Here is a 230,686-nt window from a genome sequence, read left to right on the forward strand (position 1 = left end):
TGCTGTCACTGGTCCATTTATTTCGCACCATCTTTTTAAAAAATTCCAAGAGGTCCATTTCTTCCAGGCCACTGTTGAGGAATTCAAAACGCTGTGCATGCACATCCAATTGACGGGATGCCTGAATGGCTTCTGCCTGCATCATTGTTTCCTTGTTATGTTGCCTTTCCAAAACATTCTTTGGCCTTTCGATCAAATACATTTTCAGGGATTCCCTCCTTGTCTTTTTAAGCGTTTTTGGGTTTTTTATAGGCGGGTAAAAGTCCAGGTATAGACTTACCTTGCCCTTACTGATCTTCCTTTTTCTGAGATGTACTTTCATTGCAATTATTATTGAAAATTAAGTCCAGATTTTTCCTGTAAATAATGGTTCTTCTACCCAGCTTTTTGGCTGGGACCACACCTGACTTTATCAATCTATAAAGCGACATTCTACTGATTCCAAGAAGTTTACAAGTATCATTTATACTAAGAAAACTCTTCTCTTCAAGCTTCTTTATTGGCAGCTGAGATTGTTTTATAGCTTCAATATTGGATTGTTGGATCTTTTCATCCTTTTTCCGTTTTTTATAGGCCTTTTTTGCACATATATCTCCACAATACTTGGTAACTGTAGTCTTGGCAGTAAACTCTCTTCCACACTGGTAGCATATTCGTTGAATTCTAATTTTCGAGCTCATATCCAAATTTTACTTTCGTAGTATTTTCCTGTATCTCATAATACAATTATGTATAATAATGTATTGGCATGTATCAGTATGTATCATAATCTCCCCCATTTTGTATAATGGGTCAATCACCTGATTATGCGGTACAAATACGCAATGAATACGATACAAAAGTATCAAAAAACCGGAAACAAAAACAAATAAAAAAAGATGTAATATTTAATTTTACACCCTTTTAATTTCGTATTTTAGTATTTATTTAGATTTATTTTCTGCATTTATTTACCGATACAGTATATATTAAATAGTTGAATACCTGGTATTTAATGCAATTAAAGTTGTACTATAGTTGTACAATGCCGCTTAATTTATTGTGAATAATCTCGTCTATAATTTCTCCTGTAATTTCGCCCTTTTAAAAGTGACCTATTTTAGTAAGCCGAATTGTTGTTTACTACTACTTGGCTTTTTTTTATGCACTGCTTCTTTTATTTCTTGTCCTTGCTTCGATTTTCAAATAATTTGTCCGTATAAGAGTAGTGTATATTTTGTCCTGAAATCCCTTCATTCAGTTCCCTTATCTTCTGTTTTATATGTTCTTCTGTTTTTGTTTCGAAATCAAAGTCACTAAGAATTAGTAATTTGTTGTATTGTTCTTTAAGCCACTTGAATTTTTCAAAAACTTCTGGCTTTTCAAAACTTGAATCAAGTCCGTTAATGATAACTTTACGAACTTTACTTATTGGTTCGGTTAATAACTCAGGTGTCATTTCTGTCCAACTTTCGATTACTTGGTAGTAAATTAATTGATGAAAACCTACACAACCATCATCAAATCTATCTAAATACTGGTGGTATGGGTACCTGTTTCTCTTTCGTTCAAGCGGGTAGTTCAACTCTTTCAATAATTTGTCTGACAGTACGATCCTTGGATATTTAGCACTTCTTGTTTCGAGCATAAATGCGTCAATTAATCCTTGTCCGAATACTGTTCCATTGTCAATATGAATTATATTTCCAAGTGTCAGACCACCGCGAAATAAAATACCTTTTTCTAAAAGTACAGTTCCAATATAGGCTAGATTAACAATTAAAGTTGAAGCCATTTCATTTATGTTTTGGTCAACTTGAATTGAAACTACGATACTGTCAGAAAATGATGTGGTATTTGTTTTCCCACGCAGGTCAAAATTGCTTAAATCCTTATACTGCGCACTCTCTTCAATTTCTACAAATTTCAAGTCCCACTTCTCTGACTTTTCCCAATCTTTTAAATACTCAAGAACAGAATAAATTAACTCGATTTTCGAAGAGTCTATTTCAGATTGTTTTACTATTTCCTTAAATCCAAGAATATCGATAAATGCAATTAATCTGAGTTCATAGTTTAGTGGTGTATTTTTCAATTTGTTTCAGTTTTTCAGGGTGTTGTTTTAGCCTCATTATTGCTGATATGCACTGGGCTTTTCTCATATTCTAATACAGAGCTAAGTTCTTATTTTTATATGTGATTACTTCTTCAAAATCAACTACTTTTTTAAACAAGATTAATTCAAGTTTTAACATAAGATCTTTGATTAGTTTCAATAGTTCTGGCCGAAGTTTAATATTATGAATGGTTAGGTGAATTTCACTTTCTTTATTGTGTACCACTGTATTTCGTAGCTTATAAATTAGGGTTAGTAGTGCATTATAGGAAGCATTTATGTTGTTTGTATCAATGGTTTTAGATTCATTTGGATATAGCATGTCCTCAACCGTAGATTTCAAGGTAGCATTACTAGATAATTTACCCTTAAACCAATTACCTAAATCAGTTTCATTGGTTTTAAAAACAGTTTTGAAGTTTGATTTATCAAAGTCATCATATTTAGCCAAGCTGGTCATTTCTCTTAGAAAGAGATTTTGATTTGAACTATTGACTTGAATTTTCACTAAAAGAGTTCTGGTAATCAAGTACTCTATTACCTGATATAATTTCAAATACTTGACAAGTATATCATTTGCGTGATGATATTCATCTATTACATCATAAACTTCAAAAAATTGAGTAAAATCATTTGTTGATGAGTTGACTGATGATATTAAAGATAAGTCCATTCTATAATCATGAATTACATCTGAAGGAAAAAGTGTTTTATATCCTTTCAATAAATAAAGAAAATAGCTTTTTGAATAAAGTTTGACAAAATCTTTATTAGTTGAATTGAATACTGCAATAACAGTGTTTTTAGCTCCAGAGAGAACTTTACGAAAGAAAACGGAAAATTCTTCTTGAGTAATAGTACTGCTGCCATAATACAGAATGACCTCTCGTAATTTTCTCTCTATGGAATCCTTTTCAATTTGTGGTATTTTATATATGGAGTCGTTTTCAATATACTTGATTGGTATAATTGCACCGATTGGAGAAGATAGTACAAAGTTCCGAATCCGAAATTTTGTTTCTTTTTTTTTAGACAAGTACGATATCTCAACACTATTTAAAGATATATAAGTGGAAATGTTATCATTCAAATTGATTGAAACGTCTAGCGTTAAACCTTCAACACTGTTAATAATAGAAGTGACGACATTGTTTGCAGGTGCTTTAGTTCTAACATTATTAATTAATACGCTTAAAATGTCTGTTTCATAAGACAGTTCCAAGTCCGCATCAAAAACTTCCAATTTTACAGCTAGCCTTTTTAAAAAGTCTTTTGCACATTGTTCAATACTCATTATTTTTTCATTTCGTGATTAAACAATGACATCCAATTCGGGCTTCCCTTTTTAAGTTTATGAATCGTATAATTCATAATGACTGTACGTATAAGATTTCCAATATTTACAGATCTCCCACTGAGGCTGTCGTATTCAGCATTAAACTTTGCAAGATTTAATTCAGTGGGTAAGGTTGATTTTAACTCCTCAAAGGATTCAAGTATTTTATTTTCTATATCACCATCTTCATTAGATGAATTTAAATTTAGATGAACCCCAACACCCGCAAATATCCCATTCAACGTGGTATCTTTACCAAACCATGAGACTCCCTCTTTACCATACGTGCGGTTTATCTCAGTGTCTATAGCATACAACTTTTCAAGTAATTTTTTAATAAATTCACTATTGAAAATTATTTCAGTATACTGAAGTGAAATTCCTTCATCATTCTCATTAATTAGATCATAACGATATATTATGTCACTGCTTATTCTTTGGGGCTTAGCAAGAACTAATGACATTAGAGAAGTAATTATCGAAGAAAACAAATACTCACCCGGTTTTCTTTCCCCTCTTTTAATTGAGTTAAAATCTTGTTCTTTCTCTCGAACTACTCTTATGTCAGTGAGCTTACCATTTAAGGATTTCCATAAATTCAAAAATAAAATCTCAAACTGATGTTGTGTTGATACAGCCTTATGACCAGCATTTAGAACTAACATCTTCTTTACTAATTCAGGTTCAGAAAGATTAGACCAGATAGTAAAGTATAAAGTATAGGACGAATATTTTTCTTCAAAATCAATAACAGTTTTCCCTTCTGGAAAGTTAGATTTAAAGAATTTGGAATCAACAATTCCGTTTTCAAAGAACTGAGGATAGAATGATTTGATTCCTAAAATAGTATCCTTTAAGTTTTCGTATCTCTCTGTTTTAATTTTGGTATATATTTTCCAAAATGCCCAAAGTCTATAAGTTCGTTGGAGACCATCAAGAATATCTAATTTGTTGTCAGTCAGATTTACATGACTAGACTTCTCTATTTTTGAAAGAGGCTCATGGTAAGCAAGAGTGATATTTGGTAATGGTTCTCCAAGTTCGATTGTAAAAAGCAAGCCATCTAAATATCTGTTTTTTACAATTTTTCTTTGGACCTCAAAATTGAAATTGTCATCGACAAGAGATTCTACATATTCTAGCAGGTTAAGCTCAGCAAGTAGCCAATACTTTCCCTTGCCAAAATCTTTCTCTCTAAGTATTTTAAATTTCATTTATTCTTATTTCCTTCTTTTCTAATGCTTTACAACGTTCCGTGTATGGTGTCGTAGCATCCCGAAGGGTGCCATGGAACAGATTGTTAGGGCTTGTTCTTATTCAAGATATGATTTTGGAATCAATGCATTACCGTCATGGAATACTTCAACGATATTTATGTTTTTTAAACCAGACACCGTGTCAATAGGAATATGCTCTAAAACAATCATCTGAAAATTTCCATTATTACTCATTCTTGTACTTATAAATCTATCCAGTAACTCAAAAGCTTTTTTGATTTTGTAGTCATCGCTATCAGGGTCATCCGTCTTTCTCTTACCGTTCGTACCGTAATATGGCCTACTGGGCTGGTCTATGATTAGGAATGGAGCAACAAATGGTGACTGGTTTTGAAATATAACTTCATGCATTGCAAGTGAGAAAAACAAGTGAAGAAACATATGATTAGAACTGCTACCAACATTTTCTATGTAGGAGGTCTTTGGCTTCCGTAACAGCAATGTTTTGTTTTTATAGTCAAATACAGGTTGGTAGGTTGAGTAATTTGCTAGTGATTTATCGGACTCCAGTATGTACTCACTTATAATTTCTTCAGCCAACTTAATTGTTAACTCCCTTTTTTCTTCAGTATTTACAATTATCAACCGCTCTATTTCCTCTTCTAAAGCTTTAATTTCTTCATCATATGATGTTTTGACAGATGAAGAGTCTGTTGAAAATATTTCAAGTTTTGATTTCATTTGACCTAAGAAGAAATACTTTTCTTTTTCACTATTAAAGCTTCTATTGTCTTTAGGAAGTAGATCTAATTTAGATTTTATTATTTCGAGTTCTGATTCTAAATCCTTAACGTTATCGTTAACCTGTCTGTCAATAGGAGTATTTGTTCGATATGCCTGGCGAATAGTTGTTAAGTCCTTAGTGTAAGAAGTTACAAGCTGTTCAAAAATGGAGGTTTTTAAAATTTCAGAATCTTTTTCTCGTAGAAACTCAATCGGCTTAAGACTGTCACTGAGATTCTTAATAGAACTTTTGTACCTATTGTACTCAGAGGAAAATCTTTTTAGGTTTCGGATTTTTCTTTGCAGTGAATAAAAAGATGATTCCAATTTTTCTCTTTCTGAACCTGGTGTTGATTCGGCTTCAAATCCCTCAATTGCTTTATTGATCTCAACTATTACCTCATCAGTTTTAGCATTATCCCTTATAACGTTATATTCTTTGGCTTTTCGTAAAACTTCGACACGCTCTTGATTAAAGTCTGTAGCTTTTGATGTTGTCGCTTTGTTCTTTCTAATAAACTTGGCTAATTGTTTTTCTAGGTCGGCTTTTTTCTCGCTTTTAAGAATATTTTCAACGGTTTCTATACCTAGGGCAAGATCGAAGATGCGAGGAAGTGCCTCTTTATATCTAAGCTCATTTTGTTTGTCAAAAAACACACCTTCATCATTTTCAATAATATTACCAGATATCGTATTAAACATTAAAAAGTACCGAAGTGAAACCTTAGTGCCTGCCTTTATATAATTACTGCCAAAACTAATTGGGAATTTCGCGTCTCTATCTATGTTGAATTCAGTTTCTAAAATAGCTTTTATGGCGCTTGATGTGTTATTTGAATCTAATTTAGGTGGTATCTCACCGAAAGAAGAAAAATAATAATTGTCAGAAACTTTGCCTTCAATAAGTGCTTTGCGTGCTATAGTATAAGTTTTATCATTCACAGAAATGTTTATGCCGTACCACAAAACATTTTCGTTTATCATACTTTCTGAAATCCGAGACTTGCTTGAAAAGAAACAGTAATCTATAATTTCAAGAATCGCACTTTTTCCAGTATGGCTCCCACCTGTTATTATATTGACTTTGTTTGGTTCGAAATTAACCTCTCTGATTTTACCATTCTTGAGCCACAAGACGATTTTATTTATATGAAAATTCATAGTTGAACTCTTAAGTTTAAAAATAGGTTTTTATCGCTTCCTGAAAGTAATGCTGAAACATTATTGGAAGCTTGGAATATCTTTTTCGCTCTAGTCCCCATTTTTGTATCATATTCTAATGACTTTGTCTTTAATAGAACGCCTTCATCATGCCGCGCATAACCCATTTCAGTTAAGTATTGGATTGATGAAAATGAAAGAGTTAATGCATCATAATATCTAGCATTGAAGTTAGAAAAAAAGCTCGTTTTCTCAGATATTAATTTTTCAATACTTTGTACTTTAGTAGTCGTTCTAGCTAAGTAATACAAACTCTCAGTATGAGTGATTAAAGGCATTATTAAAGTTGCCTTAGCTATGGATAAATCATCGCTATTACTAAGTACTGCACCTATGGCTGTGACGCCCACGCCAATATTGTTATAGTCTACTTTCATTTTTTATGCTTTTCCCAGTCATTTCTCCAACCAATTACTGGTTCGTCTGAGAGTGAATAAAACTTCCCGTTACATAAATCAACTTCAAGATCTTGCCCCGCCAGTTTAAGTTTTTCTTTTAAGACAGTTCGAAGAACTTCAATACCCTTCTTATTGTACTCTTCTTCTGCAATGTTTCCGACATGCTGCATGCGAAATTCAGTATCCCATAAATTGATAGCATTGCTTTTAAAACGCTCCAATTCTAAATCTGTCACATTGCCTTCGAGCTTCCAATCATTAAGATTGGTCAAGAGTTTAAGTTTATATGTAGTTAACTTGATTATGTGTTCAAAGTCACCACTTTGTACAAAACCAACTTCCAATAATTGTTTTATGAAAACCTGTTTTTCCAAATTGTCAGGAAGTACTCCTTTGTATTCTTGAATATCCAAAAATCCATTTCGATACATGTCGAATAGTCGTCTATATCTCTTATACAATTCATTAAACGTAATTTCAATTTTAACACCCTCTTTAACTTTTAGGAAGTTGTCTGATCTGAGGCTTGAATCTATAGTTTTAAATGCTTTGTCAATTTTTTCTTGAGGAATCATTTTCCCCTTTATAGCATCTTTACATTTGATAATGATATCATCATCATCTAAATGGAAAAAAGTGTTCAGTAAAAATTGTTTTAAAACGCGTTGGTCCAGATCTAATACATCTTTGATGTAACCTTTTAAACCTGGGTTGTTAGTGCTTTTTTCCAAAGATTGGAAATAGGTACGGACATTATTTTCATTCTTTGTTCCACTTTGAAGTTGATTAATTATGGTAACAACATTATTTGATTTATTAGAAGATTTATTACTTGCTAAAACAAAGCTTGTCTTTTCAATTAAGTTAAGCTGAGCTTGTGTTGTACCTCTGCCATCTTTTGTATCACTTATAACTTTCGACCAGTTAGAGAATGTTTTCCACATGTCTAAATCTGAAGTAGTCAGATTTGTCGAAGACCCTTTAGTATTTTTCTTAATGGTGTGCTTTAACTGATATAGGATTTGATGATTATTACCCAATTCAGTGTGCACATCATCTTTAACTTCCAATCCAACAGATTCATTCGGCTGTAGCAATAAAACCCTCCACAGGAAGAAATAATATTGGTAATCAAAACCAATTGATTTTGATTCTGCAGCAGTTTTTTCGGTATGTGATTTATTGTTACTCATAGTACTTCATTGGTGCAGATCGGTGTTTTTTGAATGAGCCCTAACTAGTTTATAGATACACCCAAAGTATACATGTTTTTCACCACTTGATATATATGTGCACGTCTAGTCGTGTTTATTTACGTTCAATGATCATCAAGGAAACATTTGATTTTTTGTATGTTCTTTGACGCTTATACATATTGACCTCGGTAGTCCGATTTCTTTTTGTGGCTTAACGACTTCCTATTAAAACAAGGATTGGTCCTTCCCTCAATTGATTGAGTCATAAGGAAAGGCCTGAGCGTATAAGTGACAACTGCCTTATTTTTTTCGGAAGACCGCTTGGTTGTGATAGTATATCGGAATTTAGCTTTTTCCAGGAAAGGGGATTTGACAGGTTTTCTAATTGAAAAATACCTTTGATCTACTGGTGTTTTCTTACTCCACCGAGCAGCTGTCGAATGATACTGGATATAGATATAGGGAGGAGCAGAATGAAAATACCTTTCCCAAAAAGCATCATGGCGATGCCAAAACGGTTTTTTAGCAATAGAGAGTAGTAGCATATTCAAAAACTTAAAAGTTAATGATGCATTAAATTAGAATTTTTTTTCGATTTAAAAAATTAGTTGGATGGCAGTCTTTGAGCGGTTGTAGGTTATTTTATACCAAAAACAGGGTTACATTGGCTTGTTATTGCGTATAAAGTACTTGGTTTAATAGTCCCCCCAGTAGGGTAAGAATTAAGTTGTGACTACTGAATATTGATTATTAGATTAACCTCTTGTGCTAGTTAAAGATTCAGGAAGAACTAATTCATTACGTGTCTTTTGTGCTGCCTCTATTTTCTTGTCCAGCTGGACCAATTTGGCGTGGACTGCTTTTAAGTCAATCTACTCTTCTTCTTCAGCCGTACTTACATATCTGGAAATATTAAGATTGTAGCCCTTTTGCTCAATCTCCTCTTTTCAAATTCAGGAAAGCGTATCTCCGGCATCAGTTTTGTTTTCCACAGAATTAATCAAGCTATCACTCATCTTCTTTATTCAGTTTGTTCTGGGCGATTTCCATGGCCCTGTGCAGCTTTTGCTCCAGGACTTTCATCGGTGGCAGGTGCACCAGGTATTCGGCCACTTTGATATTTCCTTTGTCCAGTTGCAGCAGCTCGATATGTTCCTGATTTTTGGAGGCACAGAGGATCAGGCCTATCGGTGGGTTTTCCCCTTCTACCGTTTCATGTTTTTCCAGCCAGCGAAGGTACAGCTCCATTTGTCCTTTGTACTCTGCCTTGAAGTGGCCTAGTTTTAGATCAATGGCCACAAGGCTTTTTAGCCTGCGATGGTAAAAGAGCAGGTCGATATAATAATCCACTTGATCTATTCCGATTCTCTTTTGCCGAGCCAAAAACGCAAAATCAGAGCCCAGTTCTCCGATGAATTTTTGGAGTTCATTCAGAATTGAATCTTCCAGGTCTTTTTCGGAGTAAGTGTCACTCAATCCCAAAAAATCCAGAAAATACGGATCTCTGAATATCAAATCCGGATTGACGGAATCCTGATTTTTTAATTCCCCTAAGGTGGTTTTGATGGTTTCTTCCGGTTTCTTGCTGATTGCCGTGCGTTCATACAGCATGGAGTCGATCTTCTCCTGAAGGCTGCGCACGCTCCATTTTTCCAGTTTGCAGATTTCTACATAAAACATGCGCTTTACCTCGCTGTCCATAGGAATGATCAGCCGGATGTGTGACCAGGTCAATTGTGAACACAGTGTGTGCACAATTTCTGCGTCTGGAAAAGCCTCGGCAAAACGCAGGCAATAATGAATCTGACGCTTGCTCCATCCCTTTCCGTACTCTTGTTCTAGCTGTACGGACAATGAGTTGATGATTTCTTTCCCGTATTCCGCCCGTTGATGATGCAGGACTTCTTCATGAAGTCGCTTGCCTACCTTCCAGTAAAGCAGACTTATTGCTGCATTTACGGTGTGAGCTACTTGCCTACGGCTTTGATCGATCAGCTGCTTGATCTCCCCAAATAGCGGATCGGTACTGCCTTGGCTATTCGATACTTCGTTACTTTTTCTCATAAGCTGCTAGTCCTGATATTTCACGGCTTTCGGCCAGTTTTTTTATTGGGGTACCAAGTCATTCATCAATATTGCCTTCCTGCATCTTTGTCCTTGTCCATCCGTATGCATACTGAAGAATACAGTCTGAAATCTTTATCATAACGGCCAATACCTTAATTCGCAATAAATCTGTGATATTATCCCATTCCCAGCGTCAATTCGTTCAATATGGTATTCATGTTCAACCTTTCCGCCCACCAAAAGAGCTATTGATATTAGTACTTTTTATAACTCTATCGTCTATATCAAACTAAGATTTGGGCACCAGATCTATAGTGAACGAATCATATTCTTTGCCATCATTAATGCTGATCAAAATTTTTTCAGGTGATTTTGTGCCTAATGTTATTCCATAATTGACCCCTTCAAGGTTATGTTGGTACCATTTCCCTGGATTGGCAATCATATTATAATCAACCGAACCATTATCGGTTATCACAGTAATTTTGCTCTTATCTTTGTAAAACCAGATCTCTTGGGCGAAATCCCTTCCACCAACTTGAATATACTTTTCGCATCCTTCTATACCTGAGAATCCAGACAAATATTCACTTTTCTTCTGTGATTCAATTTGATTTGCCATCTCTTCGCTCTCCTGCTTTATTCTATGAAGAGCTATTATTTTTCTTTTATCGTTATCTAGTTTTTTGATAATTACTTCACACGTGATTGCTCTAACTCTCCAGTCCGAAGCACTTTGAGGTATTCCCGATTGTTTATCCAGTTTTTTAATAAAATCATCATAGTACTGCCTATTGATGATTCTGTTGATAAATCTAAACATAGTTGAGGTATATAATATCTATTTACCTATTAATGCGTAGGGCAGAGTCTAATGACTCAACAGTTTTCCAAATACTGCCTCCAATTTTTCTTTCGCTTCTATTAATTTTTAACACTTTCGTTTCATTGGGAGACTATTTATTTCTTTTTTGATAGCATTTAGCTATTTCATATTGTATACCTCTTCACCCAATACCATCATATCTTTGTAGGCTGGTCTTAAAAATGGTATTTTATAACTATACTTGCCTTTTATCCTGATTCTTAAATCTTTATAAGAATTCGCTTTTTCTAATATTTCTTTTTCAATAATAAAGTTTCCAGCTTCAGCTATAGTCCCCCCTGAAAAGACATCCCTATTTGCATTTAAATCATACTCATAAACTTCTCCATCTGGTGTCATGAACTGAATCACCTCCATAAATCTCCAGTTATCACTTGAACAATTTATTATACCCACTAGAAATCTTTTTTCTTGTGTTATAATCGCTTTAAAATTTAAGTGAAACCAAGTATCATCAATCTCAATTCCAGGTAAATAAGATTCCACTCTTAATACTGAATACTTATCAAATTCATTGTACTCTTCTTGTATTTCATAGGAGGTATTCCTAATTAATATTTCTGGTGGTGAAGGTAAATACTTTAATGATTCATTTTTTAATCTTATAACGTCAACAAAGGTATTGCCATCCCAAAAATAGTAATTCTCATTATCTATTTTCTTTCTCGAATAATAGGGTTCACCTAGTACACTTTTTAAATCCTCCTCAAATTCTAAATATTGCGAAAAAGCCTTTTTCTCATTTGCAAATTCCAAGGCTATATACTGCATTTCTTCTTTATCATGGTCAAAACTTATTCTAATTTTATTAAATACTTTTCCTTTAACTTTACTTTCATATTCGGTAATTGTGTCACCAAGAATGTTTATATATGTTTTAATTTCATCCTTTTCAACCTTGTATATAGATGGGTCGAGATTGAGTGAATTAAATATTTTATCAAAATCCTGGGCAAAGGATAGCTTTGTAAATAAAAAGAAAGCAATAGTTATAGATAGTAATTTCATAAAATTATATTTTTTTTAATACTCAAAAATAGAAAATAATGTGCTATTAACAGAATTTAGTTAATGCTGACTAATTCAAAAACCATAGCATCTTATAATGCCGAGATTATCAACTCACGATATATTTTGTTCTTTTGATAGCAATTTTGGGATTGTAGTTATGATTGGAGCTTTTCCCACGCTTGTACTGGGGCGTTCCTTTGCCCAGTGTACCCCTATTCGAAGCAAATGAATTATAACGGAACTAATAATTAGATAAGATTTTTTCTTTTTTAAATATAAATCGATACTGATCTTTGGTGAAACGGGAAATATATACTGTGCTCTTGATTAATTTTAACGTACAGAGGGTATTCGGTTTTCCTATACTGGTAAGTGTTATAAGGGAAACGAACATATTGGCCATGACACCCTCAATAAGGTAGCATTTCTGATTTGAAAAAATTAATTTGTGCAGAAATATAGGGATAAGTGTGCGGCCCTCCTGAGTGGTTCAGGTACATACAAAAAAAGAATGACCCGCCGGCAAGCTATGACCATTCTTTTTTTGCATCGTATGCAACATTTTAAAGAAGAATATGATAATTAAAATTATCTTGGTTCTTACAGTCGCTCGATTGACATTGAGCATTTGGAAGAACCTACTCGAGCTGGATAAACTCCGGTGTCCTATGTTTTGGCCTAACTCTCTGTAAGAGTAGTCCATTTTGACTTCTCACTCGAGAAGGTAGTAATTAGTACCCCTTGCTATTCACAGTAGTAAGGGTTTTTTTCTAAGTTATTAGTCCAATAACTTAGACGATCAAATGTAGCGGTTAAACCAATAATATGCAACTCATTCGTATATAAATCAATCCAACAGGAATGTTTGCCTTAGCTATTATTCTGGTGGGACTTTCCCTACGGGCTCAGGCTGCCACTACTCCCAGCGCTTTTCCTTTATCCATTATTACCTTGGTTAAATAAAAACCCCTCATTCAAAGCCTGCATAATATTTTTATGAAAAAATTCATTCTCCCTAGCAGTGGATATTATAAAATTATCCGTCCTATTATCTTCATGATCAAATATAAATTGGTAATCCCCATACCCGTTTGTACAGCTATCAAGAACCGATTTTATTTTATCCCGGATAATTTTTGCCTCTTCAATTTCCTCTGGTGTATAAAGCCTGATACCATATGGATTTCCATTCCTTCTATCTGTGTGGGCTAATTTCCTGTCTCTTTTTTCCTTTGCCATTTCATAAAATTTCCCCGCTCGTATTTCCGCCAGTATTTTTTTATTTTCCTCATATCGACCATTAAAATCCCTCCCAACGCTTTTACTGGCTGTTCTGTTTAGCTTCGATAAACTAGCAAAGTTCGTGTCTTCATGGTTTTCCCATTTTTTTCCTTTGGTTTCCTTTGTATCCGGCTCTAATAATTTCATTAGTTCCATCGTCATCATATAGGTAAGGGAGATCATATAAAATTGAAATGGTCGCATGGAAATTATATCTCTTTCCTTTTCAGGCCTTGATTTATATAGGTATCCTATTTCAGTTAGGGAGGTTGAATATAGATAACAGCTCATTTGAACGTATTCAAAGTTTTCTATTTGCTCACTCATCTTGGTTTATTTTGTTCCTCTATGAAGATAATATTTTTTATTCTCCACGCCTTATCATTCAACCCATATATCTTTTAACTTTCTTGAACAATTTCCGTAGATTAGATAAATCCTTTTCTAAAAACCCAATTTCAATTAAAAAATGAAACATCTAGTGCGTCAAGAAATTCAAATTCTCCATTCCAGAAGTGATAAAATAGATGATAATAGAGAAATACTTCAAGCCTTTGACGATGATGCAGATCTTTTGGAGTGTGCTTTGAAATTTGAGGATGAAAATGTACATTTTCATTACAGCGAGTGTGGTAATTTTTTATCAGTTGAAAATTCCCCTCGATTTTATTTTTTTATGCAACAAACATAAAGATAGCTTTAGTATTTTTTGATAGTATTTCTGACAGCTGCTAGAATTACCAATTAAATGAAGAAAATAACCGATTTTTAATTCAATTTGAAATTTGCCTTGCTGTATAAATTAGGCCTAAATTATCTCTTACCTCAAGTTTGCCATCTTTTAGAATAATCCATTTGTCAAAAGAGCTAGATTCTTTTGTACTGAATACACTATTACCATTCTTTTCTTGATAATTCATCTCAGATTTGAATGAAGAGTTGTCCATAAATATCTCTTCTTTATAGTACTTCCCATTTTCTTTGGAGAGAATCAGCTTTCCTCCTCCATATTCCGTTGGTGTTTTCCAAATACCAATTTTATTACTTTCTTTTGGTTTGGATTTAGCCTTTTCAATCGGATTATTTTGTCTTGATTATTTTTCGTAATTCTTGCCGTTGATTTTTGGCATTCAACCAAGTTGCGCATGAATTCAGATTTCTCTTTATCAAGTTTTCTGTTTTGCTCTCTTAACGATTTAATTTCTTCCTCCAAACTCCTGATTTTTGACAGCAAAGGCGCCTCTTTGTCGGTGCAGGAAAAGCAGAAAATTAAAATAGTAGAAAGAAGTAGTAAGTGTTTCATTTTTCAACAAATAAATTTACAATATTTAAAAATAACATATTTAGCGGCATTATCAGATTATAAGCGAATTTGAGCAACTATTTATCTGATATTCTATTTCTAAACAAACTGGATAACTGGGATTTTTTCAATTTTCATAGTAATTTAGTCATCTAGTGAGCAGCCGACTGCTCTTTTACCCAATATTTTGGCGATATGTGCAGCTTTCACGGCTCTTTCCTCACATATATCCTTCCGATCCTATTCTCTCTGATTTAGCTCCTTGTTAATGCTAGGTGGTGTACTTAAATCCTGGACTGGTGCACTTAAATTCTGAGGTAGTGTACTTAAATCTCGAGCTGGTGCACTTAATTTTGAGCCTGCAACATAATAAGTTCCTTTACCTTTTGCTTCAGCTCCAATAGTTCATAATTTTTTAATGACTTCAGCTCCATACTTGCTTTCAATGTATGGCAATCCACCATATGCCCCGTAATTGTCTAATAGATCCTACCTCTCTCACAAAGATTAAAGCTTGATTTGACTGTCGTTCAATAGTGGTTTTTCAAATTAAGTCAATCAATCCACATCGTGTTGATCGAGAAAATGATGAAGCAGTAAACTATTCAAAAATTGGTTACTCCGCCCGTTTAGATAGGCAATTCTAGCAGCTCTTTGAATTCTATCGATATTTTTAAATCTGAAGGAAGGGACCTTCGGATGGAGGGTCTATGACTTGAAAAACAAAAATATCACTCTTCTTTCTATTTCTCCGACAACTCCTTTAATTCCAGATAACAAGATCTAGCCAATGGACGAAGTTCTTGGCCTAAAAATGTGATGGAAAAATCTGTGCTTTGATGCATAAACTTCATATAGATTTCGCAGAATTTGGTGGATAGTTGGTCATCTCTTATGCCCATCAATTTTTCAATAAGTTCTAGAATTCCCAAATAATGGGCATCTCCATCTCCAAGTTCCAACGTTCTTAGACCATATAGGAGCTGGCAGTGTTTGAGATCTTGGAGGATGAGTTCTTCTATTAGTTCTTCGGTGGATATCATTGGAATAGTTTAATATGGTTATTAGACTTACGATAATAGACAACTGTAGATAATGATCTAAAACTGCTCAAAAATAGGCTGTAGGCTTTTCTCGTGATGTGCTTTACACAGTTTGTGAATGCATTCGGCTCGATGGAAAAGTTTGGTGGCAATCTCTTCCTTTACGACAAACGTAATCTGATAACGGGCTTTGCAATAGGCATCTTCGAGGGTTTTGAGTAGTTTTACTTCATCAGGGCTGTCTTGGGGAAATACTGTGGCAAGCTCAGGAATGTATTTCCAACATTGTCGGATCAGCACCCTGATTTCATGGGTCTTCTTTACATAGTTCTCCCAACAGTGTACCAATGACCTAAGCCAAAGTTCCAGCGCTTGATGGATAAAATAGACCGATAGGGTCCAATCTTTCTTTTTTCGTTCGATCTGTACATGTTCCCAAAAGGCATTCCCTATCTCCCATCCCGCCAAAATTCGCTCTCGGGCTTCACCAAGGGCTCTAGCTTTGACTTCCTTTTCCATTATTGGCAGTTCCATACTTCCGTCTTTTTGATAGATCAACCTATCCTCGTTTAGGTAATAATGGAAAAATAGGTTTCCATCCATCAATTCCTGCTTAAGATATGAACGGTTGATGGGATGAATACACAACTCATCTTTTCCCAATGCCAAGAAGCCCAACAGTCCTTTGTAGGTCTCCATGGTCTGGGAATTAACACTGGGCAACAGGACATAAACCTCTTTCCGATTAATTTCTTCGCTCTCATCTAGTGCCGGCAAATCGAATAGGTATATACGATCAGGGCCCAAAATGATTTTTATAGCAATCACCAAGTGCACAAAGTATTCATCCAAATCTTGGGAATATACTGTATTTGCGTGTCCGGCCCCTTTTTCATCCGTGATTACCCTTTCTTCTAAAAATGTACACAAGCTTTCATAAAAATCCACCATATCCTTATCCTCCTGTTTATCAGCTGATCTGTACGGTGAAGTGGTCCAGTGCTTGAAAAGCTCCCAGAGTTTTGCTTTACTGGCTTCCAAGTTGGTAGGGCTTGAAAATAATTCTTTTGTAGCTGTCATAAAAGTAGGTTTTGTTTAATACAAGCGTGTAGCAGATCTATTGATTCCGTCACTATGTTAGTGGTCCAACAACTAGGGAAATGTGTTTTTTCCATATCCTTAAGATCTAGTCTTTCGTACTTCTACCCTATTCTATTCAGAATAATTTATTCTATGATTTATAATCAGTTGCAATCACCAACTTAATTATCAGTCAATTGCAATCACAAAAAATGAGCTCACGATGTGCCACTACCGAACTACCTCATTTTAATATTGCTCCTATCATACTTTGGAAAGCAAGATTTCTCATAAGCCATTTTCGTGTTTTTAGGCTATTATCTTCATACCATGTGATTCTTACTTTTCCCCTTTCCAATATCCCCCATTTTCCTTAACTTGTGTTTTAGTTTTTTAGCAACCAAGCCATATGACAAATACATCTTCACGAAATATCCATCAGGGACGAAATATCAAACGCTTTAGAGAAATGCTGGGCATCAAACAAGATGCTTTGGCCCACGAACTGGGAGAAGACTGGTCCCAAAAGAAAATCAGTCTACTAGAACAAAAAGAGGACATTGAAGAAAGTATTCTAAAGCAGGTAGCAGAAATCCTTCATATTCCGGTAGAGGCCATTCAGAATTTTGATGAAGAACAGGCGGTGAATATTATTTCTAATACTTTTACCTGTACTGATTTTAAAGGAAATGCCTCTGTAATGAATTTTCACCCAGTTTTTGATCCTGTTGAAAAAATCATGCAAATTCATGAAGAGAAAATAGCCCTTTATGAAAGGATGCTGAAAGAAAAGAATGAGATGATGGCAAGATTGGAGAGATTGATTCAAATTGGAAAAGGAGGAAGTACTGCTTAAAAAAAATTCGGAGGAAAATAGGTAAAACCCTTTGGACGCGATTCTATTTCAAAATGTGTTGGTTATCTAACCTATTGATTGGAGTTAATCATCAAAAGAAACAAATACACCTCTTGCGTTCAAATAGAGAAAAATTGAAATAATTAACTATACCTAACCGTCTTATTTTTTGTTTTTCTTTCTTTAATAAAATCCTCCCTATCAATAATAAAGGATAATGTAAATGAATAAAGAATTACTATAATAATTAATAGGTATAAAGTCTTTTTATGGTTTTCCTTTCTTTTATTTAACATTAGTTTGACAATAAAAAGAATGGCTAAGATAGAAATAAGTCCTTCCACATTGTAATAGTAAAATTTTGCCGTTTCTAAAATGAAAAACTGCCAGAAATATATAACCATTACAAGACCAGCCAGATAATAAAAGTATTCGGAAAATAAATCAAATAGCTTTTTCATGTTTATTTCGTTGTATGTATTTAAAAATAAACCAATTAATTCAAAATTTCGGGGAAATTTGACGGGTTTTCTTGAGTTGCAATCAATACGATAATTAAATTTTATGACCAAAAACCGCTCTAATATTTTTTAAATTCTCAGACATTTCAATTTCTTCCACTCCTTTACACAAAATACTTTTCATTTTAGCATAATCAATCTCCGAAGCCACCGGATCTGTCCAACCAAATATTCTCTTAAGATTTTTACAGAAGCCGTCCTCATCCGGATCCATTACGGGAAAAGCATAATTCAGAACAGGTTTGGTAATCGCATCATAGGTGAGTTTTGTGGAAGGAAACCTTACTCCATCATATTTCATAGTTTCCTTTCCACCATATTTCTTGATTTTCTTTATATAACTCATTAACATCTGAGGGACGATATACTCCGGATTATAAGGGTGGTTATGGGGAGGCGCAGTTTTAAAAAGACAGGATCTTGTAAAAGGAAGAAAAGCTAGAAATCTTAAAGCGGAAAAATAATCGCCATCATGATTTAATCTCCAAATTACGAACTCTGGAAAATCAATTGTAATTACTTTGAACGAATCACGACTTCTGAACTTAGAAATATAATATTCTGAAATAGTATCCCCATTGAAAGTCTCTTCTTCGCAAAGCTCAATAGATTCTCCCAAATACAAAGCAGGAGTTCCAGAAATGCTAAACCTATAGTTTCTGCACTTGCGCCTTTCAAAATACTTGATATGGAATAAATCTTCCTTTGTGAAGGGGAGACGCTTACCATCTTTGCAATTAGAACGTCTAATGCGGAAAAAGTCTTTTTGATCAAGAGGTAAAAACGAATCAAAAGACAAATTCCTATTATTTGATGATTTCATTAGCTCATTGAAATTACCAATAGCCGTTTCATCATCGTCATCTAATTTGCTCTGGATTACTTTGTAGGTCAAATCATGAGTTTTTTTAAAGGTGGTTTTCACTTCGTTTTTATCCGACTTGAACCAATCAAATTCGGTTTCGCAAAAACTTTGAATCTCCTCAATAGTTCTTTGGTACACAGATAAAAAATCATCGTTTTCCGACTTAAACGGAAATGGGAATTTCTTTCTGAATTTTTCTAAATCATTGATAAAGCATTGTGTTTTAGTATGCATTGTTTGGATATTAGTTTATTCAAGGGTAAAAGTAGCAAATTAATATATCCCATTTAATTCTAAAACATCCCCCTACAGAATACTTTATCTCATAATCAGACACGATCTTAAATGGCATAACATAAATTGTACTGCCATGAAAAAGAAAAAATCTAAAGTGATCGTAGTGGACATATACGAAAAATACACTGAGATCGGAAACATGTATTCTTCACGCTGGAGAAAATTAGACCTTTTTATCCCCAGTAACTTTCGGTTATTATGTGCCATTCTAAAAGTAAAGCCGGAAGATATCTTAATGGATTTTATGTGGATGCTTTGCTATGGAAATAAGGATGCTACTGACAATCAAATCAAATCTGCTCAGAAGTTTTTTATAGCAGGCCGCTTTGGCCAGCCCTCCTACTCCAAGAAGGAGATCAAGCAAATGTTTAGAGAGCTAAAAGCTGTCAGGACAATCTATGACACCACAGAGAAAATGAATATTGAAAACAAAGAGTTGTTTTGGAAAAGTAACCATATGTACACCGAATTCTGGTATAAACGATGGTTTGAGAAAAACACCAGGAAAGAGGATCATTCCGTTTTGGAGAAATTCTAAGCTGCAGTTCAGGGTCTGAACTTTCGTGGATATCAGGCGGATTGTTAGGTTTTATGCCTAAGTTATATGGCCTTATCAGGGAGCTTAAACGAAGGTAGAGTTTACACTGGTTATTAAAACAAGGGTAAAAAATCATCAAATTCACCCCCGTTCATTATGTCACCTAATTGTTCTAAAATCACTGCTTTAAATACTCCTACCCTTTTTCCGCTTCTTCTTTTTCTTTCGAGGAATTGGATCTACCTCCCCAGAATTAGGAACAGGCCTAAGCAACAGGTCAAGAATATCAATGGCACCGCCAACAACTTGATGACCAAGGTCAATTTCTTTTCGATTTTTTGTTGTAATTCCCCCTGATGTTGAAGTTCCTTTTTTACCAATTCCAGTTTGGAATTCATTTTGACCCCACATTGATAATTGGTCTCGATCTGATCGTTCTGTCTGTCCAGCTTTCTGCTGATGTGCAGGAGACTGTCCTGGATCTTGGGAATGTACCCCATGAACTCGAGTTGTTTTTTGACCATTTCCTGATAGTCCTCCTGGGTATTTTGATGTTGTTCTTGCGTTTGCCTGGCCAATTGCTTGGCGATCTCTAGTTTGCTCATAGTGTAAAGTATTTGCGATGTTCTTCCATTTGAATTGGTTGCCCAAAGATTGCCCCTTGGCCTTAAAGCCTTCATAGCAGTAGGCCACGCCTGACACCCTGCCGGTACTGGCCTGGTTGAACAGTAGATTAGCCCCTGCTGCCTCAACTTGTTGGATAAAGTCTGTCATGGTATTGGTCTGCTTTAAGGCCTCTCCCACTATTTGCTGGAGCACCATTTTCTTGGATGGTTTTCCGGTTCTCATCACCATTTCGATTTCATCCTTATTGGGCGCCTTGACCTTAGCTTCCTTGCTGCTCTTAACTTGTTGCAGACCATATTTCTTTTCCAGTTTTCTCACCAAGCTTTCGCTCTTTCGGTAGTTGTTGCTATCGGAGACCACTGTTCCATCAAACCGGTTTCTCAATGCCAGCAAGTGGCAATGGGGGTGTTCGGCATCATGATGCCTGAAAATGAAATAGGCATTGTCATCGAAGCCCATGCCTTTCAGGTATGCATTGGCTATGGACAGCATTTTTTTATTTGATATTTTTTCCTCCTTGCCAAAGCTTAGGCTGACGTGGTAGGTATTCCGCTTAAGCCGTGGATTCATGCTTTTCATCAACTCTACTTCTTTCTGTACCATTTCCCTGTCCAAGCTGCTAAAGTTTGTTTCCAGAACTTCTGCACGCTTTACTTCATCACTGGTCACCATCTTTTTGAGATTATAATCCAATGCTCCCATAAAGTTTTTTCCGATGGACTGTTTAGCGATCATGGAGCAGCAGTTTGATGATTTGATCCAATTTTGCGGAAAGGGCATCAATCGCCCTCGCCCTGTCTGCGGACACTTCAAATTTTGAATTGAGGTGTTTTGCAATCTGGTTTATATTATTGCCGATCCTTTTGAGCTCCATATAGGTCTGCCTGTCCAGTTTGGCAACCTTTGCCTTGGGCAACCTGTTTTTGAACACGCAGGACCTGACCACGTCAGCGGCCGGCATCGCTGCCACTTCGCATAGACTTCCCAGCAGTCTGAGCTCTTCTTCGGTCATGCGGAAAGTAAACTTTATATTCCTCTTCTGATCTTCGGGTTTCTTTGGTCTTCCCATGAGTGAAATGAACGGAGTGAATTTCAACCTGAGCGTAGCGAAGCAAGCCGTTTTGGTAAGACCAAAACATGGCTTGCTTCGCTACGATTTATAAAACGTTGCTACCTTCGCACCCCAACGCTTTTTGACTTTCGGTGGTAATCGTTTAGATCCTTATGTCCCAAATATTTACCTGATTGATCAGTGCATTGGCTGAAGTCTTTCAGCAATCTTTTTGTCCACGCCTTGCCCTGTATATCATTGTCCAGGTAAAGATTTACCTGCGGAAATTCTCCCAAAATCTTTCTTGCCGCATCCATGTTGGACAGGGAATTCAGCACCAGAAAGTCATCGGGTTCGACATCTTTTTGCTTTCGTTCATAGAAACTGAGCAGGTCAAAAATCCCTTCGAACATATGGAGGGTTTTGCCTTCCCCTGGATAGTAACTAATGCCCTGCGCACTGCTGCCTTTCCAATAGGCATTCCGTATGGCCCAGCCGTTCTCGTTCTTGTTTCCGATCCCGAAATATTTTTTGTCCCCTATGGAATAATACACTTCCATGCAAAACCTGGATGCCGTCTCGGCGCTGACCTTCCGGTGGAGAAGGTAATCCATTAAGGCCGGGTTGCTTCCAATGGCTTTGACCGATCGGATTACTATTTTATGCTCACGCTCCTTTTCCATGGATACCTGTGGGTGAAAAGAAAAAGAATTACCAGTAATATCTTCGATGTAATGAAGGGCATCGGAAACGGACAAGCCTGGTTTCAATTTCATGACCAGGTCAAGGACCTTTCCCCCATAATTGTTGTCCCCAAAATCAATCCATAGGTTCTTGGAGGCACTGACCTTAAAGGAAGGTGTATTTTCTTTCCTGTATGGGGAATGATAGAAATAACTATCCCCGGAAACCTTGGAGGGCCTGATGCCAAGCTTTTCAAGAAAGGCAATAATGGACAGCTCGCTTGCTTGTTTGATGTTCATGGTAAGGTTGTTAAATGGTGAAAATGTAAAATATGCCTACTACAACTACTACATACTACAAATCGCTCCCTAATGATAATATGAAGGTGTTTTCAGGGAAGTTTGTGGTGTAGTACCCTTTTTTCTGGTGCTACTACAGGCTACTACAAGTAGCTGTGTAGTAAGCTGTAGTAGTTTTCTCTTTCAACCACCTACTACACTTAAACCACTGTATATCTAACGGTTATAACCTTTGTAGTAGGTAGTACCCTGATTTTCTATTTTGACATAATATCCCTTTCTGGGGTAGGCAGAGGAATGGTGGCCACGCTTGGAGCACTGCTCAAAGCCCAATCTTTTAAGCGCCTTTCCGACCTCCTGTATGCTGATCCTGACCTTTCCATCTTCAAGACCGGTCAACATGGTCACAATATCCGATGCGGTCATAAAGGGATCTTCCTTGGTTCCCGGCAAAAGGTATTTCTGGACCAGCTCAAACTCCACGGTGAGGGAACTGAAAAAGACATTGGCCCTTTCATTCTCCTCGATCTCCTCCCTGGTCATTTCAAACCGGTAATCGGAATAGAGGAGCTGATAGGCCTGGGACCAGACAATGTTGATATCAATGTCCTTTTTGTAGTCCCAGTCAATTCCTTTGAGGGGGAAGCAGAGCCAGCGGACACTCCCTGTCTCATCGGTCAGGAATTCGGCCTTGTTGGTACTGCCCCATATGGATGCCCTTCTCGGTTCCATCTTGGCTTTACGGTCATAGGGGTGGCGAACTTTCACGGTTGACTTGCTCATCAGGGTTTTCTGGGCATTGATCTCTGCCCGGGAAAGGGTGGAGAGTTCATCCTGGATAATCCCGAAGTTCTGGCAAAGGGCAATTAAACTGTCCTTGTCCACTGAGATATTCTCAGCATAATACTCCCTTAGTTCAGGAGGAACCAAAAAGCGTGTTAGCGTGGTCTTCCCCGTATTCTGTTTGTCCTGGATAAAGATGAACGCCTGCTTGTTGTAATAGTCGTCCCGTATACTGCAGGCCACACAACGCACCAACCATTTCTTGAACTGTACATTAAACCTACCCTGGTCCTCGGCATGGATATAGGAAGCAAAGCGGGCGATATAATCGCCATGCTCTGCCTGGTTCCATAGTTCCTTGTGCTTCTCGAAATAGGCCACAAAGGGATCTGTTGAAGGGATATAGTCCGAACTGAGAAAGGAGGATATTTCACCCACCGAAGTCCGGTAACCTCCTGCCCTGGCTTCTATGTACAGTGTATTAGGATTGACCGGATGGTAACGGTTGGTTTCTTTCTCACTGGCAAACACCTCGTTCAGTACAACGTTATTGATGAAATCATACTTGGACATCAGATACCTAATCATTCGTACCGTGGAAGAATTCGAGCCACCATCAAGGTCTTTGACTTTTTTATGGGTTCTCATAATCCCGTTCAAATAATTTGACCAAAGTTTAATTTATCTGGTCTTCTTGTATCGAAAGGCATCCATTTTGATCTCACTTTCTGGTTTATGGCTGTTTTGCAATAGCCATTCATCAATTTTCTTTTTCTCAAAAAATAGCATCTTCCCATTGGGTTTGGAATACGGGATTTTAGCCTCATGGACTAACTTGTAGATAAATGATTTTTTGAAGCCAGTATATTCACATAGCTCCTCTACATTTAGTATATTTTTTAGGCCACAAATATACTTTTCAATTCGGTTGAGTTTTTGTAAGATAATTTCGTTTTCCATTGCTTTTTATTTTGTTTGATAGATAAAGCAAAGGAAATAATTGAAAAAATTAATTTGGATGACAGCTTAAGCATCCTTAATATTTTTATGGTGATTCTTAAGGTAGTTGCTCCATTTCATTAAAGATTTGGTCGATATCATCCTTATATTTTGGTGCGATGCTATATTTTCTATTATTGGATTTCGAAGCATAAAGTGATCCAGGCTTAAGATGGCCATTTTTATTGGTAAAAATTTTTCCAAGATTAGAACTGTTAAGGTTAACAGTGTATTGTTGTAATTTGGTTAATAAATAGGATGTTGAAGGATTTCTAAATTCCAACTTAAACATAGGGTTTAGGGGAAATTTTCCACCTAAGAATAACCTGACAAAACTTTCACGATCTTCGATTCTGACTTGATCATCATCGTACATAAAAATTCCATGTTTTACAAAATTGTCAAACATATTCTCTAATTGACTTTTGTTCAATTCAATCTCGAAATCCTTAATTTTATTCTCATTTATTATTTTCTTGGCTTTTGGCAAAAACCGTTCTTCAAACTTCATACTCCAAGTAAAATCCATGAAAATAAGGGAGATGATAAATAGACCAAAGATCAATGAAAAGAATGCTACATCTTTCAAAAGCAGGCCATAGGAAGAGGAATTAAGGAAAACAAAAATCGACAGGAGCATAATGGGTACAGAGAATGAGTAGAAAAATAGTCTTGGCTTTTCCACTTTTTTCTTCATACCGACCGGTTTCCTATTAAACATATATTCTGAATACCAAATAGGATATCGTCTTACCAGTTTAAAAATATAGTATGCTCCCACAACAATCATGATAGTAACGGTCACATATCTAAATGTATTAAAATCCGAATAGTAAATAAATAGGGTATTGTAAGCCCCAGCCAATAATAGGAGCAAAAATACCATTATGACAATTCGATAAGGAAAATTGTCCATAACCTAAAGTTTTAAGTTTAGTTCAAGATTTGGTATTATATGGGCAGACTCCCTCATTTTCTCATCCACTATTTTAGCATAAATGGCCGTTGTTTTAATCTCCTTATGTCCTAATCTCTTCTGGACGGTGTATAGGTCAGCGCCATTTTCCAATAATAGTACCGCATTGGTGTGCCTGGCACTGTGAAAGGTAATGTGCTTGAATACCCCAGCTCGGTTGCACCACCTCACAATTTCATTATTATAAACAGCACTGTACTTAAGACCGTAGAATACCCTGTCATGTGGGGTTTGCCGTTCACCAAGTAAATCCCTTGCCTGCTTGGAAATATATAGGTACTCTACCCCATCTGTTTTCTTTTGTCGAAAGTTTACCCTGAAAGTGTTATCATCCTCATCCCGGACCTCAGACCAGGTAAGGCCATTGATATCAGACCACCTAAGTCCAGTTAAACATGAAAACAAAAAAGCTCTTTTTAGAACCTTGTACTTACACTGGGTATTGGTGAGAGCCTGCAGTTCAGAAAAGGTCAAATACTCCCGTTGGCTTTCTGCTTGTTCAAAGGATTTCACCCTAGCAGCGTAGTTGATGTTTAAATAGCCATCATCAAAGGCACTTCTTAGACAGGCTTTGAATTTATTAAAATAGGAGTACTTGGAATTCATGGAAAGGGGAAGATCACTCTTCGTGCGGGCTTTTTCATCAAAATACCGTCTTACCCTTTTGGTAAAACTATCGTCAACCTCATCAAATAGAAAATTAGGACTAACACAGTTTTTCAAGTGAACAAATGCGGACGTCCATACGCCATAATTCTTTTCTGAATTGGCTTTTTCCTCCATCTTCTCCTTAAAAAAATCAAGAAAAGGTCGCTTGGATTTGCTTAGGTTTTTTACATCAAACTTTCCCTGAATGTAATCACTTTGCCGGATCGCAAGGATATTTTCTGCCAGATGGAGTTTTTCCTTGTTCTCCTTCTTTTCTCTAGCAGAATTTGGATTTTGGTGCAGATAAATCTTCAAGAACTCAAAATCCCTTAAATGGATTCGCTTGCCTTTCTCATCTATAGTAGAGCCTTTATAGTATTCTATAAAAAGACTTAGCTTTCCATTCTGTAGTTTCTTCTTCTTTAAAGATATCTTCATAATACAGGTATGGTTTAAAAGTTGAACAATTGTACAACCATTTTTCATAAAGATGTACAAATGATGTAACCAATGTACCAAAAAAGAATATTATGAACAAGTAAAAATCGTTTAAATAACTGATTTACAGGGTAAAGAAAAACATTTAGAACTAAAGAAATCTGGATTTATTTGCCGATACAAAACTTACTAAATATATTAGCCAGTAAATCATCAGTAGTAATCTCACCGGTAATTTCTCCAAGAAAATGGAGGGAACGGCGGATGTCCATCGCCAAAAAATCGTTGGTGATTTCATTGTCAATGCCCTCTAAAACATCCAATAATGATTCTCGAGTCTTCACCAACGAATCATAATGGCGGATATTGGTTACTACGGTGTTGCCTGTTCTGAATTTGTCCAAATTTACCAACTCCAATACCTTGTCCCTTAGATCATCCAAGTGCTCCTTCTGACCAGCAGAAATAAAGATCGTGTCGGGATGCTTTTTGTTTAACTCTTCTACAAACTCATTGCTGGCCTTGTCTATTTTATTGGCCACCTTTACGAATGGTACACCGAGATTCTCTAACTTATTGATGTCACGGTTGATTTCTACCATGTCCGTGTCACTAAGATCAAAAATATACAAAATTAGCGAGGCGGTTTTCATCTTTTCCTGGGTCCTGGAAACCCCCATTGCTTCAATGGTATCCGTCGTTTCCCGTAGGCCGGCCGTATCGATAAAACGGAAAATCACCCCGCCAATATTGATTTCATCTTCGATAAAATCCCGCGTGGTGCCAGCAATGTCCGAAACAATGGCCTTTTCTTCATTGAGGAGCGCATTTAGTAACGTGGATTTTCCGGCATTGGGCTTACCGGCAATGACCGTCGGTACCCCATTTTTGATCACATTTCCCAAGTCAAAACTCCCAATTAACTGCTCCACTACGCGTAAAAGTTTTTCAACCAACTGCTGCAGATCATCCCTACTGGCAAATTCCACATCCTCTTCCACAAAATCCAATTCCAATTCTATCATCGAGGCAAAATGGATCAATTGGTTACGCAGCTCCTTGATCTCTCCACTAAACCCACCCCTCATTTGATGGAGTGCTGCCTGATGGGATGTTTCACTGTCCGAATGAATCAGGTCTGCCACTGCCTCGGCCTGAGCCAGATCAAATTGCCCGTTCAGAAATGCCCGCTGGGTAAACTCTCCAGGTTTGGCAGGCCTCGCCCCTTTCCTTATCAACAGTTTGATCACTTGGTTTATGATATAAGAAGATCCATGTGTGGAAATCTCCACTACATTTTCCTTGGTAAAGGATTTTGGCGCAATAAACAGTGATACCAATACTTCATCAATCACCCGTTCACCGTCCCTAATTGTCCCAAAATGAATGGTATGGCTGGCTTGGTCTTCTAGGTTTTTGCCCGTAAACACCTCATTGGTAAGCCGAATGGCATCCTTACCGGAAAGACGGATAACGGCTATGGCGCCTATCCCTTGGGGAGTGGCAAGGGCAATGATGGTATCTTCTTTTTCACTGATCGAAAAGCTCATGCAAATGGATTAGGTCATGTATAAGGACACAAAGATACGAGACATTGGGAGAAATGACGAATCTTTCATTAGTCTAACAGGGAAATCGTCTTTCGTCCCAATGATGTTACTTCATTCAGGCTGACGTCCCCGCAATGATGGCTCAAAACCGATTTTCTTGATTCTCCACCTCTCGGTAAAATGACCAAAACTCGATGGTGACATGTATTTGGACTGGCATGATGTAAAATCATTTTTGTGATCATTACATAAGTGGCCCAATGCCGTTTAGTTAAGGGGATTTCCTTCTTTTCATATACCTAAAAGTCCTTTTTTTTTTTGATTGACTTTGGCTGGGGAAACCTGATCATCCTGGTGGATTTTATCCTTTTCCTTTTTTCCATTGATGAAAAAAGAAAGAAAAAAATCTAGGCCGGTGGTATGCCTTTTAAAATGGGACATAAATTTCCCCTGCGACGTGGATCCGTCGCCCATTATAATTTCCACCCGATGGCTACGGCCTAAAAGTGAGTGGGTCTCGCTGTTCCACGACGCGAGCCAACTCCCTTTCTTAACGGCCTCCACCATCGGCTGGAAAACAGGCATACCAAGGGCCGTAATAAGGAAGCGATACCTTTTTGGGACTTATTAATTTTAAAATCGTCACTGCGAGGCTTAGAGGGAGATATGAGGGGTGGAAGCCGTGGCAGCTCGCCGCGGCGAGTTGCCACACCCTTTTCCAACCCACATCCTCCTTAAAAGGGTTCGCAACGATTTTAATACAAAAATTAAGTCGAGCTCAGGTTATTAACTGAATCCGCCTTGCAGGTATTGGGCGTTAAGAAATTAAAAAGCGGGGCAAGAAGGCAGGCTTGTTTGACGAAGTGCTGCCCAAAAATAATGTTGGCAGCTAAAGAAGGTTTACCTGGCTTTAGATAGGCCTGCTTGGCTTTAGACAGGAGGAGTTTGCCTGCATGAGGGGAGCCTTTAATTTTAGGCCAATAGCTGCACACCTGTGCGCCGTGGCGTAGCGGCGGGGTTTTTTGGTTACTTTGTGTGTCCTGAAGTTCGGGAAACCGGACATGCTATCCAACTGATGTCGAATAGGGCGTGACAACCCTTGGCACGACGGCTGGGACTGGATCAGGCAGACCAGTCAAATTCCCCTGATGGTGCTGCGCTTTCAAGGCTGTGGTACTGAGCGATCAGAAGGAATGCGTTTCGAAAAGCTGAACGAAAGTGAACCGTTCGATGAAGTGTCGTGAAAAATACTTCCTGTCAAAACCGGGGGCTAGAGTAACTTCCGGGACAAAATAGGCAGCGCAGACTGAGAGTTGGCCTATTGGCAGGCGGCATTAAGGCGGCAGGAGTTCGAAACAGGCGGTTGGATGGAACAGGAGAACCATCCCCTTTATTAGGGATGGGGCGGATCAGTCCGTAGTAGTGTTGAAAGCTCTGGAAACGGAGAAAGAGCGAAGGGACTGAGGCAATCGGTTTTGAATGGTTCCACAACCTAAAAACTAGGGAAGATGGAGTTGTTTGAAACAAAATCTGGAACATCAGATTTGATTGTCAAGAGCCGTATGACGGGAGACTGTCACGTACGGTTCTGAGAGAGGCTTGGGCATAGGGCCCAGGCCTACTCGACTTTGACCTGAAGCAAAAAAGTGACAAAGGTAAAGGGATGAAAACCACCTAGGGATTTAGCTAGAAAAATAACTGCCCAAGGAAAAAATATAGAACCCATATTTTCCAGATACACACTAACTAAACGGCATTGATAAGTGGCCTCATTAATCTTTACCAAACCGCTGAATAGTAGTTTTGAGGTCTTTGATAAAAGCCTCAGGTTTGCGGTATCCAGGAAGTTGGGTTATATTTTCCATGGTGGAATCAATAATTACAAAATTGGGATAAGAACTTACCCGCATGGCCCTCGCCATACTCGCCTCGGTGTATTCTTCCCCTTTAAATTCAAATTTCTTACCGTTGTTTTCTGCATCCAGCTTCACGGCATAGAAATGATCGTTCAAGTAACTGATCACTTCTGCATCGGTAAAGGTTTCCTTATCCATCTTTTTGCACCAGCCACACCAATCCGTATAAACATCCACGATGACCATTTTGGGATTTTCCTTGTTTAGTGCGGTGGCTTCTTCAAAAGTGTACCATTTGATCGCTTGTTCTTCTTGGGCCATACCCAAAAAAGCGAACAGCATAAAAGCCAGGAGGAATGTAAGTCTTTTCATTTGTTTTATCATAATACTTTTAGCCAAGCTACAATTAATGTTAAATGAATACGGGATATCTGTGCCAAAGTTTTGATTCCCTATTTTAATCACACAAAACCGAAATGATCACTTGGTGGAAAATGAAAGGTAATACATAAACAACCTATGCAAAATACCTAAATTATTCATTTAAGAAATATTCATCAGAGAGCGCAATAAAATAAATTTCATCTTTAATTACCTATTTCATTTAATTTCTGTCGCTATTGGTACCGCAATTTCTCCAACCAATTTCTCCAAGTACTCCCTAAAATACGCTTCCTTCGCAAATCCCGGATCGGCCAGCTCCCAGGCCGCTACTGCAAAATACTCCAATGGCTCACCTGATTTAACCTTCACCTTGGCCAGAAAACTATCCGTTAGTTGGCCCGTTTGTGGCGCTTTTGTCCAGCCTTGGTACACCGCATCTGGAATGATCAATGCCATTCCCAAATACCATTCCTTGTCATAGGTCTGCTTATCATGTGTGAAAAGCACGGTAAACCCATCCTTTTTGAAGGTTTGGAGCACCTTTTCCGTATGGATGTTGACGAGTCCGATTACACCGCTTTCGTCTCCTTGTAAATTTTCGAATACCACTGAATTATGGTACCCATACATTCCAGGCCAGATTTCCGTCGTTTCTTTCACTTGGTAAGTCCTCCCGGTTCCTTCTGGCATCCAATCCTCGTAGTCATAGGTCATTACTGATAGCAACGGCCCGCTTTCGACTACTTCAAAAGTCGTCGCAGCCACATTATTGGCACTGTCTCGCTGGGTAACGCCCAACCGTACCAACTCCTCGCCGATCATCAGTGAATACCCCCCAAGTCCTACTGAGGTACCCACGGACAGGATATCCCTGCCCCAGTCTTCCATGACATGGTAATTATCCTCGGTTACGCCTGCATTATTGATTCCGACATTCCTAGGAGACATACCATGGATTTTTTTGCCAAAAACATCCTTGGAATTTCTTCCATCCAAATAGTGACGAAAACCTACCTTGTCATTTTCCCATGAGGGACCATCTGTTTGATAAGGCTGATAGCCCATCACGCCCGGCAACTCATTGGGGTAGAAGGTGTCCTTTTTGGCCGGACGAACGGTATCCGATTCCGAAGACCTTACTCCAAAGCGCACATAGGTTTGTTCCTTCCATTCTGGTACACTCTGTCGCCAGTTTAGGCCAATTTGCATGGAAGTGCCTTGATCTAAATCAACCAAAAAGAACAACTCATCCCACTGGCCATCTCCATCGGTATCTACCAACTGGCTTGGAATCGTGTCTTCTGCCCCAGAAATAAGCAGCGGTGCCATTCCTATCCGATAAGTAGTATCCAGTGCTGACCTTGAAATGCGGATAGGCTTTTGGACCAAATCAATCTGGCTGGGGTTACTGACCGTTATCGATGCATCATCGTCCACTTTGGGTTCACATCCTCCCACTGAAAGACAAGCTACCAATGGCAAAAAAAACAGGTGTTTAAATCGCTGATAAATCATTGAAATGTGAGTTTGTGGGTAAATGGAGTGATGCCGGTGAGATAGACATGATTGCCTTCAGTTCGCAAAGATCCAAAATGCACACTATATTTCTCCCCGTCCAAGCGACGGATGCGTCCATGTTCTTTGATGCCCGGACCAAAGGTGATCCTATCCCCATCTTTTTCAAAGACGCCTTGACCATCAGTCAAGAAATAATTATCTTCCCCATCATATGCAGGTTCTACCCCTTTCAATTGGCCTGCTTGATCAAAACACATTTCCACAGTTACACTCACTCCCTCCAATCCACTCACCTCAAAGAGTACATCCACTTTACCATTGTATTCCTCGACAGTTACCTTACTTTCCAGTGTCTTTACATTGCTCAAGGGACGCTTGTCAAACGCCATTTTGCTCCAGAATCTTCCGTCCACGCTTGGGGTAAGTTCATAATCTCCATCTTTGTTTCTAAGGGATTTTGGCAACGGCTGGTAATAGGGTGCCTCCAACTTTTGGTAAAGGTGATATTTGCCATTTTCATGACGAAGTCCTTGGCTCCTAAAATGTCCCATACTGAAAAAACTGGCAGACATCCGCATGTACCAGAGAATGGCATTGCCCTTTCGGTAACTAAAAAAGTTAGGGCTGACAGATCGGCCTGAGGCAATGATCAAAGGCCAGTCCACACCACCAAAAATTGTGGCCGTGGTATTTTCCCTCCTGATTCGCGCCAGACTGCTGGTGGTAAACAGTTTTTCGAAATCCACCGGAACAGGTTCTCCTTCGGGAAGGTCCTTTCGAAGCATTCCATCTTCCATAAAGTGAAATAGTGCTTCTTCTACAATAATCCGATCAAAACCAGGAAAGCCTTCAATCAGCTGACATATTTTGGCAAAGCGACCATTTTGGTCATAGTTGGCTAAATAGCGATAGTGTAAATACTGCACCACAATACTTCTATGGGAGTATTGGTCTTGCCGTCTACTGTCTGTCGTTACCAAGTCGCCATTTGGCTCCATATAATAATAGGTCATCTCCAAACTCTTCCGAGGAGCATCATATAATTCTGGGCGGCCCAACAGCCTACCCAAGGCGATAAAAGCATTGTTTTCGACATCGGAATAGTTCATGCTACGTTCGGGATAATGCCCGTCCTTGTCCAAATAAATCCCTTCGCTGAGCCACTCATCAATACGGTCAACATACTGCGGATCAGGATAAAGCTGGTTGATCCTGGCCAGCGCATGACAAACCACCCAACGGTGATTCGGGGTATGTATCCCTCCTACTACCAGCGCCTCACCTGTCTTTAGTACAAATCCTTTGATCTTTTTCTTAACTGGAGCTAACGCACGGTCAGATTTTTGGCTCAAAATATAAACCCCTGCACACAGGGGCTCCATGATAAATGCCGTATCAGGTGGAGACTCCAGGTTTCCAGCGTTAATGGTGCCATCTGGCCGTTGGTTTTCGATCAGCTTGTCCGCAGTATAGTCCAATAAGCCTATCACCTCAGCAGCCTCATAAAACCGGGAATCACTGCAGCAATAGGCAGATGCAAGCATCGCAAAATTATAACCGTAGCTTCGTCCACCATGCTTATTTGCATTGTCTCCCTTGTCCAGTAAATTTTGAACATGTTGATCATTGGCCTTCACCATTTCTTGCCATAGAGACGATATACCATTATGTCGCTGATTTCCCGCTGATGCAAAACCAAGCGTAGGCATCAGATACATGGCAGAACCAATACCAAAAGTTTGTTTTAGAAAAGTACTCCTATTAATTTTTTTCATTTTATGGTCGTTTTGTATAAAGGGTAAAATGGGAAGTGCTCCCAACAGGAGCACCTCCCTTGCACATAAACCCCCAACAATTAATATCCGTCGTTCTGGGTGATACTATTTCCCGTTACATCCATTTCACTCTGTGGAATAGGCCTAAGGCTGTGAAAAGGCTTAATGGCATTGTTCAGCGCTGCATGGGGATTATGGGCCAGTACTCTTTCCTGCAGCTTGCCAGTACGCTTGAGGTCCATCCATCTGCTGATTTCTCCTGCCATTTCAATCGCACTTTCGTCCAGGATCACGTCGATATCGATATCTCCTGCTTCCAGCATCACCTCCAATCCGGCACGATCACGAAGTGCATTGATGTGCTCTGCAGCCTTACTGGCATCTCCTGCTAGAAGGTAAGCCTCTGCAGCAATCAGTCTTGTCTCTCCTGATCGGATCAGAATGGCATCCCTTTCCCCGTCCGGATTAATACCTGGATTGGTATATGGTACACCAGGATCGTCAAATTTCCTGAAATTGGGAAAATGAACTTGGGTCAATCCATCAGGTGTAAAATATTCGTCAGGATTAAAAACCACGTAATCTTTACTACTGATAATGGCTTCCGACCAGTCTGTTTTGGGAAAGTAAATACTGGTGTCCCCTGCTTGAATAACCCCATCTGGCCCATTCACTTCCGCAATCATCAACCTTCTGATCGTAGCGTTCTCCCTCTCGTCGCCCGCTTCAAACAAGCTGAAGAAGTAAGGTGTCGGTGCCCTTCCCAGCCCTCTGTGATATAGGGTGGACCGGGTCTGGCCGGGATACACGTCGTAAACAAATTTAAACAGCAAATGTCGGTTGTTACCGAGTCCCCTGGAAACGGGATTATCTCCGTAGAGCAAGGAAAAGATGACCTCATCGTTTCGTTGGTTCTCTATGGAAACCAATGAGGCATAATCATCTACCAATGGATGCTTATCAATTACGGTTTCTGCCAAAGCAGCCGCTTCAGTAAAGTCAGCGGCACTGCCAAAATCTTTATAACCTCTTGTCAAAAGCACTTTTGCCTTTAGATGTCTTACGGCATCCTTGGATACCTTACCATATTGGGCAGGAGACTCGTTAACCCCAGCCAGTGCCTCGTCCAAATCACTGATCATTTGGGCATATACCTCTTCTTCACTTGCCCGTATAAAGTCCGTTTGAGCAGTCTTTATTTCCTCCAATACCAACGGGACACCACCAAAATTCTCCACCAAGTGAAAATAAGAAAAGGCGCGTAGAAATTTAGCTTCTCCTAACCCTACAGCTCTATCTTCATTACTAAGACCCTGGACCTGGTCTGCCCTGCTGATCGCAATATTGGCGGCTGAAACTACATTAAAATAATTGGTCCAATACGTCTGAAGGCTACCATTCACCGGGCGAAGGTTGACATAATCGTTTAGCTCACTGATCCCTGCAATGATATCCCTTCTGGTAAAGATGTCAGTTCCTTGGTGGTCAAGGTCATAAAAGGTAGTAGCCAGTCGCAATTTGTCATAGGCATTGGCCACCATTTGATCCAGTGCGGTAGGATCACTGAGCAGGATTTCATCGGACAGGTAGTTTCTGTTTTCTTCTTCCAGAAAGTCCGAGCAAGAAGACAAGCCCATGATTCCGATGACACTTACGAATAATATAATATAGTTCTTCATGATGCTTTCTGATTAAAATTTAACATTGATACCGCCCATAAATATCCTGGACATATAGGCTGACCCCCAGCTGTTTCGAGCGGCATTTTCAGGATCCCAGCCTTCATAATTGGTAAAGGTGAAGGGATTCTGTGCGGTAAAGTACAATCTCAAGCTTTGGATTTTCAGGGCATCCAAAATATTTTGCTTAAAATTATAACCCAAGGTAATGTACCCTACTTTCACGAACGACACATCATGATAAGTAAGTGGCTCGGAAAATGGCCCGTTATTGCTAGGCTGGTACCATTCATTGGATGGATTGTCCGGGGTCCAGTAGTTGGTCTGTAGGCTGTTGAAGCGAGCAGGTGTGGAATCAAATCCACCCGAGTGGGAAATATGAAAATAACTGGCCGATACAGCTCCTTGGTTGGTCCTTACAAAGAAGGTAAAATCCCAATTCTTATAATTGAAGGTATTGGCAATTCCCCCACTCCATTTGGGCATATTGGAGCCGATCACCGTACGGTCGTCTGCATCAATGGTACCATCATCGTTCAGGTCCCTTACCCGAACCTGCCCAGGCTGCTGACCGTAACTTTGGGCCTCGTCCACTTCGTCCATCTGCCAGATCCCGTCAAAGACGTAAGAATAAATTGAACCAACAGGTTCTCCCACCTTATGTACATAGGATCCCGCTTGGACACCGAATAGAATTTGGTCCAAATCTCCATAAAGTTTGGTGATCTTGTTATTGTTTTTGGCAAAATTCAGGGATGTGGTCCATTTGAAATCACCCGTATGGATGTTTACGGAATTTAAGCCCAATTCTATCCCTTTGTTCTCGGCTTCCCCCACATTTTGGAATACTCCCGAAAAACCTGTAACCGTGGAGATTGGTCTAAAGAAAATGATTCCGGTATTTTTCCTGTGATAAATGTCCAATGATCCGTAAAGTCGGTTATTGAAGAAGCCAAAATCCAGTCCAAAGTTAAATTCTTTGGTTTTCTCCCACGTCAAATCCTGGTTGGCCAGGTTGGTGACATACGCCGTTTGGGAAATTTGGTCTCCTAAATTGGTGAAGTTATTACCAATAAGGGAGAGGGACCCCAGGGGCACCAAGCCACCTCCTGTGCCGTTATTGCCGGTTTCTCCATAACTAAGCCGTAGTTTTAGATCTGCAATGAATTGCTGTTCTTTCATAAACCCTTCATCAATGATCCTCCAAGCAAAGGCCGCAGAAGGAAAGAAAGCCCATTTGTTTTGATCGGACAAGATGGATGATCCATCATAACGCCCCGTCAGGGTCAACAGGTACTTGTCTTTAAAGGCATAGTTTATCCGGGCAGTGTAGGACTCCAAGGTCTGTTTCGAAAACCCACCCTCCGCTGTCCGAAGATCCGAACCGGCGTCGATGTTATAAAACAGAAACTCATCGGTACTGTAGTTTCTCCGTTGCATCAGGTAATTTTCATACCGATCCATAAACAGCGAATACACAAAAGTATTATTCAACCGGTGATCACTGCCAAATTCAAGGTTATAATTGACAATGTTATCCCAGGTGTAGGAAATGCGGTTACGGTTATTTACTTCTGCGCGCGTATTCACTTGTTGTCCACTGGTGGATTTGGCATATCGTCCACGATATTCCCCATACCTGCTAAACTCAATATTTGGTGAAAAATTAGAACTTATTTTGAGGTTTTTGGTAGGGGTAAACGAAAGGGACAGGTTACTCAAATAATTCAGGGTCCTGGTTTCCCTCGTTATATTATCAGCCTCAAAAAGGGGATTCGTAATAAACGTCTCTCCTTGCAATGGGAAAAACTGCGGGTCTCCATTTTGCTCAAAGGGAGTACCGGTAGGACGCAAACGATACGCACTTCTTAATCCTTCACGGCTACCTTCGTTCCTTAATGCAAAGGAAGCGTAGTTGTTAAAGGAAACTGAAATAAGCTCTGACAACTGGCTGCTTAGATTGCCACGAATCGTGTATCGTTCGTAATCCTCCCCTTCGAAGGTTCCTTCATCCTGTGTATAAGCGACACCGATTCCATAAACGGTCTTGTCATTTCCTCCATTTAGGCTTAAGGTATGGTTTTGCTGCATACCATTATGCTGGATCAGGTCGATCCAATTGACATAATCCCCATTGGCCACATTTTCCAGTTCATTTGGCCGCATATAATCGGCTAGATTGACATCTTCCGGTAAAACACTGAAGTCTCCTGAGGCGTAAAAGTTTCCTACTACGGCATCCCTGAAATATTGGACAAATTCTTCTCCTTGGAGCATATCAGGAAGATTATAGGCTTCTTTCACACCGATATAGTTATCATACTGCACGGTCATTTTTCCTTGCGTGCCTTTTTTGGTTTCGATGATCACCACCCCGTTACTACCGCGAGAACCGTAGATGGCCGTTGCGGAGGCATCCTTTAAAACGTCCATCCGTTCAATATCTGCTGGATTAAGGAATGAAATGTCATTCACAAATATCCCATCCACCACAAAAAGCGGATTTTGCCCGGGGTTAAAGCCGCCTTGTTCGACGGTTTCATTGGCATTAATGGTATTGGAGCCTCGGATTCTTACATTAAATCCACCGCCCGGTTTGTTATCCGCAGCCTGGATATTCACTCCTGCCACCTGCCCTTGAAGGGCCTGGAAGGCATTTACTTTATTCGCCTCCTGGATATTTTTGGAATCCATGGACACTACTGATCCGGTGAGGTCCTTCCGCTTGGTCTCTCCATAACCGACCACCACTACTTCATCAAGCTGTGCCACATCTGGCGCAAGGGTAATCTGCAGCTTACTTTGATTGTTTACGGGTACTTCTTGGGTAACATAGCCTACAAAAGAAATCGTCAAGATAGCTTCTGCGGGGTTACTCACATTCAGTGTAAAATTTCCGTCCAAGTCGGTCACTGTGCCCGTCCCTGTACGCTTGATCAACACCGTGGCACCGGGAATAGGCTGTTGGTCTTCACCCGAAATTACCGTGCCTGAAATGGATGAGGACTGCCCTTGGGCGAAATTCGAAATGACTACCATCAAGAGCAGCAAAAACACTCTTGAACAGTATTTAATGAGATGCCTATCGGGGAAATCAAGCATGGAACCTGAAATCGAAGCGATAAGACGCCATGGTTTTTTTGGGAAAACGTGTTTCATAGATGGTCACTTTGGGTTATAGGATAACATAAGGTTTTAAGCATCGGTAAAATACTCTTGTTTAGTATGGTGAAAATAGATTTTTACCATACTAAATTTCATTCTTCACCTACACCAAAGTAAAAGTGTTATGGCTACACTTCCAAAACATAATATGCAAAGGTTTGCGTACCGATTGACCATAATTTAATCAATGGGATCGTTGATGAATCAATAATTTCACCAATGGATTCCTCTATACATGACAACCCTTTAAATATTTGATTTTAAACACTTTATAAATACATTATTAAAGTATTTATTAATAAATAGCCTTTCCTATTTTGTTCAGGTCAAATAAAATTGAAAACAAAAAAAACACCTCAACAACACGGAGAATCACCCATCTGTTTCACATCGCTAAATTGTTCCCAGCAAAATATAAATGGCTACGGTAATGATGACCAAAATGGCCGAAAGTAATCGGGCATGCTTCCACCTTGTCGTGGGAATAATAGATTCTAGGGAAGGAACGCTGGCCGGTACATGCAGGGGACGAAAATACGACACCAAAAACATGATCACCACATTAAGCAAAAATTCAATTCCCCAAATATGGACAAAATGGATATCAATATCCAACAGGAAAGTGGTGAAGACATAGAACGCCAATCCGGTTACCAAAGCCACTTTAGCCGCCAAAGGGGTAACCCATTTCGTAAAAAAGCCCGCAAGCATAATAGATGCAATAGGAATAAAAAATATACCGTTTAATTGTTGTAATAATTGAAAGAGGCCTTCAGGGGCATTTGCAACCATCGGGGCAGCCAAAATGGACGTAATAGCCAGGGCGGTAGCCGATAATTTACCGGCCCTTACCAGTTGCCTAGAGCTCGCTCCTGGCTTGATCAGCCTTTTATAAATATCAATACTAAAGATGGTAGAAGCACTGTTCAGCACACTATTAAAGGTACTGAGTACCGCTCCCATGATCACGGCAGCAAATACACCAGTCAAGCCTGCTGGGAGCACTTTCTTTACCAGTTCAGGATAGACCATGTCCTGCTGATCATATAGGCTGTCGCCAAAATAATAATACCCGATCACTCCTGGCAAAACTATGATAAATGGAACCAAAAGCTTCAAAACACCGGTATATAGCAAACCTTTTTGGGCCTCTTTCAGGTTCTTGGCTCCCAGGGCACGTTGGACAATGGTCTGGTTCATGCACCAGAAATATAGCTGATTGATGACCAGCCCTGTAAAAAGTGTACTGAAGGGCAAAACGGAATCCTTGGCGCCAACTACATTGAATTTTTCGGGACTGTGTTCAAAAACCTTTTCCATTCCCAAGAGAGGATTGCCATCACCGATCATAAAAAGCGCAATCAATGGCACCATCAGCCCCGCCAACAGTAAGCCGTATCCATTAATGGTATCCGAAACGGCGACTGCTTTCAAACCTCCAAAGATGGCATAAATTGAGCCAATACCGCCGACCGCCAAGACAGTGTACCATAGCCCCTGTTCCTGACTCACGTTCAATACCGCTGATACATTAAAAAGGCTCTCGATATTAATGGCTCCGGTATAAAGCACGATGGGCAACAGTGTGATGGCAAAAGATACCAACAGGAAAAAGGCCACCATTGACCTTATGCCAGCGTCAAACCGATTTTCTAGGTATTGCGGGATGGTGGTCAAGCCCATCTTAAGGTAACGCGGCACAAAATACAATGCAGCCACAATCAGCGCCAGGGCCGAGGTCACTTCCCAAGCCACGATAACAAAACCATTTTTATAAGAAGAACCGTTCATGCCTACCAAGTGCTCGGTAGAAATATTGGTCATGATCATGGAGCCCGCGATAACGATCCCTGTAAGGCTCCTTCCTCCTAAAAAATATCCGTCTTCTGAATCAAGGTTCTCTTTCCGGGTTTTCAGCCAAGCATAACCGGCAACAAACAGTGTAAAACCAATAAATGATAAAACGGTCAAATTCATGGGTATTTTGGGTTTTTTGATTACTAAATGATTGAGCTACTAGGTTAATGGTTATTTGGTTGTAACAAGGGCTATTTCCATTGTCCGTTATGTCCGTTGTGACGAGGGCTATGCCCCGGCACCGCGAAAGTTGAGTTTATTAACTCAATTCATCATACCAACACAACGCCCACCAAACCCTTCACTACTTATTCATTTCCGATACGGTGAAGATAACCTAAATCTGCAGCAGTTCGTGTTATTGAGCTGCAAGCTCAAGCCTACTTCGTACCGGGGCACAGCCCTCGGTACAACCGGCGGGTGGGTACAACGAGCTTGGTCGTTACTCCTAATGCGGTTGTGACGAGGGCTATGCCCCGGCACCGCGAAAATTGAGTTTATTAACTCAATACATCAAACCAATACAACTTCCACCAAACCTTTCACTACTTATTCATTTCCGATACGGTGAAGACAACCTAAATCTGCAGTTCGTGCAATTGAGCTGCAAGCTCAAGCCTACTTCGTACCGGGGCACAGCCCTCGGTACAACCGGCGGGTGGGTACAACGAGCTTGGTCGTTACTCCTAATGCGGTTGTGACGAGGGCTATGCCCCGGCACCGCAAAAATTGAGTTTATTAACTCAATACATCATACCAACACTACGTCCACCAAACCCTTCATTCCAGCATAATCCTTTGCACTGCTGAAAAGATATTCCTCAGGATGCTCTACTATCATCGCCTTGACAGGATTATTATGAATATACTGAAGTTTTTGGTCCATGAACTTGTGTGACTCAATCCAAATTGCACGATTATCATCTTCCCAAAACTTATAATTTTCTACACGCTTGACTTGGCTAGCCTTAAACTTCATCCTCTCCAATATCCACGTTCTTCTAGACTCAAAACTTTCTATTTTTAAGCTATCCGTTATTTTTCTGCCTATATGCCTCTTAAAATCCCTTAAAAAGTCGCTCATTCTCAGCGGCTCTTTAACTCTTCCCAAAAGATGGAGGTGATTACTCATAAGACACCAAGCATACAGCTCTAATCCTTTTTGCTTTATACAATAGTTCAAACTGTCGACAACTTCTATTTTAAACTCCTTTCTTGTAAAGACATCTAGCCAATCCAATACTGTCAATGTAAGGAAATAAATTCCATTTTGGTCAGTGATAGAATATGGTTTGTTTATAGATTTCATTTATCATCGATATTTTATGGGTACTGAGCAATAATAGCTCCGTAGCTTGTCACACTGTTTATCCTAATGCGGTTGTGACGAGGGCTATGCCCCGGCACCACGAAAATTGAGTTTATTAACTCAATACATCAAACCAATACAACTTCCACCAAACCCTTCACTACTTATTCATTTCCGATACGGTGAAGATAACCTAAATCTGCAGCAGTTCGTGTTATTGAGCTGCAAGCATAAGCCTACTTCGTACCGGGGCACAGCCCTCGGTACAACCGGCGGGTGGGTACAACGAGCTTGGTCGTTACTCCTAATGCGGTTGTGACGAGGGCTATGCCCCGGCACCGCGAAAATTGAGTTTATTAACTCAATACATCAAACCAATACAACTTCCACCAAACCTTTCACTACTTATTCATTTCCGATACGGTGAAGACAACCTAAATCTGCAGTTCGTGTTATTGAGCTGCAAGCTCAAGGCTACTTCGTACCGGGGCACAGCCCTCTGTACAACCGGCGGGTGGGTACAACGAGCTTGGTCGTTACTCCTAATGCGGTTGTGACGAGGGCTATGCCCCGGCACCGCGAAAATTGAGTTTATTAACTCAATACATCATACCAATACAACTTCCATCAAACCCTTCACTACTTATTCATTTCCGATACGGTGAAGACAACCTAATCTGCAGTTCGTGTTATTGAGCTGCAAGCTCAAGACTACTTCGTACCGGGGCACAGCCCTCGGTACAACCGGCGTGTGGGTACAACGGGGGCTCAGCCCTCGGTACAACAATGACAGCAGAGGTAACGGGCGAGTACCAAGGATGTTGGTCACTACAGTCTCTCAATAATCCCATTATTTGAACTATTTAAAAAACTTTAGCCATTATATCGTCATGCAAAGGTTTGCATTAATGCATATCAGTATTTTGTGCACTAAACCCGTGTAATTCACTATAATATTCACTAATTTTAAATAATTGTTTAAGACTAATACTCAACTAGTAAGGGAGATTAAACCATCAACCATTTTGCCCTACCAACTTAATAAGTTACACACCATGTTTTCTTTAAAAGCAAACGGAAAAGCTGCTTTTCATTCCATTCTATTTTTTTCATGTTCATTGATGCTCCTATTGGTGGATAATCATGCTTTCGGCCAGAAAAACGACAATGTGCAAATCGCTTTTCTGGCCGATGTGCATTTACAGGATGTGTACGCTGATTTAGGGGAAGGTGAATTTAAGGGAGTCTATCATCCCCAAACAGGGAAATATGCCACCATCCGAACAATGAATGCCCAAATCCACTCTACCAGACTATTTAATGAAAACTATTTCGCCTTCCATGAAGCACTGAAGGAAGTGGTCGCTCAAGGTATAAAAATAGTCGTATTGCCGGGGGATTTCAGCGATGATGGCCAACCGATGAACCTAAAAGCACTAAACAGCATTCTTTCCGAGTTTAGTGAAGCATACGGCCTACGTTTTTACCTTACCACGGGAAACCACGATCCGGTTACCGCTACAAGGAGCCCTGGCGGTAAATATGATTTTATGGGACCTGGAGGCAAACCACAAGCATTGGTCAGTGATACTAGCTACCTAAGACACCATCTTCCAGCAGACTTGCCCGTGGCTTTTTCGGATCAAATTGCCTATGGTGGTTATCTGGACATTTTGGAAGAGCTGGGAGTCTTTGGTTTTTATCCTTCTGAGGAAGACGTTTTTTGGACGCATCCATTCGAAGCATTGGACTATGAAGGCTATAGCTTCCAAAAAGCCGAAAAAAATGCAGTATTGGCCAATCGGTACTTTGATATCTCTGCTGCTGACTCCCTTCTGGACCTCAGTTACCTGGTAGAGCCTGTGGAAGGAATTTGGCTACTGGGCATCGATGCCAACGTTTACTTTCCTGTGGGAGGAACGGGGATTTTTAAAGGATCCAGTGTAGGCTTTAACCTTGCCAAAGACCAAAAAAGCCACCAACTGGAATGGATCAAAAAAATCGCCAAAGAAGCCGAAAAAAGAGGAAAAATCTTGGTTTCATTTAGTCATTATCCTCTGGTCGAGTTCAACGATGGCACCGATAAACTGCTCAAAAAGACTTTTGGTCCTGAAAAATTCCAATTGACACGTAGTCCGCTGCCTGCCATCTCTGCCGCCTACGCAGATGCAGGCATCAAAGTACACGTGGCCGGACATATGCACATCAATGACACCGGCATCTTTACGTCAGAAATCGACAACACCTTGGTCAATGTACAAGTGCCTTCCTTAGCGGCCTATCCACCGGCATTTAAAGTATTGACTTTTGATCAACCCGGTAAAATAGAAGTGGAAACCCACCGTCTCCGAAAAGTCCAAAGAATGGATGAATTCTTCACGCTGTATAAAATGGAACACGACCATTTGACGGCGCAACATGAACCTGCTATCTGGAAAGAAAACATCCTAAACGCTACCACTTACCTGGATTACACCAGCCACCATCTTAAGGAACTGGTCAGGCTTCGGTTTATTCCAAATGACTGGCCCGAAAACCACACAGGTAAATTGTTATCGCTTACCGGGATGGAATTGGCATACTGGGCTACACTAGAAAACAGCGATCTTCGAAATAAATTCTTGACCGATAAAACACCCAACCCCAAGCTTTTTAAGCAGTTCTCAAACAGCCTTAAGCGCCAGGGGATCAAAAAATCATGGTTGGCCGATCTGGGTGGGCAGGAGCTAATCACAGCATTTTATTTTGTCAAAAATGGAGATCAGTTGGCTGAGGAAGACATGGGGAAGACAACGTGGAAGGCCACAACATACCTGATGGAATCCATCTCCAACTTAACTCCCGATAAAAAGGAAGCCTTTGGACAATTTATGGTCAATTTTTCCAGTATATTCCATTCCATGTTAGCGGATATTCCTTCAGATCATTTTATGATCGATCTCGTGCAAGGCACTATAGAATCAAAGTTAAGAGATTGATTCGCCCAGAATTACGCAAAACAAGCCACGAATTGATTGGTGGGAATAATCACTATTTGAACCCGCTTTATGCACTAGCCTATCTATTTCGATTCCTAATGCATAAAACGGGGTGAAGGCCTTTTTACAAATCTTTGGATGATTTTCGGATGATGAGTTCAGGTTTTAGCAGTTCATACCGATAATGCGGGTTATCGATTTCAGACGAAAGGTGGTTCATCAGAATCTTCGAAGAAAGCATCCCAAGCTCATATACAGGCTGCCAAACAGAAGTCAGGGAGGGGTGAAAATATTTACTATAAGGCTCATCATCAAACCCAACGATAGAAATATCCTCTGGAATCCTTAGTCCTCGCTCACGGATAATCGCCATCGCCCCAATCGCCACGGCGTCGTTTATTGCAAAAATCGCATCAGGTGGTGAATGGAGGTTCAGCAGCAGTTTGGTCGCTTCTTCCCCATCTTCGGAGGTAAACCCTTCTACCCTTTCGATCAAGTCCTCTTCGACTGACAAGTGGTGCTTTTGCAAGGCTTTGGCATAGCCGTCCATTCGGTGTTGACAGGTAGTCAGGTTTTTGGGGCCTGCAATATGAGCAATCCGCCTACACCCCGTTTTGATCAAGTACTCTACAGCTTGAAAAGCTCCATCAAAATCATCTACCAATACCCTATCCGCTTCAAAACCGGGACAATCCCTATCAAATACCACCACTGGAATCCCTGAAGTCCTTAGCCGCTCAAGGTGTGAAAATTTCATGGTTTTGGAGGCCGGGGAAATCAGAAAACCATCTACCCTGTTCAGGGCGAGTGTTTCGATCAGCTTTTGTTCCTCTTCGAAGGATTCATTGGATTGGCAGATCACCAGCTTGTAGCCTGCTTCATTTACCATATCCTGGACACCGCTGATGACCGTAGAAAAAAAATAACTGGTGATCTCCGGAACGATCACTCCAATGGTCTTGGTCCTTTTGCTCAAAAGGCTTACGGCAAGCATATTGGGTTGATAATCCATTTGCTTGGCCATTTTGATTACCGCTTGCTTGGTTTCGTTGCTGATGGACGGACTATCGTGCAAGGCCCGGGAAACGGTGGAAGCGGCGATATTCAACGCCCTGGCAATGTCGGTTATGGTGCTGGGTCTTTTTTTCATACAGCTATCAAGATATCAAAAATGAAGATGAATTATAGTCTTTTTGGTTTCAAAACAATTATTCTTACAACAAAATAGCTCTTTCCTGCCTCTGGAATTCTGTAACCCGCTGGATTCAAAGTGGGATCTATATGGATTATAGTGGGTAAAGACAAGAGACCGGTTATTTTACCGTTAATTCATGATCCTTTTCAATGGGGATTTTCTGTTCTGCCTTGAGGTATTTGACGTTAATGAATCAAAGAAGTGGGCTGGAAAAGGCGCAGGATTGTCTGACGTGAATCAGCACAAAAATCTGGTTTACAGCTCAAATAGAGGAGTTTTCCTGCGCGAGTGCTGGCTTTGATTTTAGTCAAATACCTCACAGCAGCGGGGTTTTTTGGTTACTTTTTTCACCTGAAGGAAAAAAGTAACAAAGTATCGAGCTGAAAGCCAAGCTAGAATTTGGCAAACAAAGTAAACGTTACCCACAGTAAATCATAAAGAACCTCAAAGTGCTTATTGCTATTGTTTACGGTGAAATTATTTACAAATACACTTATTAGCTTATCATATACAAATAAAAATATTACACAATAAAAAGTTCATAAATTTGTAAATTTAAACTAGTAATTTTTCAAAAAACTCAAAAACCAATTTTGTAATGAATAAATCTCCTTACTACTTTCTACTGCTTATATTTCTTTTTGTATCAGGCTGCGTGCAGGAAAGCATCGAAGAACCCAAAATGGGGACAGTTACCTTCTCCAAAGTCACTTTTGAGCATTTTGGGAATATGTCGCCAAACGGACGGATAGCGGCCGAATCGGAATGGAAGCATATCTTCGCAGAATCTGCCACGCTGCTCATCACCAACAAGGCCACTGGACAGGAATACACGTTGGAGTACGATCCCAATGACTTCACGGAAGCCTATCAGATCCAGCTGCCCTTTGGGGAATACTCGGTGTTCTCGGAAGTGGAAGGCGGGGATTTTGAGACCTTCCTGCCCTTTACCATTTCTGGGGAATTTACCTTGGACGAAACCAGCTTGGACATCAGCCTACAGGGCAGCACCGAATACGGGCTGGTGACGGTAAAAAAGGAATTTGTCCAATCCGCCAACCTCGACGGTGCGCATGAACTCGTGATCTGTGACCAAGGAAAGATCCTTTACCTATACGTCAAAGCAGGCCTATCTCCCACCCTCACCATCTATGAAAACTTCAATGGCCAAGCCCTGCAAAAGGAACTGGCCATTTCGGCTTACAATCATTATCACTTTTTCCTCAAACTGACCGAAAGTCAAGGAACGGTAAACTTTATTGAATTGGCCATTGGGCCATTTGAGTATCATGAGGAATATTTTGAGATCGGTGGAAAAAATAATGACGGCACCGTTACCGATGCAGATGGTAATGTGTATGGAGTGGTAAAAATAGGTGAGCAATATTGGTTAGCAGAAAATCTTCGTGCAACCACCTATTGCGATGGTACACCATTGGAAACCCATATACTGCCATTATATACCTATGTTATAACATTAGGCTTTAATGAACAGCCTGATTACGCCTTAGTAAAGGATGATTACTTTACCTCCGAAAATATTTATTACTACAGTCGTGAAGTAGTAATGAATGAAAAGAATATTTGCCCATGCAACTGGCATGTATCAACCGAGGAGGATTGGATAAAACTCCTCCGCTACATTAATGTCCCAGATGAAGACCTAAATATGAACGTAAGTGGGAATGACCAAAAAGTGGCCGACAAACTCATGGCAATGGACTGGCCAAACAGCAACGGTCATTTGCATCCTGAAGTGAATATCACCAATTCTACGGGATTTACAGCCTATCCTCATGGTTACTTCCGTTATGAAAGTGATGAGTCTGGAGAAGGGCTTTTTAGAGGCCACCCACAGCAAGCTTGGTGGTGGTCTTCCAAAAATGATTCCTTATTCACACGAATGATCCAGCCACTTAATAGCAGGACTTATCCTTCAGCAATTCACAAAAGCTTCAATTCGGAGCGGTACTGGCATGAGATAGTGGTGAACATCCGATGTGTCAAAGACTAATAGCCACCATAACCTGAATTTACCATGAAACACTACCTATCCCTTTTTATCCTCTGCGTATTCCTCGTCACCAGCTGTGTACAGGAAAGCATCGAAGAACCCAAGATGGGTACGGTGAGTTTTTCCAAGGTCACTTTTGAGCACTTTGGTAATGTCTCGCCAAACGGCCGAATAGCAGCCGAATCAGAATGGAAGCATATCTTCACCGAATCGGCCACGCTGCTCATTACCAACAAGGCCACTGGACAGGAATACACGCTGGAGTACGATCCCAATGACTTCACAGAAGCCTATCAGCTCCAGCTGCCCTTTGGGGAATACACAATATTCTCGGAAGTGGAAGGCGGGGATTTTGAGACCTTCCTGCCCTTTACCATTTCTGGGGAATTTACCTTGGACGAAACCAGCCTGGACATCAGCCTGCAAGGCAGTACGGAATACGGGCTGGTGACGGTGAAGAAGGAATTTGTCCAATCCGCCAACCTTGACGGTGAGTATGAACTGGTGATCTGTGACCAAGGAAAGATCCTTTACCTATACGCCAAAGCAGGCCTATCTCCCACCCTCACCATCTATGAAAACTTCAATGGCCAAGCCCTGCAAAAGGAACTGGCCATTTCGGCTTACAACCATTACCACCACTATCTCAAATTGACCGAAAGTCAAGGGAAGGTGAACTTTATCGAGCTGGCCATTGGGCCATTTGAGTACCATGAGGAATACTTTGAGATCGGTGGAGAAGGAGAAATCACCAGCGTGACCGATGCGGATGGCAATGTCTATGAAGTGGTAAAAATCGGCAATCAGTACTGGATGGCGGAAAATCTTCGAGCAGTTACCTATTGTGACGGCACGCCTTTGGAGACATTTATGCCACCTGGCATTACCATGTCCTATGGCTTTAACGAACAGCCCGATTATGCTTTCATAAAAGCAGATAGATACACCTCCGAAAACAATTATTACTACAATCGAGAAGTGGCTAGGAATGAAAAGAATATTTGCCCATGCAATTGGCATGTATCGACCGATGAAGACTGGATGGAGCTTGAGCGCTACCTAGGTATACCTGAGTCCGACCTCTATAGCCGTAAAAGAGGCTACGACCAAGAAGCAGCCGACCAACAGATGGCACTGGACTGGCCTGATATCTATGGTGCAGTACCTCCGGAATTGGACATCACCAACTCCACGGGATTTACCGCTTACCCAAATGGCCGCTGGATTTATGACATTGACGAAACAGGCGAAGGACTTCGCTGGAATGCTTTTTCGTCCCATGCCTGGTGGTGGTCTCCCAAAGAAGATTCGCTAAAAATGAGAAGTGTTCAATCTGGAAACTTCTCAGTGTCACCTGAAGAAGTTTCCGCCATTTACCGAATGGGCAGCTCTGATGGAGCACGAGATGGCCATATTTTGAGTATCCGGTGTGTCAAGGATTAATCAAACCAAAAATACCAAGGTCAACACATAAGCCACCAGAAACGCAAAGATCGGAGCTACCGCCCAAACCAGAAAAAACTTCCTGACGGTGGGTTTTCGGAAAGTGGCCTTGGTGCCATCCTTGCTGATGCTCAGCGCAATAAAAGCCGCGCCATTCAGCTGAACAAGCGAAGTGGGAATTCCCTGCATGATGGAGGCATAAAGCAGCAAACTGGCCACGATCATCGCAATCACCGTCGCATGGAAAGGCGTGGGCTCCACAATGCCCTTGCCAGTAGCTTTGGTGACCTTATGCCCCATCAGCGAACTCCCGATCGCAAAGCATGGCGCCACGATCAACACCGATAAAATGATAATGGGCAAGAAATTTTCGATGGCCTCACCCCCAATTTCATTGGCAGTAAGTGAGGCAATCGGTGCGGCGGCATTGGCCACGTTATTGGCGCCAATGGAAAAGGCTACGTAAAGTGAGGAAAAAATCAAGAGACCCTTTAGCACTGGATGCGTGGACAATTGTTTGTAATCGGAAGTAAGCATCTTTTTCTGGACTAATGGAAACACCCATCTGCTCAGCACCAGCATCAATCCAAAAGCGACCACCGGTAATATCAACCAAGTAGGCAAAATCACATAGAAAAATTGTCGACTGTCAAAAACACCCAACGCTGTCGCCGCGCCTGCAATAGACAAAACCGTTGACTGGCTGGTGGACTGGGGCACGCCAAGTAAATTGGCAATCAAAAGTGAAAGGCTAATGGACAGGAGAATCAAAGAAGTGGCTTCTGGTGTAAAAAAAGAAGGATCCAACAAGCCCTTTCCCAAGGTCAATGACACTTCCTTACCAGCCAATAAAGCTCCTACCAGCACCATAATCCCAAATAATCCCGGGATCAAACTCCTGCGGATGACACTCGCCCCATAGGCTGCTGAAAAAGCCGGTGCCGTACCACTTCCTCCCATATTTACCGCTAAAAACATGGCTAATAAAAATGGAATGGTAAGGGAATTAAACAGCTCTGACATAATACCGTTGTGAAAACAGGTGAGAATATTAATTTAACAAGTGGCAAAAATAGCAAATAAACACATAAACCCTATATGTTTAATAGGGATTATAACTTTTAACCAGTTCCCGTTCAAAAAATCTACACAGCTCAGTCATGGACAATCGCCTCCTACTCTGTAGGGAAAGCATTTTTCGTAAAGACCAACTATCAACTGAGTTAAAAACTTAATGCCAGTTAGTTCCGCAGCACAGCTGTCGGAACAACTTTTTTTTTTACAAACACCTTCGTGCCTTGGCGAATTAGTGGCTTCCTTTTTTTGCCATAAAGACACGAAGGCTCCAAGGGAATTTTAGGGACAACTCTGCTCCTGCTTGCCCCAGTTTTTACAACACCTTCGTGCCTTGGCGACTTAGTGGCTTCCTTTTTTTGCCACAAAGACACGAAGACTCCAAGGGAATTTTAGGGACAACTCTGCTCCTGCTTGCCCAAGTTTTTACAAACACCTTCGTGCCTTGGCGGCTTAGTGGCTTCCTTTTTTTGCCATAAAGACACGAAGACTCCAAGGGAATTTTAGGACAACTCTGCTCCTGCTTGCCCCAGTTTTTACAACACCTTCGTGCCTTGGCGACTTAGTGCCTTCTTTTTTTGCCACAAAGACACGAAGACTCTAAGGGAATTTTAGGGACGACTTTGCTCCTGCTTGCCCAAGTTTTTACAAACACCTTCGTGCCTTGGCGACTTAGTGGCTTCCTTTTTTGCCACAAAGACACGAAGACTCCAAGGGAATTTTAGGGACGACTTTGCTCCTGCTTGCCCAAGTTTTTACAAACACCTTCGTGCCTTGGCGGCTTAGTGGCTTCCTTTTTTTGCCACAAAGACACGAAGACTCCAAGGGAATTTTAGGGACGACTATGCTCCTGCTTGCCCAAGTTTTTACAAACACCTTCGTGCCTTGGCGGCTTAGTGGCTTCCTTTTTTTGCCACAAAGACACGAAGACTCCAAGGGAATTTTAGGGACAACTCTGCTCCTGCTTGCCCCAGTTTTTACAACACCTTTGTGCCTTGGCGACTTAGTGGCTTCCTTTTTTTGCCACAAAAACCCGAAAACACCATGAAAACCCTCGTCTTGGAATCATGGTTTGATCAGGAATTAATCCGGCTTGTCAGATAAAAGTTATGGAAGACGGGTTTATTTGCCTTCACAATAGTCCTTCAGCCGTTTTAAAAACATGGCCCAATGGTAATTGCAAAACCTGTAAAAATCCGTCAATTCCCTCCAGTCATAGTGCTTTAACACCACATCGGTAATCCCATCCTTCTCAATAAGCTCAAAACTGATCTTGGTACCGATCCACTCTTCATCCGAATCCACGCACTCCCAATGCACCTTTTCATCCTCATTGAGCTCCAAAACCTTCATTTTGGTGATATAGCCTTCATCAAAATCAAATTCATTAATAGCACCCACCTCTGGGCGCACGGACAGTTTTGGAGTCCAAACTTTGCCAAGTCCCTCTTGGGAGATCAGCGCCTGATAGACTATTTCTTTGGGAGCTTTGATGGGGTTCAGGTGTTCTATACTGGTCATTTCAAATTTACGTTAAGTTGACATCGTTTATTTCTATACGAAAAACCGCATAATTATGTCTCATTTTATACAAAAACTGATCAATTTTACCGGTTACCGCTTTAATTCCTAAATTTTCAGTTATTTTACCATAGCACACTCAATAAGTCAATGTCCTTTATACTTCCACGTCACGAGTTAACATCATTTTTTGGTTTAATCCTGTTTCTTTGCGCAGTATCCCCTATTCGTGCCCAGCGGCCGAAGCTTGCTTCGGATGCAGCAATAGCAGAAAAAATCTATCTACAGACTGACAGCGAGATTTATATTAATGAACAGGTCATTTGGCTAAAGTTATTTGTGGTCGAGGCAGCGACCAATAGGCCCACCAAACTAAGTGGTGTCCTCTATGCTGAGCTGATCGATGCCAATGGCAATATCATGGATGAAAAGTTGGTGAAAATTGAAAATGGGACGGGCAACAGTTTTTTTGAGCTTACCAATCAATACCTTCCGGGCAGGTACATGCTCAGGGCTTATACGGCTTGGAACAGGAATTTTGGTGATACATTTATCTCCAGAAAGTATATTGATATTTATTCTTCGGAAGAAGAAAAGCGTTTGACCCCAATTCAAAACACGGTTGTTACTGAGGAATCAAAAGCCAACTATTTGCTTTCCGCTGAATTTCTTCCCCAACGGATCGATAGCCTCCATTCCAAAAAACTGGATGTTTTTATTAACCTTGGTGAGGACACAGATTCCCTCAGTATAAAAAGCCAAGATGGCCATGTTTATTCTTTTCAATATCCCATTACTGCAGTTCACCACCTCGCTACTTTGGGGATGCGTACAATAAATGGTCGGTACTATTCCAAAACCATCGCCCTTCACCCTTCCCTGCCGGAAGTAACCTTCTATCCGGAAAGTGGCCACTTGGTGCACGGAATTTTGAACAGGGTGGTTTTTAAGGCAACTGATGTAAAAGGTAATGGCCTAAATATCACGGGAGCAATTACCGACAATGATGGGAATTTCATCTGTGATATCACCGGTACCCACTTGGGATTGGGTACATTTATGCTCAGACCAGACAGCAGCAAAACCTATCATGCTGCTATCAACGCTGTTACAGATAGCACTGAAACGCACACATTCAACCTTCCTAAGGTAAAAAGCAATGGTAATACCCTCAACGTAAACACCTTCAAAAACCAAATCAGGCTCTCGGCGTATTCTTTTCCAGCCACACAGGACAGTGCATATATCAAAGTATCCTGCCGGGGAGTCAATTACTTTTTGCTTAAAGGACCGATGGCCAATGGCCAGATGGCTGCTGCTATAGCCGCTGACCAATTGCCTAACGGGGTAATTGCATTTACGCTACTCGATTCCGATAGGCGCCCCGTTGCCCAACGGTTATTCTTCAATAAAACCGGAAGAGATGAGGTTAATATTGAAATAAAGGCTGACTCTATCACTTATCATCCCCGCTCCAAGATGGCTATTTCTGTAAAAGTCTCGGACAGCACAGGAAATCCAGCACCTGCGCAAATAGCTGTTAAAGTGGTCAATAAACAACTTTATGGCCCTCTGCAAGAAAAAAATACCAATATTGAGTCTTTCTTTTTGCTAGAGAGTGACTTCGATGGCGGAATAAAGCAACCGGGATATTACCTAAGCCCACAACATCCCACACGCCTTCAGGAACTGGACATGCTCATGATGACCAAAAACAGGACCTACCGGTACGGCATCAAGGAGCACCAGCTAACCATTCCCCCCGAGCCTTCCCTAAAAGTGGCAGGAACTGTCAGCAGTGCTTTTTCCAAAAAGAAGAAAAAGGAAGGCATTGACCTGACATTAATGGCTTTTGGGGAAGAAGCTTCATTGCTAAAACAGCAAACGGATAGCCTTGGGAGATTTCATTTTAACTTGCCTGACCATTTTGGCCAGCACATCAACGTCTTGCTCCAGACCGCCAATGCAAATGGAAAAAAACGCAACTATACCGTCCAACTTGACCGGAAGGAAGTCCCTACTGTTCACTTTGATCAAAGAGAAGCCATCTCCATAGTGGATAGTGTAAAGCATCTCCTGGTCAAAAAACAGCAAGAAAAACACACCGTGGATGAGGCATTCAGGCTTACAGGCGATTATATGGAGCTGGAAGAAGTGACAGTAGAGGATTACCTACTCACTCCCCAAAGGCAAAAAGTCATGGACCGGTTTGGCAAGCCGGACGATGTCATCGACGGCGAAGAAATCGAAGCTAGAGAACAGAAATGGTCCTATGGACTGTATAGCGTGCTTCTGTTCAATTATCCCGAAAAAGTCAGGATCGAGCGTGTAGGTGGAGCAGGTGGCTACTTGTGGGCCGAGGTAAACAACAGCGAAATGACCTTGGTAGTGGTGGATGGCATTCCTGTGATGAATTACAATTATGACCTCATTCCCAATATCCCACCATCCGAAGTCAAAAGTGTGGAACTTATCGAGTATGCCAATAATTTTTCTCGGCTCTTCATGGAAGTATATCCCCAAGCTAGCCCCTTAGAAGCTCCGATGACAGGAAATGTAATCGCCATATATACCTATGCGGGCAAAGGTGTTTTTTCGGTGGACAAACCCGACGGAATTCTTAAAGCTTCCGTGCCCATATTTTCCCCTAAAAGAAATTTTGAAGCTCCTGATTATTCCAAGCTTACCCCACAAGAACGCATTAAACCAGACCTAAGAACACTCATCCATTGGGATCCTGCCCTAACGACAGACGGCAAGGGCAAGACGCTAATTAACTACTACAACGCAGACATCCCAGGAGAAATGCTAATCATCATAGAAGCCATTACAGAAGATGGCAAAACAGGTTACCAAAAATTCACCTATCAGGTGAAGGAATAGAACATAACAAATAGAAGAAAATTTAACTTGTGGTCAGAATTTAACCGAGGTGATGTGTCGCTAGAAGCTGGCTGTCAACGAAGACTTCTCCCTAAAGGTCCCATGATCCAAATCAACCGTAAACCGATTCCCATCTGTGGAGTGAATAACCAAAAAAGGTTTCCCGGCTGTATCCTGCTTATAAGTATAAGGATTCCCTGTTTCAGTCAACCAATAATAATGTAATTCTCCTTTCTTTAGCTTTCTACGGGGAATATCCAGAGATCTACCATTAATGGGCGAAGGTACTTTTTGACCATTCTTATAGATTTGGATCAGCAGTTCATCTTTACTGTACCAATTCTCAACATAAGTAAAGTACTGTCCATCATTGGACAAGGCTCCCATTGGTTTACCAGCATAGCGGTAAGGTGCTTCCCAAAGCAACGTTTCTTGGCCATTGGCATGTTCAAAAACCTTGATCTTCCAGTCTGACCGATAATCGGTCTCTCCTTTATCAGCGTCTATTGCCTGAATTTTAGCAATGTACTGGCCATTTTCGGATAAAACCGTAAAGTCGCACCAACAAACCTCCTGAGCAGACAACTGGTAAAAACAGCAAAACAATAATACAATAGCAAGGAAGTACTTCATAAAAATATAGATTAGATTAGCACATAATTTTCATGATATAATATACCTATATTCCACCTAACGCTTGATCAATTTAGGTTATCAAACCATTAAATCTATCAATAATCAGCCCCCACTTATGAAATACTTAACCTACCTAAACTGAAATTTCAAATACTTTATCTTCTCTCCTTTCGCGCTGAACATCGCTTCATACCGGGTCTTGATGCCATGGTGGTCATCACGGAAATCAGAACTGTAAAAATCATGAGTGTACACAAGATCGGTGACATCTTCCCGTCCTTGCAGTACGTCTAACGTATAGTCAAACAGGCCAGTATTATCTGTTTTAAAGTGAATCCAGCCTTCTTCTTGGATCAAAGGTTTATACATTTCCAAAAATCTCGGAGAAGTCAATCTTTTCTTTTCGTCGCCATCCCTCGGACGGGGATCAGGAAAAGTAATCCACAGTTCATTGATTTCTTTTCCGGCAAAAAAACGGTCAAGTAACTCTATCTGCGTCCGCAAAAACGCCACATTCTCCAATCCTTCCTGGATGGCTATGGTGCTTCCTTTCCAGATTCTGGCACCTTTTATATCGACACCGATAAAATTCTGCTCCGGATACTCCCTGGCCAATCCCACGGTAAACTCCCCCCTTCCACAGGCCAGCTCCACCACAATCGGCTGCTCGTTTTTGAATTGCTCCTTTCTCCAGTTGCCCTTAATGTGTTCGAAGATACCCTTGCCTTCTTGGACGACGTTTCGATTCTCCTCATTGGCCTTGAACCTTGCCAGCTTATTTCTGCCCATTTTATAAGTTTTCGATTTCAGCGACCACAAAGGTACTGCCTCCGATAAAAATAAGGTCGTTTTTTGATGCTTTTTTTCTAATTTCGGCCAATGCTTCATTCACATCCCGGATGACTTCGCCGATGATGCCTTGGGCTGCGGCTTTTTCCTGAAGCTGATCAGCGGGAAGTGCCCTGGGAAGGTTCGCTTCACAAAAAACGTATTTTGCCTCCTTTGGTAACAGACTGAGCACCTTGCTCAGGTCCTTGTCGTTAACCATCCCTAGGATAATATAAAGCTGATCATAGGGCATGGCTTGAAGCTGTTCCACCAGCTGGCCAATGCCATCTTCGTTATGACCGGTATCACAATACACCAACGGGGATTCTCCTAATTGCTGGAACCTGCCTTTCAATCCGGAAATCCCCGCAGCATGGGCTAACCCAGCGTGTATGGTTTCTGGTCCAATGGCAATCCCTTTTTCCTTTAAAACCTCCAACACCATTAGGACTCCGGGCAAGTTTTTTTCCTGATACTTCCCAAAAAGATCTAATGAATAGATCATTTTACGATCATTTTTAACAACTTGATAATCACATACTTTTGAATTATTATTTAAACCAATTTGTTGCACTTTGAAAAATTGGTCGGCAAAGAAAATAGGTGCTGATTGCTGCATTGCCCTGGACTTGAAGACTTCGATGGTTTCCGATTGGGTTTGGCTGATGACCACAGGTACTCTTACCTTGATAACACCCGCCTTTTCCCCAGCTATTTCTGCCAAGGTCGTCCCTAAAAACTGGGTATGGTCGAGTCCGATATTGGTGATCAAACTTACCTCCGGAGTAATCACATTGGTGCTATCCAGTCTCCCGCCCATGCCCACTTCGATCACGGCAAAATCTACCTTCTCCGCAGCAAAATGTGCAAAGGCCAGTCCCACCGTCATCTCAAAAAAACTGGGTTTAAGGGCATCAAGAAATCCCCGGTGCTGGGCTACAAAATCGACCACTTTGTCTTGCGGTATTTCTTGGCCATTTATCTTTATCCTTTCCGTAAAGGACTTTAAGTGAGGAGAAGTGTACAGCCCCACTTTATACCCCGCCTCCTGGAGAACAGCGGCTAGCATATGGGAAGAACTCCCCTTGCCATTTGTGCCTGCTACATGGATGGATTTAAATTGCTTATGTGGTTGCCCGAGATGCTCGCAAAGCTTAAGGGTATTGCTAAGGTCTTTCTTAAATGCCGCAGCGCCAATGCGCTGAAACATCGGCAGTGCATTGAACAAGTAGTCCAACGTCTCCTGATACGTCATCTGCTGATTAATCTACTTTGATGATAAAGGTGATTTTTCCTTCGGAAAAGTCAGCAGCAGGATTTCCACCTTTTCGCTTAAAGGTAAGTCCATTCACTACTCCCCGATAATAGGAAAGCACTTCATTGGTCACATTATAGGTATCTGGCATGGCCCTGACCACCTTGCCGTTATCATCCACGGTAATTTTGAAAACAATTTTCCCGTTTCGATTAGACACCCGGTCTTGGATATTGGGCTTGCTGGCAAAATCCCAACCGGCAAGATCCAGGTTATAGCCTGCGCCATTTCCGGCATTTCCCTGCCCAGACTGCATCAATGACCTGCCATCAATGGTGCCTTCAGGATTCCCTTGGTCACCTTTCTGCGTGGATGTTCCTTCATTACTGCCTGCAGAGGCATTATTGCTCGTTCCCTTATTGCCCCCGGCACCAAAAATAGCGCGTTGGTCAATTTTGGGCTTTTCTTCTACCTGCTCTTCTACTTTCTCTTCCGTTTCTTCTGCAGGCTTGGTCACGGGATTTGCTTCTTCTTTTGGTTGCTCAGGTTCTTTTACTGCTTCTTTACTCTTCTCACTGCCCTTTATTGGACTGGCGGTATTAGAGCGGGTTTCATAGCTGCTCTTCGATTCGGTTGGTTGGGGTTGAGCCTCCGGTTGGGCTATGGGCTGGGCTTCCGGTTGGGCAGGCTCAGGAGTCTCCACAGGTGCTCCCGGCGCAGGACTTTCATCGCTGATCTGCTCACTCTCTGAAGGCGGTGTCTCGGTTTGTTCATTACCGCTTCCCACTTCCGTAAAACCGAGGTTGAGCTCCAGGCCAAACTGTGCCATTGGCGGCACCGGCGGCCTCCAGACCACAATAAAATAGATACCCACCAACACCAACACATTTATAATGATGGTAATGATGGTTGCTTTCTTTTTACTGTCAAGCTCCGTATGTTGTGCCATTCCTTCCGCCTGCATCGTTGTATTGTTGAACTGTCGAATTGTGTGATTATTAATCGGTAACCATGGCTCAAAGCCCTCGCCTACAAAACTGCCTTCCTCTTCTACAAGACTAATGTCTATTGTCTCGCTATTCTAATCCATGTACCAAATACCAAATACTACATATTCAATACTAGTTATTGAACATCGCCTACTTATAAGGTCTAGTGGCTATCGACACATTCGCCTCCAGTTTGGCAGCTATGCCTCCTATTTCCACCAAATATTCCACCGGTACTTCTTTATCGATGTGAAGCACGACTTGTCCATCCTTTCCTTTAAGTAACGAAGTCAGTTCACTTTTGATTCCCTCCCGCTCCACGATCTTGTCGTTCACGGAATACTTGAGGTCTTTGGTCACCGTCACGGTCACCTCCTGCATCACAATATCTGCTGTTTCACTGCTCGGCAAGTTGACGGGTAATCCAGAAGGGGTTATGAAGGAAGAAGTCAGCATAAAAAAGATCAACAACAAGAATATAATATCTGTCATGGATGACATGCTAAATGCCGCTTCTACTTTATGTTTTGATTGTAATGCCATATAATTGTTTCTTATCAAAAAGAACTACTGATCAGTAATAAATGGTCACATTAGTCCTTATTTCTTATCCTGTAGCAGGTCCATAAACTCCACCGTGGTATATTCCATGTTGTGGATAAGTTTGGATACACGGGCCACAAGGTAATTATATCCCAAATAAGCAATAATCCCTACCACGAGTCCTGAAGCGGTAGTGATCATGGCTTCATAAATTCCTGTGGACAGTAATTTTGGAGAGACCATCCCTTCTTCTTGGGCAACTCCGATAAAAGCCCGGATCATCCCGGCGACGGTTCCCAAAAAACCGATCATTGGCGCAGCACCGGAAACGGTCGCCAATAGGCTCAGGTTTTTTTCCAATTTGTAGATTTCTATTTTTCCAACATTTTCAATTGCCACTTCAATGTTCTTTAGCGGACTACCGATTCTTTCCAAGCCTTTCGAAATCATATTGGCCACAGGCGTATCTTCCTCCTGACATATCATTTTGGCACCCCCAATATCCCCTGTCTGCACCATCATTTTTACCTGGTCCATCATACCTTTTGGAGTTTGGGCTGCTTTTTTGAGGGTGATGATGCGTTCCACAAAAATGTATATCGCCAAAATGAACAGCGCATAAAGTGGGATCATCATGTAACCTCCTTTGATCAATAGATCAAAAAGCCCAATACTCTGGGCGGTATTTTCCATGGTAGTAAGGGAATCCGCAACCGCTTGACTATCGGTTGATAAAGTCTGTAGTAAGATCATATTAGTATTTAAAAACCCATAAAGTTTCTTCGAAATTCTTTTGCTCTCGCTCAATCATGGCCAACGCTTCATCCACATTGTCAAAATCCTCAATGGCCAATTTATAGAACGAAGAACCATAGCCCGGAAGTACAATGTAAGTGTTGTATCCTTTTTTGTTTAACCGATCGGAAAAATCTTTGGCAAGGTCTCCATCAATAAATGCGCCAACAGTCACAAAATAATGTGGGGCATCACTTTTTTCACTGATTTCCGTAAGCGTCGGTGCCTTGGGAGCTTCTTCTACCGGAGCGGGTGTTTCTGGTTCTTCTATGGCAGGAACTGGCTCTTTGACCTCTGGCTGAACCGCCACCTGCTCTGTAACTACCGGCATTTCCGGTGATTTGAACACAAAATGATAGACACCAAAACCTAACAAGCCCAAGAGCAACAATACCAAAATGATCCAACCCGCCTTATTGTTCTTCTCTTCTTTTTCCTCCTCGTCCACTGGCACATATCCTGCCGGAGCAGCTTCAGGAACCGCTTGTGCTGCTGCAGTAGTCTTGGACTCGGCTTTGGGAGGTACGGCCTTTTCAGGATTTTTCTTTGGAACAGTTTTTTTGGGGGAATCTTTCTCAGATCCACTTCCCGTAGGCACGGGAATCACAGAAGGACGGGAATCAGACTTGTCTTCCTCACTGGATATAGGAGTGATTTCGATTTCAGGCAAGCCAAAATCCTTATCCTCGTCTTTTCTTTTCGATTTTTTTCCCTGGTTCTTGTCTGTCATTCTTCTGCTTTCTTGGTGGTTTAAATTGCTAAACTAAGATAAAACCCTCAATTACTCAATATGGCTCTAATGAATAATTACACAAGATCAATCCATCTCACCAAAACTAAAATTTAAAGGTCACCCCACCAATCCCCTGGATTCCACGGGATTGATAATTCCAATATCGCTCATTTTTTTGATTCAATAAATTATTGCCTTTGGCAAATACCGAAAACCGATCGGTAATTTTATAATCTATCTTGACGTTAAGGTCCAGAATGGGATTTAGCGTGTCCTCGTTTCCTGTTTCAAGGTTTTTGGCATAAATCCCCCCCATCATATCCAATCCGGCTTGGATAAGCCATTTTTCATCCGGTGTGAAGGTATTGTGAACATTGACCTCCCACTCAGGACGCTGCCAGGGACTGGCGGCTCCATTGGGATTACTACTGTCCACATCATCTAGCGTATAATGGTAATAGTTGGCCGCAGCGGTAAGATGGTAGTGATCACTAAAGCTATAGCCCAAAGATCCCGTATAATTCAGCACCGAGCCGTCATTGTACAGCACTTCAAAACGTGTGCTGTCAGCCTCTCCATTGGCATAAAAATGCATATTGTCATAGTCTCCATAAGCAATGCCCAGCTTATAGGTGAAGGCATCGTTCACGCTGCCTTTGATCCCTCCTTCAGCCCTAAATTTCTGTACCGTGTTCAGCAGTCTGTCACTGGGCCCGAGGTAGGGATTTTCCATTGCAAAACTATAATAGGTATTTCGCTGTACATCTCCTGCATACTCGCCATACACTGCAAAAGCTTCATGGATGTAGTAAGCTGCGTCGATCTTAGGGAAAACATGAAAATCTCCGCTTTTACCCTCATATGTGTCGTTTTCATTGATGAAATTCACCCCAGCGTTAACTTCAAACATTGTCGTTTTATACCTCACAAAAGGGGTAAGCTTCGCGTAGTTTCTGTTGATGTCATTATAATTGATATCAGAGGGTGAGGTCAAAAAGGCAGCAACATCCAAACCAGCACTCAAACCTTCATTAAAATTATAATAACCCAAGCCCGAAAAACTTGCTTCATGCTCCCTGGCGGAATAGTCGTCATTAAAGAGCCTTAACCCTATCTTAGCTTCATAATTAAAGGGGTCGTCTTTCCCTATATTCCGGATGCCCCCCTGACCATAAATGGTACTGAACAATTGCTGAATGCTATCCGCCATCACTTCAGTACCGGGCGCATACCCATAAAAATGATACCGATCACGATCATACCCTACTTCACCAAAAATCTCCACAAACTCCGTGAAATAACTGGCATTCAGCCGGATGTTTGTGTGATCCTCAGCAGAATTCTTCTGATCCACTGGCCCTTCATAGTATCCCTGGTGCCTAAGCATCACACCGTAATTCAGGTAGTCGCTTTCCAAGTTATTGACATATAGATCAGCCAGAGGAGACTGGTAATTGCCATACCCTAGCCTGACAAGACTATGGTAAAGCGTTTCATTGTTAGACGTAAACTGCTTTTGGTACGGCTTGACCTCAGATTGACTGGGAGGAAGCGTAAAAAAGAAATCCCTGGCATCATAGCTAAAACTGCTCTTGCTTTCAGGCTGCGGCAATGCCGGAACCGTTTCAAAGTTACGCGTTCGCTTTGGCAGGCTCAACACCCTATCCTTTCTGATGATAAACTCTGCGTCTGTTACTTCACCACGCTCATTTCCTTTTTGGTCTTGGGCATACACAGAAACCATAGGTAAAAATAGCGATAAATATATGATCTTAAGTGCTTTATTCATCTTTTCTTTAATCAATGCATCAATAAAGTTTATGGCAAGGTGGCTAACTCAGCTTTCGCTTCTTTAATGACTTGTTCGTTTTCTGAATTCTCAATTACCGATTCCAGCGTGGCTTTTGCTTGGAAATTCTCATTAAGGGATTTATAGTTTCTGGCTAGCAGCACAAAGCATTTTCCGTACCAATAATCATACACCGCATATTTCTCTGAGAAGCCAAATATTGTTTCATTGGACTGGGTATAGTTCTCGGCTTTGCGGAACGTATCCGCTAACAAGAAAAGTGCCTCCGCTCCTTGCAAACTGCCACTCTCATTGACCAAGGCCATCAGTTCGTCTTGGGCTTCCGAAGTTTTATTGGTTTTCAGAAGCGATTTGGCTTTGATGAGCTGGGCATTGGCCTTGGCATCCGCCGTCACATCACCGAGTTCGATCACCTTATTGGCATAGAAATCTGCCGAATCGTATTTGCCCGTTTCATAATAGGCCATCATCAACCCTTTGTTGGCTTCGTATTGCTCTATCCTGTCACGGGCCACTTTGGTGCTGGTGATGAAGTAAGGGATGGCTTTCTGATAGTTTTTATGCTCAAATTCGATCTCCGCTATCCGCTGTATGGCCTTGGCCTTTTGGCTCGAAGCACCCATTTTTTCCAAACGGTAAAAGGTCTTCAATGCCTCATCCTCTTGCCTCATTCGCAAATAGGCATCACCGATAAAGTACGTTGCTTCGTGTTTCTGCGCCGAATTTGGATAGTTGCTCAAGTAAGTTTGAAATGCCTGAATGGACTGCTGGTAAGACTGTCCGAAAAACAGGTTTTTGGCCGCTTCATATTCTACACCCTGCACGCTTTCGTTACCGGGATTGGAGTTTTTATATTCTGAAAGGTAATTGGAAAATTCCCCGGACCTGCCTTGCAGCGTCAGTGCCTCCTGAAGACCTACCAAAGCAGCATTTGCATTTTCTGCATTCGGATATTGCCCCAATATCTTCTTGTAGTCATTGATGGTCTGGTCATACTTCTTGAGTGAATAACTCGCTATGGCCCTTCCCTCCAATGCAAATGGCACAAAAGGACTGTTGGGGCTTTTGGTGATCAGCTCACTATAGCCTTTGCTGGCCTCCGTATAGTTGGATTCTTCCATATTTATCTGGGCTTTTTGGAAGATAATATCGTCCCTAAAACGGCTATTTGGATAGCGGTTGATGGCCCTGTCGAGTTCTGCCACGGCTTCCCTATTTCTATTTTGGAAGTTAAGCACCACACCAGCCATGTAATGGGCATAATCGGAAGATGGATTGCGCTCATTAATGGCCAAACGGAACGTGCTTAGCGCCGGATCAAGTTTCTTCTGAATATAATAGCAGTCGCCCAAGCGGATCAGTGCATCATCATAATAACTTTGTACGTTGGAAACCTTCTTTATTTTGTCCGTATAGGATTTGAATTGGTTTTCTGCCTTGGCATACTCCTTGGTATTAAAATATGCATACCCCAGGCCATAGTGGCTTTTGATCAATGCTGGATCCAGGGATGTCAATCGCATGTTCATCACCTGCTCATAGGCCGCAATAGCACCTTTCAAGTCTTCTTTTGCAGCGTAAGCCTCCCCTTTTCGATAAAACGCTTCGTGCACGATCCCCTTATCCACCGGATAGGTGATCGATTTGTCAAAATAAGTAATGGCTTCATTGTACTGCTTGTTGCGATAGTAGGTAAGCCCTTGATAATAAGTTACCTTTTGGTAAGCAGCCCTGATGGCCGGTGATTTATTGCTCATGCCTTCGATATGCTGGATGGCACGAAGGTAATTGTTCGTATTGATCAGTGCATCGCTCAGCAAGGTCTCTACCTCTCCGACATGCTGTCCATTGGGGTAGTTGGCCAGGTAACTGTCCATCGCATTGATGGCTTCTTGGAATCCTCCCCGCTCTAGGCTGAGCTTGGAGTAGTTAAACAAAGCCTCTTCTTTGATGGCGGGGTCATCATCACTTTTGTAGGCAGCACTGAAGCTGGTCACAGCGTATTGGGGATTTTTTAGCTGCAGATAGGAATGGCCTAGGTAGTAACTGGAAACTTGGCCGAGCTTATCCTTTTCCAAGGCTACTTGCTTAAAGTAATCCGTAGCTTTTTCATATTGCCGTACCTTAAATTGGGCCACACCAGCCTTATACATTTGTTCGCGCGTCATGTCACCTTTTCCAGCCTTGGTGGCCGCATCGTAATAGGTCGCGGCATTGGTAAAATCGCGCTTCTCAAAATATGCCTCGGCCAGTAGCAGGTAAATTCCCTCTTTTTGATCCAAATTGCCCCTGGATTGGGTTATGGGCGTGACATAGGTGATCAGCTCATCATACTGCTCTTGGCGGTAATAAAGCTCCGATAGCATGTAAGGAACTTTGGACTGGTACGTCGGATAGCGGTCCGCCTGCTTGAAATCGGCTATGGCTTGATCATACTTGCTTTGCTGCAACGCCACATAGCCGCTGTAATAGAATCCGTCTCCTGTATAATTGGTCTGCATCTTCTTCACGGGATCGAAGTAGCGGGCGGCATTGGCATAATCCTTTAACTGGAAATAAGCATAGCCCATTTTAAAATACACCTTTGACCGTTGTTCAAGAGATACCACATCTACATTGACCAAGTCATATGATGCTATGGATTTTTTATAGAGGCGCTTATCAAAATAAAAATCACCCATTAGAAAAGCTGCCTCATTTGCCTTGGGATCATTGGGATAATCGTCTATGATCTTGCCTACCAAACTCGGCCCATCGGGATTATCCAATCGCAAAGCGGATACAGCATGGTAAAAATCCACATCTATTCGCTGTGACGGGCTCAACTCGGCCGCCTGTAACTTTTCGAATTCCAATTTGGAAGCACTGTATTGATGCTTGTCAAAAAGCTCATAGGCATCATCGATCTGCTTCTCCAGTCCTGTCTGATAAATGCCGGACTGTGCCTGTGCCTGATAAAAAAAACCTGTGGCCACAAACAATAATAATAATTTTCTCATGGTAAAATGGTGTACCTTAATGCATCAATTTAAATACAAGTTCCTTGAGGATTTCTGGCTCGTTCATACCATTGGCGTCGATACCCTTTGAACGAAGATCAGCTTCCTTTAAGTATCCGATGTTATCAATAACCTTGCCTAAAGGATAGTTTTTGGCCGCAATCATATATTCTTTCATAAAATACGGGTTGACCTTTAGTTTTCCTGCCAGCTCACGCTCCCCTTGGCTTTTGTTGGCATGCACCAATAGTAATCTCGAAAAGTGCAGGTAAAGCAAGGCAATGATCGGGATGAGTGGATTGGACTTTGGGTTTTGACTAAAATAATGAATGATCTTGTTGGCTTTCAGGACATCCCTAAAGCTCAATGCCTTGGTCAGTTCAAAATTGTTATAGTCTTTATTGATCCCGATAAACTGTTGAATGTGATTGCTGTCGATCTGCACCGGCTCACTGAAGTTGATCAGCATCTTATCGATCTCATTGGTCAATACCTCCAAGTTGTTCCCGATGGATTCTGCCACGATCTGACAGGCCTTGGGCTCAATGGTAAAGCCCTTGCTTTTCATGTAGCCGTCTATCCAAGGGCTGAGCTTATATTCCGGCACCTTAGCGGATTTCACCAACACGGCTTTCTTGTCAAGCTCTTTGGCCAATGCCTTCCTTCCATCCAGCAACTTATACTTGTGTGCAAACACCAAAATGGTACTCGGCAATGGATTGGAGAGGTAATTGATCAGCAAATTATCACCTGCCTCTTTGCCCAGGTCGGGAAGGTTTTGGGCTTCCTTGACGATGACTACTTGCCGCTCGGCCATCATCGGAAATCGGCGGGCATTGGTCAGGACGGTGTTCATGGAGGCGTCCTTCCCATACATCATGATCTGGTTAAAGCCCTTTTCGTGTTCCGGAATGGCATGTTCTTCAATATAATCCGTGATCTCATCTATGAAATACGGCTCCTCTCCCTGTAAAAAATAAACGGGAGCATATTTCCCGCTTTTCAACTCCTTTATTACTGCTTCAGGTTGGTTTGGCATATCTTACTATTTCTACTCAAATATAGAAATTATTGGCATCTTGGGAATAATGAAATGGGATATTCCTTCGATAAAAATGCAAGGCTTCATCTTGATTGATTTCGCGGTCTCCCCAACCATGATCTAGGCAATATTATCGGAAAATACGTCCCGTACGGAAGAGGACACAACCGATATGTTGGCAGCAGATTCCGCTGAGGTAACCATTGCAACGGGATATGCCCAGCTGTACAGGAGGAAAATCATGCTCAGCTAACCTTCCACCTTTTCAACATTAACTCCTCTCCTGTTAAACTTATTCAAACAATGGGCTGTTATAAATATTGTTGCTAATTTTGGCAGAAATTAAAAGCATAGAGCGCGTGAGTGATATCAACCAAGGCATTTCGCTGTACAAAGAAGGGAAATTTGAGGAGGCACTGGGGGTTTTTGACCAACTACTGACCAAGAGTCCACAGCAACCACTGCTTTTGCTGCATCGGGGACGTATTCTTTCCCGAATGGGCAAATTGGATGCGGCATTGGAAGATTTTGACCTGCTGATCAAAGCGGACAATTATAATGCAGACTTTATCAGTGACCGAGCTGTGGTACTGCACCTCCTAAAACGCAATGGGGAAGCATTGTCAGAACTTGACCGCGCCCTAAGCTTAGACCCCAATAACCCCTACCGCTACTCGAGTAGGGCTTTCCTAAAAGACCGCATCGGTGACCTGGAAGGAGCCATTGCAGACTACGACAAAGCCATAGAAATGGACCCGGAAGATGCCATCTCCTATAACAACAAAGGCCTTGTCGAAGAAAAACTAGGCTATAAAGAAAGGTCAAAAAAGAGCTTTGATAAAGCCGACAACCTGGTAGGATATCAGCCCATAAAGAAGAAAGACACCCATCCCCAAAAAGATTCCTCCTCTCCTAAACCGGCTTCCGAAACACCCGAACAGCTCAAAAATCAACCTAAAAAGCAGGATGGTGGCCTGTCATTTGCCAATTATTGGAAAACTGTAGGGAAAGTCCTTGGCAATAAAAGTACACGGGCAGAGTTCTTCGATTTCGTCCAATCCAAATTGGGGAAGAAAAAATAAAGGGGCATTGGCTTCAGCGTAAAGATTTTGCTTCCGAAAGACATTCGCTAACATCCCCCCTTAATCTCCTAAAGGGGACTTTCTGGCCATTACCTCCGAGGACGGGGTAGTTTTAAAAAAACGAAAAGACCTTTTTTCTTTTTGTTTAACCCGGATTTAATGCCGTTTAGTTAAGGCCATTTCCCTGTTTTCACCTGCTAGGAGTTTCTTTTCTATTTGACTTTAACTGTATGGCTTTGGCCATTTTGGTGGATTTTATCCTTTTCCTTTTTTCCCCCGAAAGCCTTCGGGGCAGGCTATTGATCGAAAAAAGAAAGAAAAAAATCCAGGCCGGTGGTATGCCTTTTAAAGTGGGACATGGATTTACCCTGCGACCGAGATCCGTCACCCATTTTAATTTCCACCCGATGGCTACGGCCTAAAAGCGAGTGGGTCTCGCTGTTCCACGACGCGAGCCAACTCCCTTTCTTAACAGCCTCCACCATCGGGTGGAAAACAGGCATACCAAGGGCCGTAATAAGGAAGCGATACCTTTTTGGGACTTATTATTATAAAACCGTCACTGCGAGGCTTAGAGGGAGGCCTGAGCGGGTGGAAGCCGTGGCAGCTCGCCGCGGCGAGTTGCCACACCCTTTTCCAACCCACATCCTCCTAAAAAGGGTTCGCAATGACGATTTTAATACAAAAATTAAGTCGAGCTCAGGTTATTAACTGAATCCGCCTTGCAGGTATTGGGCGTTAAGAAATTAAAAAGCGGGTGGGCAAAAAGGCAGGCTTGTTTGACAAAATGCTGCCCAAAAAGAATGTTGGCAGCTAAAGAAGGTTTACCTGGCTTTAGATAGGCCTGCTTGGCTTTAGACAGGAGGAGTTTGCCTGCATGAGGGGAGGTTTTAATTTTAGGCCAATAGCTGCACACCTGTGCGCCGTGGCGTAGCGGCGGGGTTTTGGGTTACTTTTTTGACCTGCAGCAAAAAAGTGACAAAGGTATAGAGGTGAAAACCACCTAGGAATTTAGCAGAAAAACAATAGAACCAATATTTCCAAGTACATACTAACTAAACGGCATTGAACCCGGATTATAGGTTCAACCCGATTGCGCTGGCTTCGTACCTCGTACCTATTACTTCGTACTTCATCCCCTACACCTTCTTGATTACCCAAAGAGGTTTATTAATGAAATAAGACATTTTCTTGGAGATGTTTTTAGTAAAAAGCTGATCAAACCAACTCTTTTTCTTACTGAGCGTAACAAGGATATCTCCTTTGGCAGTCAAAAGGTAATTTTCAAGCCCCAGCCCCACTTCATCCCTGAAAGTCTTCAATACATAACTGGTCTTTTCATAGCGGATAAAGGGCTTGATCTCTTCTACCATGGTCTGATGGAGGGCCTTGTCTATTGCTTTTACGCGTGTGCCCACATGGACGATGTCTATTTCACTGTCATAAAAATGAGCCATTTCCACTACTTTTTGAACCGCCAATTTATCTTCTTCCAAATAGTCCGAGGCATAAACAAATTTACGCGGAGGTTTAAAGAACACTTTTCGAGGTACGATAAGTACATCATTTTCTGCCCTTCCGATGACATTGCTGGATTTTGTTCCAATAAAATTCGTCTTGATATCATTGATCCCTTCCGTGCCCATGACGATAAGGTCTATTTTGTTGGTCTTGGCATATGTTATGATGGTTTCTACCGTTTCGCCTTCTTTCAACACCGGTACACAAGAGCGAAGTCCTTTATCTTTACTCTCCAACAACACTTCTGCCACCAAATTTTCCATTTTTTGCCGGACAAAATCCAATTCATCACTTTTGGGTTGCTTAAACAGCTTCTTGTAATCCTCCATGTTTGGAACATGAAAAACAATCAGCTCTGCCTTATATTTTTCACCCAGCTTAGCGGCATATTCAAGTGCGTTCAGCGAACATTCCGAAAAATCAGTTGGGCATAAAATCTTAAAAGTACTCATGTCGGTTCATATTTTATTTAATATCCTTTCTTTCTATCTATCTGATTTACTAAAGATTGTCCCTTTATTAGATTCCAGTAATTTTCAATGATCTGGGGAGCAGCTGCCTCCGGATTGGTAATGCTGGCTATATGAGGGGTAATGGTAATCCCTTCTTGCGCCCAAAACGGATGTTCTTCTGGCAGAGGTTCTTTCCGAAACACATCCAGCAGGGCACCGCTCAAAAGCCCTTCATCCAAAGCGGTAATTAAATCCTCTTCCACTAAGTGTTTCCCCCTGGCCACATTGATCAGATAGGTTCCTTCTGTGCACTTCCTGAACAATTCCATGTTCAAAAAGCCATCTGTATTTTTGGTCAATGGCAATAAGCAGACCAACACATTCGATGTTGACAAAAACTCTTCCAACTGGCTCCCATGGTAATAAGGATGCCTAAAGTCCGGTTTCGGGCTGTTTCCGTATCCGTAAACTTCTATGCCCATGTAGGATAACTTGTCCAGCACGTCACCTCCCAGCTCTCCCACTCCCAGCACACCAACCTTCACGGGGATTTCTGGATTACTCATATCCCATTTGCGCAGTTTTTTGTCCGCTTCATATCGCCTGATCTGCCGGTGATAGTTTAGTACCCCCATGACTACATAATTGGTCATGGAAAAGGTCAATCGCGGATCCACAATCCGTGTAATGGATACATCCTCTGGAATAGTATCATCACCAAGGATATGGTCCACGCCCGCCCCCATCGAGCAGATGAGCTTTAAGTTGGGAAAGGACTGCAGGGATCCCTTTGGATGCTGCCAAACCATGGCGGTGGTCACCTCTTCCGGATGCTTGATGTCCGGATAGATTTCCAAGGGGATATCTGGGGCTTCCTTTTTGAAAATCTCCAACCACGGCGAAATGTCTCTATTTGGTGATATTATTGCTAAACTCATTTATTTTTTGCTTACGTATGGATTACTCTTGATATAAAACCTCCAAGGAAGCTTGGCATCTTCCCCGGCATAGTCCACCCCAATCCTAGTACTTACATTAATTTCAAAATTAACGTTATTCATTTCACATACAATGCTGATTATACCATTTTTTTGATATAAGATCACATCATTGTGCAAAGTACTGATTCCCAATGCCTGCGCTGCCTTACCTGGGCCATTGGTAAGCTGCAGATCAGCCGTTACTTTTCTGCGCTTTCTCATAATAGGTTTTCCTTCCAAGGGCTCTACTGCCCTGATGAGAACAGCTTTGGGGATTCCCTCTGGTTGAGTTACGATATTAAACAGGTGATGGATGCCATAACAAAGATAAACGTAACTTCTTCCCCCTTCGCTGAACATTACCTCCGTTCTTCTCGTTATCTTGTTCGGAAATGCATGACATGCCTTGTCTATGGTACCATCATAGGCTTCTGTTTCGACAATCCGGGCGGTAGTGTATTCCCCATTTATTTGTGTTACGATTATTTTTCCCAAAAGATGCCGCGCTATTTCTGTTACATCCTCTTTCAAAAAGAACGATTTGGGAAGAACATCAAGGTCGTTTATGATCATGTACAGCCTGTTTTAGAGTTTATATCAATTAAAACCTCATATAATTACCATTTAATCTAACGTATAAAATCTATGAAGCTTATCGCAACTCCATTTCTTTTACTTTTGGTGCTTATTTCGTTTGGGACGACAAAGGCACAGCAAATCCAAATGCCACAAGCAAGTCCTGCAGCAGCCATCAGTCAAAAAATAGGCCTCACGGACGTGAAACTAGAATATAGCAGACCAAGCGTCAAAGATCGTAAAATCTTTGGCACCTTGGTTCCTTTCGGTGAAGTGTGGCGGACCGGTGCCAATGCAAGTACCAAAATATCCTTTAGCACTCCAGTGACCGTGGAAGATAATGAAGTCCCTGCTGGAACCTACGCCCTATATGCTATTCCCAACAAAAAGGAATGGACTTTTATATTGTCTGACAACTTGGAGCTGTGGGGTGCCATAGGCTACACTCCTGAAAATGATGTCTTGAGGTTTACTGTTCCTGCCAAAAAAAGTAAGGAAGCGTACGAAACCATGGAGCTGAGCTTTAATGACATGACCGATACCGGTGCTACACTTAACCTCCATTGGGAAAAAACGGCTGTAGGTTTCCGCATTGAGACCCAAGTAGATCAAATCGTGATGGATCAAATCCAGGAAATGGTCATCGACGCCAAAACGGACAATCCTGGATTGCTTTACCAGGCGGCTTCCTATTACTATACCAATGACAAAGACATGGAGCAAGCCCACGAATGGATAGAAAAATCTGTAGCGGCAGATCCTAAATATTGGACCGTACATCTCAAAGCAAAAATCGAGGACAAACTGGGCCTTACTGAAGAAGCCATCCAAAGTGCCCAAATGTCCAAGCAGCTGGCTGATGAGGCAAAAAATATGGATTATGTCAATCTTAACGACCGATTGATCAAGGCACTGCAATAAAGTAATTATAAACCTCAGTTCGATTATAAAATCGTCACTGCGAGGCTTAGAGCGAGATATGAGGGGTGGAAGCCGTGGCAGCTCGCCGCGGCGAGTTGCCACACCCTTTTCCAACCCACATCCTCCTTGAAAGGGTTCGCTATGACGCTTTTAATACTAAAATTAAGTCGAGCTCAGGTTATAAAGCCAGGGAACTGGATATTGAAACATTTCGAATAGGGCCTTAACAATTTTTGGTTTGTCGAACAATCCAGGTAATAAATAAACGAGGGCATCTCATCATTCACAAATCTGCATTTGGGACAGCCTCGTTTATTTATCCCTTAAGCCTTTGCTCCCTTAACCATTTGAAAAACTGCCGAAAGGGCCATCACCAATAAACAACCGATGGCATTGTACCAGAGATAGCCTATATCGATGGGGATACCGAGCAGCTGGCTTCCATTTTTCCAGTGGATCAAGAGAATTATCGCCTCCGCAGCCAGCGCGGCTATAAATACGGCATGTCCCTTTACCCATTTCATATAGAATCCCACCAGAAATATTCCTAAAATCGTTCCGTAAAATAGCGAGCCCAACAGGTTTACGGCCTGGATTAAGTTCTCAAACAGTGTTGCGTAGGTAGCAAACAGGATGGCAAAAACACCCCAAATGGCCGTCATTACCTTTGAAGACTTCGTATAGTGCTGTTCTGATTTTCCTTTGTTAATCGAGCGTTTATAGATATCCACAGAAGAAGTCGCACCAAGCGCATTAAGCTCTGAAGCAGTGCTGGACATCGCTGCACTGAAAATCACGGCAAACAACAATCCCACCACGCCTTTTGGCAGATAGTCCATCACAAACCGCATAAACACATAATCGGTATCCCGCGTTTCGGCATTGGGATCATTCTTGGTAATCAGGTCTTTGACACCTGTGCGGATTTCTTCCTGCTCTACCTGCTTTGCCGAAATTTCTTTCTGTAGTTTCTCCACTTCAGCTGTCTTCCCTTCCTTTTGTGCTGCTATCATCGATTTGATAGCCGTATTTTTTTCATCAAAAACATCATCATAGGCACCTTGTAGCTGTTGGAATTCAGCATTATAATTGCTTTCAGCCAGCTTTTCGGTCTGAACCTTGTTAAAAAAAATAGGTGGCTGATAAAATTGGTAAAATACGAACACCAATACCCCGACAAACAGGATAACAAACTGCATGGGGACTTTCAAAAAACCATTCATAATCAATCCCATTCGACTTTCGCGCAGCGAACGACCGTTTAGGTAGCGCTGGACCTGGGACTGGTCTGTACCAAAATAAGACAAAAACAAAAACAACGCGCCTGTTATCCCAGACCAGAAATTATACCGGTCCCCTAGGTCAAAGTCAAAGCTAACGATATTCAGCTTGCCCATTTTTCCAGCCACATGCATGGCATCATTTAAGGAAACCGGCAGCATATTGTAAACCAAAATTCCCGCTAGGATCATCCCTCCCATCATGACGGTCATCTGTTGCTTTTGAGTGATGGAAACAGCCTTGGTGCCCCCCGTTACGGTATATGTAATCACGACCAGGCCAATAAAAATATTGGTAAAGGTAAGGTTCCAATTGAGCAGGGTGCTCAGAATAATGGCTGGACCATAAATGGTAATGCCCGCTGCCAAGCCACGCTGGATCAAAAACAGAAAAGCTGCCAAAGTCCGTGTTTTAAGATCAAACCGTGATTCAAGAAATTCGTAAGCGGTATAAATCTTTAGCTTATAATAAATGGGAATAAAGGTCACCGATAGGATAATCATGGCGATAGGCAAGCCAAAATAAAATTGGATAAAGCGCATACCATCTTGATATGCCTGACCGGGTGTACTCAAAAAAGTAATTGCTGAAGCTTGCGTGGCCATAATGGACAATCCTATCGTCCACCAGCCCAATTCACTGCCTCCCTTGAGGTAGCTATCCATGTCCTTGGGACCATACGTTTTGTAAACCCCATATCCTATGATCGCTATCAAAGTACCAAAAAGTACTATCCAATCAAGATAACTCATGCGTAATAGCGTGTAATGGCGTAAAACAATCCGATTAATACCGCCAGTACCAAAACCAGCAAAAGATACAGTCTATTCCAGTTCGTGGACGGTTCACTCATTGTTTTGTTCGATTAAGTTTACAAATAATTTAATAGCACCCGGTACGCCTGCGGGAAGTAGCCTGAACCAAGATATTCCTGAATAGGTGTACGTGCCTTTTCCGTAATTGGCCAATAGCAAGCTTCCTTTACTGGCTGACTCTCCCGGATCATGCATGGACAATGGTGCAACATAATGCTCATCCCAATTTTCGGTAAAGTAAAGTCCCCTTTCTTGGATCCATCCGTCAAAGTCTTCCATGCCGATAACATTGGGACCCTGCAATACCGGATGCCCTTCAAAGTCCACCGCTACCGGTGCACTCTCCACGGCTACACGCTTCCGGCTGATGTCAAATGGATAGGGCCCCATTTGGTCAGTCTTCAAGGAAGCAGTGGTATTGTACTGGACAATGAGATTTCCACCATTTTCGACGTATTTCATCAATTGGTCAAATTGATCCACAACCTGCTGATTGACATTAAAAGCCCTGATACCGACAATAACGGTGGAAAATTGCTTTAAGCGACCTGCATCCAAGCTGCCATTCTCCAATTCCGTCACGGCATACCCTAGGTTACGCAGGACCTCTGGGACATCATCACCAGCACCAGGAATATAGCCAATATTTTGGGCTGTCGTCTTTAGGTTCAATTTGATCAAATCAAAATTGGCCTTGGGGAAATACGTTAGTGCTGGAATATGCTTATAATCAATATGCTTTACCCCCTCTTCATAGATCTTGCCTTCAGTAGTAACATACTGGGCTGTTACCACCGTCTTGCCTGTCTGGGTATCGCCATTGACACTAAGGCGGTAGGTTTTTTCTTTTTTCGCCTCATTGACAGTACTTTCAAGCACCTTATATGCACCCTCCTTAAGCCCTTTCAGCTGTAAATTTCCCGGGAGCATTTTGGTACCAAAAGACACTATTACTGAAAATTCAGCAGATTTGTCCGAAAGGACATACACTTGATCATGATCTACCGACACCTGCACAGGCGGTAGCAGCACAAAAGGCTGGTTCACTTCCCCATCCACAGGGTCATTATATTTATACTTCAAAGGAACTTCCATCACAAAATCTTCTCCTGAAAGTTGGAATGTTAATTTTCCACTGACGGTAGGATCATTAAATGCCTTTCCGATCTTATTTTGGTCATATACTTGATATAGATTGTTTTGAGGAGGATTTTCAATCCAATATGGCTGCGAAGCTATCAAAGTTGGTGCAATCTCCAATGCCAACTCATCCCTTAGGACAGCATTATCACTCACATCCTTTTTAAAAGAATGGCTACTGCCCATTACGTCAAAATCCAAAACTTTTACATTTATAGACGAAGGATTACTGACCACCAAGGTCCCTTCTATCTCCTCACCGAGGTATGCTTCTTGCTGTCCAGCGGTAAATTCAACCTTCAATCCAAGCAGTTCTATAATCAATTGATCAATCTGGTGTTGCTTTTCCCTTATCCACTTTTCAGATGGGTTCAATTCATCCAGCAACTGTTTTACCCTTAAAAAACGGGGCAAATTATTCCCGAGGTGAACAAAATCAAACTGGTTGACGGCCTTATCAAGGGCACTTTGTATGGCTTGGCCGTGATCGACCTCATTCCACCTGTTTGGAATCCCTTCAAAAGGTGACTGCTCAAAAGGCGCTCCTTCTACCAGTTCAATAAAATCCACTGCCCCACCATAAGGCGCTGTGGATCCAAAGCCCTGGGATTTGTGCATGGTCCTGCTGTCTGCAGCAATTTGCGCATATGTTAGGCCAAGCAAATCATCGTATGCGCCTGTTTCGAAGGCGTGGTACAGCTTTCCTTTTTCTGGCTGATAGGGTGCCCTCCAATTATAAGCATTCCAAAACACCCGCTTAGCCTGCCAAGGATCCACCATGTCCAGCTGATCCGGAAATACCGTAGGATCAGCGGCCGCCTCAAAGGCTTCCAATGACAGGATAGCAGAAGTAGTATGATGGCCATGGGTAACACCGGGAGTGGTATTGAAGCGGTTGATAATGATATCTGGCTGAAAATTTCTGATCACCCAGATCACATCGGCCAGAAGCTTTTCCTTGTCCCAATTGTTTAGCGTCTCGTCAGGGTTTTTGCTGTATCCAAAGTCGATGGCCCTGGAAAAAAACTGCTGTCCACCATCGGTTTCCCGAGCCTTCAACAATTCCTGGGTCCTGATCATGCCCAATTCGACACCAAGCTCTTTCCCGATGAGATTTTGTCCACCATCACCACGGGTGAGCGACAAATAGCCTACCTCGGCATGTGTATGATTACCCAAATAAGCAATCAACCGTGTATTCTCATCATCAGGATGGGCGGCGATATAGAGCACCCTTTTGGTCTCTCTCAGCTTCAGGAGCTGGTGATAAATCGTGGAAGACGGATGACTGGACTGATCATAACTCCATGTGGGAGCACTTAAAAGTAGAAAAAATAGGACAAAAAGAGACAGGTATTTAAGCTTCATAGATGTAAGGTTAATTAGCGAAAACTAATGCAATCAATCTAAACTTCAAATCATTTTTATACTAATGGTAGGTCAACGGATTTATTCCCAACAGGGTTTACGAGCGTAACGTAATAAACCTGCGTATAAGGCATAAGACTGCCTTTTGAGCGGGTTAAATTGGTAATATTTATAAATCTTATCAACCATTTAAGATTTAGTTTTACCTATTCATCCATTATTTGATTACTTGTGTTCATATAATTTCTAAAGTTCACAATTAAAGCTAATGATGCAATTTAAATCGCTACTCTTTTTCGGTAGTTTACTAATCATTTCCGCTTGTACCCCTCAGGGTGCGGATTATATCGAGGACCTTGATATTGCCCTTACGTTTCAAGATCCCGAAGTAAATTATGACAACTACAGCAGTTATCACCTTCCTGACACCGTAGTGCTCATCTCTAATGACGACAATACGGAAATCTCTTCAGAAATGGAAGGTTATATCCTATCTGAAGTAAATCAGCAATTCCGCAGTATGGGTTGGGACAGAAACACAGAACCTGTGAGCGATGGATCCGATGTGGTATTAATGGTCTCAGTGGTCGATTTACTAAATGTCCAATATGTTTCTTGGTGGGATTATTGGGGCTGGTGGCCAGGATGGGGCTATTATCCCTACCCTCCTGATGGCTGGTATCCGTATTATCCCGGAGGCTGCTGCTACTTTGGAGGTGTGTACAGCTACAGGGAAGGAACTATTATCATAGAAATGGTAGATCCAAATAGTATCGAAGCTGTCAGTGATGGGGAACCTGACAGACTTCCTGTCATGTGGGCCGGCGGACTGAACGGTGTGCTCCAAGGAGACGAAAACAATATCAAAAATCGAATTGATCGCGGAATGGATCAGATTTTTACCGATTCACCATATCTTAACAAGTAACCATGAGATTCATCAAAACCTTAATTATACTATTTACACTGCTGCTAAACGTACAACTCTTAAAAGCACAAGGTACTAGCCAGTTTCAAGTAAATTATACACCTAGTCTCCCGCTCGGGGATGTGGCAGATTATACCGGAAACTTCAGCTTTCGGGGGGTCAACATCGCCTATGAGTATCATATTACGGAATATCTTGGCTTGGGAATTACCACGGGAATCAATACCTATTATGAGGATATTAAAGGAGTTGAAAATGTCAAAGTTGACATCGATGGCAAAATAGTTACCCTGTCCGGTAAGCGGTACAATTATACGAACTCCGTACCGATCTTGGCTACAGCCAATTACTACCTTTCCCCAGAAGGCCAACTAAGACCCTATGTGGGATTGGGAATTGGGGGATACTATGTCATGAAATGGACAGAAATAGGCCAATACCAAGTAAGAGACAATGGATTTCAGTTTGGTCTGGCGCCTCGAGTAGGTGTATTGCAGCCACTGGCTTATGGACTGGACCTCCACTTGGCAGCCCAGTACAATGCCGGATTTGGGGAAGATCCCTTCAGCAGTGTCGATTTTATGGTCGGCTTTGCCTGGAAATTTTAGCAGTTAAACCTTCAAAATGATGCGGATTAAAATCTATGCTTTCTCAGCCCTTTTATCGCTCTTGGCCGTAGCATCTGCTTGTACGGTGGGAAAGGTAATCGACACCAATCAGTCGGAAAACTTCAAATTGGAAAATTATCAGAGCTTTGACTTTTATAAAACCGATTTGGACATTGACAAATTGCCCACGTATGCCCAGCGGGTGGACTGGATAAAAGAGGCCATTAAGGAAAACCTCGAATCCCGCGGTGTCCAGCAGGATACTGAAAATCCCGAAATGCTGGTCAATATTGGGGTGTTTATAGAAGAGAAGGTGCAGACCCGGGAAACCGACTTGATGAGTGACCCACCCATGTATATGGGCCAACGAAACTACCACTGGGAAGTACAGGAAATCCCTGTAGGAACCTCTAATGAAGGAACCTTCACGCTGGATTTTGTCGATAAGACTACCAATGAAATGGTCTGGCAAGGCGTAGGCAAAAGCATCATTACCAAAAAAGACCAAGCGGCAAAGAAAAACATAAAAGATGCCACCCAGAAATTATTCACTAAAATAGAGTAACACCCTTCAGGAAAAAACTCCTGTAAATCAGTACACACTAAACTTAACAGAACAATGATAAAACGATTAATGATTTTTGTTGTGGCCATTGCATGTGGCTGCGCTAGCTCCACATCAATTGTAAGCTCATGGAAAAGTCCTGACGCCACTCCCGAGGATGTAGAACTGACCAAGGTGATGATTGCAGTATTGGGTAACTCAGAAGCCAGCAGAAGGATCGCAGAAGACAAGGTAGCCAGCCTCAATGCCAAGGTTCACCCCTCCTATCAAGTGCTCATGAATGCATCTGCCGCTACTGATACCACTAAAAGCAGCAACATTTTAAAAGAGCAGGGATTTGATGGCATTATTGTCATGAAATTAGTGGATAAGGATAAATCCACCGATTGGGTACCGGGTTCCTACTCGGGCTATTGGTCCATGCACCCTTATTACTGGGGAGGATTTGGGTATGGTGGTTACTATGACCCTGGCTATTATACCGAAGACGTGACCTATGTGGTAGAGACCAGCCTCTATTCGCTAAAAGACGATACAAAACTGCTTTGGTCAGGCATCTCTTCTTCGGTAAACCCTTCTTCAGTGGAGAAGACCGTACAGGATATCGCCATGAAATCTTATGACCAAATGAAAACGGATGGATTATTGCCAGCCGAAAATGGCAAATAGAAGACGGTGATTTCTATATAAAACAATCAAGGCTGTCCCAAATCAACTGGGGGCAGCCTTAGTTATTATGGTTACAGTGTAAAAAAAATTCTCAATACTAACGCCTGAAGTCGATTTAAAAACCGTTCTGTTAATCAAGTATGACGAAGCAACGCCGATGCGTCACTGTGAGGAGGAACGACGCAGCAGTCCCGTATTCCGGAGAGGAAATTACAGATTATTTCCCCCTTTCCGTCCCTCCGTCCCTTTAGCGGAGCCGAAGGGAGCGGAGGAGATATCCTGAAATGCTATTGATTTCATGATCAAACGCACGTTTGGAGGATCTTCAAACCCACTCTTACTTCACCACTTTGCTAATGGCAAACAAGCCACCAAGCCGAACCAAAAGGGTCATGGCGGCTCCTGCTGAAGCGATGATCGTATTGATTTCACTGAGTACATGAATCCTGCCAAAGGAAATAAACACCAATAAACCAATGACCACCAAAATCAGCACAGCAAAGGTAATGTTCCAAGTGCCCTTTTGCTTGGACTCCAGCTCTCTTGCGAGTGCCTCGTCACTGCTTACCTTGGACAGCACAAAATTCCCAAAGCTCTCATTCATCAACCGTAAAGAATGGTCAAAAACCAGTATTCCCTTGTGCAACAGATCAATGATCCCGTCCACATTATTGGTATTGACGAATTTATCCCTGGCAATATCGTAAACGATGTATCGCTCTTCTTTTGACAGGTTGTTCCAAATAGAATAATAATACGTATAAGAGGTCTCCTGAACGTGCAGGATGACATCCTCTTCATTGTCGCATCCTTTGTAAAGCCTTCTATTGAAGAATAGCTGGTTGAGGTACTTGCCATGCTCAAATTCTCCTTTCATCACGTCATATTGAGGTGACCTTTTATCTCCACGTGACCAATCAATTTGGGTGGTGTCAAAAGGAACATTGATCCGATAGAAACCTCCCAGAACATTCAGCCAATTTCTGTAATCCATCTTGAGTGCCATCATTTTTTCATATGCCTCCTCTGCCTTTGCCCCAGGGTCAGTAGAAAAATGGTTGATTTGATCTTCATAGTGCTCATAAATTTTTATGGGGCTTATGTTACTTGATATCACCACGCGAATAAGTGGATTGTGTACCATTTGCTGAAGGATATGCACCTTGATCCGGTTGAGGTCCATATCATCAAATGAGAATTCAAAGTGTTCGATATAGATCAAAAGGGGAAGTTTAGGAAGGTCTTTGTCATTTTCGGATATTTTTTGTTCATGTAAGCCCTTGCCCTCCACCGAATTTCTTAACACCGTTTCCAATGCTGTGTACGTTGAAACCGGTGATTTGATGATTTCGTCCAATGCCACATCCAAGCCTAATTTACTGTTCCTAAAATGGTAGATGGTCCCGGCAGGACTTTCCCCTGACGTATTCTCTGACGCTTGGTTTTTCAGCACATGGGGCAAGTCTATCATGTCCATGGTGTACAAGGTACTGGGATATTCATGCTCCAGCTGTTGATAAACTTTTCTTACACAAGAGGCATTTACGCCTACCAAGAAAGTGTTGTTAAAACTGTCTTTTCCGATTCCCTTGTCATACTTTAAGCGCCATAGGTCAGCTTCTTGGTAGATCTTGACCAAGTCATGTTTATGGATTTTGGCAGGCTGGTCAAAGTTGGGAATAAGGTGGTCCACATATCCCTTGAAAGCCAGCCCACAGATTTTTCGGGACGTTCCCGATAGCAAAAAGAATATCACTGCCACCAGCAAAGGTACAAGCACCAACACCATCATCGCCACATTATCGATAAAGAACTCAGAGAATCGCTTAGGAGCCCCGGCCACAATATATTTCTTATCAGGGCCGTAATATGTAAACGTATCTGCTTCGTACTTCCACCCAAGATCCCAGTCAGTATGGGACAAATATCCTTTTGAAGCCAGCCCATACGGATTAAATGCAATCCGCATGTCCCCATATACTCCTCCAATCAATAAATAATATATATAATCCTGCGACAAACTATCCACATGACCTAAATCTGCACCCGCAGTGTATTTGACGGAATCCAACAATAAGTCACTCAACGTGGAGTGAAAGAAAGTGTCCTCATTGACCATCGTGGCTACGAACTTTTCGGGATTAGGGACACGGGGTTTCTTTTTAGGATGTGTCATGTCATAATACTGGCTGGCTTTGTTTTGAAACCAACTCGCATATTGAGAGGTAAGGTCATAGCTATAGTATTTATGTAGGATTTCCCTTTCCTTATTGTAGCTGATTGAGTAAAAAATAAAACTGGGTATCACTGTAATCAAGCATATCAGCGAAAAGGTAAACAACTGATATGCCTTCAGCATAGGCCTCATCTCATATTTCTTTAATAACTGCGCTCCCTTATGCCCTATATAATTCCTGGTTCCAATGTCGCCTTTACCGCTTTCCTTTTGCAAAGGTATCATTATCAGGATTTTATAAATACCAATAGCGAGTAGCCCAAGTAATACCAAACTACCAAAGGCCTTTAGGTCCTTGGCATGGCCCATTAAGATCAATTTGCCAATCATCAGCACACCCAAAATCACCCCAAAGCTGATTTTTAAAAACCTATTATGGCTAGGCTTACCAAAACGCGTGTACATCTTCTTGCTGGGTGGTAATAAGTTGGACAGCACGTAATAGTTAATGCCCACCACACATATCCCAACCAGCATCAAGTCGTGGATGACAAAATCGTCAAAGTCTGCATGTAATATACTTTCTACAAAACAGTAAAAGCCTGCCAAAGCATTTATCATAAACAAACATAAATACGCACGATTATACTGATGATCATCAGAACAGTAAGGCCTTAGCCAATTGAAGGCAAAAACTTTCTGCTTGAGATTACTGGGTTTGGTGGATAGTAAGGATAGCAACATGCCCTGTAAAAAAAGTACCAACAAAAAGGCTACCTGCATCTCTAAGGTAAGCATAATGGTCATGGAATTGGCTGTATTAACGTATTCCTTATCCTGAAAAGTGGCCAAATAATAGCCGTCTATACAGTCCAACTTACTGAGGTAAACATAATGGGATTTGCCTTGGTAGTCCGCAGAGGCAAACTGGGGTCGATCACTGGATACAAAGGGGGTAAATTTGCCACCTGTTTCTTCCAAGAAATTCTCGTTAAGGTTGCGTTCTTTCTCAGAATGAAAAAGGGTTTTACCAGATTTGTCCATAAGGCAAAAGCCGTAGCCCGGTTTTACAAATGGATCAATGAGACTGGCCGAGGAAAAACTTGCCGCCAAAACCGGAAGCGAATCAATTCCAGAAGGAATACCAATACCAATTTCATAATTCCCGTCACTTACCGATCGGATAGACTCCATAAAAAGGGGCTGCTCACGTTTGTATAACCTTGTTTCTTTGTTGGCCACTTTCATGATGTACTTTCGATGAGAGAGATCGGTGACCTTATCAGGATTGCCTTCACTGGAAATGTAAATACGAATTTTCCCATCAGGGCTGCACCAAAAAATTGAATTGAAATATTGGAATCGATGCCCTTGTTTTAAATTAAAATCCGGGTATCTCAGCCCTCCGAAGGACCAATAGTTACCCTTTTCGGAATCACGATAAACGGTGGTATCACCTATACTTTTTGAAAATGCATCACGCCTATCTTTTTGGTATAAGCTATAAAAAAAAGCAGAGCTTTCTGGCCTGTTAAATCCTTTGATCCAATTGAAAACATTATGTATGGAATCATTCTTATTCTTCCATTCTTGGGTAGTGATCGAATCGATGTCATTCAGCACGTCCATAACGCTGGAAATCTCTCCTTCAAAGTTTTGATCTACCTGATCGTTTAGCGCCACAAGGTTTTCCCTGGCCTCATTTTTATCATCTTTAAGCTGCGTGGTCAGGTACATAAAAAGCAAAATGATACCCATGGGAATCACTGTAACCGATGCTCCTGTGAACAATACGTCCTTGGTGTACAATCGCTCCATATTACTCATGACAAAAAGCTTAATTATGGGGAGCGCAAGTAAAATGATGATCGTAAGGATCACCGCAATGGAAATGGTATGAGCAGATACTTCCCGTTTTTGATCCTCAAACTTCTCCATATTTACGAGTCCTGTGAGATAAACAGCACCATCCCTTGATTTGCACAAGAGTGTATTGTAGGCTTGATACTCTGCTAACCCCAAATCCAGTTGAAATATTTTTTTGCTCTCAAAAACATTGATCACACTGTCTCTCGTATAATAAAGCTCTCCAAAAGTCGGATTGTTAGTGAACAATGTATTGAGCTCCTTTTGGTCTTCCACGGAAGACACACAATTGATACTGATAAAATCAAATATATCCTTCCGCACAATCAGCGGATTATTAAAAAGCTCTTCATAATTCTCCTTAGCTTTTATTTTTGAAGCGATCCTGTCAATTTTCGGGTTTCCGCTGTTCTTTGTGGTATCTTTGGGTTCACCCATCAGTTTAAATACCACGTGGTCTTGCCCAAATCTGTATTCATAGTCCCCTGGATGCTGGATACTTTGATCGGTAGTCAATATTTTTTTTTGGCCTTCTATTAAATTTTCGATATTGGTCTTGATATTTCCCAGCACGCGCATATTATCTGCGTTCATGGTTTTCTCATTCCCCGCCACATGAACAAAAAAGTAGTAAACAAAAGCCAAGGAGATAATGACCAAAGTAGAAAGCACCACAACGCCTTTTTTGGAAATCCGCATAACAAACTCTATTGAAAATGGTGAAATTGGCCAGCAAGGAAATGATGCTGACTGAAGTAATCAAAATATCAAGCAAAACAGCTTGGTGAAGACCGTCTAGCTTACCGGATGGAGCGTAGTTTGTGGTAGTAAAAATTACCAATAGACGCGATAAAGACTATTGGAACAATCGATCGTGTTTTAACGATAGCAATTCATTTTAAATCGAATAAAACGTAAAATAATATATTTAATTCTACATTAATTCTCGTGTTTGTCCTAAAGGTACCATCTTTTTTACAGGAACTCAATACCTATTTTACGGTATTTTACACATGTTTTGAATAAGATTCAACCTCTTCGACGAGGAGTTGATAGTCGAATTGCAAGTCCGGGTGAAGGGTGGAAACAATTTTCTGAATTTTGGATACCTGCAGGTCATACAGGTTCTGGATCACTTGATGGTCAAATTCAAGGTATTTATATGAAATCAAAGCTTTACAAAAATAAGCGATCAACTCCAATTGGACGGTTTTGTCCTTGGTAAATTTCAAGTACTTGTTCAATTTGCGCCGATTGGCCTGCGCAGATTTTTTGGCAAAATAGGCATGGTCCATATTGGCCGCTTCAAAGGATTCCGCTAACTCCTCCTCTACCATTTGTTGAAAAAACTGTGGATTTTCCCGACCAAACACCTTGAAATATACAAACTGCTTATTGTCCTTTGTAAACTTTGCCGTCTCCATCAGCAAGTCCACCAACTCCTCTGATGTCAGATGCTGAAGTTCCTTTTTGATATTGGCCAAACTCGGTAATTTCATATAATCCCATTGGTCATAATGTCCTAACGATAACGGCCATAAAGATATTAAGTTATGGTGGAATGTCACGGGACCAAACGAATGCTCTTCTCCCAGCATCACCGTTGATACTTCGTTGCGCTAAACCCCGTAGGGAAAAAAACAAGCCCATTCGGACATTAAGCGAAAGGATTTTTTAACATTCCTTGATTTATCCCGTATAATTAATTTATTAGTTTTAAGTATAAGCCTCGACCACAAAACGGTTTGCACCGTCAAACAACTATTTTTATGACAAAATCTCTGCTATTTCTATTCTTACTCTCTCTTCCGATCTTAGCATTTTCTCAAGACAAGTACCAATCCCAATGGAACAAGGTCGAAAAATTGGAGCTTAAAAACCTTCCCCAATCCGCCTTGGCTGTCACTGATTCCATTTATCAACAAGCCAAAGCAGAAGGCAATTCACCTCAGTGGATCAAAGCCATGCTTTACCAAGCAAAGTTTGCTTTGACACTGGAGGAAGAAGCCCAAGTGAAGATTATTGCCCATTATAACAAGGAAATAGCCCAAACTAATGCTCCCGAACGGAATATTCTGGAAAGCATGCTGGCACAATTTTATTGGCAATATTTCAAGGATAATCGCTATCGATTTTACGATCGAAGTCAAACATCCGAGGTGATGGACAGTACCGACTTTAGGACTTGGAATCTAGATCAGCTCTACCGACACATCTACGCACTGCATGTACGGGCTTTACAAGATCAGAAAAAAACGCAGCAAACCCCAATAGACCAATACCAAACGATCCTTTTGGAAGAAGATAGAACCAAAGGCCTAACCCCCAGCCTATTTGATGTATTGGCTCATAGGGCTTTGGATTTTTATAAAAATGACGAATCCAGCATCCACCAACCCAAGGATAAATTTCTCATCAATGAAGCAGGCTATTTTCAAGATGAAAACTACCTTCCGAAATATACTTCCCCCAGTCTTTCCACACATTACGAAGCCCTTCGTGTCTATCACCAGCTAATCGACTACCACCGCGGTAGAAAAAATGAGAACGCATTAGTCGCAAATCAACTGGAGCGCTTACGGTTTGTCGCGGAAAATTATACTGGTGAATCCAAAGAGAAGCATTATGAAGATGCACTGTCAAAACTCTATTCAAAATACCAATCCAATTCGATAAGCACACTCATCACCTATGACCTGGCCACATTATACCATAACATGGCCAATCAATATTCCCCAGAGGATGCACCCCTACACCAATTTAAGCGTCGGGAAGCGCTGCAGGTCCTTGAAAAGGCAATCGCTACTTTTCCAGATGGAATGGGAACCGAATCCTGTTCTTCACTGCGTAAATCCATTATCCAGCCCTATCTAGAACTTACCACCGAAAAATACCTTCCTATCAACCAAAAAGCTCGCATATTGGCAGAATATAAAAATCTCGACGAACTGGAATTCACCGTGTACGATTTGGATGTCGATCAATACGAACAATTCGAGCGACTACGCTACAAAAATGCCCAAAGTAACTTTATCCAAAAGCTGAAACCATTTAAGTCTTGGAAGAGTAAATTGAAAAATGAAGAAGATTATCAGCTTCACAGCATGGATAACCTTCTCCCTGCCCTACCAGCTGGTACTTACCTGATTGTAGCCAATAGCGAAAGCAAGGATCTTGAAACATTTGGCCATCAAGCATATCAGGTGATACAGGTTACCGATATGGCCCTGATCCATCAAAATATAGGCAATAAAGTCACCCTGCAGGTGATTGACCGCTTAAATGGAGCAGCTATTGAAGGAGCTAAAATAACCATGAGCAGTAGTCGATACGATAAAAATACACGCTTACCCAAAAACGCCCTTATTACAAATGACCGTGGTTTTGTGGAATTTAAAGTGCAAGACCAGTATTATGGCGTAAAGGCCAAGGTCGAGAAAGATGGTCAAATGGCCACATTTGGAAATTTTAACAGCCGGGGCTATTATTCCTATCATGAAGGAGCCACCATCAAAACACATTTATTCACCGATAGAAGTATCTATCGTCCTGGACAGACCGTGTTTTTTAAAGGTATCCTTGTAAAAAGAGCAAACGACCAAAGTGAAATCGTGCCAAAAGCAAGTGTGGAAGTCGTTTTAAAAGATGTAAATGGGGAAAAGGTCTCAGAACTACTCCTTGAGTCCAATGAATATGGCTCCTTTAGCGGAGAGTTCGTTTTGCCTACGACAGGTTTGACGGGAAATTTCCAACTTGAAGTAAATAAGAACGACAAAGTAAAAAATATCCCGCTCAGGGGAGCCGATTTTACAAATGGACACCAGCGTATTTCTGTAGAAGAATACAAGCGCCCCACTTTCGAAGCCAGTTTCAAACCGATTGACCAAGAATATCAGGTCAATGATAGCATCCAAGTCCATGGCGAAGCCTTGGCATATTCAGGAAGTAAAATTTCCAATGCCACTATGACCTATCGAGTGGTCAGAGAGGTGCAAATGCCGTATTGGTACTATTGGAGACGTCCCGTCCACAGGGCACCATCTCAGGAAATCGCCCACGGTACCTTACAAACTGATGCGGAAGGCCAATTCACCCTGCCTTTTAAGGCCATACCTGATGAAAGCGTCCCCGAGGGTGACCAGCCGCTATTCCGTTATACCGTGTCGGCGGAATTCACTGATATTAATGGCGAAACCCGAACTGCAAATACCACTGTAAAGATCGGATACCACGCCCTGCTCCTAAACCTTGACCTTCCCGAGCAAGGATATAGGCAACAGGATAGCATTTCACTGAGCATCAACAGCACCAACCTAAACGACATCAACATTCCTGCCAGTGGAAAACTCAAAATCTATAAGTTAACTGCTCCCGGCCGGATCCTTCGTGACTCCCCATTATCCTCAACGGACTATCAGCGATGGGACAAGGATGAATTTATCAAGCATTTTCCACATGAACCCTTTAGAAATGAGGGAGACCCCCTCAATTGGGAAAAAGGTAAGTTAATCGTTAACAGCACATTCGACACCGAAAAGGAAAAAGAAATTAACCTTACAGGATTTGACCAGTGGTCAACAGGGAAATACCTTGTTGAATTGGAATCGATGGACAAATTCGGCCAAAAAGTATCTGTCAAAGCACTTTTCACATTGCTGGATAAAGCAAGTAAAACCGTACCCGACCACCAACTATTGGATATCCAACTGGACCAATCCTCCTATTCACCCGAAGACACCGCCACGCTTACCATGGGCACCGCTGCAGATAACCTAACGGTAAGCGTTTTCCTGGAAAAAGATGGGGTGATCAAAAACACCTGGTTGGTCAACCTAAAAAAGGGATACAAAAGCCTTTCCTTTCCAGTGGAGTCCACCGATCTCGGAGGTTTTGTGATTCACTATACAACGGCCTTTGCCAGTTCGAGCATTGCGGGCCAACTCCCGGTAAATGTCCCCTATCCGAAAAAGGAACTGCAAATAGAAACCCTCACCTTCCGTGACAAGATCCAACCCGGCTCAGACCAAAAGTGGACCTTGAAGGTAAAAGGACCACAAAAAGATAGCGTCGCCGCAGAATTGCTAGCCAGCATGTATGATGCATCTTTGGACCAATTTAAACCACACCAATGGGGTTTTTCCACTACCACCAACCATTATCGTAGCCAGGCATCATTTAACAGCCATTCCAGTTTTTCCACCACGGTGTTTGAAAGAAAATACTATATGAATATTCGTTTTTCCTCGCGATATGATGCTTTACCGCTGACACAGTTCAATTGGTTTGGATTTCATTTCAGCAACCCTTATTACCCTAATTATCGCTATGTACAATCCCTTCGAGAAAAATGGATTCCCATTGACCCAAAAATCACATACGACCATGATGAGTCCTTGGCGGAAGGCCTCGTCAAAGGCACCATCACCGATGTGGATGAAAAGCCACTGGTAGGTGTAAACGTCAGTATCGCCGGTAAGGAAAAAGGCGTTCTTTCTGACTTGAATGGTGAATTTAGCATAGAAGCCGCATCGGGAGATGAACTTGAATTTAGCTTTATCGGCTTTCTATCCACCACCGCAAGTATTTCTCCCAAACGCAACGTCATCCATGTGGTATTGCCAGAAGACATCAGCGGCTTGGAAGAAGTAGTGGTGGTAGGCTATCAGGCAAATAGAAAAGAAAGCAATGCAGCTCTTTTACCTCCTTCCCATGGGGAAGCATTGGATTCACGGGCAGATGCCAACCAACCCCCAGCGGAAATAGCCATCAGGGGCAAAGCTTCAGGGATCAGTGCTCAGGTACTTTATATCATTGATGGAAAAATATCCACTGCTGTACCAAACCAAAGCGACATTGCCACATTAGAAGAGCTGAGCCCCGAGGAAGCCGTTGCGATCTATGGAGACAAAGCCACCAATGGGGCGATCATCATTACCACCAAAGAAGGGCAAGCTTTACTCGACCAGCAAATGGCACAAGTGCAGGCCAGGACTGACTTGAGGGGAACCGCCTTTTTCTACCCCCACCTCAGTACTGATTCAATTGGAAATATAAGCTTTAGCTTCACCGCACCAGAATCACTGACCAAATGGAAACTCCAACTACTCGCACATACCCAAACCTTGGACATCGGTTACAAGCAACTGCAGGCCATAACCCAAAAGGATTTAATGGTAACACCAAATGCTCCCCGATTCCTCAGAGAAGGTGATGAGCTTGTGCTATCTGCCAAAATCAGTAACTTATCTGATGCACCTCTATCAGGAAGAGTACGGTTAGCATTGACCGATCCGATTACGGGCAAGGTAATCGATCAGCAGCTGGACAATAACCAGGCAAACGAACCTTTGCAGATCGGTGCCAAGGGAAATACAGTAGTAAATTGGTTTCTAAAAATCCCGGAAGGCCTCCAAGCCGTACAATATAAAGTAATGGCCGTTGCGGGTAATTTTTCTGATGGGGAACAAAACGTATTGCCTATCCTCTCCAATCGTATGTTGGTAACCGAAAGCATGCCCATGTGGATCAATACCAAGGGAAAAAAATCATTTGAGATGGAGAACATGATTGACAATCCATCCACTACACTGACCCATCATCGGCTGACCTTGGAAGTCACCTCCAATCCGGCATGGTACGCTGTGCAAGCATTGCCTTACCTGATGGAATATCCCTACGAATGTGCTGAGCAAACCTATTCCCGTTTTTTTGCCAATGCCCTCGCCAAGCACATCGTAGATAGCCATCCCCGGTTAAAGACTGTTTTTGAAAGCTGGAAAAACCAAGACAGTGGAGCCTTGCTCAGCAACCTGGAAAAGAACCAAGAATTAAAATCTTTGATCATTCAGGAAACCCCATGGCTACAAGATGCCCAATCCGAAAGTGAGCAAAAACGAAGAATCGCATTATTATTTGATTTGAACAAAATAACAAATGAACTGTCAAATAACATAAACAAATTGTCATCATTACAGATGAGTTCAGGTGGTTTTCCTTGGTTTAAAGGCAGTCGATATCCTCATCGCTACATCACACAGTACATCGTCGTAGGCCTGGCCGAGCTACAAAAGATGAATGTCCAAGCAGCCCAATCAAAGAAGGTCAGCAGTATGATCGACAAGGCTATGAAGTACCTGGACCAGCAGCTCTTGGAAGACTATCAAAAGCTACAAAACAAAGCTGAAGATATTAAAAACAAGACGGATAATGCTGATAAAGCCACTGCAAAAATAAATGGTTTGTTCCAAGGAAATGTCATAAGGCCCATCCAAGTTCATTACCTTTATTTGCGGAGCTTAAGACCAGAGAGTGATTCTTCCAACAGTGTAAAGGAAGCATTCCATTACTACCAACAACTGGCCCTGCGCCAATGGACAAGCTTGGGCTTACAAGAACAGGCCATGGTCGCCCTGATGAGCTATCGAACGTTATCAAATGATATCGACCAGGAAATCCTAAAATCACTATTGGAAAACAGCGTCCACAATCCAGCGCTTGGCCGCTATTGGAAAGCCAATAGACCTAGCTGGCACTGGAACCAAGCGCCTATCGAAACGCAGGCATTGTTGATCAAAACCTTTACCGAAATCCCCATGGATGATCATAGCACTGCCGAACAGGCCAATAGGATAAATGAAATGAAAATATGGCTCCTCAAGCACAAACAGACCAACCAGTGGAGCAATACAAAAGCCACTGCATCAGCTGTTCAGGCCTTGCTACTTCAAGGAACAGATTGGCTAAGTATTGCGGAAACGGTTCAGGTTACCGTAGGACACCAAAAAGTCACTCCTGCTGCAGATGAAACTATCCAGCAAGAAGCTGGAACAGGTTATTTTAAAAAATCCTGGAGCGCTGATCAGATCACACCTGAAATGGGCAAAGTCACCCTTACCAATGAAAAAGAAGGCATCGTTTGGGGCGCGCTCTACTGGCAGTATTTTGAAGACCTCGATAATATCCAGCACCACACCGCTACCCCACTCAAGATCACTAAAAAACTGTTTGTAAAGGCACATACAGATCAGGGAGAAATCTTTCATGCCATCGAAGGAAAAATAGGCATCAAAGTGGGTGACCTAGTGAAAGTGCGCATTGAAATCAAGGTGGACAGGGACATGGAGTTTGTGCACCTCAAGGATATGCGGGCAGCGGGATTTGAGCCGGTAAATGTACTCTCCTCTTATCAATACCAAGATGGTCTTGGGTATTATGAAAGCACTCGTGATGCCAGCACCAATTTCTTCTTTGAGCGACTAAATAAAGGGGTGTACGTTTTCGAATACCAACTGAGGGCAAACAATGCAGGAATCTTTTCCAACGGCATCAGTACTATCCAATGTATGTATGCTCCAGAATTCAGTAGCCACTCTGATGGACTGGTGGTCAGGATTGACAAATAATGCCCATATTCCCTTTTTCCGATACAACAAAACCCGTCCCTCTGCGTAATGCAAACAAAACCTCTTCATTAAAAATGCAATACACCTGGAATTTCAAACTCTCCCAAGCTACTTCAAACGATTTATCGAGTAGATTTAACGAAATGATCTCCGTACAGCAAAAGGAGATGGGCATTTTCCTGTCTTACTACACGAAAGCGGATGGAGCTGTGGCCGAAAATGTGACACTAGAAAAAGTAATCGAATCAACCTCTAATACCTCTGGGAAGCTGATCCTAGGGTTTCATAAAATATTTTATAACGCTTGTCTAAACATCCACGAAACCGAAAAAGAACAAATGACCGTGAACTATAATTTGGATCAGGATACTGCGACCGTGAAATTATTGGGGCCATTGATCGAAGAAAGAGGCATGGACGAAATATGATGATAACATCTATCTGCAGCCGAAATTAAGGATGATAATGAAGATATGTAGCCATCAAATTATGCAAACACACCACATATTGGCTTGATGCTAAATCACCACGGCAGATACCACATAACAAAAAGCTGACGCCTATGTTATGCCCTGCTACACCATTCAATTGGAATAGATCCTTTTATGAAAATCCCTATAACCAAAAAAAGTATATTTTTAAGATTTTTTAATAATTAAATGATTAACTGGTACGCTGTTTGCATTTTTCATTAGTGAACCAACTGATAAAAGTCATGGGCAAAGACCACGGTCCAAATATTAAAAATGACGAACAATACGAAGCCCTGAGAGACCAGGGAATGAGTAAAAGTAAAGCTGCCAGGATAGCCAATACACCAGACGCTGGCAAAAAAGGGGGCAGATCAAGGCCCTACGAAGAATGGACCAAAGATGACCTGTATGAACAGGCCAAAAAAGTGAATATCCAAGGTCGAAGCAAAATGGATAAAAAACAATTGATCAAAGCACTTAGAACCGATTGATCATAACAAGGAACAATTTAAACGATTATATTTTAACCTAAACCAATATAGAAATGGCTAACGACTTGAAATTAAAAGGAAATTGGAACGAACTGAAAGGTAAATTAAAAGCCAAATATGGCGAACTTACTGAGGACGATCTAATGTATGCAGAAGGTCAGGAAGACCAACTTCTCGGTAAACTCCAAAAGAAAACTGGGGAATCCGTAGAGGATCTAAAGAAATTCCTGTTTGCCGAGGACGAAAATAAAAATCAATAACATTTTCTAGCGTTATTTGAGCTAGGATAAAAGTAAGGTGACGTCAGTGATAACGTCACCTTTTTTCTATATATATATATCAAGAAAATGACACCGAGGCAAAGTAGCCCTTTGCTTCCTCAAGGGCCTCTTGCATCCTGGTCCGCTCACCATCTGTCATATTCTTAATCTGACTGAGCCACTGTTGATAATAACCAATCCCAAGTTCAAGGTTAACTTTCGATTTTTTTAATGTGGATGCCTTTTTATGCTCAAAATGTTCCTGCAATTTCTTCCATTCCTTTTTGAAATGATCCACGGTCAGCTGAAGCTCTTTGATAAAAACTTGTGGTCGCTGGGGAGTTAATTGAATTGCTACTTTTCCATAAATATGGTCCACCATCTCTTTTAACGAATAGACGCCTTTGAAATAAGCTAAGTTTGGTCCCGGACAAATGGTCACTGCACTGAGGTTTCTGTCTGGCTTTCCACCGTTGGCCAAAATAGCCGGTGCACTCAGCCCTTCACACAAGCAGTCTTTTTCCAACAGCTCTTGCTTTGCTTCCTTATAGCCTTTTTCACCTTTTTGCTCTTCCAAAGCTTTCAATTTGAGAAATTGGTATTGACGGGATGAGGTACAAATGGGTTTTTCTGTAAACTCGGTATTAAAAGACAATACTTTTTTGTAACAAGGACTGCCTGGCCGCCCCTTTTCGATCCGTGCCTTCCGCTGAACTTCCCCGCTACTGGTCCGGAGGTTATTAAAGGGAACTCCTAAAGGAGAAGCATGACTCAGAAAAAAATCCGCTGCTTTAGCTTCTATCAATCGGGTCATGGTTTCTTGATCTACTGAGGTAGCCTCCGGCACCAGCAGAAAGGGGCTCCCCCAGCCTACTGCATCCACTCCATAGTTTTCCATTAGCAGCTGGTGCTCCTCATGGTTACCGACCCCACCTTGGGCGGTAACCCTGAATCGGATGTGTTCGTCTAGCGGCAGTTTCCCTTTTCCCTGCAGGGCCTTTTGGCATATTGCCATTAATTCCCCATTCAGGACATCTCTTTTTTCCCTGAACTCCTCCAGTATCGGCCCCATCAACAACCCATCCGTGGCAAAAGCATGGCCGCCACAGTTCAGGCCTGACTCTACCCTGAATTCCTCTACCCATATGCCCTTTTTGGCCAAAAACTTCCCTTGTACCTGCGCTGATCTGAAATCACTTACTTTAAGGATCACACCTTTGACCGGAATACCGGCTTCCATTGGAAAAAAATCCTCAAATTCCTCCAGATAACCATATAATGATGGGTTCATCCCAGCAGAAAAAACCACCGACGAACTCAATGTGCTATTTGCAAAACCTCTAAGTGCCGCCAAACCATCTGAAAACTCCCGTGCCAATTCCTGCCCGTCCTCATCGTAATTTCTTTTATCCACTTTCGTCATGATGTTGACGTGGATTTTACCGGGGACCACCACCTTCTTTAGCCTTTCCCTAAGCTCCGGTTTGATGCTGCAATTGGCAGCCTGCATTACCCTGTACAGTTTACTTTTAGGATGATTTTCTGGAAGCATTTCAAAGTACCGGTTGATCTCAGCATCCGGATCATCGAAGGAAGTGGAGCGGAGCAGTTCCACCTGCCTATCCACAAGTTTTTTCAATAAATCCAAATAAGCCGTAATGCGTTTTGCCCTGGCATCTTGGTCTTTTTCCCGAATCGGAATGTAAGGAACACCGTTTTTCCGACAATAGAGTTTTCTCATAGATTCAATTAAGTGATCCTCCATGATAGAAACGACGCTGTCTATGCCATACTTGGCTACTTTTAGCGGCGTATCAATGGTGAAACCCAGCCCCATAACGGGAATATGAAAAGAATGTGGTGATGGTTGTGAAGAAGAAACTTTGGTGTGGTTATTCATATTGTTGACAAATTAGCGATCAACAAAATTAGGTTTTATACCAATCAAATATCCCTACAATACTCACTTGGGAAAATGATAAAAATCATAAAAAATTGACACCGGAAACTTCACCTTAGGTATGTTGCCATGTAGGATGCCGGTGGTCCCGGCAATTGCCAAATGCGACCTACGCAAAGGCCGAATGACCTCCGCATCTTCAGTGCAGTAAACCTCACCTCACTAATACAGTATATTTTCTTAACTAGAAGATACAAAACAGCCTTCGACGCTATAATGAATGCTATCGGCACAGGTACAGCTGTATTATTCGATGACGAGCCTCGCTTGAAAAAAGTAAACAACCTTGTGTCGTTATTTATCCGTCCACTTTGCCTTAACTTATGGAATTTGCCTAAATTTGGAAAACAAGAGGAACTTAATCCCTTACAACTAGGGTTTAAGGAATCATAAGCGTTTTTTTTCCAATCAGGAAATACGCATTTACAACACCTCATGGGCCTTGACCCCATGAAAACGTAAAACATAATGAGCACAAAAAAAAGAGTAGTTGTCGGCCTTTCAGGAGGCGTGGACAGTTCTGTAGCCGCTTACCTTTTGCAAGAGCAAGGCTACGAAGTCATCGGCATGTTTATGAAAAACTGGCACGATGAATCCGTCACCATTTCAAACGAATGTCCATGGATGGAAGACAGTACGGACGCCATGCTGGTAGCAGAAAAACTCGGCATTCCGTTTCAGGCCATTGACCTGAGTGAGGAATACAGGGAGCGGATCGTTGATTATATGTTTGCTGAATATAAGGCCGGCCGTACCCCAAATCCCGACGTGCTCTGCAATAGGGAAATCAAATTCGACATCTTCCTGAAAGCGGCCCAAAAGCTGAAAGCTGATTTTGTGGCCACTGGTCATTATTGCCAAAAAGGAGAAACCCAAGTGGATGGAAAAACCGTGTACCAACTGCTCGCCGGTGCTGACAACAATAAAGACCAGAGCTATTTCCTATGCCAGCTTAGTCAAGATCAATTGGCAAAGGCACTTTTTCCCATCGGTCATTTGCAAAAATCGGCGGTTCGAAAACTTGCCAAAGAGCAAGACCTGATTACTGCTGACAAAAAAGACAGCCAAGGGCTTTGCTTTATTGGGAAAGTAAGGTTGCCTGATTTTTTGCAACAGCAACTCAAACCCAAAAAGGGTGATATTATCATTATTCCAGAAGATTTGGCCATCTACCAAAATCAACGAATCCCTGCCGGTATGGAAGCCAGTGATCTCGATCAGGAAACGCTGGATCAGCTATGCCTTCCAGTCAAACATCAAGCCGGTCAAGGCAAAAAAGTAGCAGAACATAATGGTGCCCACTACTTCACTGTAGGACAGCGGAAAGGTCTAAATGTCGGTGGTACGGGAAAGCCTTTGTTTGTTATAGAAACCAACACAGCGCAAAATATCATCTATACCGGATTAGGGGAAGAACATCCCGGACTCCTCCGAAATGGGCTTTTTGTGCCCGCAAATGATGTTCATTGGATCAGGGAAGACCTAAGATTGACCCCGGGTCAATCGATGAAATACCTGGCTAGAATCCGATACAGACAACCCTTAAGTGGAGCCACCCTGATCATGAAGGAAAAGGGGCTCTATGTACTGTTTGACAATCCTCAAAAAGGAATCGCCGCAGGACAGTTTGTGGCATGGTATGATGGTGAAGAGAGCATTGGTTCGGGCGTGATTGCTTAAGGAATTTAAGGAAGTTGGTAATGAGCTATTCGTACGTAAAAATTCTCCAACAAATCTCCCTACCAACAGTTCTATTTCCATGGCTTTTAAGTATATTCAAGAATAAAATTTAAACAACCATGAAAAAACCTACTATCGCACGATGCAGTTTTTTGCTCGTTTTCGCACTCTTGTTGAGTGCAGGCGCATTTGCTCAAGATGAAAAACCCAAAAGCCCTCCAGCGACAGCCACTGGAGAAGTCAACGGGGCAAACATCACCATTAAATACCATGCCCCAAGCGTAAGAGGAAGGGCAATATGGGGTGATTTGGTACCTTTTGGCGAAGTATGGAGAGCAGGTGCCAACGATGCCACTACCTTCGAAACCGACAAAGATATCAAGATCGAGGGAAAGCCATTGCCTGCTGGTAAATACAGCTTCTTCATCATCGCTGGGCAAACCGAATCGGTATTTATTTTCAATAGTGTCGCCAAACAATGGGGGGCATATGATTATGATGAATCCAAGGATGTCCTTCGTGTGACAGTACCATCCCAAGAAACCTCTACCATGGAGGAACAGCTAGTTTATGAAGTAGTGGAAGATGGTTTTGAAGTCCGTTGGGAATACGGAAAAGGTAAAGCGCACATCGAATAACCCTGTTCAGAAGAACCCATCTATATAGAAAAGACTGTTTCGGACGTTTCCTTCCTTTTACCAATCAAAGGAAAGTACGTTATAGAAACAGTCTTTTACTTTTAGGCCAGGTTGAATAAACCGTCGCTGCAACTTACCTTTGGGGGATAAATAATGTATCAAGTGCCGTTCGATCCTTCTACAACCAACTTACCTGTCGTAGAAATCATTCCACAGGTAAAACAGCAATTAGCACACAACAATACCCTTATTCTCCATGCTCCTCCAGGAGCGGGGAAGAGCACGCTCATTCCATTGGTCCTAAAAGACGAACCTTGGCTTCAGTGTAAAAAAATCCTTATGCTCGAACCGCGAAGGCTGGCTGCCAAATCCATCGCCACCAGAATGGCCAGCTTACTGAAAGAGCCCGTCGGACTAAATGTAGGATACCGCATTCGCTTCGAAAACAAAGCCACCAAAGACACCCAAATAGAAGTCCTGACCGAAGGCATCATGACCCGCATGATCCACCATGACAATGCCCTGGAAGATGTGGGTTTGGTGATTTTTGACGAATTCCATGAACGAAACATTCACGCTGATGTGGCTATGGCCCTCTGCAGGGAAGTTCAGCAAATCCTTAGGCCAGATCTAAAAATCATGGTCATGTCGGCTACATTGGATATGCCACAGCTTTCGGCACTGCTTCAAGCTCCTATCGTAGAAAGTCTTGGTCGCCAATACCCAGTGGAGATCATCCATACCCAAGACGCCGATCTATGGACCCTACCGGAGCAAATGGCGCAAACGATAAAAACCGCCTTAAAGGAAAAAGAAGGAGACATTTTGGCTTTTCTGCCTGGCCAACGAGAAATATTAAAAACTCAGGAATTGATACAGCGGATGTTACCGGGCATCAATGTATTTCCATTGTACGGCCAACTCAGCCCCCAAAAGCAACAACAAGCCATTCTGCCTCATCCTGAGAAAAAACGTAAAGTGGTCCTTGCCACTTCTATCGCTGAAACAAGCCTGACGATCGAAGGCACTAGCATCGTGATTGATGCAGGCTTTAGCCGAATCTCGCGATTTGACCCAAAGTCAGGTCTATCCAGGCTGGAAACGGTGAAAATATCCAAGGATGCTGCTGATCAGCGGGCAGGAAGGGCGGGCAGACTCGGACCCGGCACATGTTACAGGCTATGGACAAAAGCAACCGATGACCGTCTTTTACCCTTCCGTATTCCAGAAATCATGGAAGCTGACTTGGCTGCTCTTTGCCTGGATTTGGTCCAATGGGGAATTAAGGACATCCCAAATATGACGTGGCTTACTCCACCGCCTGCAGGAGCACTGTCCCAAGCGCAGGAATTGCTCCAACAGCTAGGTGCCATCGTGGACAAAAAACTCACTTCCCATGGCCAAATACTGCGTAATTTGCCCTGTCATCCCCGTATTGCCCACATGTTGGTCAAAGCACAAGAGGATGGAAACCTGGCATTGGCGACGGATATAGCAGCGGTTTTGGAGGAAAAAGACCCTCTTCCACAGAACACAGGAACGGACATCAACCTAAGATTGGAAACATTACGCAGACACAGAGGTTCCAACAAACAAGGACGTGGCTTTGATCGATTAGAAAAGGTAGCCAGCAACTACAGAAGATTGTTTGATATCAGAGAGGATAATACGCCCTTTGACCCATATGAAAGCGGCCTAATCCTTACCTATGCTTATCCAGAGCGTATCGCACATGCCCGTCCAGGAAATAACGCCCAGTTTAAGATGACCAATGGCAAAATCGCCAGTATGAACCATAAAGATGACCTGGCCCATGAAGCATGGCTAAGCGTAGCCCATGTGGATGCCCGGGATGGAATGGGCAAAATCTTTATGGCCGCTCCTCTGAATCCCACCGATTTGGCTCCTCTGGTCAAGGAAGTTGAGGTCGTTGAATGGGATTTTAAAAGTGAAGAATTGGTTGCCGAAAAGCAATGGAGAGTGGGGCATATTGTGCTCCAATCCAAACCGCTATCATCGATAAATGTCAGCCAAAAAGTCCAAGCAATCGAAAGGGCCATCCGGCAGGACGGGCTCCGCTTATTGGACTTCAATGAAGCCGTGCAGCAATGGCAGAACCGGATAATGAGCCTCAGGAAGTGGCAAGCGGCTGGAGACTGGCCTGATGTATCCACCAATATCCTACTCGCCAACACCAAGTGGATCAGTCCTTACCTTGAGCAAATAACTTCAGCGGACGGGCTCAAAAAACTAGACCTTTTGAAAATCCTTCAATACAGCCTTGATCACGACTCGCAGCAGCAACTAGAGTTACTGGCACCATCACGGTTGGTAGTTCCCAGCGGATCATCTATTAAGCTACGCTACCAACCTGATGGAGAACCGCCGATCCTAGCGGTAAGGCTCCAAGAGCTTTTTGGATTATTGGAAACCCCCAACGTCAACGATGGCAAGCAAGGTGTCCTGATTCACCTACTCTCACCCGGATTTAAACCTGTTCAGGTAACATCTGATTTACATAGTTTCTGGAAAAATGCCTACTTTGAAGTCAAAAAGGAATTAAAACGACGCTATCCCAAACACTACTGGCCTGATGATCCATTTAGTGCGGAAGCCGTAAGGGGCATAAAACGAAAATAACTAAAGCGAAGTTAGTTAAACTGGGCTTTTTTAGTGACCTTTGTCCCTAAGTAAGCAAGTCTATTCACCTCCTATTTTCGTAAAAGCTATTTCCAAATTTCTACATGACTGAGTATTAAGAGATTAATTCGTTTATCTGTCTAATGATTTTGTTAAAGGTTTGAACATAGGTGTTGAAACTTGTATGTCGGAACTAACTATCATTTATGGCAAGATCTAACAATAGTTTTATTAAAAAGCAGAAAGCAGACCGGAAGGCAAAGAAGAAAAAAGAAAAGTTGGAAAACCGCCTAGAAAAAAAGAAACAAGAAAGTAGCGGTAAACTTGAAGATATGATTGCCTACGTGGATGAATTTGGAAACATATCAGATACACCACCTGAGCCACCTCAAGAGAAAGACAAGAAGAAAAATTCTGGTGCTGCATCAGCTGACTAAAAAATTTCACACCATATCAGGCCCACACACTAAGTGATCGGGCTTTTTTTATACCCTATTTTTCAACATTCTTAGATCATACGGTAAAAGCGAACAAACAATTTACAATGGGCTTCCCCCATTGCTATTAATGCTTTGCCCCTCTGGGCTTAGCTTTCGAGTGTAATCATTCAACCCGCATTCAATGCCGTTTAGTTAAGGGGATTTCCTTCTTTTCATATACCTAAAAGTCCTTTTTTTGATTGACTTTGGCTGGGGAAACCTGATCATCCTTGTGGATTTTATCCTTTTCCTTTTTTCCATTGATGAAAGTCGAGTAGGCCTGGGCACTATGCCCAAGCCTACTCGACTTTGACCTGAAGCAAAAAAGTAACAAAGGTAAAGAGATGAAAACCACCTAGGGATTTAGCTAGAAAAATAACTGCCAAGGAAAAAATATAGAACCCATATTTTCCAGATACACACTAACTAAACGACATTGAACCCGCATTATGCATTAGCCTATCTATTGCGACCTAAAACTACTTCAAAATCAATCGCTTCGCTGCTGTTTTCGATTTCACCATAACGATGCTATGATTCAATCTCCAAACAGCCTGATTTTCTTGTAGTTTCAGCTCTCATAACGATTCCTAATGCATAAAGTAGGTTCAATACAGGTCCGACATGCACTTGGTGCCTTTGGGACCTTCGCGGCATTCTTATTTATCAATGATATTTTTGAGGGATTTTTCGATAATACGCAGCTTCACCTCCTTCTATTTTTACCAGTGGTCAACAAAGAGGCTAAATTGTTTCCATCTGAACACCAATACTCCGTATCTTAGTGAGTTTCACATTAATTATTAAAACCACCCAATCATGAACAGTAAACTTACCATTATTTTCGTGCTATGCTTTTTGGCCTCCATAAAATGGGGAAATGGACAGAGCAGAGATGTTTTTGAGATCAAGATCTATCATATCAGTACCACTGCACAAGAGGCTTCAATCGATCAATTTCTAGAGGAAGCATATATTCCAGCAATGCACCAGAAAGGTATCGCGCACATTGGGGTCTATAAGCCATTGGACAGTGATAGTCTAGCCGGCAAGCGAGTGTATGTTTTCACCCCCTTTCCATCTACAGACGAGTATATGGAGATGGCCACCACATTACATTTAACCGACTTGCCCCATGCCCGTCCCTATCAAAACGCACCGCATGATGACGCCCCTTATGATCGAATCGAAACGCTCCTTTTAAAAGCCTTTAGCGGGATGCCTCACTATGAAGTTCCAAATCTCAACGGGGAAAAGAGTCAGCGGATATATGAGCTAAGAAGTTACGAAAGTCCTACAGAACAATTATTCCACAACAAAGTGGACATGTTCAACAACGGTGAGATTGCGATTTTTGATCGCTTGGGATTCAACGCGGTTTTTTATGGAGAAGTCATTGCCGGCCCCAAAATGCCTAACCTCATGTACATGACCTCCTTTGACAACATGGCCGCAGAAAAAGCCGCTTGGGAGGCATTTGGAAGTGATGAAGCTTGGATAGCCCTTAGGGATGACAAACGCTATCAAAACAACGTCTCGCACATTGATATCACCCTTCTAAAACCTACTGTATATTCTGAACTATAAACAAACCTCACCAGCCTTTTGGTCAGCTTGAATTACTCCTTGGGAGGGGTAATCATGATATGCGCCCGGTGTGTCCCTGGATCCATGATCCACGGCATGCCGGGTGCTTCTGGCTTGAGGGGAAGTCCTGTGCTTTCTTGGGTAGCGTAGGGAATATAAACCACATACCTAAAGTGGCCATTTTCCACCTCTCCATTGCTCCAGTTTACATTCTTTTCATCCGTCGAAAATACATAAAGCGTGGCACCATTATCAGGCATTTTGAGTATTCCCTCCTTCACCTCCTCTTCTCTCGTATCAAAAATCTCCCGAAAGCTTTTACCTTCTTTTTTCAACTCCCTTCCCCGCTCCATAAATGGCTCCAGTTCCTTTTGATAACAGGCTACGTTCAAGCCTTCTTTATCGGGATCATCTCCTATGCAGATCATTTCATTTACCCCTTCTCTCAAAACAGTCAGTGTGCCATCAGCTCCATAACCATACACCTTGGCTCCTTCACGAGTTTCTTCTGGTGCGGCCAAAACGGCCATTTTTATTTGAATATCTTTTGGAGGAATGATTTTTTGACCGTGAGACGCTAAAATTATTCCGAACACAAAACAACTAGTCAATAATGCTTTCATAGTGGTGTGATTTGGATGAAACATAAGATAACTATCTTTTCCGCCAATTCACAAGACATCCTTCGGATACTTCGTGCTCAGTAGTCTGCGCTTACAGAAAAAATCATATCGACTATTCGTCAAACATGTCCTTCATTTCACCCAAAATTTCTACGACCTCTTGTTTCTTTATATCAAATTCCTGGTCGTTTGCACTGTTGTTCTGAAAATGTTTCCAGTGCTTTTCCGCCTTGCGAATGACTCGTGGGGTAATATCAAATTCGGTATAGTCTAGATATTCCTTTGCCAACAGAGAAGCTTTAAAATTGCCAAAAAGATAAATACGAAGCACATCCACGAATTTGTCACTTAGGTCAAATCCTTCCAACGCCTGGACAAAATTTCCATTGCGCATCTTGTTTTGCTTATCATGGATCACTTCAAGCAGGGGATCAAGTGCCGCGTCATTATGCTCCATCGCCGCCAAACCTCTAGCGGCCAAATAGGCATTTTCCATGTCCTCCCCTTTCAGCACTTCCACTAGCTTATCAAGGACTTCCTCGCCTCCTATTTCAGCAAGCTGGTCAGCGTAGATAAATGCTTCCTCTTCTTGCTTATCACACATTTTTTGGATCAATAAGTCAATATCTTGAGCCATGTTTCTTATTTTTTCGGTACTTTGACAAAGATAATTGGTTATTCGACAAGCTTATACAGAAACAGAAATTTCCTCTCCATGAATGAAAAGTTGATCGCAGCCACAGATTGTCCCGTCCTGATCAAGCAGTTGACATCGATGGTCGATGAAGTAGTATATGATGAAGGGAAAAACACCCTGAATTTTTACCAAGAGGAAAAAAAATGCGCACAACTTAGGCTTCCCATATTTTGGAACTCTCCCGAAAAGATGTCCCAAAACCAGCCGGAAGAAACCAATTATGTCCTGCTTATTGTACGATCCGGGATAGCTGCTGTCGGCTACTTTGAAAATGGAGAGAATATAGACCACAAGGTTTTCAGGGCCTATATGGTCCGTAAGAAACAAGGAAAAAGCCAAATCAAACACCTCAAGACCAAAGGCAAATCCAGGGCAGGATCACGGGTACGATTAGCCGAAACAATGGCGTTTTTTGAAGCCATCAATACGCGACTAAAACACTATTTTGATGTATATAGAGTCGATAAAATCGGCGTAAGTTATGCCACCACATTGGTTCCCTATGTGTTTGGTTCCAAAGTGGAGACGCCTTTTACCAAGGACGATCCAAGAATTTTTAAAATTCCAAAACATGTTGCCAACCCCACTTATGAATCGCTTCTGGAAACCAATCTGTTCATGCTAAAAGCAGCTGTCAAATATGAAGATCATATCGCCTCGGCAATAACGTCAATTCATGACAATACGAACAATGATGAAGACCTCGAAGATTGGTAATAATGAATTCCGATGGATTTTGTCGCCATTATTTATAAATTGTTACAGAAACGATGCCTGTAAAAACGACATTTGTCAGGTTTGAATGATAATTTTACTGGATAAGGTTAAAATCTTTTCATACCATCCAAAACCAACGAAGCATGAAATCATTTGTCATGGCATCGCTAATCTTGAGCTTTTTTTGTCTCAAGACATTTGGCCAAAGCAATCACTATTGGACCAGAAATTATGGGAGTGAATCCATGTTGCTGAACGGCTCTGTCATTGGCGGTGTCACTGATCTGGGAGCGGTATATTACAATCCCGCCAGACTGGCCCTTACCGAAAACCCCGCCTTCATCATCAGTGCTGATGTCTATGAGTTAAACTCTTATAAAATCGAGGATGCCATTGGCAACAGAAAAGACCTGACACAATCTTCCTTTGGAGGCGCCCCTTCCCTAGCTGCTGGAACGGTGGACATGAAAGAAAACTCAAGATCAACTTTTGCCTACGCTATATTATTACGGTACAACAATGATTTTGGCTTTTCATATCGTGATGAAGTGACGAGAAATATACTGCCAAACGTCCCAGGAGATGAATTATTCGAAGGTGAACTAAACGTGACCAATAACCTAAAAGATCATTGGTTTGGCGGAAGCTGGGCCTATACACTCAAAGATAATTTCAGTATTGGAGTTTCCTTATTTGGTTCTCGTGCAGAAGCCTCTAAGGGAAATGTGTTTGACATGACCGCATTGGATGCAAATTCGGACATCAGCAAGTATGATTATAATCGTGGATATTCATTTCAGAGTTATGGCGTGCTGGCCAAGCTTGGTGCAGCCTATTCCACCGGAAAAATGGATTTGGGCATGACCATTACCACACCAAGGGCACATCTATTCGGATCAGGAACCTACAACTACAATTTGTACTTCGCCGCGCCGGATGAAAGTGGTATCGAAGACATTTATGCCAACAGCTACCAGAGTGACCTGGAAATTAACCTCAAGTCCCCCTTGTCCATTGGGCTTGGTGCCAGTTACCATATCGCAAAAAATAAGGTCATCCATTTCAGTGGGGAGTATTTTGGAAATGTGAAAAGTTATAGCATCCTGGAGGCTGCCCCCCATGAAATGCAAAGCAAGCCTGACTCAACAATCTATTTCAATCTTACGGATAGTCGCAAGAGCATAGCCAATGCAGGCCTCGGCGTGGAATGGTTTCTGAGCGAAAAAGTAAGCTTTTATGGTGGATTCAGCACCGACTTTAACGCCGCTGCAGAAAATACCGTGAGTTTTGTCACCCAAGAGCCCACGGCTACCAATATATCCTTTGATGCCAATTTTTACCATGTAGCAGGTGGGGTATTGCTGAAATTTAAAGGTGCAGAATTTACCCTTGGTGCTACCCATACCAGTGGCAAAACGGATTTTGATAAACCTATCAATTTCCCTACCGACAATGACCCTTCAATAGTGGATATTGCGAATGACGGAAGGATGCTCTGGGACCGTTGGCAATTCATCGTTTCTGTCTCTGTCCCCTTCCTCAAGGACTATGTAGATAAGCTCGAGGACAAGATATTTTAAACCGCTAGTTCTTAACAGGATAAGAAACTTTCTTCATTTTTTTCTTAAGATCGTTTGGGTTGGTAATCCTATCCATATATATTTGCACTCGCAATACGGGGAAAAGCCTCGCTATTTTTGACAAACATGGAGTAGTAAACCCATATTTTTGTACATAAAAATTGGTTTTACATATCCATTTAGAAAGAAATGCCTCCTTAGCTCAGCTGGTAGAGCAACTGACTTGTAATCAGTAGGTCGCTGGTTCGATCCCGGCAGGGGGCTCAAAAATTATGGAAAAGCCATAATTTAATGATTTACAATTTTAAAACGCCTCCTTAGCTCAGCTGGTAGAGCAACTGACTTGTAATCAGTAGGTCGTTGGTTCGATCCCGACAGGAGGCTCAAAGGCAACCAAAATTTGGTTGCCTTTTTTTTATGGATTATACATTACCCCAATGGATTCTGGGGTCAAGATATATTTCTTTGGGCAATAAGTTGCTGTGTTTATCGGACTAGTGATCAGCCACTAAGGCTCTAAGTCACTAAGCAATCATAAATCCCTTCAATTCCAGCTTATAGCATCCACTTGGTGTATTGGAGACTAAGTATCATTTTTATTTATTCGTGGTCTTGTCATTTAGTAAACTTCCAGTCCACGACTTTGCCGCTTGATGTGGTGAGAATCAAGCAATTTATTGTGAGGAAATGAATTTTGACATGGTCTCATTGAGGAAAATTTAAGGCCGCTAAAACGATGGCCATCCTACATCCACACAAATGGGTTTTAGCAAGAGTTTGTGGGGAATAGGGAAAGAAATGTGGCTAAAACGGAAAACGTTGGATGGCCAATTTATCATGGCCTTCACCCAAGGTTATGAATGTGTCGCCCCCCTCTGGGCTAGCTTTCGAGTGTAAACTTTCAACGCAGTTCAAACATGCACTTGGTGCCTTCGGGACCTTTATGGCATTTTTTTAATGGTGGTTTTGCCATTAAGAAAGCTGGCAGTCCGCAACTTTTCCGTTTGATCAATAAGTTGCTGTGTTTATCGAACTAGTGATCAGCCACTAAGGCTCTAAGTCACTACGCAATCATAAATTCCTTCAATTCCAGCTTATAGCATCCACTTGGTCTATTGGAGACTAAGTATCATTTTTATTTATTCGTGGTCTTGTCATTTAGTAAACTTCCAGTCCACGACTTTGCCGCTTGATTGGGTGAGAATCAAGCAATTTTTTCTGAGGGAATGAATTTTGACATGGTCTCATTAAGGAAAATTTAAGGCCGCTAAAACGATGGCCATCCTACATCCACACAAATGGGTTTTAGCAAGAGTTTGTGGGGAATAGGGAAAGAAATGGGCTAAAACGGTAAGCGTTGGATGGCCAATTTACCATGGCCTTCACCCATGGTTATGAATGTGTTGCCCCCTCTGGGCTAGCCTTCGAGTGTAATCTTTCAACGCAGTTCAAACATGCACTTGGTGCCTTCGGGACCTTTATGGCATTTTTTTAACGGTGCTTTTGCCATTCAGAAAGCTGGCAGTCCACAACTATTCCGTTTGACCCTATAAAATCAGGAACTCACGCGAAGGGGATTTGCAATCCGAATAAAAACTAATACCTACTCTCCTCCAAACATTTGCTTGAGTGCAGTATTCCGTTTAGCCAAACAAAAAAAAAGAGGCTGATTTATACCAGCCTCTTTTTTATCGTTTCAGAAAATATCTCTTAAAATTCTCTCAGAATAGATAATTTTTTCTTGAGCTTATCGATTTCTTCTTCCGCTTTTTCAATTTTCTCATCAAATTGATTTTTCAACTTATCTGCTGTCTTGGAAGAAGCAAAAAACTCAAGGTTATTTTTCCAAAGTGTAATATTGTTTTCGAGGTCAGAAATCTGCTTCCGGATACCATGTTCCTTTTTATTAAAGACTCGATCACTGTTGGGATCACCTTGAATCTTGTTGAGGTTTAGCCTGAACAGGAACTCTTCCCTGTTTTCACCATCTGTATCCAGTTTTTCGACACAAGTCTCCACTGCTTCATTGAATTTAGCGGCTATTTCCTTGATGTTTTTGCGCGGAACAAAACCAATAGCATTATATTCTGCTACAAACTTCTCAAGATTTTCGACAGTAAATTCTTCACTCTCCGGCAGTGCCTTTATCTTTTCGCAGACAGCTTCCTTAAGCTCTAAATTTTTATCAAACTCTTTATTGATTTCTTTATTGGCCTCCCTCCTGTTGTCGAAAAACGTATCGCAAGCCGTCTTAAATCTTTTATAAAGATCATCCCTGACTTTTTCAGGTGTTGGACCAAGCTTTTTCCAATCCTGTTGGAGCTTGATAAGGGCATTGGAGGTATTCTGCCAATCCGTGCTGTCTTTGAGGGATTCTGCTACCTTTATGAGCTCCTCGGCTTTCTCTTTATTGATCCTTCTGATTTCATCAAGTTCTTTAAAGAAAAGGTTTTTATTATGGAAAAACTGCTTAAATGCGCCCCAAAAGCCTCTGTTTATCTCTCTTCCACATTCTCTTGGCACTGGACCAATGGCCTCCCACTCCTTTTGGATCGATAGAATTTCCTTGGTTTTTACATTCCATTCCTTAATACGATTGGCTTTGAAATCTTTAAAATCGTCAAGTTTATGGATCAGTTCCTCTTTCTTCGTTTGGTTTTCCTTGAATACTTCTTTCTGGCTTTCGTAATAGGCCTTTCTTTTTGCATAAATCGCATCTGAAGCAGCCTTAAACCGCTGCCATACCGTCTCCTGCTCTTCCCTCGGCACCGGACCTATATGTTTAAACTCCTCATGGAGTTCATTTAAGGCCCTGATCGCTGTCCGTAAATCTCCCTCACTATCCAGGGCTTCGGCTTTTTCGCACAACTCCAGCTTACCTTCCAGGTTCTTTTTCCGATCGAGCTCTTTTAACTCGAAATAAATACTCCTATTGTCATAAAAGCGATCCATTAATGCATTATAGGATGCCCAAAGGTTCTTGTTTTGTGCTCCAGGAACTGGACCGATATCTTTCCATTCCTGTTGTATTTCCTTGATGGTACTGATGCTATGTGTGGTTTCTTCACCATCTACTAGCTCTCTAAGCCTTTCGAGAATCTGGTTCTTAGCGTAAAGGTTTTTCTCCTTCTCTTCCTCTTGTTCTTTTATTTTTGAGCTCCGGCGGTTTTTAAACTCCCCATATAGCGCAAAAAACATCTTATCATCTTCACTTTGCTTATAGAAAAAGTCATCCTCGGCACCACCATCCCTAACGAAATCCTTTAGCGCTTCTTCTTTCTCTTTATTAAAGTGATCCTCTTCAAAATGGGCTTTGATATCATTGGCTACATGATCATCCTTTATATATCTGCCTTTTTCTATCAACTCCTTAAGTGCTGATAACAGCTGTTTCTTACTGAAACTACCGTAATCTACATGATGCTCCTCCTCATGATGATCGTCTTGATCATGATGGTCCTCCTCATGTTGCTCCTCGGTTTCTTGACTCGATTCACTTTTCGGTTCACTCTGATTACCCAAATCGGTATTTTCTACCGGTTGTTGGGTCACCTTGTTTTCTTCTGATATTTCCTTATCGTTCTCCATAATATCCTATGAGTACTTCTTTCCAAATATGCTATAAACAAAAGTAATAAATAATTTAATTTAATCTTGGGTCAATAGGATAATTTGCCAACACTTGGAAATCACCGCCCATATTCCTCAACGCCACCCGCCAAAGATCATCGGGTGCAGAACTGAATATAGCCTCTGCATCAATGTCTTCACATATTATCCAAGTCTTTTCGGCCAACTCTTCCTCCAGCTGACCACTGGACCATCCGGAATACCCAATGAAAAACCGAAAATGGTCTAAGTTTATTTGACCAGCTTTATATTTCATTATAAACTCTTCAAAATTCCCTCCCCAATACAAATCTTTGGTCAACTCTACACTACCCTCAATCACTGCATCTCCCCAATAAATAAAGTGAAGAGTGTTTTGCTCCACGGGACCGCCCACAAACACATCCATGTCCAAAAACTCAAGGTCATCAAGTAAGTCCTTAATCCTCAGAATAGAAAGTTTGTTCAACACAAGACCAAAAGATCCATTTTCATTGCATTCACATAACAATACAACAGACCTCACAAAATTCTCATCTTGCAAAAATGGCTCTGATATGAGCAACTGTCCAGACTTGGGGTTTATGTGCTTTTTTTCCTCCATTAAAATTTTCTTGGTATCCGACTTTTAATATAGGTCAAAATTTCATAAATGCAATTAGTAATAGTACTTTTATGATTATAATATTCTTATTTTATTATGGATTTAGCATCGATTAGAACCGAGTATTTACTTAAGTCTTTAGATGTCAATAAACTGGAGACATCCCCGCTGGATCAATTTCAGCTATGGTTTGATGAAGCGATAAATGCAAAAGTAAACGAACCCAACGCCATGAATTTGGCTACGGTAAATGCTGAAAACCGGCCAAGTGCCAGAGTGGTGCTGCTAAAGGGAATAGACACGGGCTTCGTTTTTTTTACGAACTATGCTAGCAATAAAGGACGTGAGTTGACCCAAAACAATGGGGCTGCATTGACCTTCTTTTGGCCTGAGCTACAGCGTCAGATACGAATAGAAGGGCTTGTAGAAAGAATCAGTGAAACGATGTCGGACGAATACTTCCTTTCTCGACCAAAAGGAAGCCAAATCGGAGCTTGGGCCTCTCCCCAAAGCCAACAGATTCCAGACCGGGATTTTTTAGCGTCGCAAGAAAAGAAAATGCTGGAACGATTTGCTCATGAACCGCTAAGTCGGCCACCTCACTGGGGCGGTTATCGTGTGGTTCCTGATCGAGTGGAATTTTGGCAAGGAAGGCAATCCCGCCTCCATGACCGAATTGTCTATACCCTTGATAGCGCAGAAAACTGGGTAAAAAACAGATTGGCACCCTAAGAACCTCAATTCGATTATAAAATCGTCACTGCGAGGCTTAGAGGGAGATTTGAGGGTTGGAAAAGGGTTCGCTATGACGCTTTTAATACTAAAATTAAGTCGAGCTCAGGTTAAGAGATTGTCCTCTCCTCTTGAATGCCAATCTAATGGTTTTTAAACCAACTTACGTTTATTTCAAGTCGAACAGGTTCTTGACCCCGATCGTTTTTTCTACGGTAAACCCTTCACCATATTTCACATTGATCATGTGGCCAAATTCCCGTGCGCGGGCTTCCACAAAATCAAAGTACTCTCTACTACTGATGAAGCTTTCTGGCTCGTCACTGTTGGGATCATAGAACTGTGATTTAAACGCCTTGATGCTCGCCAGCTTGTCTTCCCAGAAATCGGTAATATCTACTACAAAATCAGGCTTGATATAATTATTTTGAATGTAATGGTAAACATACTGTGGCCGCCAAGGCTCTTGGTTTTTACCATCAAGGGATGTTTCTACTTTTCGCAAGCCGCTGATAAAGCAGGCCTTGGAAGTCAATGCTCCTCCTTTACCATGATCAGGGTGACGATCGCTGATGGCATTGGCAAGTACAATGTCTGGCTGATATTTTCGGATCACCTTTACCACTTCCAAATGATGGGCTTCATCATCTTTGAAAAAGGCATCCCTAAAGCCGAGGTTTTCCCTAGCTGACAACTGTAATAACTCAGCGGCCTTGGTGGATTCTTCCAATCTGATTTCGGGTGTTCCTCGGGTTCCCATTTCTCCTTGGGTAAAATCCAAAACACCTACTTTATACCCGGCTTTGATATGGGCCGCAATGGTTCCTGAACAAGACAACTCTGCGTCATCTGGGTGAGCTGCTATCGCCAGTATATCTAATTTCATGCTTAATTTATAAGGTTTATCACTTGAAAACTGTATTGAAACACCAAAACCTATCCAAAAAGTTTACCTGATCCGCAATCTTTGTCCCACACGGAGTATAGACTTGGAAGAAATATTGTTTAACCGCGTAATACTCCGCACCGATGTCCGATAGCGATTGGCAATCACACTTAGGTTTTCACCACTCCTTACCCGGTGGTAAACAGCTTGTCGCATTTTAATAATGTGTTCAAAACTATTCGATGTCACGGTATAGACGGAGTTTTTAAGTCTTCCCACAGAAAAATCAAATAACTCGGTAGGATTGATGGACAAACCTTGATAACGCACCTCAAAGTGAAGGTGGGGTCCCGTACTCCTTCCCGTACTTCCACCATATGCAATCACCTCACCTGCCTTTACTTCTTGCCCTATTTCCACATTGTATTTGGACAAATGACCATATAGTGTCTCCAAGCCATTCTTATGCCGCACCACCACGTAATAGCCATAGCCATAGCGATCGTATGAACGCATCCTCACAATACCGTCAAACACACTGTAAACAGGATCTCCCCTGTTCAGGTCCAGGTCTGTGCCGTGATGCCAGCGATACCTTCTAAAACCAAATTCAGAATTGATCTTCGTCTCTTTTAACGGACTGCTCCAATTGGTGCCGTGAAATGGATCAAAAAGCTTGATCAACACCGTATCCTTGAATCCCTTCGGATCAAATCCATAACTGTCTATTCGCTGGCTGTCCCAAGAAGAATAGTATTCGTAGGCTGTGATCCAAATACTGTCGATCTGTATTTTTTCCGATACTTGGGCGAGTTGGTGCGTCGGCGCCCATATCAAGGTAAGCGTATCTTCACTCACAGCCGATAGCCTTCGGCGAAGGTCCACTCGGTCTTGGTATATCAGGGAATCTGTCCCCTTACGTAAATTATAGAGGTATTCCTCTACATCAAAAGTCTGTAAATTACGGGCATCTGGCACCTTGACTGGAGGTGTCTTGTCCTTTTTGATGATTTTGGGGAAAATCTGTGCGCAAGCTTCTGAGAAGCCCACGCACAGGTTTAATGTCACTATTAAAATGATTATTCTGATGCCCATTATGCTCTATGCCAACTCTTTTTCTGCGAGAAAACGCTCCGCATCCAGTGCTGACATGCATCCTGTACCTGCAGCGGTTACGGCTTGTCGATAAACATGATCTTGGGCATCTCCACAGGCAAAAACGCCTTCTATATTTGTTTTGGTACTACCAGGCAAAGTATTGATATACCCGGCTTCATTCATATCCAAGTAATCCTTGAAAATATCGGTATTCGGTTTATGGCCGATGGCCACAAAAAAACCTGTCACATCCAATTCTTGCTCTTCACCAGTTTGGTTATTCTTTACGCGAACTCCCGTCACTTCTTCTTCTCCCAAAATTTCCTCTGTTTCGGTATTCCAAAGGATTTCAATTTTCGGATTGGAGGTTACCCGCTTCTGCATTATTTGTGAAGCCCTCATTTCATCCCTACGAACGAGCATGTAAACTTTTTCACAAATATTGGCCAAATAAGAAGCCTCTTCACAGGCGGTATCTCCTGCACCGACAATGGCCACCTTTTGGTTACGGAAGAAAAAACCGTCGCAAACAGCACAAGCAGATACTCCCTTGCCGTTCAGCTTGGTTTCACTTTCAAGTCCCAGCCATTTAGCCGACGCACCGGTAGATATGATCACTGTATCCGCCAAAATCTCATCTTTATCGTCCACAATTACTTTATGAGGACGCGTGGAAAAGTCCACTGCAGTCACCAAGCCGTAACGTACATCAGTGCCGAATCGCTCAGCTTGCTTTTTGAAATCTTCCATCATCTGAGGGCCCATTACACCATCTGGATAACCTGGGTAATTTTCCACGTCATTAGTGATGGTCAGCTGGCCACCTGGCTGGCCACCTGTGTAAAGTACTGGGCTCAGCCCAGCTCTAGAGGCGTATATGGCTGCTGTATATCCAGCAGGACCAGATCCTACAATTAGAACTTTGATTTTTTCTGCTTCTTTATTCATTGACCAATGGTTTTTTGGTTGGCAAATTTTAGAATTTTAATGTTTTTAACAAAGCTTCGTCATGTTAAAATTCCCTAAAAGGGAAATAAAATGACTGCAAGGAATTACCACGATGCTTGGGTGACTGGAGGTGGGCAGTATGATGCACAAAAAAAAAGGGGCTTTTGCCCCTTTTTGTTATGCTTGTTGTTTTCTATCCCAAATAAGGTTTCAACGTCTTGCTTCTTGAAGTATGCCTCAACCTTCGGATAGCTTTTTCCTTTATCTGACGTACACGCTCCCTGGTAAGGTTAAATTTCTCACCGATTTCTTCTAGGGTCATCGCATGTTCTCCGTTGAGTCCAAAGTATAGTGTGATCACATCGGCTTCTCTTTGGGTAAGGGTAGAGAGTGCACGCTGTACTTCTTTCCTCAAGGAATCGTTCATCAAGCCATCATCCGGCTTCTCCTCTCCGTCATTTTCCAACACGTCCAACAAACTGTTTTCCTCTCCTTGCACAAAAGGAGCATCCATGGAGACATGTCGGCCGGAAATTTTCATTGTATCCACTACTTCACCGGCAGTCACCTCCAGTACTTCGGCCAATTCCTCCGGCGATGGTTCCCGCTCGAAGCGCTGTTCCAGTTCACTGAAAGTCTTGCTGATCTTGTTGAGGGATCCCACACGGTTAAGTGGAAGCCTTACAATTCTGGATTGTTCCGCCAATGCTTGCAAAATGGACTGTCGAATCCACCATACGGCGTAAGAGATAAATTTAAAGCCCCTGGTCTCATCAAAACGCTGTGCCGCCTTGATAAGTCCCAAGTTTCCTTCATTGATTAGATCACCTAATGACAAACCTTGGTTTTGATATTGCTTGGCCACAGATACCACAAACCTCAAGTTTGCTTTTGTTAATTTCTCAAGAGCAAGCTGATCACCTTCACGGATTCTCTTGGCAAGTACCACTTCTTCATCTGCTGTAAGAAGATCTACTTTACCAATCTCTTGTAGATATTTATCGAGAGATTGACTCTCTCGGTTTGTGATCTGTTTGCTAATTTTAAGCTGCCTCATTCAGGAATTTCTTTTTTTGTTAGGACTTACTTATAACAGATTTTTATCTTAAATAAGTTCAATTTAACAATTGACTTGATAATTTAATCTTTTTTTCCAGAATTTTCTGGTTTTGGCAATAAAGCCTTTCTGGATAATTTAAATTTACCAGTCTTTTTATCGACATCGATAAGCTTCACCATAATTTCTTCGCCTGGCTCTAGCACACCATCCATGTTTTCAAGTCTTTCCCACTTGATTTCAGAAATGTGCAACAGCCCATCTTTACCTGGCATGAATTCTATAAACGCACCAAACGGCATAATGTTTTTCACCTTACCGGTATAAGTCTCGCCTATTTCAGGTTGTGCCACGATCGCCTTGATACGACTGATAGCGCTGTCCATGGACTCTTGGTTGTTGGAGAATATGTTGATCTTACCTGAATTGTCCACTTCTTCGATGACAATCGTCGCTCCTGTGTCTTTTTGGATTTCCTGGATCACTTTCCCACCTGGGCCGATCACCGCACCGATCAATTCCTTAGGAATGGTCATATTGTAAGACCTTGGTGTATGTGGCTTCAGATCAGGTTTAGGAGCAGCAAGGGTTTTGCTGATTTCTTCCAAAATGTACAGCCTACCATCTTTCGCTTGGTACAAAGCTTCCTTAAGAACATTGTAATCCAGTCCTTCCACCTTAAGGTCCATCTGGCATGCCGTGATACCTTTTTCGGTACCGGTCACTTTAAAGTCCATATCTCCCAGGTGATCTTCATCGCCAAGGATATCGGACAGAATCGCGTATTTTCCTGTCTCCGCATCAGAAATCATCCCCATCGCGATCCCTGTTACAGGAGCTTTGATCGGAATTCCGGCATCCATCATGGCAAGTGAGCCTGCGCACACAGTGGCCATTGAAGAGGAACCGTTTGATTCCAATATATCTGATACGACACGAATGGTATAGGGGTTTTGGTCTTCACCAGGAAGCACTTTTTTCAGGGCTCTCATGGCTAAGTTTCCATGCCCCACTTCTCTCCTTCCAGGACCTCTGTTAGGCCTTACCTCTCCGGTAGAAAATGCGGGGAAATTATAGTGAAGGAAGAATTTATTGTAACCAGAGATCACAGCCCCGTCCACCATCTGCTCATCAAGCTTGGTACCTAGTGTACAGGTAGTTACGGACTGGGTTTCTCCCCTGGTAAATACAGCAGATCCATGCGCTGAAGGCAGGTAATCTACCACAGACCAAATCGGTCTAACTTCATCAAGCTTTCTCCCATCCAAACGCTTCTTCTCATCCAATGTGAGGTTTCGGGCAGCTTCTTTATGGATTTTCTTAAAATATGGTCCAATAAGATCTTCTTCGTATTCATGCTCTTCGCCCAAGCTTTCGACAAAAGCTTCTTTGATCGCATCTATGGCCTCGCTTCTTTCTGATTTGTTGGGAACTTGCTTTCTAACTGCTTCATAGCACTTGTCGTAAAGAGCTGCTCTCATTTTTTCAAAAAGTGCCTTGTCTTCTTTTTCGTGACAGTATTCACGCTTTTGCTCTTTACCAACAAGTTTGGTAAGCTCATTTTGCACTTGGCAGTGCTTCTTGATTTCTTCATGTGCAAACTGCATCGCCTCTACCATCTCATCTTCTGAGATTTCGTCGGCTTCACCTTCCACCATTAGGATATAGTCCAAGGAACCGGCCACGATAAATTCCAGAGAGGCATTCTCTAGTGCAGCTGGCGATGGATTGATGACCAATTTTCCTTCGATCTTCGCTACCCTAACTTCAGAAATAGGGCCATTGAACGGGATATCCGAAACGGCCAAAGCAGCAGAAGCTGCAAGCCCTGCCAAACAATCCGGAAGTACTTCTGTGTCTGATGACATCAGAGTGATCATGATCTGGGTGTCAGCATGATAATCATCTGGGAATATCGGCCGAATAGCCCTGTCCACGATACGGCTGATCAGGATCTCATAATCGGAAAGTCTTCCTTCACGTTTTAAAAATCCCCCGGGAATTTTTCCTGATGCCGCAAATTTTTCTTGGTAGTCAACTGACATCGGGAGGAAATCCACCCCTTCACCAGCTTCTTTCTTTGAAACAACGGTCGCCAATAGCATTGCATTGCCCATTTTTACAACGACGGATCCGTCTGCTTGCTTGGCCAATGCACCGGTTTCAATAATGATTTCTCTACCATCCTCAAGGGTGATAGTTTTTGAAATTACATTTGGTAACATACGTTCTCTTTAAGAATAAATCTTTTGATAAGTTATAAAAGTAAGGTTTAAATAAAGGGGGAAATCAAAAAAAAGTAAGGTTCCTAATTAAAGGAACCTCACGTTAAGCTTATTTACGTAATCCTAAGTCAGCGATGATCGCCCTGTATCTTTCAATGTCATTCTTGTAAAGATAATTCAATAGGGATCTGCGCTTACCTACTAGTTTCAAAAGACCCAATCTTGTAGAGTGATCTTTTTTGTTGCTCTTTAGGTGATCGGTCAGGTGTTTGATTCTGTAAGTGAATAGCGCAATCTGAGACTCAGGAGATCCTGTGTCTTTCTCAGATTTTAACCGACCATGATTCTTGAACAGCTCTTCTTTTTTCTCTGTAGTTAAATACATGCTTAGCTAAAATTAGTTATATTTATGAATATTTAAAGCAGCTACAAAGATAGAAGGATTATTTTTAATAGTAAAATCCCTCATCACTTTTTACGTGATTTTATGTTAAAACGACGCTTTATACGCTCTAAAAAAGCATAATAGACATCGGATTCGAATATCCGCGCATCTTTTCGCGCTTGGCGCAAAAAGAAAAAGCCAATGGGCAATAGGGTCAGGTTAGAAAACCATGTTCCAAACAGCGGATTGGTGATTCCCTCTTTGGCCCATTTTTCTCCTGTCATAGTCAAAATATAAAAAATGATAAAGAAAATGATTGAAACCAAAACGGGCATTCCCAGTCCACCTTTCTTAATGATAGCCCCTAGTGGAGCCCCAATCATAAACATCACAATACAAGCGAATGCCTGAGTGTATTTTTGATACCAAGAAACTTGGAACCTTCTCTTCTCCCGGGAAAGGTTTTCTACATTTCCTTGGTTGCTGCTAAAGTTATTTTTAAGTGTCCTCGCACTTTGCAAACCGATGGTAGCCGCCCTGTTCATATAGTTCCCTGCTACCAGTACGGAATCGATTTTGGCTATTTGTATATCCGTAAACTTCTTATAGGCCGTTTTAATAGCTTCGTCCCGCTCCTTCTTTTCTGCAATCAGCTTTGCTGCTTCTTTTTTGGCAGTACTGTCTATCTGAGGTGCTTGCTCGGATGTTCGTTGTTCTTCAGCAACTGATCTTTCGGGCATTTCCTGATAGGCATTGCCCACATCTATAGTATCCTCTACACCTATATCCTCCGCATCATTGACCGTCATCTCCCGCTCATCTGGATTACGCTCATCCTCTTGACCATTTTCTGCTTCGGGCGAGGACGACAGCCGGGACAATCCTCCCCTCTCCCGTTCACGCGCTCTTTTTTCCTCCCACTGAACGGTTTTCAGGGAGTCCACTATCGCCTTTTTTTCCTGAATATCCTCCGGTACTCCGATTTCCCTTTGCTTCGTGAAAAATGAATAGGCTGACTTTAGCTGCGCATAGTTGTAATATTGATAATTTACCAACTGATTGGACATGCTGTCCACGTCCATTTTGATCTCGCTGATGTTCTTGATAGACCTGTTTGAGCTCCATAGTTTTTCAGGGGTCCTGTTCATCTCAAAAGCATCAAGGCTAAAGACAATTTCATTGACATCAAACTTTGTCCTGGTAAACGGTGCAGGCTTGCCCCGGATGCCCCTCCTTGGATTTTCTTCATTATAATTATACCCATTGTAAAGGGTAAGCTTCATATACCGGTCATTAAAAAACGGCTCCATCCTGCCCGAATCAGCAAGAATGAGGGAATTGTTTCCACTATTTGCAGTATGATCATAAATAATGACATCCCGTAGTCTTACGTCATCGATTTTTTCATTTACCTTGATACTATAGCCTGGCATTCCATTGTAAAAGACGCCTTCCTTGATGTCCAAGGCTGGTGATTTCATCCTGATGTCGTAGAGTAAGCTAAAGGTTTTTAAGTTTACTTTGGGCACCAAATAGTTGTTCGAATAGAATGCGCCGAAAGAAAGTACTAGGACAAACACACCAATGGGCAATAAGGCCCTCAAAAGCGATATTCCGCTGCTTTTTATGGCCGTCAACTCAAAGTGCTCTCCCAGGTTGCCAAAAGTCATCAACGCAGAAAGCAAAACGGCCAAGGGCAATGCCATTGGAGATATGGAAATGACAAAATAACTGATCAACTCCATATATACCCCGAACCCCAATCCTTTACCAAAGATCTCGTCGAAATATTTGAGCATGTTGACCGTCAGCAGAATAAAATCTACTACAATGAATGTTAATAAAAATGGGCCAATAAAAGACCCTAAAATCAATTTATCTAATTTTTTCATGAGGCGTATAAACCACCAATATTCACGTAATATGAAACCACTAAGTTCATCATATTAAATGAAAAATGATAATGATCGCTCCAATTATCCACCGATAATTTCCTTAAGGGTCATGATGAGTCCCTCCCAAATTTTTTCCTGCTCATCATCATCGTACCCATCGCTATAATCGATCACTTTCAAAAACAGGGTTTGGGTAAGCTCATTCTCCTCAAGCCTGAATTCGACAAAGGAATGGTCTTCTTCTTCCGGCATATTAGGATCGAAGAATTCAAACTTGACCGAATGATTGGTCCTGATGGCTATGATCCTTGCATAATGATCCACACCATCATACTCGATATGGAAATTCTTATCCTGGTCGATGCTAACATCATCAGCAAACCACTCCGAAAGCCCGCTTGCGGTACTTATATAAGGGAAAATTATTTTTTTTGAAGCATTTATCTGATAGTCAGCTACAAACTTATTCTTAACCATAACTTTACAATTTAATTCTATAAAAAGTTAACTTTTTTCATCCTTAACACTTGCATTTAAGCATATAACCCTACATATTTGCATTCCCATTCAGCAAGGGGATAGCCCTTAACCACGGCTTTCCATTACTTGTTTGAAGACAACTCATTAAGAGTTTTATGGCGAGGTAGCTCAGTTGGTTAGAGCGCAGGATTCATAACCCTGAGGTCACGGGTTCAACTCCCGTCCTCGCTACAAAATGTGCAGGATTCCTATCCACCGCGAATGTATCAGATGATACCGCCGCACCAAACTCATGCAAGGCTACCATTTTGGGAGCCTTTTTTCTTTTGTTCTTCTTTTTTATCTTTTCTGACATGACTCCGCTTTTTTCAGTTTACGTTTTATTCTCTCCCTCCTATGGGAAAACCTATACCGGAATGACTTCCGACTTGATCAATCGCTTCCATTCGCATAATTCCTTTGCCAAAAAAGGGTTTACCGTCAAGTACAGGCCCTGGATAATGATCCATGTGGAATACTTCCACCATAAATCCAATGCATTGCGTCGTGAAAAGGAACTTAAATCCGGCAAAGGCAGGGAATGGATTAAACAACACATCCTACCATTATACACGAATTAACGCTGCAGGATTCATATCCGCCGCGGCGGACACGGGTTCAACTCCCGTCCTCGCTACAAAATGTGCAGGATTCCTATACACCGCGAATGTATCAGATGATACCGCCGCACCAAACTCATGCAAGGCTACCATTTTGGGAGCCTTTTTTCTTTTGTTCTTCTTTTTTATCTTTTCTGACATGACTCCGCTTTTTTCAGTTTACGTTTTATTCTCTCCCTCCTATGGGAAAACCTATACCGGAATGACTTCCGACTTGATCAATCGCTTCCATTCGCATAATTCCTTTGCCAAAAAAGGGTTTACCGTCAAGTACAGGCCCTGGATAATGATCCATGTGGAATACTTCCACCATAAATCCAATGCATTGCGTCGTGAAAAGGAACTTAAATCCGGCAAAGGCAGGGAATGGATTAAACAACACATCCTACCATTATACACGAATTAACGCTGCAGGATTCATATCCGCCGCGGCGGACACGGGTTCAACTCCCGTCCTCGCTACAAAATGTGCAGGATTCCTATCCACCGCGAATGTATCAGATGATACCGCCGCACCAAACTCATGCAAGGCTACCATTTTGGGAGCCTTTTTTCTTTTGTACATCTTGTTATCGTTTATTGGCATGGTGCAATTGGTTACATTTTACTGGATCAAGCCATAATTCTGGGGAGCGATGAATTTCTTTATTTATCGGGAAATTGATACGTCAACAAAGCTCACAGGTGCAAAGCAATTATAAATTCCTTTCAGTGCAGATTCAACATGCACGGGTGCCTTTGGGACTTAATGGTATTTTTATTCATCCATGGTTTTACCATAAGGAAAATTCGCTGTCCCCAACGTTCAGGTCCCAATTCATACGCTAAAATATGATTGTTCAAACAACACAAAACAATAAGCTTTATCTTACAGTACTGGCCAGCTACTGGTGATTAAATGATGCTTACCTTCTATCAATCCCATAAAAATGGAACTGTACCTAAAGCTTTATCTTACAGTGTGTTTCGCCTTATTCACCTCTCAAATAAGCGAAACTGACGATTATTTTATTTTCTGTTGCTTGTAATATAGTGAAATTTAGCATATCACCATGCCTCATCAAAAAAATATTGAACAAACAAAAAGCCCCTCGATCGAGGGGCTTTGGTGTAATGTAAGTTAAGTGCTCCTTACTTTACTTTTTCAACTACAGCTTTAAATGCCTCAGGATGGTTCATCGCAAGGTCGGCCAATACTTTTCTGTTTAGCTCAACTTCTGCTTTTTTCAACATCCCCATTAATTGTGAATAAGAAATGCCATGTTCTCTGGCACCGGCATTGATACGCTGGATCCAAAGCTTTCTGAATTCTCTCTTCTTAGCTTTTCTATCCCTGTACGCGTACTGTAAACCTTTTTCGTATTTGTTTTTCGCTACTGTCCATACGTTGCTACCTCTTCCGAAATAACCCCTAGTAGCTTTTAATACTTTCTTTCTTCTTGCTCTTGACGCTACTGCGTTTACTGATCTTGGCATAATTTGATGATTTTTTGACTCTTGGTGGCATTAGAATTTCTTCTTCCGCACTTTTTAAAGACCAAGTATCTGGTGAATAAATAACCTTAATTTAATTTGTCGAAAATTAGATTCTCAACATGTCTTTTACTCTGTTCACATCTGACTCATGAACCTCGCCCATTTTAGTAAGATTTCTCTTTCTTTTGGTCGCTTTCTTGGTTAGGATGTGGCTTTTGTAAGCATGCTTCCTTCTGATTTTCCCTGATCCAGTTAATTTGAATCGTTTTTTTGCACTTGATTTAGTTTTTACTTTAGGCATAACACTGTATTATATTTGTTGAAATTATTTCTTACTTGCTTTGGGAGCAACAAACATATTCATCCGTTTACCTTCCATTTTGGGCAGCTGTTCTACCTGTCCATATTCCTCCAGTGACTGTGCAAACTTCAATAACAGCATCTCTCCCCTTTCCTTAAAGACAATCGAACGGCCCACAAAGTGTACATATGCCTTAACTTTGGCCCCATCTTTCAGGAAGTTGATCGCATGTTTTAATTTAAAGTCAAAATCGTGGTCGTCCGTATTGGGACCAAACCTGATTTCTTTCAGAACAGTCTTGGCAGCATTGGCTTTGATTTCCTTCTGCTTTTTCTTCTGCTCGTATTTAAATTTTGCATAATCGATCACCTTACATACAGGTGGATTAGCGTTTGGAGAAATTTCGACGAGATCCAGATCTTGCTGCTGGGCTATCTTGATAGCTTCATCTGTAGACATGACTACGTTGCCCCCTTCTACAAAATCCCCTACTACCCTAACCTCTCTGGCGCGGATCTTTTGGTTTACTTTATATGGTTCTTCTCGTCTCGGTTTAAACGGTTTTCTTCCTCTCAAAATAGTTATGGTTGATTGAATGAATTTGACTGCAAATATCGGATATTTTTTTAATTATTAAAATACCGATTCTTTTTTAGCTTTTATTTTTATTTACTCAGCGATTCCGAAATAATATTTTTGAAGTACTTCACGAAATCTGCTGGTGTAAAACTTCCCAAATCTCCTTCACCATGCTTACGTACGGATACTTTGCCTTCTTCTTCCTCTTTTTCACCTACTATGAGCATAAAAGGCACTTTTTTCACTTCCGAGTCTCTTATTTTTCTACCGATTTTCTCGTCTCGGTTGTCTATCGAACCAGCTATGTCGTTCTCATCCAATAGCGCACGAACGGTATTGGCATAGTCAATGAATTTTTCGGAAATTGGCAAAATATTTATTTGCTCCGGTGAAAGCCAAAGCGGGAAATTACCTGCACAGTGCTCGATAAGCACCGCAACAAATCGTTCCAATGATCCAAAAGGTGCCCTGTGAATCATCACTGGACGATGCTTCTGGTTATCCGATCCCACATATTCCAATTGGAAACGGTCAGGCAATTGGTAGTCCACCTGGATCGTTCCCAGCTGCCAACTTCTGCCAAGCGCATCTTTGACCATAAAGTCAAGCTTAGGCCCGTAGAAGGCTGCCTCACCCAGTTCAGTTACTGTCTCCAGTCCTTTTTCCTGAGCAGCTTCAACAATCGCTGCCTCAGCTTTGTTCCATGCATCATCGCCTCCAATGTATTTTTCCTTTTTTTCCGGATCCCTCAGGGAAATCTGTGCGGTGTAATCATCAAAACCCAATGCCTTAAACACATAAAGCACCAAGTCGATTACTTTGATAAACTCCTCTTTCACCTGATCGGGACGGCAGAAAATGTGCGCATCATCCTGTGTAAAGCCCCTTACCCTGGTCAAGCCGTGCAATTCACCACTTTGCTCATACCGATATACCGTACCAAATTCAGCATAACGAATCGGAAGATCCTTGTATGAACGGGGCTTGTGCTTATAGATTTCACAATGGTGAGGACAATTCATGGGCTTCAGCAAAAACTCCTCTCCATCATGCGGAGTGGCGATCGGCTGAAACGAGTCTTTTCCATATTTCTCATAATGGCCTGATGTTTCATAAAGAGCTTTATGGCCAATATGTGGAGTTACCACTTGTTGGTAACCTGATTTATCTTGTGCTTTCTTCAAAAAGCTTACCAATCTCTCTCGCAACAAAGTTCCTTTCGGCAACCATAGTGGCAATCCCATCCCCACTTTTTCGGAAAAGGTAAACAGCTCCAGTTCACGGCCCAGTTTTCTGTGATCACGTTTTTTGGCTTCCTCGACCATGGCCAGGTATTCTTTCAGCTCCTTGGCTTTAGGAAATGACACCCCATAAATACGGGTAAGCATCTTATTGTTTTCATCACCCCGCCAATAGGCACCCGCAATGTTCATCAGCTTTACGGCTTTGATAAACCCGGTATTGGGCACGTGTGGCCCTCGACAAAGGTCCACGAAGTTACCTTGCTCATAAAAGGTGATCTTGCCATCTTCCAGGCCATCGATCAGATCAAGCTTATATTCGTCGCCTTTTTCCTTAAAATAGGCGACAGCATCTTGCTTGGAAATTTCCTTTCGGATGTATTCATTTTTTTGCTTGGCCAGCTCTGCCATCTTTTTCTCAATGGCCTCTAGCTCACTGCCATCGATCTGCCTTTCGCCAAAATCCACATCATAATAGAATCCGGTGTCTATGGACGGACCGATACCGAATTTGACTCCTGGATAAAGTGCCTCCAATGCCTCTGCCAATAGGTGGGCAGACGAATGCCAGAAAGTAGATTTTCCATCTTTGTCATTCCAGGTTAATAATTGCACCGCTGCATCTTCGGAAATAGGACGCGTAGCATCCCAAACTTCTCCATTTACTTTGGCCGCCAGGACATTCCGTGCCAATCCCTCACTGATACTAAGCGCGATTTGTAAGCCGGAAGTGCCTTTTTCGTACTGCCTTACTGACCCATCAGGCAGTGTAATGTTAATCAAGTTGTCAGACATTTAAAATTCTTAATACTAATATGAAACAAAGCACCTTTACAAACAGGTGCATTAAGAATGCAAATATGCAAATTCAGATACGTAATTGAAAAAAATTGTCCTTACAATATGGTAGCACGGAAAATAAAAACGGTTCTAATGGATTTACTAAGTGTAACTTTACGTTGCTCTTGTCAAATTTTAGCTTGCCTTTCATCCATTGCCTTGTTATTTTTTTCCTTCAGGTGAAAAATGTAACCAAAACCTGTCCGCAGGTGTTGGCCGCCCGCTACGGTGAGCTACATGACTAAAATCAAAGCCAGCACTTGCGCAGGCAAACTCCTCCTGTCCGAAAGCTTAGTAGCCCTAAAGGAAACCAGGAAAACCATTTGAACAGCATACTAAATTTATGGCTATTGGCTTACCAAGGCTGACCCGTCCCCTGTAACAACCAGAATTTGGACCAAGGGCTATTGGCTTCATCTGCTTGGGAATAGGGTGTCGCTTCAAGCCTATCCAGTGCCGCTGAGGCATTTAAAGTATTGATGCTTAATTCTTCCTGCATGTAGTAAAAACGCAATGGAAGGACCGATCTTACGGCAAATTGACCTGCAGTCAGCTCAGGCTGTCCCGTTCTTCTATAATCAAACCACGCTTCTGTAGCGGCCGTCCAGCTTGCAATCCATTTTTGTTCGATAATTTGAGCAAGTGAACCCTCAAAAGCCGCGGGACCGCTAATGTAATCCTCAAAGGACGATTCCAATCCCCATGCTGCTAGGGATTGTTTTACACCTGCTTGGTAATATCCTGCTGCCTCTCCTCCAATCCAGCCTTTCAATGCTGCCTCCGCCAGGTCAAACTGAACTTCCGCTGCAGACAAAAGTCGGCATTTCAAAAAGTCTCCGGAAGGCTCGGTGTACATTTCACTTAGAAATGAAACGTGCGGATTGTAAGATTGCTGTCCAGGTGTAGGATTGAGATTATACTCGCTGGGAAGATTGGAGACGGACGGAGGAATTCCGACATATTCTGGATCGGTGTCCACTGGCTTTCCTTCTGCGACATCAGAAGCAATATACCGAACTCCGTCAACGACTTCGTCTGACCCAGCAGGTAAATCGGGGTCGATCACCATCGGTACCTCAACCCTTTCAGCCCATACTCCCAGTCTGGCATCATCCAACTCCTGTAGCCTGTCCACTAAGGTAGCACACATTTTTATCCGACGGTAATTGCTGCCATTACTTCCATCAAAAACTGTATTGGATGGCCAAGAAGTCCCTGAGGATACACCAGGAAACGGTAAAGCTGCTTCATCAGATTCGGCCAATATCAATGGATACTGGCCGGGATCATTTACGATGGCCTGCATCCCCGCACTCCCAAAATCAGGCATTTTTTCCGAAACCCGCAAATAATACCGAAGCATGAGGGAATTGGCAAATTGCCTCCATTTCATCACATCCCCTTGGTACAGCACATCTTGTGGGACGGTAGTATCATTGGTAAGACCCTGTAAGGTGATATTTGCTTCTTGCAACATCGCAATGACTCCCTTATAGATTTCCTGCTGGGTGTCAAAATTGGGCAAAAGATATTGATCTCCACCAAGATCACCCTTCAGCGCATCGGTAAACGGAGCATCGCCCCACAAATCTGCGATCCTTCCAAAATTATAGGCATTTATCACCTTGGCGACAGCCACATAAAAAGGTAGCCCCAAGTCCAGGGCACGTTCTTCCATTAGTCGAGCGTTTTCCAGGATGTTATAATATCCAGACCAGCTCTGATTGGACCAGTCGTAGTTATTGTGGTCTTCAAACCAAGCATCCTTTTGGGTGTGCTGCATCACCCCTGCGATATCCCCAAAACCTAAACCGAGCTCTCGCGTGGCCGTTTCGGTGACCACGGTACTGATCAGAAGATTGGGATGTACCGTTTCGGGATCAATTCCATTGGGATTGACATTAAGGTCGGTAAGGTCCTGGCAGGATGACCATAGGAGCATGAAAACTATTCCCAAACCCAAAGATCGGCATACTCTGTTTTTAATGTTTTTCATGATATCATCTCTTTTCTTTTTGCTCCAGGTTCATCAAAATTTAGCGTTTAGCCTAAAGCCAATGGGAATCACCCAAGGGTTGACATTGTACCGTTCGATCCCCTGTTTGAAAGTGCCGTCACTTTCTGGCTGGAAGGCATTCTCCGGATCGATTCCGATTTTGGCTTTGGTCCAGAGCATAATGTTACTGGTGTACAGCCCTATATTGATGGATTGCATTTTGAGTTTTTGGGCTGTTTCGGCAGGCACGCTGTAGTTAAGAGTAGCATCCCTGAGCTTGATATAGGAAGCATCAAACATTGCTGGCTTAAAAAAATCCCAAGGATAATTATCCGCATAAGGAATGATTTTGGTACCGTCTTCCCCTAGGTTTTCCTGATAGCCCGTAAGCTCCCCTGCGTCGTTGTAAACGGCAATCACACCCGGATTGAATACCCCATCATTTAGTGTCACGGCATATTCAAATGGGAAGCCTCCACTTGCTGCTGTTGGTCCCCCTACAATATTGATTCCATCGGTAATGTGGCTATCTTGGTTGGCCACCAACCAGTCCCTAAGCTCCCTTCCGCTCAGGCCATTGGGGCTAATGATTTCATCCAAAAAACGCTCGGTTTTAAGGTCGGATTCGGAATAGCGGAAGGTCTGTGATACGAAATCCCCTCCTTTTCGCCAGTCAAACGTGAGGCTAAGACTCCAGTTTTTATAGCTCAAGCTTGCCTGCATTCCAGCAATAAAATCCGGGTTAAAGTTTCCGATTTTGTTTTTGGCATTGGCTTGGTTGATCGCTTGCCAACTGCCGTCCTCATCGAGTATGGGGTAGCCGTAGTACGGGGATTCCGAATCTTCGACCGTGACCAGTTTTCGATCGTAGATACTGCCAATCTCATCTCCCACATAGGACCATGCTCCGCCCCTGGAATCGCTCCAAAGGTAAAAGACCTCCACTTCGTCCGTCAACTCCTCAATGGTACTTCTGTACTTCGATACATTGAAGTTTAGGTCTAGCACGAAGTCATTGTCAACCGGCGTAAACCCTAAAACCACTTCCCAACCTTTGCTGTTGACCAAACCCGCATTGACAAACTTGCTGGTAAAACCAGAAGATGGCGGAAGGGTTACGGGTAAAATCTGGTTTTTGTTATCGGTATTAAAATAAGTAACGTCAACTCTCAACCTGTTGCTGAACGCCGCTGCTTCCAATCCAAACTCGTAGGAAGTAGCGATTTCTGGCTTGAGGTCGGGGGTTTTGAGGCCATCAGGAACCGAAAGCCGTGTCTGGCCGTCCCATTCTTCTGTGTTGGATAATGTAGGAAGCAGATTATAAGGTCCTGTATCGTTCCCTACTTGTGCCCAGCCTGCCCGAAGCTTGATCATATCCACATGATTGCCCATGGTCAGCATATCACTGATGATGGCGCTCAGCGAGGCGGAAGGATAAAAATAGGAACGATTGGCTGCAGGCAATGTGCTGGACCAGTCATTTCTCGCAGTAAGGTCCAGGTAAAGGAGGTCTTTATAACCTAAGTTTGCCAAGCCATAAACACTGTAAACAGCCTTTTCAGAAATGCTACTGTTGTACACCAAATTATCCGAAAGGGTATTGCTCAATGTGTACACGCCTGGCACGATCAACCCAGACCCCTCGGCTTTTGTGGCATTTTGGGCAGTATTGCCGCGGTTATAGCGTAAGTTGCCACCGGCCGAATAAGTCATACTAAAATCATTGAGCTCCTTTTTGTAAGTTGCCAGCACCTCTATATTACGTTCATAACGATCCAGGTTCACGATACCATAGCCACCATTGGGATCCTCTGTATAGCTCATTGGAATCTTGGATTCACGTCTTTCGGCATACATGTCCAGCATGTACTTTCCTTGTAGGGAAAATTCATCGGTAACCTGATAATTCAACCCGATATTGCCATAAACCCTGTTTCTGTCAAAACTATTATTAACCTCGTAAGCAAGGAAATAAGGGTTGTTGTAATCCCCAATAGCCTGAGAACGCTGTTGGATCCCTTCCTGTCCCGGCATCCAGTAATCTTTCAATTCATGGATATCAATGTGCGGTGAAAGCTTATAGGCCCATTCCAGTGGATTGGCACCGCGATTTCCCGCGGGCCTGTTGTCCGAGCCGGTTTTGCTTATGTTGATACTGCTGCTTAGCCGCAGTTTATCAGAAATGGCCAAATCAGAATTTATGGACAAGTTGTTTCGGTTAAAATCAGAATTGGGAATGATCCCCCAATTGTTGAGGTTGGTATAGCCAATCCTATAATTCATCTTTTCAGTGTTATTGGATACCGAGACTCCGTTGGTGGTAGTCACACCATTTCGCACAAAATTGGCCACGTTATCTGGGCTTGATACCAAAGGCAATGGAACAAAATTTCCATTTTCATCTCGCGGGCTGTTCCACTGAATAGCTTCATATCCCCTGTCCAGTTCGGGTCCAGCTCCTGCCGACGAACCTTCTTCGATGGTCAGGACACCTCCCGGATAAGGGTTGTTGTCAGGAGTGTATGGCCGTATCCCCGTGGCAAATCGGCTGTGCATCGGTAAGTATTTGAATGGGACTTCCACCAAGGTGTTGGAGGAAACACTGACCGTTACTTTATCGACATTTTTGCCGGATTTGGTAGTGATCAGAACGACACCATTGCCCGCCCGGGAACCGTAAAGGGCTGCGGCACTTGGCCCCTTCAGCACAGAAACACTTTCAATGTCCTCCGGATTGATATCGGACATGGCATTGCCGTAATCCACTTTGTTATCATTTCCGATTTGACTGACATTATTAAGGGAATTGATCACTGGTACACCATCTACCACAAACAACGGCTGATTATCTCCACTCAGTGATGTAATCCCCCTGATGATCATGCTCACAGAAGAACCCGTGCCACCGGTGGAATTGATACTGACACCCGGCACCCTACCGGCAAGGGATTTTAGCATATTGTCCTGTCCTCCACGCTCAAATTCCTTTCCTGATACTTCTGAGACTGCATATCCTAATGAACGCTCTTCCCTCCTGATGCCCAAGGCCGTTACCACTGCTCCTTCTAAATTTTGATAGGCTCCCTGCAAGGTTATCCGTAGATTGGTTTGGTTACCAACCTGGATTTCCCTGGAATGAAAACCTACATAACTGATCACTATTACGGCCACCTGGTCAGGAACCTCCAAGCTGAATTTACCATCCAGATCGGTCACGGTACCGCTCGTGGCGCCCTTGATTTTCACGGTAGCTCCAGCCAAGGGTGTACCTTCTTCATCGAAGACCACTCCATCTATCTGTACCCGCACTGCTATCGGTGATTTTTGACGGATTAATATGGTCTTTCCGGCTTTGCGGAATTCCAGTTTGCTCTTCGCATTGAGCATGCTCAACAGCTCATTTAACGGGGCTTTTTGGGTGAGCATCACTTCCTTATCCAGTGCCTTGGATATTTCTTCGTCGTACAAAAATTTAAACGCTGTCTGTTCTTCTACACTAAAAATAAATTGCTTTACCGTTACGTTAGGTTTGGGAAGGCGGATTTCTTGGTCTTCCGCAGCATTAGCCTCTTCGCCCAGCAAAATTACCATCGCCAAGAGCAGCATCCGCTGTAGCCAATAACTCCAAAGGTTTCTTTTTGCAATTTTAATTTTCATGCTTTATTAAAATTATGGGTGGCTAAAGTTCTGTATGGACCTGACAGCCTAGAGCCATTCACCAAAGCAGGGCTCCACGCATTTTTTTGAGTTTAGCGGCTTGGATGATGCTTCATAGGCAAAGGATTGACCTGTATGAGTTGGGGATTGCTTGTGTGCTCTTTATTGGCCAGGAAGGCGATCGCACGGATCATTTCGTGCACATCCTTATTGGCAAAACGACCGTTTAGTGTTAGTTGGTGAAGTGAGGAGTCCATCACTTCCAGGTCCACTCCATACCAACGCTCCATTTTTCGTATCACTTGGTCAAATGGTGTTTTGTCGAAAGCCAGGATCCGTTCTTTCCAAAGGATTTCTTGGGCGCTTTCCATCTCGTAGTTGCCATTTGCTCTATTAAAAACGATTGATTGACCTGCAGTCAGTTTTTGTTCAATATCAGGATTACTATTATTGATGGCGACTATTCCTTCAGTGACGGTCACCTTGATGACATCTTCTTCTGGATAAGCCTCTACGTTAAACGCTGTTCCCAACACCCGAATATCCATCTCTCCACTGTGAATGATAAAGGGACGTGATTCATCTCTAGCTATGTCAAAAAATGCCTCCCCAGATAGCGTGACCTCTCGGTCCTTTTGTGACCCAAAGCCTTCAAATGCCAGCGTACTTCCCGCATTCAAGTAAACATGACTGCTGTCTTCCAGCAAAAAATCGGATTGCTCACCGTACGCTGTATCATAGGTAATGTATTCAGGAGCATTTTGATGTGTGACCAGTATGAGTATTGTCACTACCCCTAGCACCAATAAAACAGATGCTGCAATGGCCCACCAAGGGGATCCCAGTTGTCGGTTAGGCTTCTGCTCCGGATGGTGCTCCTCCATCACCTGCTCAAAGTGACGCTGCAGTACTTCCTCCACTTCCTGATTTCCAGAGGAAAACTCTTCCAGCATCACTTCAAATTCCTCCCTACTGATTTCTCCTCTCAGGTACCGTTCCGTAAGTCCCTTGATATTTTTATTCGAATTTGGCATATAGCTGATCTTTACATAGAGTCTATCCGCTTAGCATGGCAGATAAACTGCTTATGCATAAAGACTCCAAAAGGATAAAAACAGACTACTTCGGTAAGATTAACTTTTTATTAAGAACTCTTGCACACCGGTAACAGCCATATCAGCATCATTCAAGTCGTCCTTCATCCTTCAAACTTCCGACTCCATGCTTTCTTAAGTCTTTTGTCTAAAATCTCATGGCATATACCTCAATACTGATTTTTGACATTCGCTTCAGGTCCACTGATCAGCCCCAAATACCTTCCCATCCAGTACGGCAATAACCAAATATCACCGGCGCTGTATTCAGCTTTTCCTTCTCCTCCGCCATCCAATGCAAAACGGTTGGCATTATGCCTGCGGATTCGAAGCTCATCTGGTGGCAGTACTTTGGCGGTAGCTTGTTCTCTGAAGTTCTTGTCCAGGATAACAATGTCCTTTCGGTGGCTATTGACCATCGTCCAGTCGATCAGGTCCATAGGGTATTGCTTCAGGTACCAAATGGCTTCCTCCTGATCGTAGTCGTTTGGTGAAACCAAGGCACTAAAAATATTCCACAAACCATCCTTTTCAGGGCGTTCGGCTTCCCAGTGATCCTTTATGGCAGAACCATATTGGGTTTTCAGAGAATCATTGAATGCATAGCGATAAAGTCCCCAATAACCCAAAAAGTACATTTCATCATCAGAATGGTTCCAACTTTGGGATAACATCGCCGCCCATTCATCTGAGCCGTCCTCTGCCTTACCTATGTTTTCCATCGGCACCATCAGGTTTTGGAGATAGCCATGGTCTTGCATTAGCTCAAAGGCCTTGTCCTTGTAGATTTCCTTTTGGGTAAAATGATAGGCCGTTTGGAGCATCGCAATGATATTGGAAGAATTCAGCTTTCGATCACCTACCATAGGTGGAAAACCGTTTACATAATCAGGGTTCCATTTTCCCCAAAGCGTAGGGTTACCATCATAATCGACAAGGTAAAAATCATGGTCCACGACATGCTGCATCAAGGCATCCAACAGCTGAATGGCCTTTTTTCTGATAGCCGGTTCATCGACCACTTCTGCGAGTACCCCAAAAGCAAACACATGCCCTATCGCCTCATCACTGCTGGTAGTTGCTTTCCAATCCCATTCGGGATGATCTGACCGTTGCCATCGCTCGGGATCAGCGAGGTGCTTTTCGTAACCGGATCGATTAAAAGAACGTGATGGAAACCCCTCTACCGGATTAATGGTATAGAGCCTTTCCATGGCATCAAGGGATTCTCGGCAGTTTTCAAGGGCTTCATCATCCCCATTGACACCATACCTAAAAGCCTGTCCCGCCAAATACATTGCCGTCCACAGGCCATCATTGTCAGAATCCTTGAGCATTCCGGAAGCTACATTACCCTTTTCCATATTGCCCAAGGAAGCATTGAAGCCGAACCGTATATGACGATTTCGTACTTGATCTTCAAAATACATCGCCTTTTCATAAAGGGTATGTGTATCAAATTCCAGCTTGGAAAGTCCCTGGTCTGTCAGGAATAACACTTCACCATGCGGTCCTTTGGCAATGTCTATGACCTCCTGGCCTACCAACCACCGCTCTCCAAAGTAATAATCATAACTTCCGTCCTTTCTTTCTCTAAAAGCCCCCTTCTCAGATCCTATCCAAAGTGAACCGTCGATGTTCTTGATCGAAGTGATGGCCGGACATGGAAGCTGGGAATTTTTGGTGGATGCCTTGTTTGTGCTCAGGTCAAAAATAAAATAGCCATCCTCAGTTCCCACAGCGATCTTTTGGCCTTCATCGATAAAATCGAAACAGGTCAAGCCATTTCCACTGTACAGATTGGTCAAGGCTCCCTCTTCTTCATCCAAACTGAAAATGGCGGTTTTTGAAAGTACATAATGGGTCTTGGAAGCAGGATGATATTTTACCATAAGGAGCTCTTTAGGAGTGCTGGTTTCCCATAAGATATCATTTGATCTTATCCCTCGGATTAGGTCATCTCCGGCCACCAAAAAAGTAAACCGCTCTGAAGGACAGACGATCTTCGCACCCGCCACTCCATGGAGGTCAAATAGCTTCCCTGCCCAAGCATTTGACAAGACCGCCACGCTATCCAAATAAACCAATTGCTCTTGGTAAAGCACCAAATCGCGTAAGGTCTTGTCGCCTAACGCCCGGTATGTCTGATCCTTTACAAGTCTTCCCGGATATAAAAAAGCTCCTCCATAAGTCCTAAACAGCCCCTCCTCAGTAAGCACCTGGATGACACCATTCCTATCTGCACGCACCTTCAAGGCTTCTTTTGGCCCTTCGAAGGGATATTTGACACTTACTTCCTGCTCGAAAGGAACGTCCTGATAGGCCGCTGCTTTGCTGACGTTACCATCCGCACCTTTGGTCTGGCAAGCATTAATGATCAAAGCTATAACGAGGCACAACATTAAGAAATTTGTATGGAATTTTGGCATGGTTATACGAAGTTGATAGAAATAAAACTGAACTGTTTAACTGATAGGATTACGCGATGTCGGCCGAATCAGGCTATTCAAAAAAGCAACTCTGGATCCAAGACCACGTATTTTATGGACTTCTCATCATCAGGGAGGTGGTATGAATAGGTAATATGCAACTGATCGTCCGTACCACGTAGCATACTGGGATAGGAGAACCTCCCTTTTTTGGTGCTATCTTCTTCTATCTTTGCCAAGGCCCTCCAGGCATCCCCCTCGTCTTCAGAAATGTACAGGGTCAATTGGTAGCGTCCATCGATGATGTCATTTCCCAATAACAGCCAATGCCCCTCATCCCACTTGATCATTTCCACACTTGCGGTATTGGGAATAGCTGTCTTGGTAGAGGCTGTCCAAGTGTGTCCATTGTCCTTGGAAATGCTCTTGTGCACACGTGCAGGCGCATCGCCACTATCCCGCATCAACGCCAAAATATCTCCATTCTGCCTTCTGGCCAAAGCTGGCTGGATCGGCCCCCTTCCTACCAACGGCAAACTTGGCCTCCAAGTCCTACCATGATCTTCCGAGATGGCCATCATCGAAAAATTGAACCCATCTGAATATAGCGGCAAAATAATCCTGCCACCTTCTACCAGTGGCTTTATCCGTGTCATCCAACCTATGCCGCGCTTGGAGGGATCCTTAGCTGCCGACTTGATCTGTTCGTCATATGGGCGTGCATATTCTGCCCATCCAGCGGTACTTTGGGGAAGGGAAGAAAGCCTTAAATCCACCTCTTGGGCAAATTCCTCCCCCGGTTTTAAAAAGATATTGTCCTGCCAGCTCCACTTTGGTGCTCCATTTCCGGTGTACTTCTCGGCAGTTTTGACCCTGAGCACTGATTGCTCCCAGCGATTGGCAAGTACAGCGATCCATATAAGAAACAGTTTCCCGCGGTCATTCAGAAACACCACGGGATTACAATCGGGAATGCCTGGTGTGTCCGCCATGACAAAAGGCTCGCTCCATTGGTCTTGTCCGTTTTGGCGGGTCGCGCCCATGATCTTTACGTCATCAGCGGTTCTTTCTCCCGAACCTTGGAACCACACTGCCAACCAATGACCGCCAGCAACTTCCACCAAGCTGCTGCCATGCACATGCATTTTCTGCAACGGAAAGATCAAGGCTGATTCGCTGACTGCCTTTTCCAAACGCTCCTGTCCTTGGGCACCCACCTCCGCAATACAGCAAAAAGTCAAAAACACGACATAGGGGAAGCATAGATAGCTGCTAGTTTTTGCTTTTACAAGAGCAGGTAGATTTATAAGTCTCATAGTTAACTGATTTTTAATAAGATGACTGCACTATGGTTAAAAAAGGCTAGTTTAACTTCATTTACATGGCGGCTTGTCCACAGAAAACAACACTTTTGCCCAATAGCCTATGTTTGATGGTTTGGAGTATATAAACCAATACAATATATTTTATGATGAGAATAGGGATTGATTTAGGTGGTACCAAAGTTCAGATTGGCTTGGAAGAAAATGGGGTCATTGTGCGACACCAAAAGGAATTTTTGACCAAAAAGACTGACCTCGAAGCTTCTTTGACACAGCTTAAGGACTTTATCAGGCCTTTTATTGCTCCTGAGGTAACGGGCATAGGCATCGGTGTTCCTTCCGTCGTGGATACCGCCAGCGGGATCGTGTATAACGTCACCAATATTCCAGCTTGGGAGAAGGTCCATTTAAAGGATATCCTGGAAGCCGAATTCCAGCTCCCTGTAATGGTCAATAATGATGTCAACTGTTTTGTGCTGGGGGAACACCGTTTTGGCATAGGCAAGTCCTTTCGCAATATCGTGGGCATATGCATTGGTACGGGACTGGGAGCGGGCCTCATAGTGGATGGTCAGCTCTATATGGGGCATAATTGTGGCGCTGGCGAAATCGGCCTTGTCCCTTATCTCGACCAGAACATTGAATATTACGCCAGTGGAAACTTCTTCAGTGCACTTTATAACACCACTGCTCTGGCAGCCTTTCATGCTGCCAGAGCGGGCGATCTACAGGCCTGCAGGCAATGGGAAGAATTTGGACACCACTTTGGCAAAGCCATTTTGGCCGTCCTATACGCATATGATCCAGAAGCCATTATCGTTGGCGGTTCCATTTCCAAGGCATATCCCCTCTTTAGCCAATCACTTCAAAAAACATTGACAGAATTTATCTATCCCGAATCATTTAAACGGTTAAAAATATTAATTTCAGAAAACGAAAACATTCCCATGTTGGGAGCTGCTGCTTTAACCCACTTGAATTTATCAGTTTGATATGAAAAGAAATCCACTCATAGTTCTTTTAATACTGCTCATTTTCTTCGTCATATCTTTTTTAACCAACATCCTTGGTCCGATCATCCCTGACATTATCGATAGCTTTGACCTGAGCCTTGCTTTGGCCGGTTTTCTGCCTTTCTCATTTTTTGTTGCTTACGGAGTAATGTCCATTCCGGCTGGACTGATGGTGGAAAAATACCGTGAGAAAAAAGTGCTCCTAGCTGCGTTTATGATGGCATTTATCGGGGCATTGATTTTTGCCCTTTACACTGGTTTTGCCATAGCGCTGCTGTCGCTTTTCATTATCGGTATTGGCATGGCCATGCTCCAAGTGGTGATCAATCCCCTATTGCGAACAGCCGGCGGGGAAACTCATTTTGCGTTTAATTCTGTGTTGGGCCAGTTGGCATTTGGTGCAGCGTCCTTTCTCAGTCCTCAATTGTATAGCTATCTGGTCACCAATATCCATAAAGCGGAAAATTCACCCCTCATCATACTACTCAATCCATTAGTACCTGATGATATGAGCTGGGTTTCATTGTATTGGGTATTTGCGTTCATCGCACTGGTAATGGTCATCATATTGTCCTTAGTCAAGTTTCCTAAAGTCGATTTGGCCGAGGACGAAAAAATAAACATTCATGGAGCCTTTAAGGAGTTGATCGCCAATAAAACTGTCCATCTCTACTTCCTTGGGATATTCTGCTATGTGGGCACCGAACAGGGAATAGCCAACTGGATTTCCAAATTCCTTCAAACTTATCATCACCTTGACCCAGCGGTCGAAGGAGCCCGCACCATATCTTATTTCTGGGGATTACTCACCATTGGTTGCCTTTTGGGATTGATCCTGCTGAAGGTGATGGACAGTAAAAAAGTCCTTTGGCTTTTCACTTCCGGTGCCATTATCTCCCTTTTGTTAGCCCTGTTTGGTCCTGCCGAGGTGGCCTTGATAGCCTTTCCACTGACCGGCTTTTTTGCTTCGGTCATGTGGTCGGTGATCGTTTCCTTGGCCTTAAATTCGGTACCGCGCCACCATGGAACATTTTCGGGCTTGCTCTGCACCGGTATTGTGGGTGGAGCGGTGGTACCACTTATCATCGGTGGACTGGCAGAGCTAATTGGCCTGCGGTTGGCGATGCTTTTTTTGTTGGTTACCTTGGGCTATGTCCTAAGCATTGGGATATGGGCCAAGCCGCTGGTCAAAAATGCAACCGTTACCTCTTTAAAGGACCTATTTTATCGGCAAAACTAGCGCTATGTACAAAGTGATTCTACTACTGGATTTTGCTGAGGAATATAGTAAAAGTTTACTCAAGGGCATTTCCAAATATGCTTCTGAACATGGTCGATGGACTTTTTGTCGTATGCCACTTTACTATCGAGAGACCAAAGGGATGGGAGGTATCTTGGATTGGGCAAAGGAATGGGGAGCCGATGGGATCATTGGCCAGCTGTACAATGATATGGATCTCCAGCAAATCCTCGATTCTGACATCCCTGTGATCGCACAGGATTTTAAGGAGCGCTTCAATGTCTTGCCCAACATCACCGGTGACTACCTAAAAATGGGCCAGTTGGGTGCAGATTATTTTCTGAAAAAAGGATTTAAGCATTTTGCCTTTTATGGCTTCAACAACATCGTCTGGTCACGCGAACGTGCAGAAGGATTCGAACAACGGATCACCGAGCATGGATATGAAGTCCATTATTTTGAGCATCGCAAAGCGAGATCTACAGATATCTGGTACTACAAAAGCAGCTCTCTGAGCAATTGGCTACTCTCTTTGCCCAAACCGATCGCACTGATGACCTGTGACGACAACCAGGGGCTTCACATCACTGAAGTCTGCCGACAAAACAATATCCGCATCCCTGAAGAAGTGGCCGTACTGGGCGTGGACAATGACGTCATGCTCTGCGAACTCTCCGATCCACCGCTTTCCAGTATCGCCATGGACATCGAAAAAGGCGGCTATGACGCTGCCGCGCTTTTGAAACACATGATCATCAATGGAAACCGTGCTTATTATGACATTATTGTAGAAGCGACACAAATCATTACCAGGCAATCTACCGACATCTATGCCACCAACGACGAGAACATCGCTTCCACACTAAAATACATCCATCAACATATTGAAAGCAATTTACATGTGGACGATGTGGTCAGGCAGGTACCACTCTCCAGGCGATCGCTAGAAAAGCGTTTTCTGCAAATCACCGGTTATCCCATTTACAAATACATATTTAATCTTCGAATCGAAAAGTTTACCCAAAAACTATTGGAAACCGATATGACCGTATTTGAAATTGCTTTGGATATGGGACTTACGGACAGCAAAAACATCGCCCGTCAATTCAGGCAGGTTAAAGGCTGCAATCCCATCGAATACCGCAAAAAATACCTTGCGGGAAAGTAGCCGAAAACATGTATTACCTATCCTTTTACATCACAGCTTGATAAACACCCCTTTTCGATAAAGCAGCCAAGCTGGGATATAATTAATGGCCACAAAACACATTGCAAAGACCATACTGGCGATCTTGTCCATCATGCCAAGGTGGATGGCGCCATGCATAAAATGTTCACTGATGCTTTTCTCACCCAACGGTAGCTGGTAGAAGACCAAAGAAAGCAAATCAGCCAGCACATAAACCGTGATGGCATTGGAACCGAAAATGACCCAAGGCCTGGTCCCCTGCTTATGTCCCTTGATGTCTATCCAATAATAAAGGGCACCCAAAAAGCTAAATGCCACCCCTCCCGTCACTAACACAAAAGAACTTGTCCAAAGGTTTTTATTGATGGGAAAAAACCAAGCCCAGCCTACTCCCCAAAGCGTCAAAATCAATCCCACAATCATCAGGTTGTTGGCCTTGTCAGTATCTTTTAAGTTGCATTTCAACAGTTGTCCAGCCAACATGCCCAAAATCCCCGTGGCCACCGCTGGAAAGGTGCTAAAAAGACCTTCCGGATCCCAATCGCCCTGCCACATTTTCCCAGGAAGCAATTGCTGGTCAATCCATGCCGCTAAGTTGCGGCCTGGCTCCAGCACCACTTCGCCCAATCCGGGGGTGGGGATCAGGGTCATTGCAAGCCAATAGCCGACGAGCAATATCAACGCCAAATAGGCCTGCCGCTTCCATCCTAGATTGATAAACAAAATCGTACATACGACAAATACCACTGCAATCCGCTGTAACACACCAGCCACTCTGATTGCGGAAAAATCAAACGCTGGAATCATCCCAAGTAAAATTCCCAATAGGAAGATTTTTGCGCCACGGAAAAACACCTTCCTATACATGCTTCCCTTTGCCCCTGGCCCATCCAGTCTTCCCGAATAAGCCATGACGATGGACACACCCACAATAAATAAAAAGAAGGGAAAAATAAAATCGGTCGGTGTGATACCATTCCAGTGTGCGTGATGCAGCGGAGGAAAAACATGATCCCAACTTCCAGGAAAATTCACTAAGATCATCGCAGCAATGGTGATTCCCCTCAGGGCATCCAACGAAATTAATCTTTTGCTTTTGTTGGCCATTATCTATCGTTTTTGGTTTATACGAACGCCTTAAATACTTCATTTTTCTGCAACAGGCTATTCCTATTGTCAAGCAATTATTAACAGCCTACCGAATATTTAACAAAAGCTTAATCAACTAAAAATCAATCGGTAACAAGAAAAAATGAAGCGCAAAATGAGGTTTTTAATACGCGTTTTACGAAAAAAATTACCGTTTAAAGCATGAAATTTAGTCTGTGGAGATAAAATTATTGTATTATGAACCAGCCCGACAAACAAATTTTATTGCAATTTATCCAAGGAGATCAAGACGCTACGGATTATATCTATAGGTATTACCGAACCCCAGTGCTCCGATTTGCCATTTCTATTTTAAAAGATGAAATAGAAGCAGAAAACATCTTTCAAGAGGTCTTTACCAAGATCATTTGCAGACATGAACGGATCAATCCGGACATGAATTTCAGCTCTTATATTTTTACGGCCGTCAAAAACGAAATTTTTGATTATTTCAAAGCCGTAAAAAAGGACAGCAAACTCAAGGAACAGTTTTGGGTAAATGTACAGACGGCCAGTAAGGAGGAAAAAGAAGAGCAGGAAGTTCAACTGGAAAAACTGGAAGGGCTCATCGGGCAGCTTTCACCAAAAAGAAAACAAGTACTTCACATGAACATTTTTGAGAAAAAGTCCTATCAGCAAATTGCCGAAGAGCTGACCATATCGGTCAATACCGTCAAAAATCAATTGATCAAGGCAAAAGCCATGATCAGACAGGAAATGAATTAATAATAGCACCAGCGATGAAATATCTTCATGCCGGTGCTATTCATTACCCGGTTATTTTTGCGATTTATTCATTCATTAAGAAATCTGCCAGTCCCCAACTTATACACTTGCCCCCTAACCTCCGTTATTCACCACCGCAGCTAATATCAAGTGATCTGTTTAAATGCTTGCTCAAGGTCCGCACGGATGTCGTCTATATGCTCGATGCCTAGACTGATTCTCAGCATTCCCGGAGTCACGCCAGCGGCTGCTTGCTCTTTGTCCGACAATTGCTGGTGAGTGGTAGCTGCCGGCTGAATGATCAGTGTTTTGGCATCTCCAACATTGGCCAGGTGACTGATGAGCTGTAAGCTGTCCACCAGCTTTTCGCCGGCCTCTTTACCTCCCTTTACTTCAAAAGTCAATACCCCGCCAAATCCATTTTTGAGGTATTTCTTTGCCAAGGCGTGATGGCCATGGCTTTCCAAACCGGGATAACTTACTTTTGTCACTTGTGGGTGGTTTTCGAGCCATTTTGCTAGGGTCAGGGCATTTTCTACCGTTCGCTCAGCCCGTAAAGATAGGGTCTCCAAGCCCTGAATCAGCAAAAAGCTGTTGAATGGACTGATCGCAGGGCCAAAATCACGAAGGCCTTCGACTCTCGCCCGAATGGTAAAGGCAATATTGGGCAAACCCAGTGGATTTCCTTCTCCAAAGACTTCCCAAAAATTGAGCCCATGATAGCCTTCTGAAGGTTCGGAAAACTGTGGGTATTTTCCATTCCCCCAGTTATACTGACCTCCGTCCACGATGATCCCACCGATGGAAGTACCATGGCCACCAATCCATTTGGTAGCGGATGCTACGACGATGTGTGCCCCATGCTCCAAAGGCCTAAAAAGGTATCCTCCCGCTCCAAAAGTATTGTCCACCACTAACGGGATATCGTGCTTTTTGGACAGAGCAGCCAACTTTTCAAAATCCGGCACATTGAACCCGGGATTTCCGATGGTCTCCACGTACAAGGCCTTGGTCTTGTCATCGATCAGCCTCTCCATGTCTTCTGCCTTTTCACTTTCGGCAAAGCGTGCCGTAATCCCCAACCGCTTAAAAGACACTTTAAACTGATTATAAGTACCACCGTATAGGTATGGAGAAGTCACAAAGTTTTCCCCACTCTCCAGAATATTGCTCAGGGCAATAAATTGAGCCGCTTGCCCAGAACTCACGGCCAGTGCAGCGACGCCTCCTTCCAATGCGGCCATGCGCTTTTCGAACACATCATTGGTGGGGTTCATGATTCGCGTATAGATATTGCCAAACTCCTTCAGCCCAAAAAGATTGGCACCATGCTCCGCCGAATTGAACACATAGGAACTGGTTTGATAAATCGGGACTGCTCGGGAATTGGTATTGGTATCGGGTTCATGCCCTGCATGAAGCTGTAGGGTTTCAAATTTTAAGCTGTTTTCAGACATATTGAATATGGTTATTTTAGAAGATTTATTCATCAGCTGGCATGGAAAACAGGTCCATCGCTGCTTTACCAAAATTAACAATAACCCACGTAATACAGTGGCTTTCCTGGCTAAATTATACAATTCGTCAGCCCGGTGGATGAGGATTTAAACGGATTTCTTAGGGCTTTATCTTACCCCCCTTATCGGTACCATGCTCCTGCAGGCACTTCCTCTTTGTTTCCTTCCTGATCCGTCCAGAAAAGCTCCAAGGATGGAGTTTGAGTTTCCTTCAAATAATAGATTTTTACTGGATGCAGTCCTTTTTCGAGTTGGACACTGCCTATGGGAGAATGGTCCGTAGCATAGTTTCCGTCCAATACACTTATATCATGGATCCTCATAAAAAAGTGACTTTCGCCCCTATTGGCCGAAAAGGTATATTTTCCATCTTCCGGAACGTCCAAATATCCTTGCCACATCACCAAGTTGCCTTTCGCGGGCGCCTCCTGAACAGCCAAGCGATTGACTTTCTTATTGGCAATAGCCTTCTGCGATAATTTAGGAATCCAGGGACTGTTGATGTCATAGGTTTTGGCGATCAGTCCTTTTTTAGGTTTCCTGATTTCCAGCGATGGTACCAAGGCTTCATCATAAGGTCGAGGGGCCTGCGCATCGGCTACCCGAAGGCGTAATGCCGCGGCTTTGAAGCTAGCCTGTAATGCCTCACGATCAGATGAAAGATCAGTTCCCTGCTGTGGATCTTTGGTCACATCATAAAGCTCAAAGTCATCCTCCTGCCCTTGGATATTATACCGAACACCGACCATTTCTCCCTGTCTGATCATCTGCATCTGTCCCCTTAATTTGCCTTGATGTGACTCCAGAAATTCTGCATATTTAGGGATTTTTCCTCCTTGTGCATATTCCACGTAAACCTGGCTAGGTTCCTGTTTTCCCTTTCCAGTCAAAGACGGTAACAGCGAAACACCATCCGTCCTGACTGGCACAGGAGCTCCTGCAGCATCTGCAAAGGTCGCCATCCAATCGTATGAAATACTGGGCGAATTTACCACAGTGCCCGCTTTGATGTGTATCGGCCAGTGAGCGATAGTGGCCGTTCTCAGTCCACCCTCATATACATCCCTTTTGATACCATCAAAATGGGCAAAGTTGTTGAAAAATTCAGGCGTATAAGCTACATATTCTTCTGGCAGATAGGATTCCCTAGAGGGGCCATTGTCAGAAGTAAATACGACCAAGGTATTCTCAGAAATTTCCAAATCCTCCAACAATTGCATCAAATCTCCCACTTGATCATCTATCCTCCTATTGACGGTCGCGTATCGTTTGTATGTATCCGGCCACGCTACTTCTGGCGTGGCCTCGTTCTTATCATGATCATAGGTGGCATTTGCAAATTCGGGATAGACAAAAGAGTCCACTTCCCCAGAAGCAGTATTGATCATCTTTCCTGCGTTTCCGAGCCACTGGATGCCTCCATTGAGCCCTCCACCGGCAGGATAATCCTGCGTGGGAAGTTCTAATACCGCATGCGGGGTATCATATGCCAAATACATAAAAAATGGTTGCTGGGAATCTTTCGCTTGGTGCTTGATGATAAAGTCCTTCGCCTTTGCCGTAAATAGGTCCCCGGTATAGCACTTATCCAATCCCTGTACGGTTTCATAGTTTTGATATACCTCCTTACTTCCACGGTACACGCCCTCTACGGGATAATGCTCATGACCATCTCGGTGCCTGATATACCCAAAGTATTGGTCAAAACCCACTTTCAGCGGATGGGTAGGCCAATCCGGCCCCTCTCCCTTGCCTTGCAGCCCCCATTTTCCTACGGCTACGGTCGTATAACGGGCAGACCGCAACACTTCGGCCATCGTGTGGTTTTTACCGATTTCTTTGTCAAATTGATTATCACGTACATGTGCATGTCCTTGGTTTACGCCCATCAATATAGAAGCCCGGGAAGGAGCACATACTGGCGCTGCTGCGTAATGATCGGTCATCATCGCACCTTGCATTGCCATTTTATCCAATTGGGGCGTCATAATCCAAGGCTCACTCCTATCATTTAGGGATTTTCGTTCATTTTGGAAAAACACTCCAATATCACCATACCCCAGATCATCTACCAAGATGAAGATGATATTTGGCTGTGAATCAGATTGGCCTTTTGCTGGCAAATTCCATATAAACGCCACAAAAAAAAACAGCAAGGAAATTCTCATTTTGGGGATTCGAATCATGATATTGATGATATGTTTTATGAATTGACAAATCTATATTCCGTCAGAATCCGAAGATAAAAAAATTTCGCAATCTTATCATTTAAAGTGAGATTAAAAAAGCAATGCGCTCTGCGGTTCACCTGCCATCAGCCAATTACTTTCCTGCTTTTGCCACATCATGAAAATGATCACTAACAAAGCGGTTTCATTTTTGAAAATCATTAAATAACTTAACCCACTAAACCTCAAATCGCAAAGGAAAGCCAATCGGAATCACAAATATATTTCTAACACAATATTGTACTAAAAAATGGATTGAATCTCGTGGTAAATCAACTTTTTTATTACATCTTGAATATTGAGTAATAAACAGTGTGCCAAAGATTTAAAATAAAAACATTCATTCCACCAGATGAAAACATTTTACCAACCCATATATAACCATTCAAAGGGTTCTTTCCGGAATAGCATGTAAACCGTAAGAATTGAATGAGCGAAAAAAACTTTAATCAGCAAAATAAAACCGATAAACTGAAGCTCCTATCTCTGGTAAGCCATGAGATAAGAACGCCTCTTCATGGTATAATCGGTCTAACAGAGCAGCTCCAGGACACTCCGCTTTCCGAAGATCAAAAATCCCTTGTGGACCACCTGATCCACACGGAGCGAATTTTGATGAACTTGATCAATGATGTACTGGATTATTCCAAACTTAAAAGTTCTGCTTTTGACATTCGACTTAAACCGGCCAGCATCCCCACCATTCTTGATGAACTAAAAACTCTTTTTGCCCCTTTGGCCGCTCAAAAATCACTGGATTTGGAAGTTTCCGTGGATGTGGACCCCGGGTATGTGAGGGTGGATATCCTAAGGCTGAAGCAAGTACTTTCCAATTTAATCAATAATGCTTTGAAGTTTACTGATGCTGGTTATATCCGGCTCAAATGCCAACAAATTACCTCTCCAAAAGAAAAAGAACTTCCCACGTATCGATTTACTGTAGAAGATTCTGGATCCGGAATACCTAAAGGAAAGGAATCGAGTATTTTCGAAGCGTACGGGCATTCCTCAAAGGTCAACAACCAAAACGGAACAGGACTTGGGCTGACCATTTCCAATATGATCTTGAATAATTTGGACAGTGAACTACAGTTGTCAAGACCTCCTGCTCCGGGTACGGGGGCCATTTTTTATTTTGACCTTGTATTGGAGCCCACAGAAACGGTTCCAAATACCGAGAAGAAGCAGTTGACGCATCAGTTTGGAGGTAAGCGTGCTCTTTTGGTGGATGATGACCCACTCGTTCAGAAAATTACTGCAAACATGCTAGAAAAAGAGGACATTTCTGTAAAAACCTCCTCCTCATTTAAAAATGCCATAAACATCCTTTCCCAACTCCAACCTGAGCTGGTCTTCATAGATTTGGTTTTAGGAGAAAACGACGGAGGAGAGCTGCTTAGGCATCTTAAAGAAGAAGGCATCTATTCGGGCCTATCCGTATGCATGACCGCATCCGAAAACAGCAAAGGTGAAATCCTGAAACTGGGTTTTGATGCAGTGCTCAGAAAACCTTTCAATCGTAGGGCCCTCGCCAGGGTACTCTCCGAACTCTCGAAATAGCCGTCATTTGGAATGGATTAAGCCAGGCACCTACCACTAAATCAACTGTTTTGACCAATAAACCTCAGTTCGATTATAAAACCGTCACTGCGAGGCTTAGAGGGAGGTCTGAGCGGGTGGAAGCCGTGGCAGCTCGCCGCGGCGAGTTGCCACACCCTTTTCCAACCCACATCCACCTAAAAAGGGTTCGCTATGAAGCTTTTAATGCTAAAAATAAGTCGAGCTCAGGTCAATAGGATTTCGGTTATGAAACCGGTAGCCATTCATTGCAAGCTATTTTATAATGAATGGAGCGTCGGAAATGGCCGCGGCGAGTTGCCACAAATCGCATCCAACGCGTCTCGAAGCGACGGTTTTCAAATCAAATGCAGGTTACCGGCAAAAAAATCCCCGCAAGCCTACTGTTTTAGTACGCTAGCGGGGTTGCTATTAGTCAGTCAGATAAAAAAATTACAAACCTATTTTTTGATACTTTGTGTGGCACAGCGCCAGATAAATTCATAGGGAGCTCCAAAGTGCTCACCGGACGTTTCTTCAGTATCCACCGCCTCTACGATGTATTGTCCTTTCCAAGGTGTTTCTACTTCGATTTCACCATTGGCATCTGTAGTATATTCCTTGGACCAACCCGTGGGGCCATCTACGGCTACGGTGACGCCTTCTTTTGCTTCACCTTTGAACAGGACTTTGAAGTGAAGTGGATTTTTAAGTCCTCCTTTATCAGGAGACGTCATCACCAGAGCCAAATCCGTCTTGGGGCCTTCCAGCGTAGTTTCTTTGGCTTTTCCGACCCACACTTGCGTGGCAGTATTAAACTGATAAACGTACTCACCACCGAGATCCTTTGCAGAATGACCGACTTGCAGACGATAGACACCGTCCATATTTGGGGTGAAACTGGCCGTGAAAAACGCTGCAGAAGCAGTGGTTTCCAATTGCGTTTTATTTCCCTGGGGATCGATGAGCCATAGCTCAAAGTCTTTTACGTCGGAATACCAGTCTTCCACTTTTTCAATCATTCCTTCTCCGTATTCACCATAATAGATCTTTACTTGCTGCTCCTGGCCCTTTTTGCCAGAGGTTTCCGTTTCGATCCAAAGAGCATGCGCCATCGCACATCCAAGATTGGCAAATAGTGCCAAAACAAATAATAAACTGAACTTTGTCTTCATTTTTTTATTGTCTATGTGAGTTATTTTCTCAGTAAATCATCAATCTGAAGTTGCATTTGAGCTTCGTTTAGGCTACCCTTTAGCCGGTAAAATTCCTCTTCTTTCAGTGTAAACTGGATGTCCATGTGATAGGTTTCGATCACGATCCGGTCCACTTCATCATAGAAGGGGCTATGGTCACTTTCGAAGGTCAGGTCCTCTATATAGCGACAAAACCCTCTAAAATCCACCTTACTAAAGCTCAACATGCACTGGCCATACATCAATCCTATCCTGCCGCAATGTTCACACCTTGTCAAGATAAAATTGTCCTTCATCATAATGACTTCTGGATTACAGTAATTCATGCCACCTTCAGTTTGATTTCACAAATAATTGGTGCCTGCAATGGAAGTGTTCACAAGTTACTTGCATGTACCCGATTGCGCAGAACGTATCCATACAGGACTTAATATCTTTGTATATATTTTCCTTGGTGTCAGGGCAGTAATTTAGCCCTGTCACCAAGGTGATCATTAAAATTTAAATCCTACACTCAGACGGGCATTTCGAGGAGCCTCTGCCTGATAATAGTAATAAGTAGCATATGCCGATCCAGAGTACAGGTACTCGTTTAGGAGATTGAACACATTGGCGCGAATGGTCAGATTGTCATTTTGCCACGATAGCCCACCGTCCAGCTTGAAGTAGTTTGGAAGAGACAACTGGTTTTCGGCGGCCCAAGTCCAAGTACTTCGATCACCCATAAAAGTAAATCCGGCAGAAAGTCCAAATCCTTCAAGCGCTCCATTTTGAATGGAATAGGTCAGCCACGCATTGGCCACATGTTTTGAAAAACCGGAAACGGGATTCCCCACTTGCGAAAACTGCTCTGGCCTTCCATCTTCGGTAATTTCAGAATCTGTATAGGCATAATTGGCAGTGACCACGAATCCAGGAAGAATCTCTCCCCTTGCATCAAACTCCACTCCCTGCGTGGTCGTCTGCGTCAGATAGGACAACTGTGATGTCGGGTTCTCTGGATCAGAAACCATTTGGTTATTTTTGAAGATTCTGTACAGTGAAAGTCCAGTGCTCCACTTGCCATTGAAGAAGTTACGCTTAAGGCCAAACTCCACGTTGTTTCCCGACAGTGGATCGACAGGTTCCCCTGTAATGGTCAAGCCCGTTTGTGGCACGAAGGTTTTGTCATACAATGCATATGCGGAGGTATTGTCATCAATGGAATAACTCAAGCCCACTCGTGGTGTCACTTTGCTGTCCTCGTCCACAGCACCATAGGAGCTCTGTGTGACATAGGTGTACCTCCCTGCCAAGGTCAGCCTTAAAGCGTTGTCGAAGAAACCAAGTTCGTCCTGCACATAAAATCCACTATAGGATTGTGTAATCGAAGTGGTATTGGCCCTTTGCCTTAGACTTCTGCTTCTGTCAAACTGCGGCAGCCCATTCACTGGAGCCCCATACACAGGGTTGTTCATATTAAAAAATCCCCCATTCGCGGAGTCCAATTGGTGGGACTGATTCCAGTCTGCGATGTATTCTTTGGTTCCCATATCAAACCCTGCCAAGATCCTATGGTTAACGGCACCGGTCTCTACCTCTCCGTTTACGAATACCTGACCAAAAGTATTTTGGTTTAGCGCATCCCATATGGAAACATATCGAAGCAAATTAGCATCGTCATCCACTGCGTTCAGCCACATGGAAGCCCCTTCCTGCTGGTAGTTGAAATGAGACAACTGGGCTGTTACTTTCCAGTTTTCATTAATCTGGTGTTGAAGGTTTGCTGTGATGTTATGGTCATCGATGACCGTTGGGTCCAGGCCTGGCTCTGCTATGGTGAAGCTTTGATCATAGATGCCATATCCTTCAGTCGAAAATACATAGGCAGCACCTACATTTGACATGTTTACATGCTGATAAATATACTCCAATGTCAACTTGGTTTTTTCGTCCAGTTGATAGCTTACGACCGGGGCTACGCTGTAGCGGTCAGTGAATGTATAATCCTGGAATGAATTCTGGGTCTGTCCCATGACATTAAGTCTATAAAGGAGCTTTCCATCCTGACTCAATTGACCATCTAGGTCTAACGTTCCCCTGTACAGGTCAAAACTACCAGTGGTAAGGTTCACTTCTCCACGGGTTACGCCTGTTGGCTTTTTGGTCACGACATTGTAGATACCACTTGGCTCGCCATTGGACATCATAAAGCCTGCTGGTCCTTTTACAAATTCAATCGATTCTACAAAGCTCATATCTTCATTAAGTGGCCCCCAATTGGACGTAATGTTCATGCCGTTTCTGAAGGCACCAGCACGAGATCCCCGCATGTTTACCCTAGCGTACAAGTTACCCCAGTGCTCTAGGCGGGTAGCGCCACTCACGTTTCTCAACACACCATCACTCATGTCTATAATTTGCTGATCCTCAAGTGACTGAGCGGTAATCACCTGGATATTCTGCGGCACTTCGATCAATTCTTCGTTTAGACGAAGGCTCCCTGACGGTTCATCGACCTTATATTCACTCCTGTCTCCAGTCACGGTCACTTCTCCAAGCTCTGATTCACGTTCCTGCAATACCACTGTGCCAATATTAGTGGTCTGGCCACTTCGCACGGTTATACGCTTGTTTACGGTATGATATCCAATTTCTGAAATGATTAAAGTATAATTTCCTTCAGGGGCATTGAATTCAAATGCTCCTTCTTCGTCAGATGCTACCCCAAAATTGGTTCCTTTTAGGATCACGGAAGCATATGATAGTGCTTCTCCTGCCTCATTCTTGACATTCCCGGCAATCTTCCCTGTGGATTCGGCCATGGTAATATTACCTATCGCCACTAAAACCAGTATTAGTAAAATTTTCTTCATTGATTTTATTTAGATTGATTTTAATTAAGAGCAAAAGTAAGCTGCAAAACCGTAACATCTAAATTATTTAGAATGATTTTAAATCTATTTTATCAATCATTCTAAAAAAATGATTGATGCTAACTATAGGACACATCAGCATCAAAACCTAAAATTTCCGGGAACCCGCTATGCTGCACTCCCCCTTTTTAACCTCAGTTCGATTATAAAATCGTCACTGCGAGGCTTAGAGGGAGATATGAGGGTTGGAAAAGGGTTTGCAATGACGCTTTTAATACTAAAATTATGTCGAGCTCAGGTTTTTAAGTACATAAAACCAGAAAACTTTTCTTCCACTCGTCTTGATCCAAAAAAAGCCAGTCCACTACAGCAGACCGGCTTTTTCCTTAATCTTAAACCATTAACTTCCTCAATTCCTCTCCTACTCCTTTATCACCTTATGCACTGTCCGTAATCCGGACTGGTTGATATATATAAAGTAGATGCCAGCTGCATAACTGCTGATGTCCCAATCAGAGGTGGACTCCTTCAGGGTCCTGGTGACCATCAACACGCCATTCGCATCATAAATTCTCACTTCGACAGGCTTTTCTGCTGAGGCAGCTACTTCCATTTGAAGTTTTCCTTGGGTAGGATTAGGGAATACGTTTACTGAGGTAGGTTCTGCCGATTGGTCTTCCCTATTGGAATTTTCTTCATTGGCAATCGTAGTCCTTTGCGCAGCAGAGGCATCATTTGCACTATCGGGGGCTACCCCAAACAACAGCCTTCCATTATAGTAAACTGCCATTTGCTCTTGTCGGATCCACCCGCTTTCGGTATGATTCGAATAATCGTTTGCCTGATCAAAATCCACCCAATCCGACTTCGTTATCCTTACTTTTAGTTCCTCGGTTTCACTCAATGGAGCTAACTGGCCTAGTGAGGCGTCAAAGGTAATATCCACATAATGGTCGGCGGTGGCAGTGGGTGCGCCAATTTTCATAAAAGTGCCTTGCAAGTTGTCCTTCCCTAGTGCTGCATAATCCTTCCAAAACTTCAGGTCTCCACCACCGTCTTTGGTAAACCAATAGCGAATATGAAGACCTTCATAATCCAACGGTACATTTCCGGTGTTTATAAGGTTAAACTCCTTCTTAATGGTATTGTCATTGGAAGCATTATTTCTGGCCATGACCACTACGGCTTGTTCCAAGGCAACGGGCTGGGGCTCTTCTCCCCAAATCAGCTTGCCGTCTGCATATAAGGTGATCTTATCATGCACGATATAGCTGGAGGCAGCTGACATGGAATAGTCGTTGGTCTCCTCCATAGCTGACCAGTCAGCATCATGGATGGCAGATTTGATCTCTCCTGAATTACCATCACTTGCTATTACATTTCCCTCTGCAAAACCATATTCCACATACCCAAAAGCATTTTCCCTAGGCTCATCGAGCATGACATATGCCATGGTTACTTCCTCATTGCCCATGCTGGCATAATCTACCCTCGTTTGGATATCGGTTAGCTGTTCTGCTGTCAGCCAATATCGGGCTGTAATATTTCCCAAATCAACAGCCATCGTATCCTTATTCACTAATGTTAGATATGGCTTTATTTGGCTATTGGAAGCAGTAGCAACATCACCGTTTTTATAATGTACTTCGAGTTTTGGAAAGGCATGGTATAGGGCAGCGATTTCAGTTTCATCCAGGGCATAATTATATAGCCTTACATCATCCATCAAGTCGCGGTATGGTTTGTTTTCATCCGAATTCCCCAACCGTAATGGACTGGATTTTCCTATTTTACCCGTGGAATAACCCGTTTCTGCTGTCCTCTCACCATTGAAATAAAACCTGATTTCGCCTTCGTCTTTGTCCCTTATGGCTACCAAGTGCACCCACTCATCCGTGAAGAGCGGATGGGAAGTGCTATTGCCTACTGAAGTAGTCACGGTCGTCTTGGTGCGATCGTCGTCAATCCCGAAAGTCAACCGACCATCTCGAAGTTGAATACCGTACCAATTATCCGAAAAACTGCCCTTATGGATCAAATAACAATCTTTTCCCTCTCCATACCGATAAGTATCTTCTGCGATTTTTACCCACATGGAGATGGTAAAGGAACTCTCGTCAAACAGCAGGTGATCATCATGTGGAATGTCAATAGAGGCCGTCGCAGATGGCGTATCAAATAAATAAGCCTGTCCGAATTTGCCCGGTACGCGGGCTGTAGATTGGAAGCCCTGTGACTGACCATCTTGCTCGTATTTGCTATCATCTTCCACCAAGGTTCCCGAAGTATCGTCCATTTTCCAATGGCCCACCAATCCAGCTGGTGCTGCTGCGTTGAAAGACCATAGGTCCCCTTGGGTGGTTCCTTTAGCACCGATGGCATCGACCCGCCAAAAATAGGTAGTTTGTCCTTGCAAATCCTCCAGTTCATATTGTGGCGTTTCTACTGACACGGTATCCAATAAAGCTAAACTATCGGGATGTGTCCCCAGGAAAACTTCGTAGGATGTGGTATTGACCCCTCCATTCCACGAAACCTGTACGGAATCGCCAAAACCCTCCAAGACATCTCCCTCATCCAGTGAAGGAGCAAAAGCCTTCATGGGTGTGGGAAGTGTATGATAAAGCTCAAGGATTTCCTGCTGGGTCAAACTTTTATTATACAGCTTTACTTCGTCTATGTTTCCTCTAAAAGGGGTCCCAAAGCCATTGGAATTACCGATAATAATGGGTTCTTCTTGTCCAATGGTCAACTCGGTTCCGTCATTGACTTCCTTGATTTCTTCACCATTGATATACAACCTCAACACATCCTCTTCAATGTCCCTCACAGCTACCAAATGTACCCATTCGCCCGTAAATATGGGTGAGGCACTTGTCGAGAGCTGTGTCTTGTCATGATTATCATCAATAGCAAAACGCAGGTCTCCATCCTTGATTTCTATTCCGTACCACTGTCCTGTTCCACCTGTAGATTCATTGGCCGAGAAGGTGCCTTTGTGGATGAGGTAGGACTGGGATGAACCATCCGTGGACTTAAGCCACATGGAGATGGCAAAGGAATGGGTATCAAAATACAGTTGGTCAGCATGGGGAATAAACACATGGGAAGGATTTTCGGCATTGGTCATGTCCAAGGCATTGTTGACTTTTCCGGTTACCCAAGAATAATCATTGAGCTCATTCACTTCACCATCATTGCCAAAATCGGTACTGTCTGCCACCAAGGTTCCCTCTGAAGCATCCATTAACCAAGCGCCTACTAAACCCATGGGAATATAAGGCCTGGTCTTAAAACGCCACACTTGCCCTTCGGTAAGCCCCAGTTCATTGCCGGCATCCACTCTCCAATAATAATCGGTATCTGATTGCAATCCTTCCCATTCGTATGCGGTGGTTTCCAATGAATCAAGTAAAAGAAGGTTCGCTGGATCTTCACCGGCATAGAGCACATAATAATCCGTGTTTTCACTTCCTGACCAAGTCAATTGAATGGAAGTGGTATCTGCAAAATTCCCCTCGTGCTCCGGAAAGCCATTGACCGGTTCGGAAGGTGCTGAAGGCACCGGAACAGTCTTAAAAGCCGAGGAGACGGCCGTGATCGCTTCCAAATTGGATTGATATGCTTTAAGTGCCAATCTATAACTGGTATTGGGAGCGAGATCAAGGACCTCATATTCCGTGACATTACCATCAAGGCTATCCAAAAACGTAAAATCACCTTCTTCCTCTGCTATTGACAATACGATCCCCTCATAGGTACTTTCATTATTGGTCCAGTTTACCGTCATAGATGAACTGGTAATATCACCGGCATCGATCGCTGTTACCGGCTTGAGAAAAGCAGGTGGTGCCTGGTCGGGCAAGCCATTGATATAATGCTCGATATTGGCATAGCCGTCAGCAGCGATCTGCATGGCATCAGACGGGTCGGCAGGATCCAATCCGTTAGCTATTTCCCAATCATCAGGAATACCGTCCCGGTCACCATCAGGTCGGGCAGGTGCCCCAAATAGTTGTCCAGGGCCTCCCATCGGCAACTCCCTTTCATTGGCAATAAGCTTGCCATCCAGCCCGAGACTGGTCAATTCAGTCATCAAAAACTCATCCACTTCATCCCTCCGCGGATAGTTGGCCCCTACTTGCTCCAAAACATAATCATAACTTTCCTGGGCTGTCATGACGTTGGCTGGAAAGGGATAATCATATGGTTCATCTGCAAAAGTGGTGATGCCTTCATAAGCAGAGAGCGGCACGAGCTCCCCGTCCAAAGATCCGTTGAGGTTACCGTCATGGTAATTTCCCGAAACATAAGGGATAAAGCTTTCTGTACCGCGTGAAAAAGGCCTGATGGAAGTACTTGGTCCATCGATATAGTAATTGTTCACGATATTCACCCGGGATTCGGCCGTAGATCCGCCCATGATGTATCCGCCTCCTCTACCCCAATTATACACGACGTTATTGACGAATTGATTGCGGTTTTTCACCTTGGGATTTCTCGTGTTATTATCGATATATAGATTCCTGAAAAGACTGATCAAGCCAGACGGTTCCAGCAAACCGCCACAAGAGTGCGTCTCCAGCCCTTGGGAGATGATGCTGTTCTGAATGGTAATGCTGTCCGCATGCCCTGTAATGGAAAAGGTCTCATCTCTTCCCCAGCTCGCCGAAACATGATCAAAAATCAGGTTTTTGGCATCGTCGGTCATGGTCATCGCATCCGCACCACTGGTACCGTACCTTCCCATTCTCACCCGGAGATAGCGGACGATGGTGTTACTCGCTTGGGTAAAGGTAATCCCGTCACCATAGAGCACCACTCCGTCTCCTGGAGCAGTCTGACCCGCAATAGTCACATTCCTGGCCACAACTACCCTGGAATTGAGCTGAATGACCCCTCCCACTTCGAAGACTACAATCCTATTGGGCTGGCTTACGGCATCGCGAAAGGAGCCAGAACCGGAATCATTAAGGTTGGTCACGATGTACACTTCACCATACCGGCCTCCTTCTGCCATCCTTCCGGCACCCTCTGCTCCTGGAAAGGCTATGGTCTGTGCTCTACTTGGTAAAATCAGTCCTCCCGAAAACAGAAGAACCATGAGACATCTGTATCCTGTCTTGAAAATGAATTTGGTAAAAATTTGCTGCATGTTAGTAAGGTTACTTTGGTTATCATTTCTTCACTAACACCAGGGGTTTGAAAAATTAATCAATATCCTAAAGCTCCTAAAAAATTGAAGGAAAACTATACTGGTCTATCCTGAGATTGACTTAAAAAAAGACAAAAAGGCAAAACAAAGAATGAATTTAAATTCCATTTTTACATTAAAAATTTATTTCATCATATTTCTATAAAAAGTAGCCCTAACATTAAAAAATAAAATTAAATCAAATCCATAATAAAACAGCAGTTTGGATCGTCATTTAAGTAATTAATATTTCAATCGTAAGCAGAAAGATTATTTTAAGAAAAAAAATACCCCTAAATGGGTATTTTTTATTGGGCAATCGTGAATTAAATTTGTCATCACAACACAACCACTTACAATAAACACATAACTAAATGCATTTTTACAAGCCTGAAGAGTTATTGAAGAAAATCGATCGAAATGGGCAAGGTGCCATTATTTCCAGAGGTGTTGCCACAGCAGTTATTGGGATTTTTATGTTTGCCACTGCCGTGACCTTGGATCTACGTTTATTGCTAATATCCATTTTTTGCCTTTCAGTTTGTTGGTTTCTGGAGGCTTATTTTAATGTAAATGAAGTGAAGCACCAACAACTGTTTGACTTAAATAACAGCGATTTTCAAGGAGACTCCCCAAAAGCAATCGCCAAAAACTGGTTTGGCCAATTATTCCTTTCTCTCAATGGCTTGTTTTACTTTTTGGCCATCATATTCCACGGGGCGATATTTATACTTGTGCAGTAAAACTAAAATAACCACACCCCATAAAAACGAAAAGCTCCATCTCTGTGTAAAATGAGAATGGAACTTTTGCATTTTGGTCATGATATGGGATCAAGCCAAAAAGTTGGGGGCTGCCAGTTTACTTTATGGAGGAAGCCAACCGTTTTAACCCGCATTCAATGCCGTTTAGTTAAGGGGATTTCCTTCTTTTCATATACCTAAAAGTCCTTTTTTTGATTGACTTTGGCTGGGGAAACCTGATCATCCTGGTGGATTTTATCCTTTTCCTTTTTCCCTTGATGAAAAAAGAAGGAAAAAAATCCAGGCCGGTGGTATGCCTTTTAAAATGGAACATGGATTTACCCTGCGACGTGGATCCGTCACCCATTTTAATTTCCACCCGATGGCTACGACCTAAAAGTGAGTGGGTCTCGCTGTTCCACGACGCGAGCCAACTCCCTTTCTTAACGGCCTCCACCATCGGCTGGAAAACAGGCATACCAAGGGCCGTCAAAAGGAAGCGATAAATTTTTGGGACTTATTAACCTCAGTTCGATTTTAAAATCGTCACTGCGAGGCTTAGAGGGAGATATTAGGGGTGGAAGCCGTGGCAGCTCGCCGCGGCGAGTTGCCACCCCCTTTTCCAACCCACATCCTCCTTAAAAGGGTTCGTATGACGATTTTAATACAAAAATTAAGTCGAGCTCAGGTTATTAACTGAATCCGCCTTGCAGGTATTGGGCGTTAAGAAATTAAAAATGCGGGCGGGCAATTAGGCAGGCTTGTTTGACGAAATGCTGCCCAAAGAGAATGTTGGCAGCTAAAGAAGGTTTACCTGGCTTTTGATAGGCCTGCTTGGCTTTAGACAGGAGGAGTTTGCCTGCACGAGGAGAGGTTTTAATTTTAGGCCAATAGCTGCACACCGGTGCGCCGTGGCGTAGCGGCGGGGTTTCCACCACCGGCGGACAGGTTTGGGTTACTTTTTTGACCTGAAGCAAAAAAGTAACAAAGGTAAAGGGATGAAAACCACCTAGGAATTTAGCTAGAAAAATAACTGCCCAAGGAAAAAATATAGAACCCATATTTTCCAGATACACACTAACTAAACGGCATTGAACCCGCATTATGCACCAGCCTATCTATTGCGACCTGATCCGCCGCGGCGGATGATTCAATCTCCAAACAGCCTGATTTTCTTGTAGTTTCAGCTCTCATAACGATTCCTAATGCATAAAGCGGGTTTAACAGCATGAAATTTTCTTTCATTAGACCATGTCAACATTCGTCCCCCAAGAAATATTGCTTGATCCATGATATGTAAGTTAAGAAACTAAAGGGGACATTTCACCAGCATAGCTAGCAGAACAACAAGAATAGAAGTCAATCCTGTTGATCAGCCCTAATGTACCGTGGGTACCTAGGTGGATACCAGCCTAATATTCCCTCGCCCTGCACCATTACTTTTCATAGTGCACTTCTTCGCCATTGATCAGGACATTTTCAAATTTGACATCCTTCATGTGGTTCACGTTAAAAACTTCATCTACTCCGTCAATGCGGCAGTTGATCATCTGAAAGTTGGTCACTGGAGAACTTTCATAGGCATTGGCCATGACGGCATATTTGCCTCCGTCTTTGACTTGAAGGTTTTCGACGATGACATTTTTGATGGTAGGGATATGCTCTCCTTCTTCTTCATAGAACATATTAAAGCGCACAGCCGCTTCGCGGTAAGTGCCCACGACCACATCACGCATGTAGATGTTTTCCACGGTGCCGCCTCTTTTTGATGAAGTTTTGATGCGCAGTACCCGGTCGAGGTTGGGGCTGTCCATTACCAGGTTTTGGGCGAAGACATTCCTTACCCCTCCGGAAATTTCACTTCCCATCACCACGCCTCCATGGCCCTCTTTCATTTCACAGCCTTCGATGATGATGTTTTCCGATGGAATACCCGGAATCCTTCCGTCCTCGTTTCGACCAGATTTGATGGCGATGCAGTCATCTCCAGTGTCAAAATAACAATCCTTGATCAGAACATTTTTACAGGCTTCGGGATCACATCCATCATTGTTCGGCCCCAAAGTTTCTATTTTTACCCGTTCCACGGTAACATTTTCACACAATACCGGATGAAGGTTCCACATGGGAGCATTGATCAACTTTACATCTTGTATCAGCACATTTTTACATTCAAAAGGCTGCACAAACTGCGGCCGCATATAATGCCCTTCGCCAAAAATCCGCTCCTCCAGCGGTACACGGTCGTGCACCATTTCATGCAACAGCTTCCTGGAAGGATTCTGCCTTCCCATACCCTCTTTCCAGCCAAAATGCTTGGCACCACACCATGGCCACCAGTTTTCCATATCTGCATGACCATCCAGCACGCCCTTACCAGTGATCGCAATGTTCTCTTGCTGATAAGCATAAATGAAAGGAGAATAGTTCATCAGCTCCATGCCCTCCCAACGACTTCTTACCAAGGGCAAAAAATCCTTGGGATCACGGCTAAACCGCAAGGTGGCGCCCTCTTCCAGGTGCAGGTTCACATTGCTCAGCAGATGCACCGCACCCGTCAAATAAACGCCTTGGGGAATGACCACTCGTCCGCCACCAGCCTCGTTACATGCTTTGATAGCCGCCGCAATGGCTTCTGTATTCAATGCCTTCCCGCCTTCCTTGGCACCGTATTCGGTAATGTTAAAGTCCTTATCGGGAAATTCCGGTACGGTGATCAAGCCCCGGATAGAATCCAATTGGGACCATGGACCAGTCTCCGCTACTGTCTGATCCTCTTTCTTTTCCGATTTTTGGCTGCAGGACGCAACCAACATGGCTACTGCCAAACCTAAAATGTAAAACTTACTGGTAATGTTCATTTTATTTATTCGTTATGATCTTTGAAAGCAATCTAAATTTTACAATCATCTCCCCAGCTCAAGGGCCGCCATGATAAATGGTCCTACACCTTTGGGGTCGTTGGTGCGGATTTTTTCATTGACATAATACTCATAAGTGCCATCACGGTATGGACTTCCGCCAAGCCCGGCTACAGCACAAACCTGTGTCAGGCTGACTTCTCCATTTTCCTTCACCTCTATCAATTGATCCACCAAGCCATCAAATCCCTTCTCTGCCGTCTGCTTGAAAGATGGGTTTAGATAGCCCCGGTTCACGCCTTTGGCAAGGGCATAGACAAACATGCTCGAAGCCGATGCTTCCAAATAATTACCTTCCTCTCCACCACGGTCAATCACTTGGTACCACAAGCCGCTTGCTGGATCTTGATGCTCACGAACAGCCACGGCCAGACGCTGTAAGATGCCCTTCAGCACCACCCGTCCATAATGTTCTTCGGGTAGAAAATCCAATGCATCCACCACGGCCATGGCATACCATCCCATTGCCCTGCCCCAGATATTGGGGGACCGGCCAGTTATAGGATCAGACCACGCTTGATATTTACTCTCGTCCCAACCATGATACAACAGGCCTGTTTCCGGATCGCGCAAATGCTTTTCCATCAGCACCAATTGTAGAACCCCTTCCTCAAATGCTGCGGGATCCTTAAATTCTCGTGCATACTGCACCAAAAAGGGCGTCCCCATATAGGCCCCGTCCAGCCACATCTGGTTGGTGTAGCGGGCTTTGTGCCAAAATCCTCCTTCGCTGGTCTTTGGTTGGTATCTCAACTGCTTTCTCAGGGTTTCTATGGCTGTTTTATACTTTTCATCATCCGTTTTATCGTAAAGATTAAATAACAATTTGCCGGAATTGATCATGTCAATATTGTACGTCTCGTACTTATAGGTTTTGATCTCACCGGAAGAATCGATCAACTTGTCCGCATAAGCTTTGATGTATTCGTAATATTTTTCATCACCCGTCTCTTTCCACAGCTCCTCAAAGGCATGCAACATCAATCCCTGTGGATAGCTCCACACCGGCCGGTCCATAAAGTCAACTTGCCACGCTTCAGGATTGCGCTTCATCACCGATAATGCCATCCGCTCTGACCAATCCAAGCTTGTGGAAATTGGCCTTTGTTGACCGAAGGTCAGCTGCGCAAAAAACATTGAGACGATTAGCAGTATGCTTATTTTTTTCATGGTAATGGTTCAATTGTTTTGTTAAATGTTTTGAAGGTTGTCAAGTGGTAAGGTTGTAAGGATTACAAATCTGGAATAGCTTAATTGAGTCAGAGACTCAAAGCTTGCCCGTGCTGGGGCAGAGTCCCAGCACAACCCATAGTACTTTCCTGATTAGTGTTGACCGAATTAATATTAGTTTTCATTGTCAATTATTGGAATCGCTAGTCATTTACTATAATCCTATTGTGTTTCTCTTTGCTCCAAAATAACCCTACCTAACCTCCCCGCCGCGGCGGGGAGGATTTCTCAAGTTTCAGATCTCACATCTCATTACTCAAATCTCATATCTCTCCTACGGCATCTCCCTTAATCCTTCCCATTTCACGTTCCATTTTCCATTGTCCGGAAATCCGGGATTGGGTCTGTCAGGAGCTCCCTCCCATCCGGCAGCCATCATGGCCACAGTGGTCAGCAGTCCGCCATTTCCTGGGAGGTAAATCCTAAGCCTTTTATCTTGATAATTATGCCCATTGGGCAAATAGGTGTTTTTCTCTTCGCCCATAAACAACGCATCCAATGCGGTGTCGGGCATGTTTAACCTGGCCGCATTCATGGCCATCATGGGATAATCCCAGCCCCAGGTAGTTTCCCAGTTCCATATTTCGAGGATTTTCTCCAAAGTATTTTTCATGATAGTGGTGTCGATCATTTCTGTTTTGGGCAGGATACCATATGCGCCTAGCACGACAGGATGGTCATGTAGGTAGAAATCATCCTCATATGCCCTAGGATGGGTACTGCTGGGCAAATAAAGGCTGTCCTTGGTGGCCAAAGGCGCCAAATTATCCAACACTTCTCGCCATTTTTCATTCTCCTCCATGCCCAGCCGTTGCTGCCAGTCTAAGGCTACCGTCAATCCATAATGCCAATACGCCAACTCAAAAGGAGGATCATCGGTGGCATTGGCCGGAAACAGTTCCTGTGCAGGAATCAGCGGTGCGATCAAATGGTATTTGCCATCACCTTTGCTGTCCTTGGCAAAAGATGCCATAAATTCAGCCGTCTCAAAAACCAGTTCTTTGTACTTCTCCAAGGTTGCGGCCTCAGGTCGTGCCTGATAAATCTGCTCTACAAAATAAAGAATGTGTGGCTGCTGCCAGATCAGGTAAGGTGCAACGCTAGAAGGACTCTCATCACCATAGGGATCGGTCATCTTTTGCCATCTGGCGCCTTCATACCCTTGGCGCTCTGCGGTGGCCTTTGCTTTCTCCAGCGAATTAAAGTACCAAGGAAGGCTCTTTTCCATCAAGCCGATGCGGTTCCATAGACCAAAATGGGCACCATGCCACCAATGCATCTCCATGTGGAATTTGCCATACCAACTGTTCATGGTCAACCCAGTCTCTTGGGGTGGCAATGAACCTGCGCAGTTTAATTTCGTCAAATATTGCGATAGCACCACCCTTCTTTCCAACTCGTGGGCACGCTCATCGGTACATTCTGAGAAGTCGATCGCTCCACCCGATTGCCAAAATTCTTCCCAACCTCCTTCACTGCTTTTGGCCGTTGACTCGAAGTCAGGAATATCGTTTTCTCCTTCTTCGGAAAACACAGCGGTAAATTCCAGGGTTTCATGGCCTTTTTGTGCATTAAGCAAAAAGGTATGCTTCTCGTCAGTTTCAAAAGCGCCATTTCCTTCCCAACTTACATCGGTCACGTAATTGGTGCTGTCCAGCGTCCTCGAAATCCGTACCTGGCTTGGCTTGATGACTTCCAAATAGGATTCATGCTTATCCTCTTGGGTCCAATCGTACCCAGGGCAGACGTGGCATCCTGAGCCGTAGGGAAACCTGAATTTTACTTTTAGTCTTCCACTGGCTACGAGCGGAGAATGGATCCTCGCAGAAATGCCATCTTTTTCCTGATGACCGTAGAGCTCTACCTTCACAGGCTCGCCTTCTATGCTGTACTCGCTGGTGATCTTTCCTTCCCAAAGATCCAATTCCTGGTGGACATCCTGAAGATCGTCCACCACGACTTTGGAGCCATCTTCCTTGGTGATTTCCAGCCCAATAATCCCCAGGTGCAACCGATGAGGGCTTGTACGAAAATAGTCCGTCACTTTCTTCTTCCTTCCCTCTTTCCACTGAACAGGGAACGAAATCACCTGACCAATGGCCGATGTGTCATACCGCAAGATCTCTTCCCAGCGGTAGTTGTCAGGATTGGGAAAGGCATGCCAGCCCCATTGGCTTTGGGTGCCGAGCGAAACGCCATTTTCGTAATATTCCGGAAAACTCTGCAGGCCACTGACATCCACGGTATAAGCAAATTCACCATTCCCCACGCTGAGTGAGGCCAAGGTGTCTGGTTGTTCGAGCACCACATTATGGCGGTTGACCAAAGCAAACCGGTCAATTCCCTCTTGGGATTCCTTTTCGCTATTTTTATCCGTTTCAGAACAGGCAAAAGCCACCAGACTTATTAGTAGTAAAACACACCACGTGTGAAGGGAGGGGTAAGAAGAAAATTTGATCATGAGGGTACTATTGTCTTTTTGTATCTATTTAAACGTTAGTCAACCGACAATTCAGTCAATTAAACTCAGTTCAATTAACATCTGTTAACCTTCTAATATTCAATATGATAAACAATATCTTTGATGCTATTCATTTAAGGATATCGACCGATCATTTACCAAAGTATTAAGATAGTTTTCTAAGGCGGTATAACCATACTTGTCTGTCCGGTTTCTATCAGTTGCATCTTTTGGGTTAAGGCCGTGTTTCTTTTCATAACGATCAGGCATTCCGTCGCCATCGCTATCTTTGGCTGCCTTACCGCCTTTTACTTTTCCTGGGCCTTTCATGGGTAAATCCATCTCATCACTGATGGTCTAACCTGTTTTCCCAAAAGATAATACATCCTTGATAAGGAATTCATCTACTTCGTCACGGTGCAGGGACGCCCCTACTCCTTCTACTACTTCTTGGTAAGCTGTCAGTGCAGGTTTTATGGTGACTTGTGGATAGTCAAAAGGCTCTTCCATCCAGCTTACTGGTTCATAGACTGACTTTTCTACTACCTCACCATCTAGCTTGCCATTAACATTTCCATCATACCAATTGTCGCGGGCATAGATATGGAAATTCTCATTGGAGCGGTTGAATGGTGGCGTATCTCCTGTTTCCGGACCGGCGATAAAATAATTTCCAATGACATTGGCATAGGACAATCGTGCAGACCCTCCACCTTGGATATAGCCCGCTACTGCCCAGTTGTACACCACGTTATTCACGTATTGGTTGGTGCCCTTTACCTTGGGATTGCGGGTGTGGTTATTGATCCAAAGGCAATTCAGAATCGACACACCACCAGACGGCTGTATAAGTCCGCCTGTAGAATGCGTCTGGAGGCCTTGACCGATGATGCTGTGCTGTAACGTCACATCTGCCACATCCCCATTTAGGTCAAACGTGCCGTCCCTTCCCCAGGTAATCGAAACGTGGTCAAAGATCATGTCATGCCCCGTGGCTATGGCGACAGCATCTTTACCTTTATCACCCACTTTGCCCATCCTGACACGAATATAACGAGTGATGGCATTATTGGCTTCTGTAAAGGAAAGGCCATTGCCATAAATGGTAATGCCATCTCCCGGGGCAGTTTGTCCCGCAATGGTAATGTTTTCTTGAACAATGATCCTCGAATGGATCCTGATGACTCCTCCCACCTCAAATATTACCGTGCGATTGGGCTGACTGACGGCGTCACGGAAAGAACCAGGTCCTGAATCATCAAGATTGGTTACTTTATAGACTTCTCCACCTCTCCCTCCTGTGGCAAATCTCCCAAATCCCTCTGCTCCTGGAAAGGCCAACTGTTGAGCATTGGTCATGGTGGTGACCAATAGGGCCAATATAAATGGTACTATTTTGTTCATTATCGTTTGAATTTTTAGTTATCAATTCCTTAGTGATTGGGTTATTGAGTTAATGGGGTTAATTGAGTCAGAGACTCAAAGCTTGCCAGTGCTGGGGCAGAGACCCAGCACAACCCGGGGAGTCAGAGTCTCAATTCTTCAACGTGTTGGAGCAGAGACCCAGCACACCCCAGTTACCTCCTCACTCCGGCGGGAAGGAATCAATTTTGTACTTCCCTGATTAGTGTTGACCGGATTACTATTAGTTTTCATTACCAATTATTGTAATCGCTAGTCATTTACTAAAATCCTATTGTGTTTCTCTTTGCTCCATAATAACCCCAACTAACCTCCCCTTAAAGGGAGGATTTGTCTCAAGTCTCAATACTCATATCTCACATATCCATACACACATCTCTCTACTAAAAAAGACAAGACCGGGCAAACAATCACCCGATCCTGTACTGGATTAACAAACCCCTAGTGTCGAGTCATTTTTCAATGACCGTTCAACTCCGCCCAAATTTAACCAGCGGTCAATCTGGGCGGAACTGATTTACACCAGCCCTTATAGAGCCTTTGGCTTAATGTTACTGTTTTAAATCATAGTCTATGAACCAGTTTTCGGGCTGCATAAGGAGGTTTCTGATGCTTTCGCGCTTCCCTGCTGGATATTTGGCACTTACACGGTCTGCCAGCATGCTGGGATCATTCCATCGCTTGGCCATGCGGATCATCGCAAAATAAGACCTGGCCTCTCCGGCGCTTTCCATACAAGTCTCCTCAAGCAGAAGACTGTCCAGGCCTTTTTTGTATTCTTCGATTTTTTCTGGAGTATCCAGTTCCTCCTTGGCCAAACCTTCTGGATATACGGGCCCCAGGTCAATTCGTCTTCTCACTCCCCAGTTGATATTAATGGCGGAATTGTACGTTTCGTTGTCCAAAGGATACTCCAGGTTACCTTCATTTTTGGAAAGGTAATTTTGAACGCCGTCATTCAGGAATGCCTCAGCCTCCTTGAATTGCTCCATTTGGTTTAGCGCTTCCGCAATAAACAGGTGGATGTCACCTGCACGATAAAGGACAATGTGCACATCATTTTTATAGATATTATCTGCAGACTCATGGGCGCGGGAAAATTTTCGCACCACCCATTCACCGTTCTGACGCCAATAGGTGTAGTTTTCTCCACGGTAATTGTCACCAATCGTGATCCCATCCTGTCTCACCTGCCGTTGGAAACGCTCCATGGCTGCATCCGTCGGCCGCAGGTAATATTTATTGGGCTCTGTATTGGAGAAATATTCGATCAGTCTATTGGTCTGCTGGCGCTGATAATCATAAGGAACGATATTGATCAGCTCCCGGGTTTTGGTGATCGGATCACGGTAGAAGAATTGAATCCATTCTCCATTGTAATCGTCATTTCCCAGCTTATATCTTCCGCTGCCTTGGTCATAAATAAAAGACATTCCCAAACTCACCACTTGCTCGTAATTGCCATTCCAAAGGTAGAGCTCAATAAGAAGCGGTTCAGGAGATGGACAGATCATATTCCATGTCAGGTCCTGAGCAGAAGTACTCACACCAGGAAACAACAAGTCTGACCAAACCAAAACCTGCTTACCGTTTACGCCATTTACCCCTCCTTCCATTAGACTGATCAACTGGCCAATAAGCTCCTCGAAACCCATGGTGGGGTACTTTGACAAGTCGCCTTCTTCTGTCAATGGCTCATCCAGATAAACTGCTTCACCATAAAGCTTGCCCAGCATCAGGTATGCCCATACCTTAAAGCGGATGGCACCACTCACCAACGGTTCGAAAACAGCATCCTCCACCGCATTGGGATTGGCCTGTTTGTATTCGAAAGCCTTTTTGATGTAGTTGTTGGCATTGGAAATTACGTCGTAATATCCACTGGGATCTGCCAGCTTATTATCAGGGCTAATGTTGTGGTTATAGATTTCCCACAGCTCCTGGGGGGCGTTGTCAGTAGGCTCGAGGAAATCCCCTCGCAGCTCCGAAAGGAAGATGGCCTTGTCAGCCACCGTCTGCACTTTGGCCGCAATCCCCATGTATCCCGAATACAGTTCATTGGTATTTCCAATGTAATTTTCCTCCAAGAGCATATCCTCCGAATCGGTCTCAAAGTAGCTCTCACAACTACCAAAAGCCAGTAAGCTCAAGAGTAAGGTATATTTATAAAAAGCATTATACTTCATAGCTAATGTCATTAAAATTGTAGGTTAAAACCAAATTTCACGGTAGATGGAAGCGGCATCGCACCATAATCTACTCCTTGCCAAGCCGGCTGATAAGCATAGGATACCACTGGATCCAGTCCTAAATAATCGGTAAATGTCAGGAGGTTTTCACCCGCCAAATACACTTCGCCGCCTTCAAAGAAACTCCACTTGCCCAGCTGATAGCTCAAGGTGACGTTGGTGAGGCGCAAGAAAGAACCATCTTCTATCCAGCGATCAGAAAAACGGCTGTTGCCCATGGGGTCGCCGTAATTGGCCTTGGGAATATCGGTCTGCTGGCCATCAGTCTGCCATCTCTTATCTACGGCCAAGGACTGGTTTCTGAAATCACTCAATGATTCCATTTCCCTTCTGACGCCGTTATAAATTTGATTTCCGGAACTAAAGGTAAACTGAGCGGACAAGGACAATTTCTTATACCGCACTTGTGTAAAGAAGCTACCAAAGAAATCAGGCGATGCATCGCCAATGATGGTCCTGTCCTGATCGTCAATGATCCCGTCCTGGTTCAAATCCTCAAAGTGTATATCCCCCGCATTGAACTGGTCACCTTTAAAATCCACCAATCCCAATGCGTCGGCTTCTTGCTGCGTACTGATCACACCGTTGGAGACAAATCCATAGAAATTGTATGGATTTTCACCAGCTGCAGAAGACACGGCCCATTTTCCACCATCCATCTCCCGGATAATAGACTCTTCGCCACCTTCCATCGAGGCAATTTTATTTTGGTTTTTATTGATTGTTCCACCGATGCTCCAACTCAGGTCCCTACTGTCAATCAACCGCAATTGAAGTGCAGCTTCGATGCCTTTATTTTCCAGTTTGGCACCATTGATGTACATCTGGTCTATGCCGTACACCGAGGAGATCCCCTGTGGAAAAATCACATCAGAAGAAATAGTCTGGTAAACGCTCAAGCTGGCGACTAACCGGCGGTCAAAGAATCCTGCGTCTATGCCAGCATCGAAGTTTTGGTTGCGCTCTCTACCAAGACTGGTGTTGGCCACATTACCATTTACAATACCGGCCAACTGTCGGTAAGCCTGGCTCGTGTAAAACTGCCGGCTAAGACCAGTGGGAAACTGGCTGTTACCGGTGAGGCCATAGCCCACATGAAGGTCCAATTGATTTACCGCTCGGCTATTCTTCAGCCAAGGGCTGTTCTTTGCCTGCCACGTCATCTCCAAACCCGGATAAACGCCAAATCTACTGGCATCAGCCCCAGTGGATGAAGCCCCATCGGTGGAAATATTCAAAGAAGCAATCCACTGGTCACCCATGGAGTATTTCGCATAGCCATATAGGCTCATCCAATTCCACGAATTATAGTAACCGGAAAAATACCTTCCCTCAGCATCTACATAAGAAAGCGTCTTGTAAAAATCCGAACTGGTATTTCTACCAAAGCCACCATCAAACTCATGTCTGGTCATAATGCCCTGATAGCCAATCCCGGCCTCCAAGGGATTGCCTCCCAATTCCTCCACGATGTCTGCACTGACCTTATAGAATAAATTGGAGACTTTGCCGGTTCCTGCCCTGGCGGTGTTAAGCGCCACACCTTCCTCCTGTGGGGTAATGGTCTGATCTGAACGGCCCGGAATGAAGGCCGACTGACGCTTGTAGCCAGAATAGTAGCCAAATACAGCCTGCATCTTGGTATGGTCGTTCACCTCGAAATTTAACCCGGTATTCAAGAACGCGTCAAAATTGTCCGACTCCATTTTGGTATCATTCACCACTGCCAACGGATTGGACACCCCAAACTGCCTTACCGCATCATATGCAGGCAGTTGGTTATTATATTCATCTTTCTTGAAAGGGCTAAGAATAGGTGCCTTGTACAGGGCTGCCATCAGCGGATTGGTAGCATCATTCAGTATCTGCTCGTGCAGTTTGCTATTGCCATAGGTTAAGCCCATGGAAGTCACTAATTGGAACCGTTGACTTAGTTCGATCTGGGCGTTTAGCCGAGTGGTATAGCGAGTGAAATTGGTGTTGTCATAGGTGCCTCCCTGATTACTGGCTCCTACCGACAGGTCGTATTTTGCAATGGCATCTCCACCCTTTACGCGCAAGTGATTGGAAGTAACAAACGATGATTTATCGATCAATTCCTGCCAATCGGTATTGTTGTTGTATAAGAAATTGTAGTAATAGTCCGGATCATCCCGCAAGAAAGGAAAGAGGTCTAACATGTCCCCCATATCCTCATAGCGGGTAAGTCCCACATCTCCGATATAGCTTTTGAAATCATCTACTCCCAGTACGGGCAGTCTTTTGTTGTTATAAGCCATACCATATTGTCCTGAAAACTCAATGACCGTTTCCATGTCTTCCGGGGAACTGGTTTCGATCAACAAGACGCCATTACCACCCATGGAGCCGTAGCGCGATGCGGCACTTCCCTTGACCAACTTGATATTGTCAATATCATCTACGCTGATCACATTAAATATGCTTGGGGAATAGCCCTTGATAATGGCTGAATTGTTCATATCTGGCAGGTAGGGCATGCCGTTGATAACGATCAATGGGGCATTTTTTCCCGTTAGGGAACGGATTCCCCGCAAATTGACCGTAGCTCCTTCTCCGGGCATTCCACTTTTGTTGATCACATTCAAGCCGGGAAAAGCACCTTGGAGTACATCCTCGACATACATGGCACTAGGCTTGAAGCGCTCAGCAGGAAGCACCTCTCCTTTCATACTGCCCAGTTCATCATGCTTTGCAGGCACTTCATAGTAGTCTGTTCGTTGCGGAAGCAGTACCACTTCGATATAATCCCTGCCCAACAGGGGAATGACCTGCTCCTGAAATCCTGGCGACCAAACAATGAGGTTGCCTTCCAATTTATCCAGTTCGATACTGAATGTACCCTGCCCATCTGTTTGGGCAGTATTTTCTTTATTTTCCAAGGAAATATAAGCGTCACTGATCGGTTCATTCCCATAGGGGCTGCTCACCTTTCCTTTCAGCACTTGCTGGGCATTGGCACCAAAGGCAATAACCAGCATCAAGACCAACAGCAAGGCTATTTTATGTTGTTTTATCATTGTTCCTTCCATTTTCATCAATAGTTATTTTGGGTGGGTACAAGTGCCCAGTGGTACAGCTTCATTTCTTCCCTGGAGGACTTACCAAGCAAGGCCACCTCTACCCTGATCTTAAAGGTGCGGACTTCATCCCCTTCGATGTTTACCACTCCGACCAATCCGCCGAGGCCATCCCATTTGGTACCGGAAACGGTATTGGTGCTTCGGTCATAGTTCCATGGTGAAGAAGGCTCCACATTTAACTCTGAAGCGACCAATTGGTCATCAATGTAAACGTTCAAGAACGGATGGTTTTTGGACTGAACGCCCATATAGAGGTTGTATTCACCTGGCGGGACCTCCACTACAGAAGCAGACGTGGTTCCGTCCTCGTTTCTATCCAGCTTCACTGGCGTATAGTCCACTGCCAAAGGTTGACCGGGAATATTGTCGCCAAACAACCTTAGAATGGTATAGGTACCGGAAACATTGAGGCTTGGGAATGAATAATTGTCCGTTCCTTGTGCCCTAATCTCTGTGGCATTGTGGAAGGTAAAAAGCTCGTCACGCTGTGCGTCCGGCACAAATTCGTAATAGTAAAACAACTGCTTGATCGCCGATATATGAACGTTATTGGGGATTTTAAGGAAATTGACATCATAGATCCGGCCATTGCTCATCCGCTTGTATTGGGTGTTCACTCCCTGTACAGAGGTCTTCCACCGAGCTCCAAATGCGGATATCAAATCCTCTTCTGTGCCATAATCTTCCACTACCTCATCGTAGAAGACAGCATCCATGATCCAGTTCCAAGCAGTCAGCGAGTCCTCTTTGGTGAACGGCTTGCCAAACTGGTCATAAAGCCCTTGGAGGTTATCAAAGCAATTGGCCACCACTTGGTTACTGGGCACAAACATGGTCACTTGCGAAAACTCTGACCGAAAGTCAACCTCCTCAAATATCGGATTCTCAATGACAAAAGCAGAATCATAAATCGTATTTCCCGACTTATCCACTCCTATCGGAATACTGTTTTGGGCATCAAATACCGTATCATTAGCGGCAAATACAGAGTCCCTGATCATGGAATAGTCATCTGAAAGCTTGAACACATAATCATAAATGCTCTCATCCGGCACCATCAATTCGCTGATTTCATGTACCACCCCATTTTGGCAAAACTGGTTTCCATTGGTAATGGTAGCATCAGCCACTTGGACGGTATTTTCTACTTTTTTGGTCACGGGAATGTATTTTCCGTTGAGTGACCGAAGCCGTAGGCCGTCGCGGAGTTTGCTCATATCATAGGTCAAATTGTTGATATGATAGCGAAGGACAAACTCAGTATCCATGTCCATATCGGCCAAGGCATCCATTCCTTCATTATTTACAGCCCACACGGATAAGTATTGATCTCTGGTCAATTCCTCCGCAATACCATTCGCTTCCAACGCCTCCACAAACTTGGCGTAATCGGGATTGGCTTTGAGGTAATCCAATAAATTCAGTTCGGAAACCACCTGGTCACTTTCACCAGTTCCATCCATTCCATAATGCTCGTCCCATGTTTCCTCGCATGCAAAACACACTACGAGCAACATTCCTAATAGATATTTTATATTCTTCATGAGCTTCATTTTTAGTCAACAGGTTTAAATCTGATGTGATCAAGTGTTAATAACTCACCGTCAATCGCCACAATCCTCAAGGTATGGCTGCCGGTTTCATCAAAGGTAAACGAACTGGTCATTCCCCTCTCCAATGCCCTGTCATAGCGTCTATTGGACACAGGCCACTGACTTCCCAGGCGCTTACCGTCCATCGAGCACTGCAGGTAACCTGTGTTTTCTCTTTCGGTATAGCTAAGGTAAGTCATGGTGATTTCATAACTCCCCTTGATCAGCACAGGCGTCTCCATCTCGATCCATCCGGACTGACCCAAATCCAACCTCAGGTGGTCGTGGTTGACCGCATCGGCATACCAGATTCCGTCTGCTCCACGATTATTGCGGTAGGCGACTGCATTTGGTCGATACTCTGGAGTGGACTTCCACGTATAACAGCTCAATTCCTCTTGGGTGAAAGTTCTGGTATAGGTGGAATTTAAACTGCTGTTTTGGTATTGGTCGCAGAGGGCCTGCAGGTCTGCATAGTCTGTCAAGTCCCAAATGACCGTCACACGCTCAGGCGTAAAAAGCGGCATCCAATGGTCCACTTCGTGCATGACCCCGTTTTTACAATTGATATTTTCCCGAATAAACGCTACTCCCCGATTGGCGGCAGTATCATAGTTCATCACCAAGCTTCCCGACCGGTCAGCAATGTTGATCAGCTCATTGGTGGCCAAAGTATTGATGTTCATGGAAGTCTCACCTTCGGGAAAAGCCCCCAAATCAGCAAAAGACCTTACTTGGGACAGCAAGTGATAATCCACATATTTTCTCAAGCCATTTTCCGGATCCATGTAGTCCTCTCCTTCCACCTCCAATTTGGTGATCAAGTCCTCCAAACTCATGATACCCTCTTGGGCATACACTTCATCAGAGACGGCAAAAGCCGTCATCCTAATCCTGTATTCCAAAGGATTGCCACTGACATCGGTTTCTTCAATCACAATGGTATTGAGGTCCTCGGCTCTCCCCGCGGTTTCCACCGCTTCTCGGAAAATGGAAAAGCGCTCTTCACCCAATCGGTCCATTATCGTAGCCCTCACCGGTACCAATACTTCTTCCAGACCGTGAATGATGCCATTAGTAGCCTCAATATCCAATTCCACTATCCGGGATTCCCCATTCAGGTAAATGGCGTTTAATCCGCCTTCCCTAAACTCGATGGACAAATTATCATCTGTGGCGTTACGGTCATTGATGACACCATTTTCAAATTGGCTTTGGCTGATTTTTACTTGGTTGATGGTGTGGTATTTTACCAGGTAAGAAGCATCCTCCTTGGGTATGTCCGTGACAGAGGACCAGCCATTGGCTTCCAAGTAACGCTGCACCCCATCATTGGTTGGTGCAAATACCGTGTAGGTACTTTTTAGGTTCAGCGTATTGTACATATCTGCATGCTGCATCAGCGCTACCCACATAGAAAACTTCTCCGGCTGGGATTCCAGCAACAATGAAATGGGCAGTTCTTCGTAAGCGGTAAACGTGGTATCCTCATAAGGATCCGTACAGGAGGCCAGTGCCATGACCATCCCCAAAAGGTATATGATATAATTCTTTCTAATATCCATGGCGCGGTTAATTAAGGTTATCGTAATATGGGTTTTGCTCCAACAGCCTGTTTGCTGCCAGCTCTTCAAGATGAATGGGCAGGTAATGGCTGTTCACGTCCAGCAGTTTGGAACGGATAATCGGAGCGGAACTTGCAGGAGCTGTCAGCAACACCTGGGTGATCAGGTAATCCTTGTACTCGTAGTCGTTTCTGCTCGCCACACGAAGGATGTCGTACCAGTTTTTGCCTTCTCCGACAAACTCCCTTCCCCGCTCTTCCATGACCAGTTCCAGCATCTCCAACTCCGTAGAAGCTGCAGAAACCGGTGCTGAAATCTGGGCTCGCTCACGTACCTGATTGATCAGTTGGGCGGCTTGATCATAGCTGCCGGCTCCTTTCATGACCATGGCCTCTGCCTTCATCAGGTAAATGTCAGCAATACGGTAAATGATCCAGTTTTGGTCACTATAAGTCCTGGGAATGCCCGTCTCGGCTTCAGCACCCAAATACTTCCAAACACTGAAATCCCCTTCCAAATAGCTGGAACCTTCTCCCCGGATATCCTCATCCGAATCAGCGAACAACGTAACGGTGTGTTCTGTGACATTATACCGCTGATTGGTTCCAAACCAGGACATCAGGTTATTGGTCTGGCTCTTGTCAAAATCAAACTGTAGTTCGAAAATCCCCTCATTGGTATTTCCCTCACTGAATATCCTGTACCAATTGTTATTGTTATTGACCATTCCTTCCAACAAGCCCAACTGGCCACTGTTGATGACCGCATCACATGCAGCAATAGCCTTATCATATTCTTCTGTCCAAAGGTACACGTCTGCCAGTGTAGCATAGATCGCCCATTTGGTCGCGCGGCCTTTGGTTTCCCATACCGTGGGGGCCACTTCCTTGGCATATTCCACTGCACCTTCCAGATCCATTTTGATCTGCTGGAAAATTTCATTTGAAGGCGACTTGGCCACCTCAAAAGCCGTCTGATCATCCATATAAGGATCCGTGATCAAGGGAACGTCCCGGAAGTTTCGAACCAAATAGAAATAAGCCAGGCCTCTTAGGAAGTAGGCTTCCGACAGGTAAGATTGCATCACATTTTGGTTGAAGGATGGATCCCTCTCCACTACCTCAGGGGCATACTTGATGACCATGTTGGCATAATTGATCACTTGGTAAAACTTGTCCCATTTGACAAAGTCATTACCGGGAAGGATATCCCATTGGTTGATTCTGAAGATATCTGCCAATATGGCTCCACTGCCGGTGGTAAGACCATTTCCTCGCATTTCGCCCCATACCAATTGCTGCTCCATCGTCTCGCGAAGCCTCACATACCCGGCACCAAGTACCGCCTCTACTTCTTCTTTATTGGTCCAGTACTCATCACTGACCTGATTGTTTTCGGGCTGTAATTCCAACCAATCGTTACATGAACTGATGGCCAGTGTCAATACAGCCAGTAAGCATATATATGTCTTTCTCATGATTCCTTCGGATTAAAAGTTCATGTTTATACCCAATGCAAACCGCTTAGGACGCGGGGTGGATGCTCCATCCACACTGAGCATATAAATATTGCTGGAAAGGTTTACCTCTGGATCCTGACCGGAATACTTGGTCCACGTGTAAAGGTCCTGTGCGGTAAAAAAGACATCCAGCCGCTCGATATTGTTCTTGGACAGCCAAGCTTTCGGCAAGGAATATCTTAGCGAGACGGTCTTCAGCCGTACAAATGAACCGTCCTCCACAAAGCGATCGGATCCCAGGTAATTATAACCTTCATTATATAGCGCACGGGGAATCTCGGTATCATCACCTTGGTGTCTCCAGCGCTTAAGCACGGCTGTACTTTGATTGGCCGTACCGTACATGTTTTCGGTATTGATCCGTGTCTGGTTGACGATCTTCTGACCAAACCTTCCGTGCAGGAATGTGGTCAGCATAAAATTCTTCCAGCGGATATTAAAACCACCACCTGCGGTGAAAAGCGGCATGGCATTGCCCAGATACACAATATCAAATTGATCTATGACGCCGTCTCCATTGACATCTTCATATTTGGCATCTCCGGGATACACACGGCGGTTTCCATTTTGCATATACACCAATTCCCCATTAATGTCATACATCAGGTTGCCGTCATTGTCGCGGGCATAGGTCTGCTCGCCATCTTGATAGACGCCTTCATAGCGATAGCCATAAAACGAGCCGATGGGATTACCTTCCACGATCTTATGGGCGTACTCGCCATTATCGAAATTATAGTTTTCAAAAAGCATATTGTCTGGAAGCTGCTCCACCTTGTTGCGGTTACGGGCGATATTGAAGTTAAAGGAAATTCCTAAGTCCTCTCGCTTGATCGCGTCATAGTTAAAGATCATTTCCCAGCCCCTGTTGTACACTTCTCCGGAATTGTAATACCTCACTTCTGAGAACCCAGTGGAAGAAGGCAAGCTGTAATCCTTTTGCAACAAATCCGTTGTCCTTCTATCATATACCTCTGCAGTCACATACAACCTCCCCTCCAAAAGGGAAAAGTCAATCCCGATATTGGACTGGGTGATGGTTTCCCAGCGCAGGTTTTCCAGCTGGATAGAAGAAGGCGAAATGGCCACCATATCCATATAGCCTGGTGTAATCGGACTAAACGTTCCGATGTAAGGGAAAGCTCCCCCCGGAGGATTTCCGCTTTTACCCCAACTGGCCCTCAACTTACCCAATTCAATGCCTGCGATGTCCTTCATAAACGGTTCATCACCAAAGTGCCAGGCCAAGCCGATCGATGGAAACCCAGCCCAGCGGTTATTGGCTCCCAAGCTGGAATTGGCCTCCCAGCGGTAACCACCCGAAATGATGTATTTACCATTAAAAGTATAGTGGGCATTTGCGATCGTCGCAATCCTGCGCGTCATTGAGTTATCGGACTCCATCTTTGATACCGCTCCGCCGTCTGTTGGGTCATTTAAGGATTCGGAGGCATTGCCGCTGGTCTGGCTGACATAGCCAAAACTCCGGGCCTCGTTGGTCTGCACCAAGCCACTCAATATGATGTGGTTTTTATCATTGATGGCTTTGTTATAGATCAGCTTGTTTTCGGTATTGATATACAGCTGATCCGAAAGCATATCCGCACTTCTATTGAAATAAGGATCCGTCCAAAGTACACCCGTGACAGACTGCGGCAGGAAACTGGTGTTTTTATTGGTTCTGGTATCAAAACCTACCGTACCTTGGTACTGTAAGTCCGGGTTAAACTGGTAGCGCAATCGGAAGATCACCCGGGCATTATCCGCCTTTGTCTGATTACTGGATTCATGTACCAAGGCCACCGGATTATACATCTTGTTATTGGCAAAGCTCCCTTGGAAATTTTCTTGTGGTGTAAAATATTCCGTGGTTCTTCTGCCCACATCATCCAGTACATAAGGGCTCATATTGGGCATCTTACGCATGGCCATGGACCGGGCAGACGGAAAATTACCTTCTGTCCAGTTGGCATCTTTAAGGCTTTGAGAATAAGACATGTCCGCACTTACGCTCAGCTTGTTGGAGAAATTATAGGTCACACTCGCCATGGAGTTGAACCGATCAAGGGAAGTCCCGATGGTCGTTCCCATATCCCGCAGATAGCCGACAGACACACGGTAAATGGCCTTGTCTCCGCCACCGCTGAGGGAGAAGTTATTGTCCAGAAAATAGCCCAGTTGGGTTACTTCATTGACCCAATTGGTATTTTGGTTGTATTCATCAAAGTAAACCCACTCTGGGTCAAAATTGATCTCCGACGACTGGAACAACAAGTTCGTATAAGCCGAACCAGCTTGATAGCCGATATCATTGATGGAATTCCATATCCCATCTTGCATCAAGCTGACATACTGTGATCCATTCAGCAGTGGAATGGTATTGGGTTCCTTCTTGATTTCTGATTTGGTAGAGAAAGAAAACCGTGTCTTTCCTTTTTTTCCTTTTTTGGTCTTGAACACCAACACCCCATTGGCACCCTGAGATCCCCAAATAGCCGTAGCGGCCGCATCTTTAAGTACTTCAATGGATTCGATGTCATTAGGTGATATATTGACCAAGGCACCAAAATCCTGGTCATTGGCCGTGGCGAAGTTAAAGTCATCACCAAAATTGGTCGGATAAGGAATACCGTCCACCACGATCAACGGTTCTGAATTGGCATTCAGGGAAGAGGTTCCCCGGATACGGATGGTACTTCTTGATCCTGGGTCAGCACCTGAAATAATGTCCACATTGGCCATTCGTCCTTGTAGGCCGGATTCGATGGAGGTCATGGGCACTTCCTCCAATTGCTCCACATCGAATCGCTGGCTGGAAGACACTTGCTCACGCTGGCTAATGCCCAGTGAGTTGGTCTGAACCCGTTCCGCCACCACTTCCGCAGATCCGTACTCGAAGGCATCTTCTTCCAGGTTGGTATTGATGGTGGTTTGGTTACCGATGGTCACCTTTTTGGTTTTAAAACCGATGTAAGAGAAGACCACCCTTAAGTTATTGCCCGCCGGTACTGCCAAGCGATAGTTACCATTTTCGTCCGAAATGGTGCCATTTAAATTACGTTGCTGTTCATTTTCGATGAAGATACTCGCCCCTATGAGCGGCTCCCCACCGATGTCGGTTATTTTTCCTGTCAAAACGGTCTGTTGCGGCTGTTCCTGTGCCACAGAAGGCAATACGATGAACAGCATTAGCAGACAGCTAATGATATATCTTAGTTTCATAAAACTGGTATTGAGGGTTTATTGTCCTGAATTGAGCACTTTATCGATTTGATAGACAGCGGCATCCACATAAGTTCTTGGAAATGTACTGACCACGCTGGCCGTCTCTCCAGCAGCAGACCTCAGCTCTAGGCCTGTACCATTGTCCATTAGTGTCAGTTGGCTGAAGGCATCCCCGTTTTCCTGGGCTGTGGTCAGCGCCCCTTCCACACCCATTCCCGGGAAGGCATAGTCACTGTAGCTATTGGTACTGGCCGGTACAAAATAATACCGCAGAAAATCCTCCAGCTCATCTTCACCTTCTGGGATCAGTCCTTGCTCTTTGGCCTCCAAAATAGCCTCATTGGTCGGTGCGAAGAGCATGTAATTATCACCGAACAGGAATTCAAATTCATTATTGGGCTCCACCAAACCGGCCTGAGACAACAGTTTGGAAAACTCTGAAAATTCCTGGATCGTACTGGTTCCTGAGCTGGCCGATGCAATGATGTACTTGAAGCTTCCCTCCTCACGGATGAGCGAGCGTTCTACCTCATAGGCCATTCCATTGTTCCATTCACCATTTACCGTCGTGGCAGGAGCAAATTCCCCCAAGTTATAGCTATTGGAAGAAGCCACTCCCTCATCGGTGATGTACAGGTAGCTAAATGGATTTCGGGTGCGGTAAACTTTGGTTCCTGAAATTTCCGTGATCTCTTCAGTCACGATATGATTCTGTACAAACGCCCTCATGGCTCCCGTACTCATCGGCACTCGGATGCCATCGGCATTTTCTACCTCTATGGCCTCATCGCCAAACTGAAGTGGATTGCCTTCATTCCAAAAGATCTCGCTCCCGCCATAGATGGTGTTGAGAATGGTTTCGTTGGTGGGAATAAAAACCGTAAACTTGAGCGCATCGCCCAGGAAAGCCTGTAGGCTGCCCGAGTCATACATCATCTGCAAAAACATGCTGTATTTCGGTTGTTGAAGCAATGGACCGATTACCCCTCGGAAGAGTTCAGGCACGATTACTTCATTCAGCCCATAGTAAACTCCGTTTACGCCAATGCCTTTGGCAGCCACGTCCTGGGCAGGATCAAACTGAATGGTATTGCCAAAATTACTTTGAATATCGCCACGTTCGATTTCTGCAGGAAACACAATACTTCCTTGATAAACATGGTTGCTCAGCAATAACCTGATCGGCAAAAATGGAACCTCGTCCAGCGAGCCATAATTTTCAGCCCAATACTCGCTGAAAAAAGCATCTAACGCTGCATTATTGGGTGCAAAAACATTATAGGCATTGGCCGAAAGGGCTGCCAGGTTTGCATAATCCACCAATCCAGCCCCGCCATTATAAGACCACTCGGAAGCAATTTCCGGCAAGCCCATATGTGTCTTTACATACAAGGAGTCACCTGCTTCTGCATAAGCTTTGGAGGTCTCATCATCATACCAGTAGTTGGTAAAACGATCGTAGATTTTGATGAAATCGCTGTAACCTTCCTCTTGCTCCAACTCATTATATACTGTCTCCAAAGGCTTTACGACCCGATCGACAATATACACATAGCCATTGTCTGTCGGCAGGGCATATTCACTTACCGTGGCATTGGAAACATTAAACCCGCCCGATCCTGTCCAAGTACTTTCAGGATAGAAATACTCGTAATTGGACGCAGCATCTATATTTTTGGACGTGAATAGGTTGTAAGAAAAAACGGGAACAAAACGTTCTTTGTGAAAAATGGTCCGTTCTTTACCGGACACCTTATCCATTTCTACTGAAATGGTATCCCGGCTTTTGGTGCGGTGCTTATAGTACAGGCCGGCCATGGCGGGCTTTTCTACGAATTGTCCTTCCGGACGGTAGTTGGCAAATCGCTCCCTGGAAAATGAGTAATAAACCAGGTGGTAACCCACCAACTTCTTTGCTTCTGCTTCTGAGAGTTGATCGACTGATCCTATACCCTCTTCAGAAAAGTACTGTTCAAAAGCATCATCCGGCGGTGCCAACACCGTGATGATCCCTTTTCCTTCCACTAAACTTTTAAAGCCGGATTTTTCTACGGCCTCCAGAAAGATGGTAAAATCCCCCCTGCTTTCCAGCAATTCCCAGGCATTGCCTTTTAGCCACTCGGGGCGTTCATAATGTTCTTCCCAGCCTACTTCCCTGCACGCAAATAGCAGAAAGCAAGCTGAAAAAAGGTAAGTAATCCTTTTGATCATCTTGACTTAATTTAGGTTATTAAATTGGGTTGTTAATTTTTAAAGACCAGTTATACTTAAGTGTAAAATCAACACGTTATAATGTAAAGTAACCGATCAATGAAATTAAATATCTACTATTAGTTCAGGGTAAAAATTATGTTTGCAATATATGTGCGATCACCACCTAAACTGATCTGTACTGTACTGTGATGCCCTAACAGCACGGGTAAGCTTGCATTTTTCAAATAAAATATTAAATTATACTATGTATTATATTTCCCTATACACGTACTATTTTTGCAAAAACACTTAATCAAGCTAATTAAATCGATTGCATGGCAAATTATTCACCAATCCATCACTAGATATCTTATAGAATAGAAAAGACTAGCGTCAGGACAAACCTAAACCTACGTGTAATCCTATGTGTCTTTTGGCCTGTCACTGTGTTACAAAAAGACTTTGTTATGCAAAGGTTTTCACTACCATTTCCATCCTTTAAATACCATTGAAGGCCTGTATTGTCCATTCAATCAGATGACACCAAAACCGTATAAATTGTAAGTAATTACTTTCATCCGTAACTTGTAACAGTGAATTCATTTGGAGAAAAGAAAAAAGACTGGATAATGAAAGTCGCCTCGATTATCATGCTGAGCTAAAGAAATGTACCATTTATATGTTTTATACCAAAACATGGCAGATCGGATTACTATGCTACCTGTTCAAAAGGGTATACAATAGCTCGGGCATTCCAATCATAAAGATCATTTCCAATTAAATTCACGTTAAGTTCCTGCAAAAAGAAAACGGGAATTGCAGTTAAAAACCTAGCTATACCTATGAAGATTTCAAACGACCTACCAAAAAAGAATCCGCTAAAAAGTATCGAAGATTGGGAAAAGGACCTGCTCAAACGCTATCCTGACCCCAATAACAACGATAAATCCAAGGAGGAATACAGAAATTATAATGACGGAAGCCGCCAAGACACCGTAAAGGAATTTTATAAGCTCAACCACCAATACCAAACCTATGATTTCGTCGTCAAAAAAGAAGAGGAATTCCTACAGTTCGATAAAAAGGAAATGGACTTTTGGGAAGCTGTAGATTTCTTAAATACACTGGTGGATGATTCTGACCCCGATACTGATTTGGATCAATTGCAACATTTGCTTCAAACCTCCGAAGCTATCCGCGCAGATGGTCATCCAGATTGGTTCGTGTTGACCGGATTTATCCATGATTTTGGCAAAGTATTATGTCTCTTCGGGGAGCCTCAATGGGCTGTGGTGGGCGACACATTTCCAGTGGGATGCCAGTTTTCTGACAAAATTGTTTTCCCAGAGTTTTTTGACCTCAACCCCGATCAGCAAAATCCAGAACTGAACACCAAGTATGGTATATACAGCCCCAACTGCGGCCTGGATAATGTAAAAATGTCTTGGGGACATGATGAGTACCTTTATCAGATGGTCAAAGATCACCTGCCCGAACAGGCTCTTTATATGATCCGGTATCACTCCTTTTATGCACAGCATAAAGAAAATGCCTATGATCACTTGATGAGCGGCCATGACAAGAAAATGTTTGAATGGGTCAATAAATTCAACCCCTACGATCTTTATTCCAAGGTACCTACCCCACCGGATGCCAAAGCACTAAGGCCATACTACGAGGATCTGGTGGCGAAATATTTGCCAAATACCTTGAAATTTTAACCCGAATTATGCGTTAGGAATCGTAGTGAGAGCTGAAATTGCAAGAAAATCAGTTAGTTTGGAGGCATTAGCGTAGCACCGCTACGGTTATGCCGAAAACTAAAGTGAAACGGCTGATTTTGAAGCAGTTTAAGGTCGCAACACCTGTGCGCCGTGGCGTAGATAGACTAATGCATATTCCGGGTTCAATGCCGTTTAGTTAAGGGGATTTCCTTCTTTTCATATACCTAAAAGTCCTTTTTTTGATTGACTTTGGCTGGGGAAACCTGATCATCCTAGTGGATTTTATCCTTTTCCTTTTTTCCATTGATGAAAAAACAAAGAAAAAAATCTAGGCCGGTGGTCTGCCCTTTAAAATGGGACATGGATTTCCCCTGCGACGTGGATCCGTCGCCCATTTTAACCCGCTTTATGCATTAGGAATCGTTATGAGAGCTGAAACTACAAGAAAATCAGGCTGTTTGGAGATTGAATCATAGCATCGCTATGGTAAAATCGAAAACAGCAGCGAAGCGATTGATTTTGAAGTAGTTTCAGGTCGCAATAGATAGGCTAATGCATAATGCGGGTTTAATTTCCACCCGATGGCTACGGCCTAAAACCGAGTGGGTCTCGCTGTTCCACGACGCGAGCCAACTCCCTTTCTTAACGGCCTCCACCATCGGCTGGAAAACAGGCATACCAAGGGCCGTCAAAAGGAAGCGATACATTTTTGGGACTTATTAACTGAATTCGCCTTGCAGGTATTGGGCGTAAGAAATTAAAAAGCGGGCAGGCAAGAAGGCAGGCTTGTTTGACGAAATACTAGCTAAAAAGAATGTTGGCTGCTAGAAAAGGAGGAGTTTGCCTGCATGAGGGGAGGTTTTAATTTTAGGCCAATAGATGCACACCTGTGCGCCGTGGCGTAGCGGCGGGGTTTTTTGGTTACTTTTTTGACCTGAAGCAAAAAAGTAACAAAGGTAAAGAGATGAAAACCATCTTGGAATTTAGCAGAAAAACAATAGAACCAACATTTCCAGGTACACACTAACTAAACGGCATTGATTCCGGGTATAATACCACATTACGACTGAAAAAGTTCACGGAAAGAAACTAAGACCAGGCTCAAAAGGGAAATTTCAAACCTGGTCTTTATCTTATTCAGTCTTATGGTCCTGATATTGGGTACTTTGGACTCCTATTCCACATCCAAATCCCACTCTTCATTCATCTGGGTGATGGCATGATAGGCGGTCATATCAAACTGGCATGGTACCACTGATGCATAATTATTGGCAATGGCCCACTCGTCGTTATCCTCGCCTTTGTCAAAATTCACGAAATTTCCCGCCATCCAGAAGTACTTTCTGCCATTGGGATCAAAGCGCTCGTCAAACTCCTCTTGCCACTTGGCCCTGGCCTGACGGCAAAGCTTAATGCCTTTGAGCGGTTCATTGCGTTTGGGAGGAAAGTTGACATTAAGGGCGACACCTTTTGGCATGCCGTGTTCTAGTACTTGCTTGGCTATCTTGTAAACGTATTCCTCCACGTGCGAAAAGTCCGCCTTGGCACTATAGTCGCACAAACTAAACCCGATGGAAGGATACCCCTCGATTGCCCCTTCAATCGCCGCAGACATTGTCCCTGAATACAATACACTGATAGATGTATTGCTACCATGGTTGATGCCACTGACGATCAAGTCTGGTTTGCGATCATGAAAGACATAGTGCTTGGCCAATTTTACACAATCTGCCGGTGTACCGCTGGACTTATAAGCCTCCACATCATCAAAAATCTCCTCCTCGTCCAATCTCAGTGTATTGCCAATGGTAATGGCATGCCCCATGCCTGACTGTGGGCTGTCCGGTGCCACGACTACCACCTCGCCAAGATTTTTCATTACATTCACCAAGACCCTAATGCCCCGCGAAGTAATACCGTCGTCGTTAGATACTAAAATGAGTGGTTTGGTCATTAAAATATTACTTTTTTGGTTATTACCTTGAAAATAGATTTTACACTAAAAGTTTATTATGGACGTGTCTTTTGTTTTCAAAGGACATGTCCATATCACTAATCAAATTTACGATAAAGCCTCCAAAAACAAAGCATGATGGATAGGGGGTTCCATCATGCCTTTCATACTTTACCATTTCTTAAACTCATTCCGTCATCCATTGCCTATTGGTCCTTTAATTGGTTGTAGTAGGCCGTAATCCGTAGCAAATCCCCTCTTCTATCACAATCAAGCCTGTTTTTACGTATATAAAGCTTTACTTCGTCTTCTCTGTCCTCCATATAACCAAGGAGGTCCTTCCGCTTTTGGCTATATTCTACGATCTTGCCATCGGTCAAGAAAAAATAATCAAAGGCCAATTTATTGGTGGTGCTCATCGGTGGCCCATACATTGGCGACATGTACATGCTGTACATTCCCATATTTCGCGTATCCGTGGTGATGTATTCACGGCACAATAAAGTAATATCCTCCCCTTCTGTCAGCAGCTCAAAGAAAATAGGCACCTCATAATTATTATTGTTTACGTCATATGGAAGGCTATAAAAGGAGCGCATTCCACCATAAAACTCATCGAAGATTTCAAAGCGTGATATCGAAGAACTGTTATACGTATGGACGCCATCTTGCTGAACCTGAACAATATTTTTCTCCATGTCATATTTCACCTTTCCCTTATAAACATCACCACTTGTCAGATAAATTGTACCATCATGCCATACCTGGGAAGGGAAGTTCTGAGCACCAGCATACTGTACAGCTACAAACAGCAAAACGATAATAGGAAGAAGTCTTTTCATGACAAATGCATTTGATTCTACATTAAGCTAACGAAAATAAAGACGAATTAGTTAATCATTCTGTCTCAATTTGTACTAAAAACGTTTAAATGGACTGATAATGCTCAAGAATTAAGGAGATTTTAGCGTTATCGATCTTGTCCATAAAAAAAGCTACCAGCCGGGATTTACCTCCTGACCAGTAGCACTTTTATGTTTCTCTCCACCTATCTAATCAAACAAAGCTTCGTTTGCAGCGGTCGAGCATATTTATTTCATTTTATTGATTTCTTTTTTTAGGATTTGGTGGCCCATTTTATCCCTTTTGGTGGTCAGGTATCTTTCATTGTGGGCATTCGGGGTAATTTCCAACGCCACTGTATCTACAATTTCGAGCCCATAGCCCAACAGACCAGCTCTTTTGGTAGGATTATTGGTCAGCAGCTTGATTTTGGACACGCCCAGATCCCGGAGGATTTGTGCGCCTACACCATAGTCTCTTTTGTCCATCGGAAAACCAAGCGCTTGGTTTGCCTGTACGGTGTCCATCCCTTCTTCCTGCAGTTTGTAAGCTTTTAGTTTATTGATCAGCCCGATTCCACGGCCTTCTTGGTTCATGTAGAGCACCACACCTTTCCCTGCCTGGTTTACCATCTCCATGGCACTGTGCAACTGCGGGCCACAGTCACACCTGCAAGATCCGAAGATATCACCGGTCACGCAGGAGGAATGTACGCGTACGAGTATCGGCTCTCCTTCCTTCCATTCTCCTTTTACCAGAGCCATATGTATTTCATCGGTATTGGTCTGGCGGAACGCAATCAAGTCAAAATCCCCAAATTCTGTAGGCATTTCGACACCAATTTCCCTTTTAATAAGAGACTCATTTTTTAGTCGATAGGCGATGAGATCTTTTATGCTGACCAATTTCAGGTCAAAACGCTTGGCCACTTCCACAAGGTCAGGGACCCTAGCCATGGTGCCGTCATCATTCATGATCTCTACCAACACCCCCGCTGGGTAAAGGCCGGCCAACCTTGACAGATCAATGGCTGCCTCAGTATGTCCCGTCCTTCTCAATACTCCTCCCCGCTTGGCCTTCAAGGGGAAAATATGACCTGGCTTGCCCAATTCGTCTGGATGGATATCATCATCGATCAGTGCCTTGATCGTCTTGGCACGGTCGCTGGCCGAAATCCCAGTGGTACAGCCATGCCCGATCAGGTCCACTGATACCGTAAATGGGGTTTCGTAGGTAGCGGTATTCCGGCCTACCATCAACTCCAGTCCAAGCTCTTCACATCTGTCTTCTATAATCGGTGCGCAGATCAGTCCACGACCGTGAGTGGCCATAAAATTGATGATCTCAGGAGTTACTTTCTCTGCTGCACAGACAAAATCCCCTTCGTTTTCGCGGTCCTCGTCATCAACTACAATGACCACTTCGCCGTTTTTGATCGCTTCTATTGCCTCCTCGATGGAATCAAGTTTTATTTCTTCAGCCATAATTTTTTCTTCAATGGTCAATTAGCAGTGCAAAAATACACCCTTTATCCTCTAAAACCGAAAATCCCCTTATTTAGTTTGGTTTACCGGGACTTTACGGTTCCTAATTGTTTGTTTATTTCTTTCAAAGATCCGTTGAGGGAAATGAGAACCATCTGAAATTCTGTCACTTCCTCCAACTTATTTTGTTCCTCCGCCGACCTGATTTTTTCCATGGTTTCGTCCACCATCTTTTCCAAGACCCTCCGCTTCAATCTTAAAATTTCATTGAAAGTAGTCTTGGAAAGATCATCCGATTCCCGGTTGGTATAGATCATGTGCTTTTGCTCCCAATTATCCGACATTTCATGTCGCTGGGATATCATGTTGATCACCTCTCCCTTGATCTCTTCATCATCCAATTTGATAAAATAATCTGCATCTGGCAGGACGCCTTTCTTCAGGGCACGCTTGTACTCCACAAATAACTTTTGATAAATAGGAGTCCCAAATGAAACATCTCCCGTCTCTTGGATCAAATATTCACAAACATGCAGGTCATCCGACACTTTCTCAAAACCATAGGTCACCAAAAGCCTCATCATTTCCCTCTCCTGCTTTGCCAAAACATCAGCTGAAGACCATTTTGACTTTTGCTCTGGAAGAAAATCCTCGAAAGGAGCCCCTGCATCCGGCGGAGGGGGAGCTTGCTGTTTTTCCTTAAAATAGGCATCCTTCTGTCCTTTCAGCAAGATCTTGTTCAGCTCGGCCAGTACGATGTCCTCATCCATCTTAAGGAGCCTTGCAGACTCCTTCACATATACCGAGCGAGTGATGGGGTCAGGGATTTTGGCCACACTCTGCACCACTTGGCGTACCGTATCCGCCCGCTTGATCGGATCATGTGCCGCCTCCTCGGCATACAACTCGATCTTAAACGCGATAAAGTCCCGCGCATGGTCATGAAGATATTGCTGAAAAGCCTCTGAACCTACCTTGCGGGAATAGCTGTCCGGATCGTCTCCCTCAGGAAACACCACTGCTTTCACATTCAAGCCGCCTTCCAAGAGCATATCAATCCCCCGAAGGGAGGCCTTGATACCTGCCGCATCCCCATCATACAGCACGGTGACATTGTCCGTAAACCGCTTAATCAGCTTGATCTGGTTTTCGGTAAGGGACGTACCTGAGGAAGCCACCACATTCTCAATGCCCGAAAGGTGCATGGAGATCACATCTGTGTAGCCTTCCACCAAATAGCAATTGTCCTGGCTTCGAATGGCCTGTTTGGCTTGATAGATTCCGTACAGCACATCACTTTTATGGTAAATGGCTGTCTCCGGAGAGTTGATGTATTTGGGCTGCTTTTTGTCATTGGTGAGGATACGTGCACCAAAGGCTATGGGCTTACCGGCCAAGTTGTGGATCGTAAACACCACCCTGCCACGAAAACGGTCGTATTTCCGGGAAGGATCCCCTTCTTTCTGTAGGATCAGCCCGCCTTTCAGCAAAATGTCATCCGAATGCCCCGCCTTGTTTGCGGCATGATGCAGGTGGTCCCAGCTGTCCATGGCATACCCCAGATCAAACTTCTCTATGGTGGACAAATTAAAGCCTCTTTCCTTAAAATAGCTCAGCCCTACGGATTTGCCTTCTTCGGAATCCAACAGGTTTTTGGAAAAATGGTCCTTGGCAAATCCCTGGACGATATAGAGGCTTTCACGCTCGTTATAGGCTTGGACTTCCTCCGGTGTAGCGGCTTTTTCCTCCTCGATCTCAATGCCGTATTTCTGGGCTAGGTGCTTTATGGCTTCGTTAAAGCCGATTCCTTCGATATCCATCACAAACTTCAATGCATCACCCGCAGCACCACAGCCAAAGCATTTGTAAATTTGCTTGGCAGGAGATACCGAAAAAGAGGGTGATTTTTCGTTGTGGAAGGGACAGCACGCCCAGAGGTTTTGGCCTTTTTTCTTTAACGACACGTAGTCATTGACCACCTCCTCAATATCTACTCGCTCCTTTACTTTTTCTGTCGTTATATTACTTAATCCCATGATGAATCCTTAATAAATCCAAAGATAGAAAAGTCCTCTGAAACTTCCTTGGTGTCCTACACTTCTAAAAAGAAACTATTCCTTTCCAAACGAGGTTGTATGGGCAGCGGATCGTTGGCCAACTAACTGTGAACTTAGTAAGGTGCTGCTCGACTGAGCAAATCCCCTATTTCGCCGATAATTGGACACAATAATTTTAATTCGTATCAATAAGCACTAACTTGCGCAAAATTTACCCATCGTAATGATCATTAGTAAAGAAAAGGTACTTAAAGCCCTCTCCACTGTAGAAGACCCTGATCTAAAAAAAGATCTGGTCACCCTTGGCATGATCCAAGATGTGGTGGCAGAAGGAAATAAATTGAGTTTTAAGGTAGTACTCACCACTCCAGCTTGTCCGCTCAAGGAACTGATCAAAAACAATTGTGAAGAAGCCTTGGTCAAGGAGTTTGGAGAGGAACTGGAATTGGATATCACCATGACTTCCAATGTCACCACCGCTAGAGACAATGCTCCCTTGCTTCCCAAAGTTAAGAACATCATCGCCATCGCATCGGGCAAGGGCGGCGTGGGCAAATCCACCTGCTCTGCCAACCTCGCCGTGGCCCTTGCCAAGACCGGTGCCAAAGTAGGCTTGGTAGATGCGGATATTTCAGGACCTTCCATTCCGGTCATGTTTAACGTCGAAGGAGAACAGCCGCCCGTAAAACAGGAAAACGGCAAGAACATCATCATCCCTATCGAGCAATATGGGGTAAAGCTGATGTCCATTGGTTTTCTGACCCCAGCCGATAGTGCGGTGGTCTGGAGAGGCCCCATGGCCAGTTCGGCATTGAAGCAATTCATCGGCGATGTGGAGTGGGGTGAACTGGACTATCTGCTGATTGACCTACCTCCAGGCACCTCTGATATCCACCTTACCATGGTGCAGACGGTACCTGTAACAGGGGCTATCATCGTGACCACTCCACAAAAAGTGGCATTGGCAGATGCGACCAAAGGTTTGTCCATGTTCAAGCAACCCCAAATAAACGTTCCCGTTTTAGGTGTTGTGGAAAATATGGCTTATTTTACACCTGAAGAGTTGCCGGACAATAAATACTATCTTTTCGGTAAAGAAGGTGGTCAGCGGTTGGCCAGAAAGCACGAAGTTCCTTTCTTAGGAGAAATCCCAATCGTACAAAGCATCCGGGAAAGTGGCGATACAGGCTATCCCGCCGTGCTTAAAGAAGGCATCACGGAGAAGGCATTTTCCGATCTTGCCGAGGCAATGGCAAGGCAGATCGCCATCAGAAATGCAGAAAAAAGTAAAACCAAGGTAGTACAGGTTAATACCTAAATAACATAATGGATACAGAACTAATCGAAAAAATAGAAAATGCATTGGACACCATTCGTCCTTACTTGGAAGCAGATGGCGGAAATGTAAAAATTGTTGACCTCACCGATGAGATGGTTTTGCAGCTGGAGTTGACAGGAACATGCAGTTCGTGCCCGATGTCCACAATGACCTTGAAGGCCGGTGTGGAAGAAGCGGTCAAAAAGGCCATTCCTGAAATCAGCAAAGTAGAAGCCATCAACATTTCCGTTTCGGAATAAACAGCAAAGTATTTAAGCATTAATGAAAAGGATATTACTGATTTTAAGGATAGAGTTAGTACTATCCTTTTTGTTATTTTTAGATTGTACAACACTTTTTGCGCAGCAAACGCTTACCCCTGCAGTCCATAACGGCAACCAATTCCCCATTGAGAAATGTGCAGCTCCTTTAGTGGAACAAAAGCAAATGGAAGCCTTGGGGATTTTTGGTTCGAAGGAATATTTTGAGGCTTGGATGGAAGACAAAATCCAAGACCGCAAAAGTGCCAACCTGAGAACGACAATGGATGAGGTTCGGGTCATTCCTGTAGTCGTGCACGTGATCCATAATGGAGAACCGCTCGGCCAAGGTGCCAATATCCCCCAATCACAAATAGAGGCCCAAATCCGCATCCTCAACGAAGACTACAGCCGCACCAATGCCGATGCGGCCAATACACTGGCGGCATTCCAACCTGTAGCTGCCAATGCCAATATTCAGTTTGTACTGGCCAAGCAGGATCCTAGAGGGCTGCCTACAGATGGGATTAATCGGGTACAGGGAAATCAAAGTTTTTACGAACAATCAGACCCGATTAAGTTAAGTCAAGAATCTTATTGGGATTCTGAGGATTATCTAAATATCTGGGTAGCCACACTTGAAACCAATCATTTAGGTTGGGCTTCATTTCCAATATCAGACCTAAGTGGACTAGACTTCCCCCCTACTGCCAAAGAAACGGATGGTGTGACCATTGATTATCGATATTTTGGGGAAGGAGGCAATACTGTAACCGCTTCTGCCGGCAGGACAGCAACTCATGAGGTAGGCCATTTCTTTGGCTTGAGGCATATTTGGGGCGATGGCGGCTGTGAAGTAGATGACTTCGTCAACGATACACCTGACCAAAATGGCTCAAACAGCAGCTGCCAAACCAACCGGACCACCTGTGGCAGCTTGGACATGATCCAAAATTATATGGATTATACCCCTGATGCCTGCATGAACCTTTTTACCCAAGGCCAACTGGAACGTATGAATGTCGTCTTGGCCAATAGTCCACGGCGGGTTTCCCTGGTCAATGGACGCGCCACACAAGCCCCTCAGGTCGTCGCCCATGACCTGGCACTGGAGACGATCATTGCCCCAAAAGACTATATCTGCTCCACTGCCGTTACTCCCCAGGTCAGTGTATATAATGCCGGCACAGATCAGCTAACAGGGGCTGAGCTGACCATTAGCCTCAACGGCCAGTTACTAGAACAGAAGTCGTTTACCTTTAGCCTCAATCAAGGAGATGACACGACCTTGGCATTTGATCCAATACAAGTGGCCAATACAGGGAACAACTTTGAAGTCAATATCATTGGGGTCAATGGCGGTACTGATGAGAACTCGGCCAATAATACGCTTTCCACTTCCCCCGCCATACAGCCTAACCTCTCCTTGCCATACACCTATTCACCTGAGGATTTCAACGATGTATGGACCGTAAAAAATGAGGACGAGGCACTTACTTGGGAAACGCTGAACTTGACCTTGGATGGCCAGCCGGTAAACGCCGTAGGGTTGAATTTTTACAATTATGAAACCAGCGGTGCGACCGACCACCTGATTTCGCCACAGATCAACCTCACCCAATTCCCCAATGCCCAACTGGTCTTCGACATGGCCTATGCACGCTATCCGCAAAATGGACTGGATGACCAGCTGATCATTGGAATCTCCACCGATTGTGGGAATACCTTTGACCTGATCAATCCTCCTTATCAGAAATCCCAAGAAAGCCTGGAAACAGCCAGCGCTTCAACGGCCGAATTCATACCGAACACCCAAAGCGATTTCCGTACCGAAGTAGTGGACCTCAGTCCATATGCCGGCGAAGGCAATGTCCGAATAGCATTTATCACCATCAATGGTTTCGGTAACAACCTGTTTATCAAAGATATTAGGATCAACGCAGCACAGGAGACAAATTATAGCTTCAGCATCGATGAACTCGTAAGCCCTTCCCCATTGCCAGATGGGAATCAAGAAAGCGATGTGGTCCGCTTGACCAACACAGGTGAACTGACCATCAATACCATATTGGCAGATCGCGTGCTAAACGGCTTTGCTCAGAGCACCATAACCTTGACGGACATGGACATTGCTCCTGATGAGCAAGTAAATATCGAACTGCCTTCTTTGCTTACTGATGAGCTGAATGGAGTAGAATATCGCCTCCATTCTCCAAACTATGACCAGAACCCCACTACTGCCCAGCAGATCAATCGCTACTTCTACCAAGATGCCGCATCGGTTGAGGTTCCTTGGAGGCAATATTTTGATGGTTTGCTCCAGCTGGATCCCTGGATTACTGTCAATCCGGAAAACGGTCAGCCTGCTTGGGAAGTGATCACCAAAGAAGGTGCTCAAAACGACAACTTAGCTGTCCTTCAAGGCCAATCTTCTGGCAATTCATATTGGCTGGGATCACCGCTGATGGACTTGAGCAATACCAGCCAGGCCAGTATTTTCTTTGACCGTGCGGCCAGTGGGATGACCAATAATACTCGATTAAAAGTAATGCTGAGCTTGGACGGTGGCCAGACTTTTGAGCATCAAGTGGCGGTCTATGAAGGGGAAACCTTGAACACCATTACCGGTGACAGCCCCATAAATCCTAATACGCCAAGTGAATTTGTCAAGGAATTTATAAACTTATCAGATTATACGGGTGAGGGAAGCCAGAACATCAGAATTGCTTTTGTAGTAGAAAATGGTACGGCTGAAACCAACCCTATTTATCTCGACAACATCGAATTGTTCCTTTCGGATGATCCCGACCCGGTCTATCCTACAAATGGAGATGCCATCCTGTATCCTAACCCAACCACGGATATATTTAGCTTGGTATTCAACCTAGCGCGACAAGAAGATGTCAGGATACAAGTCATAAGTACCAGCGGGCAAGTAGCCCATGATGTAATTTATCCTGGCACGCTAAACCAAACGTATCATTTCAGCACGGAGCTTTTTTCCCGAGGGATTTTCATCATCAAAATCCAGAGCGAAACCCTATCAATCACCAAAAGACTGATCATTCAGTAGATGGATAGTATTGAGATGTGGGTTTTGAGACAATTTCAGTCCTTGCAGGTGGGGCTGCTGAGATGTGCTGGGTCTTAGCCCCAGCACTGGCAAAAATGAAGTAGTCGTGGGTGTCCCTCGGTTACGCTAAGGAACCACTGCTACTTGATCCATTTCTGGCACGCTTATTATGGTATAGAAAACTATTTATGGAAAAAATCATTCCGTGAAGCAAAAATTAAATTTACCTTTACAGAGGAATAAAAAATAAGATAATCGTCAATGAGCAACTTTAAGCAAGGTTCCAAGAGAGTACTTATTCATCTCGCAGTGATACTGGCACTGTTATTTACTGTCCTATTTGTCTTTTTTCAGGTTTACTTGCCCAACTATACCAATCATGGGGAAACGGTTACGGTGCCCGATTTGGAAAATTTTGATTACAGTGAAATCGAAAGTTATTTGAAAGCACGTGATCTCCGTTACGAAATCACGCTTGACAGTGGATTTGAAGCCAATGCCAAGCCACTAACTGTCCTAAAACAAAATCCACGCCCCGGCGCAAAAGTCAAACAAGGCAGAAAAGTTTACATCACACTCAATGCTGAGAATGCTCCTTTGATTAAAATGCCTAACTTAGTAAACAGCCCAATTAAGAATGCCCAAGAGATCCTTTCTAATTATGGATTGATTAGAGGAGAGATTATCTACGTGCCAGACATTGGTCGAAATGTGGTGCTTGAGCAGAAATTTCATGGAAGATCAATTAAGGAAGGCTTCGAAATACCCAAGGGCTCACAGATTGATTTGGTCGTTGGCGATGGACTGGGCAAGCAAAGCCTGGCCATTCCTAACCTCATCGGTATGGAGGAAGAAGAAGCAGAGTTTTTGATCGTGGGCTCTGGCCTACGCATGGGCAGGGTGAATTTTGTCACGACGGATACTGTTCCCAAAGGAACCATTGTCAAGCAGCTTCCACCTTCTGGCATAGAAGCCAAAACAGGAGAATTGGTTGACCTGTGGGTTTCCGAACTCGGAGCAATTGAGAATGATTTTTAAATGAGAAGAAGCATCGTCAAGCTTGGTCTATTTTTATGTGCACTGATGGGTGTCTTTCACCAATCTTTTGGTCAATTACGCCAACTCAGTGTCAATAGGAGCGATTATGTCGATAGTAAACAGAAACATATCCATTCCAAGTTATTGGCGGACACATTGGAATTGCCGTTCTGGGATGATTTTTCCCAAGGCACCTTGGACAGCACAAAATGGGAATCCCGTGGTGCCAATGTCTCCCTTAGCATTGGCGTGGGAGCACCGAGCCTGGGCGTCATGCTCTTGGACGGCACCAAAGCCAATGGGCAACCCTACAGCACCGATATCGGCCAAGTGAACCTGACCGACCGGATTACCTCTCGCTCCATAAATCTTTCGGGGCTAAGCGATGAAGCGCAAGGCAGCACCTACCTTAGCTTCTTTTGGCAAGCCGGTGGGAAAGCCGAAATCCCCGATTCAGAAGATTTTCTCCAACTGTCCTTTTTGGACAGCTTGGGAAATTGGAATGTAATATGGACCCAATATGGAGGGGACAGCATCCAAGCATTCCAACAGGAAATCATTCCGCTGGAAGGAATTTACCAGCATGGCCAATTCAAGATGATGTTTCAGAGTTCCGGAAGGATGGCCGGACCATTTGACAGCTGGTTGCTGGATTATGTGTATCTCAACAAAAACAGGTCGGAAGATGACCTGAATTATCCCGATAGAGCACTTACGCAATTGAACAGTAGCTTTTTGGGGAAATATACAGCCTTGCCATTATTTGAATTCAATGCACTCTCAGATACCGTCTTGACCAGCGTTCAAAACCAGTTTTACAATTTGAACGACCGGTTCAGGGCCATGGAATATTCGGCCGAAATCAGGGATAAAGGCAATCAGGAACCCGTCATGGTGCTCAATTCAAACACGCCATTTAACCCGGTACCATTGGCAAACGAGCGAAGGGATTTTGCCAGCGGCATACCTACAGAACTGGCGGAACAAAATCGTGAAGAGGAATTTGACCTGGAAAGTATCGTTTATCTGAGCTCTGGGGATGATTTCCTAATTGATCATATCACCGATGGTGATACCACCTACTTCAGCCAAGTGGATTTCCGCATCAATGACACGGCGCGGACTACTATCCCGATCAGGGATTATTATGCTTTTGATCGGGGAACGGTGGACTATGCAGCGGGAATCAACCAACGCTCTGGCATGTTGGCCGTAAAGTACCACGCCTCCTCTCCTGCCTATGTCAATGCACTTAGCATCAATTTCACAAACCCGGCCCAAGCAGGTACAGCAGTGGACTTATTGATATGGTCATCGCTGGAAGCCGAACCGGTTTTTGCCAAAGAAGTTATTATTCAACCCAAGAACCAGCTGGAAGAATTTACCAAATTCCCCTTGGATACTGCTATCCAAGTGGAAGGTGACTTCTATGTTGGTTATATGCAGTTTACCAATGATTTCGTCCATATTGGCCTGGACAAATCAAACGACACCTCTTCCGAAGTCCATTACAATATCTCAGGATCCTGGGCCCCCAGTGAACAAGTGATCGGCTCCCTTATGATCAGGGCACACATGCAAACGGAAGGCCCCCAGCCACCTGATTCCCCTGAGACGGAATCCCAGATCAAAGCCTATCCAAATCCAGTCGAAAACAATAAAATATTCTTGGAAGGAGACGTGGACGATATCAAACTTTACGACACCTTTGGCAGGGAAATAAATATCGATATCAGTGAGGCAGAAAATGGCAAATTCGTTAATTTTACCACGAATCGTAAAGGAGTTTACCTAATCAAAGCCTGGAATAAAAACTCACCGCAATTAATAAGAATTTTAGTCAAATAGAGATTATGGAAGACATTACTGTAGAAGAACTAAAGGAAAGAATAGACAAGAATGAGGAATTTCCATTTGTCGATGTCAGGGAAGAATGGGAATATGAAGAGGATAACCTTGGCGCCCTAAACATTCCGTTGGGACAATTGGCCGCTTCTTTGGACGAATTGGAGCAGTACAAAGACCAGGAACTGGTAGTGCACTGCCGCTCAGGTGCCCGAAGTGGCAATGCCAAGAAATTCTTGGAAACCAAAGGATATACCAAAGTAAGAAACGTCTTGGGCGGTATCATGGCTTACAGGGAACTGGAAGAAGAATAAATAAAATAAACCTGAGGCTGTTCCCCCAAACGGAGACAGCCTCTTTTTTTAGGATACGATGGAGACAGCCGTGTTTTTCAAGGAACTTTTTGATTATGGTTTTACCCAAAACCAACGGATCATTCGACAGCTACAAGAACAACCGGACATTGCCTCTGAGCGCTGCCACCTCCTGATTTCTCATGTCATCAATGCCCATCACATCTGGAATGCCAAAATCACGCAGTCAACTCCCCTGATGAAGCCATGGGATTTGCATTCGCTGGAGAAGGTTAACTCCTTGGATAAGCAAAATCTGGAAAACAGCCTCACCATTCTTACCAACATGGATATAAACCAACAAGTATCCTATCAATTAAGGGGTAATCAAGTCTTCGATCATCCTGTTCGCGATTTACTTTTTCAGATCATCAACCATACCACCTACCACAGGGGCCAAATCGCCTTGGAATTCAGAAAATGTGGTTTGGAACCCATCATGTCCGAATATATTTTACATAAAATGATGGAGAGGTAGCAGCAGGCTACAGGTAACCGTTTCTTCATTGAACTATTGCCCCAACTTTAGCATCTGCCCTACACATTCCGCAATTTTCGGGTGGTATGCTTAAGGTCTTCCAGTTATATTTACCCCTATCAAAGCAGTACAGCATGAAAGAACAGGAAACCATCACCTACAAGCGTGTTGAAGAAGCCCTAAAATACTTGCAAAACAACTTCCAGCGACAGCCAACATTGGATGAAGTGGCAGATACAGCCCATCTAAGTCCTCACCATTTCCAGCGGCTATTCTCTGAATGGGCGGGTGTAAGCCCCAAAAAATTCCTGCAGTACATCAGTATTGGCCATGCCAAAAAGATTCTTAGCAGTCCATCATCAAACATACTGGAAGCAGCTATGGCTACAGGGCTATCAGGTACTGGACGACTTCATGACTTATTTGTCAATATCGAAGGAATGACTCCGGGTGAATTTAAGAACGGGGGTGAAAACTTGCAGATCAGCTATACTTTTTCCACCACTCCATTTGGGGCCATCTTAGTGGCGGCCACGCCAAAAGGGATTTGTCATATGTCATTTGTGGACGACAGGTCTCATGCCCTTAAGCATCTTAAGGCCCAGTTTCCCAAGGCCCAATTTTCAGCACAAAACTCCCCCCATCATCAAAAAGCCTTGCATATTTTTCAAAAAGACTGGCAACAGTTGGACGGGGTAAAGCTTCACCTGAAAGGGTCTGATTTCCAGCTCAAGGTATGGGAATGCCTGCTCAAAATCCCTCATGGAAACCTCAGCACTTACGGTCACATCGCCCAGTACATTCAAAAGCCCAATGCGGCACGAGCAGTAGGAACGGCCATTGGCAGCAATCCGGTTGCTTTTTTGATCCCTTGCCACCGCGTCATTCAGGCGTCTGGCGTGATTGGCGGATATATGTGGGGCCCACTCAGGAAGAAAGCCATCATCGGCTGGGAAGCAGCGGCAGCGGAGAGGGAATAGTGAAAAAGGATATTGAGATGGGAGTAGTGAGACATGAGTATGGAGTATTGTGTACAAAAGCCCTCCCTTTGTAAGTGGGCTTAGGTGGAGCTACTTTATTCCAGGTTGTGCTGGGTCTCTGCCCCAGCACTGGCAAGCACTGAGTCTCTGACTCTATTAAATAATATTGGGATGTGAGATGTGAGTGTTTTAGGTGCAAAAAACGGGAATTCCCCACAGGGTAAAATTTGAAAATCCGCTGTATAACTCTATCTTTATTGCCCATCTTTTAGAACAAAAAAACCTATAGAAACCTATTATCATGACAAAAACAATCAAAGCGGCCATCGTGGGCACCGGTTTTATTGGTCCGGCACACCTTGAGGCCTTACGAAGGATCCCCAACATTGAGGTAATTGCACTATGTGAAGTAAACCAAGAACTGGCCGAGGAAAAGGCCAAACTTTTAGGGATTCCCCAAGCCTTTACTTTTGAGGAAATGCTCAAGCAACCAGAAATCGAAGTGGTGCACATCTGTACGCCCAACTTCCTTCACTTCAGCCAATCAAAGGCGGCCCTTGAAGCAGGCAAACACGTCGTTTGTGAAAAACCCCTTGCCACCAAAATCGACGAGGCGGAGGAACTCGTTGCGCTGGCCAAAGAAAAAGGATTGGTCAACGCCGTGCACTTTAACCTGCGCTATTACCCAATGGTCCGTCAGATGAAAACCATGAGGGAAAACGGCGAACTTGGCGAAATCTATAACATCATGGGCTCCTACCTACAGGACTGGCTTTACCTCAATACTGACTATAACTGGCGGCTGGAGCCGGACAAATCCGGCGATTCCAGGGCGATTGCCGATATCGGTTCTCACCTGCTGGACCTTACCGAATACGTTACTGGGTTGAAGATCACAGAAGTAATGGCAGATTTCAGCACCGTCCACAAGACAAGGCTAAAACCGCTTAAACCCATCGAAACGTATTCCGGAAAAATGCTTAAGGAATCGGATTATGCCGAAGTGCCCATCGATACAGAAGACCATGCCACTGTCATGCTGCGTTTTGACAACGGCAACAAAGGTTCGGTAACAGTCAGCCAGGTAAATGCCGGTCGCAAAAACAGACTGAATATCGAAATAGCCGGTTCTAAGTCCAACTTTGAATGGTGTTCCGAGCGCCCGAACGAAATGTGGATAGGAAAGCGTGAAAGTCCCAATCAACAACTGATGAAAGATCCTGCCCTCTTCACACCAGAAGCCGCTGGTCTCATCAGCTTCCCAGGTGGCCATAATGAAGGCTTTCCAGATACTTCCAAGCAGATGTTTAAGGAAGTGTACGCGGCTGTAGCAAAAGGCAAGCAACCCGAGCAGCCTTCCTTCCCCACGTTTGAGGATGGGTATAGAGAGCTATTGATTTGTGAAAGAATCATAGAGAGTCACAAAAAACAAGCTTGGGTAAAACTCTAAGCGACATTCTTGAATTACTAAAAAAGTGCCTTTCTTGCCTTTGCTTGGAAGGCACTTTTATGATCATGACCGAACTCGAAATACTCTTTGAAGATGAGCACTACATTGCGGTAAACAAGCCTGCCGGTGTCATGGTGCACCGCTCGAGCATTGCAAAAGACGATAATCCTGTATATGCCATGCAGGTGCTACGTGACCAAATGGGACATCATGTTTATCCCTTACACCGCATTGACAGACCTACTTCCGGTGTATTGTGGTTTGCCAGAAACCGGGATGTGGTTCCGGTCTTTCAAGAACAATTCATTACTAAAGATATTCAGAAATATTACCTCACGGCTGTCAGGGGATATACCAAGGAGCATGAAGGGCTCATCGATTACCCACTACGCAAAAACCTTAAGAAAGAACTCCAAGATGCCCAAACGGCCTATCTACGCCTGGGACAAGTAGAAATTCCCATCCAAAGCTCCCCGCGCCATGACACCAGCAGATATTCACTGGTTCGAGCATCCCCATTGACAGGACGTATGCACCAAATTAGGAGGCATTTTGCCCATGAGCGCAACTATATAATCGGAGACAATACGCACGGAGACAACCGTCAAAACCGTTTTTTCAGAATGCATTTTCAAATGCACCACATGCTCCTCCATGCTTGGTTCACTGTTTTTGATCACCCGATCACGGGCGAAAAAATTACCGTAACCGCTCCTCTGCCCGACCATTTTTATAAAATCATCACGGAATTTGGCTGGAAAGAATTGGTTTAGCGATTTACAATGCACAAATCGAAGCAAAGTGGTATCAAGCGGAAAAGCTGGGGGCTGATAGAACGCTGATGACACAGATGATTAAGATTTGCGCTGATTTTTTCTTTATATGAAAAAGCCAAGTAGTATTAAAAGCCCGGAAAGCGCGACACAATGAATTCTGTAACCTGCGGAGTCATGCGCAGGAGGTTTGAGATCTCCTCATCCTTCAGAAGGATTACCAGCGGCACGAATGATTGCTATGCCTACACGAAAAATGTTTTCTTTCAATTTGCTAAATGCGTTTGCACCAAGTGAACGATCATCGTTTCCCATTGTGGTAAAAAAAAAACTATATTTAACCCAGAATATAACTTTAGACATTGCTTATGAAAAACAGTTTTATCTACGCCGCATTGGCAGGCTTTACGCTTCTGCCCTTTACATCCACGGCTCAAAAGACAGCTATTGACAAGTCCATCGAGAAAAAAGAAGCCGTATCCCATTTTAGGTACCTGGCGGCAGACGAGTTAAAAGGACGGGATGCCGCCCGCCCTGAGATCAATATCGCCGGAAGGTACATTGCGGAGCAGTTTCGGAAATATGGCGCCACCCCAATTGATCCGGAAGGCCGTTACTACCAAGCGGTACCAATGAGGCTATCTGCACCACCCAAAACCGGTCAACTGCAACTTGGAACCGAACAGCTGATCCAGGGAGAGAGCATGCTTGTGCTGGACGGGGAGTCACTGGAAGGCGACTACGAAATGGTGGTAGCCGGCTATGGCCTCGAAGAAGATTTGGAAGGAAAAGATGTAGCGGGTAAAATTTTGGTCGTTCGCGTCGGGGGGCCAGAAAAAATGGGGCCTTCGCAGCTTTTTGCAGCAGGCAGGGAAAAGCTGGCCTTGGCAAAGGAAAAAGATGCTGTTGCGCTGATAGAAATGTACAATCTGCAAAATCCACCTTGGCCCCTTCTTCTAGGCTATCTGAACAAACCTCAGCTAATGCTCGCAGATGGCGAGGAACCGAAAGATGCCGGAATCCCCTATATCTGGGCCAAAGACCTGGACGGGAACCTTATCAAATCCATTGACGAAGGCGAGATTGACCAAGTCGATGTAGCGATCAACGGAAAAGTCAATAATCCCATCACCAGTAATAATATCGTGGCGGTGATAGAAGGTACAGATGAAGAACTAAGAGATGAATACGTGATGCTCTCAGCCCATTATGACCACATTGGCATAGGCAAGCCAAACGCCCAAGGGGACTCCATTTATAATGGCGCCAGGGACAATGCTGTCGGAACAGTGGCCATCATTAATGCCGCCAAATACTTTGTGGAAAATCCTCCCAAACGATCCATCTTGCTCTGCGCATGGACGGCTGAGGAAAAAGGCCTGTTGGGATCAGCTTATTTTTCCGAACACCCAATGGTAACTCTGGATAAAATCGTTTATAATCTAAACATCGATAACGGAGGCTATAACGACACCAGTATCATCACTGTCATTGGACTGGGCAGAACAACGGCGGATTACCTTATTTATGAAGCAGTAGATGAGTTTGGCTTGTCAGCTGAAGGAGATCCATCTCCAGAGCAAGGACTATACGATCGCTCGGACAATGTCAATTTTGCCAAAAAAGGCATCCCGGCTCCTACTTTTAGCTTGGGTTTCACGGCTTTTGACGAAGAAATCATGAAATATTATCACCAAGCAGCGGACCAAGTGGATAATTTTGACCTGGATTATGCCATGAAGTACTGGAAAGCCTATCTCTTGACAGCGGAAAAAATAGCCAACACAAATGAAAAACCTGCTTGGGAAAAAGGCGATAAATATGAAGAAGCTGGAAAAGCCCTATATGGAACCAAGTAATTTGGGGTTCTATATGGATTGTAGTGGGTAAATTATCCCATTACTATTCTAGAAGGTAATCTTTAATAGTAAAATAGCCGGAAAATTTGATCCGCCTTGCAGCTATTGGGCATAAAGAAATTAAACACGTGCGTGGGCAAAGAGGCAGGCTTGTCTGACGAAGTGATGAGAAAAAAGGTGGCTGGCGGCTAAACGAGAGGAGTTAGCCTGCATGAGGGCGGGGGTTAATTTTAGCCCAAAAGCTGCACAGCGGCGGGGTTTTTTGGTTACTTTTTTTACCTGTAGAAAAAAAGTAACAACAGTAAATGATGATAACCAAGCTGAATGGGATCAAGAAGGGTAAATCAGTTATCCACAGTAAATCATATAGAACCTAATTTGGTTTAGTTCCCATCGGAAAAGAATCTTTATTTCATGTGTTTCGCTTAAAAAAAGCACCTAAATAATCAGCTTTCAAGGTGGAAATGATAAAAGTCGGGATTACTCCCGGCTTTTATCATTTAGAGAAATTGGGTGCAATCAACTTTTTCCAGATATAGAGAATGATCAATGCTCCTATAATTGCCCATATCAAGCCCCATCCGAGTCCACTTCCACCGGCACTTTCGAAGCCCAATGCCCGACCTATAAAGCCTCCCACAAAAGCTCCTCCTATGCCAATAAGGATCGTCACGATAAAACCTCCCGGATCCTTTCCAGGCATTATCCATTTTGCTAATGCACCGGCTATCAAGCCAAAAATAATCCACCAAATAAATGTCATAAGGCAATAGGGTTTAGATTGTTAATCTTTAACACAAAATAGGAAAAACACACAAAACAACCTATTGATTACGTATATTTTAAAGTACAATCCATTGTTACGGATGGATTTAAATTAAAAAAGCACCGTGACCGGTGCTTTTTTCAAATACTTATAAAAATAATTCCTCTATTAATTCTCGATACTGATGATTCCAGAACTGACAGCCCCTTGAACGGTTTGTGAGGCGTTATTATTAATTATCAAACTATTACCACTACGCTGATCTCCGACACGGACACTTCCACTACTAGCCTGCAGTTCGAAATTATAATCCTCCAAATTATCAGAGGTCTTGATGCGAATGGCTCCAGAGCTGAACTTGATTTCAGTGTTTTCGCCCAAACCAGCCTCCTCTGCTTCGATCATTCCCGAAGACCCCACCAATCTGCCCAGCTCACCTACATTGCGCAATGCTATTTTGCCGGACGTAATCTTCGCATCCACTTTACCGGAGGCATCTGTGATCTGGATCTTTCCGCTACTACCAACAGCATCCACATTCCCTTCTATGCCGTTTATTTCCATCGATCCAGAAGAGACTTTTCCAGTCACATTCCCCTTGAGACCTTTGCCCTCCAGCTTCCCAGAACTCACCGTAAGACGCATGTCATCCACATCCAGATCAGAAGCCGTCACCCTTCCAGATCCTGCTGAAATGTCAATTACATCAGATGACACATGGGAAACATTGACGATACCGGATCCACCTTTTACCTCAAGATCCATTTCCTTGGGGCCAATGATGCTGATAAAGCCTTCATTTTTATGATTTCCCCAGCCACCGAAGACTTCACCTTGCTCCCACTCTACAATCAACCGATCTCCGTCCATCTCATATCTTATTTCCACACCATCTGGGTTATTTGATTCGAGATAGGCATTGAGTGACACCTCAGTAAGCCCTTCTCTACCTTCATACGTCACTTCGAGGGGCCCTCCATAAATCTCAACTGATCGAACCCCATCAAACACCTCTTCTATATCAGAGATGACTGACATATTCCCAGAATAAGAACAGCTGGTAAGTAAAACAGCCCCAAGGATCAAGGCTCCCCATTGGTTAATCGAATTAAGCTTCATCAGTTTTGGTTTTGTTATCATTATTGTTGGTAAAATTTTCAGCGCTGTAGGACATCATAGAAAGTGTCTCATGTGCCACTTTAATATTGTATTCGTAAGCCAGGCTTTTATAGTTGACCAAATCCACGATGGTACCTATCCAACAAAGTCCCAGCGTAAAGAAATACAGGATACCAAGCCCAATCTGTCCCAAAACAAATCGGTGCAGACCGGCAAAGCCAAAGAATCCCAACAATGCCAAGATCAGCACCATTTGGTTGTCTTTCCTTCGGGCACGGTAAACTTGTGCAAAAAGCCCTGCTTGCTCATCATCCATGTTTTTAAGAATCCCTTGGATATATCCCAATTCCATCCCCTCCAATTCTGGAAGGTGTTTTAATACATTAGCCATAATTAAGTCTAGTTTTTAGTTGTTTTATAATATCAAATATTCGGTAAGGAATAATTACCCAAGCAAAAGCCCCCAACGGATGCATCTGAAAAGAAGCCTTGAATTCACCTATTGCAAATAACTTCATACTTCTTCCGAGTCCACAGCCCGGACACCAATCGATCCCTGCCAAGCTCAGCGGACAGAGGGTGAAATGATGCGCCGAATGCGGATCGATAAACATAATCCCTACTAAGGCTGAAATCCAGCATAGGAGTTCAAATGGTAATTTTGCTTGTATTTTCCTTATTGAATCCATTTGCCTATCAAAACACGAAAAGGATGCCATTAGCGAAATATGCACGTAGAAGCCGCTATGGCTTTTATGCTTATTCAAAACTGCACAAAAACGGACAGAAATAGATCGAATATGAACACTTTATTTTCACCCCAAAACCTCCACCTGTCCTAGAGAATAATCACTAGTATTTCGTACAAACCATTTTCCTTTTGTAATTTAGCAATAGATCCGTCAAAAGCTGTTGAAATGAAAACAATAAAATATACCACTTGCCTCACTATTTTTTTACTTATCAGTTTTTTTGCCAAGGCACAATCATCAAGTGATTTGATCGTATTGGAAACAAAAAAGCTATTTGGCAATTATAGCATCATACCCGGAAGCGCCCAAAAACTTACCGACCGTGAAGGCTATGATAATCAACCCTCCTTTATCAACAACGACCAAGTAGCATTTTCTTCGATCGATGAGGATGGCAATAGTGACATTATTGTTTACAGCTTCGATACAGAAGAGTTTATGAATATGACGCGAACAGCAACCAAAAGCGAGTTTTCGCCGCGTTTGACAGATTGTGGGAAATACATTTCGGCAGTCACCGTCGAAGAGGATAGTGCCCAGCGTCTGTGGCTTTATCCCATCAACTTCGGTGAGCCGGAATTGCTCTATGACGACATTGAGCCGGTCGCGTATTATGCTTGGTACAATAATATCGCCGCCATGTCTCTTCTGGGTGATCCCAACAAGCTCGTGTATCCCTACAGCCGCGAAAATGTGGCCGAGTTGGCTGAAAATATTGGAAATTGTATCCAAAAAAGGCCTAAAACCAGCGAAATCACCTATATCGACAAAGGCACCAGTGTGGTGCTTAACGGAAAGGAAACGTTTGAACTAAAGTCCTATGACTTGGAAGAAAAAATTTCCGGCAACCACGGTGTGGCTTTAGGACAAAGCGATGATTTTGCTTGGGTCGATAAAAACACCCTGATCATGGCCAAAGGACAAGAATTGTACATCAAAAAAATCAACAAAAGCATGGAATGGGAAAAAATCGCTGTGGTTTCCATGCCTGATTATGGCGCCATCAGCCGTCTAGCTGCCAGCCCTCGAGGGGACAAACTGGTCTTGGTAATGGAACGTAAATAGAAAACGGCGCTATTATTTGTTGGAAACTGGCTTCTAAAAACGCATACTTTATGGAAATTACGGAATAGATCACGCTTGCCCACACGCATCATATGAGACAAGCGAGATGATATTCTTTTCTTCTATAGCGATTATTATACTCCAAATTCAATGCCGTTTAGTTAGTGCGTATCTGGAAAATATGGGTTCTATATTTTTTCCTTGGGCAGTTATTTTTCTAGCTAAATCCCTAGGTGGTTTTCATCCCTTTACCTTTGTTACTTTTTTGCTTCAGGTCAAAGTCGAGTAGGCCTGGGCACTATGCCCAAGCCTCTCTCAGAACCGTACGTGACAGTCTCCCGTCATACGGCTCTTGACAATCAAATCTGATGTTCCAGATTTTGTTTCAAACAACTCCATCTTCCCTAATTTTAGGTTGTGTAACCATTTAAAACCGATTGCCTCAGTCCCTTCGCTCTTTCTCCGTTTCCAGAGCTTTCAACACTACTACGGACTGATCCGCCCCATCCCTATCAAAGGGGATGGTTCTCCTGTTCCATCCAACCGCCTGTTTCGAACTCCTGCCGCCTTAATGCCGCCTGCCAATAGGCCAACTCTCAGTCTGCGCTGCCTATTTTGTCCCGGAAGTTACTCTAGCCCCCGGTTTTGACAGGAAGTATTTTTCACGACACTTCATCGAACGGTTCACTTTCGTTCAGCTTTTCGAAACGCATTCCTTCTGATCGCTCAGTACCACAGCCTTGAAAGCGCAGCACCATCAGGGGAATTTGACTGGTCTGCCTGATCCAGTCCCAGCCGTCGTGCCAAGGGTTGTAACGCCCTATTCGACATCAGTTGGATAGCATGTCCGGTTTCCCGAACTTCAGGACACACAAAGTAACCAAAAAAACCCGCCGTTACGCCACGGCGCACAGGTGTGCAGCTATTGGCCTAAAATTAAAACCTCCCCTCATGCAGGCAAACTCCTCCTGCCTAAAGCCAAGCAGGCCTATCTAAAGCCAGGTAAACCTTTTCTAGCAGCCAACATTCTTTTTGGGCAGCATTTCGTCAAACAAGCCTGCCTTTTTGCCCACCCGCTATTTAATTTCTTAACGCCCAATACTTGCAAGGCGGATCCGATTAATAACCTGAGCTCGACTTAATTTTAGTATAAAAAGCGTCATTGCGAACCCTTTTAAGGAGGATGAGGGTTGGAAAAGGGTGTGGCAATCCCGAAATACTGAGACTGCCACGGCTTCCACCCCTCAAATCTCCCTCTAAGCCTCGCAGTGACGATTTTATAATCGAACTGAGGTTAATAAGTTTATTATGGATAAATTATCATCATTATTCCATGTAGTGGTATATTTTCTTAAGTAACCAAGTTGAGCCGGAACTATAAGCCCCCCTGAGCCAAAAAAGGTATCGCTTCCTTATTACGGCCCTTGGTATGCCTGTTTTCCAGCCGATGGTGGAGGCCGTTAAGAAAGTGAGTTGGCTCGCGTCGTGGAACAGCGAGACCCACTCACTTTTAGGTATATGAAAAGAAGGAAAGCCCCTTAACTAAACGGCATTGAATCCAAATTCATCAGTATTATGTACCGCTTTTCAATCTCTTTTTAATCTGCCCTCTAATTCTGCTACGGCCATTTTCGGATCGAGGTAATTGTCCAATTGTTTCAGCTTATTGATCGCTTGGTTGACCTCAAAAACATAGTCCCTACTCTGCGGATTGTAAGGCAAACTATTGATCGTCTGTATAATGGAATCCATTTTTTGAGAAGACTCCAAAAGCTTGGAATCGAAATAGGCTTCGTTAAATTTGGCAGTTATATACTCGATAGCCAAGTTATTTGGCTGTAGCAAGTCCCGCTCATAGAACCGATAATCCCGCAAATCACTGATTTGTAATTCATACGCCGGGAAATATTTCACTTCGGGAAATTCGTTGACGATCTGATGGATGGCTACCCTCAGCACCGATTTGCTGACACAATTAAGCGTGATCGTGTCTTTGGTATGCATCACAGGACTGAGCACAAAAATGATATTTTTGATATGGTTAAGCTGGGGATAAATATGCCTAAAAGCTTCTAAAATTTTATCAGGTGTGAGAAGTTCTTTTTCAAACATCTCCTGTGGTGCCTTGTGACAATTGGCCACAACCTGTTTCGATTTAAGATGTCGGAACACATACGCCGTTCCCAAGTTGATCATCAAAAACTCCTGTTTCTTAAAATTCTCTTGCATTGCCCCCACCTGCTCTTTAATATTCCTCATCAGCTCTTCATCTGAAGATTGCCTTCTGAGAAAATTATACTGAAAGTGGTTCCAGTTACCTTCATATTCCGTCAGCAAGGATGTGTTCAATTCTGCATGCTTTCCCAGCAATTCGATGTGGTGAAAGAGACTGATAGGATTGTAAATCCGCCCAAAGGGATTGCTGGTAACGTCCAATCCATATTGCCTGAGGTTTTGGGCCATCATGGACGAAAAACCAGATCCTAATGACATGATTTTTGCTTCCTTATTGATTTTGGTTGGATTTTCTTCTATGATAAGTTCACTTCTAAAGGTGCTCATGGTAGGTTATTTACGTAAGAAAATAAGTCAAAAACCGGTGAAATTCCTTCTGTTAAAAGATCTTCATTGAAGTTATAAAAAAGATCAAATAATTGGTCGGACACTACTGGTAAAAAAAATTATTTATTATGAATCTAAATTTATTTCCTCACTTTCATACCACTGTTTTTAGTAGCTTCCGATCAAAAAACCCTATTTCCTGACATGACTATAGACCCTCGACTTCCAATCGACCGTGATAAAGATACCCGTTATCTACGATCCATTAATTTAATTTCTCTTAAGAAACCCTATCTTTGCAGCTTTAAAAAGATAAAAAACATTCAAAGATACAATGAACAATTTTATTGAAGAGCTGCGTTGGCGGGGAATGGTCCAGGACATGACTCCGGAATTGGAAGATCACCTTAACAAAGGCATTACCTCAGCCTATTTGGGTTTTGATCCCACCGCAGATTCTTTGCATATAGGACATTTGGTGGGTGTGATGACCCTGCTTCACTTCCAGCGTTCCGGCCATAAGCCTATCGCACTGGTGGGAGGAGCCACCGGGATGATCGGAGATCCTTCCTTCAAATCCGCAGAGCGAAATCTCTTGGATAAAGAAACATTGGATAAAAACATCTCCGGTATCCAAAAACAGTTGGGCAAATTCCTCAACTTTGAAGATGAGCAAGCCAACAAGGCTGAATTGGTGAACAATTACGATTGGATGGCAGAATTTTCCTTTTTGGAATTCATCCGAGATGTAGGCAAACACATCACCGTAAACTACATGATGGCCAAAGACAGTGTAAAGCGGAGGCTTGAGGAAGGTAATGGGCTGTCGTTTACGGAGTTCACTTATCAGCTTATCCAGGGATACGACTTTTACCATTTATGGAAAAATAAAAACTGCACCATGCAGCTGGGAGGGTCAGATCAGTGGGGAAATATCGTCACCGGAACAGAACTCATCAGAAGAAAAGAAGGCGGAAGTGCCTTTGCCCTCACTGTTCCTTTGATCACTAAGGCAGATGGTTCCAAATTCGGTAAGACTGAAGGCGGCAGTGTTTGGCTTGATCCGGAAAAAACTTCTCCGTATGCCTTTTACCAATTTTGGTTGAATGTTTCGGATGAGGATGCTTCCAAGTACATACGCATTTTCACCACTTTGGACAAAGCTACTATTGAAGGGCTGGAAAAAGATCATGTAGATGCACCCCACCTGAGAATTCTTCAAAAGGAAATTGCCAAGGAAATCACCATCATGGTCCACTCCAAGGAAGATTATGAAATGGCTGTCAAGGCTTCTTCCATTCTTTTTGGAAAATCATCCACCGAAGATCTCGCAGCCTTGGATGAACGGACATTTCTTCAGGTATTTGAAGGAGTGCCCCAAGTGGAACTGACCAAAAAGGAGTTTGAAGAAATTGGCGGTGTCCTCGACCTGCTAGGAGAAAAAGGCCAGGGTGTCATCTTTAATTCCAAAGGTGAAGCCCGTAAAATGATCCAAGGAGGTGGTGTAAGCATCAATAAAACCAAACTATCTGATCCACAAGGCACTACAGAAGGACTGGAGCTGCTCCAAGGAAAATACCTTCTCGTTCAGAAAGGAAAAAAGAATTACTTTATCATTAAGATAATTCACTAATTTACGATAAAGACTGTCCCAAAAGGCTTTGCAGATCGTGCCCCACTTTCGGGTTGGATATCATTTGGGACAGTCTTTTTTACTTGAATTTAAGGGATCCAGCCAAAAAGTCGTGCGCTGGCATCTTTCCATTCAACCAAAGATAGATGCTGCTAAATAAACATTTAAACAAAAGTCAAGTCACTATGAATTCCTGGATGCTCGATATTTTTTGGTAATTTTTGATAGAACCATTCCGATTTTAAATAAAGTTCAATACCTTTAAACCCTGTTTAACGCAAATACTTTTTAATACAATGGGAGTTTACGAAAGACAAAAAAAGGAAAAAGAGATTCTGGAGGGTGCCATCAGTCTATTTGCCTCCAAAGGCTACCACAGCACCAAAATGGATGAAGTAGCCAAACAAGCCAAAATGAGTAAGGGGCTGATTTATTTTTATTATAAAAACAAGGAAGACCTTTACATGGCGGTGACCAAAAAAGCTTATGAGCAATTAAAGGAAATCTTCAGAGATACTCAAAAGACCAAGGGTAAATCTGGGATCGACCTGATCACCCTATTAATTGATCAGTTTATCCAATTGACCACCGAAAACAAAATGTACCAAGAAGCCATTTTGAACTTTATGGGACTAATGGCACAGTACAACGATCCAGAGAAAAGGAAGTTAATGGATCCCCAAATTCTCGACAGCCCAAATTTCAATGAACTGCTGGAAATCCATCATGATCCTGCAAAAATCGGAATTCAACTGATTTCCCACGGGGTACGAGATGGCTCAATGCGGCCTGACTTGCAGCCAGAAATTACCTTTTATACGATCTGGACGATGATGATAGGCTATGAACGCCTGATGGGGCCAATAGAGTATGAGAAAAAAGAGGTAAAGATCAGTCAGGAAAACTGGAAAAACGGTTTTATCAAACTGATCCATGAAATGCTAAAAGGCACCGTACAGGCACAACGTCCCACAGCGGTGCAAGGCAGTTTGTTCTAGTTCATAAAGCATATTTCTATAATCTGACATATATCATCAATAAAAGGCCCTCTTTGCTAAAGTGGGCTTTTTCATTTTAATCTCCTACATGATTTTCGTTTATAAAGGCAGCCTCCACAACCGTGACATCTATATCAACGAAGATACTATGGATTGCTTCTGGGGGCGATAAATTACTCTATATCTCAGGACAATGCTCCCTAACCGAGGCTTCGAGCCAAAAAGCAATTATAAAATCCTCTCCGTACAGGCTATCACATGCTCTTGGAGGCTCAGGGACGTTGGTCATTTTTATTTATCCATCGTTTTACAATTAAGAAAACTGGCAGTCCATAACTTTTACGCTTGATCCCGAATCAGCTTACCAGTACGACCATAGAAACGCAACATACCAATAAAACGTACTTCCAATTTTTTCCCGTGATCTACTATTTTCAGAAAAATTAACACCAAATCACACAAACTATTTCCCCAAATTTTCTATCTTAAACAAATCATTTTTCTTGATCAAAACCCATAAGCAAATGGACCTATCATCGTTGTTTTCCCTAAACAATAAAGTAGCGCTCATTACTGGCGCAAGTAAGGGAATTGGCTTAAGTATAGCTGAATTTTTTGCCGCTGCTGGAGCAAAAGTAGTCATCTGCAGCAGACACCAAGAGAAATTGGATGAAATTGCTAAAAAGTTGTATGATAAAGGCTATGATATCATGGGAATAGCCTGCAATGTCGGCCACCCTGATGAATTGGCAAATTTGGTGGAGCAAACCATCAGCGCATATGGGCAAATAGATATCTTGGTAAACAATGCCGGAACCAACCCCTATTTCGGCCCTGTGCAGGAAACTTCCTTGGAGCTTTTTGATAAAATCATGGATGTAAACGTAAAAGCACCCTTTGAGCTATCCAAATTATGCCTTCCCCATCTAAGGAAATCTTCGCAGGCATCTATTATCAACATCAGCTCCATCGGTGCACTTTCTCCAGAACCTCAACTGGGCATTTACAGTGTTAGCAAATCTGCTCTCCACTCCCTGACAAAGGTGTGCGCCAAGGAATGGGGGCAACAAAAGATTCGTGTCAATGCTATCTGTCCCGGAATCATCAAAACGGATTTTAGCAAAGCACTTTGGGACAACGACCAAATTATGGAAATCATCATGAAAAGACTTGCCATCAAGCGTTTGGGAAAAACGGAAGAAATAGCGGCCTTGGCACTTTTCCTGGCTTCTCCTGCTGCTAGTTACATCTCAGGAAGTATCTTTACGGTGGATGGAGGATTTACCAGTTAGTCCGCTTCATCCGAATTACCAATTTCCTTTAGTTCGATTTTCACGGCATTCTTCACTGGGCGGATGCCCTTTCCTGTATTTTCGGCGATATAATAGGTAATCTGTGCTCCATAAAGAAAAATAATCACCGAATAATATACCCAAACCAAAAAGATCACCAACGAACCGGCAGCACCATAGGCACTTCCTATATCACTATTGCCCAAGTAAAACCCGATCAGGTATTTACCCAAGGCAAAAAGCACCATCGTAGATACAGCACCTAACCACACTGACCGCCACTTCACCTGGGCGTCGGGCAATATCTTATACATGAGTCCAAATATCAAGACCATCATGGCCTGTGTAATGACAAAATTGGTAATAGCAGCCAAATAGCTGGAGAGTCCATCAAATAACGTGGATAGCTCATTGAAAAAGATCACAATGGCTGTATCAATCACCAATGAAATCAATAGCACAAACCCGATGGAAGCTACCATCGAAAAGCTTAGCAGACGGTTGACGATAAACTTAATCAATCCTTTTTCTGGCTTCGGCTTAATGTGCCAAATGTGATTGATGCTATTTTGTAAACTCACGAAAACCGTAGTGGCACTGAACAGCAACACCGCTATGGCAATGATCCTGGCCCAAAAACCATCCACATCCAAAGCAGCATTATAGATGATTTCATCCAGCATCGTGGCCATTTCCATGCCGCTGAGATCGGATATTTGTGTCAGCAGCTCATCCCTGACTTCGCCTTTATTATAAAAAGTAGCGCCAATATTTAGCACTATAACCAATAAAGCCGGCATACTAAAGATCGTATAAAAGGCTATACTTGCTGCAAATGTCATGGAATCACTCTGCCCAAATGCCTTAACACTATCAATTAATATCGTAAAAATGGTAAATTTTCTAAGCTTCTTTATCATAAGGTCTTGGTTTATAAAAATATATCAAAATGTATGCCTTCAAGAGCACATACACAACCTTATTCCATAATAAAAAATAATTCACCGGATAAAGTGATCTTATCCTACTTCAGGTCAGAGAAACTTCTACCACAACGATAAAGCTCACAAAATCCCTTGCTCAGGGTACTTGCCTGTCACCGTCCGACCAAAAGATTTGATATCTTCCATTTGTCCTTCCAGGTCACCATTGGGATAAATGACAGGACCTATTCCAGCATGTTTCTTTTTATAGTCTAAAAATCCAATGACAATCGGTACGCCTGCCCCTTCCGCTACATGATAGAAGCCCGTTTTCCAACGCTTCGCATAACTCCTGGTTCCTTCTGGAGTCACCATCATGACGAGCTCATCACTGTTTTTGATCAGGTCCACCATGGCTTCCGTATAGGTTTGCTTGCGCTTTCCGGCTATCTTTTTCCTATCGATGGACATCCCTCCAAGACCACGGATAAACCACCCCAAAGGCCCCACCATCACTTCCTTTTTGATCGTAAACCTTACGGGCACATCCAGAATATAAAAGGCCGCACGGGAATACAGCAAATCCCAATTACTGGTATGCGGAATCGCCACCATGACGGCTTTCTTTAAACCCTTGGGAAAATTTCCCTTCACTTTCCATCCGGTCAGCCAAAAGACAAACCGAGCCAATAACTTCATCATCAAGTTTCCTTTTATTGATTTACTTCCCCCAACTTTATCAATCCTTCATTATAGGTAATAAAACGCTGGGCAGATTCATATCCCGCTGCAAAGATATCTGCTGCTTTTTTGATATCAAAAACTCCATAACGGGCTAGTCCCTGTGGTTCGATAAAAAAGTCACACTTATTTTTACGTGTATAGACATTATAGTTCATGGACATGATCACAGTTCGCTCGATCAACCGCTTCATATTTGGGACATTGTCTTCTTCGTGAAGGTGGTTACAGTTTACCCCAATGATATCCTCACAGCGACCTTCGAGGGGCTCTACAGGCAGATTGTTCAATGCTCCACCGTCAATATAGAACTTCCCGTCGATCTGCACAGGGTCAAATATCCCCGGAATACAGCAAGAAGCCATCAGCGGCTTGATCAATTCCCCTTGGGAAAAATACACGACTTTTCCCCTACTGATTTCGGTTGCCGTGATGTTTAAGGGAATCTGGAGACTTTCAAACGTATTTTCAGGCAAATGCACTTCAAAAAGCTGCTCTAGGGAATCCATTTTAAGAATTCCCGTCCAGCTGATGGCCGGTCTCATAAATTTGAAATAATTGGTATTGATGATAATATCAAGAATCTCATCTGGTTTTAATCCTTGGCAATAGAGTGCACCCACAATTGCTCCCGCACTGGTCCCCGACACGCGATTGGGCTTGATGCCTATTTCTTCCAATGCCTTCAAAATACCAAGGTGGGCAATTCCCCTTACACCACCTCCAGAAAGTGCTATGCCGATATTCCGATTAGAGTTCACTCAATGAAAATGTTTTGTCTAGCCTTACGCCCTTTTCGGTCATTTTCACTGTACAGCATTCGTGGACAGGGTCATGCTCCAGAAAAAGGATATATTTATTTGTTGCGGCTTCCTCCAGAAACAACCGCTTTTCTTCCAACGTCAGTAATGGTCTCGTATCATATCCCATAACATATGGCAGTGGGATATGGCCAACCGAAGGAAGCAAATCCGCTGCAAAGATAATGGTTTTTCCCTTGTATTGGATTCTTGGGATCATCTGTTTGTCGGTATGGCCATCTGCGGTAAAAAAGCTAAATCCTGAAAATAATTCTCCCTGCTCCAAATCAAGGAAATTCAATTGACCACTTTCTTGCATAGGGAGAAGGTTCTCCGTCAGGAAAGAAGCTTTTTCCCGGGCATTGGGCTGCGTGGCCCAGGTCCAGTGGTCCTCATTGCTCCAGTACTGGGCATTCTTAAAGGTCATTTCTAGCTGATCGGTTCCTGCTTTGTACCGTACCCCTCCACCACAATGATCAAAATGTAAGTGAGTCAAAAAATTATCCGTCACATCATCCAGCTGAAACCCTACCTTCTTCAACGATCCTTCAAGGCTGTCATTTCCATGTAAATAATAATGGGAAAAGAATTTCTCACTTTGCTTGTCTCCAATACCATTATCGATCAGAACCAATCGGTCTCCTTCCTCCACGAGCAAGCACCTCATCGCCCAAGTACACATATTGTTTTCATCAGCAGGATTGGTTCGTTGCCACAGTGTCTTGGGAACCACTCCGAACATGGCTCCACCATCCAATTTAAAAAAGCCGGTATTGATCACATGAAGTTTCATTGCCCTGTTGTTCTTTGGTTTGTATCAGAATGAGTATTCATCAAGATTATAAAATCCCTATAGACAAAAAAACCTCTGCATCGACAGAGGTTTTTTTGTCTATTGATTAAGAATTATTCCTTTACCACGCCCATGGCCGAGAACTTATTGATACGTTCTTCTATTCTCTTTTCAGGCTTGATTTTGTCGAGTTCTTTTAACGCTTTGGTAATGGCGGCCTTAAGGTTTACTGCCATGGCTTTCATATCCTTATGCGCACCACCAAGGGGTTCAGGTATGATCGCATCCACCAGCTTATTGCCAAGCATATCCGAAGCGGTAAGCTTCAGCGCTTCTGCGGCCTGCTCCTTATAGTCCCAACTTCTCCAAAGGATGGTAGAACAGTTTTCTGGAGAAATCACCGAATACCAAGAGTTTTCCAGCATCATCACCTTATCACCAATGGCAATGCCCAACGCACCACCGGATGCTCCTTCACCGATAATTATACAAATCACGGGAACCTTCAGCATGAACATATCCCGAATATTGCGGGCAATGGCTTCTCCTTGCCCCCTTTCCTCTGCCTCCAGGCCCGGAAATGCTCCTGGAGTATCGATCAAGGTCACGATAGGCTTGCCAAATTTCTCCGCCATTTTCATTAACCGAAGGGCCTTTCTGTATCCTTCCGGATTAGCCATACCGAAATTACGCTCTTGGCGCTGTTTGGTATTCCTTCCTTTTTGTTGGCCTATAAACATCACTGATCTGCCATCGACATCTCCAAGACCACCAATCATCGCCTTGTCGTCTTTTACAGTGCGATCACCATGAAGCTCAATGAAATCATTGGTAATTTCATAAATGTAATCTAATGAATAAGGCCGATCTGCGTGCCTGGACAACTGTACGCGTTGCCATCTGGTTAAATTTTGGAATGTTTCTTTTTTCAAAGTTTGTATTTTTTCCTCCAATGACTCAATATCGGCTGACAAATCGATTTGCTTGCCTTTAGCCAATTCCTTCATTTCTTGAAGTTTAAGCTCTAAATCAGCAATCGGCTTTTCAAATTCTAAGACCATATTTACATTTTTTTAACAGGACAAAGATAAAAAGATTATCCCGAAGTAAAATCATTGGACTATCTGTCTTTACAAATATACCCGTTGCTGATTCTGAGATTTCGCGAAATATAAGGATAATTGTTTTAAAATCAACAACTTGAATTCATTCACTTTAGACACAAAAAATAAGACATATTCAATATTTTTCTTTTAATGGTTTTATCATTTCAGCAAACCATTGTTATTTTACTTTGTTCTGGTAAATACTCTTAATAAACTTGTCGGTTTCACCAATTCCCGTCTGCTTCAGGATCCTTAATGCTTCCGGTTGGGTCATACTGGTAGGCTTTACTTGCGAGGCTTTGTAGATGATCAAGTTCCCTGACCACGGATCTGGTGACCCCGGGACAAATACCAATTTATCCCCCTCAGGAAGCTCATCCACCAAAAATCCCAAAACCAAGCCATCCATCGGCACCAATACCACAGGAAGGTCTTTGTTTTCACGGATCCCTGCTGCAGACTGAAAGGTACTTTTCATCAAGCGGTATGCGGGAAACATGGTAAGAATATTGTTTTCAATCCAAGTAACAAACGACACTCCCACCGAAGATGAGGCAACAAGTCCTAATATAAAACAAAGGAATATCACCAAAATGATGGCCATCACATAACTGAAATCAAGAATCTTTTCCTGATCTTCGTGCAGTGACTGGGAAATCTTGAATGCCAAAGGATGAATAATATTGACCACTTTTCCTAAAAGCACATAGCTTAATATCAGCGGAATCAAAAAAAACACCCCGCCTTTTAGCGTTTTATTGATAAAATTCATCATTACCTTCATTATAAAATGGGAAAATGCGTAGTGACAGAAAAGTTTCACCTAAAATAGTCATGTTTTGAATACCATCAAAATGGATGAAAAAGGAATAAAGCACTATTGGTGTGTATCAGGTTCTAGCCTGAATTAAGGATCAAACAATATTTCTAGGGGCGCAATAAGTTGCTGTCTTACCGGGCCAGTAATACGCCACCAAGGCTCTAAGTTACTAAGCAATCATAAATTCCTTCAATTCCAGCTTACAGCATTTACTTGGTGTATTGGAGACTAAGTGGCATTTTTAATTGTCCTTGATTTTGCAAATTAAGAAAACTGGCAGTCCCCAACTTTTCCGTTTGACCCGGTTTTTGCGCTAATAGGAAGGGAACACGGCTAAAATAACTAGGTTATAAAACCCTATAAATGCAAAAAGCCCCACTTTCGTGAGGCTTTTGCGGAATGGACGGGACTCGAACCCGCGACCTCCTGCGTGACAGGCAGGCATTCTAACCAACTGAACTACCACTCCTTTAATTTTTCTAAGTGAACTCGATTCAGCAATCATCCCGACACGTCAGGACTTTCTAATCAACTGAACTATCACCGTTAATATCCAATAAGAATGAAATATATAAGCGGAATGGACGGGACTCGAACCCGCGACCTCCTGCGTGACAGGCAGGCATTCTAACCAACTGAACTACCACTCCTTTATTTTTCAACCAAAACCTATATTTTCTGCGAAAATTAAAGGTTTTAGAATGTTTGAATTTCAATTCTTATTCCAACTCCTCGTTTGAAGTGATGCAAAGGTAGTAGTTCTTGTTTTTATTGCAAAACCTACATCAAAAAAAATACCTTCTTATCATTTAGTCCCCTCTTTTTCAGCTCAATAATTTTCGAGATTATGCCGCTCCCTTGCTGCTATCTCAAATAATGACCATGGTTTTGCCGGGAAGTTTACACTTGTCCCCCGCATTATCTCACGGAAATTTCCTCAACCTTTTTTAACCTTTTATATTTGTAGTCCATTTATCCAAATAAATATCTGCTCAATGAATCAAGTTTCTTTTCAAGGTATTATCGAGGCAAGCGAGGCACTCAAAGGAGTACTGAATACCACTCCACTGCAGTTCAACGAACAGCTAAGTGAGGAGTACGGCTGTCAGGTGTACCTGAAAAGAGAGGACCTGCAGGCGGTAAGATCCTATAAAATCAGGGGCGCTTACCACAAGATAAGTTCCCTTTCTGAAGAAGAAAAAAAACGCGGAGTGGTCTGTGCCAGCGCAGGAAACCATGCCCAAGGGGTAGCCTTTGCCTGCAAAAAACTGAGCATCAAAGGCACCATCTTCATCCCATCCACCACTCCTGCCCAAAAAATCAACAGGATGAAATTATTCGGAAAGGACATGGTAGAGATTGTCCTTTCTGGAGATACGTATGATGATGCTTACCAAACGGCAGCTGCTTATTGTGAAGAAAAAGGAGCGGTATTCGTGCATCCTTTTGACGATACCAAGGTCATCGAGGGACAAGGGACCATTGCCAAGGAAATGCTGGATGATGCCGATTTCCCGATTGATTATCTTTTCCTTCCCATTGGTGGCGGTGGTATGGCCGCCGGGGTAAGTACCTATTTCAAGGAAACCAGTCCTGAGACCAAATTGATCGGTACAGAACCCAAAGGGGCACCTTCCATGTTGACTTCTATCCAAAACCTGAAAAACACCGTTCTGGATGAAATCGATGGATTTGTCGATGGGGCTGCGGTAAAAAAGGTGGGCAATATTCCCTTCGAAGTTTGCCGTAAAAATTTGGACGAAATGCTACTGGTACCAGAAGGCAGAATATGCACCACCATCTTAAACCTGTACAACAACGAAGGCATCGTGGTAGAACCAGCCGGAGCCATGACCTTGGCAGCCCTTTCCCTGTACGACAAGGATGCGCTCAGGGGCAAAAATGTGGTTTGCGTGGTCAGTGGCGGCAATAATGACATCATGCGAACGGCAGAAATCAAGGAAAGATCTTTGCTCTACGAGGGGCTTAAGCACTACTTTATGATCCAATTCCCCCAGCGCCCTGGAGCACTCAAAGATTTCGTTTCCAAAATCCTTGGCCCTAATGATGACATCGCCTATTTCCAATTCACCAAAAAGAACAATCGTGAGAACGGACCCGCTGTGGTCGGTATTGAGCTCAAAAACCCTGAACATATCGCTGGAATATTTGAGCGACTAAAGGAAAACCGATTTAAGTACAATTACCTTAACGAAAACTTGGATTTGCTGACCCTGCTCATGTGATCATTGGACCAAAGTGAATACCCCTCGCTTTTGTCGACTAATTTGCTCCCCGTCCATACGGTAATGATATTCCAAAAAATAGGTATAGGCATCATTGGTGGCCATTTTACCATTTATGCTCCCATCCCACCCCTGGGACCCGAAGTAAATCAGCTCTCCCCATCGGTTGTATATTTTTAATGTAAAATCAATGGGACAGCTGGAAACAGGCTGATAGATCCTGTTAACTCCCTCACCGCTTGGGGCATAGCCCGTGGGCATTCTTACCACTGGTGGCTTTTCATGGATTGATGCACTACCAAGTGCGATACAACCGCGATCGTCTTGTACGGTAACGGTGTACGCTCCTTTGGGCACTCCTGTGAGTTCAGCATTGGTTTGGGCACCAAAGTCCCAAGTATATTGGTATGGGCTTGTCCCACCAGAAGGTACGGCAAGCAACTCTCCCCCAGATTCTCCCGGACAACTCCTACGGCGTACTGCTACTTCTACCTCCAAAGGTTCAGGCTTTGAAACTTCCACCTCCAAAGTGGTATGACAATCGTGGTTATCGGAAATGGTAAAATCATATCTTCCCGCCTCCAATGACTCCAACTGAATTTCATCATCGACTATCACGGCATTCGCGCGATCAATCCGATAAGGAGGGGTGCCTCCTATGACCTTGATTTCCACTTCGGCATCTGCCGATTCATAACAGCTTGTCCCAGAATTTGATCTTACCGCTGCCCTTAGCTGATCTGGCTCTCCCACCGGTAAATCATCATAAACGAGCTGGCACCCCAGCGCATCGGTGATGGTCACCTGATAGCTTCCCGCTTCCAACCCCACGGCCAAAGGATCATCCAATAATTCATCATGGCTCCAAGAGTAGGAATAAGGCCCTTTCCCGCCAGTTACTTCTAGGCTTATTTCACCTGTACCCCCTCCATGACAGCTGACATCCTGAATAGTTTCTGCCACTGAAATGGCCGCTAGCATTTCAACTTCCAACACTTCAGAAACTACCCTGCACTGTGTGGCGTCTTCATGAAAGGCCTCATACCAAATTTCCCTGTTGGTAGCAGAAGCGTTCCACATTACTTCCACTTCTTCTGCATTATTGGAGGAAATGATGTCACCACCTTCTATATACCACTGGTACTGGTGCCGTTCCTCTGTATCCGTCACGGAATAATGAGCGCTTGATGGGGCTTCAAAACACACCTCTTCAGGTCCATTAGGAGCTGGTGGCACCTCTGGATTCCATAATGTCACCGCTTTTGTGATCGCACGGCCTGGACAACCCTCTGCCGTAAAAGGCAATAGTGAAATAGCGGCGTTATCAGCTGTAAGGTCCCAACGAACGGTAGCGGTATTGCCCTCTGAAGAAATCAATTCTCCCCCTTTCACTTCCCATTCAAAATGGTCAATATTTTCCATTTGTGACGCTTCATAAGTGACCGGAGCCATTCCTTCGCACACAAAATCCACCCCTTGAATGGCGGCACTGGTTTCTATGACCTCTACCTCAAAACGTATTTCTTCCAGGTGGTCGCAGGTAGTGGGACCATCCGAGGCATAAATGGTCACTTTGTAAGTGCCTGGTGTTACAAAAGTGTGCCTTATCGTTTGTCCGGACTTTGATACATCTGTGCCTTCTATATTCCAGGTAAAATAATCAAAAGCTGGATTATCGGGGATGATTTCCCAGGTAAATTCTTCATTGAGGCAAGTTACATTGTCACCTATGACTTCAAAATCGTACTGGGTATCGGTAGAAAAGTCTAAATTCTCCAAGTTGGCCCCTACCGCATATCCATAAGACTCCAAGTCCCCAAACCCATAAGCATAAGCAATAAATCCGGAAGGATTGGTCAGGCGGTGCACTCCTCCCGAGACGCTAAGCCTTGCGTACGAATAGTCACTATTGCCGGGAACTGGCAGAAACTCCTCCGTAATGAATTGGCCATCCAGCCTCGTATCACCTGTAGCGGAAGTCTTTACCATGACATTGAGGTAGTGGTAAGTGATCTGGACGATATCCATGGATACAAAAGTGACATCCTTCAAGAGACGTTCAGCAGGATTCAATGCCATCATGAATGGATCACCAAAAGCATAAAAAGGGTCGCCAGATATGTTGCAGTTTCTACTTTTAGAAAATGTCGTCACCGAAATATCCCTGGAACCACCAATGGTCACCACCTCATCTGCCCCTACATCCAAAGGAACCCACTCCCCGGCATCAAGCACATCCACAGCTTGCCCGTTTACAGAAATTTCCGTCCCATCTTCTGCAGCCAGCACCTTTACCAATTCACCGGATGATCGGGTCTTAAGTGGAATATGGGTGTATTCCTTTCCCCAAGTGCTCAGCGGATACACCTGCTGGAAAAGATGGTCAGGAGCAGAGCCGCATTCGCCCACTCCGGTCCACTTATTTCCTCCAAAAACAGCAATGTTTTTGCAATCCATAGACTGTGCATCACGCACCCTGACCCGACTCCCGGTCAAGTCCCCTTTGGCTTTAAGCTGATAACTTTCACCTGCATTCAGTGTGATTTCAAAAGGAACACCCCCTGTTTTCCCATCCACTGTGCCTACCGACGGCGTAATTTCCACTTTGGTATTATCCTCTACGCCCACTACCAAAAGGGTGCTTTCGTCATTGATATTCATCTCGACTCCCGGTGTGGTATTGGGCGTGATTTCGTAATGGGAGGTAACAAGGTAATCTTTCCCCAAGGTTCTCTTGGGAAGCACCACAGCCCCATCAGCACTTTTAAAACGTTCATTAAATGCAAACACGGAAACCTTTCCCGTAGCACTAATGAAGATCCCTTTATTTTCCTTCTCTCCGGATTTTCGGTGCAACAAATCCTGTTCATACTCGGGGATTCGCATGGTAAAGCTTTCTCCTTTTTGTAAATTAAAAGAATAGGTAAGCCCGTCTGAAATGGCGCTCAAGTCGATCGTACCCTGGGCAGCCTCATTGGCAGATATGACGATTACCGCCTTTCCATTCCGGCCATCGGTATTATTGTCCATAAATCCCACCCAAAACTCCTTCCCCACTGTAGTAAGTTGTGCCTGGACAGCAGTGATCGATACAAGGAAAAAACATAAGAAAAAGCAATAAAAACAAATATTCGGTTTCATGCTGACGGGGACGTTTGTTAGGGTGAAAAAATCACTTATCTCATACACGCCAATCACAGATCGACTTTTGGCTTGGGCTATTGGATTAATGGTGAACCGCATCAGGGCATTCGACCCTCCTAGTTGATGGGAAGATAGCTGAATTACCTCTTGTTCTTTTAATTGTTGCAGGTAATTGATAATGAAAGGTATTTTTCAAAAAACTTTTTTCTTGCGTAGAACAGCCATTACCACACATGATACCATTCGAACAGCCCTTTTTATTTTTCTTCTTGTATTACCGTCTATTCTCAAGAGCACCTAAACAAAACAATAAATTAACCAACAGCCATTAATCCAAACAAAATACTAAAAAAACAACCACTCATCACAATAAATAATTCAAAAAAAGCTCCTTTATATTAATATTAGCACAATCAATTATCACAAAAATTAACGATAAAACAACATTTCCCCACTAACTTTGCGAACTAAGCCAAGGAAGTTGGTGTTGCAAGTAAGACAAAGTTTATTTTGATTCCATAAATTGACCGAAGGGTATGAGCAAGAAGCAGTATTTTGTAGTTATTTTGATTTTGGGTGCATTGAGTACCATCAGCCCATTTTCCATTGACATGTATCTTCCCGGATTTCCTTCCATAGCGAAAAATCTAGGAACAAGCATCGCCAATGTGCAGCTTTCCCTTACCAGTTATTTGGTCGGTATTGCGATCGGTCAGCTATTTTATGGCCCTTTACTTGATCGGTTTGGAAGGAAAAAACCACTTTATATCGGTTTGCTGATCTATGTCCTTGCCTCAGTGGCCTGTGCTCTCAGCAATACGGTGGAAAACTTGATCTTGATGCGCTTCGTCCAAGCCATCGGTGGATGCGCTGGAATGGTCGCTGCTCAGGCGATGGTAAGGGACATTTTCCCTGTTAACAAGACCGCACAGGCAATGGCACTTTTGATGCTGGTCATTGCCGTATCACCGATGATCGCCCCTACTGTCGGAGGATTTGTCACTGCGCATTATGATTGGCATACCGTTTTTATGATTTTGGCAGGCATTACCATAGTCATCTTAATGGCAGCTTACTTCTTTCTTCCCGATGGAGCAAAACCTGACCAAGAAGTATCATTACGGCCTAAACAGGTAATCAAAAAGTACGTAGAGGTAACTAAAAACCGCCAATTTTTGGTTTATATGCTGATTGGTGGTGTGGCCGGTGCTGCCCCATTTGCTTACATTTCGGGATCTGCTGATGTATTTATGAACATCTATGGAGTAACCGAGCAGCAATATGGATGGATCTTCGCGCTGTTGGCCTTTTCCATGATTGGCTCGACACAGTTGAATCATATTTTGTTAAAAAGATTCACCAGCCAACAGATCATCAAGGTGGCTTTGACCTATCAGACCGTCATTGGGTTTGTGTTGATACTGGGTGTATGGAACGGATGGTTGAATGTTTACGCGCTGATCGGAATGATGTTTATTTTCCTTACCGGTCACGGATTGGCCAATCCCAACGCTGCGGCTTTGACCTTGGCTCCCTTTAGCAGGAATGCCGGGAGTGCTGCTGCCATGATGGGCAGTATGCGGATGGCGATGGGCGGCTTGGTTTCTGGAGCGGTCAGCATTTTCCACAATGGCACGGCAAGCCCTATGGTCATCATGATGACCTTCTGTGCTGTAGGTGGACTGCTTACCTTGGTCATTGATACCAACCTAAAAAGAGTAGAAAAAAAGCGTAAAGCCATGGAAGATGAAAAGCAACACTCCATGGCCGTATAGCGTTGAAATACAATAGTTGATTAACAGCCGGTTTATTTTCAAGAAGCCGTTGGTTTGGTGCACAAATCAACGGCTTTTTTATGGGCAATTGAATAGCCCCCTCTCTGGTATAGGAAATCCTTTATTCCACTAATAGTTCACCATGGGCGTTGCCCATGGCTAAGGATGTTACGAGGATATCTCATCTATATAAACAATCCGTCATCACGAGCGGAGCGAAGTGATCTCCATGTGCTTTCGTTGCATGTAATCAGGAGATTGCTTCTTCCGATATTCATCGGAACCGCTATGACGAGGATTTATGAGGTAGCCTATATTTATACTACTTGGCTTTTCCCGTTTAACCCGCTTTATCAATGTCGTTTAGTTAAAGAGATTTCCCAATACGGATCGTCCATTGAGAAAATTATGGTTTTAATCCATGGCCTTTTTTAAACATGTATAAAATGGATCCGCCTTGCAGGTATTGGGCGTTAAGAAATTAAAAAGCGGGCGGGCAAAAAGGCAGGCTTGTTTGACGAAATACTAGCCAAAAAAATATTGGCAGCTAGAAAAGGAGGAGTTTGCCTGCATGAGGGAAGGTTTTAATTTTAGGCCAATAGATGCACACCTGTGCGCCGTGGCGTAGCGGCGGGGTTTTTGGGTTACTTTTTTGACCTGAAGCAAAAAAGTAACAAAGGTAAAGAGATGAAAACCATCTTGGAATTTAACAAGAAAAATAATTAAACCAATCTTTCCAGATACACGCTAACTAAACAACATTGCCCGCTTTATGCATTATGAATCGTTATGGCCTGTCCCAATAGCTATCGGGTAGAGCTGAAACTACAAGAAAATCAGGCTGTTTGGAGATTGAATCCTCCGTCGCGGCTGATGGTGAACCTGTCTGCCGCTAGGTAGAATCGAAAAAAAAGCAGCGAAGCGATTGATTTTGAAGTAGTTTCAGGTCGTAATAGATAGGCTAATCCATAATGCGGATTTAAGGAAAAATCAGCGTAAACCCTAATCATCTGCGCCATCAGCGTTCCAAGTTTTACGCTTGATCCTAAAAAATCCTATTTCCTCCCCTATCCAAGGTGAAATTGGTTTCTCTGCCCAATTAAATTTGTATCTTTGCCACTTGTAAAAACAGCAACGGAACGATCCATGATTTCAGTAGATAATCTTTCTTTAAAGTTCGGAAAACGAACCCTTTTTGATGAAGTAAACCTAAAGTTCACTCCCGGCAATTGTTATGGTGTGATCGGTGCCAATGGCGCCGGTAAATCCACCTTCCTGAAGATCCTTTCTGGCGACCAAGACAGCACCACCGGAAGTGTCAACATCACCCCAGGACAGCGAATGGCCGTATTGAAGCAGAACCACTTTGAATTTGACGAGGTGGAAGTGCTCAAGACGGTGATCATGGGCCATAAAAAATTGTATTCCATTATGGAGGAAAAGGATGCCATCTACATGAAACCGGATTTTTCGGAAGAAGATGGCCTTCGAGCATCAGAACTGGAAGCTGAATTTGCTGAAATGGACGGGTGGAATGCTGAATCAGACGCTGCTGCTATGCTATCTGGTTTGGGAATTTCTGAAGACCTTCACCATGCCCTGATGAAAGACCTCGCCGGAAACCAAAAAGTAAGGGTATTGCTCGCCCAAGCGTTGTTCGGCAACCCGGACATCCTTATTCTCGATGAGCCCACCAACGACCTGGATGCTGACACTATTAATTGGTTGGAAGACTTCTTGGTAAACTTCAAGAACCTGGTGATCGTCGTTTCCCACGACAGGCACTTCTTGGATGCGGTATCCACACATATTGTGGACATTGATTTTAGCAAAATCAAGATATACAGCGGCAACTATACCTTCTGGTACGAATCTTCCCAGCTGGCCGCCAAGCAAAAGACGGATCAAAACAAAAAAGCAGAGGAAAAGCGAAAGGAACTACAGCAGTTTATCGAGCGATTTTCTGCCAACGTGGCCAAGTCCAAGCAGGCCACTGCCAGAAAGAAAATGCTCGAAAAACTCAGTGTGGAAGACATCCAACCTTCTACACGTAAATACCCTGGCATTATCTTCAAACCTGAAAGGGAAGCTGGCGACCAGATTTTCATGACCGAAGAGCTGGAGCTAAAAGATGAAGGGACGACCTACTTCACCGATGTCAACCTGATGGTGGACAAAGGAGACAAAATCGCCTTTATCTCAAAGACCAAGCAAGCCGTGAATAAATTCTTCCAGACCATTATGGAAGAAATCCCGACCCAAAAGGGAGAATTCAAGTGGGGCGTGACCATCAACAAGGCTTATCTGCCAAATGACAATTCGGAATACTTCAAAACCGACCTGAATCTGATCGATTGGTTGCGTCAGTATTCTTCCAACCAAGAAGAGGCATACGTAAGGACATTTCTTGGAAGAATGCTCTTTACGGGAGAAGAAACGCTGAAGTCAGCATCTGTGCTTTCCGGAGGGGAAAAAGTACGGTGCATGATCTCCAAAATGATGCTGCAAAACCCAAACCTGCTCGTCATGGACGAACCTACCAACCACTTGGATCTGGAATCCATCACAGCATTTAACAATGCCATCATAGAATTTAACGGAACCGTTTTATTGTCTTCTTATGACCACGCCTTTGTGCAGTCCACAGCCAATAGAATCATAGAATTCACGCCTAATGGCACGATTGACAGACGGATGAGCTATGATGACTACCTCGAAAGTGATGAAATCAAAGCCTTACGCGAAAGCATGTATCAAAAAGGGTGATTTCACTTTAATAATCCATTAACAGGTCCCTTTTTGAACATTCCAAACGGTTCAAAAAGGGATTTTTTAGCTTCATAGACTATGACCCAATATCCACAGATCATCCTCAAAAGGGGAAAAGAGATATCTTTAAAAAGACGTCACCATTGGGTGTTTTCAGGTGCCATCGCCAAGGAAGCCCCAGACCTCCAAAATGGCCAACTTGTAAGCGTGTACAGTCATCGCGATGAGTTTCTGGGAACAGGTCATTACCAAAAAGGATCCATTACGGTAAGAATAATCAGTTTTGAGCCTCGGGAAATCGATGCTTCATTTTGGCAAGAAAAACTCCAAGATGCCTATCAAATGCGCGCCAAGATCGGGTTGACCGATAGTAATAGCACAAATATCTATCGGCTCATCCACGGAGAAGGGGACCAACTCCCGGGATTGATCATTGACCATTACAATGGCACTGCTGTCATTCAGGCCCATAGCATAGGCATGTACCAGCACCGGGATGAAATCTCCAAGGCCCTACAAACCGTGTATGGGGAGAAACTAAAGGCCGTCTATGATAAAAGTGCTGAAACGCTGAAAGGAATTGCCGGTATCGAAAACCAATTTCTTTACGGTAAGCCCGCGACCAACATCGTCCTAGAGAATGACTGTAACTATGAGATTGATTGGGAAAAAGGTCAAAAAACAGGTTTTTTCATTGACCAGCGTGAAAACAGGAAGCTACTTGGAAAATACAGCCAAGGCAAAAAAGTACTGAACACTTTTTGCTATTCGGGAGGATTTTCGATCGCGGCACTCGAAGCGGGTGCTAACGAAGTACATTCTGTGGACATCTCTGCCAAGGCAATAGAACTGACCGAAAAAAACCTTCAGCTCAATCCGGATTTTTTGGGCAAGCATGAATCCAAAGTGGCCGATGTGGTCAAATATATCCGGGAAATAGAGCAGGATTATGACGTCATCGTACTGGATCCACCAGCCTTTGCCAAGAACATGAAGGCGCGTCACAATGCAGTCCAGGCATACAAAAGGTTGAATGCAGAAGCCCTTAAGCATATCAAACCGGGCGGCATTCTATTTACGTTTAGCTGTTCCCAAGTGGTGGACAAGCAGCTCTTTGCACATACCATCACTGCAGCAGCCATCGAAGTGGGCCGAAATGTCCGTATCCTTCAGCAACTCACCCAACCGGCCGACCACCCCATCAATGCTTTCCATACCGAAACGGAATACCTGAAAGGGCTGGTCTTGTATGTGGAGTAGAGGTTGGAAGGTTTGTTTGAAATGCCGTCACTTCACGTCGATATTATACACAAAAGCGCGGTACTTTAGCAGCGCCACGAATACTGCTCCTCCTACCGCATTACCAAACAATGCAAAAACCTGGAAGTTCAGGTACCTTCCAAAGGTGATATTGGTAGAGCTTACCAAACCTGCGAAGACCTCGACATTCCCCACAATGCTATGATGCAGACCAGTAAAAGCCATCATAGAGGTAATAATAAAGATGATCACAATCCTGCTCAAGGTATCCCGAGAGGAAGACAAGAGCCAAGACAGTAGCCCCATTAGCCAACCCGCCAGCATGGCACTGCTAAAGATCACCAAACTGGGAAAATCCGTAGCATGAAGGGCTATTTTTTCCACCACTATGATGTCAAATATACCCAGTTGAGGCCCAATCCACAATAACAGCGAAGCGATCAGCATGCCGCCAATGATGTTTCCGGCAATCACCAAGCCCCATATTTTCAACAAACTGGACACACTCCGTTTTTTATTGAGCACGGGTAAGGTCAACAAGGAAGTCTGTTCAGTAAAAAGAATGGACTGCCCAAGAATAACCATGATGAAACCCACTGGATATACCAATGCCGTCAACTTATAACTGACATCTTCACCAAGAAATTTGGAAAAGTAAGCATAAACTGCACAGATCAACAAATAGCTAAAGCCTATCTCCAATCCAGCCGTCAAAGAACTGAGCAATAAGCTGCTAGGTTTTTTGTCGTATGTTTCCAATCCTTCGGTGATTTGCTCTTTGAGAATCTCACCATGGGATTTGGTACCGTCATTTGAGACAGATTTGGATTTTTTAAGCTCCGAATCAATGTTTTTCTGTCGCTTCTCCTCTTCCTTTTGTCGCTTTACCTCTTCCTTTTGACGCTGTACTTCTTCTTTATCCAGTTTGTCGGCCATAGATTTTATGCTTTAAAATCTCAATAACGCACAAAATACGTTTTATTCATAGTTTGAATTTATAAAATATAGAATTGATTTACTTTGATGTTTATCCTAGATTAGTGTTCGCCGTCTCAATCGTAATTTCTATTATCAAACATTGTAATAACCGGTCTTTCCGAAGATAAAAACTTGAACATACTTTGCGCTTTGTTCTTGCCCCTTTACTCTAATCTTATGTGTATATTTGTCCATTATTGCGTTTAACACATAATTTGTCAATGTTCAAAAAACACCTGACGTAAAGATATGACATACGATATTGCAATTGTGGGTGGTGGAATTGTGGGACTTGCCACCGGCCTTAAGATCATTCAGCAGCGACCAGAACTTAAGGTAGTCGTACTGGAAAAGGAAACCGAACTGGCCAAACACCAAACCGGCAATAATTCCGGGGTAATACATTCTGGTCTGTATTACAAGCCAGGGTCACTAAAAGCCACTAATTGCATTAAGGGCTACCAAGAACTGGTAGATTTCTGTGAAGAAGAAAATATCCCTTTTGAAATCACGGGTAAAGTAGTCGTAGCCACCAAAGATGAGCAGCTCCCATTGCTCCAAAACCTGCTTAAGCGAGGGCTCCAAAATGGATTGAAAGGTACTCGCCAGATCACATTGGACGAACTCAAGGAATACGAACCTTATTGCCAAGGTGTAGCGGCCCTGCACGTGCCCCAAACCGGCATTGTGGACTATAAAAAAGTGGCTTTGGCATATGGTGAAAAATTCAAATCCCTGGGTGGAGAAATCCTGCTGAACCACAAAGTAAAAAAAATCCATCATAGAGCCGGTCAAACAGAGCTGATCACTTCCGGAAAAACGATCGTTTCCCGCTTAATGATCAATTGCGCGGGGCTTTATTCCGACAAAGTGGCCGACATGAACGGCGAACTTGACCTGGATGTCAAAATCATTCCTTTCCGTGGAGAATATTACAAACTCAAAAAAGAGCGGGAATACTTGGTCAAAAACCTGATTTATCCGGTTCCTGACCCTAATTTCCCATTCTTAGGTGTGCACTTTACCCGTATGATGAAAGGCGGTGTGGAAGCCGGACCAAATGCCGTCATGGCCTTCAAGCGCGAAGGATACAAAAGGACGGATTTTAACCTCAAAGAATTTCGAGAAGCCATTACCTGGCCGGGACTACAGAAAGTAGCAGCCAAATATTGGAAAACCGGTATTGGCGAATACTACCGATCCTTTTCGAAAGCAGCCTTTACTGCGGCCTTGCAAGAACTTATTCCTGACGTTAAAGAAGATGATCTCATAGACGGAGGCGCTGGTGTGCGTGCCCAAGCTTGCGACCGTACAGGTGGATTATTGGATGATTTTGCCATTACCGAAAATACCCATGCCATCAACGTCCTCAATGCCCCCAGTCCAGCGGCCACCTCTTCCCTATCCATTGGCGAAACGGTATCTGCACGGGCACTGAAACGGTTTTTATGATGATATAATTGTCTTCACCCAAAAGGAAAAGCACCACTATAACCCTGGAAGAAGACGGTATGCCCCCTCTCCTTCACTTTTGTGGCCACAAATCTCTTGACAAATTTAAGCCAAAATGCCGTTAACATATACCCGAGCAACACTACTTTCCTGCTTACTCTTCGTCTTTGCCTTTTCCTCCATATTGGCCCAAACCAAAAAATGGAAAGAAAAGGACTATGCGGACACCATCCAAACATTGATCGGCGGCGAGCGGGAGTATGCAGTCCAAAGTGGTCGGGTGGACCTGCTGACCGATGAGCACGCCTTTGAGGTGGAATGGGCCAACAAATGGAAAGATGCCATCGGCCAATCGCTATGGTACGGGCTCCAGACTAACCGTAAACCCGGTATCGTCCTGATCCTCCGCTCCAAAAAAGACTACAAATACTACATCCAGCTAAATTCCGCCCTTAGCTATGCCAAATTGCAGGATGAAATAGCGGTCTATATCTATCCGGAAGATTTTGAGGATAAAATGGGAAAACATTAAAACCACAAGTGAGCAAGCTTTTAAAAATCAACCGCTAGATAAAATACGCCATTCTGGGTATTGTGTACGCATGGGATAATGCTTATTTTAGGATTTTGTTATTCTAAATTTTTATCATGATGAAATACATTGGATTTGCTTTTCTACTACTTATTAACCTTTCGCAATCCGTCCATGCTATTGACCCGGACAGGGAGTATATCCGCACACCTGATGCTGGTAATTGGCCTTATGAAGCACTTAAAATCACCACTGAAGACAAAATAAAGCTCAACACCTGGATTTACGAAGCTGATAAAACCAAGAATAAGAACACCGTCATAGTGTTAGCCTACCCGGATGCTGGTAATATGTCTTATTTTGTTTATCACGCATGGATCATGGCAAAGGCTGGATATACAGTAGTTACCTTTGACTACCGCGGATTTGGCAAAAGTGATGATTTTACAATCAATAAAAGTGCGCTTTATCACACTGAATTTATCACAGATTTAACTGCTATTGTGGATAATATTTACACCAGATTCCAAGATAAAAAGATAGGAATATGGGCCATGTCTATGGGAAG

General features: G+C 43.2%; 174 protein-coding genes and 5 tRNA genes (2 of these 179 cut by a window edge). 60 read left to right on the forward strand and 119 right to left on the reverse strand.

Going from position 1 to position 230,686, the window contains the following annotated elements; genetic code table 11:
• From FDP09_RS16440 to FDP09_RS16475, 8 genes are all read right to left on the reverse strand, one after another.
• On the reverse strand, positions 1-322 hold the start of the coding sequence (locus FDP09_RS16440) for a tyrosine-type recombinase/integrase (protein WP_137403705.1). 797 nt of this gene lie to the left of the window's left edge; the window shows 322 of its 1,119 coding nt (coding positions 1-322); the start codon lies at positions 320-322; its stop codon lies beyond the left edge, outside the window.
• Positions 288-680, reverse strand: coding sequence for a helix-turn-helix transcriptional regulator (locus tag FDP09_RS16445; RefSeq protein WP_137403706.1), 393 nt, complete (start codon positions 678-680; stop codon positions 288-290). The genes FDP09_RS16440 and FDP09_RS16445 overlap by 35 nt, the downstream gene beginning before the upstream one ends.
• A 476-nt stretch (positions 681-1,156) precedes the next feature.
• Positions 1,157-2,074, reverse strand: a complete 918-nt coding sequence (locus FDP09_RS16450) for a hypothetical protein (protein WP_137403707.1) — start codon at positions 2,072-2,074, stop codon at positions 1,157-1,159.
• Positions 2,075-2,144: 70 nt separating this feature from the next.
• A complete protein-coding gene (locus tag FDP09_RS16455; protein ID WP_137403708.1) occupies positions 2,145-3,389 on the reverse strand; it encodes a hypothetical protein in 1,245 nt (414 codons plus the stop codon).
• Positions 3,389-4,645: a hypothetical protein gene (locus FDP09_RS16460; RefSeq protein ID WP_137403709.1), complete on the reverse strand. Its 1,257-nt coding sequence runs from the start codon at positions 4,643-4,645 to the stop codon at positions 3,389-3,391. The genes FDP09_RS16455 and FDP09_RS16460 overlap by 1 nt, the downstream gene beginning before the upstream one ends.
• Positions 4,646-4,744: 99 nt before the next feature.
• A complete protein-coding gene (locus FDP09_RS16465) occupies positions 4,745-6,592 on the reverse strand; it encodes a DUF3732 domain-containing protein (RefSeq protein WP_137403710.1) in 1,848 nt (615 codons plus the stop codon).
• A complete protein-coding gene (locus FDP09_RS16470) occupies positions 6,589-7,029 on the reverse strand; it encodes a three component ABC system middle component (protein ID WP_137403711.1) in 441 nt (146 codons plus the stop codon). The genes FDP09_RS16465 and FDP09_RS16470 overlap by 4 nt, the downstream gene beginning before the upstream one ends.
• Positions 7,026-8,243 carry a hypothetical protein gene (locus FDP09_RS16475; protein WP_137403712.1) on the reverse strand — a complete coding sequence of 406 codons (1,218 nt, stop codon included), beginning with the start codon at positions 8,241-8,243 and terminating at the stop codon, positions 7,026-7,028. The genes FDP09_RS16470 and FDP09_RS16475 overlap by 4 nt, the downstream gene beginning before the upstream one ends.
• Positions 8,244-8,631: 388 nt before the next feature.
• Here FDP09_RS16475 and FDP09_RS23845 point away from each other — a divergent pair, with 388 nt between their 5' ends.
• Positions 8,632-8,772, forward strand: coding sequence for a hypothetical protein (locus FDP09_RS23845; protein WP_187328700.1), 141 nt, complete (start codon positions 8,632-8,634; stop codon positions 8,770-8,772).
• A gap of 482 nt (positions 8,773-9,254) precedes the next feature.
• Here the strand turns inward: FDP09_RS23845 and FDP09_RS16480 are convergent, their stop codons facing one another.
• From FDP09_RS16480 to FDP09_RS16495, 4 genes are all read right to left on the reverse strand, one after another.
• A complete protein-coding gene (locus tag FDP09_RS16480) occupies positions 9,255-10,310 on the reverse strand; it encodes a PDDEXK nuclease domain-containing protein (RefSeq protein WP_137403713.1) in 1,056 nt (351 codons plus the stop codon).
• Positions 10,311-10,602: 292 nt separating this feature from the next.
• The gene (locus FDP09_RS16485) at positions 10,603-11,136 is read right to left on the reverse strand and encodes a hypothetical protein (RefSeq protein ID WP_137403714.1); all 534 of its coding nucleotides are present in this window, start codon (positions 11,134-11,136) and stop codon (positions 10,603-10,605) included.
• Between the two features lie 162 nt (positions 11,137-11,298).
• The gene (locus FDP09_RS16490) at positions 11,299-12,207 is read right to left on the reverse strand and encodes a hypothetical protein (protein ID WP_137403715.1); all 909 of its coding nucleotides are present in this window, start codon (positions 12,205-12,207) and stop codon (positions 11,299-11,301) included.
• Positions 12,208-13,146: 939 nt separating this feature from the next.
• On the reverse strand, positions 13,147-13,818 hold the full coding sequence (locus FDP09_RS16495; RefSeq protein WP_137403716.1) for a hypothetical protein: 672 nt from the start codon (positions 13,816-13,818) through the stop codon (positions 13,147-13,149).
• A 142-nt stretch (positions 13,819-13,960) separates the two neighbouring features.
• Here FDP09_RS16495 and FDP09_RS16500 point away from each other — a divergent pair, with 142 nt between their 5' ends.
• On the forward strand, positions 13,961-14,182 hold the full coding sequence (locus FDP09_RS16500) for a hypothetical protein (RefSeq protein WP_137403717.1): 222 nt from the start codon (positions 13,961-13,963) through the stop codon (positions 14,180-14,182).
• A gap of 1,355 nt (positions 14,183-15,537) precedes the next feature.
• On the opposite strand, the gene FDP09_RS16505 is transcribed toward FDP09_RS16500, so the two are convergent.
• Positions 15,538-15,837 carry a hypothetical protein gene (locus FDP09_RS16505; RefSeq protein ID WP_137403718.1) on the reverse strand — a complete coding sequence of 100 codons (300 nt, stop codon included), beginning with the start codon at positions 15,835-15,837 and terminating at the stop codon, positions 15,538-15,540.
• Between the two features lie 57 nt (positions 15,838-15,894).
• Positions 15,895-16,917 carry a HEPN domain-containing protein gene (locus FDP09_RS16510; protein ID WP_137403719.1) on the reverse strand — a complete coding sequence of 341 codons (1,023 nt, stop codon included), beginning with the start codon at positions 16,915-16,917 and terminating at the stop codon, positions 15,895-15,897.
• A 409-nt stretch (positions 16,918-17,326) separates the two neighbouring features.
• Between FDP09_RS16510 and FDP09_RS16515 the strand changes: the two genes are divergently transcribed.
• Positions 17,327-17,773 carry a helix-turn-helix transcriptional regulator gene (locus FDP09_RS16515; protein ID WP_137403720.1) on the forward strand — a complete coding sequence of 149 codons (447 nt, stop codon included), beginning with the start codon at positions 17,327-17,329 and terminating at the stop codon, positions 17,771-17,773.
• 143 nt (positions 17,774-17,916) lie between these two features.
• Here FDP09_RS16515 and FDP09_RS16520 read toward each other — a convergent pair whose 3' ends face one another.
• Both FDP09_RS16520 and FDP09_RS16525 read right to left on the reverse strand, forming a co-directional pair.
• Complete coding sequence (locus FDP09_RS16520) at positions 17,917-18,234, reverse strand: hypothetical protein (RefSeq protein ID WP_137403721.1); 318 nt, start codon at positions 18,232-18,234, stop codon at positions 17,917-17,919.
• Positions 18,235-18,328: 94 nt separating this feature from the next.
• Entirely contained in the window at positions 18,329-19,393 is a 1,065-nt protein-coding gene (locus FDP09_RS16525) for a hypothetical protein (protein ID WP_137403722.1), read from the reverse strand.
• Between the two features lie 136 nt (positions 19,394-19,529).
• Here FDP09_RS16525 and FDP09_RS16530 point away from each other — a divergent pair, with 136 nt between their 5' ends.
• Complete coding sequence (locus FDP09_RS16530; RefSeq protein WP_137403723.1) at positions 19,530-19,994, forward strand: hypothetical protein; 465 nt, start codon at positions 19,530-19,532, stop codon at positions 19,992-19,994.
• Positions 19,995-20,180: 186 nt separating this feature from the next.
• On the opposite strand, the gene FDP09_RS16535 is transcribed toward FDP09_RS16530, so the two are convergent.
• The 16 genes from FDP09_RS16535 to FDP09_RS16610 form a co-directional block, all read right to left on the reverse strand.
• Complete coding sequence (locus FDP09_RS16535; protein WP_137403724.1) at positions 20,181-21,356, reverse strand: relaxase/mobilization nuclease domain-containing protein; 1,176 nt, start codon at positions 21,354-21,356, stop codon at positions 20,181-20,183.
• Positions 21,346-21,690: a plasmid mobilization relaxosome protein MobC gene (gene mobC / locus FDP09_RS16540; RefSeq protein ID WP_137403725.1), complete on the reverse strand. Its 345-nt coding sequence runs from the start codon at positions 21,688-21,690 to the stop codon at positions 21,346-21,348. Before mobC ends, FDP09_RS16535 begins: the two co-directional genes overlap by 11 nt.
• Positions 21,691-21,791: 101 nt before the next feature.
• Positions 21,792-22,655, reverse strand: a complete 864-nt coding sequence (locus FDP09_RS16545; RefSeq protein ID WP_137403726.1) for a toprim domain-containing protein — start codon at positions 22,653-22,655, stop codon at positions 21,792-21,794.
• A gap of 216 nt (positions 22,656-22,871) precedes the next feature.
• Positions 22,872-24,086: a VapE domain-containing protein gene (locus tag FDP09_RS16550; protein WP_137403727.1), complete on the reverse strand. Its 1,215-nt coding sequence runs from the start codon at positions 24,084-24,086 to the stop codon at positions 22,872-22,874.
• Positions 24,087-24,119: 33 nt separating this feature from the next.
• The gene (locus FDP09_RS16555) at positions 24,120-24,398 is read right to left on the reverse strand and encodes a helix-turn-helix transcriptional regulator (RefSeq protein ID WP_137403728.1); all 279 of its coding nucleotides are present in this window, start codon (positions 24,396-24,398) and stop codon (positions 24,120-24,122) included.
• Positions 24,399-24,495: 97 nt separating this feature from the next.
• Complete coding sequence (locus FDP09_RS16560; protein WP_137403729.1) at positions 24,496-25,134, reverse strand: hypothetical protein; 639 nt, start codon at positions 25,132-25,134, stop codon at positions 24,496-24,498.
• A 222-nt stretch (positions 25,135-25,356) separates the two neighbouring features.
• On the reverse strand, positions 25,357-26,499 hold the full coding sequence (locus tag FDP09_RS16565) for a tyrosine-type recombinase/integrase (RefSeq protein ID WP_137403730.1): 1,143 nt from the start codon (positions 26,497-26,499) through the stop codon (positions 25,357-25,359).
• Between the two features lie 167 nt (positions 26,500-26,666).
• A complete protein-coding gene (gene mnmE / locus FDP09_RS16570; RefSeq protein ID WP_137403731.1) occupies positions 26,667-28,049 on the reverse strand; it encodes a tRNA uridine-5-carboxymethylaminomethyl(34) synthesis GTPase MnmE in 1,383 nt (460 codons plus the stop codon).
• Positions 28,050-28,340: 291 nt separating this feature from the next.
• Positions 28,341-28,634 carry a hypothetical protein gene (locus tag FDP09_RS16575; protein ID WP_137403732.1) on the reverse strand — a complete coding sequence of 98 codons (294 nt, stop codon included), beginning with the start codon at positions 28,632-28,634 and terminating at the stop codon, positions 28,341-28,343.
• A gap of 1,187 nt (positions 28,635-29,821) precedes the next feature.
• Positions 29,822-30,277 carry a thioredoxin family protein gene (locus tag FDP09_RS16580; RefSeq protein ID WP_137403733.1) on the reverse strand — a complete coding sequence of 152 codons (456 nt, stop codon included), beginning with the start codon at positions 30,275-30,277 and terminating at the stop codon, positions 29,822-29,824.
• Positions 30,278-30,505: 228 nt separating this feature from the next.
• Entirely contained in the window at positions 30,506-31,804 is a 1,299-nt protein-coding gene (locus tag FDP09_RS16585; protein WP_137403734.1) for a DUF4861 domain-containing protein, read from the reverse strand.
• Positions 31,801-33,582: a hypothetical protein gene (locus tag FDP09_RS16590; RefSeq protein ID WP_137403735.1), complete on the reverse strand. Its 1,782-nt coding sequence runs from the start codon at positions 33,580-33,582 to the stop codon at positions 31,801-31,803. The genes FDP09_RS16585 and FDP09_RS16590 overlap by 4 nt, the downstream gene beginning before the upstream one ends.
• A gap of 80 nt (positions 33,583-33,662) precedes the next feature.
• Positions 33,663-35,261 (reverse strand): RagB/SusD family nutrient uptake outer membrane protein, encoded by a 1,599-nt coding sequence (locus FDP09_RS16595; protein WP_137403736.1) that lies wholly within the window; start codon positions 35,259-35,261, stop codon positions 33,663-33,665.
• A 12-nt stretch (positions 35,262-35,273) separates the two neighbouring features.
• Positions 35,274-38,420 (reverse strand): SusC/RagA family TonB-linked outer membrane protein, encoded by a 3,147-nt coding sequence (locus tag FDP09_RS16600; protein WP_137403737.1) that lies wholly within the window; start codon positions 38,418-38,420, stop codon positions 35,274-35,276.
• Positions 38,421-38,819: 399 nt separating this feature from the next.
• Complete coding sequence (locus FDP09_RS16605) at positions 38,820-40,403, reverse strand: solute:sodium symporter family transporter (RefSeq protein ID WP_137403738.1); 1,584 nt, start codon at positions 40,401-40,403, stop codon at positions 38,820-38,822.
• A 631-nt stretch (positions 40,404-41,034) separates the two neighbouring features.
• The gene (locus FDP09_RS16610; RefSeq protein ID WP_137403739.1) at positions 41,035-41,592 is read right to left on the reverse strand and encodes an REP-associated tyrosine transposase; all 558 of its coding nucleotides are present in this window, start codon (positions 41,590-41,592) and stop codon (positions 41,035-41,037) included.
• Between the two features lie 1,055 nt (positions 41,593-42,647).
• Here FDP09_RS16610 and FDP09_RS16615 point away from each other — a divergent pair.
• The gene (locus tag FDP09_RS16615) at positions 42,648-44,570 is read left to right on the forward strand and encodes a metallophosphoesterase family protein (protein WP_229683553.1); all 1,923 of its coding nucleotides are present in this window, start codon (positions 42,648-42,650) and stop codon (positions 44,568-44,570) included.
• Between the two features lie 124 nt (positions 44,571-44,694).
• Here the strand turns inward: FDP09_RS16615 and FDP09_RS16620 are convergent, their stop codons facing one another.
• Complete coding sequence (locus FDP09_RS16620) at positions 44,695-45,720, reverse strand: LacI family DNA-binding transcriptional regulator (protein WP_137403740.1); 1,026 nt, start codon at positions 45,718-45,720, stop codon at positions 44,695-44,697.
• A gap of 643 nt (positions 45,721-46,363) precedes the next feature.
• Here FDP09_RS16620 and FDP09_RS16625 point away from each other — a divergent pair.
• Positions 46,364-47,779 carry a fibrobacter succinogenes major paralogous domain-containing protein gene (locus FDP09_RS16625; protein WP_137403741.1) on the forward strand — a complete coding sequence of 472 codons (1,416 nt, stop codon included), beginning with the start codon at positions 46,364-46,366 and terminating at the stop codon, positions 47,777-47,779.
• A 24-nt stretch (positions 47,780-47,803) separates the two neighbouring features.
• Entirely contained in the window at positions 47,804-49,222 is a 1,419-nt protein-coding gene (locus FDP09_RS16630; RefSeq protein WP_137403742.1) for a fibrobacter succinogenes major paralogous domain-containing protein, read from the forward strand.
• Here FDP09_RS16630 and FDP09_RS16635 read toward each other — a convergent pair whose 3' ends face one another.
• Positions 49,223-50,245, reverse strand: a complete 1,023-nt coding sequence (locus FDP09_RS16635) for an inorganic phosphate transporter (protein WP_137403743.1) — start codon at positions 50,243-50,245, stop codon at positions 49,223-49,225.
• A gap of 1,173 nt (positions 50,246-51,418) precedes the next feature.
• Positions 51,419-51,817, reverse strand: a complete 399-nt coding sequence (locus FDP09_RS16640; RefSeq protein ID WP_137403744.1) for an SRPBCC family protein — start codon at positions 51,815-51,817, stop codon at positions 51,419-51,421.
• A gap of 150 nt (positions 51,818-51,967) precedes the next feature.
• Here FDP09_RS16640 and FDP09_RS16645 point away from each other — a divergent pair, with 150 nt between their 5' ends.
• The gene (locus tag FDP09_RS16645; RefSeq protein ID WP_137403745.1) at positions 51,968-54,700 is read left to right on the forward strand and encodes a hypothetical protein; all 2,733 of its coding nucleotides are present in this window, start codon (positions 51,968-51,970) and stop codon (positions 54,698-54,700) included.
• Positions 54,701-54,760: 60 nt separating this feature from the next.
• Here the strand turns inward: FDP09_RS16645 and FDP09_RS16650 are convergent, their stop codons facing one another.
• The 10 genes from FDP09_RS16650 to holA form a co-directional block, all read right to left on the reverse strand.
• On the reverse strand, positions 54,761-55,333 hold the full coding sequence (locus FDP09_RS16650; protein WP_137403746.1) for a hypothetical protein: 573 nt from the start codon (positions 55,331-55,333) through the stop codon (positions 54,761-54,763).
• 132 nt (positions 55,334-55,465) lie between these two features.
• Complete coding sequence (trmB, locus tag FDP09_RS16655; protein ID WP_137403747.1) at positions 55,466-56,125, reverse strand: tRNA (guanosine(46)-N7)-methyltransferase TrmB; 660 nt, start codon at positions 56,123-56,125, stop codon at positions 55,466-55,468.
• A gap of 1 nt (position 56,126) precedes the next feature.
• Positions 56,127-57,419 carry a bifunctional folylpolyglutamate synthase/dihydrofolate synthase gene (locus FDP09_RS16660; protein WP_137403748.1) on the reverse strand — a complete coding sequence of 431 codons (1,293 nt, stop codon included), beginning with the start codon at positions 57,417-57,419 and terminating at the stop codon, positions 56,127-56,129.
• 7 nt (positions 57,420-57,426) lie between these two features.
• Positions 57,427-58,383 (reverse strand): energy transducer TonB, encoded by a 957-nt coding sequence (locus FDP09_RS16665; protein ID WP_229683533.1) that lies wholly within the window; start codon positions 58,381-58,383, stop codon positions 57,427-57,429.
• 175 nt (positions 58,384-58,558) lie between these two features.
• Complete coding sequence (locus FDP09_RS16670; protein WP_137403749.1) at positions 58,559-58,951, reverse strand: ExbD/TolR family protein; 393 nt, start codon at positions 58,949-58,951, stop codon at positions 58,559-58,561.
• A 57-nt stretch (positions 58,952-59,008) separates the two neighbouring features.
• Positions 59,009-59,704 carry a MotA/TolQ/ExbB proton channel family protein gene (locus FDP09_RS16675; protein ID WP_137403750.1) on the reverse strand — a complete coding sequence of 232 codons (696 nt, stop codon included), beginning with the start codon at positions 59,702-59,704 and terminating at the stop codon, positions 59,009-59,011.
• Between the two features lies 1 nt (position 59,705).
• Positions 59,706-60,476 carry an SPOR domain-containing protein gene (locus FDP09_RS16680; RefSeq protein ID WP_137403751.1) on the reverse strand — a complete coding sequence of 257 codons (771 nt, stop codon included), beginning with the start codon at positions 60,474-60,476 and terminating at the stop codon, positions 59,706-59,708.
• A gap of 106 nt (positions 60,477-60,582) precedes the next feature.
• A complete protein-coding gene (locus FDP09_RS16685) occupies positions 60,583-62,268 on the reverse strand; it encodes a TonB-dependent receptor (protein WP_137403752.1) in 1,686 nt (561 codons plus the stop codon).
• A 29-nt stretch (positions 62,269-62,297) separates the two neighbouring features.
• Positions 62,298-65,288: a tetratricopeptide repeat protein gene (locus FDP09_RS16690; protein WP_137403753.1), complete on the reverse strand. Its 2,991-nt coding sequence runs from the start codon at positions 65,286-65,288 to the stop codon at positions 62,298-62,300.
• Between the two features lie 16 nt (positions 65,289-65,304).
• The gene (gene holA / locus FDP09_RS16695; RefSeq protein WP_137403754.1) at positions 65,305-66,327 is read right to left on the reverse strand and encodes a DNA polymerase III subunit delta; all 1,023 of its coding nucleotides are present in this window, start codon (positions 66,325-66,327) and stop codon (positions 65,305-65,307) included.
• Positions 66,328-66,662: 335 nt separating this feature from the next.
• Here holA and FDP09_RS16700 point away from each other — a divergent pair, with 335 nt between their 5' ends.
• Entirely contained in the window at positions 66,663-67,412 is a 750-nt protein-coding gene (locus FDP09_RS16700) for a tetratricopeptide repeat protein (protein ID WP_229683532.1), read from the forward strand.
• A gap of 296 nt (positions 67,413-67,708) precedes the next feature.
• Here the strand turns inward: FDP09_RS16700 and FDP09_RS16705 are convergent, their stop codons facing one another.
• From FDP09_RS16705 to FDP09_RS16720, 4 genes are all read right to left on the reverse strand, one after another.
• Positions 67,709-67,915 (reverse strand): hypothetical protein, encoded by a 207-nt coding sequence (locus FDP09_RS16705; protein WP_137403755.1) that lies wholly within the window; start codon positions 67,913-67,915, stop codon positions 67,709-67,711.
• Between the two features lie 636 nt (positions 67,916-68,551).
• On the reverse strand, positions 68,552-69,385 hold the full coding sequence (locus FDP09_RS16710) for a universal stress protein (RefSeq protein ID WP_137403756.1): 834 nt from the start codon (positions 69,383-69,385) through the stop codon (positions 68,552-68,554).
• 17 nt (positions 69,386-69,402) lie between these two features.
• Positions 69,403-70,323 carry a 2-hydroxyacid dehydrogenase gene (locus tag FDP09_RS16715; RefSeq protein WP_137403757.1) on the reverse strand — a complete coding sequence of 307 codons (921 nt, stop codon included), beginning with the start codon at positions 70,321-70,323 and terminating at the stop codon, positions 69,403-69,405.
• Entirely contained in the window at positions 70,324-70,938 is a 615-nt protein-coding gene (locus FDP09_RS16720; RefSeq protein WP_137403758.1) for a DNA-3-methyladenine glycosylase, read from the reverse strand.
• Between the two features lie 72 nt (positions 70,939-71,010).
• Between FDP09_RS16720 and FDP09_RS16725 the strand changes: the two genes are divergently transcribed.
• Positions 71,011-71,862, forward strand: a complete 852-nt coding sequence (locus FDP09_RS16725) for a DUF2911 domain-containing protein (protein ID WP_137403759.1) — start codon at positions 71,011-71,013, stop codon at positions 71,860-71,862.
• A 323-nt stretch (positions 71,863-72,185) separates the two neighbouring features.
• On the opposite strand, the gene FDP09_RS16730 is transcribed toward FDP09_RS16725, so the two are convergent.
• Together FDP09_RS16730 and FDP09_RS16735 are read right to left on the reverse strand one after the other, a co-directional pair.
• A complete protein-coding gene (locus FDP09_RS16730; RefSeq protein ID WP_137403760.1) occupies positions 72,186-73,895 on the reverse strand; it encodes a sodium:solute symporter in 1,710 nt (569 codons plus the stop codon).
• A gap of 93 nt (positions 73,896-73,988) precedes the next feature.
• A complete protein-coding gene (locus tag FDP09_RS16735) occupies positions 73,989-76,466 on the reverse strand; it encodes a PIG-L family deacetylase (protein WP_137403761.1) in 2,478 nt (825 codons plus the stop codon).
• Positions 76,467-76,734: 268 nt separating this feature from the next.
• Between FDP09_RS16735 and FDP09_RS16740 the strand changes: the two genes are divergently transcribed.
• From FDP09_RS16740 to FDP09_RS16755, 4 genes are read left to right on the forward strand one after another with little or no spacing between them, the layout of a single operon-like run.
• Entirely contained in the window at positions 76,735-77,394 is a 660-nt protein-coding gene (locus tag FDP09_RS16740; protein WP_137403762.1) for a DUF4136 domain-containing protein, read from the forward strand.
• A gap of 2 nt (positions 77,395-77,396) precedes the next feature.
• Entirely contained in the window at positions 77,397-78,002 is a 606-nt protein-coding gene (locus FDP09_RS16745; RefSeq protein WP_137403763.1) for an OmpW family outer membrane protein, read from the forward strand.
• A gap of 16 nt (positions 78,003-78,018) precedes the next feature.
• Complete coding sequence (locus FDP09_RS16750; protein ID WP_229683531.1) at positions 78,019-78,567, forward strand: DUF4136 domain-containing protein; 549 nt, start codon at positions 78,019-78,021, stop codon at positions 78,565-78,567.
• Positions 78,568-78,621: 54 nt separating this feature from the next.
• The gene (locus tag FDP09_RS16755; RefSeq protein ID WP_137403764.1) at positions 78,622-79,236 is read left to right on the forward strand and encodes a hypothetical protein; all 615 of its coding nucleotides are present in this window, start codon (positions 78,622-78,624) and stop codon (positions 79,234-79,236) included.
• 337 nt (positions 79,237-79,573) lie between these two features.
• Here the strand turns inward: FDP09_RS16755 and FDP09_RS16760 are convergent, their stop codons facing one another.
• Positions 79,574-83,872, reverse strand: a complete 4,299-nt coding sequence (locus FDP09_RS16760) for a PDC sensor domain-containing protein (protein ID WP_137403765.1) — start codon at positions 83,870-83,872, stop codon at positions 79,574-79,576.
• 413 nt (positions 83,873-84,285) lie between these two features.
• Positions 84,286-84,777 carry a hypothetical protein gene (locus tag FDP09_RS16765; RefSeq protein ID WP_137403766.1) on the reverse strand — a complete coding sequence of 164 codons (492 nt, stop codon included), beginning with the start codon at positions 84,775-84,777 and terminating at the stop codon, positions 84,286-84,288.
• A 270-nt stretch (positions 84,778-85,047) separates the two neighbouring features.
• Here FDP09_RS16765 and FDP09_RS16770 point away from each other — a divergent pair, with 270 nt between their 5' ends.
• From FDP09_RS16770 to FDP09_RS16785, 4 genes are all read left to right on the forward strand, one after another.
• The gene (locus FDP09_RS16770) at positions 85,048-91,680 is read left to right on the forward strand and encodes an alpha-2-macroglobulin family protein (protein WP_137403767.1); all 6,633 of its coding nucleotides are present in this window, start codon (positions 85,048-85,050) and stop codon (positions 91,678-91,680) included.
• A gap of 74 nt (positions 91,681-91,754) precedes the next feature.
• On the forward strand, positions 91,755-92,108 hold the full coding sequence (locus FDP09_RS16775) for a hypothetical protein (protein WP_137403768.1): 354 nt from the start codon (positions 91,755-91,757) through the stop codon (positions 92,106-92,108).
• A gap of 287 nt (positions 92,109-92,395) precedes the next feature.
• Positions 92,396-92,644 carry a DUF7218 family protein gene (locus tag FDP09_RS16780; protein ID WP_137405074.1) on the forward strand — a complete coding sequence of 83 codons (249 nt, stop codon included), beginning with the start codon at positions 92,396-92,398 and terminating at the stop codon, positions 92,642-92,644.
• Between the two features lie 53 nt (positions 92,645-92,697).
• Positions 92,698-92,904, forward strand: a complete 207-nt coding sequence (locus FDP09_RS16785; RefSeq protein ID WP_137403769.1) for a CsbD family protein — start codon at positions 92,698-92,700, stop codon at positions 92,902-92,904.
• Positions 92,905-92,983: 79 nt separating this feature from the next.
• Here the strand turns inward: FDP09_RS16785 and FDP09_RS16790 are convergent, their stop codons facing one another.
• On the reverse strand, positions 92,984-94,804 hold the full coding sequence (locus FDP09_RS16790) for a hypothetical protein (RefSeq protein WP_137403770.1): 1,821 nt from the start codon (positions 94,802-94,804) through the stop codon (positions 92,984-92,986).
• A gap of 528 nt (positions 94,805-95,332) precedes the next feature.
• Here FDP09_RS16790 and mnmA point away from each other — a divergent pair.
• From mnmA to FDP09_RS16815, 5 genes are all read left to right on the forward strand, one after another.
• On the forward strand, positions 95,333-96,544 hold the full coding sequence (mnmA, locus tag FDP09_RS16795) for a tRNA 2-thiouridine(34) synthase MnmA (RefSeq protein WP_137403771.1): 1,212 nt from the start codon (positions 95,333-95,335) through the stop codon (positions 96,542-96,544).
• Positions 96,545-96,663: 119 nt separating this feature from the next.
• Entirely contained in the window at positions 96,664-97,182 is a 519-nt protein-coding gene (locus tag FDP09_RS16800) for a DUF2911 domain-containing protein (RefSeq protein ID WP_137403772.1), read from the forward strand.
• 153 nt (positions 97,183-97,335) lie between these two features.
• A complete protein-coding gene (gene hrpB / locus FDP09_RS16805; protein WP_137403773.1) occupies positions 97,336-99,822 on the forward strand; it encodes an ATP-dependent helicase HrpB in 2,487 nt (828 codons plus the stop codon).
• A gap of 206 nt (positions 99,823-100,028) precedes the next feature.
• Positions 100,029-100,259 carry a cold-shock protein gene (locus FDP09_RS16810; protein WP_137403774.1) on the forward strand — a complete coding sequence of 77 codons (231 nt, stop codon included), beginning with the start codon at positions 100,029-100,031 and terminating at the stop codon, positions 100,257-100,259.
• Between the two features lie 861 nt (positions 100,260-101,120).
• Positions 101,121-101,888, forward strand: coding sequence for an NIPSNAP family protein (locus FDP09_RS16815; RefSeq protein WP_137403775.1), 768 nt, complete (start codon positions 101,121-101,123; stop codon positions 101,886-101,888).
• A 32-nt stretch (positions 101,889-101,920) separates the two neighbouring features.
• On the opposite strand, the gene FDP09_RS16820 is transcribed toward FDP09_RS16815, so the two are convergent.
• Together FDP09_RS16820 and FDP09_RS16825 are read right to left on the reverse strand one after the other, a co-directional pair.
• Entirely contained in the window at positions 101,921-102,511 is a 591-nt protein-coding gene (locus FDP09_RS16820) for a hypothetical protein (protein WP_137403776.1), read from the reverse strand.
• A gap of 112 nt (positions 102,512-102,623) precedes the next feature.
• Entirely contained in the window at positions 102,624-103,148 is a 525-nt protein-coding gene (locus FDP09_RS16825) for a HEAT repeat domain-containing protein (protein WP_137403777.1), read from the reverse strand.
• Positions 103,149-103,226: 78 nt separating this feature from the next.
• On the opposite strand from FDP09_RS16825, the gene FDP09_RS16830 reads away from it, so the two are divergent.
• The 4 genes from FDP09_RS16830 to FDP09_RS16845 all read left to right on the forward strand — a co-directional run bounded on the left by FDP09_RS16830 (position 103,227) and on the right by FDP09_RS16845 (position 105,889).
• Positions 103,227-103,925, forward strand: a complete 699-nt coding sequence (locus FDP09_RS16830) for a hypothetical protein (RefSeq protein WP_137403778.1) — start codon at positions 103,227-103,229, stop codon at positions 103,923-103,925.
• A gap of 143 nt (positions 103,926-104,068) precedes the next feature.
• Positions 104,069-105,505 carry an OmpP1/FadL family transporter gene (locus FDP09_RS16835; RefSeq protein ID WP_137403779.1) on the forward strand — a complete coding sequence of 479 codons (1,437 nt, stop codon included), beginning with the start codon at positions 104,069-104,071 and terminating at the stop codon, positions 105,503-105,505.
• A gap of 191 nt (positions 105,506-105,696) precedes the next feature.
• A tRNA-Thr gene (locus tag FDP09_RS16840) sits at positions 105,697-105,769 on the forward strand.
• A 47-nt stretch (positions 105,770-105,816) separates the two neighbouring features.
• Positions 105,817-105,889: transfer RNA gene (locus tag FDP09_RS16845), tRNA-Thr, on the forward strand.
• A gap of 1,326 nt (positions 105,890-107,215) precedes the next feature.
• Here the strand turns inward: FDP09_RS16845 and FDP09_RS16850 are convergent.
• Complete coding sequence (locus FDP09_RS16850) at positions 107,216-109,093, reverse strand: DUF349 domain-containing protein (protein WP_137403780.1); 1,878 nt, start codon at positions 109,091-109,093, stop codon at positions 107,216-107,218.
• A 55-nt stretch (positions 109,094-109,148) separates the two neighbouring features.
• Positions 109,149-109,718, reverse strand: a complete 570-nt coding sequence (locus FDP09_RS16855) for a YqgE/AlgH family protein (RefSeq protein WP_137403781.1) — start codon at positions 109,716-109,718, stop codon at positions 109,149-109,151.
• Positions 109,719-109,814: 96 nt separating this feature from the next.
• On the opposite strand from FDP09_RS16855, the gene pdxH reads away from it, so the two are divergent.
• On the forward strand, positions 109,815-110,450 hold the full coding sequence (pdxH, locus tag FDP09_RS16860) for a pyridoxamine 5'-phosphate oxidase (RefSeq protein WP_137403782.1): 636 nt from the start codon (positions 109,815-109,817) through the stop codon (positions 110,448-110,450).
• A 169-nt stretch (positions 110,451-110,619) separates the two neighbouring features.
• Here pdxH and bshB1 read toward each other — a convergent pair whose 3' ends face one another.
• From bshB1 to FDP09_RS16900, 8 genes are all read right to left on the reverse strand, one after another.
• Positions 110,620-111,336, reverse strand: a complete 717-nt coding sequence (gene bshB1, locus FDP09_RS16865; protein WP_137403783.1) for a bacillithiol biosynthesis deacetylase BshB1 — start codon at positions 111,334-111,336, stop codon at positions 110,620-110,622.
• 63 nt (positions 111,337-111,399) lie between these two features.
• A complete protein-coding gene (locus tag FDP09_RS16870) occupies positions 111,400-112,431 on the reverse strand; it encodes a M23 family metallopeptidase (RefSeq protein ID WP_137403784.1) in 1,032 nt (343 codons plus the stop codon).
• A 6-nt stretch (positions 112,432-112,437) separates the two neighbouring features.
• Complete coding sequence (gene trxB, locus FDP09_RS16875; RefSeq protein ID WP_137403785.1) at positions 112,438-113,382, reverse strand: thioredoxin-disulfide reductase; 945 nt, start codon at positions 113,380-113,382, stop codon at positions 112,438-112,440.
• A 193-nt stretch (positions 113,383-113,575) separates the two neighbouring features.
• A complete protein-coding gene (locus FDP09_RS16880) occupies positions 113,576-114,439 on the reverse strand; it encodes a sigma-70 family RNA polymerase sigma factor (RefSeq protein ID WP_015267200.1) in 864 nt (287 codons plus the stop codon).
• 83 nt (positions 114,440-114,522) lie between these two features.
• Complete coding sequence (pnp, locus tag FDP09_RS16885; protein ID WP_137403786.1) at positions 114,523-116,664, reverse strand: polyribonucleotide nucleotidyltransferase; 2,142 nt, start codon at positions 116,662-116,664, stop codon at positions 114,523-114,525.
• Positions 116,665-116,773: 109 nt separating this feature from the next.
• Positions 116,774-117,049, reverse strand: coding sequence for a 30S ribosomal protein S15 (gene rpsO / locus FDP09_RS16890; protein ID WP_015267198.1), 276 nt, complete (start codon positions 117,047-117,049; stop codon positions 116,774-116,776).
• 83 nt (positions 117,050-117,132) lie between these two features.
• Positions 117,133-118,941: an LptF/LptG family permease gene (locus FDP09_RS16895; protein WP_137403787.1), complete on the reverse strand. Its 1,809-nt coding sequence runs from the start codon at positions 118,939-118,941 to the stop codon at positions 117,133-117,135.
• Positions 118,942-119,025: 84 nt separating this feature from the next.
• Complete coding sequence (locus FDP09_RS16900; protein ID WP_137403788.1) at positions 119,026-119,421, reverse strand: START-like domain-containing protein; 396 nt, start codon at positions 119,419-119,421, stop codon at positions 119,026-119,028.
• Positions 119,422-119,581: 160 nt separating this feature from the next.
• Here FDP09_RS16900 and FDP09_RS16905 point away from each other — a divergent pair.
• Positions 119,582-119,655, forward strand: a tRNA-Met gene (locus tag FDP09_RS16905).
• A gap of 122 nt (positions 119,656-119,777) precedes the next feature.
• On the forward strand, positions 119,778-120,044 hold the full coding sequence (locus FDP09_RS16910; RefSeq protein ID WP_015267195.1) for a GIY-YIG nuclease family protein: 267 nt from the start codon (positions 119,778-119,780) through the stop codon (positions 120,042-120,044).
• Here the strand turns inward: FDP09_RS16910 and FDP09_RS16915 are convergent.
• Complete coding sequence (locus FDP09_RS16915; protein ID WP_137403789.1) at positions 120,030-120,224, reverse strand: hypothetical protein; 195 nt, start codon at positions 120,222-120,224, stop codon at positions 120,030-120,032. The genes FDP09_RS16910 and FDP09_RS16915 overlap by 15 nt on opposite strands.
• On the opposite strand from FDP09_RS16915, the gene FDP09_RS16920 reads away from it, so the two are divergent.
• Complete coding sequence (locus tag FDP09_RS16920; RefSeq protein WP_015267195.1) at positions 120,223-120,489, forward strand: GIY-YIG nuclease family protein; 267 nt, start codon at positions 120,223-120,225, stop codon at positions 120,487-120,489. The genes FDP09_RS16915 and FDP09_RS16920 overlap by 2 nt on opposite strands.
• Here FDP09_RS16920 and FDP09_RS16925 read toward each other — a convergent pair.
• The 10 genes from FDP09_RS16925 to FDP09_RS16970 form a co-directional block, all read right to left on the reverse strand.
• Positions 120,475-120,669 carry a hypothetical protein gene (locus FDP09_RS16925; RefSeq protein ID WP_137403790.1) on the reverse strand — a complete coding sequence of 65 codons (195 nt, stop codon included), beginning with the start codon at positions 120,667-120,669 and terminating at the stop codon, positions 120,475-120,477. The genes FDP09_RS16920 and FDP09_RS16925 overlap by 15 nt on opposite strands.
• Before the next feature lie 545 nt (positions 120,670-121,214).
• Positions 121,215-121,559, reverse strand: a complete 345-nt coding sequence (gene rplT, locus FDP09_RS16930) for a 50S ribosomal protein L20 (RefSeq protein WP_137403791.1) — start codon at positions 121,557-121,559, stop codon at positions 121,215-121,217.
• A gap of 106 nt (positions 121,560-121,665) precedes the next feature.
• Positions 121,666-121,860: a 50S ribosomal protein L35 gene (gene rpmI / locus FDP09_RS16935; protein WP_137403792.1), complete on the reverse strand. Its 195-nt coding sequence runs from the start codon at positions 121,858-121,860 to the stop codon at positions 121,666-121,668.
• A 24-nt stretch (positions 121,861-121,884) separates the two neighbouring features.
• Positions 121,885-122,436 carry a translation initiation factor IF-3 gene (gene infC / locus FDP09_RS16940; RefSeq protein WP_015267191.1) on the reverse strand — a complete coding sequence of 184 codons (552 nt, stop codon included), beginning with the start codon at positions 122,434-122,436 and terminating at the stop codon, positions 121,885-121,887.
• Between the two features lie 89 nt (positions 122,437-122,525).
• Entirely contained in the window at positions 122,526-124,475 is a 1,950-nt protein-coding gene (gene thrS, locus FDP09_RS16945; RefSeq protein WP_137403793.1) for a threonine--tRNA ligase, read from the reverse strand.
• 400 nt (positions 124,476-124,875) lie between these two features.
• Complete coding sequence (locus FDP09_RS16950; protein ID WP_137403794.1) at positions 124,876-126,516, reverse strand: SusD/RagB family nutrient-binding outer membrane lipoprotein; 1,641 nt, start codon at positions 126,514-126,516, stop codon at positions 124,876-124,878.
• Positions 126,517-126,549: 33 nt separating this feature from the next.
• Positions 126,550-130,173 carry a SusC/RagA family TonB-linked outer membrane protein gene (locus FDP09_RS16955; RefSeq protein ID WP_137403795.1) on the reverse strand — a complete coding sequence of 1,208 codons (3,624 nt, stop codon included), beginning with the start codon at positions 130,171-130,173 and terminating at the stop codon, positions 126,550-126,552.
• A gap of 92 nt (positions 130,174-130,265) precedes the next feature.
• Entirely contained in the window at positions 130,266-131,207 is a 942-nt protein-coding gene (locus FDP09_RS16960) for a FecR domain-containing protein (protein ID WP_137403796.1), read from the reverse strand.
• Between the two features lie 230 nt (positions 131,208-131,437).
• The gene (locus FDP09_RS16965; RefSeq protein ID WP_137403797.1) at positions 131,438-133,696 is read right to left on the reverse strand and encodes a hypothetical protein; all 2,259 of its coding nucleotides are present in this window, start codon (positions 133,694-133,696) and stop codon (positions 131,438-131,440) included.
• Between the two features lie 77 nt (positions 133,697-133,773).
• On the reverse strand, positions 133,774-135,012 hold the full coding sequence (locus tag FDP09_RS16970; RefSeq protein WP_137403798.1) for a sialidase family protein: 1,239 nt from the start codon (positions 135,010-135,012) through the stop codon (positions 133,774-133,776).
• A gap of 155 nt (positions 135,013-135,167) precedes the next feature.
• Here FDP09_RS16970 and FDP09_RS16975 point away from each other — a divergent pair, with 155 nt between their 5' ends.
• From FDP09_RS16975 to FDP09_RS16985, 3 genes are read left to right on the forward strand one after another with little or no spacing between them, the layout of a single operon-like run.
• On the forward strand, positions 135,168-136,010 hold the full coding sequence (locus tag FDP09_RS16975; protein ID WP_137405075.1) for an ROK family protein: 843 nt from the start codon (positions 135,168-135,170) through the stop codon (positions 136,008-136,010).
• A gap of 1 nt (position 136,011) precedes the next feature.
• Positions 136,012-137,271 carry an MFS transporter gene (locus FDP09_RS16980; RefSeq protein WP_137403799.1) on the forward strand — a complete coding sequence of 420 codons (1,260 nt, stop codon included), beginning with the start codon at positions 136,012-136,014 and terminating at the stop codon, positions 137,269-137,271.
• A gap of 4 nt (positions 137,272-137,275) precedes the next feature.
• Positions 137,276-138,439: an AraC family transcriptional regulator gene (locus FDP09_RS16985; RefSeq protein ID WP_137403800.1), complete on the forward strand. Its 1,164-nt coding sequence runs from the start codon at positions 137,276-137,278 to the stop codon at positions 138,437-138,439.
• Between the two features lie 30 nt (positions 138,440-138,469).
• Here FDP09_RS16985 and FDP09_RS16990 read toward each other — a convergent pair whose 3' ends face one another.
• On the reverse strand, positions 138,470-139,567 hold the full coding sequence (locus FDP09_RS16990; protein WP_137403801.1) for an acyltransferase family protein: 1,098 nt from the start codon (positions 139,565-139,567) through the stop codon (positions 138,470-138,472).
• Positions 139,568-139,807: 240 nt separating this feature from the next.
• On the opposite strand from FDP09_RS16990, the gene FDP09_RS16995 reads away from it, so the two are divergent.
• Positions 139,808-140,335, forward strand: a complete 528-nt coding sequence (locus tag FDP09_RS16995; protein WP_137403802.1) for an RNA polymerase sigma factor — start codon at positions 139,808-139,810, stop codon at positions 140,333-140,335.
• Between the two features lie 146 nt (positions 140,336-140,481).
• On the opposite strand, the gene FDP09_RS17000 is transcribed toward FDP09_RS16995, so the two are convergent.
• Together FDP09_RS17000 and FDP09_RS17005 are read right to left on the reverse strand one after the other, a co-directional pair.
• On the reverse strand, positions 140,482-141,792 hold the full coding sequence (locus tag FDP09_RS17000) for an O-acetylhomoserine aminocarboxypropyltransferase/cysteine synthase family protein (RefSeq protein WP_137403803.1): 1,311 nt from the start codon (positions 141,790-141,792) through the stop codon (positions 140,482-140,484).
• A gap of 182 nt (positions 141,793-141,974) precedes the next feature.
• On the reverse strand, positions 141,975-144,038 hold the full coding sequence (locus FDP09_RS17005; protein WP_137403804.1) for a sulfatase-like hydrolase/transferase: 2,064 nt from the start codon (positions 144,036-144,038) through the stop codon (positions 141,975-141,977).
• 471 nt (positions 144,039-144,509) lie between these two features.
• Between FDP09_RS17005 and FDP09_RS17010 the strand changes: the two genes are divergently transcribed.
• On the forward strand, positions 144,510-145,640 hold the full coding sequence (locus FDP09_RS17010) for an ATP-binding protein (protein ID WP_137403805.1): 1,131 nt from the start codon (positions 144,510-144,512) through the stop codon (positions 145,638-145,640).
• A gap of 458 nt (positions 145,641-146,098) precedes the next feature.
• Here the strand turns inward: FDP09_RS17010 and FDP09_RS17015 are convergent, their stop codons facing one another.
• The 4 genes from FDP09_RS17015 to FDP09_RS17030 all read right to left on the reverse strand — a co-directional run bounded on the left by FDP09_RS17015 (position 146,099) and on the right by FDP09_RS17030 (position 154,843).
• A complete protein-coding gene (locus tag FDP09_RS17015; RefSeq protein ID WP_137403806.1) occupies positions 146,099-146,812 on the reverse strand; it encodes a DUF4198 domain-containing protein in 714 nt (237 codons plus the stop codon).
• A gap of 20 nt (positions 146,813-146,832) precedes the next feature.
• Positions 146,833-147,159, reverse strand: coding sequence for a DUF6686 family protein (locus FDP09_RS17020; RefSeq protein WP_137403807.1), 327 nt, complete (start codon positions 147,157-147,159; stop codon positions 146,833-146,835).
• A gap of 168 nt (positions 147,160-147,327) precedes the next feature.
• Complete coding sequence (locus FDP09_RS17025) at positions 147,328-149,688, reverse strand: TonB-dependent receptor (protein WP_137403808.1); 2,361 nt, start codon at positions 149,686-149,688, stop codon at positions 147,328-147,330.
• Positions 149,689-150,109: 421 nt separating this feature from the next.
• Complete coding sequence (locus tag FDP09_RS17030) at positions 150,110-154,843, reverse strand: LamG-like jellyroll fold domain-containing protein (protein WP_137403809.1); 4,734 nt, start codon at positions 154,841-154,843, stop codon at positions 150,110-150,112.
• Positions 154,844-155,256: 413 nt separating this feature from the next.
• On the opposite strand from FDP09_RS17030, the gene FDP09_RS17035 reads away from it, so the two are divergent.
• Positions 155,257-155,625, forward strand: a complete 369-nt coding sequence (locus FDP09_RS17035; RefSeq protein ID WP_137403810.1) for a hypothetical protein — start codon at positions 155,257-155,259, stop codon at positions 155,623-155,625.
• 169 nt (positions 155,626-155,794) lie between these two features.
• Here FDP09_RS17035 and FDP09_RS17040 read toward each other — a convergent pair whose 3' ends face one another.
• From FDP09_RS17040 to FDP09_RS17100, 14 genes are all read right to left on the reverse strand, one after another.
• Complete coding sequence (locus tag FDP09_RS17040; protein WP_137403811.1) at positions 155,795-156,103, reverse strand: hypothetical protein; 309 nt, start codon at positions 156,101-156,103, stop codon at positions 155,795-155,797.
• A 253-nt stretch (positions 156,104-156,356) separates the two neighbouring features.
• The gene (locus tag FDP09_RS17045) at positions 156,357-156,686 is read right to left on the reverse strand and encodes a hypothetical protein (protein WP_137403812.1); all 330 of its coding nucleotides are present in this window, start codon (positions 156,684-156,686) and stop codon (positions 156,357-156,359) included.
• A gap of 375 nt (positions 156,687-157,061) precedes the next feature.
• The gene (locus FDP09_RS17050) at positions 157,062-158,486 is read right to left on the reverse strand and encodes a glycoside hydrolase family 28 protein (protein ID WP_137403813.1); all 1,425 of its coding nucleotides are present in this window, start codon (positions 158,484-158,486) and stop codon (positions 157,062-157,064) included.
• Between the two features lie 45 nt (positions 158,487-158,531).
• A complete protein-coding gene (locus tag FDP09_RS17055; protein WP_137403814.1) occupies positions 158,532-159,716 on the reverse strand; it encodes a glycoside hydrolase family 88/105 protein in 1,185 nt (394 codons plus the stop codon).
• Positions 159,717-160,050: 334 nt separating this feature from the next.
• Entirely contained in the window at positions 160,051-162,237 is a 2,187-nt protein-coding gene (locus tag FDP09_RS17060; protein ID WP_137403815.1) for a glycoside hydrolase family 65 protein, read from the reverse strand.
• A gap of 126 nt (positions 162,238-162,363) precedes the next feature.
• Entirely contained in the window at positions 162,364-162,567 is a 204-nt protein-coding gene (locus FDP09_RS23945) for a hypothetical protein (protein WP_222840296.1), read from the reverse strand.
• 27 nt (positions 162,568-162,594) lie between these two features.
• Positions 162,595-163,641, reverse strand: coding sequence for a pectate lyase family protein (locus tag FDP09_RS17065; RefSeq protein WP_222840297.1), 1,047 nt, complete (start codon positions 163,639-163,641; stop codon positions 162,595-162,597).
• A 569-nt stretch (positions 163,642-164,210) separates the two neighbouring features.
• The gene (locus FDP09_RS17070) at positions 164,211-165,857 is read right to left on the reverse strand and encodes a RagB/SusD family nutrient uptake outer membrane protein (RefSeq protein ID WP_229683513.1); all 1,647 of its coding nucleotides are present in this window, start codon (positions 165,855-165,857) and stop codon (positions 164,211-164,213) included.
• Complete coding sequence (locus FDP09_RS17075) at positions 165,857-168,946, reverse strand: SusC/RagA family TonB-linked outer membrane protein (RefSeq protein WP_229683512.1); 3,090 nt, start codon at positions 168,944-168,946, stop codon at positions 165,857-165,859. The genes FDP09_RS17070 and FDP09_RS17075 overlap by 1 nt, the downstream gene beginning before the upstream one ends.
• A gap of 17 nt (positions 168,947-168,963) precedes the next feature.
• On the reverse strand, positions 168,964-170,553 hold the full coding sequence (locus FDP09_RS17080) for a fasciclin domain-containing protein (RefSeq protein WP_137403817.1): 1,590 nt from the start codon (positions 170,551-170,553) through the stop codon (positions 168,964-168,966).
• 11 nt (positions 170,554-170,564) lie between these two features.
• Positions 170,565-172,166 carry a fasciclin domain-containing protein gene (locus tag FDP09_RS17085; protein WP_137403818.1) on the reverse strand — a complete coding sequence of 534 codons (1,602 nt, stop codon included), beginning with the start codon at positions 172,164-172,166 and terminating at the stop codon, positions 170,565-170,567.
• A 7-nt stretch (positions 172,167-172,173) separates the two neighbouring features.
• Positions 172,174-173,643 carry a RagB/SusD family nutrient uptake outer membrane protein gene (locus FDP09_RS17090; protein WP_137403819.1) on the reverse strand — a complete coding sequence of 490 codons (1,470 nt, stop codon included), beginning with the start codon at positions 173,641-173,643 and terminating at the stop codon, positions 172,174-172,176.
• A 12-nt stretch (positions 173,644-173,655) separates the two neighbouring features.
• Positions 173,656-176,907 carry a SusC/RagA family TonB-linked outer membrane protein gene (locus FDP09_RS17095; protein WP_137403820.1) on the reverse strand — a complete coding sequence of 1,084 codons (3,252 nt, stop codon included), beginning with the start codon at positions 176,905-176,907 and terminating at the stop codon, positions 173,656-173,658.
• 18 nt (positions 176,908-176,925) lie between these two features.
• Positions 176,926-179,121: a fasciclin domain-containing protein gene (locus FDP09_RS17100; RefSeq protein ID WP_137403821.1), complete on the reverse strand. Its 2,196-nt coding sequence runs from the start codon at positions 179,119-179,121 to the stop codon at positions 176,926-176,928.
• Positions 179,122-179,945: 824 nt separating this feature from the next.
• On the opposite strand from FDP09_RS17100, the gene FDP09_RS17105 reads away from it, so the two are divergent.
• The gene (locus tag FDP09_RS17105) at positions 179,946-180,824 is read left to right on the forward strand and encodes an inositol oxygenase family protein (protein WP_137403822.1); all 879 of its coding nucleotides are present in this window, start codon (positions 179,946-179,948) and stop codon (positions 180,822-180,824) included.
• A gap of 533 nt (positions 180,825-181,357) precedes the next feature.
• Here the strand turns inward: FDP09_RS17105 and FDP09_RS23850 are convergent.
• The 5 genes from FDP09_RS23850 to dnaG form a co-directional block, all read right to left on the reverse strand.
• Entirely contained in the window at positions 181,358-181,534 is a 177-nt protein-coding gene (locus FDP09_RS23850) for a hypothetical protein (RefSeq protein ID WP_187328701.1), read from the reverse strand.
• Between the two features lie 467 nt (positions 181,535-182,001).
• Positions 182,002-182,781: a 5'/3'-nucleotidase SurE gene (gene surE / locus FDP09_RS17110; RefSeq protein ID WP_137403823.1), complete on the reverse strand. Its 780-nt coding sequence runs from the start codon at positions 182,779-182,781 to the stop codon at positions 182,002-182,004.
• 206 nt (positions 182,782-182,987) lie between these two features.
• The gene (locus FDP09_RS17115; protein ID WP_137403824.1) at positions 182,988-183,623 is read right to left on the reverse strand and encodes a hypothetical protein; all 636 of its coding nucleotides are present in this window, start codon (positions 183,621-183,623) and stop codon (positions 182,988-182,990) included.
• Between the two features lie 249 nt (positions 183,624-183,872).
• Complete coding sequence (locus FDP09_RS17120) at positions 183,873-185,108, reverse strand: bifunctional 3,4-dihydroxy-2-butanone-4-phosphate synthase/GTP cyclohydrolase II (RefSeq protein ID WP_137403825.1); 1,236 nt, start codon at positions 185,106-185,108, stop codon at positions 183,873-183,875.
• An 83-nt stretch (positions 185,109-185,191) separates the two neighbouring features.
• The gene (dnaG, locus tag FDP09_RS17125; protein WP_137403826.1) at positions 185,192-187,144 is read right to left on the reverse strand and encodes a DNA primase; all 1,953 of its coding nucleotides are present in this window, start codon (positions 187,142-187,144) and stop codon (positions 185,192-185,194) included.
• 244 nt (positions 187,145-187,388) lie between these two features.
• Here dnaG and FDP09_RS17130 point away from each other — a divergent pair, with 244 nt between their 5' ends.
• The 11 genes from FDP09_RS17130 to FDP09_RS17180 all read left to right on the forward strand — a co-directional run bounded on the left by FDP09_RS17130 (position 187,389) and on the right by FDP09_RS17180 (position 200,592).
• Positions 187,389-188,483, forward strand: a complete 1,095-nt coding sequence (locus FDP09_RS17130) for an Mrp/NBP35 family ATP-binding protein (protein ID WP_137403827.1) — start codon at positions 187,389-187,391, stop codon at positions 188,481-188,483.
• A gap of 8 nt (positions 188,484-188,491) precedes the next feature.
• A complete protein-coding gene (locus FDP09_RS17135; protein ID WP_137403828.1) occupies positions 188,492-188,743 on the forward strand; it encodes a NifU family protein in 252 nt (83 codons plus the stop codon).
• A gap of 22 nt (positions 188,744-188,765) precedes the next feature.
• A complete protein-coding gene (locus FDP09_RS17140) occupies positions 188,766-191,816 on the forward strand; it encodes a M43 family zinc metalloprotease (RefSeq protein WP_137403829.1) in 3,051 nt (1,016 codons plus the stop codon).
• A gap of 261 nt (positions 191,817-192,077) precedes the next feature.
• Positions 192,078-192,854 carry a PASTA domain-containing protein gene (locus FDP09_RS17145; RefSeq protein ID WP_137403830.1) on the forward strand — a complete coding sequence of 259 codons (777 nt, stop codon included), beginning with the start codon at positions 192,078-192,080 and terminating at the stop codon, positions 192,852-192,854.
• Positions 192,855-194,702 (forward strand): T9SS type A sorting domain-containing protein, encoded by a 1,848-nt coding sequence (locus tag FDP09_RS17150; RefSeq protein ID WP_137403831.1) that lies wholly within the window; start codon positions 192,855-192,857, stop codon positions 194,700-194,702.
• A 5-nt stretch (positions 194,703-194,707) separates the two neighbouring features.
• Positions 194,708-195,013 carry a rhodanese-like domain-containing protein gene (locus FDP09_RS17155; protein ID WP_112782325.1) on the forward strand — a complete coding sequence of 102 codons (306 nt, stop codon included), beginning with the start codon at positions 194,708-194,710 and terminating at the stop codon, positions 195,011-195,013.
• 58 nt (positions 195,014-195,071) lie between these two features.
• Positions 195,072-195,530 (forward strand): DinB family protein, encoded by a 459-nt coding sequence (locus FDP09_RS17160; protein ID WP_137403832.1) that lies wholly within the window; start codon positions 195,072-195,074, stop codon positions 195,528-195,530.
• A 134-nt stretch (positions 195,531-195,664) separates the two neighbouring features.
• A complete protein-coding gene (locus FDP09_RS17165; protein WP_137403833.1) occupies positions 195,665-196,510 on the forward strand; it encodes a methylated-DNA--[protein]-cysteine S-methyltransferase in 846 nt (281 codons plus the stop codon).
• 301 nt (positions 196,511-196,811) lie between these two features.
• A complete protein-coding gene (locus tag FDP09_RS17170) occupies positions 196,812-197,960 on the forward strand; it encodes a Gfo/Idh/MocA family protein (RefSeq protein ID WP_137403834.1) in 1,149 nt (382 codons plus the stop codon).
• Positions 197,961-198,025: 65 nt separating this feature from the next.
• On the forward strand, positions 198,026-198,733 hold the full coding sequence (locus FDP09_RS17175; protein ID WP_137403835.1) for a pseudouridine synthase: 708 nt from the start codon (positions 198,026-198,028) through the stop codon (positions 198,731-198,733).
• 368 nt (positions 198,734-199,101) lie between these two features.
• Positions 199,102-200,592, forward strand: coding sequence for a M28 family peptidase (locus tag FDP09_RS17180; RefSeq protein ID WP_137403836.1), 1,491 nt, complete (start codon positions 199,102-199,104; stop codon positions 200,590-200,592).
• Between the two features lie 496 nt (positions 200,593-201,088).
• Here the strand turns inward: FDP09_RS17180 and FDP09_RS17185 are convergent, their stop codons facing one another.
• The 4 genes from FDP09_RS17185 to FDP09_RS24215 form a co-directional block, all read right to left on the reverse strand.
• Positions 201,089-201,355 carry a GlsB/YeaQ/YmgE family stress response membrane protein gene (locus FDP09_RS17185; protein ID WP_137403837.1) on the reverse strand — a complete coding sequence of 89 codons (267 nt, stop codon included), beginning with the start codon at positions 201,353-201,355 and terminating at the stop codon, positions 201,089-201,091.
• A 171-nt stretch (positions 201,356-201,526) separates the two neighbouring features.
• The gene (locus tag FDP09_RS17190; RefSeq protein WP_229683511.1) at positions 201,527-202,477 is read right to left on the reverse strand and encodes a DUF4097 family beta strand repeat-containing protein; all 951 of its coding nucleotides are present in this window, start codon (positions 202,475-202,477) and stop codon (positions 201,527-201,529) included.
• Complete coding sequence (locus FDP09_RS17195; RefSeq protein WP_137403839.1) at positions 202,467-202,868, reverse strand: TM2 domain-containing protein; 402 nt, start codon at positions 202,866-202,868, stop codon at positions 202,467-202,469. The genes FDP09_RS17190 and FDP09_RS17195 overlap by 11 nt, the downstream gene beginning before the upstream one ends.
• On the reverse strand, positions 202,861-203,196 hold the full coding sequence (locus FDP09_RS24215) for a DUF2752 domain-containing protein (protein WP_317130417.1): 336 nt from the start codon (positions 203,194-203,196) through the stop codon (positions 202,861-202,863). Before FDP09_RS24215 ends, FDP09_RS17195 begins: the two co-directional genes overlap by 8 nt.
• A gap of 198 nt (positions 203,197-203,394) precedes the next feature.
• Between FDP09_RS24215 and FDP09_RS17205 the strand changes: the two genes are divergently transcribed.
• Positions 203,395-204,294 carry a TolB family protein gene (locus FDP09_RS17205; RefSeq protein ID WP_137403841.1) on the forward strand — a complete coding sequence of 300 codons (900 nt, stop codon included), beginning with the start codon at positions 203,395-203,397 and terminating at the stop codon, positions 204,292-204,294.
• Positions 204,295-205,020: 726 nt separating this feature from the next.
• Here FDP09_RS17205 and FDP09_RS17210 read toward each other — a convergent pair.
• Positions 205,021-205,206, reverse strand: a complete 186-nt coding sequence (locus FDP09_RS17210) for a hypothetical protein (protein ID WP_137403842.1) — start codon at positions 205,204-205,206, stop codon at positions 205,021-205,023.
• Positions 205,207-205,881: 675 nt separating this feature from the next.
• Positions 205,882-206,856, reverse strand: coding sequence for a GSCFA domain-containing protein (locus tag FDP09_RS17215; protein ID WP_137403843.1), 975 nt, complete (start codon positions 206,854-206,856; stop codon positions 205,882-205,884).
• Positions 206,857-207,190: 334 nt separating this feature from the next.
• On the opposite strand from FDP09_RS17215, the gene tyrS reads away from it, so the two are divergent.
• From tyrS to FDP09_RS17230, 3 genes are all read left to right on the forward strand, one after another.
• A complete protein-coding gene (tyrS, locus tag FDP09_RS17220; RefSeq protein ID WP_137403844.1) occupies positions 207,191-208,489 on the forward strand; it encodes a tyrosine--tRNA ligase in 1,299 nt (432 codons plus the stop codon).
• Between the two features lie 296 nt (positions 208,490-208,785).
• Positions 208,786-209,487 carry a TetR/AcrR family transcriptional regulator gene (locus FDP09_RS17225; RefSeq protein WP_137403845.1) on the forward strand — a complete coding sequence of 234 codons (702 nt, stop codon included), beginning with the start codon at positions 208,786-208,788 and terminating at the stop codon, positions 209,485-209,487.
• Positions 209,488-210,011: 524 nt separating this feature from the next.
• Complete coding sequence (locus tag FDP09_RS17230) at positions 210,012-210,779, forward strand: SDR family NAD(P)-dependent oxidoreductase (protein ID WP_137403846.1); 768 nt, start codon at positions 210,012-210,014, stop codon at positions 210,777-210,779.
• Here FDP09_RS17230 and FDP09_RS17235 read toward each other — a convergent pair.
• The 8 genes from FDP09_RS17235 to FDP09_RS17270 all read right to left on the reverse strand — a co-directional run bounded on the left by FDP09_RS17235 (position 210,776) and on the right by FDP09_RS17270 (position 216,612).
• Positions 210,776-211,699, reverse strand: a complete 924-nt coding sequence (locus FDP09_RS17235) for a YihY/virulence factor BrkB family protein (protein ID WP_137403847.1) — start codon at positions 211,697-211,699, stop codon at positions 210,776-210,778. The two genes, FDP09_RS17230 and FDP09_RS17235, sit on opposite strands and share 4 nt — an antisense overlap.
• A 144-nt stretch (positions 211,700-211,843) precedes the next feature.
• Entirely contained in the window at positions 211,844-212,404 is a 561-nt protein-coding gene (locus tag FDP09_RS17240; RefSeq protein WP_137403848.1) for a 1-acyl-sn-glycerol-3-phosphate acyltransferase, read from the reverse strand.
• A gap of 11 nt (positions 212,405-212,415) precedes the next feature.
• A complete protein-coding gene (locus FDP09_RS17245) occupies positions 212,416-213,204 on the reverse strand; it encodes a patatin-like phospholipase family protein (RefSeq protein WP_137403849.1) in 789 nt (262 codons plus the stop codon).
• A complete protein-coding gene (locus FDP09_RS17250) occupies positions 213,194-214,036 on the reverse strand; it encodes an MBL fold metallo-hydrolase (protein ID WP_137403850.1) in 843 nt (280 codons plus the stop codon). The genes FDP09_RS17245 and FDP09_RS17250 overlap by 11 nt, the downstream gene beginning before the upstream one ends.
• Before the next feature lie 113 nt (positions 214,037-214,149).
• Positions 214,150-215,097: an acetyl-CoA carboxylase carboxyltransferase subunit alpha gene (locus FDP09_RS17255; RefSeq protein ID WP_137403851.1), complete on the reverse strand. Its 948-nt coding sequence runs from the start codon at positions 215,095-215,097 to the stop codon at positions 214,150-214,152.
• A 223-nt stretch (positions 215,098-215,320) separates the two neighbouring features.
• Complete coding sequence (locus FDP09_RS17260; protein WP_229683350.1) at positions 215,321-215,917, reverse strand: DUF502 domain-containing protein; 597 nt, start codon at positions 215,915-215,917, stop codon at positions 215,321-215,323.
• 440 nt (positions 215,918-216,357) lie between these two features.
• Positions 216,358-216,431, reverse strand: a tRNA-Asp gene (locus FDP09_RS17265).
• Between the two features lie 107 nt (positions 216,432-216,538).
• A tRNA-Asp gene (locus FDP09_RS17270) sits at positions 216,539-216,612 on the reverse strand.
• A 345-nt stretch (positions 216,613-216,957) separates the two neighbouring features.
• Here FDP09_RS17270 and ilvA point away from each other — a divergent pair.
• Positions 216,958-218,208 (forward strand): threonine ammonia-lyase IlvA, encoded by a 1,251-nt coding sequence (ilvA, locus tag FDP09_RS17275; RefSeq protein WP_137403853.1) that lies wholly within the window; start codon positions 216,958-216,960, stop codon positions 218,206-218,208.
• Here the strand turns inward: ilvA and FDP09_RS17280 are convergent, their stop codons facing one another.
• Positions 218,209-221,349 carry a PKD domain-containing protein gene (locus tag FDP09_RS17280; protein WP_187328702.1) on the reverse strand — a complete coding sequence of 1,047 codons (3,141 nt, stop codon included), beginning with the start codon at positions 221,347-221,349 and terminating at the stop codon, positions 218,209-218,211. It lies immediately after the preceding gene.
• 539 nt (positions 221,350-221,888) lie between these two features.
• Between FDP09_RS17280 and FDP09_RS17285 the strand changes: the two genes are divergently transcribed.
• The 3 genes from FDP09_RS17285 to FDP09_RS17295 all read left to right on the forward strand — a co-directional run bounded on the left by FDP09_RS17285 (position 221,889) and on the right by FDP09_RS17295 (position 227,156).
• Positions 221,889-223,127, forward strand: a complete 1,239-nt coding sequence (locus FDP09_RS17285; protein WP_137403855.1) for a Bcr/CflA family multidrug efflux MFS transporter — start codon at positions 221,889-221,891, stop codon at positions 223,125-223,127.
• Positions 223,128-224,273: 1,146 nt separating this feature from the next.
• Positions 224,274-225,893: an ABC-F family ATP-binding cassette domain-containing protein gene (locus tag FDP09_RS17290; protein WP_137403856.1), complete on the forward strand. Its 1,620-nt coding sequence runs from the start codon at positions 224,274-224,276 to the stop codon at positions 225,891-225,893.
• Between the two features lie 81 nt (positions 225,894-225,974).
• Entirely contained in the window at positions 225,975-227,156 is a 1,182-nt protein-coding gene (locus FDP09_RS17295; protein WP_137403857.1) for a class I SAM-dependent rRNA methyltransferase, read from the forward strand.
• Between the two features lie 27 nt (positions 227,157-227,183).
• Here the strand turns inward: FDP09_RS17295 and FDP09_RS17300 are convergent, their stop codons facing one another.
• Positions 227,184-228,092: a formate/nitrite transporter family protein gene (locus FDP09_RS17300; RefSeq protein WP_137403858.1), complete on the reverse strand. Its 909-nt coding sequence runs from the start codon at positions 228,090-228,092 to the stop codon at positions 227,184-227,186.
• Between the two features lie 291 nt (positions 228,093-228,383).
• On the opposite strand from FDP09_RS17300, the gene lhgO reads away from it, so the two are divergent.
• From lhgO to FDP09_RS17315, 3 genes are all read left to right on the forward strand, one after another.
• Positions 228,384-229,586 carry an L-2-hydroxyglutarate oxidase gene (gene lhgO, locus FDP09_RS17305; protein ID WP_137403859.1) on the forward strand — a complete coding sequence of 401 codons (1,203 nt, stop codon included), beginning with the start codon at positions 228,384-228,386 and terminating at the stop codon, positions 229,584-229,586.
• Positions 229,587-229,701: 115 nt separating this feature from the next.
• A complete protein-coding gene (locus FDP09_RS17310) occupies positions 229,702-230,118 on the forward strand; it encodes a hypothetical protein (protein ID WP_137403860.1) in 417 nt (138 codons plus the stop codon).
• 116 nt (positions 230,119-230,234) lie between these two features.
• A protein-coding gene (locus FDP09_RS17315) for an alpha/beta hydrolase (RefSeq protein ID WP_229683349.1) crosses the window boundary here: on the forward strand, positions 230,235-230,686 show its 5' portion. 379 nt of this gene lie beyond the right edge of the window; 452 of the gene's 831 nt are visible here — the first part of the coding sequence; it begins with the start codon at positions 230,235-230,237; the stop codon falls past the right edge of the window.

The organism is Echinicola rosea, from assembly GCF_005281475.1.
Taxonomy (GTDB): Bacteria; Bacteroidota; Bacteroidia; order Cytophagales; family Cyclobacteriaceae; genus Echinicola; species Echinicola rosea.

Excerpts from the sequence above, each read along its gene's own strand:
- FDP09_RS16980 (WP_137403799.1), top strand. The coding sequence starts at position 136,012 with ATGAAAAGAAATCCACTCATAGTTCTTTTAATACTGCTCATTTTCTTC.
- FDP09_RS16755 (WP_137403764.1), top strand. The coding sequence starts at position 78,622 with ATGATAAAACGATTAATGATTTTTGTTGTGGCCATTGCATGTGGCTGC.
- FDP09_RS17310 (WP_137403860.1), top strand. The coding sequence starts at position 229,702 with ATGCCGTTAACATATACCCGAGCAACACTACTTTCCTGCTTACTCTTC.
- FDP09_RS17205 (WP_137403841.1), top strand. The coding sequence starts at position 203,395 with ATGAAAACAATAAAATATACCACTTGCCTCACTATTTTTTTACTTATC.
- rplT (WP_137403791.1), bottom strand. The coding sequence starts at position 121,559 with ATGCCAAGATCAGTAAACGCAGTAGCGTCAAGAGCAAGAAGAAAGAAA.
- FDP09_RS16745 (WP_137403763.1), top strand. The coding sequence starts at position 77,397 with ATGAGATTCATCAAAACCTTAATTATACTATTTACACTGCTGCTAAAC.
- FDP09_RS16765 (WP_137403766.1), bottom strand. The coding sequence starts at position 84,777 with ATGAAATTACCGAGTTTGGCCAATATCAAAAAGGAACTTCAGCATCTG.
- FDP09_RS17225 (WP_137403845.1), top strand. The coding sequence starts at position 208,786 with ATGGGAGTTTACGAAAGACAAAAAAAGGAAAAAGAGATTCTGGAGGGT.
- FDP09_RS16850 (WP_137403780.1), bottom strand. The coding sequence starts at position 109,093 with ATGGAGAACGATAAGGAAATATCAGAAGAAAACAAGGTGACCCAACAA.
- FDP09_RS17045 (WP_137403812.1), bottom strand. The coding sequence starts at position 156,686 with ATGGGTTCTATATTTTTTCCTTGGGCAGTTATTTTTCTAGCTAAATTC.
- FDP09_RS16965 (WP_137403797.1), bottom strand. The coding sequence starts at position 133,696 with ATGCCAAAATTCCATACAAATTTCTTAATGTTGTGCCTCGTTATAGCT.
- FDP09_RS16650 (WP_137403746.1), bottom strand. The coding sequence starts at position 55,333 with ATGAAGTACTTCCTTGCTATTGTATTATTGTTTTGCTGTTTTTACCAG.
- FDP09_RS17300 (WP_137403858.1), bottom strand. The coding sequence starts at position 228,092 with ATGGCCGACAAACTGGATAAAGAAGAAGTACAGCGTCAAAAGGAAGAG.
- FDP09_RS16750 (WP_229683531.1), top strand. The coding sequence starts at position 78,019 with ATGATGCGGATTAAAATCTATGCTTTCTCAGCCCTTTTATCGCTCTTG.
- FDP09_RS16815 (WP_137403775.1), top strand. The coding sequence starts at position 101,121 with ATGAACAGTAAACTTACCATTATTTTCGTGCTATGCTTTTTGGCCTCC.
- FDP09_RS17105 (WP_137403822.1), top strand. The coding sequence starts at position 179,946 with ATGAAGATTTCAAACGACCTACCAAAAAAGAATCCGCTAAAAAGTATC.
- mnmA (WP_137403771.1), top strand. The coding sequence starts at position 95,333 with ATGAGCACAAAAAAAAGAGTAGTTGTCGGCCTTTCAGGAGGCGTGGAC.
- FDP09_RS17020 (WP_137403807.1), bottom strand. The coding sequence starts at position 147,159 with ATGAATTACTGTAATCCAGAAGTCATTATGATGAAGGACAATTTTATC.
- mnmE (WP_137403731.1), bottom strand. The coding sequence starts at position 28,049 with ATGAGCTTTTCGATCAGTGAAAAAGAAGATACCATCATTGCCCTTGCC.
- rpmI (WP_137403792.1), bottom strand. The coding sequence starts at position 121,860 with ATGCCTAAAGTAAAAACTAAATCAAGTGCAAAAAAACGATTCAAATTA.
- FDP09_RS17140 (WP_137403829.1), top strand. The coding sequence starts at position 188,766 with ATGAAAAGGATATTACTGATTTTAAGGATAGAGTTAGTACTATCCTTT.
- FDP09_RS16455 (WP_137403708.1), bottom strand. The coding sequence starts at position 3,389 with ATGAGTATTGAACAATGTGCAAAAGACTTTTTAAAAAGGCTAGCTGTA.
- FDP09_RS17010 (WP_137403805.1), top strand. The coding sequence starts at position 144,510 with ATGAGCGAAAAAAACTTTAATCAGCAAAATAAAACCGATAAACTGAAG.
- FDP09_RS16825 (WP_137403777.1), bottom strand. The coding sequence starts at position 103,148 with ATGGCTCAAGATATTGACTTATTGATCCAAAAAATGTGTGATAAGCAA.
- FDP09_RS16630 (WP_137403742.1), top strand. The coding sequence starts at position 47,804 with ATGAAACACTACCTATCCCTTTTTATCCTCTGCGTATTCCTCGTCACC.
- FDP09_RS16615 (WP_229683553.1), top strand. The coding sequence starts at position 42,648 with ATGTTTTCTTTAAAAGCAAACGGAAAAGCTGCTTTTCATTCCATTCTA.
- FDP09_RS16730 (WP_137403760.1), bottom strand. The coding sequence starts at position 73,895 with ATGAGTTATCTTGATTGGATAGTACTTTTTGGTACTTTGATAGCGATC.
- FDP09_RS17180 (WP_137403836.1), top strand. The coding sequence starts at position 199,102 with ATGAAAAACAGTTTTATCTACGCCGCATTGGCAGGCTTTACGCTTCTG.
- FDP09_RS17100 (WP_137403821.1), bottom strand. The coding sequence starts at position 179,121 with ATGATCAAAAGGATTACTTACCTTTTTTCAGCTTGCTTTCTGCTATTT.
- lhgO (WP_137403859.1), top strand. The coding sequence starts at position 228,384 with ATGACATACGATATTGCAATTGTGGGTGGTGGAATTGTGGGACTTGCC.
- FDP09_RS16545 (WP_137403726.1), bottom strand. The coding sequence starts at position 22,655 with ATGAACATCAAACAAGCAAGCGAGCTGTCCATTATTGCCTTTCTTGAA.
- FDP09_RS16465 (WP_137403710.1), bottom strand. The coding sequence starts at position 6,592 with ATGAATTTTCATATAAATAAAATCGTCTTGTGGCTCAAGAATGGTAAA.
- thrS (WP_137403793.1), bottom strand. The coding sequence starts at position 124,475 with ATGTCTGACAACTTGATTAACATTACACTGCCTGATGGGTCAGTAAGG.
- FDP09_RS16580 (WP_137403733.1), bottom strand. The coding sequence starts at position 30,277 with ATGAAAAGACTTACATTCCTCCTGGCTTTTATGCTGTTCGCTTTTTTG.
- FDP09_RS16500 (WP_137403717.1), top strand. The coding sequence starts at position 13,961 with ATGAAACATCTAGTGCGTCAAGAAATTCAAATTCTCCATTCCAGAAGT.
- FDP09_RS16775 (WP_137403768.1), top strand. The coding sequence starts at position 91,755 with ATGCAATACACCTGGAATTTCAAACTCTCCCAAGCTACTTCAAACGAT.
- FDP09_RS16590 (WP_137403735.1), bottom strand. The coding sequence starts at position 33,582 with ATGAAAAAAATTAATAGGAGTACTTTTCTAAAACAAACTTTTGGTATT.
- FDP09_RS16715 (WP_137403757.1), bottom strand. The coding sequence starts at position 70,323 with ATGAGTTTAGCAATAATATCACCAAATAGAGACATTTCGCCGTGGTTG.
- FDP09_RS16635 (WP_137403743.1), bottom strand. The coding sequence starts at position 50,245 with ATGTCAGAGCTGTTTAATTCCCTTACCATTCCATTTTTATTAGCCATG.
- tyrS (WP_137403844.1), top strand. The coding sequence starts at position 207,191 with ATGAACAATTTTATTGAAGAGCTGCGTTGGCGGGGAATGGTCCAGGAC.
- trmB (WP_137403747.1), bottom strand. The coding sequence starts at position 56,125 with ATGGGCAGAAATAAGCTGGCAAGGTTCAAGGCCAATGAGGAGAATCGA.
- FDP09_RS17160 (WP_137403832.1), top strand. The coding sequence starts at position 195,072 with ATGGAGACAGCCGTGTTTTTCAAGGAACTTTTTGATTATGGTTTTACC.
- FDP09_RS16705 (WP_137403755.1), bottom strand. The coding sequence starts at position 67,915 with ATGCCTGTTTTCCACCCGATGGTGGAGGCTGTTAAGAAAGGGAGTTGG.
- FDP09_RS16480 (WP_137403713.1), bottom strand. The coding sequence starts at position 10,310 with ATGAGAAAAAGTAACGAAGTATCGAATAGCCAAGGCAGTACCGATCCG.
- FDP09_RS16520 (WP_137403721.1), bottom strand. The coding sequence starts at position 18,234 with ATGAAAAAGCTATTTGATTTATTTTCCGAATACTTTTATTATCTGGCT.
- FDP09_RS16960 (WP_137403796.1), bottom strand. The coding sequence starts at position 131,207 with ATGCCAAATTCGAATAAAAATATCAAGGGACTTACGGAACGGTACCTG.
- FDP09_RS16920 (WP_015267195.1), top strand. The coding sequence starts at position 120,223 with ATGACTCCGCTTTTTTCAGTTTACGTTTTATTCTCTCCCTCCTATGGG.
- FDP09_RS16900 (WP_137403788.1), bottom strand. The coding sequence starts at position 119,421 with ATGGTTAAGAATAAGTTTGTAGCTGACTATCAGATAAATGCTTCAAAA.
- FDP09_RS17130 (WP_137403827.1), top strand. The coding sequence starts at position 187,389 with ATGATCATTAGTAAAGAAAAGGTACTTAAAGCCCTCTCCACTGTAGAA.
- FDP09_RS16680 (WP_137403751.1), bottom strand. The coding sequence starts at position 60,476 with ATGACAGACAAGAACCAGGGAAAAAAATCGAAAAGAAAAGACGAGGAT.
- mobC (WP_137403725.1), bottom strand. The coding sequence starts at position 21,690 with ATGGGAAGACCAAAGAAACCCGAAGATCAGAAGAGGAATATAAAGTTT.
- FDP09_RS17250 (WP_137403850.1), bottom strand. The coding sequence starts at position 214,036 with ATGAAACTTCATGTGATCAATACCGGCTTTTTTAAATTGGATGGTGGA.
- FDP09_RS17195 (WP_137403839.1), bottom strand. The coding sequence starts at position 202,868 with ATGGCTAATGTATTAAAACACCTTCCAGAATTGGAGGGGATGGAATTG.
- FDP09_RS24215 (WP_317130417.1), bottom strand. The coding sequence starts at position 203,196 with ATGGCATCCTTTTCGTGTTTTGATAGGCAAATGGATTCAATAAGGAAA.
- FDP09_RS17075 (WP_229683512.1), bottom strand. The coding sequence starts at position 168,946 with ATGATAAAACAACATAAAATAGCCTTGCTGTTGGTCTTGATGCTGGTT.
- FDP09_RS16835 (WP_137403779.1), top strand. The coding sequence starts at position 104,069 with ATGAAATCATTTGTCATGGCATCGCTAATCTTGAGCTTTTTTTGTCTC.
- FDP09_RS16950 (WP_137403794.1), bottom strand. The coding sequence starts at position 126,516 with ATGAAAAACATTAAAAACAGAGTATGCCGATCTTTGGGTTTGGGAATA.
- ilvA (WP_137403853.1), top strand. The coding sequence starts at position 216,958 with ATGAATCAAGTTTCTTTTCAAGGTATTATCGAGGCAAGCGAGGCACTC.
- FDP09_RS17290 (WP_137403856.1), top strand. The coding sequence starts at position 224,274 with ATGATTTCAGTAGATAATCTTTCTTTAAAGTTCGGAAAACGAACCCTT.
- FDP09_RS16670 (WP_137403749.1), bottom strand. The coding sequence starts at position 58,951 with ATGGCATTACAATCAAAACATAAAGTAGAAGCGGCATTTAGCATGTCA.
- FDP09_RS16685 (WP_137403752.1), bottom strand. The coding sequence starts at position 62,268 with ATGAATAAAGCACTTAAGATCATATATTTATCGCTATTTTTACCTATG.
- FDP09_RS17040 (WP_137403811.1), bottom strand. The coding sequence starts at position 156,103 with ATGCCTGTTTTCCAGCCGATGGTGGAGGCCGTTAAGAAAGGGAGTTGG.
- FDP09_RS16790 (WP_137403770.1), bottom strand. The coding sequence starts at position 94,804 with ATGAATAACCACACCAAAGTTTCTTCTTCACAACCATCACCACATTCT.
- FDP09_RS17060 (WP_137403815.1), bottom strand. The coding sequence starts at position 162,237 with ATGATCAAATTTTCTTCTTACCCCTCCCTTCACACGTGGTGTGTTTTA.
- FDP09_RS17135 (WP_137403828.1), top strand. The coding sequence starts at position 188,492 with ATGGATACAGAACTAATCGAAAAAATAGAAAATGCATTGGACACCATT.
- FDP09_RS16605 (WP_137403738.1), bottom strand. The coding sequence starts at position 40,403 with ATGAATTTGACCGTTTTATCATTTATTGGTTTTACACTGTTTGTTGCC.
- FDP09_RS17000 (WP_137403803.1), bottom strand. The coding sequence starts at position 141,792 with ATGTCTGAAAACAGCTTAAAATTTGAAACCCTACAGCTTCATGCAGGG.
- FDP09_RS17070 (WP_229683513.1), bottom strand. The coding sequence starts at position 165,857 with ATGACATTAGCTATGAAGTATAATGCTTTTTATAAATATACCTTACTC.
- FDP09_RS16585 (WP_137403734.1), bottom strand. The coding sequence starts at position 31,804 with ATGATTTATCAGCGATTTAAACACCTGTTTTTTTTGCCATTGGTAGCT.
- FDP09_RS16780 (WP_137405074.1), top strand. The coding sequence starts at position 92,396 with ATGGGCAAAGACCACGGTCCAAATATTAAAAATGACGAACAATACGAA.
- FDP09_RS17035 (WP_137403810.1), top strand. The coding sequence starts at position 155,257 with ATGCATTTTTACAAGCCTGAAGAGTTATTGAAGAAAATCGATCGAAAT.
- FDP09_RS17285 (WP_137403855.1), top strand. The coding sequence starts at position 221,889 with ATGAGCAAGAAGCAGTATTTTGTAGTTATTTTGATTTTGGGTGCATTG.
- FDP09_RS16600 (WP_137403737.1), bottom strand. The coding sequence starts at position 38,420 with ATGAAACACGTTTTCCCAAAAAAACCATGGCGTCTTATCGCTTCGATT.
- FDP09_RS16625 (WP_137403741.1), top strand. The coding sequence starts at position 46,364 with ATGAATAAATCTCCTTACTACTTTCTACTGCTTATATTTCTTTTTGTA.
- FDP09_RS17155 (WP_112782325.1), top strand. The coding sequence starts at position 194,708 with ATGGAAGACATTACTGTAGAAGAACTAAAGGAAAGAATAGACAAGAAT.
- FDP09_RS16735 (WP_137403761.1), bottom strand. The coding sequence starts at position 76,466 with ATGAAGCTTAAATACCTGTCTCTTTTTGTCCTATTTTTTCTACTTTTA.
- FDP09_RS16445 (WP_137403706.1), bottom strand. The coding sequence starts at position 680 with ATGAGCTCGAAAATTAGAATTCAACGAATATGCTACCAGTGTGGAAGA.
- hrpB (WP_137403773.1), top strand. The coding sequence starts at position 97,336 with ATGTATCAAGTGCCGTTCGATCCTTCTACAACCAACTTACCTGTCGTA.
- FDP09_RS16565 (WP_137403730.1), bottom strand. The coding sequence starts at position 26,499 with ATGAAGATATCTTTAAAGAAGAAGAAACTACAGAATGGAAAGCTAAGT.
- FDP09_RS16760 (WP_137403765.1), bottom strand. The coding sequence starts at position 83,872 with ATGAACGCAGATAATATGCGCGTGCTGGGAAATATCAAGACCAATATC.
- FDP09_RS16575 (WP_137403732.1), bottom strand. The coding sequence starts at position 28,634 with ATGCCTGTTTTCCAGCCGATGGTGGAGGCCGTTAAGAAAGGGAGTTGG.
- FDP09_RS17260 (WP_229683350.1), bottom strand. The coding sequence starts at position 215,917 with ATGATGAATTTTATCAATAAAACGCTAAAAGGCGGGGTGTTTTTTTTG.
- FDP09_RS17235 (WP_137403847.1), bottom strand. The coding sequence starts at position 211,699 with ATGATAAAGAAGCTTAGAAAATTTACCATTTTTACGATATTAATTGAT.
- holA (WP_137403754.1), bottom strand. The coding sequence starts at position 66,327 with ATGCCAAACCAACCTGAAGCAGTAATAAAGGAGTTGAAAAGCGGGAAA.
- FDP09_RS16895 (WP_137403787.1), bottom strand. The coding sequence starts at position 118,941 with ATGAAAAAATTAGATAAATTGATTTTAGGGTCTTTTATTGGCCCATTT.
- FDP09_RS16725 (WP_137403759.1), top strand. The coding sequence starts at position 71,011 with ATGAAGCTTATCGCAACTCCATTTCTTTTACTTTTGGTGCTTATTTCG.
- FDP09_RS17120 (WP_137403825.1), bottom strand. The coding sequence starts at position 185,108 with ATGGCTGAAGAAATAAAACTTGATTCCATCGAGGAGGCAATAGAAGCG.
- FDP09_RS16525 (WP_137403722.1), bottom strand. The coding sequence starts at position 19,393 with ATGCATACTAAAACACAATGCTTTATCAATGATTTAGAAAAATTCAGA.
- FDP09_RS17165 (WP_137403833.1), top strand. The coding sequence starts at position 195,665 with ATGAAAGAACAGGAAACCATCACCTACAAGCGTGTTGAAGAAGCCCTA.
- trxB (WP_137403785.1), bottom strand. The coding sequence starts at position 113,382 with ATGAATAAAGAAGCAGAAAAAATCAAAGTTCTAATTGTAGGATCTGGT.
- rpsO (WP_015267198.1), bottom strand. The coding sequence starts at position 117,049 with ATGTATTTAACTACAGAGAAAAAAGAAGAGCTGTTCAAGAATCATGGT.
- FDP09_RS16505 (WP_137403718.1), bottom strand. The coding sequence starts at position 15,837 with ATGATATCCACCGAAGAACTAATAGAAGAACTCATCCTCCAAGATCTC.
- FDP09_RS17255 (WP_137403851.1), bottom strand. The coding sequence starts at position 215,097 with ATGGTCTTAGAATTTGAAAAGCCGATTGCTGATTTAGAGCTTAAACTT.
- FDP09_RS17090 (WP_137403819.1), bottom strand. The coding sequence starts at position 173,643 with ATGAGAAAGACATATATATGCTTACTGGCTGTATTGACACTGGCCATC.
- FDP09_RS16470 (WP_137403711.1), bottom strand. The coding sequence starts at position 7,029 with ATGAAAGTAGACTATAACAATATTGGCGTGGGCGTCACAGCCATAGGT.
- FDP09_RS17030 (WP_137403809.1), bottom strand. The coding sequence starts at position 154,843 with ATGCAGCAAATTTTTACCAAATTCATTTTCAAGACAGGATACAGATGT.
- FDP09_RS16530 (WP_137403723.1), top strand. The coding sequence starts at position 19,530 with ATGAAAAAGAAAAAATCTAAAGTGATCGTAGTGGACATATACGAAAAA.
- FDP09_RS16855 (WP_137403781.1), bottom strand. The coding sequence starts at position 109,718 with ATGGAGGAAAAAAAGCACATAAACCCCAAGTCTGGACAGTTGCTCATA.
- FDP09_RS16690 (WP_137403753.1), bottom strand. The coding sequence starts at position 65,288 with ATGAGAAAATTATTATTATTGTTTGTGGCCACAGGTTTTTTTTATCAG.
- FDP09_RS17280 (WP_187328702.1), bottom strand. The coding sequence starts at position 221,349 with ATGAAACCGAATATTTGTTTTTATTGCTTTTTCTTATGTTTTTTCCTT.
- FDP09_RS16830 (WP_137403778.1), top strand. The coding sequence starts at position 103,227 with ATGAATGAAAAGTTGATCGCAGCCACAGATTGTCCCGTCCTGATCAAG.
- FDP09_RS16785 (WP_137403769.1), top strand. The coding sequence starts at position 92,698 with ATGGCTAACGACTTGAAATTAAAAGGAAATTGGAACGAACTGAAAGGT.
- FDP09_RS16665 (WP_229683533.1), bottom strand. The coding sequence starts at position 58,383 with ATGCAGGCGGAAGGAATGGCACAACATACGGAGCTTGACAGTAAAAAG.
- FDP09_RS16955 (WP_137403795.1), bottom strand. The coding sequence starts at position 130,173 with ATGAAAATTAAAATTGCAAAAAGAAACCTTTGGAGTTATTGGCTACAG.
- FDP09_RS16515 (WP_137403720.1), top strand. The coding sequence starts at position 17,327 with ATGACAAATACATCTTCACGAAATATCCATCAGGGACGAAATATCAAA.
- FDP09_RS17295 (WP_137403857.1), top strand. The coding sequence starts at position 225,975 with ATGACCCAATATCCACAGATCATCCTCAAAAGGGGAAAAGAGATATCT.
- FDP09_RS16595 (WP_137403736.1), bottom strand. The coding sequence starts at position 35,261 with ATGAAGAACTATATTATATTATTCGTAAGTGTCATCGGAATCATGGGC.
- FDP09_RS17050 (WP_137403813.1), bottom strand. The coding sequence starts at position 158,486 with ATGAACATTACCAGTAAGTTTTACATTTTAGGTTTGGCAGTAGCCATG.
- FDP09_RS17055 (WP_137403814.1), bottom strand. The coding sequence starts at position 159,716 with ATGAAAAAAATAAGCATACTGCTAATCGTCTCAATGTTTTTTGCGCAG.
- surE (WP_137403823.1), bottom strand. The coding sequence starts at position 182,781 with ATGACCAAACCACTCATTTTAGTATCTAACGACGACGGTATTACTTCG.
- FDP09_RS16640 (WP_137403744.1), bottom strand. The coding sequence starts at position 51,817 with ATGACCAGTATAGAACACCTGAACCCCATCAAAGCTCCCAAAGAAATA.
- FDP09_RS16475 (WP_137403712.1), bottom strand. The coding sequence starts at position 8,243 with ATGAGTAACAATAAATCACATACCGAAAAAACTGCTGCAGAATCAAAA.
- FDP09_RS16510 (WP_137403719.1), bottom strand. The coding sequence starts at position 16,917 with ATGACAGCTACAAAAGAATTATTTTCAAGCCCTACCAACTTGGAAGCC.
- FDP09_RS16560 (WP_137403729.1), bottom strand. The coding sequence starts at position 25,134 with ATGAAGAAAAAAGTGGAAAAGCCAAGACTATTTTTCTACTCATTCTCT.
- FDP09_RS17085 (WP_137403818.1), bottom strand. The coding sequence starts at position 172,166 with ATGGATATTAGAAAGAATTATATCATATACCTTTTGGGGATGGTCATG.
- FDP09_RS16645 (WP_137403745.1), top strand. The coding sequence starts at position 51,968 with ATGTCCTTTATACTTCCACGTCACGAGTTAACATCATTTTTTGGTTTA.
- FDP09_RS16720 (WP_137403758.1), bottom strand. The coding sequence starts at position 70,938 with ATGATCATAAACGACCTTGATGTTCTTCCCAAATCGTTCTTTTTGAAA.
- bshB1 (WP_137403783.1), bottom strand. The coding sequence starts at position 111,336 with ATGAAATTAGATATACTGGCGATAGCAGCTCACCCAGATGACGCAGAG.
- FDP09_RS17095 (WP_137403820.1), bottom strand. The coding sequence starts at position 176,907 with ATGAAACTAAGATATATCATTAGCTGTCTGCTAATGCTGTTCATCGTA.
- FDP09_RS17215 (WP_137403843.1), bottom strand. The coding sequence starts at position 206,856 with ATGAGCACCTTTAGAAGTGAACTTATCATAGAAGAAAATCCAACCAAA.
- FDP09_RS16620 (WP_137403740.1), bottom strand. The coding sequence starts at position 45,720 with ATGAAAAAAAGACCCAGCACCATAACCGACATTGCCAGGGCGTTGAAT.
- FDP09_RS17025 (WP_137403808.1), bottom strand. The coding sequence starts at position 149,688 with ATGAAGAAAATTTTACTAATACTGGTTTTAGTGGCGATAGGTAATATT.
- FDP09_RS16880 (WP_015267200.1), bottom strand. The coding sequence starts at position 114,439 with ATGAGGCAGCTTAAAATTAGCAAACAGATCACAAACCGAGAGAGTCAA.
- FDP09_RS23850 (WP_187328701.1), bottom strand. The coding sequence starts at position 181,534 with ATGTATCGCTTCCTTTTGACGGCCCTTGGTATGCCTGTTTTCCAGCCG.
- FDP09_RS16740 (WP_137403762.1), top strand. The coding sequence starts at position 76,735 with ATGATGCAATTTAAATCGCTACTCTTTTTCGGTAGTTTACTAATCATT.
- FDP09_RS16675 (WP_137403750.1), bottom strand. The coding sequence starts at position 59,704 with ATGATCTTACTACAGACTTTATCAACCGATAGTCAAGCGGTTGCGGAT.
- FDP09_RS16490 (WP_137403715.1), bottom strand. The coding sequence starts at position 12,207 with ATGAAATTACTATCTATAACTATTGCTTTCTTTTTATTTACAAAGCTA.
- FDP09_RS16555 (WP_137403728.1), bottom strand. The coding sequence starts at position 24,398 with ATGGAAAACGAAATTATCTTACAAAAACTCAACCGAATTGAAAAGTAT.
- FDP09_RS16535 (WP_137403724.1), bottom strand. The coding sequence starts at position 21,356 with ATGATCGCTAAACAGTCCATCGGAAAAAACTTTATGGGAGCATTGGAT.
- FDP09_RS17170 (WP_137403834.1), top strand. The coding sequence starts at position 196,812 with ATGACAAAAACAATCAAAGCGGCCATCGTGGGCACCGGTTTTATTGGT.
- pnp (WP_137403786.1), bottom strand. The coding sequence starts at position 116,664 with ATGTTACCAAATGTAATTTCAAAAACTATCACCCTTGAGGATGGTAGA.
- FDP09_RS17145 (WP_137403830.1), top strand. The coding sequence starts at position 192,078 with ATGAGCAACTTTAAGCAAGGTTCCAAGAGAGTACTTATTCATCTCGCA.
- FDP09_RS16810 (WP_137403774.1), top strand. The coding sequence starts at position 100,029 with ATGGCAAGATCTAACAATAGTTTTATTAAAAAGCAGAAAGCAGACCGG.
- FDP09_RS16985 (WP_137403800.1), top strand. The coding sequence starts at position 137,276 with ATGTACAAAGTGATTCTACTACTGGATTTTGCTGAGGAATATAGTAAA.
- FDP09_RS16870 (WP_137403784.1), bottom strand. The coding sequence starts at position 112,431 with ATGGGCATCAGAATAATCATTTTAATAGTGACATTAAACCTGTGCGTG.
- FDP09_RS17175 (WP_137403835.1), top strand. The coding sequence starts at position 198,026 with ATGACCGAACTCGAAATACTCTTTGAAGATGAGCACTACATTGCGGTA.
- FDP09_RS17185 (WP_137403837.1), bottom strand. The coding sequence starts at position 201,355 with ATGACATTTATTTGGTGGATTATTTTTGGCTTGATAGCCGGTGCATTA.
- FDP09_RS16770 (WP_137403767.1), top strand. The coding sequence starts at position 85,048 with ATGACAAAATCTCTGCTATTTCTATTCTTACTCTCTCTTCCGATCTTA.
- FDP09_RS16460 (WP_137403709.1), bottom strand. The coding sequence starts at position 4,645 with ATGAAATTTAAAATACTTAGAGAGAAAGATTTTGGCAAGGGAAAGTAT.
- FDP09_RS16995 (WP_137403802.1), top strand. The coding sequence starts at position 139,808 with ATGAACCAGCCCGACAAACAAATTTTATTGCAATTTATCCAAGGAGAT.
- FDP09_RS17005 (WP_137403804.1), bottom strand. The coding sequence starts at position 144,038 with ATGATTCGAATCCCCAAAATGAGAATTTCCTTGCTGTTTTTTTTTGTG.
- FDP09_RS17240 (WP_137403848.1), bottom strand. The coding sequence starts at position 212,404 with ATGATGAAGTTATTGGCTCGGTTTGTCTTTTGGCTGACCGGATGGAAA.
- dnaG (WP_137403826.1), bottom strand. The coding sequence starts at position 187,144 with ATGGGATTAAGTAATATAACGACAGAAAAAGTAAAGGAGCGAGTAGAT.
- FDP09_RS16550 (WP_137403727.1), bottom strand. The coding sequence starts at position 24,086 with ATGAGAACCCATAAAAAAGTCAAAGACCTTGATGGTGGCTCGAATTCT.
- pdxH (WP_137403782.1), top strand. The coding sequence starts at position 109,815 with ATGGATTTAGCATCGATTAGAACCGAGTATTTACTTAAGTCTTTAGAT.
- FDP09_RS16710 (WP_137403756.1), bottom strand. The coding sequence starts at position 69,385 with ATGAGTACTTTTAAGATTTTATGCCCAACTGATTTTTCGGAATGTTCG.
- FDP09_RS17080 (WP_137403817.1), bottom strand. The coding sequence starts at position 170,553 with ATGAAGAATATAAAATATCTATTAGGAATGTTGCTCGTAGTGTGTTTT.
- FDP09_RS16970 (WP_137403798.1), bottom strand. The coding sequence starts at position 135,012 with ATGAGACTTATAAATCTACCTGCTCTTGTAAAAGCAAAAACTAGCAGC.
- FDP09_RS17065 (WP_222840297.1), bottom strand. The coding sequence starts at position 163,641 with ATGAACAAAATAGTACCATTTATATTGGCCCTATTGGTCACCACCATG.
- FDP09_RS16990 (WP_137403801.1), bottom strand. The coding sequence starts at position 139,567 with ATGGCCAACAAAAGCAAAAGATTAATTTCGTTGGATGCCCTGAGGGGA.
- FDP09_RS16915 (WP_137403789.1), bottom strand. The coding sequence starts at position 120,224 with ATGTCAGAAAAGATAAAAAAGAAGAACAAAAGAAAAAAGGCTCCCAAA.
- FDP09_RS16660 (WP_137403748.1), bottom strand. The coding sequence starts at position 57,419 with ATGACGTATCAGGAGACGTTGGACTACTTGTTCAATGCACTGCCGATG.
- FDP09_RS16910 (WP_015267195.1), top strand. The coding sequence starts at position 119,778 with ATGACTCCGCTTTTTTCAGTTTACGTTTTATTCTCTCCCTCCTATGGG.
- FDP09_RS16495 (WP_137403716.1), bottom strand. The coding sequence starts at position 13,818 with ATGAGTGAGCAAATAGAAAACTTTGAATACGTTCAAATGAGCTGTTAT.
- FDP09_RS16485 (WP_137403714.1), bottom strand. The coding sequence starts at position 11,136 with ATGTTTAGATTTATCAACAGAATCATCAATAGGCAGTACTATGATGAT.
- FDP09_RS17230 (WP_137403846.1), top strand. The coding sequence starts at position 210,012 with ATGGACCTATCATCGTTGTTTTCCCTAAACAATAAAGTAGCGCTCATT.
- FDP09_RS16975 (WP_137405075.1), top strand. The coding sequence starts at position 135,168 with ATGAGAATAGGGATTGATTTAGGTGGTACCAAAGTTCAGATTGGCTTG.
- FDP09_RS17150 (WP_137403831.1), top strand. The coding sequence starts at position 192,855 with ATGAGAAGAAGCATCGTCAAGCTTGGTCTATTTTTATGTGCACTGATG.
- FDP09_RS23945 (WP_222840296.1), bottom strand. The coding sequence starts at position 162,567 with ATGAAAGGCCCAGGAAAAGTAAAAGGCGGTAAGGCAGCCAAAGATAGC.
- FDP09_RS16610 (WP_137403739.1), bottom strand. The coding sequence starts at position 41,592 with ATGAAATCTATAAACAAACCATATTCTATCACTGACCAAAATGGAATT.
- FDP09_RS17190 (WP_229683511.1), bottom strand. The coding sequence starts at position 202,477 with ATGAAGCTTAATTCGATTAACCAATGGGGAGCCTTGATCCTTGGGGCT.
- FDP09_RS16800 (WP_137403772.1), top strand. The coding sequence starts at position 96,664 with ATGAAAAAACCTACTATCGCACGATGCAGTTTTTTGCTCGTTTTCGCA.
- FDP09_RS16820 (WP_137403776.1), bottom strand. The coding sequence starts at position 102,511 with ATGAAAGCATTATTGACTAGTTGTTTTGTGTTCGGAATAATTTTAGCG.
- FDP09_RS16925 (WP_137403790.1), bottom strand. The coding sequence starts at position 120,669 with ATGCCAATAAACGATAACAAGATGTACAAAAGAAAAAAGGCTCCCAAA.
- FDP09_RS17115 (WP_137403824.1), bottom strand. The coding sequence starts at position 183,623 with ATGAAAAGACTTCTTCCTATTATCGTTTTGCTGTTTGTAGCTGTACAG.
- FDP09_RS17015 (WP_137403806.1), bottom strand. The coding sequence starts at position 146,812 with ATGAAGACAAAGTTCAGTTTATTATTTGTTTTGGCACTATTTGCCAAT.